Below are 224,528 nucleotides of genomic sequence, written 5' to 3'. Positions count from 1 at the left end.
CCTGGGGGCCGAGCTTCAGCGAGCCCAGGTCGTCCTGCTCGGCGTCGTCGTCCACCGGCATCGCTTCGGCCCGGCGGGCCAGCACCTTCTCGGTGATCAGCGTGATCACCGCGGCCAGCACGAACGACGACGCCAGCGAGAAGAAGTAGTTGGCCAGAGGGGTGACCACGTACGACGGATCGATGGTGTGCGCCGCCGCGGTGGTCAGCCCGGACAGGATGGCGTCCGACGGGGTGATCAGCGGGCTGGCGTCGTACCCAGCCGAGATCGACACGAACGCCACCACGATGCCGAGGATCGGGCTGCGGCCGACCGCGCGGAAAGCCATGGCACCCAACGGGATCAGCACCACATATGCGGCGTCGGACGCGACATGCGAGACCATGCCGGTGAACGCGAGCGCGAAGGTCACCCAGCGCGGCGAGACCCGTGACACGCCCGAACGCAGCACGGCGGCGAGCAGACCGGACCGCTCGGCCACCGCCACCCCGAGCATCACCACGAGGATGGTGCCCAGCGGCGGGAACGAGGTGTAGTTCTTCACCACGTCCTCGACCATGGTCCGCACACCGTCGACCGAGAGCAGGTTCTTGGCCTCGACGGTCTTGCCGGTCGCCGGGTTCACCGCGGACGCGCCCGCCGCGGACAGCCCCCAGCTGGCCAGCGCCAGCACCCCGCTGAGGATGACGAACAGCCAGAACGGATGAGGCAGCTTGTTGCCGAGGCGCTCGACGCCGTCGAGTGCGCGCATCAGCACGTTCAGCACGCGCGAGGCCGGCTTCGCTTGCCTGGTGCTCATCGGCCTGACTCCTTCCCTGAATTGCGGTGCCCCATTACAAGGGCAGATGGCTGAATATTGCAAGCACAAAGCTTGAACCGCATGATTCAGTCATCGATACCAGGGTCTGTGCGTGATACAGTCAGGCGGTGCTGAACGAGGCCGACCTCGACCTGGTGGCCGCGCTCCAGGTCGCCCCCCGCGCGTCCGCCGCCGTGCTGGCCGAAGCGCTCGACATGTCCGCCAGCACCGTCGGGCGGCGGCTCGCGCGGCTGGCGGAGCAGCGGATCCTGCGCGTGATCGGCCAGGTCGAGTGGTCCGCGCGAGCCAAGGGCAACCCGCGGCACGTCTGGGTGACCACGCAGCCGGGTGCCGCGGGCCGCGTCGCGCACGCGCTGGCGCAGCTGCCCGAGGCGCAGCTGGTCGCGGAAACCTCCGGCCGGTCGGACGTCTACCTGGCCGCGCACCTGCGGGATCGCGCGGAGGCCCGCGAACTGCTCACCGAGCGCATTCCCGGCGTTCCCGGCGTGGCGGGCACCCACTCCGAACTGGTGCTGCGTGCGCTGACCAGGGCCGATTCGTGGCGCCTGCACCGGCTCGGCGACGACCAGCTGGACCTGCTCGCGCGTGCCGAGGAACCAGCCGGAACCCCGCCGCGCCCCGGCGACCTGCGGGTGAGCGAGGACGAGCGGCGCGTGATCGGCCTGCTCCACGAGGACGGCCGGATCAACGCCGCCGAGGCGGGCCGGGTGCTCGGCCTGAGCCAGTCCACCACCTACCGGCTGATCCAGTCGATCCTGCGGCGCGGCATCGTCCGGCCCCGCGTGGAGGTCGAACCGGCGCTGCTGGGCTACGGGCTGGAGGCGGTGATCGCGCTGACCATCTCCCCCGGCGCCATCCAGCCCGTGGCCGAGGAACTGGCCAGGCACCCGTCCGCCCGGTACGTCTCGATCGTGGCGGGCACCACCTCGGTCATCCACCAGGGCGTGTTCCGCAACGAGGACGAGATGGCCGACTTCCTCACCCGCGACCTGGCGCCGCTGCCCGGGATCTCGGCGCTCCAGGTTTCGGTGGTGCTGCGGATGCTGCGGCGTTACTGGATCCACCGCGAGGACGGCCTGCTCACCTGAACGCGTCGGAGCCGGTGAGCCGGGCCGAGAGGGCCCACAGCCTCTCCGCCTCCCCGGGATCGATGGCGTGGTCGCGGACCCCGGCGACCATGTCCGTGCGGTCGGTGCGCTCGGCGATGTCGCAGTCCTCCGCGTAGAGCCCGCCCATACCGTCCAAAAGGGACGAAGTCGCCGCCCAGACCTGGGTGGCCGCCCCCTGTTCCGGGGTCTTGAACTCCGGGTCGGCCAGGTCGCCGTGCTCGTCGACCCAGCCGCGCTCGACCATCTCCGCGCGCGTCAGGTGCCGCAGCAACGGGGTCAGGATCGCGCCGGGGTGCAGGGAGAACACTCGCACGCCGGAGTCCCGGCCGAGCGCGTCGAGGTGCACGGCGAACAAGGCGTTCGCCGTTTTCGCCTGCGCGTAGGCCAGCCAGCGGTCGTAACCGCGGTCGAACTGCACGTCGTCCCAGCGCATGCCGGACAGCTGGTGGCCCGCCGAGGACACCGCGACCACCCGCGCGCCGGGCCGGATCGACGGCCACAGTTCGTTGACCAGCACGTGGTGGCCGAGGTGGTTGACCGCGAAGTGCGCCTCCCAGCCCGGGCCCACCCGGGTTTCCGGGCAGGCCATGATCCCGGCCCCGCAGATCAGGATGTCGATGCCGCGACCGGAGGCGAGGAACCGGGCGGCGAACCGCCGGACGCTGCCGAGGTCGGCCAGATCCAGTTCGGCCACCTCCGTGTTCAGGCCCGCGACCGACTCGCGGGCCAGTGACGGCCGCCGGGCGGGCACGACGACGTGGGCCCCGGCAGCGGCCAGTGCCCGCGTGGTTTCCCGGCCCAGCCCCGAATAGCCGCCGGTGACCACGGCGAGCTTGCCGGTGAGGTCGAGTCCACTGAGGACTTCGCGGGCGGTGCTGCGGTGGCCGAAGCCCGAGCCGAGCTTGTGCTGTGCGGTGAGGTTCATGGCCGCGAAAGCTAGGTGCTAGACCGAGGTCTAGGTCAACGGCCTAGATTGGCCGGTATGGCTCACGACACAGGCAGCTCGGACGGTACCGCGGAACTGAGCATCGGCCAGGTCGCCGAGCGCACGGGACTGAGCGTGCACGCACTGCGCCTGTACGAACGGGAAGGGCTGCTGGCCGCGCCGGTGCGGCGCGACTCCGGCGGCAGGCGCGTCTACACCGCCGAGGACGTGACCTGGCTGCTCAACTGCACGAAGTTCCGCGCCTCCGGCATGCCGCTGGCCACCATCCGGCGGTTCGCCGAACTGGTCCGCCAGGGCCCCGGCACCGAACCCGAACGGCTCGAACTGCTGCGGGCGCACCAGGAACAGGTGATCGCCAGGATCGCCGAGCTGACCGACTGCCTCGACGTGATCATGAACAAGGTCCGCGTGTACGCCGAGCACGTGGCCGAGGGCACCGCGGACGGCCTGTGGCACGGCCGCGGTGGTTCATAGCGCGTCGAGCAGGTCCGCGAACTCGCGGGAGAAGCCGGTGACGAGGTTGTCGCCGATGACCCCGGTGCCATTTACGGCGTGGTGCGCGACGGGCTCCAGGTACCCCGCGCCCGGCTCCCACCAGTACACCTGCCGGCTCACCTGGTCCGGCCCCGACATCGCGGACTCCTCGTAGTACTCGGCGGCGATCTCCGCGATCTCACGCATGGCGCCCCGCGCGGCGGCCGCGTCGCGCAGCACGTGGAAGATCAGCGTGCCGTGGTTCGGCATCGCGACCAGCGCGCCGTACGGGAACTCCGCCGCGCCGGTGACCGCCTCGATCACCCACGGCATGACCAGCACGGTCGAGGCCACGTAATCGTTGCCGCGCAGCACATACACGCCTTCGAAGGTGGCGTACTCCTCGGGCAGCTGGTGGCAGAGGTTCTCCATGCCCGCTTCGACCAGCCGGTCGAAGTCGTGCCGCCGGACCTGGTCGTCGTTGAGGATGGCGATGCGGTCGGGGTGGTCGAGCGCGAGCACCACCAGCAGGCCGGGCGCGATCTCCCGCGCGTAGGTCCACCATTCGACCGGGCTGCCCTCGATCGGCCGGACACGCGCGTAGATGCGGTCGAGCAGGTGCTCGGTGGGGCCGTCGAGTTCGGGGGAACCGGCGACGAGCGCCTGGATCATCCGTTCCAGGCGCTCGTCGACCAGATCCGCCCAATCGCTCATCGGCGCGCCGTCGACGGCGTCGAACACCGGCCCGAACGCGAGCACCAGTTCCTCCGGCTCGAGGATCTCCACGTGGTCGTCGTGCACCACCACGCGCCTGCCGCTGAACACGGGGCTGCGCCGGATCAGGTTGCGCAGGCGGTCGTACTGGGCGGTTGTCAGGTTCTCCACCGGCAGGAGGCTACAAGATCAACTCCGGGCGCGCGGCCACTTCGCCGAACCGGCCCGGCTACGATGCCACGCAAGGGGTTTGCAGCGGGGGTGACGCGTGCGGATCGTGCTGCTCGGGCCGGTCCAGGCCGGTGACGTGCCGCTGTCCGCGCGCCCGCGCATGCTGCTGGCCAGGCTGGCGCTCGCTCCGGGTGCGGTCGTCTCGGCGGACACGCTGGTCGGCGACCTGTGGGGCGCGCGGCCGCCCGCCGAGGCAAACGGCCTGCACGCGCTGGTTTACCGGCTGCGCAAGGCGCTGGGCGGGAGCATCGCGGTGGAGTCGGCCGGTGCGGGATACCGGCTCGCCGTCGAGGCACGGGACGTGGACGCGCACCGGTTCGAGGAACTGGCCGCGCGGGGACGCCGCGAGCTGGCTGCCGCGCCCCGCCAGGCCGCGGAAACGCTGCGCGAGGCGCTCGCGCTGTGGCGCGGTGAAGCGCTGGCCGACGTCCGGAGTGCACCGTTCGCCGAAGCCGCCGCGGCCCGGCTGGAGGAACTGCGGCTGGCCGCCGTCGAGGACCGGTTCGAGGCGGAGCTGAAACTCGGGCACCACACGGAAGTCCTGGCCGACCTGACCGCGGCCGTCGCCGCGCATCCGCTCCGGGAACGCCTGGCCGCGCTGCAGATGCGCGCGCTTTCGGCGGCCGGTCGGCAATCGGACGCGCTGGCGGCCTACGACGAGGTCCGCGGCACGCTCGCCACCGAACTGGGCGTCGATCCGTCCGCCGCGGTGAAGGAAGCCCATCTGGCGGTGCTGCGTGGTGAACCGGCGCGACCGGCGCCCGGCCGCCTGCCCGCGCCGCTGACCAGCTTCGTGGGGCGGGACAACGAGCTGGCACTGCTCGCCGAGCTGATGGCGGCCTCGCGGCTGGTCACCATCACCGGACCCGGCGGGGTGGGCAAAACCCGGCTGGCCGTGACCGCCGCCGCGCGGCACCGCGCCCACCGGCACGGCCGCCTGTGGCTGGTTCCGCTCGCCTCGGTGACCGATCCCGCCGAGGTCCCCGGCGCGGTGCTCGGCGTGCTCACCGCAACGACGCCCCGCCCGCCTGCGAGTCCACAGGAGCCCGTGGAGCGGGTGGCGGGACTGCTCGGCGGTGGTGAAGCGGTGCTCGTGCTGGACAACTGCGAACAGGTCGCCGCGGCCGTCGCGGAGTTCACCACCCGGCTGCTGGAACTCCGGCCAGGGCTGACCGTGGTGGCCACCAGCCGCGAGCCGCTCGCCGTGGTCGGTGAAGCCCTCTGCCGCCTCGGGCCACTTCCCTTGCCACACCGGCGAAGTGAGGCCGCCGACTCCCCTGCCGTGCGGTTGTTCCTCGACCGGGCCGCCGCCGTGCGGCCGGGGTTCGCGCTCGACGAGTCCACAGTGGACGACGTGGTCGAGGTGGCGCACCGCCTGGACGGTTTGCCGCTCGCGCTCGAACTCGCCGCCGCGCGGCTGCGGTCGATGACCGCCGGGCAGGTCGCGCGACGGCTCGAGGACCGGTTCCGGCTGCTCTCCACCGGGAACCGGGGCGCGCAACCACGCCAGCGCACACTGCACGCGGTGCTCGAGTGGAGCTGGGAATTGCTCACCGAACCGGAACGGACGCTGGCACGGCGGCTCGCGGTGTTCCCCGCCGGGGCGGACGCGGCCGCCATCGAGTCGGTGTGCCAGGACGACGAGCTGCCGCGCGGCGAAGTCGGCTACCTGCTCGGCTCACTGGTCGAGAAGTCCATTGTGGATGAGTGCGATGAACGCCACCGCATGCTGGAAAGCATTCGCGCGCACCTGGGTGACAAGCTCGGGCAGGCCGAACGCGCCGCCGTGCGGCACCGGTTCACCGAGTACTTCGCCGAGCTGGCCGAGCGGCACGAGCCGCGGTTGCGGTCCGCGGAGCAGGAAACCTCGCTGGCACTGCTCAAAGCCGAGTACGACAACCTCCTGGTCGCCTTGCACTGGGCCATCGACACCGGCAACGCCGACGCCGCGGCCCGCCTGCTGGCCCCGTTGTGCTGGTACTGGAACACCCTTCGCTACGACAGCCGGGCCGACCCGCTCGTGGCGGCGGCGCTCGGCCTCGGTGACGCACTACCCGAAGACGCGCGAGCCGCCTTCTCCGCGTACCAGTTGTTCTCCGGCGCGGGCCCGCTGCCGGAAGACGTCGAGCACGTGCGCCGCCTCGTCGAGGACTGCGCCCGGACCGGGGCGCTGCGCCGCTACCCGATCATCATGATGGCCACGCTGACCGCGGCCTTCATGCTCGGCCTGGAGGACCTGGCCGAGCGGGAGATCCAGCGGCTGCGCGAGGGCGGCGACCAGTGGGCGCGGGCGTGCACCTACCTGGTGGAGACGTTCGCCAGGTACGACCACGGCGACTGGGCGGGCGTCACCGCCGCCACCACCGAGGCGCTGCGGGCGTTCGAAGAAACCGGCGACCGGCTGTTCACCGCGATGGCACTGGCGGGCGTCGCGCACGTTCGTTCCATCGATGGAGACCACAACGCGGCCATCGCCGCGTACGAACGGGCGAAGGCGCTCGCCCCGCCGGGCGATCCGTCCTATCTGGCCGGACTGGCCGCCGAGCGGATGCGTGCCGGGGACCTGGCCGGTGCCCGCCGCGACCTGGCGGCCGCGCAGCGAATGGCCGCCGGCAGCGGGCAGCACCTGCTCGAAGTGGTGGCCGCCATCGGCTTGGCCGAACTGCACCGGCGTGCCGGTGATCCCGCGCGCTCCGACCGTGAACTCGACCGGCTCCTGGCCCTCGCGCGGGAAGCACCGCTGCCCGAGCAGGCAGCCGAGGCGGTGGTCGCGTCGGCACGCATGGCGAACCGCCTCACCGCCGGTGACACCGCGGGCGCCCGCGCGCTGCTGCCCGCGACCGTCGCCGCGGCCGCCGCCCACCACGACCTCGCCTCGGCCGCCCAGCACCTGGCCCGCCTGCGGTTCCTCGAAGCCGACCACGCCGGCGCGGCCACCGCGCTCGGCCTGAGCGAGGTCATCCGCGGCAGCTTCGACCACGGCGACCCGGAACTGCGTGACCTGGTCGAGGAGCTGGTCCGGGCCCTCGGCGAGGACGGCTACCAGCGTGCCTACCGCCGGGGCACCGCGCTCCCCCGGCAGGACGCGGCCGAACTGCTCACCTGACAAGGGCTATCAGCGCCTTGTCAGCCGGTTGTCATCGCCGCCCGCGAACCTGGCCGCATGAAGGTGATCGTGGACGAGGCCAGGTGCGTCGGCGGCGGGCACTGCGTGGTGACCGCCGAGCGGGTGTTCGACCAGCACGAGCGGGACGGCACCGTGGTCCTGCTCGACAGCACGCCCCCGGAGGAACTGCACGAAGCGGTCCATCGGGCCGCGATGCTCTGCCCGGCCGCGGCCATCTCAGTGACTGCCTGAGCGTTATCCAGAGGGGGAACCCACCATGACCGACCTGTTCACCGAGCCGGAGCTGCTGTTCCAGCACAACCCGGAGCAGCCGTTCCAGCTGCCGCCCGGGCTGGCGCGGCTGCGTGCCGAACGCCCGCTGGCCCCGATGCGCTTTCCCGACGGTCACGAAGGCTGGCTGGCCACCGGGTACGACGAGGCGCGCACCGTGCTCGGGCACGCCGCGTTCAGCAACCGGTACGAGCTGATCCACATCCCGCTGCCCGGGTTCAGCGGGGAGATGCCGCCCGCGCCCACTGGCGACTTCCTCGGCCTGGACGCGCCCGAGCACACCCGTTTCCGCAGGCTGCTCGCCGGGAAGTTCACCGTGCGCCGGATGCGGGTGCTCACCGAGCAGGTCGAGCGGTTCACCGCCGACCGGCTCGCCGCGCTGGCCGCGCTGCCCCGGCCCGCCGACCTGATGGCGGCCTACGCCCAGCCCATTCCCGCGCTGGTGATCTGCGAACTGCTCGGCGTGCCCGCCACCGACCGGGAATGGTTCCGCCAGGCGGTGAACGGCATGCTTGCCCGCGAAGGCACCAGCGCCGACGACATCATGACAAACTGGACCGCGCTGAACGACTACCTCCGCGACCTCGTCCGGGCCAAGCGCGCGGAGCCGACCGACGACGTGCTCAGCGAACTGACCACCAGCGACCTCACCGAAGATGAGCTGACCGGCGTCGGTGTCTTCCTGCTCGGCGCCGGACTGCACACCACGGCGACCGTGCTCGGCCTGTCCACCCTCGCGCTGCTGATGAATCCCGGTCAGCTCGCGACGCTGCGCGAAAATCCGGCGGGTGCCATCGAGGAACTGTTGCGCTACACCGGAATCGGCGGCGCCACGGTCCGGGTCGCGCGCACCGACGTGGAGATCGGCGGTGAGCTGGTCAAGGCGGGGCAGACGGTCGCGATCTCCCCGATCGCCGCCAACCGCGACCCGCGGCGCTTCGGCGACGGGGACGCACTGGACCTCGGGCGTGACGCGAGCGGGCACCTGTCCTTCGCCCACGGTGTGCACCAGTGCCTCGGTCAGCACCTCGCCCGCGTCGAGCTCCGGATCGCGCTGCCCGCGCTGTTCGAGCGCTTCCCGTCGCTCGCGCTGGCCGTCCCGGTCCACGAGGTGCCGCTGCGCACCACCGCGAACATGTACGAGCTCGAACGCCTGCCGCTCACCTGGCAGGACTGACCGCGCCGGAAAACCCGCCCGCTTCGGCTACTAACTCAATTCACCCGTTTCCCGCAGCCAAAATGGATGACTGTGCCGTCCGGCCATGTCACCGCCGCGTCGTGGAGTGGTAGGAAGTTCTCTGCGCTCGCGATCGCGTGCGGCCGCCAACCGGATCGGCGAAGGGGTAACGTGGACCACGTCACCACACTGGTGGTTGATGAACAGCCATTGATCAGATATGCGCTGCGCACCCTGATCGAATCGTCCGGTGAATGCCAGGAAATAGCCGAAGCCGGCACCGGCGCCGAAGCACTGGCGAAATGCCGCGGGATGCGGCCCGAACTGGTCATCACCGAACTCACCCTCACCGGGGAACGAGCCGGTATCGGGATATGCCGCTTCGCGAAACGCACTTCGCGGGACACCGCGGTACTGGTGCTCACCGCGGATTCGTCCCCGTCGGCGGTGGCCGCCGCGCTCAACGCCGGCGCGGACAGCTTCGTGCACAAGTCGGCGGCCGACCGGGTGGTGGGTGAGGCCATCCGGCGGACCAGGGCCGGCGAACGGACCTGGCTCGTCGGCGCGGAAACCGCGCCCCCGGTCACCGAACCACCGGCTCCGCCGGACAGCCTGCCGATGACCTCCCGCGAGGAGGAGGTGCTCGCGCTGGTGCTGTGCCGCCGGTCGAACGACGAGATCGCCGACCAGCTGCACCTGGCGCGGCAGACGGTGAAGAACTACGTCAGCTGCGTGCTGCGCAAGCTCGGCTTCAGCAGCAGGCGTGACCTGTTCCGCTCATTGGACCTGCGGCCGGGCCCGTCCGCCACGGGCCCGCCCCGCCGTCCGGGCTGAGGCCGTACCCGCGGTACCGCGGGCACCGCGCGGGACAGTACTCCGCGGCACATCCTCGGCCCCGCCACCGCTCCTAGGCTGGACGACGCGGCGAACAGCCGGACCCACCTCCGCCGGCGGTGAGGAGCAGATGCCGAGCAGACTGCGCCACCTGGCCCTGGTTGCCGCGCTCACCGCCGGAATCCCGAACCCGGCAGTGCCGCCGGTCCGCATCCACCAGCTGCTCACCGGCCCGGCGGGTTTCCTCGAACTGCGCAACCTCTCCGCCGCCCCGGTGTGGCTGGACGGCTGGACGGTGCTCAGCTGCCAGGGGCACACGCTGGCCGAACTGGCCAGGTTCCCGGCGGGCAGCGCGGTCGGCGGTGGTGGCTCGTTCGTACTGGCGGGCCTGGACTTCGCCGGGGAAGCCGATCTCCTGCTCCCCGCGGTGCCCGGCACCGGCCAGCTCCTGCGCGACGAGCACCAGTCGCGGGTGGACGGGGTGGCGGTGGCGCCCGATTCGCCGTGCCGCGAGAACGAGGCCGCCCAGCCCTGCCCCGGCCCGCTTTCCCGCGACGCGCTCAGCACCGACACGGACAACAACCGCGCCGACTTCGGCTGCCCGTCACCGCCGTACTGAAAGCACAAAACCAGCAGTCATCTCACTCGGAAAGGCATGCCGTGCCCAGCCAGGCCAAACCGGTGTTCGCCGTAATCGCCGAAATGCGCCGCGACAAAGGACTTTCCCAGGACGAGCTGGCCGCCCGATTGCGGGCCGCCTCCGGGAACAGCGGTATCACCCGGGAGGACGTATCACGCTGGGAACGGGGTAAACGCATTCCTGGGCCCTATTGGCGGAGCTGGCTGAGCCAGGTGCTGGACACCTGCCCGCAGGAACTGCGCGCGGCCGCGTCACTGGCCCGGCAATACCGCAGACATGCATGAGGAAACCGGGAACTGGCCCCTTCCAGCCACCGGCGGCACTGCGGCAGCATCGAATGCACCGGCGGAAAAGAACCGCACAACGGATTCCCCGCCGGTTCGCATCAACTCACCCATTTTTCGGAAAGGAATGATAATGCGTCGCCTGCTGAGTGGTTCCGCCGCCGCCTTGGCCCTGCTGAGCCTGCCGGTGATCGCCGGTGCGGCCAGCGCCGGCCAGCCGGACGAGGTCCAGCCGCTGGCCTCGTCCACCGTGGTGGTCAACGAGGTGTCCACCCGCGGCCCGAACGGCATGCTCGACGAGTTCATCGAGGTGCGCAACATCAGCAACAACCCGGTGGACCTGACCGGGTACACCGTGCGGGTCTACGGCCCGCAGAACGCGCTGGTCGACACCATCACGCTGCCCGCGGGCATCGTGCTCTCGCCCAAGGGCAACGCCGGCCAGTTCCTGGTGCTGACCAGCCAGAACAGCGCACGCAGCGCGCACGGGTGGACCACCAGCGCGGCCTCCACCGACGGTGCCTGCGAGTGCAGTGGTACCAGCGCCATCGTGTCGTCCACCAGGATCAGTTTCAGCGGGGCCTCGGTGACCACCCTGGCCTGCTCGCCGAGCGCGAGCCCCAGTTCGAGGTCGGCGCACAGGTCGTGGGCTTCGAGCGCGGTCCGGTCGTAGACCCCGCGGAAGCGCACGCCGCGCGCGAGCAGTTCCCGCTCGGCCGGGTGCAGGTCCGACGGCGAGCGCGCGTACGGCGGTTTGTCCACAAAGCACACTTCACCGGCGGCGGCCTGGATGAGCGCGTCCGCCCGCCCGGCCACCGCGGCGGCGCCGTGCACCACTTCGACCAGCCCGCCCGGCTCACCACCGGCCAGCCGGTGCCGCTCCTGCAGTTCGGCCGCGAGCAGCCGGGCGCGCTCGAGCTGCTGTTCCTTGCGGTGGCACAGCAGGCCGAGCCCGATCTCGGGGGCCACCGCGCTGAACCGCGCGGGACGGCTGCCGTCGCGCAGCACCAGTCCTTCCCGTTGCAGCACGAGCAGCACGGAGGCGACCCGCTGGCGGCTGAGCGCGCCAGTTCCCCGGCCAGCTCGGCGGTGCTCACCGACGGCCGCTCGACCACCGCCCGGTACACCTCGACGTCGACCTCACGCAGACCCGCCAGCTCCAGCATGGAGACAGCATCGTCCGGTCAGTGCGCGTACGGCCAGCCCGCGCTGTCGTAACCGAGCCAGTTGATGCCGAGCAGTGCCGTGCCGTTGTTCGTGTAGTAGTGGTAGGCGAGGATGTCGTGGTCGGTGTCGGCGAACACCGCGGGATGGCCGGGGCCGTGGATGTCGCCGTGCCCGGCCAGGATCTCGGTGCCGCCGCCCGAGGCCATCGGCACGCCGTTCCGGTCGGTGAACGGCCCGGCCGGGCTCGCCGATCGCCCGGCCATGATGCGGTAGGTGCTCGCTGCGCCCTGGCAGCAGCGGTCGAAGGAGACGAAGAGGTAGTAGTACGCGCCGCGCTTGAAGATCACCGGGGCTTCGATCGCGCCACCGCCCCGGCCCGCGAGGTGCCGCACCACCGAGTCCGACCGCTTCCCGGTGGCCGGATCGAGCGCGACCTGCTTGATGCCGGACCAGAACGAGCCGAAGCTGAGCCACCAGCGTCCCTGGTCGTCCACCAGCAGGTGCGGATCGATGGCGTTGAAGTCGTCGGAGGGCCGCGATTCGATCACCAGCCCGTGGTTGGTCCAGCTGCCGGGCGCGCCGGTGGTGCTGGTGGCGAGAAAGATCGCCGACCGGTTCGAGCCGAAGGTGGAGGCCGAGTAGTAGAGGTGGTAGCGGCCGTTGTGGTGGGACAGGTCCGGCGCCCACAGGTTCCGGCTGCCGCCGGTGTAGGCCGTGGTCCACGGGGCACCACCGGGGAAGGCGGATCCCTCGTGCCGGAAGGCGGTCCGGTCGGGTGACGACTTGAGCGCGATGTCGTTGCCGGTGTGCGCGACGAGGTAACCGCCGCCGGGCCGCTTCACCACCGACGGATCATGCACGGTGACGTCCCCGGTGACCGGCCCGGGATACGGATAGGCGACCAGCCCAGGCGGTGCGGGTGCGGCCGCCCCCGCGGGCGCCATTGCCACAGCGGCCATCGCGAGCACCGCGGCCGCCGTCATCTCGGCGAACCGGACCGCTATCGGCTTTTGCCAGGCAGGCATGGGAAATCCTCCTCGATCCGGCGCAGATGGGAGCGTTCCCAGAACGCTAGCGCGGCACTTCCCGGAACGGCAACACGCTGTTAGCGTTAACAGCTCCTTGTCCGTGCACCGTCGCAGGGAGAGAGCCCATGACCCCGATCCGCGCCCGCGCCCGCCTGCTCGGCCCGGTGCTCGCCGTCATCGCACTGCTCGGCAGCGGCCTCGCCGCCCCGCCAGCCCCAGCGGCCCAACCATCCACAGTGGACCCGAATGCCACATACGTCCTGGTCAACCGGCACAGCGGCAAAGCACTCGACGTCTACGACCTGGCTACGAACGACGGCGCCCGGATCGCCCAGTGGACCCGCAACGACGGCGCCTGGCAGCAGTGGCAGTTCGTCAGCTCGGGCGGCGGTTACCACCGGCTGAAGTCCCGGCACAGCGGCAAGGTGCTCGACTTCGCGGGTTCGTCGACGTCCGACGGAGCGGACCTCGTGCAGTGGACGGACCAGAACCGGCCCAGTCAGCAGTTCCGGCTCGCCGGCTCGCCCGACGGCCACGTGCGCCTGCTCAACCGCAACAGCGGCAAGGCGCTCGACGTGCACAACTTCTCCACCGCCAACGGCGCCAGGGTGGTGCAGTGGCCCGACCTCAACGGCGCGAACCAGCAGTGGCAGCTGGTGAAGCTCGGCGCGGGCACGTTCACCAACCCGATCAAGGCGAACGGCCCCGATCCGTGGCTGACCTACCACCAGGGCTACTACTACCTCGCGACCACCACGTGGACCTCCAGGATCACCATGCGCCGCTCCCCCACGCTCGCCGGGCTGGCCAGTGCGCCGGAGACCGCCGTGTTCGACCTGTCCGGCCTGCCGAACGGCTGCTGCAACCTGTGGGCGCCGGAGTTCCACCTGCTCGGCGGGCGCTGGTACCTCTACTACGTGGCCGGGCAGAACGTGCCGGACTACGTGCCGACACAACGGCTGCACGTGCTGGAGAGCAGCGGCACCGACCCGATGGGGCCGTACCACTTCAAGGCCGACCTCGGGAACACCTGGGAACTCGACCCGAGCGTGCTCCAGCTGAACGGCAGGCTCTACCTGCTCGGCAGCGCGATGGACGGCACGCAGAGCCTGACCATCACGCCACTGTCCAATCCGTACACCCCCAGCGGCCCGCGCCGGACGATCAGCAAGCCCACCCTGGCCTGGGAACAGCAGACCGCGCCGGTGAACGAAGGCGCCGAACCGCTGTACCACAACGGGAAAACGATGATCGTGTACTCCGCCAGCGCCTGCTGGGGCCCGGACTACAAGCTGGGCCTGCTCACCTTCACCGGCACCGACCCGCTCAACGCGGCGCACTGGACCAAGTCACCCGACCCGGTGTTCCAGCGCAACGACGAGCACGGGGTGTTCGCGCCCGGCCACAACGGCTTCTTCAAATCGCCCGACGGCACCGAAGACTGGATCGTCTACCACGCGAACAGCTCGGCAGGCGGAGGCTGTGACATGAACCGCTCGGCACGCGCGCAGAAGTTCACCTGGAACGCCGACGGCACCCCCAACTTCGGCGCCCCGGTGCCGCTGGGCGTGCAACTCCCCGCACCTTCGGGCGAAGTCACCTGAGCACCACCGGCCCACTCTGCCCCGCGCCCGGCCTCCACCCGGCGCGGGGCCCCCTCCTGTGTGATCCTGCTGTCCATCCGGAACTGATCGGGTGCCTCGTTCGTACTTCGATCAACCGGACATTTCCGGCTCGATCACCACCGCGAGAGGATCATGGACCCGTCCCGAAGTACCGGCACCACGCCCGGTGACCCCCCTGCCCGCACCCGGCCCGAGGGGGTGGCACCGCCGTGGTGATGGTGGTGGTGAACATCCTCGTCGGCATCGTCGTCGTGCTCCTGCTGACCGCCGCGACCGGCTACTTCGTCGCGCAGGAGTTCGGCTACATGGCCGTGGACCGCTCCCGGCTCAAGGCCCGCGCGGCCGCCGGTGACCGCGGCGCCGAACGCGCGCTCGGCATCACCCGGCGCACCTCGTTCATGCTCTCGGGCGCCCAGCTCGGCATCACCGTGACCGGCCTGCTGGTCGGGTACGTGGCCGAGCCGATGATCGGCGCCGGCATCGGCACCCTGCTCGGCGGCGTCGGCGTGCCCCAGGCGGTCGGCGTCGCGGTCGGCACCGTGCTGGCGCTGGTGTTCTCCACGCTGGTGCAGATGCTCTTCGGCGAGCTGTTCCCGAAGAACCTCGCGATCGCCAAGCCCGAGCCCGTCGCCCGCAGCCTGGCCTTCTCGACCCGGCTCTACCTGGCCACCTTCGGCTGGCTCATCCACCTGTTCGACAAGGCGTCCAACCTGCTGCTCAAGGCGCTGCGCATCGAACCGGTGCACGACGTCGAGCACGCCGCGACCCCGCGCGACCTCGAGCACATCGTGGCCGAGTCACGCGACAGCGGCGACCTGTCCCGCGAGCTGTCCATCCTGCTCGACCGCGTGCTCGACCTGCCGGACCGGACCGCCGAGCACGCGATGATCCCGCGCCCGCAGGTCACCACGATCTCCGGCGACGCCAAGGTCACCGCCGCGATCGAGCTGATGGCGGGCGGGCACTCCCGGCTGCCGGTGCTCGGGGAAAGCGTGGACGACGTGCTCGGGGTGCTGTGGCTGCGTGACGTGCTCAGCCGCGACGAAGCCGAGTACACCACGCTCACCGTGGCCGAACTCGCGCGCGACGCCGTGGTTGTCCCCGCTTCGCTTCCGTTGCCGGGCGTGCTGACCCAGTTGCGTGCGGCGGACGACGAATTCGCCTGTGTGATGGACGAATACGGCGGGCTCGCCGGGGTGATCACGCTGGAGGACATCGCCGAGGAACTCGTCGGCGAGATCACCGACGAGCACGACGCCGCCGACGACGACCGGGCCATCGCCGAGGACGACGGCTGGCTGATCCCGGGCACCACGCACGTCGACGAGGTCGAGCGCCTGCTCGGCCACGACCTGCCCGATGGCGACTACGAAACCCTCGGCGGCCTGGTCATCACCGAACTGGCGCGGCTGCCCGAACCCGGTGACACCGTGCACGTCGAGCTGCCCGCCGGGATCGGCGAGGACACCGCACCGCGCAGGCTCACCGTGGAGATCCGCGAGATCGAACGGCACGTACCCGCCGTGGTGTGGGTGGGCCTCAGGAACACGAGCGACACGGAGGTGCCGCGATGAGTGGCCTGAGCCCGCTGACCGCTTCACTGATCTCCGCGGCGATCATCGCGCTGAGCGCGTTCTTCGTGGCCATCGAGTTCGCGTTGATGGCCGCCCGCCGCTACCGGCTGGAGGAAGCCGCCGAAACCAGCGCCTCGGCCAGGGCCGCGCTGCGCAGCGCCCGTGAGCTTTCCCTGCTGCTGGCCGGTTCGCAGCTCGGCATCACCCTGTGCACGCTGGCGCTGGGCGCGATCGCCAAACCGGCCGTGCACGACATGTTGACCCCGGTCATGGAGGGCTGGGGCCTGCCGGCGGCCACCGCCGACATCGTCGCCTTCGTGCTTTCGCTGGTCGTGGTCACCTTCCTGCACCTGGTGGTCGGTGAGATGGCACCCAAGTCGTGGGCCATCGCGCACCCGGAACGCTCGGCGACCCTGCTGGCCCTGCCGATGCGCGGCTTCATGCGGCTGACCCGGCCGCTGCTGGTGGCGCTGAACTCGATGGCGAACTGGTGCCTGCGCCGGGTCGGCGTGCAGCCGGTCGACGAGATCAACGCGGGCCGCAACCCGGAGGACCTCCGGCAGCTGGTCGAGCATTCGGCCAAGGCGGGTGCGCTCACGCCGGGGCGGCGTGACCAGCTGGCCACCGCGCTGGAGCTGAACTCCCGGCCCCTGCGGGAGATCACGCGTCCCCGTGACGAACTCGTCGGCGTGCCGGCCGAGGCGAGCGTGGAGACCATCCGGCAGGTCGCCCGCACCAGCGGTCACCTGCGGCTGGTGGTGCTGGACGGCGACCGCCCGATCGGCGTGGTCCACGTGCGCGACGCACTGCGGCCGGGTGGCACGGCGCGTGAGCTGATGCGGCCGGTGCTCACCTTCGACGCCGGTACCGCGACCTATCTCGCGCTGAACACCATGCGGGACAGCCGGAACCACCTGGCGCTGGTCGAGTCCGGCGGCGAGGTGACCGGCCTGGTCACCCTGCGGGATCTGCTCGACCGGCTGCTGGTCACCGAGCCCGCCGGACGGGTTTGACGTAGCGGTGCGCGGGGACGGTGATCGGGCCGTCCCCGTGCGGCGCCGCGTGCTCGAACAAGCCTTCGTCGGTCCAGCCCTGGCGTTCGTAGAACCGGCGTGCCCTGGTGTTCCCGGCGACCACGGCCAGCCACGCGACCGGGTGCCCGTTCTCGGCGACCAGCCGTTCCGCCTCGGCCAGCAGGAGCTTCGCCACGCCAGAGCCGCGGTGCGCCGCCGAAACGTAGACCTGCTCGACCTCGTCGCCGACGACCATCACAAAACCGGCGACCGAACCAGCGTCGGCGACCACCGTCCGCGTGCCCGGATCGACCACCCGCTCGGCGGCTCGCTCACCGAAGGATTCCTTGGTGCGCACGGCGAGCAGCGCGTCGGGCACGTTGCCGAGGTGGGCGTCCTGCCAGCCGGGGTACCAGATCGCCGCGATGGCCGCGGCGTCGCCCGGGGTGGCCGCGCGCAGTGCTGGTTCGCTCATGCCGGAACTCTAGGCGAGCGCACCGACAATCCCGAGAACATCGCGCCGATCATGCCCGCCGTGGTCAGCGCGGCGAGCAGCAGCCAGCCCGTGGTGAACCCGGCCGCGGTCACCACCCAGCCCGCGATCGGGTAGCTGATCAGCCAGCAGGCGTGGGAAAGCGAGAACTGCGCGGCGAACACCGCGGGCCGGTCGGCCTCGGCCGCCGACCGGCGCAGCACCCGCCCGATGGGCGTGAGCACCAGGCCCGTCCCCATGCCCGCCAGCGCCCACAACCCCAGCGCGGCGGGCCAGCGCCAGCCTCCTTCGTCCACAGTAGACAGGGAAACCAGGCCGAGCGCGCCGCCGCTGAGCACCACCGCACCGGTCAGCAGCACCGGCCGCTCCGGCACGCGCGCGAGCACCCCGGGCAGGGCCAGTGCCACCACGATCGTGCCGACCCCGTTGGCCGCGAGCAGCAACGCGACGGCGGTGTCCCCGAACCCGAGCGCGTCACGCACGTAGTTCACCGTGTTGACGGCCACCACCGCACCCACGCCCGCGACCGCCAGGTCCAGCGCCAGCACCCCGCGCAACGCCGGGGTGGTGACGAAGATCCGCACCCCGGCGCCGATCCGGTCGAGGAAACCGTTGCGCGGACTGGGTTTTGCCCTGGGCACCCGTGCGGTCAGCACGAGCACCGCGGAGCCGAGGAAACCGGCGAACGTCCCGCTGAACAGCCAGTGGAAGCTCACCGCGCTCAGCAACGCCGCCGCGAGCACCGGGCTGAGCAGCGTCTCCATGCTCGCCGCGAGCTGCGAAGCCGACAACGCGCGGGTGTAGTCGCGTTCATCGGGCAGCAGGTCCGGCAGCACCGCCTGGAAGGTGGGCGTGAACGCCGCGGAAGCCGACTGCAGCAGGAAAATGAGCAGGTAGACCTGCCAGATCTCGGTGACGAACGGCAGCGCCAGCACCACCAGCGCACGCACCAGGTCCAGCGCGACCAGGAACGTGCGGCGCGGCAGCCGCCCGGCGAACGCCGCCGCGACCGGCGCGACCGTCACGTAGACGACCATCTTGATCGCCAGCGCGGTGCCCAGCACCGCCCCCGCACGCGGCCCGGCCAGTTCGTAGGCGAGCAGGCCCAGCCCGACGGTGGCCAGTCCGGTGCCGAACAGGGCCACCACCTGGGCCGCGAACAGGTGCCGGTAGTCCCGGTACCCGAACAGTGTCCACCCGCCTGCGGCCCGCATCCTCCGAACATAGCAGAACGAATGAAGACCTCTTCATATATTCCTGCGGGCTCAGCCTCGCGGGTCGAAGGGGATGCCGTCCGGCTTGGCCTTCTCCAGGTTCGACTCGAACGCGCCGTCCTTGATCGCCAGGCTCGCGCTGCCGAAGTCGGCGGAGACCAGCTTGTCGCGGATGCCGGCCGGGAAGTTGTTCCAGCTCACCAGGTCCGGGTACTGCCAGGTGCCGTAGTGGTTCTCCGGCGGCTCGTCCCCGGCGCCCGCCTTGCGGAAGGCGTGCGTGCTGCCGCCGTCCTTGTGGTAGACGATCTTGGCGTGAGTGCCCTCCCACCGCACGTCCGCGGCGGCGTGCTTGGCGTATTCGCCGTGCGCGGAGGTGGCCACGTAGCGGGCCTGGTCGTCCTGCACCCAGATCACCACGTGCTCGATGTCGTGGCGGTGCCCGAAGGCGTCCAGCCCGGGCACGACCTGGTCCTTTTCGAAGTACAGGTCGTAGAGGTAGGCGCACCAGCCGTTGTTGCACTTGGCGCGGGCGTAGGAGTTCGTGTTGTCCAAATCGGACTGGTCACGGCAGTTGCCGTTGAGCGCGCCCGAGTTGTTCAGCCCGGGGGCGACGGTGCCGTCCGGTCCGATCGCGGGCGTCGGGTAGCAGCCGTCGGTGTCGTAGTCGAACGCGGGCTGCCACTTGCCGTCGGGCTCGGCGACGCTGGACGGGAGCGCGCGGGGCGGGTCGGCGAAGGCCAGCGCCGGGGGCAGGGCCAGGGTCAGCACGGCCGCGCCGGTCAGTGCCCGGAACGCGAAGGAAAACCGGCCCCGCCACCGGCGGGTGCGCTGCCTCGGACGGCCGGGGTGAGTACGCATCGCGGGCGGTTCCCTTCGCTCGGCGTCGGCACGCCAGAGCGTAGGGAGGGCTCAGGTCAACTCACAACGGACCAAAGTAGGAATTCGAAAAGTCTTCACACTTCGGCTTTGTCGTCCACAGTGGACAGCAAGGGCGCCCGGCGGGGGCGCCGGGCGTCAGCTGAGTACGTCGTCGAACTCGCCGTCCTTGGCACCGGCGAGGAAGGCCGCCATCTCGGCCTGGGTGTAGACCAGCGCCGGGCCGGACGGGAACCGCGAGTTGCGGACCGCGATCTCGCCGTTCGCCAGCGGAGCGACCTCCACGCAGTTGCCCACCGCTCCGCTGCGGGAGCTCTTGCGCCACTGCGCACCGGCCAGCAGTTCGGCCGACATACCGTTCGAAATCTGCTCCACCTTGATCTCCACCTTCCCGACTTCAAAACCAGGGGATGCAAATGCACGTGCATCTGACTGTGCTGTGGACCATAGCACGCGCAGGAGCAGATGAAAATGCACGTGCATTAAGCCTTTTGCAGGTCAGACGGATGTCGATCACTCGATCGAGGGACAAACAGCCCATGATCAGACTCCGCCCGGTGATCTCCGAGCCTTACTCGAACCGATCGGGTACCCCGTTCTGGCCGGACCGATCCGGGGTCGTCAGGGTGGCCGGAGTCATTTCCGGCAGGCAGGCGATGGCGTCGAAGGCTGCGGGCAGGTCTACCGCCAGATGGGTGGTCACGTGCCGGATTTTGGCGGGCAGTCCGGTCGCGGGGAGCCCGGGCGTCGGCGGCGCGGGCGTGGACGGTCCGGCAGCGGGGCGCCCGGCATCGCGCGGCCCAGCATCGCGCGGTCCAGCATCGGCCGCTCCGGAATCGTGCAGCGCGGCACCACGCGGCCCGGCGTCGGCCACCCCAGCATCGGGGCGCCCGGCATCGGCCACTCCAGGATTGGGGTGCCTGGCCACGGCCACTCCAAGATCGGGCAGCCCGGCGACGGCCATTCCAGGGGCGGGGCGCCTCGACTCGGGAAGCCCGGCATCGGCCAGACCCGGGGCAGCCGGTCCGGCGTCGGCCAGTCCTGCTCCGGGGAGTCCGGCATTAGGGCGCCCGGCATCGGCCACTCCCGAATCGGGGCGCCCGGCATCGGCCACCTCAGAACTAGAGAGTCCGGCATCAGCCGATCCGGCATCGGGGAGGGTGGCGTCAAGGCGTTCGGCATCGGGCGGGCTGATGGGTCGGGTGGTACGCAGGGTGGGCAGGCCGGTGGCCGCCCGGGCGGCGCGTAGGTCCAGCAGCACCGGTTCCTCCCCGGCAACCGCCGCCTCGATGCTGTCCTCAGCGGGCGGCCCAGCCGGGTGGGGCACCACGTCGAAACCCTGCGGAGCGTTCTCGTTGAGTTCCGTGTCGGTGGTGGTGCCGACGGTCGCCGTCACCGCGATGGCGACGTAGTCCGGTCCGGCCAGGTGGGTGCCCGCCGAGTCGGCGTGGATGCCCGGCAGCAACTCCATCGGCACCCGCTGGATGTGGGCGTTGTGCATCATCAGCACGATCCGGGCATCCGGGCCGTGGAGGCGGCGCAGCAGGCGCACGGTCTCGGCGTGGTAGACGTCCCGCGAAGAGACCACCTTCGCCGGCGGTTCGGTGCCGAGCAGGGTGAATTCGCGCAGGTGCTCGTCCAGGCGCAGGGCACCGAGCGCGTGGTGGCGGGCGATCAGGTGCTCGGGACCGCCGTCTGGCATCGCGTCCAGGTACAGGAGCAATCGCGCCAGTGCGGCCGTGGCGGCGTCGCGCTCGGCGTGGGCGAGTTCGCTGTAGCGGGCGAGGGCCACGCTGTTGTTCGCGGCGTGGTACGGCTCGGTCGCTTCGAGGGCGGCGTCCACCAGTTCCGTGCGCCGGCCGAGGTAGTCGCGCACCTTGGCCAGCGCCGGAACCGGGGAGCCGCCCGCGCCGGGCAGGTCCAGCCCGGCGAACCGCACCCGGTTTCCGTTCGACCTGTTGTGCTCGCGGAGCCAGCCGAGCATGCCCCGCACTTCGGCGGGCTCACCGAAGCGGAAGGTGAAACCGTTGCGCGCCAACACTTCCGGCTCACCGGGCGCGCCGCGGATCCACGCGTCGGCCAGTTCCCCTTCGGCGAAGCCCGATTCGTAGGCGAGCACGGTGAAGCCCAGCTCGGTGACCAGGAGGCGGAGCAACCGGTCGCGCAGGAGCCCGAACTCGCGGATGTAGTGGTTGTTCTCGCCGATGGCCACCACCTTGGCGTCACCGACCACCTCGGCGACCCCGGTCAGCGGCAACCAGCGCACGGACTCCGGCAACAACAACGCACCCACCCCCGATGGTCGGCGCCCACCCTAGCGCGCGACCCGGGGCTTCAGCGGGGCTCTCGGCGCAGGGGCAGCATCGCGCCGATGCCCGCCACCACGAGCACGAAGACGGTGATCCAGGTCAGCATGGCTCGTCACCTCCCGTCGGTGCTTCCACCTTGCCCGGATCGGTGGCGCGCGAAACCACCCTTCACCCGCCCGTGCCGGGAATTACTCGACTCGGGTGTGCGCTTCGGTGTCGTCGGTGTCGGGGAGGTGGATGTCGTGGACGGTGATGTTCACCTCGACCACCTCGAGGCCGGTCATGCGCTCGATGGCGCCGATGACGTTGCGGCGCACGGCACGCGCGACCTCGGCGATGCTCACCCCGTACTCCACCACGATTTCCAGGTCGATCGCGGTCTGCTTCTCCCCCACCTCGGCCGACACGCCCTGTCCGGCGCTCGCCGACGCGCCCGGGATGCGTTCCCGGATGGCGCCGAGCGCCCGCGCCGCGCCCCCGCCCAGCGCGTGCACGCCACGGATTTCGCGCGTGGCCAGTCCGGCGATCTTCTGCACCACGGTGTCGGCGATCGAGGTGACGCCCGGTTCGCCGGCCGGCTGGCTCTTCACCAGTTCGACCGAGTTCCTGGCCTCGGTGTCCGCGGTCTTCGCGGTTGCGGTGCTGCTCATCGGTTCCTCCCAGGGGTTGTCCACTGTGGTCATCGGTAGGACACCGGGGGAACCCGAACGTCACGACCCCATCGGGTGATCCACTTCACTTTCCACCGGAGCGTCCAGCGCCACGCGGTCGAGATCGGTGACCACCAGCCGCAACCGCGTCCCCGGCGGCAGCACCGGGCCGAGCACCTCCTCGGCGTGGCCGAGCACCGGCGGCAGCGGCAGCTTGGTCGCCACCAGCCGGATTTCCACCACCTCGGGACCGACCGTGACGGCGAGGTCGTCCCAGTCCCACGGCACCCAGGCCAGCGACGGCACGGTGGCCGGCGTGGCCGGGCGCAGCCCGGGCACCTTCCGCAACGCCGCCAGCAGTTCTTCGACGACCGTTCCGCTCACCAGCCACCCCGCTGCTCGACGTCCAGCACCGCCACCGAAACCGCGGCCACCGCCAGCCCGGTGGCTTCGGCCACCGCCTTGGCGACCGTGCGCTGCACCGCCTGCGCCACCGCCGCCACCTGACCGGCGCCGGTCAGCACCAGATCGACGTCCACGCGCACCCGCTCGTCCGGGTCGAAGCTCACCCGGACGCCTTCGGTGGGGGCCGGGTCCAGGCCCTTCACCTGCTGGCGCAGCGTCCGCCCCAGCGAGCCGACCAGGCCGAACAAACCGGGCTCGACCCTGGCCACGCCCGGTACCCCGGCGGCAGCGGCGGCGGCCACCGCCGCCACCACCGGCTCGCCGATCACCCATTCGCCGATCGTCACCGTCTGTTCCCTCGCACGCGTCTCCCGCACAGTCAGTCCTCGTAGAGATCGGTGACCTCGACGTCGAGCTGGGCCAGGCTGACCCCGACCCGCGCCACCGCCGCGGCCGAAACCCGCTCCCGCACCGTTTCCAGCGCGTCCGCGGCGAAGGCGTGGTAGCTCACCGCCACCTCCAGCCGGACCGCGAACTCGCCGGTGGGGGTGACGTCGACCCGGCAGCGCCGGGCCCGCACCCCGTCCACGCTGTCCGCGGCGAACCGCAGGAGCGCGGCCACCGCCCGGTCGCTGACCCGCGCCTGCCCCGGTTCCGGGGTGGGCAGCGGGAGCAGGTCGTGCCTGCGGACCTCGGCCCGCACCGCCGACATGATCCGGCCGACGAGGTCCGGCGGCGGCTCCACGGTCTCCTTCGCCAGTTCCCCGGTCAGCCTGCGCAACACGAGCAGCCCTTCCCTGGCGGCCCGGCAGTGCTCACACGAGAGGTCGTGCTCGTCGGCCCGCCCCGATTCCACCTCGTCGAGCCGCTCCCACACCGTCTCGACGTCCCGTCCGCAGGGCAGCGGGTAGGACTCGGCAGCCTGGTTCATCGCCACGGCGCCATCACCTCCGCCAGTTGTGCGCGTGCGCGCGCGATCCGCCCCCGCACCGCGGTGGCCGTGGTGCCCACCGCCTGCGCGATTTCCTCGTAGGACCGCCCGTGCACCTCTCTGAGCAGCCAGCAGGCCCGTTGCTCGCCGGTGAGCTGCTGCAGCGCCCGGCTCAGCGCGGCCATCTGGGCACCCACCTCCACGGCGCGGTCCGGCCGCGGCACCGGCGACTCCTGCTCGTCCGGCTCCACCGCCGAGGTGGGCCGCCGCGATCGGATCACGTTGAGGCACCGGTTGGTGGTGGTGCGGTACAGCCAGCCGACGAACGCCCCGTCGTCCTGCAGCTGCCCGAGCCGCCGCCAGGCGGTCAGGAACACCTCCTGCACGACGTCCTCGGCGTCGCCCCGGCTCGCCAGCATACGCACCGCGAGCCCGTACATCGGCCCTTGGTAGCGGCGGACGAGCTGCTCATAGGCCTGCGTGTCACCGTCTCGGGCCCTGGCGACGAGCGTGACGTCGTCCAGCGGCCCCTCGGTGGCGGGCACGGCTGACACCGCGGCTTTCCTCCCCTGACGACCGGTTTCCGGGACTTCCTGCTTCCAGGACACGGCGGCGGCCGATTCGTCACGCCGAGCACCGGAACTTTTTTCCGCCCGGTTTCCGTCCGCGGATGCTACGCGCGAGCACCGGCCGAAATCCCGCACGGCGCGTACACCTCACCTGACCGGGGGGCCTAGATTCGGGCGCGTGGTGATCGTCGTGGTGGCGCTGGCGGTGCCGGTGGGGCTGCTCATCGGCGCGGTCGGGGTCGGCGGGGTGCTGCTGCCGCCCGCGCTGGTGCACCTCGGCGGGTTCGACGTGCACGCCGCGGCGGCCACCAGCAGCTGGGCGTTCCTGTTCACCGGTGTGGTCGGCACGCTCGCCTACGCACGGCACGAGAGCATGCCGTGGCCGCTGGCACGCCGGCTGGCGCTCGGCGCGGCACCGGCCGCCGCCGCGGGTGCGCTGGTCAACGGGCTGGTGTCCCCGCTGGTGGTGTGGCTGGTGCTGGGTTCGATCACGCTCGGCGCCGGGGCACATCGCCTGTTCGGGCGCACCGGCGGTGAGCGCACCAGCCTGCCCGCGGCCGCCGCGCTGGCCACCGGCGCCGTGGTCGGCTTCGGTTCCGCGCTCACCGGCACCGGCGGGCCGGTGCTGCTGGTCCCGGTGCTGATGCTGCTCGGTGTCGCCCCGCTGCCCGCGGTCGCCGCCGGCCAGCTCATCCAGGTGCCGCTGGCCGCGTTCGCGGTGCTCGGCTACAGCGCCACCGGGTCCGTCCACTACGGACTCGGCGCGGTGCTCGGGGTGGTCGCGGCCGCCGCGGTGGTCGCCGGTGCCCGCTTCGCGCGACGGCTGCCGCCCGAGCGGCTGCGCCAGGTGTCCGCGAGCATCCTGGTCGCGGTCGGGCTCTTCCTGTTCGCCCTGCCGCTGTTGCCGTCGTGACCTCAGCCGAGCTGCTCGACCCGCATCCGCGCGCGCCCCTCCCCCGGCGCGCCGAGGCCGAACAGGTCCCAGCACCGCAGGAACGAGGCGGGCGGATCGACCAGCGTCAGCCGCAGGTCCGGGAAGGCCGTGCCGACCCTGGCCACCGCGCGCATCCCGGCCACGTCGATGAACCGCAGGTCGTCGAAGGTCACGCGCATCCGCGCGGACATGCCAGCCGCGGTCATCATCGCCAGCTCGAACAGGTCGGCGTTGCGGCGGTCCACCTCCCCGCTGATCCGCCACTCCCCGCGGCCCGTGCTGCCCATCCGGAACCCGCGGTCCGCACGGTTCGCGCCGAAGCCGAGCGGGTGCGCGCACATCGCCGCGCCCACCTCGGCCGGGCTGAAGCCCTGGCCGCCGTGGCGGTTCCGGTAGACGCAGACCATGGTGGCCCCGGCCTCGCTGACCACGCGGTCCAGGTCCAGCTCGAACTCCACCAGTTCCCGCTCGGACAACGAATCCAGGCCCAGTTCCTGCATGTCGGCGACCACCCGCAGGCCGCGGTAGCCCTCCCGCTGCGCGACGCTGACCTCCGTGCGCAGCCCGCCGACCAGCCCGGCCCCGAGCGAGAACGGCGCCAGCAGGTCGGCACCGCGCCCCCACGGCTCGGCCGAGCCGACCACGATCACCTTCTCGGTGACGTGCCCGCCGCGCGCACGCGCCAGCCCGACCAGTTCGTCGTATTCGGCCGGGGCGTCCACCACCACCCCGATGTGCCCGTACGACTTCGTCGGATCCTGCCCGGCCGCGTTCACGGCGGGTAGCGTAGACGCGACGGCACCGGCGCCCAAGCAAGTTCGGCCGGGCGAATGAACCGGCTACGCCCGAAGGCGGTCAACTTCCCCCGTCCGCGCGAACCCGCGCCACCGCGTCGTTGACGCTCGCCGAAACCGGCAGCACCTCGCCCAGTGCGAGCACCGTGATCGGCCGGACCACCGCCGGGGACACGGCCACCAGCCCGAACCCGCGTCCGGCGGCCCGCGCGCGGGCCGCCGCGCTCAGCAGGACCTGCAGGCAGCTGGAATCCAGGAAGGCGACCCCGATCAGGTCCACCACCAGCCCGGCACCGGCGCGTTCGAGCGCGTCGTCCAGCACGCGCGCGAGTTCGTCGGCCACGGCGAGGTCCAGCTCACCGGTGAGCGTCAGTATCCCGACACCGCCGTGCACTTCGGGTACGGCCGACCACGCCATGCGGGGCTCCCTCTTCGCCGACCCGTCGCAGGGTACCGCCGGCCGGTCAGGAAACCAGCTCCGGCGCGTCGGCGATGAAGGTGTCCAGCACGCCGTCGGCCACCCGGACCGGGCCCTGCGGGCGGGTGGTGCCCGGAATGGTCCGGATCTCGGCGGCCGAGGCGGCCAGCCTGCCCGCCTCGGCGAAGGCGCGGTCGGCGGCGGCCGGGTCCTCCACCGCCAGCCGTAGACCCTCCACTGTGGACTGAAGTGCCCGGCCCCACAGGGTCAGCGCGTCCAGCCAGGGCTTGGCCTGCGCCGAGAACGCCGGGTCCGGCACACCGCCGCGGATGCGCTCGGGAGCGGCGGCGAGCAGGTCCGCGTACCGGCGCAGCTCCACCAGCGCCGCGCCACGCGGCTCCGCGCGCACGGCGTCCACTTTGGACTTCAGCACCGGCGCCTGCGGCTGCCAGGCGATCTCGCCGAAGGTGGGCGCGAGGTGCTGGGTGTCGAAGAAGGCGAGCAGCGCTTCGGCCGTGCGCGCGTCCCCGGCGGCCAGGTAGTCCGCGGCCGCGCGCCAGGTGCGGCCGGCGTGGTAGTCCTGGTCGTTCCAGGCGAAGGACGCGCCGCCGAACAGGGCCACCTTGCTCGGCGCGGCCTGGTTCATCGGGTTGAGCACGATGCCGCCGAGCGCGGCGTGCAGCCCGGCCTCACGCTTGTCGTAGGGCGCCATCAGCAGCCGCCCGGTGGTCTGCCCGTAGTCGTTGACCGGGTAGTTGTCCCACAGGAACACCTTCCGGCCCCACACCTGCGCCGCCTTCTCGGCGTCGGCGACGCTGATCGAGGGCGGCACCACGGCGGTTCCGGTCCACTGCACCACGATCCGCTCGTCGAGGCTTTCCCGCAGCACCTTCTTGTACGGCGAGTCGGCCACGTCGGAGTACTCGGTCGGCACCATCTGCAGCGGCTGCGCGCCGACGACGTCGAGGAAGTCGCGCTGGACGCCGTTGAGCAGGTCGGCCTGCGCCCGCCCGGCGGCGGCCTGGCCGGGAGCGCCGTACTTCTGCTCGTCCCCGGCGCAGTTCCACTTGGTGTAGCTGATGTCGTCGAGCGCGATGTAGAAGCTTTCCGCGCCCTGGTCGTGGATCGAGACGAGCTTGTCGTGCAGCGCCTTGACGTCGGCCGGGTCGCTGTAGCAGATCGACGGCCCCGGCGAGACCGCGTAGGTGAACTGCACGTGGTGGTCCGCGGCGGCGCCGATCAGTTCCTCGATCTTGGCCAGCTCGGCGGCGGGATACGGCTCACGCCACTTCTCGCGCAGGTAGAGGTCGTCCTTGGGGGTGTAGATGTAGGTGTTGGCCTTGATGTCGCCGTAGAAGGCCAGCTGGTCGAGCCGGTCTTCGTGGGACCACGGCGCGCCGTAGAAGCCCTCGATGCTGCCGCGCAGGGCCATCAGCGGGTGGTCGGTCACCTTGACCGCCGCGATCCGGCCGGGCGCGGCCAGCTGACGCAGGGTCTGCGCGGCGTAGTAGACGCCGTCGCCGTCGTTGCCCGCGAGCGCGACCAGGCCGCCGCGGCCCTGTGCCCGTGTCGCGAGCGAGTAGCCCTCGGGTCGCAGTTCTTCGGGCTTCGCTCCGCCGGCTTCGGTCAGCGCACCGGCCACTTCGGGATCGGAGATCAGGCCGGCGACCACGGTCAACTCGGCAGGCCCGTCCACCACTTCCCGCGCGCCCGCGTTCTCGAGCGTGCGGCGGACGAGGTCGGCGGTGGCCTGATCAGCGCCATCCTCGAGCACCACACCGGCGCGCACGGGGACGCGGAGCTGGTGGCCGTTGCCCGCCATGGCCTGCGGGGTCGGCGTGACCACCGGCAGGCGGGTTTCCGTTGTTTCCGGCACGGCGGCCGCCGCACCCGGCGTCAGCCCGAGAGCGACACCGAAGACGGCAGCCACCGCGGTGGTTCGGATGTTTCGGCGCACCGGACCTCCCCAGTCGATCTTTGGTCCAGACCAGCAGGGATCCGGGGCCGAGTCAACCCGTCATCCGTATACCGACGCCGCCCACTCCGGGTGGTCGATGAACGGGTTGCGGTTCTTCTGGATGCCGAAGATCGCGTCGTTGCGGTCCTTCTCCACGGTGTCCACCGGGTCGGCCTCGTGCCACCGCAGCAGCACCGAGATCTTGCCGATGGCCGGCGCGGAACCGTTGTCCACCTGGTCGTTCGGCTCGAGGTCGGCGAAGCCGTCACCGCCGTCCCACCGCACGCCCATGTACAGGATCATCCTGGCCACGTCACCCTTGACCTCGTCGCGTGGCTCGAACGAGTCGTCGTCGGTGAGGTTGCCCGGCGCGCCGTCGACCGGCTCGCCGCCGTTGTCGAAGTCCTTGTTGCCGCGGATGCTGTTCACCGTGACGTCGGTCGGGCGCAGGTGGTGGATGTCGGTGCCGGGGCCCGGCGAGGTGCCGAAGTCCCCGTGCGACTTGGCCCAGGTGTGCTCGCGGTTCCAGTCGCCGGAGTCGCCGCCGTTGGCGTCCTTGCTGCGGGACTCGCCGCTGTAGAGCAGCAGCACGTTGCCCGCGTTGGCCGGGTCCTCGTCGGTGGTCTTGAGCGCGTCCCACACGTCGTCGTAGTTCAGCGTGGTGACGCCCGAGCTGATGATGGTGTGCAGTGCCGCTTTCAGTTCGGCGCCGGTTTTTCCCTCGGCGCCGGCGTAGTATCCGGCAGGCGGGTCCGCCTGCGCGGCTGGCGCCGACAGCAGGCCGGCGGCCGCGAGCGCGGCTCCGGCCACGGCGACGCGCCGCAGTATTCGGTTGGTGGCCACCCAGAATCTCCTCACCACTCGATATCACTGTCAGTGAAAGACTGACAGCTCGGAGATTCCGTTGACTACCGACGAACGGCGATCAACTGGTCCCGGCGGCCTCACGCAGCAGGCTCAGCCGGATCTGCCGGGCGGTGTTCATGTGGGCCGCGGCGATCGAGCGGGCCGCCGCCTCGTCCCGGTCGCGGATGGCGGCGATCAGCCGTTCGTGCTCGTCGAGCGCCTCACGCCAGCGGTCGCCCACCGACAGCGTGGACCGCGGCGCGTGCACCAGGTGCCCGGTGAGCCGTTCCATCAGGTCGATCAGCACCGGGTTGTGCGTGGCCCGCCAGACCGCGGCGTGGAATTCGAGGTTCGTGCGCATGCGGGTGGCGTCGTCGGGATCGACGGCCTTCCGGTCCCGCTCCAGCAGGCCCTCCAGGCGCAGCAGGTCGGTGGTGCCGCGGGCCTGCGCGGCCTGCCCGGCGGCCTCGGCCTCGAGCAGCACGCGCATGTCGTAGATCTGCACCACCTCTTCGGCGTCGATGGTGCGGACCTCCATGCCGCGGGTGCCCGCCACCAGCAGCCTGTCCTGCGCCAGCCGCCGCAGCGCCTCGCGCACCGGGGTGCGCGAGACGCCGAAGCGCGTGGCGAGCGCGGTTTCCCGCAACGGGGTGCCCGGCGGGAAACCGCCGGAAAGGATCTCCGCTCGCAGGTCGTGGTATACGGCCTCCGCGTCGGTCCGGCTGCTGGTCATCGCTGTGCTTCCCCTGCTCCCCCGCTGTGCTGACGTCAGGCCAGTGTCCCAGCCCGCCGCCCGAACACCGCGCCGGAGGTCAGCCCGGTGCCGCCCGGGTAGTTGCCGCTGAACAGCCCGCCGAGCATTTCCCCGCAGACGAACAGGCCGGGGAGCGGCGCGCCGGCCGGGTCGAGCACCCGGCCGTGGGTGTCGGCACGCAGGCCGCCGAAGGTGAAGGTGATGCCGCAGGTCACCGGGAAGGCGTAGTAGGGGGCGGTCTCCAGCGGGCTGGCCCAGTGCGACTTGGGCGGGTCGACCCTGGCGGCGCGACCGTCCTTGACCGCGAGGTCGAGCGGGACGTCGCGGTCGATCGACGCGTTGAACTGGCGGACGGTCCGCTCCAGCGCGGCCGCGTCCACCCCGATGCCCTCGGCCAGCTCGGCCAGCGTGTCCGCCTGGACCACGGACGCGCCGGGCATGTCGTACTCCTCGGTCCGCAGCCGCGGCCGGGTGGTGGCGTCGAACAGCTGGAAGGCGAGCCCGTCCGGCTGTTCGAGGATGCGCGCGCCGTACCGGGCGTAGGTGTAGTTGCGGAAGTCCGCGCCCTCGTCGATGAACCGCTCGCCACGCCGGTTGACCACGATGCCGAGCGGATAACCACCGCGCGTGAGCTGGTTGGTCAGCTCGCGGTTGCTCTCGTTGTGCTCGGCCCAGGCGTCCCAGGCCACGCTGTGGCAGGTGCTCCAGTCGCCGTGCGTCGCCGCGCCCGCCTTGATCGCGGCGGTGAGCATGTCGCCGGTGTTGAACGGGGTGCCGCGGACCTTCGCGCGCTGCCAGCCCTCGCCGAGGTGCTCGCGGCGCAGTTCGGCACTGGCCTCGAAACCACCGGCCGCGAGCACCACCGACCCGGCACGCAGTTCACCTTCGGCTCCGGTGTCGTCGGTCCAGGTCACGCCGACAACGCGGTCGCCTTCGCGGATCAGGTCGCGGGCACGCACGCCGTAGCGGATTTCCACGCCCGCGCGCTCCGCCGCCGCCGTGTGCTGCGCGATCAGCCCCTTGCCGCCGCCGGTGCTGCCGACGGCGAGCCCGCCCCAGAACACCTGCCTGCCGGTTTCGTCCGGGTAGGCCTGGCGCTCGTACATCAGCCGGTACCGCAGGCCCTTGCCGTGCAGCCAGCGCAGCGTGTCCTGGCTCCGCGAAACCAGCACCTCGGTCAGCTCTGGATCGTTGCGGCCGCCGGTCACCTTGGCCATGTCGGCGTGGAACTGCTCGGCCGGATAAGGCGGCAGCTCGCTGATCGCGTGGCGCTCGTCGGGGTCGAGCAGGTCCGCCACCGAGGCCAGCCCGTCGTGCACGATCCGGACCGCGCCGGCGGTGTAGAAGCTGTTGCCGCCCGCTTCCTCCCGGCGCCCCCGCTCCAGCAGGACCACCCGCCGTCCGCGCTCGGCCGCCGCGTGCGCGGCACTGAACCCGGCGTTGCCCCCGCCGACCACGATCACCTCGGGCTGCATCTGTCCTCCTGCTCTTGTCAACGTCTGCACACCACTGTATACAGTCGTATGCAATAGCTACAAGGCGCATCGACCAAAGGACGTTCGATGGAGCGACAACGCTGGAGCCGATGGGTGCCGTGGGCGGCCGCGGTGCTGGCCACGGGCGCGGTGGTGGCCACCGCACCGGCCGAAGAGGGCACCGGGTCCACCGCCGTGGACGTGCTGGACGGCGCGCAACTGCGGATCATGGCGCCCGCCGCGCCCGGCGGTGGCTGGGACCAGACCTCCCGCGAGATGCAGGCCGCGCTGCGCGAGCTGGTCGGCCGCACCGAGGTCTACAACGTCGCGGGCGCGGGCGGCACGATCGGACTCAGCCAGTTCGTGCGCTTCGACGACGACCCGGCGCAGCTGATGACCACCGGGCTGATCATGGTCGGCGCGGCGAAGGCCAACAAGTCCGCGCATTCGCTGGCCGACACCACTCCCCTGGTCCGGCTGACCACCGACTACCAGGCGATCGTGGTGCCCGCGGCCTCCCCGCTGCGCACCACCGCCGACCTGGCCGCGGCGATGCGCGCGGACCTGCCCGCGGTGTCCATCGCGGGCGGCTCGGCGGGCGGCGTCGAGCAGATCCTGGCCGGGTTGATGGCCAAGGCGGTCGGCGGCAACCCGGCGCAGGTCAGCTACGTGGCGCACTCCGGCGGCGGCGAAGCGCTGACCACGCTGCTGTCCGGGCGCGCCGTCATCGGCATCTCCGGGCTGTCCGAGATCCAGCCGCAGATCGAGGCGGGCACGGTCCGCGCGCTGGCGGTGTCGAGCCCGGAGCGGCTCCCGTCGGTGCCCGGCATCCCGACGCTGCGTGAAGGCGGGCTCGACGTCGAACTGCAGAACTGGCGCGGGGTCACCGCGCCCAAGGGCATCAGCGACGAAGCCGAGCAGGCGCTGGAGACGCTCCTGCTCGACATGACCCGCACGAGTGCCTGGCAGGACGCGCTGAAGCGGCGCGGCTGGGGCGACGCCACCTTGGCGGGCCCCGAATTCGAGGAGTTCGTCCGCACCGAGCAGGACCGCGTGTCGCAGGTGCTCGACGAGATCGGACTGGGGTGAACGGCGTGACCGAACCGGATCTGCGCACCGTGCGCGCGACGCTGGCCTTCGGCGCGCTGATGCTCGTCGCCGCGGTGCTGGTGGTGGTGGACGCGGTAGGCCTGCCCGAGACCTCGGCCGTGGTCGGCCCGGCGGCGGTCCCGCTGCCGGTCGGGGTGCTGCTGGCGGTGGTCGGCGCCGCGCTGCTGGTGCGCTCCCGCGCGCAGCTGGCGACCGCCACCCCGGGTGCGGACCGGCCACCGCACGGCGTGCTGCGTGTCGTCGCGCTGGTCGGCACGCTCGCCGCGTTCGCCCTCCTGCTGCCGGTGCTCGGTTACGTGGTGTGCTCCGCGGCCCTGTTCACCGCCACCGCCATGCTGCTCGGCGCCCCGCGCCGGCCGTCGACCGCGGCCATCGGCTGGACGCTGGCCGCCGTGGTGTTCCTGGTCTTCGACCGCCTGATCGGGCTCACCCTGCCCGCCGGACCGTGGGGATTCTGATGGACCAGTTCACGCTCCTGCTCGACGGCTTCGCCGGCGCGCTGACCCCGGGTCACCTGCTGTTCGCGCTGGCCGGGGTGACCATCGGCACCGCGGTCGGCGTGCTGCCCGGCATCGGGCCCGCGCTGACCGTGGCGCTGCTGCTGCCGATCACCTTCCGGCTGGACCCGTCCAGCGCGCTGATCATGTTCGCCGGCATCTACTACGGCGGCATGTACGGCGGCTCGACCACGTCCATCCTGCTCAACACGCCCGGCGAGAGCGCGTCGATGATCTCCGCGCTGGAAGGCAACAAGATGGCGCGGGCCGGGCGCGCGGCGGCCGCGCTGGCCACCGCCGCGCTGGGCAGCTTCGTCGCGGGCACGATCGGCACCGTGGCGCTGACCTTCCTGGCGCCCGCGGTGGCCGATTTCGCCACCACCTTCGGCCCGCCCGAGTACGTGGCGCTGATGGCGGTCGCCTTCGTCACGGTCAGCGCGCTGCTCGGGCCGAGCCTGCTCAAGGGCGCGGCGAGCCTGCTCACCGGGCTGACCATCGGGCTGATCGGCATCGACTCGCAGACCGGGCAGCCGCGGCTGGTCTTCGGGGTCGAGTCGCTGCTCGACGGCATCGACATCGTGATCGTGGTGGTCGCGTTGTTCGCGCTGAGCGAGGCGTTCGGCCACCTGCTCACCGGCACCGGGCACAGCACCGTGCAGCCGCTGCGCGAGCGCGCCATCCTGTCCAAAAAGGACTTCCGCCGGTCGTGGCCGTCGTGGCTGCGCGGGACCGCGCTGGGCTTCCCGATCGGCAGCCTGCCCGCCGGTGGTGCCGAGGTGCCCACGTTCCTCAGCTACAGCGTGGAGAAGAAGCTGACCAAGCACCCGCACGAGTTCGGCAAGGGCGCCATCGAAGGCGTCGCCGGTCCCGAAGCGGCCAACAACGCCGCGGCGGCCGGGGTGCTGGTGCCGCTGCTGACCATCGGGCTGCCGACCTCGGCCACCGCGGCGGTCATCCTGACCGCGTTCCAGTCCTACGGGCTGCAGCCGGGCCCGCAGTTGTTCACCGAATCGGGTCCGCTGGTGTGGACGCTGATCGCGAGCCTGTACGTGGGCAACCTGATGCTGCTGGTGCTGAACCTGCCGCTGGCGCGGGTGTGGGCGCGGCTGCTCACCATTCCCGCGTACGGCATCTACGCCGGGGTGCTGGTGTTCGCCACGCTCGGGGCGTATGCGGCGGGTGGCACCACGACGGACCTGCTCATTCTGTGCGGGCTCGGGCTGGTCGGGCTGCTGATGCGGGAGGCGGGCATCCCGGTGGCACCGGCGGTGGTCGGGCTGATCCTGGGCCCGATCGCCGAGCAGCAGCTGCGGCGCGCGCTCACGCTGTCCGAGGGCGACCCGTCGATCCTGGTCTCCGGGCCGATCACCATCGTGCTGTGGATCGTGGTCGCGCTGGCGCTGGTGATCCCGGCGGTGCTCGGCCTGCGCAAGCGGAGGGCGGCTAGGTGAGGCACCGGAAGAGGGCGTCGACGAAAACCCGGATGGCGGGGCGTTCGTCGTCGGCCCGCCAGACCACCGCGAATTCCGCCGGGGTGAGCCCGGTGACCGGGCGGACGGCCACGTCCTCCCGCCGGTAAAGCTCGGCGTTGCCCGCGGACAGCAGGACCACGCCGAGCCCGGAGGCGACCGCCTCGAAGGTCTCCTCGGCGGTTTCGGCCTCGGCGGCCACCGTCGGCGGGGTCTCGCGCTCGTCGGCGGCCAGCCAGAACCGGCGCAGCGCACCCGCGGACGCGGGCAGCGCGATGAACGGCTCGGCGGCGAGTTCCGCGAACGGCACTTCGGCCAGCCCGGCGAGCCGATGCCCGGCGGGCAGCGCGACCCACCGATCCTCGGTGGCGACCACGCGCCAGGCGAGGTCGCCACCGTCCGGGACCGGCAGCCAGGCGACGGCCACGTCGACCTCGGCGCGCCCGAGGCCCGCGGTCGCGTCACGCCAGGCGATCTGGCGGAACAGCAGCCGCCAGCCGGGCAGCCGCCGCGTCATCTCCGCGGAGACGCGCGGGATCAGCCCGCGCCCGATCCGCGTCTGGAAGCCGACGGTCAAGGTGGCCTCCCCGGCCGCCTCCCCCACCTGGCGGCGGGTGTCGTCCCACAGCTCCAGCAACTGCTTCGCGCGGGGCAGCAGGGCCTCACCGGCCGGGGTCAGGGTGACGCGCTGGTGGTCGCGGTTGAACAGGGTGACGCGCAGGAGGTTCTCCAACTGGCGGATCTGCTTGCTCAGCGCGGGCTGGGAGATGTAGAGCCGCTCGGTGGCCGCCTTGGTGAAACTCAACTCCTCGGCGACGGCGGTGAAGTACCGGAGATCCCGCAAATGCGCTTCCACGAGCGAAGACTAGTACCGTGCGGCTGCCACGAGGCCGAATTACTGTCGGGGCATGGGCGCGCGCACGGGTGAGGGCATTCGCGTCGTCGCCGTCACTGTGGCTGTGTTGTTGCTCGCCACCGCCACCTTCCTCGCCAACCGCGTGCTGCCCGGCTGGGCATACCCGGTGTGCGGCACGGTCACCGCCGTCCTGCTGGTGGTGCTCGCGCGCTCATCCGGCGTGGCCGCGACCGCGATGGGCCTGGGCAGGCGACAGCTCGGCCGCGGTGCCGTGGTCGGGTTGATCGGGATGGGCCTGGTGCTGCTCACCTTCGCCGTCGCGCTGGCCGTGCCCGCGTTCCGCCCGCTGTTCGACGACGGCCGCGTCGGCTCCCCCGACCTGACCGAGGTGCTCTGGCAGACGCTCATCCGCATCCCGCTCGGCACGGTGCTCGTCGAGGAGGTCGCCTTCCGCGGGGTGCTGCCCGCGCTGCTCGGCGGCGGGCAGCGCTGGCGGTGGGGCCCGGTGCTCGGCGCGGCCGGGCTGTTCGGGCTCTGGCACCTCCTGCCGTCGCTGGCGCTGGTCCGCAACGCCGCGGTCGCGGGCACCCTCGGCGGCCTGCCGTTGTGGCTGCTTTCGGTGCTGGCCATGCTCGCCGCCGCCGGGGCCGGGGTGTTCCTGCACTGGTGGCGGCACACCGGGCGCAGCCTGCTGGCGCCGGTGGCGGTGCACACCGCGACCAACTCCGGCGGGCTCGCCGCCGCTTGGTGGCTGCTCGCCCACCGCTGAGCAGATCGGCGGGAACTTCCCGCGCGCACCCGCCGACTCTAGCGACGTGACCACTGACGAGTTCGTCGAAACCGACGCGGAGGCGGCCAGAGCGCGACGCCGCTCGGCGCGTCCGCTGCTGCTGCGCCTGCACTTCTACGCCGGTGTGTTCATCGGCCCGTTCCTGCTGGTCGCCGCGCTGACCGGGCTGCTGTACATCTTCACCCCGCAGCTGGAGCAGGTCGTCTACGACCACGAGCTGCACGTGCCGGCGGGTTCGTCGGCGCAGCCGCTGGAAAGCCAGCTGGCCGCCGCGCGGCAGGCGGTGCCGGACGCGACCGTGGTGCGCGTGCGCCCCGGCCCCGAGCCCACCGACACCACGCAGGTCATCTTCAGCAGGCCAGATCTGGAGGCCAGCCACTGGCTGACCGCCTACGTCGATCCGTACACCAGCCAGGTGCGCGGCGTGCTGGAGACCTACGGTTCCAGCCAGGCCACCCCGGTCCGCACCTGGATCGACCAGCTGCACCGCAGCCTGCACCTCGGCGACTTCGGCCGGTTGTACAGCGAGCTGGCGGCGAGCTGGCTGTGGGTGGTGGTGCTCGGCGGGCTGGTGCTGTGGTGGTCGAAGCGGCGCCAGCACCGCGTGGCCGACCGCCGGGCGAAGGGCAGGCGGAAGCTGGTCGCCTGGCACGCCGCGACCGGCTCGTGGGTGGCGATCGTGCTGCTGTTCCTGTCGGTGACCGGGCTGACCTGGTCGCAGTACGCGGGTGAAAGCATCACCGACCTGCGCGCGGCGCTGTCGTGGGAAACGCCGACGCTGTCGGCCAGCCTGTCCGAGCACGCCGAACACGGTGCGCACGCCGGGCACAGCGGGCACCACTCCGCCCCGGTCGCCGACGCGGGGCCGGACCGGGTGCTCGAAGCGGCTCGCGCCCACGGGCTCGACGGCAAGGTCGAGATCACGCTGCCCGGCGGTGACGGCGAGGTGTACCTGGTCAAGCAGATCAAGACCAGCTGGCCGGAGAAGCAGGACACGGTGGCCGTCGACCCGGCGGACGCGCAGGTGCTCGAAACGCTCCGGTTCGACGACTACCCGCTCGGCGCGAAGCTGGCCCGCTGGGGCATCGACGCGCACATGGGCCTGCTGTTCGGCCTGCCCAACCAGATCGTGCTCGCGGTCGTGTGCCTGGCGTTGATCACCATGGTGGTCTGGGGTTACCGGATGTGGTGGCACCGCAGGCCGACGCGCGAGGGGTTCGCCATGGGCCAGCCGTTCGCCCGCGGTGGCTGGCGGTCGATGCCACCGGCCGCGCTGGTGGCGATCGTGGTGGTCGGCGCGCTCGCGGCGTGGTTCCTGCCGGTGTTCGGCCTGTCCCTGCTGGGTTTCCTGGTGGTGGACGCCCTGCTGGGGCTGCGGGCGCGCACTCGCTGACCGGTCAGGAAACCGCGGTGGACCCGCCGGCCGGGTGGGTCAGTTCGGCGCGTTCGCGGTGGGCGGGCGCGCCGAGGCGGCATCTGCGCTCGTACCTTTCGAGCAGCAGGGCGAGGATCATCACGACTGCCGGAGTGCTCACCGCGAACCACATGGCAGAGGGCGTACCCCCGAAGTGGCGGATGCCAAACCTCCCGCAGGCTGGGCCGTTCGGGCGCTCCGCTGCGCCTCGGCGGTGTGAATAATCGGAACGGGGGTACTGGGAGCGTTCTCGGAGGTGGTCGGACAGTGGCGGTGGCCGGCGGCACGGCGCAGCGGCGCTGGCTGCGCGCCCTGCTCTGGGTGACCGGGCTGTTACTGGCGATGTTCGCGGTTTCCTGCCTTTTCGGTTCTTCGGCGGATGCGGCACCGGCGCGGGATCCGGTGGCCGGGGTGTTGGATGCCTTGGCGCAGGGCGAGAAACCGGGCCGTGAACCGCCGCCGGTACTCACCCGATTGGTTGAACCACTGCGGGACGGTTCAGCGACCGGTTCAGTGACCAATGTGGCCGGGAAGCCGGTCGGCCAGGCGGCGAAGACGGTCGCGGGGATTGCCGGAATCAGTACGCATGTGGCCGAGCCCGGTACGCCACGGGTCCGGCCGGTCGCGCCCGAGCCCGTTGCGCCCTTGGCCGAGTTGGTGGCGCCTGTCGCCGAGGTGGTCGCGCCCTTGGCCGCTTCGCTGGCGCCTGTCCCAGAACCGGTTACGCCTGGGGCCACGCCGGTAACACCTGTCGCCGTGCCTGTTACGCGTGTGGCCGAGCCGATTGCCCCAGTCGCCAAGCCCGTTACGCCTGTCGCCAAGCCGATCGCGCCCGTCGCCAAACCCGTGACGCGCGTGGCCGAGCCGGTTGGCCCAGTCGCCAAGCCTGTTACGCGTGTGGCCGCGCAGGTAACGCCCGTCACCGATCCGGTTAGGTCTGCGGCCGAGACGGTAGCGCCCGTCGCCGAGCCCGTTACGCCTGTGGCCAAGCTGATTGACCCAATCACCAAGCCCATAAGGCCTGTGGTCGAGCGGGTTGGCTCCATCGCTGAACCAGTCGCGCCCGGAGCCGAACCGGTTATGTCAGCGGCCGAGCCAGTCGAGTCCGTCGCCAAACCTGCTGTGCTTGTGGCCGAGCCGGTCGCGTCTGGTGCCAAGGGTTTCGCGCCTCTGACCAGGGCGGTCGCGCGGGCGGCTGAGCCGGTGGCGCGGGTGGTTGAACCAGCCGTGGCATTGGTTGAACCAGCCGTTGCGTTGGTTGAACCAGCGGTGGCGCTGGGTGGACCAGCCGGGGTGTTGGGTGGACCAGCCGGGGTGCTGGGTGGACCAGCGGGGCGTGTGGTCGGGCCAGTAGGGCAGGTGGTTGGGCCAGCGGCGCGTGTTGCTAGGGGTGTGGCGCCGTTGTTGGGGCGGACCGAGGAAGTCCTGGTTGGGGCGGGTGAGTCGGTGGCTGAGTTGGTCGGGGCGGTGTCTCCGGCGCTCCACCTCGTCGAACGGCCCGTCGCCAACTTGGTGGCGCCGGGGGCGCCGGTGCTGGACTGGGTGGATCGGACCATTGCTGGGGTGGTCGAACCAGTGGCGCGGGTGGTGCAGACCACCGCGCCGGTGCTGGAGTTGCTCGATCAGCCGCTGTCGTTGGCGACCACGACTGTCGCGGTGCTTGGTCGTGGGCTGGAGAAAACTGTCGAGCCCATTTTGGTGCCGTTGGCGGAGGCGACCGAATCGCCGCTTGTGCACGCGGTGACCAAACCGGGCCCCTCACCGACGGCGACGAAATCGCCAAACAAAGCGCTGCAAGTTCACTCGATTGGGGGGCGGCTGCCTGACGCCGTAACCATAGCCCTTGCGGAACGGGGCGGATCGGTGGCGGCCGTCGCGACATCGCCTGGCTCAGGCCTCACCCTGGACACCGGGCGAAACACGGGCACGTCAACCGAAGGCGCGCCGGAGACACCAGCCCCGCCGGAGAACGCAGCCCAGCAGGACTCCGAACAGCCGGAAAAGCCTGCGCGACCACACCTCCCGCCCACGCCCTTCACCCCGCTCCCGGCACCCGGCGGCACGACCGCGCCCCAAACAATGGCGGTCTGGCACGCCCCCGACCGACCACACCTGAACGTCACCTACCTCGTCACCCGTGCGGACGACGACGCACCGCTGTGGCGTTCGATCAAACCGGGCAGCCGCCCGGACTGACGGCTCACCGCATTTCGCAGTCAAACCCGGCGAAATTCCCCGCGGTGAATCGAGGACACCTTGTACAGCAAAACCTTCGACCTGGGCACGGTAAGACGGGAAACCGTGGTCACCGTGCGGCTCAACACGATGGCGAACGTCCGGCTGCTCACCGAGGTCAACTTCACGGCCTACCGGCGCAGGCAGTACTACCGGATGCACGGCGGCGTGGCCACGGCCCCGCTGTTCAAGATCTCCGTACCCGCCACCGCGCACTGGTACCTGGTGCTGGACGTGGAAGGCCTGGAACCCCGCCCGCTCCACCCGCAGGTCACCATCGGCGAACTGACCGAACCCTGACCGCTCAGGGCGCGCCGACCGCGCCGTAGGGCCCGGCCTTGGCGCGCTTGCGCACCTCGTCGAAGTGCCGGTGCATGGCTTCGGCCGCCGCGTCCGGGTCGCCCTGGACCAGTGCGTCCACGATCCGCTGGTGCCGCTTGGCGGTCGAAGCCGGTGACGACACCGGGCCGCCCACTTCGGCTTCGGTGGCGCGGTAGACGTCCCAGAACAACCCGGTCAGCTCCCGCGCGAGCGCGAAGCCCGACTCCGCGCCGAGCAGGTCGTGGAACTCGCGGTCAGCGGCCGCGCTGTCCGGGCCCTTGCGGCGCATCCGCGCCACGCACGCCTCCAGTTCGCCGATCAGCTCCGGCCGGTGCTTGGTGGCCACCCGCCTGGTCAGCTCGGTCTCGATCATCTCCCGCAGCTCCAGCAGATCCCGCAGCCGCCCGACGTCGCCGCGGGTGCGGGTGCGGAACATCAGCCAGGTCTGCAGCGCCTCGGGCCCGCCGGAGCCGACGAAGGTGCCGTGCCCGTGCCGCACCTCGACGATGCCCAGCGCCTGCAGCGCCTTGATCGCCTCCCGGATCGAGGTGCGGCTGACGCCGATGTCGTTCATCAGGCTCAGCTCGGTGGGCATCGGCGCCCCCGGCGGCAGCTCGCGTTCGACGATCAGATCGATGATCTGCCGGGTGATCTCGGCACCGCGTTGGGGACGCGCCACGATTGGTCTCCTCGGATACGTTCGGTCACCGGCCGGTTGCGTCAGACATCGTACGTCATAAGACCCCTTGACCGGGTAGCGCACCGCCTCCTACAGTTCGCCCCACGTCGGACATCCCACGTCCGATGACCACCATCGCCGTTGGTGCCACACAGCCGGGAGTTCCTCATGCCCCACAGCCCGATCGGATCCGCGCGCCGGTTCAGCCGGCGCGACCTGCTTCGTTACTCCGCACTCGCGGGCGGCGCGGCGGCGTTCTCCTCGGCGCTGGCCGCCTGCGGTGGCGGCCCGGCTTCGACGAACAAGACCGGCAACTCGGCCGATTCGATCACCGCCGTGCTCGGGTACGGCAACAACCAGTCCTGGGACCCGCTGCAGACCGCGTCCGCCTTCTCCATGGCGGCCAACCTGCACTGCTACGAATCGCTGGTCGAAGGCGACCCGATCACCCGCGAATCCTTCCCCGCCCTGGCCAAGTCCCTGCCCGCCGACCTCAACGCCACCACGCTGAAGTTCGAACTCCGCGACGGCGCGAAGTGGCACGACGGGCAGCCCGTGGTCGCCGACGACGTGGTGTTCACCTACGCCCGCGCGCTCGACCCGAAGGAAAACGTGCTGGTGCACGCCTTCTTCGCGCACTGGCTGCAGGAAGTGCGCAAGACCGGCGAGCGCGAGGTCGAATTCGTGCTCAAGTTCCCGTTCCCCTACGCGCTCGACCGCATCCAGACCTGCAAGATCGTGCCCAAGCACGTGTTCGAAGGAAAGTGGGCCGACGCCGCCAGCGGCAAGGTGGTCGGCTCCGGCCCGTACAAGGTCACCGAGCAGGCCCCGCTGAGCCACACCGCGTTCGAGAAGTTCGCCGACTACAACGGCCCGCGACCGGCGGCCTACCAGAAGATGCTGTGGAAGTCGATCGTGGACGCCGCGCCGCGCGTGGCCGCGATCTCCGGGGCGAACCCGGACGCGCAGATCGTGGAGAACATTCCCGCCGCGAACACCGAGCAGCTGCGGGCCGCCGGGCGCACGGTGGAGTTCGCCGACGGCGGCAACAACCTGTTCCTGCTGTTCAACACCGCCCACCCGCCGTTCGACAACAAGCTGGTCCGCCAGGCACTGCACTACGCCATCGACGGCAAGAAGATGGTCGAGATCGGCCTCAAGGGCGCGGGTACCCCGGCCACCTCGTTCATCAACCCGGCGCTGCCCTCGTCACAGCCCGCCGCGCACGACTTCGCCTTCAACCCCGAGAAGGCCAAGGACCTGCTGCGCCAGGCCGGGGTGACCAACCTCAGCATCGCACTGTCCACTTCAAACACTTCGCTGGTGGCCGACTGCGTGAAGGTGATCAAGGAGGGCTGGGACGCCATCGGCGTGCAGACCACCCTGGAATCCCAGGACACCAAGGCGTTGTTCAGCAAGCTCGACTCCGGCGCCGACTTCCAGGTGGTGGCGACCACGAACAACCCGCAGCAGTTCGGCAACGACCCGGACCTGCTCATCCGCTACTACTACGACGAGAAGTCCCTGCTGATGAAGACCTACGCCAAGTGGACCGGCGCGGACGCGCAGGCGTTGCTGGCGCTGCAGAACCAGGCCGCCGCCGAGGTCGACCCCGGCAAGCGCGCGACGCTGACCAAGCAGGTGCTGGACCTGATCTCCGAGCACGCGGTCATCTACCCGGTGGTGTTCACGCAGCTCGGCACCGCGTGGGACCCGAAGGCGATCACCGGCGTGCGCGCGCAGGGCTATCCCGGCATCTACCTCAACCAGGCCAAGCCAGCCTGAACCAGGGAGCACACTCGTGGTCGTCATCGTGCGGATGCTCGCCGGGCGCGTGCTGGCCCTGGTGCCGCTGCTGCTCGGCGTCATCCTGTTCGTCTTCATCGTGATGCGCTTCTCCCCCACCGATCCGGCGCTCGCCGCGTTCGAGGGCGCCAACGTCAGCCAGGAACAGCTCGAAGCTTTCCGCGAGGCCAACGGGCTCAACGACCCGCTGCCGCTGCAGTACGTGCACTTCGTCTGGCAGCTGCTCCAGGGTGACTTCGGCACCAGCGTGATCACCAAGCAGCCGGTCGGCGAGACCATTACCACCGCGCTGCCGCTGACCGTGCAGCTGACCCTGATGGGCCTGGTCATCGCGCTGGTGGTGGCGCTGGTACTCGGGATCACCTCGGCGTTGTTCCGCGACCGCTGGCCCGACCAGCTGATCCGGCTGGTCAGCCTGGCCGGGGTGGCCGCACCGGCGTTCTGGGTGGCGCTGCTGCTGGTGCAGTGGCTGGCCGTGGGCGAGGGCCTGTTCCCGACCAGCGGCTACGTCAGCATGAACGACTCGTTCTCCGGCTGGCTGAACTCGATGGCACTGCCCGCGATCGCGCTGGCGATGCCGGTGGCCGCGCAGCTGACCCGGATCATCCGCACCTCGATGGTGGAGGAACTGGACAAGGACTACGTCCGGACCGCGCGCGGCGGCGGACTGCCGCCGGTTGTTGTGGTCGGGCGCAACGTGCTGCGCAACGCGCTGGTCAACCCGCTCACCGTGCTCGGCCTGCGGGTCGGTTACCTGCTCGGGGGTGCCGTGGTGATCGAGACGATGTTCGCGCTGCCGGGAATGGGGCAGAACATGATCCAGGCCGTCAAGGACGGCGACACCGCCAAGGTGCAGGGCTTCGTGATCACCATCGCGCTCGGTTTCGTGCTGGTGAACCTGATCGTGGACCTGCTGTACCTGCTGGCGAACCCGCGGCTGCGGAGCCACGCGTGAACCGGCGGCGGCTGGGCGCCGCTTCCTGGATCGCCGCGGGCATTCTCACCCTGCTGGTGCTGGTCGCGTTGTTCGGCGACCTGTTCACCACGCACGACCCGAACGCGCTGAGCACCGACGCCGGCGGCCCGGACGCCGGGCACTGGTTCGGCACCGACCAGTCCGGCCGCGACATCTTCTCGCGGCTGGTCGCCGGTACCCGCTGGTCGCTGGCGATCGGGCTGGGCGCGACCGCGCTGGCACTGGTCGCGGGCGCGTTGATCGGCGCGCTCGCGGCGACCGCCGGCCGCCGCGCCGACGCCGTGCTCATGCGGATCCTCGACGTGGTGATGGCCTTCCCCGGCATCGCGCTGGCCGCCGTGCTGGTCGCGGTGTTCGGCAACGGCATCGGCGTGCTGATCCTGGCCATCGCCTTCGTGAACACCCCGCCGATCGCGCGGGTGGTGCGGGCGAACGTGCTGGCGCAGTACAGCGAGGACTACGTCGCCGCCGAGAAGATCGTCGGCGCGAAGCGGTGGTTCATCCTGGCCAGGCACGTCGCGGTCAACTGCGCGGCGCCGGTGCTGGTGTTCTGCACGGTGATGGTGGCCGAGGCGATCGTGTTCGAGGCCTCGTTGTCGTTCATCGGCGCGGGCATCCAGCCGCCGGACCCGTCGTGGGGCTCGGTGCTCTCCGACGGCAAGGACCTGGTGCTGATCGGCGGCTGGTGGGCCACGGTGTTCCCCGGCCTGCTGATCCTGGTGACCGTGCTCGCGCTGAACGTGCTGTCCGAGGGCATTTCCGACGCGTGGGCGGCACCGTCGGCCCGCACCGCCAAGGCGGCACGCGCGGCCAAGGAGGTCGCCGCCGAAGAGGCCGCGGAGAACACCGAACCGGTGCTGCCCATCTCGGGGCTGCGTGAGGTCGGCACCCGCCTTTCCCGTACCGCGCGGGATCTCGACGGCAAGCCGCCGGTGCTCGAAGTGGACAGTCTGGCCATCTCGTTCCCGGACCGGCACAACGGGGTCGACGTGGTGGCGGGCGTGTCGTTCTCGGTGCGGGCGGGCGAAGTGCTCGGCCTGATCGGCGAATCGGGCTGCGGCAAGTCGCTGACCTCGCTGTCGATCATGGGCCTGCAACCGCGCACGGCCAAGGTGTCCGGGCAGATCCGGTTCGCCCAGCGGGACCTGCTCGCGCTGAGCCCCGCCGAGCGGCGGCGCCACCTCGGGCACGACATCTCGATGATCTACCAGGACGCGCTCAGCTCGCTGAACCCGGCGATGACCATCCAGGCGCAGCTCAAGCAGTTCACCCGGCGCGGCGGCACGCGCACCCCGGCGGAACTGCTGGAGCTGGTCAATCTCGATCCACAGCGGACACTGCGGTCGTATCCGCACGAGCTGTCCGGCGGGCAGCGGCAGCGGGTGCTGATCGCGATGGCGTTGTCGCGCAGCCCGAAGCTGATCGTCGCCGACGAGCCGACCACCGCGCTGGACGTCACCGTGCAGGCGCAGGTCATCTCGCTGCTGCTGCGGTTGCAGGAGGAACTCGGTTTCGCGCTCATCCTGGTCTCGCACGACCTGGCGCTGGTTTCCGACGTGGCCGACCGCGTGGTGGTGATGTACGGCGGCCAGGTCGCCGAGACCGGGACCACCGCGCGGGTGGTCGGCGCCCCACGACACCACTACACCCGGGGCCTGCTCAGCGCGGTGCTGTCGCTGGAGGCGAGCCAGGCGCGGCTCACCCAGATCAAGGGCGTGGTGCCGTCGCCGGCCGAATTCGGCCAGGGCTGCCGGTTCGCCGACCGGTGCCCCGCCGCGCGTGCCCGCTGCCGCACCGAGGCTCCGGTTCCCGAGGGGCAGACGCTCAAGCACCAGGTGGCGTGCCACTTCCCCGCCGAAATCGACGAAGAGGCCCTGCTCGCGGAAGGAGTGCCGTCGTGAGCCTGCTCGAACTCGACGGCGTGCACGTGGTGCACCGGATCGCCGGCGACCGGCTGTTCGGCCGGGCCTCGGTGTACGCGCTGACCGACGCGAACCTGGTGCTCGAACCCGGGGAAACCGTTGGTGTGGTAGGCGAATCCGGTTGCGGTAAGTCCACTTTGGCCAAGGTGATGGTCGGGCTGCAGCAGCCGACCGCGGGTGTGGTGCGCTACCGCGGCGCGTCGCTGTGGGAGATGAGCGCGGGCGACCGGGCCGCGAAATTCGGCCGCGACGTCGGCATGGTCTTCCAGGACCCGGCGACCGCGCTCAACCGGCGGCTGGCCGTGGCCAAGATCATCCGCGACCCGCTCGACGTGCACCGCGTCGGCACCGGTGCCGCCCGCGAGGACCGCGTGCGCGAGCTGATGTCCCTGGTCGGCCTGCCGGACAGCGTCGCGGACGCGGTGCCCGGCCAGCTCTCCGGCGGGCAGCGGCAGCGTGTCGCGATCGCCAGGGCGCTCGCGCTGGAACCCGCGCTGCTGGTGGCCGACGAGCCGACCTCGGCGCTGGACGTCTCGGTCCGCGCGCAGATCCTGAACCTGCTCATCGACCTGCGGGAAAAGCTCGGCCTGGCGATGGTTTTTGTCTCGCACGACATCCAGACCGTGCGGAAGATGAGCGACCGCATCGTGACCATGTACCTGGGGCGCGTGGTGGAGGAGGCCCCCGCCGCCGAACTGCCCCACGGCGCCCGGCACCCGTACACGCGGGCGCTGTTCTCGGCCACGCCGAGCCTGCTGGACCCGGTCGAGCCGATCGTGCTCAGCGGGCCGGTGCCGTCGGCGACCGCGCCACCCAGCGGCTGCGGGTTCCGCACGCGGTGCCCGAAGGCCACCGACGACTGCGCCGCCGCCCTGCCGCCGCTGGCCACCGGTGCACCCGGCCACACCTACCGCTGTATCCACCCGGAAGTACCCGCCGAGACCATCGGAGTGAGCCCATCATGACCGCCACGCAGTTCGCCGGCGTGATCCCGCCCCTGTGCACCCCGCTGCACGACGACTGGACCGTCGACACCGCCTCGTTCCGGCGGCACATCGACGCCCAGCTGACCGCCGGCGTGCACGGGATCTTCGTGCTCGGCTCGTCCGGTGAGGTGCCCTTCCTGCCCGACGCGCACCGGCGCGTGGTGCTGGAAACGGCCGTCGAACAGGCCGCCGGTCGCGTGCCGGTACTGGCCGGGTGCATCGACATGACCACCCTGCGCGTGCTCGAACACGTCCGTGACGCGGAGAAGGCCGGTGCGGACGCGATCGTGGTGACCGCGCCGTACTACACCCGGACGCACGTGGCCGAGATCGACCGGCACTTCCGGCTGATCAAGGAGCAGACCGAGCTGCCCATCTTCGCCTACGACATCCCGATGGCGGTGCACAACCGGCTCGACCGCGAGATGGTGCTGCGGCTGGCCGCCGACGGCGTGCTCGCCGGGCTCAAGGACTCCAGCGGCGACGAGGCCGGGTTCCGGTTCGTCCTGCTGCGCAAGGCCGAGCGCGGGCTGGACTCATTCGCCGTGTTCACCGGCTCGGAGCTGATGGTGGACACCGCGCTGGCGCTGGGCGCGGACGGCGTGGTGCCCGGACTGGCCAATGTGGACCCGGACGGCTACGTGGCCATCCACCGGCACGTGCGCGCCGGAGAGCTGGCCGAGGCCAAGCGCGTCCAGGAACGGCTGCTGAACCTGTTCACCATCACCGACATCGCCCCGGTCACGCGGATGGGCCGCGGCTCGGCGGCGCTCGGCGCGTTCAAGGCGGCCATGAAGCTGCGCGGGTTCATCGACAACGCCGTGATGGCGCCGCCCCAGGTGCCGCTGAACACCGAGGAACTGCTGCAGATCAAGGAAAAGCTCGTCGAAGCGGGGCTGGTCTGATGTTCGGGAAGATCCATTACGGGGCCGACTACAACCCCGAGCACTGGTCGGCCGAGGTGTGGGACGAAGACATCAAGCTGATGGCCGAGTCCGGGGTGACCATGGTGACCGCGGGTATCTTCTCGTGGGCCGGGGTCGAACCGCGGCCGGGTGAGTACGACTTCGGCTGGTTCGACACGGTGATGGACAAGCTCGGTGACGCACGCGTCGAGGTCTGCCTGGCCACGATGACCGCCTCTCCCCCGCCGTGGCTGACCCACCTGCACCCCGAAGTCCTGCCGGTGCGGGCCGACGGCACGCGGCTGTCGGCCGGGGCACGCCAGCAGTTCTGCCCGTCCAGCGAGGTGTTCCGCCGTTACGCCGCCAGGCTGGCCGAGCAGGTGGCCCGGCGGTACGGCGACCACCCGGCGCTGTCGATGTGGCACATCGGCAACGAGTACGGCTGCCACATCCGCGCCTGCTACTGCGACAACTCGGCGGCGGACTTCCGGCGCTGGCTGGCCGACCGGTACGGCGACATCGCCGCGCTGAACCAGGCGTGGAGCACCACCTTCTGGTCGCAGCAGTACGACGACTGGGCCGAGGTCTTCCCGCCACGCGTGGCGCCGACCTTCCCGAACCCGGCGCAGCAGCTGGACTTCCACCGGTTCTCCTCCGACGCCTCGCTCGGCTGCTACCTGGCCGAGCAGAAGGTGCTGCGGCGGCTCACCCCGGACGTGCCGATCACCACGAACTTCGTCGGCCGGGTGCAGAAGTCGCTGGACTGGCACCGCTGGGTGCCGCACGAGGACGTGGTCAGCCTCGACTCCTACCCCGACCCCTACGACCCGCGTTCCCACGTCGAGGCCGCCTTCGCCTACGACCTGGTGCGCTCGCTGAAGCACGGCAAGCCGTGGATGCTGCTGGAGCAGGCACCCAGCGCGGTGAACTGGCGCAACCGCAACAGCCCCAAGGCGCCCGGCGCGATGCGGCTGGGCAGTTGGCAGGCGGTGGCGGGCGGGGCCGACGCGATCCTGTTCTTCCAGTGGCGCCAGACCAGCGGCGGCGCCGAGAAGTTCCACTCGGCGATGGTGCCGCACGGTGGCCGTGAAACGCGCACCTGGCGCGAAGTCAGCGCGCTCGGCCAGGAGCTGGCGACGGTGTCGGAGCTGGCGGGCACCACGATCGACGCGGACGTGGCGGTCCTGCACGACTGGGAAAGCTGGTGGGGCCTCGAGCTGGACTCGCACCCCTCCGGTGACCTGGACCAGCTCGAAACGCACCTCGCGCACTACGCGCCGCTGTTCGACGCCGGGATCACCTGCGACGTGCGGCACCCGTCGGACGACCTGTCGAAGTACAAGCTCGTCGTGGTGCCGAACCTCTACCTGATGGACGAGTCGGTGGCGGCGAACCTGCGCCGGTACGTCGAACGCGGCGGGCACCTGGTGGTGTCGTTCTTCTCCGGCATCGTGGACGCCTGCGACCGCGCGTACCTCGGCGGTTATCCGGCGCCGCTGCGGGACATCCTCGGCCTGCGCGTGGACGAGTTCTGGCCGCTGCCGGACGGCGGCACGACCACGGTCCGGTTCGCCGACGGCACCGAAACCGGGGCGACGGTGTGGTCGGAATGGATCGAACTCGAAGGCGCCGAGGTGATCGGCTCGTTCGCCGGCGGTGAGCTGGCCGGGCGCCCGGCGGTGACCCGGCACGGCTTCGGCGAAGGCGTGGCGTGGTACCTGGCGACCCGGCCCGACGCCGGCGGCATGCGTGCGTTGTTCGACCGCATCACCGCCGAGGCTTCGGCGACACCGGTGCTGCCGGGACTGCCCGAAGGCGTGCAGGCGGTGGTCCGCCGTGGCACCGACCGCGAGTACCTGATGCTGCTCAACCACACCACGTCGGAGGTCACCGTGCCGTTGCCGTCGGCCGCAGCCGATCTGCTCACCGATGCCGGGACGCCGCTCGACGAGGTTGTGCTCGGTTCGCGTGGGGTGGCCGTGCTGAGGAGGAACTCGTGAAGCGCGCACTGGTCCTGGTTTGCCTGCTGGTAGCGGGTTTGGCGGCACCGGTGGCCACGGCGGCTCCCGCGGTGGACGAGCAGGTGCTGTTCAAGGCGTCGCGGGATCCCGGGTACGCCTGCTTCCGGATCCCGGCGATCGTGAAGACCGCGCGCGGCACGCTGCTCGCCTTCGCCGAGGGCCGGGTGGACAACTGCGGTGACACCGGCGACATCGACCTGGTGCTCAAGCGGTCGGAGGACGGCGGGCGCACCTGGTCGCCGATGCAGGTGGTCAACTCCGGTGACGGGGACACGCACGGCAACCCGGTGCCCATCGTGGACCGCGAGACCGGGCGGATCGTGCTGATCAGCACCTACAACGCGGGCCGCGAAGACGACAAGGGCTGCGCGATCCCGTGCCCGCGCTTCCCGCACCAGCAGCACAGCGACGACGACGGCCGGACCTGGTCGGCGCCACGGGACATCGGCGCCCAGGTCAAGCGTCCGGAGTGGACGGCGTGGTACGCCTCCGGTCCGGTGCACGGCATCCAGCTGGAGAAGGGCCCGCACGCCGGTCGGCTGGTGTTCGGCATCAACGCGGAAACCGCGCGCAGCACCCAGTCGGTGGAGAACCACGCGGCGCTGATCTACAGCGACGACCACGGTGACAGCTGGCGGATCGGCGCGCAGACCGACTACCCGCACTCGGTGCCCGGCACATACACCCAGAAACCGCAGGAGATCAGCGTCGCCGAGCTGGCCGACGGCTCGGTCTACGCGGCCGGGCGCGAGCAGGGCGGTACCGACGTCGGCAACCGCACGCACGCGGTCAGCCGGGACGGCGGCGAGTCGTTCAGCACGCCGTTCACCACGATCCCCGACCTGGTGACGCCGATCGTGCAGGGCGCCGTGCTGCGGCTGCAACGGCCGGGCAAGCCCGATCGGCTGCTGTTCTCGTCGCCGTCGGACACCGACCGGCGGCGGTGGATGATGCTCCGTTCCTCCTACGACGGCGGCCGGACCTGGGAGAACGCCGAGCAGGGCACGCGGATCACGGCGGACTGGTCCGGTTATTCGGATCTGGTGCAGATCAGCGATTCGCGCTCGGCCGCGGTGGAAATCGGGCTGATGTACGAAGGCGGTCCGGTGGACGCGCGGGACGAGATCCGGTTCGCGCGGTTCGGTGAAGACCACCTCGGCTGGAAGAACCCGGCCGGACCGTCCACACCGGACATCTCACGGCGGCACTCCGACGCCATCGCGGTCGGCTCGCCGTCCACAGTGGATGGGCGGTTCGGGATGGCGGTGGCCCCCGGTGGTTTCCTCCGCGTGCCGTACGACCAGGCCCAGCTGCCGGGCGCGGGTGACTTCACCTGGACCGGCTGGTTCCGCTACGGATCGAGCAAGGCCGACCAGGTGCTGACCTGGCTGGGCGGCATGGGTGGCACGGCACCGCAGCTGTGGCTGCGTGCCGAACCGCGGCTCGGCAGGCTCATCGCCACGATGACCACTCCGGCCGGGACGAAGTCGATCACCACCACCAGCGCCTACGACGACGAGCAGTGGCACCACGTGGCGCTGCGGCGCACCGGCGACCGGCTGTCGCTGACCGTGGACGGCGCCGAGGCGGCTGCCGGTCCGGCGTCGGCGGGCACGATCAGCCAGACCGTGTCGTGGCAGTTCGTCGTGGGGCAGCGGCTGGACAACACCCAGCGGTGGCAAGGCGCCTTCGACGAGATCAGGTTCTACCGGCGGTCGGTGTCCGATGCCGAGCTGACCGGCATCCGGGCGCACAACGCGGCCGTGCCGGAGGGGCAGGTGCTGCGCCTGCCGCTGGACCGGGTCTCACGAGGCTGACCGAGGGGCGGCCCAGCGGCGGAACAGGCTGATCCACATGGCGCAGACGACGCCCTGCACCAGGACGCCCGCCGCCAGGGCCGCCCACTCCCACCAGGTGCCGGGGCCCGGCACACAGCGCCACCGGGCCCAGCACGAAGTGCAGCAGCAGCGGAATGCCGAACTGGATGCAACGGCGTGCGCCGCGCGCGTTCCACCTTGTTCGCGCCTTCCCAGCGCAGCAGCCCGACAGGAACGGGATGAGCAGCAGCCCGGCGATCGCGCCGCACGCGGTGAGGTCGATGTTGATCAGGGTGTGCTGCGCCGCCGACCGCGACGCGATCTCCGCGCAACGCCGCAGGTCAGGAGTCGGCCGTTAGGGTGGCTTCATGGGTGTTTCGCGGAACCTGGACTACGACGTGACGTGGCCGGTTCCGGGCTTCGTCGGCCTCACGGTGGCGCAGGCCCTCGCGCTGGCCGGCGAAACCGGGGTCGCGCTCCTCGACGCCGGTTCGGCACCGCTGGCGGCGGACCCCACCGCGCGGGTCGTGCGCCAGGAACCGAAGGAACCGCAGCGGGACCGGCCGTCGAGCGTGACGGTCTGGGTTCAGCCCAGCGGCTCGTAGTCGATCTCCAGGAAGTCCTCGACCTCGGGCACCCACCGCTCGGCCACGAACGCGGTGTGCACCGGGTGCTCGTTGTACGCGGTGTAGGCGGCCTGGTCGGCGAACTCCATCGAGAAGCCGAACCGGAAGTCGTTCTTCGGGCTGGTCTGGCGCAGCTGCTCGAACCGCTGGACACCGGGGATGTCGGCCAGCGCGAGCGCCGCGGTCAGGAACTCGCGCTCCTCGGCCGAACCAGGAGCGTGGCGAAGCCGGAACGCGACCGTGTGACGGATCATGATCCGAACACTAGCCTGCCCGGCGGTACTCTTCCCAGGTTCGTTTCGGGGTGACCGCCGGGCCGTCGTCCGGGCCGCGGTTCGCCAGGCCGTTCAGGCCGAGGTAGTAGTCGCCGCCTTGGTGCTGAGCGGGTGGCGAGAGGTCCGGGTCGGCCAGTGCGACGGCGTGGATGTGTGCCTCCCAGTCGCCCTGCGCCGGGGTGCGGTACCACGCGGCGAAGCCGACCGTCCGCAGTTCCCGCACCACGTTCACCGGCGTCACGCCGCTGACCGAGATGTCCAGTACTCCCCCGCCGTCGTGGGTGCCCGCCGAGGTCGGGTCGCCGCCGGGGTTGTACGAGCCCTGCGTGACCACCAGCGACCGGCCGAGCCGGCGTTCCGCCTCCACCAGCATCGCCTTGGTGCGCTCGTTCATCAGCGCCCCGCGGTAGGTCACCCTGGCACCCGGCACGAGCGTCCGCGTCACGGTGAACCGCTGCTCGCCCAGCTTCACCAGCGAGGCACGGCCAGGGAAACCGGACGCGTCCAGCCCGGTCGAGCCCTGTGCACGCTGGAAGGCCGCGTACGCCTCGACCGTCTTCGTGCCGAAGTGCCCATCGACGTACCCGGCGCTGAGCAGCCCCTGGTCCGCCAGCGCGCGTTCGACCGCGAGCACGCTGTCCCCGCTGCCGGGCGTGACCGCCGAATCCGCCCGCCGGGGATCGATCTGCGCGGCCTTGAGCACGGCTTCCATGTTCACCGCGGGCAGCGCATGGGCCACCGCGCTCCCCGACAGCACGGCCAGCACCGCGGCCAGCACGCCGATTCGCCTGATCATGCGGGCGAGCGTAGGCAGCGCCGTCGAGTTTTCACCAGAGACAAATGTAATCAGCCAAGAGCAAACCGGAAGGGGTTTCCCGTGCGTGCCGCCCTACGCTGAACGGCATGCGCCTGCTGATCGCCCCGAGCGGCCCGGAACTCGCGGAGCCCGACGATTGCACCCGGTTCCACGTCGAGGTCAGCGCGAACCTCGGCGAGGACCGGCTGCGCGGTCTGCTCGCCGAACACGGCCTCGGCAGGCTCGATGACGGCGGTGACCACATCTACGTCGCCACCGACGCGCTGCGCGCCCGCGCCGACGGCCGCACCGAGGACGACTGGACCACCCGGTTCGACGGCATGCTGTCCTACGCCGCTTCGAAGGGCTGGCTCGATGAGTCCGGCACGCACGTGCGCGCCCACATCGAACGCGCCTAACTAACCAAGCTTCGCGACGATCTCCGCCAGTTCGGCCCAGGCGAGGCCGGTGTCGTCGGTTCGCGTGTGCGGGCGGCGGAACAGGTCGACGTAGACGGCCACCTCGTCGAGATCCCAGCGCAGGCGGTAGGTCGCCAGCGCCGCCGAGTCCGGCCGGTGCCCGGTCAGCTCCTCGTACTTCCGGAGTTCCTCACCCGTGGCGAAGGCGAGATCGCGCTCCCGCACGGCCAACCCGACGGTGTCCCAATCGAGCAGCAGCCGGGTGTCGCCCATCCAGAGCACATTGCCGGGATGCGGTTCACCGTGCGTCACCACCCGTTCGGGGTTCAGTCCGGCGATCCGGTGATCGAACTCCGCCAGCGCACGCCGGAGTCCGGGCAGGTGCGCGGACAGCAGCTCCCGCGCGGGCTCGGCATACGGGCCGCTCTCCCACGAGCGGTCCAGTTCGCCGAGGGACCGCTCCAGGCGTGACCGCAGCGCGAGATCCGGCTCCAGGACCGGCACGGATTCCGGCGGCGCGGCACCGTGCAGTTCGGCGAGCAGGTCGATCACCGATCCGCGTGGCGTGTCCCCGAAATCACCGGAAGAGCCGTCCAGGTAAGGGAAAACGCTCACCGCGTACCGCTCACCCACCGGCCGCACCGTCTCCCCGCCGGCGGTTTTCTCCGGTGCCACCACAAATTCGCAGCCGCCCTGCCGCAACGCCCACGCGGTGTCCATCGCCCGCCGGAGCCCGCGCCCGGCCGCGGGCGCATCGAGTCCACAGTGGACCTTGCTGGCCAGGTCCGCCAGCGTGACGAACCAGCGGCGGCCGTCCGCGCCGGTGGCGATCCAGTGGTAGTCGCCGAAGCCGACCGCCGCGTAGTCGAGCGCCGCCACCTCGATCCCCCACTCGAGCAGCGCGTGCCGCAGTTCCGGTTCACCGGCTCCTTCGGGACGATCCTTCATGCCCGGCAAGCTAACCCGCCCGGCGTTTCGCGGCACGGCATTTTCCCGGCGGCGGAGTACGGTTCGCCGGAGGGACACGGGAGGAGCGGAGCGTGCCGGAACTGCTCGCGGCGGGCGGCTGGGGCCTGCTCGCCGGATCGGCCCTGCTGGGCGGCGCGCTGCTCGGTTACCTGGCCCGCATCCCGGCCTGGCTCGTCGCCGCGGTGATGGCCTTCGGCAGCGGTGTGCTGCTCTCGGCGGTGTCGTTCGAGCTGATCGCCGAGGCACACGAGCGCGGCGGGCTGGTGGCCACGGCGGCCGGTGCGCTCGCCGGCGCCGTGGCCTACACGCTGGCGAACGTGGTGCTGGCGCGGCGCGGCGCCCGCCACCGCAAGCGCTCCGGTGACCAGCAGCCCAGCGAGGCCGAGCAGAGCGGCTCCGGCACCGCGATCGCACTCGGCGCGCTCCTCGACGGCGTGCCGGAGTCGATGGTGATCGGCACCAGCCTGCTCGGCGGCGGCTCGGTCAGCGCGGTCACCGTGGCCGCGGTGTTCATCAGCAACGTGCCGGAAGGCCTGTCGAGCGCCTCCGGCATGCGCCGCGCCGGGCGCAGCGCCCGGTACGTCTTCGCGTTGTGGGCCGGGATCGCGCTGATCAGCGGCGCCGCGGCGATGCTCGGTTACGGCCTGCTCGGCGGCGTGCCCGGTCCGGCGCTGGCCGCGATCACCGCGCTCGCGGGTGGCGCGATCCTGGCGATGATCGCCGACACGATGATCCCGGAAGCGTTCGAGGGCGCGCACCTGTGGAACGGGATCATCACCGTCACCGGCTTCCTGACCGCGTTCGCGCTGTCCCACCTGTAAAACCGCGGCACCTCTAGACTGCGAGGGGTGCGGGGGCAGCCTCACTCTGCCCCCGCACCCACTTCATCAGGCGGGAGCCACGCTCAGCCGCACCTTCTCCTCGTCGATGTCGAGGATGCGCACCGGCATCGACGCACCCACCGCGGGCGCGTCGGTGTACCCGGACGCGTGCAACAGGGCGTGGATTCCGGGCGCCACCTCGAGAAACGCACCGAACGGCGCGACCGAGGTCACGGTGCCGTCGATGACGCTGCCCGTGCTGTTACGGGCGAGGAAGTCCTGCCAGACCTTGTGCTGGGACATGTGTTCACCTCCTTCCGCGCTGTCCCGAAATTCACTGGGAGAACGCACGGAGGTGGCGGGCCCCTGGCCCGCCGGGTGATCACGGCGTGGCCGGGATCCCGATCCGCTCTTGGCCCTTGGCCGACCCGGCAGTCACGCGGGGATCATAGCATCGGGCCCATGGTCATCAAGGCGTTCCACGAGTACGGCGTCGACGAGCACCGCGGTTTCCTGCCCGCGGCCGACCCGCTGGACCGGCTGCCGCCGTACTTCACGCCGTGGGAGGACACCGCGCGGGACATCGGCGCGCTGCTGATGACCGGCCGGATGCGCGAAGCCGTGGCCGCGCTGCCCGAGCTGTCCCCGGACGCGCTCACCACCGAAGCCGAGCGGGAGCGCGCGATGCTGCTGCTCGTCTGCCTCGCCAACGCCCACGTGTGGGCGAGCGATCCGCCCGCCGCGAACGTGCCAGCACCGCTCGCCCGGCCGTTGCACCGCCTCGCCACCGGACTCGACCGGCCGCCGATCATCGCGCACGCGTCGATCGTGCTGGCGAACTGGCGGCGCCTGGATCCGGCACGGCCGCTGGGCATGGACAACATCGACACGCAGGTCACCTTCCTCGGCGGTGTCGACGAAAAGTGGTTCTACCTGGCGACCGCGGGCGTCGAGCTGACCGGCGCGCCGGGATTGGAACTGCTCGCCGAAGGACAGGAAGCCGTCGCGGACGACGACGCCGCGCGGCTGACCACCTGTCTCGACCGGCTGCGGGTGGTGCTCGACCGGACCATCCAAGCCTTTCTCGACGTCGAGCGCTGGTGCGACCCGTACGTCTTCTACCACCGGATCCGCCGTTTCCTCACCGGCTGGGACGGCGTGACGCTCGACGGGACCGGCACCGCGCCGCACGTGCTCGCCGGGGGCAGCGCCGCGCAGAGCTCCCTGATCCAGTCGTTCGACGCCGGGCTCGGCATCCGGCACGACCACCCGCTGACCGCCGAGTTCCTCGGGCGGATGCGGCAGTCCATGCCGCGCGGGCACCGGCGGTTCCTGCACGACCTCGAGACCGGGCCGTCGATCCGCGCCTACGCGCTCGGTGCCGGGCACCCGCCGCTGGCCGAGGCCTACCGCGCGGCCGTGCGCACGCTCACCGATCTGCGCGGCAGGCACATCGGGCTGACCGGCCGGTACATCAGCCGGTTCGAGCGCGGCGAAGGCAAGGGCACCGGTGGCAGCGACTTCGTCACCATGCTCCGGCGCGCCCGCGAGGAAACGGAGGCCGCGAAAGCGCCGGAGAATTGATCTCCGCGGTTTCATCCACAATGGACTGTCCAATTCGATCATGACGGGTAAATGACGTGGACTGAGCATTTCTGAACCGATGCCTCGTTCCGTAAAAAGTGTCCCTCGATCAGGTGTTTCTATTTTTCACCCGGATGGCGCAAGAGACAAAAGAACCCCACCCGCCCTGGCCGGTCCGGCGGCGGGGTACTACCATCCCTGCCACGAATTCCAGCTTTCGGTAAACGAGCACCCGGCAGAACCGTGACCGCCAAACCGTGACCGCCGAACAATGTGGTCCGTCCGTACCGAGAATCACCGACGAACGACGAGGACCTTTCAGCTATGTCGGAACAGCCGCCTGTTCGTCTTCGCGCGGCGCGGGGACCCTTCGGTCAAGCCCTCATCGCCGCCCCGGCCACCGCGCTGGTGCTGGCCGCGCTGTGGTGGTGGGTGACCGCCGTGCTGCCCGCCGCCGACCGCGGCCCGGTGCTCGCCGCCGCCGCGGTCACCGGTGTGCTGCTCTGCGCGGCCGTCTTCACCGCCGTCATCCGCACCGGTGAGCTGCGGCAGGCCCGAGCCGAGGTGCGGCGCGCCCACGCCGCGATCGAAGCACACGAGGCCGAGCTGGCCAGGCTGGTCGACCAGACCGTGCCCGCGGCGGTGTCGCTGCTGCGCGACGGCGCGTCCGCGGACACCGTGTTCGCCGAGATTCCCCGGCCACCGGGGGAAAACCACGCGCGCCTGCTGCGCTCGGTGGTCCACGAGATCAGCGTCGGCGAGCGCCGCCGGGCCGCGGCCACCGCCGCCTGCGCGAACGCCGCCGGGCGGGTGCAGGCGCTGGCCACCAGCATGCTCGCCGGCCTCCGCGACCTGCAGCACCGGTGTTCCGACGACCTGCTCGGCGACCTGATGGTGCTCGACCACAGCACTTCGCAGGCGGGCCGGATCGCCGACAGCATCGCGGTGCTCACCGGCGCGCGCTCCGGCCGCCGCTGGACCAAGCCGATCGTGATGGAGAGCGTGCTGCGCGGCGCGATGGGCCGCATCGGCGCCTACCAGCGCGTCCGGCCGCACTCCACGAGCAGCGCCGCGGTCGCCGGGTACGCCGCCGAGGACGTGATGCACGCGCTCGCCGAGCTGATGGACAACGCCACCCGGTTTTCCGCGCCGTCGGAGGAAGTCCACGTCTACGTCGAGGACCTGCACAACGGCGTGGTGATCACCGTCGAGGACGGCGGGCTCGGCATGAAACCGCAGGCGCTGGCCCGCGCCGAGGCCGCGGTGTCGGCGGGCACGCCGCTGGACCTGACCACGCTGACCGGCACCCGGCTCGGCCTGACCGTGGTCGGCTGCCTGGCCCGCAAGCACGACCTGCACGTGTTCTTCCGCCCGTCCTCCCGCGGCGGCACCGGGGTGGTGCTGCGCATCCCGAGCCGGTTGATCACGCAGGTGCGGCAGGACCCGATCGAGCTGACCCCGCGTCACGCGCCACGTGAACTGCCCGAGCCCGCGGCCGTCGGCGCGCCCGCCGTCGAGCAGCCCGCGAGCACCGGGCTGCCCAAGCGCCCGCGCGGGCAGACGCTGGCCGCGTCCCGGCCCTCCCCCGCGCCGCGGGCCGGCCTGCCCCGGCCGCGGCCGGACTCCGGCTCCCGGTTCGGGGCCTACCAGGCGGGCCGCGCGCGCCGGGAAACCGGCGAAGACCGGTGATCGACGGCCGTCCACCCACCGACGAACACAGACGAGCAGAGGGGAGCGCGGGGCCACACCCCGGCATTCGATGACTACCACTGATCCGAGCCTCGAATGGTTGCTGGAGAACCTGGTGCGGAACACCCCCGGCGCCCGCCACGCGCTGGTGCTGTCCAGGGACGGGCTCAAGCTGTGCCACACCCCGGCACTCGGCACCGACCAGGCCGACCAGCTCGCCGCGATCGCCGCCGGTGTGCAGTCGCTGTGCTACGGCGCTTCGGCCGAGTTCGGCGACGGCACCGGCGGCGTGCGCAACTCGATGACCGAGTTCCACGGCGGCATCCTGTTCATCGTCGACGCCGGAGACGGCGCGCACCTGGCGCTGATCGCCGGGGAGGACGCCGACGTCGGCCTGATCGGGCACAACATGGACGAGCTGGTCGAGCAGATCGGCGGGCACCTGACCGCACCGCCCCGGCACGCGCAGCAGCCCAGCGCGCTGACATGAGCCGCGGGCCGCTCGAGGACGAGGACCCGGACCGGCTCTACACCGTCACCGGCGGCCGCACCGGGCCGGGGCAGGCCGAACTCGACCTGGTCACGCTGATCGTCACCGAAGCAGGCCCGGCACCCGGCATGCAGTCCGAGCACGTGCGGATCCTGCGGCTGGGCCGCCACCCCACCTCGGTCGTCGAGCTGGCCTCGGAACTGGGCCTGCCGGTGAGCGTGACCCGCATCCTGGTGGCCGACCTGCTCGACACCGGCCACGTCTCCGCCCGCCACCCCACCGCCATCGGCCCCGGCACCGAGCTGCCCGAGCTGGAATTCCTGAAGAAGGTGCTCGTTGGACTCCGCAATCTCTGAGCCGCCCGCCCGCACCCCGCTGCGCCGGACCGCCGCGCACGGGCTGAAAATCGTGGTGGTCGGCGGCTTCGGCGTCGGCAAGACCACCATGGTCCGCTCGGTCAGCGAGATCCGGCCGCTGAGCACCGAGGAGACGATGACCCAGGCCGGGGCCGGCGTGGACGTCAACGCCGGCGCGCGGTTCAAGACCACCACCACGGTGGCCTTCGACTTCGGGCGGATCAGCCTGGACGAGAAGCTGGTGCTCTACCTGTTCGGCGCGCCGGGCCAGGAGCGGTTCTGGTTCCTGTGGGACCGGCTGTTCACCGGCACGCTCGGCGCGGTGGTGCTGGTGGACACCCGGCGGCTGGCCGACTCGTGGTACGCCATCGACCGCCTCGAACACCACCGCACGCCGTTCATCGTGGCGCGCAACAACTTCGGCCCGCCCGCACACGACCTCGCCGACGTGCGCGAGGCGCTTTCGCTGCCGGACGAGGTGCCGCTGATCGACTGCGACGCCCGGCAGCGGTCCTCGTCCAAGCGGGTGCTGATCGCACTCGTCGACCACCTCTACGCCCTGTCCGCCGCCCGGGAGAGCGCACGATGACCGAGTTCCGCCACACCGCCGACCCCGCCTGGCCGCCGCCCGCCCCGGTGGAGCGGGTCCGGCTGCACGGCCCGCAGTTCGAGGCCGACCCCGCCAAGCTCTACGCCGCCATCCGGGACGAATACGGCCCGGTGGCGCCGATCCTGCTCGACGGCGACATCCCGGCCTGGTTCGTCTCGGGGTACCGCGAGATGCACCAGGTGACCAGCGACTCGCAGCTGTTCGCCAGGGACACCCGCCGCTGGAACCAGTGGGACCACGTGCCCGCCGACTGGCCGCTGCTGCCGTACGTGGCGCACAACCCGTCGGTGATGTTCACCGAGGGCGCCGAGCACCGGCGCCGCGCGGGCGCGATCAGCGAAGCGCTCGCCGCGGTGGACCAGTTCGAGCTGGGCACGCACTGCGAGCGGATCGCCGACCGGCTGATCGACGCGTTCGCCGGATCGGGCGAGGCGGACCTGGTGGCGCAGTACGCGCTGCGCATCCCGCTGCTGGCGGTGGCGAAGCTGTACGGCATGCCGGAGGCGGAAACCCCGGCGCTGGTGCGGGACGTGGCGATCTCGCTGGACGTCGGGCCGGACGCGATGAACGCGCACCTGCGGGTGCAGGCGGCGATGCGCGCGCTGGTGGCCTACAAGCGGGACTACCCCGGCATCGACCTGCCCTCGCAGCTGCTGGCCTCGCCCGCCGGGTTGTCGGACGAGGAGATCGTGCAGGACCTGCTGGTGGTCACCGCGGCCGCGCAGCAGCCGACGGCGAACTGGATCGGCAACACCCTGCGGCTGATGCTGACCGACCTGCGGTTCGCGATGACGCTGTCCGGTGGCCGCGGCAGCGTCGGGCAGGCGCTGAACGAGGTGCTCTGGCACGACACGCCGACGCAGAACTTCATCGGCCGCTTCGCCACCAGGGACACCCAGCTCGGCGGGCAGCGGGTGCGCGCGGGCGACCTGCTGGTGATGGGACTGGCCGCGGCGAACTCGGATCCGTTGGTACGCCCGGAAAGCGCGGGTTCGCCTGGGTCGCTGGGCAACCACGCCCACATGTCGTTCGGCCACGGCGAGCACGGCTGCCCCTATCCGGCACCGGAGGTCGCCGAGGTGATCGCGAGGACCACCATCGAGGTGCTGCTCGACCGGCTGCCGGACGTTTCGCTCGCGGTGCCCGCCGACGCGCTGGTTTGGCACCCGTCGGTGTGGATGCGAGGGCTGGAAAGCCTGCCGGTCACCTTCACGCCCACCTACGTGGCCGGTGATCCGGCGCCGATCGGCCGGGCCCGCTGATTCTTCTGCTCCCGGCGCGGGGAGTGGAAGGCCGCGCGGGTGCGGGATCCAGGCCGGGAACTCGCCGTGCGGGGGGCGAGTTCCCGTGGTCCCGCACTCGCGCGTGCGTTCAGCCGACCGGCGTGAAGCGCACCGGCAGGGAAGCCGGCCCCCTGGTGAACACGCCCTCTTCGACCGGCGTGTGGCCGTCGGCGAGCCGCAGGTCCGGCATGGCGTCCAGCAACTGGTTCACGCCGACCTCCACCTCGGTTTTCGCGAGCAGCGCGCCGACGCAGAAATGCCGTCCCAGCGCGAAGGAAAGGTGGCTCGCCGCCGCGGAGAAGGCGGTCTGCTCGGGCAGGTCGGTGCGGAAGATGTCGAACTTGTCGGCGTCGGCGAAGCGGCTGCTGTCGCGGTTCGCCGCACCGATCAGGCAGGTCACCGTGCTGCCAGCCGGGATCACGCCGCCGCCCAGTTCGACGTCCTCGGCGGGCTGGCGCATGATCATGTGCACCGGCGGGCTGTAACGCAGGGTTTCCGCGAACGCCCGCGGGATCAAGCTCCGGTCGGCCCGCACGGCCGCGAGCTGGTCCGGGTGTTCGAGCAGGTTCTTGAACAGGCTCGCGATCGCCTTGTCGGTGGTCTCGCCACCGGCGGCGAGCAGCAGGCTGCAGAAGGCCTTGATGTCCTCGTCGCTCATCTTCGTGCCGTCGACCTCGGCCGCGCACAACGTGGAAAGCAGGTCGTCGCCGAGGTTTTCGCGGCGGCGCCGGATCACCGGGATCATGTACTCGGCGAATTCCGCGCGTGTGCGCATGCCGTCGGCGGCGATTTCCTCGTCCTGGCTCAGGTTGCCGAGGAACGCGATGATCGAGGTGTACCAGCGCTGGAACCGCTCGTGGTCACCGCGGTCGAGGCCGAGCATGTCGACGATCACGCCGATCGGGAAACGCCGGGCGAAATCGGTGACCAGGTCGGCGGAACCGCGGTGGCGGAAGCCGTCGATGAGCCGCCGGGCGTTGTCCTCGATGACCGGGCGGAACCGCTGTTCGAGTTCGCTGCCGCGGAAGGCGGGCGCGATCAGCGCGCGGCGCACCGCGTGCTCGCGGCCGCTCAGCTGCAGAATGGTCTTGCCGTGCACCGGTTCCAGCTGCCAGTCGTAGTTGTCCGTGGTGAACACCGGTTCCTTGAACGCCTTCGCCACGTCCTCGTACCGCGAAACGAGGTAGCTCGACATGGCCTCGTGCCAGATCAGCGGCCGCTCGGCGAGCATGATCCGGTAGGCCGAGTACGGGTCCGCGGCGAATTCGGGGGAAAGGATGTCCGGTGCCTCACGTGCGGTGGTCATGACCCTCCTCGGTCGGCGGTGAACGGGCCAGCCACGTTAGCGAGGCGTACGACATTTACCCACGCCCGAGGCGAAAACCCCAGCCGAATGCCGTAATGCGGTGTTACCGGATCGAGCGTTGTGGGGCGCGGCGGCGATCTGCGAGTATGGCGCTCCGTCACCGACCAGAGGGAGCGTCCGATGCCCAGCAGGCTCAACCCGTACATCAGCTTCGACGGCGACGCGAGAGCGGCGATGGAGTTCTACCGCGAGGTGTTCGGCGGTGAGCTGGAGCTGCACACCTTCGGCGAATTCGGGGCCGACCACGACCAGGACAAGATCATGCACGGCATGCTGGAAACGCCGAGCGGGTTCACCCTGATGGCGGCCGACACGCCGACCGGCATGGAATACAAGCCCGGCACGAACGTCACCGTCAGCCTGAGCGGCGACGACGGGGACGAACTGCGGGGTTACTGGGAGAAGTTGTCCGCTAAGGGCACCGTTTCGGCTCCGCTCGAAAAGCAAATGTGGGGCGACGAATTCGGGGCGTGCGTGGACCAGTTCGGCGTTTCCTGGATGGTCAACATCAGCGAGCCGAGCTGACCCGCCGCGCGATCGCGGCGTGGAGCGGACCGGGCTGGCCCCGCCGCGCTTTTGCGGCAACATCGGTGAGGCAGCCTGCCCGCTGTGCCACACGGCAACCCCAGCGAGCCGGACCGACCCGCCGCGCGATCGCGGCAACCTCGATGACGCGCACTGCCCGCTGTGCACTCGCGGCAACATCGGGAGGCAGCCTGCCCTGCCGCGCGATCGCGGCCACCTCAGCGAACCGGGCTGGCCCCGCGCTTTCGCGGCAACATCGGTGAGACGGCCCGCCCGCCGTCCGATCGCGGCAACCTCAGCGAGCCGGACTGCCCTGCCGCGCGATCGCTGGTACGTCAGCGAGCCGGGCTGGTCCGCCGCGCGATCACGGCGTGGAGCGGGCCAGGCTGACTGACCCGCTGGGCGCTCGCGGCAACATCGGGAGGCAGCCTGCCCTGCCGCGCGATCGCGGCCACCTCAGCGAACCGGGCAGACCTGTCGTGCGATCGCGGCGTCGAGCGGGCTCATTTCCGGCGGTACCGGCGTGGCGGGGTCCCACCATCGGAAGGCCAGCGCCTCGTCGCTGACCACCGGGCGCGGCGGGGCTTCGAGCGCCAGCCGGTAGACCGCGGCGTACTCGCGTCGCACCGGCGCGACCAAGGCGAACTCGGCCACGACGGCGAACTCCGCCGTCGTCGCCAGAATGCCGGTTTCCTCGGCCAGCTCCCGCAGCGCCGCCGCTTCTGGCCCCTCCCCCGCCTCCAGCATGCCGCCGGGCAGCTCCCAGTGGCGTCGGAAGGCGTTCAGCATCATCAGCACCCGCCCGCGGAACGCGACCACCACCAGCGCGAGCGGCATCGGGCGCAGGGCGAGATCGGGGTGGAAACCGCGCAGTTCGTTTCCTGCCTCATCGCGGATCACCACCTCGCCGACGGTAGCCGGTCACGGAGCGGCGAGGCCACGCAGCAGCGGCAGAAAGATGTCGTCGACTATTTCGGTGATTCTGGCGTCCGTCACCTGCCTGCCGTAGAGGACGGCGTCAGCGCGGATCAGGTCCAGGGGCAGCGCGAGCACCCGCGGGCTCAGCCGGGGCTCCGCTATCTCCCCGCGTTCGACCGCCCATCCGATCAGCGCCGCCAGCGCGTGCCCCGGCGCGGCCTTCGCGATCTGCTTGCGCAGCAGCGCGAAAACCTCCGGATCACGGAAGGTCTCGGTGGTCAGCCCGGCCAGCAGGTCCGGCGAAAAGTCCTCGAACCGGCACAGCGACCGGCCGAGCAACTCCTTCAGGTCACCGGACAGCGTCCCGGTGTCGGGCAGTTCCAGGGACACCGGCAGCCGGTGCCGCCAGGCCGCGAGCACCAGCTCGGCGCGCCCGGCCCACCGGCGGTACAGCACCGGCTTGCTGGTCCCGGCTCGCGCGGCGACCGCCTCCATGGTGAGCTTCGCGTAGCCGACCTCGAGCAGCTCCGCCCACACGGCTTCGAAGATCGCCTGTTCGAGGTGTTCCCCCCGGCGGCGAGACCGCTCTGCCAAGAGTGCCCCTTTTATCCCGATTGCGTTTCCCGAACGGGACTGTAGCCTGGCGCCGTTAGATACGGAACGTTTCTTCCTGGGGGTCCGACTTGCTGAGTCGCCTGCTGCGCGGTCACCTGCGGCCGTACCGGCGCGAACTGGCCGGCGTGGTGCTGCTGCAACTGGTCGGCACGATGGGCTCGCTCTACCTGCCCAGCCTGAACGCCGACATCATCGACCAGGGCGTGGCCACCGGCGACACCGGCTACATCCTGCGCGTCGGCGGCTGGATGCTCGCGGTCACCCTGCTGCAGATCATCTGCTCGACCGGCGCGGTCTACCTCGGCGCGCGGGTGGCGATGAGCTTCGGCCGTGACGTGCGCGCGGCGATCTTCCACCGCGCGGGCCGGTTCTCCGCCAGGGAGGTCTCCGGCTTCGGCGCGGCTTCGCTGATCACCCGCAACACCAACGACGTGCAGCAGGTGCAGATGCTGGTGGTGGTGGCCTGCACGATGCTGGTCACCGCGCCGATCATGTCGGTCGGCGGCATCGTGCTGGCGATCCGCGAGGACCCCGGGCTGTCCTGGCTGATGCTGGTCGCGGTGCCGGTGCTGCTGGTCGCGATGGGCCTGATCATCGTCCGCATGGTGCCGCGCTTCCGCACCATGCAGGACCGCATCGACACGGTGAACCGCGTGCTGCGCGAACAACTGTCCGGCATCCGCGTGGTCCGCGCGTTCGTCCGCGAGCCGGTGGAGACCCGCCGCTTCGCCGAGGCGAACACCGCGCTGACCGACACCGCGCTGCGCGTCGGCCGGTTGCAGGCGTTGCTGTTCCCGATCGTGATGCTGGTGCTCAACGCCTCCAGCGTGGCCGTGGTCTGGTTCGGCGCGCGGCGGGTCGCCGACGGCCAGCTGCAGGTCGGCGCGATGGTGGCGTTCCTGAGCTACCTGATGCTGATCCTGACCTCGGTGATGATGGTGACCTTCATCGCGACGATGATCCCGCGTGCGTCGGTCTGCGCCGAGCGCATCGTCGAGGTGCTGGACACCGAATCCTCGGTGCTGCCGCCGGCGGACCCCGTCCGCGAGGTGGGCACGCACGGCGAGGTGGAGTTCCGCGACGTCGAACTGCGCTACCCCGGCGCCGCGGATCCGGTGCTGCGCGGGGTTTCCTTCCGCGCGGAACGCGGGAAGACCACCGCGATCGTGGGCAGCACCGGCGCCGGGAAGACCACGCTGGTGTCGCTGGTCCCCCGCCTGCTCGACGTCACCGGCGGCATCCTGCTGGTCAACGGCGTGGACGTGCGCCGCCTCGATCCCGCGGTGCTCCGCGGCCGGATCGGGCTGGTGCCGCAGCGGCCGTACCTGTTCACCGGCACGGTGGCGAGCAACCTGCGTTACGGCAAACCGGATGCCACCGAAGAAGAACTGTGGGAGGCACTGGAAATCGCGCAGGCGCGGGAGTTCGTCGAGGCGATGCCCGGCGGGCTGGACGCGCCGATCACCCAGGGCGGCACGAACGTCTCCGGCGGGCAGCGGCAGCGGCTCTCGATCGCCAGGGCGCTGGTGCGCAAGCCCGAGATCTACCTGTTCGACGACTCGTTCTCCGCGCTCGACCTGGCCACCGACGCGGCCCTGCGCGCGGCGCTGCGGCCGCACACCGCGGACGCCGCCGTGCTGGTGGTCGCCCAGCGGGTGTCCACTGTGGTCGATGCCGAGCAGATCGTGGTGCTGGAGAACGGTTCCGTGGTGGGCCGCGGCACGCACGACGAGCTGCTGGAGAGCTGCCCGACCTATCTCGAGATCGTCCAGTCCCAGCTGACCCCGGAGCCCGCGGCATGAGCGCCCCCGCCACGAACCGCCCGCCGCAGCCGCAGGCCTCGATGTTCGGCCGCGGGCCCGGCATCGGCATGCCCGCCAGCAAGGCGGAGAACTTCTCGACCTCGGCGAAGCGGCTGCTCGGCCGGTTGCGCGGTGAACGCCGCCTGCTGCTGGTGATCGTCGTGCTCGGCGTGGCGAGCGTCGCGCTGTCGGTGGCCGGGCCCAAGGTGCTCGGCCACGCCACGGACGTGGTGATCGCCGGGGTGCAGCGCGGCGCGCTGGACTTCGCCGCGCTCGGTGAGGTGCTCGCCTGGGTGCTCGCGCTGTACCTGGCCTCGTCGGTGTTCGCCTGGCTGCAGGGCAGGCTGCTGAACAACGTGGTGCAGCGCTTCGTGTTCCGGCTGCGCGAAGAGGTCGAGGGCAAGCTGCACCGGCTGCCGCTGCGGTACTACGACCGGCAGCCGCGTGGTGAGCTGCTCAGCCGCGTCACCAACGACATCGACAACATCTCGCTGACCCTGCTGCAGACGCTGAGCCAGCTGCTGTCCGCGGTGCTGACCGTGCTCGGCGTGCTGGTGATGATGCTGGTCATCTCGCCGCTGCTGGCGCTGGTCGCGCTCACCGCCGTTCCACTGTCCATTGTGGTCACCCGGCTGATCGGGAAGCGGTCGCAGAAGCTGTTCGTGGCGCAGTGGAAGCACACCGGCTCGCTCAACGCGCAGATCGAGGAGGCCTACTCCGGGCACGAGCTGGTCACCGCGTTCGGCCGCCGCGAGGAGGTGGAGCGGGAGTTCGGCGAGCGCAACGGCAAGCTGTTCGGTGCCAGCCTCGGCGCGCAGTTCGTCTCCGGCGTGATCATGCCGTCGATGATGTTCGTGTCCAATCTCAGCTATCTCGCGCTGGCGGTGATCGGCGGGCTGCGGGTGACCACCGGCGCGATGACCATCGGTGACGTGCAGGCGTTCCTGCAGTACTCGCGGCAGTTCACCCAGCCGCTGACCCAGGCGGCGTCGATGGCGAACCTGCTGCAGTCCGGCGTGGCTTCGGCGGAGCGGGTGTTCGAGCTGCTCGACGCCGAGGAGCAGGAGCCGGACCCGGCCGAGCCGGCGCCCGCAGGGCCGCGGCGCGGGCGGGTCGAGTTCGAGCACGTGAGCTTCCGCTACGAACCGGACACCCCGCTGATCGAGGACCTGTCGCTGGTCGCCGAACCGGGCCAGACGGTGGCCGTGGTCGGGCCGACCGGGGCGGGCAAGACCACGCTGGTCAACCTGATCATGCGGTTCTACGAGCTGGACTCGGGCCGGATCACCCTGGACCGCACCGACATCACCCGGCTCGGCCGCGCCGCGCTGCGCGGGCAGATCGGCATGGTGCTGCAGGACACCTGGCTGTTCGGCGGCACCATCCGCGACAACATCGCCTACGGCAGGCCGGGCGCCACCGACGAGCAGATCGAGGCGGCGGCGAAGGCCACCTTCGTCGACCGGTTCGTGCGCAGCCTGCCCGACGGCTACGACACGGTGATCGACGACGACGGCACGAACGTCAGCGCCGGGGAGAAGCAGCTGCTCACCATCGCGCGGGCCTTCCTGGCCGACCCGTCGCTGCTGATCCTCGACGAGGCCACGAGTTCGGTGGACACGCGCACGGAATCGCTGGTGCAGCACGCGATGGCGGCGCTGCGGTCCAACCGCACGAGCTTTGTCATCGCGCACCGGCTGTCCACCATCCGCGACGCCGACCTGATCCTGGTGATGGAGGCGGGCCGCATCGTCGAACAGGGCACGCACGCGGAACTGCTCGCCGCCGAGGGTGCCTACCACCGCCTCTACGCCGCGCAGTTCCGCCAACCGGCGACGGACTGACACGGTGTCAGTGCTGTCAGTGCTGTCAGTGCCCAGCGGCCTCCATCGCCATCAGGAACACCGTGAAGAACAGCTGACCGGCCGCCACCGAGGCCCCGGTCACCGCGGTCCAGTCGAGCCGGTACTGGCGGTCGGTGAGGATCGACGCGGTGGCGCAGGCGATCGCCACGACGGCCACCATCCAGCCCAGCGGCACCCACCAGCACACCACGCCCAGCAGCAGGGAGAGCGGGCCGAGCCACGCGCGCTTGCCCGGGCGCTCCCGCACCGGCCGGGTCCGCATGGCGGTCATTCGGCGGCGTAGGCGCGGAGGAAGGTGTCGACGGCCGCGTCGGCGACGGCGCGCATTTCCGCCGCGGGCACCTTGCGCGTGCCCAGCCGCGACCGCGTTTCCAGCGGGCCGGTCAGCAGCGCGAGCAGCTGCTCCGAAGCCGCCGCCGGGTCGCACGGGCGCAGGCGGCCGGCCAGCGAGAACCGCGCGAGCCGGTCGGCCAGCGCCTCGGCGACCCTGTCCGCGGTGCGGGTCTGCACCAGCTCGATCAGCTCGGGGAACCGCGCCACCTGGCCGTAGGTCAGCCGCCGCAGCGACCGCGACCGCTCGGCACAGCACACCTGGACCAGCCGGTGCGCCACGTCCGCCAGCGCCGCGCGCAGGTCCGGTCCCGGTTCGCGCAGGCGCTCCACCACCTCGAGATTGGCCGCCATCACTTCGTCGGCGGCGGCTTCGATGGCGTGGCGGAACAGGTTTTCCTTGTCGTTGAGGTGGTTGTAGACGGTCGGCTTGGCGACGCCCGCTTCCTCCGCGATCTCCTTGACGCAGGCTTCGGCGTAGCCGCGGCGAGCGAAGACGGTGAACGCGGCGGTCAGGATCGCCTGCCGCTTGTCGATCCGCCCCCGGGAGGCAACTGTCACCTCCGCAGCATAGCCCGGCCTCGACCCCGGCCCTGGGCGCGAAGGTCCTGGCCACGCACCCTAGGGCGCCCTAGCGGCCGTTGAGGCGGCGGTCGCGGTGGGCGGCCATGCGGATCGGCGCGTTCGCCACGCCGTAGCCCCGGTATCCGCCGATGCGCTGCACCACCTCGAAGAACACCCGCTCCCCCGCCAGCTCGGTGTAGAAGTGCAGGAATTCGCCGTGCTCGTCGCGGTCGTACAGCACCGACTGCGCCCGCAGCTCGGCCAGCAACCCCGGGTCGAGGTCGAGGCGGGCCTCGAGGTCGTCGTAGTAGTTGCCGGGGATGTCCAGCAGGGGCGCGCCCAGCGCACGCATCGCCTTCGCGCTGGCGATCGCGTCACCGGTGGCGAAGGCGATGTGCTGCGGCTCGCGCACGGCGGGCGCCCATTCCCCGCGGCGCACGAGCGCGGTGTCCAGGGTCAGCCGCACGCCCTGGTGCGCGGCGGCACGGCTGCGCACCAGGCCGAACGGCGCGGCGAACTCCACCACCGGGTCCAGCCGCAGGCCCAGCACCGACCGGTAGAACAACGCGGCTTCCTCGAACTGGTCGAACGGCTGGGTCAGCGCCACGTGGTCGATGCCGGTGATGCCCGCCGTGCGCCCGGCCTCGCCGGCCGGCTCGAAGTCGGCCAGCCAGTCGTCACCGCCGCAGAAGAACAGTTCGGTGGAGTCGGGCGCCGCGACCGCCTCCCGGCCACGCCGCAACGGCTGCGCGAGATACGCCTCGGCACGGCGGGCCGAACGCCCGGGGTCCTCGCTGTCCACCGCGATCGCGGTGCGCTCGCCGGTTTTGTTGACCAGCACGCGAGCCCCGTTCTGCGCCCACAGCTGGACCGGCTTGGTCCGGTGGTGACCCGCGACGGTGAACCCGAGACCGGCCAGCACCTTGCCCACGTCCTCCCCCGCCGGCGCGGCGAGTTCGGCGAACGCGTGCCCGTGCAACGCCGGCGCTTCGGGCAGTTCGGCCAGGCCCAGCGACTCCCGCAACGCCAGCAGCGAGCGCATCGCGTCCACCGCGGTGAGCCGCGGATCGGCCTGCCGGAAGACGTCGTTGAACACCTCCAGCGACAGCGGCCCGCGGTACCCGGTGGCCAGCACGTGCCCGGTGAACGCGGTCAGGTCGAACTCGCCCTGGCCGGGGAAGAGCCGGTGGTGCCTGCTCCACTGCAGCACGTCCATCGCCAGCCGGGGCGCGTCGGCGAGCTGCACGAAGAAGATCTTTTCGCCGGGGATCGTGCGGATCGCGGCCGGATCGCCGCCCACCGACAGGATGTGGAAGCTGTCCAGGCACAGGCCGAGCGCCGGGTGCGCGGCACGCCGCACGATCCGCCACGACCGCTGGTAGGTGTTGACGAACCGGCCCCACGCCAGTGCCTCGTACGCGATCCGCATGCCGCGTTCGGCGGCGAGCTCGGCCAGCGCGTGCAGGTGCTCGGCGGCCAGTTCGTCGTCGTCCACCGCATCGGGTGACACCGACGAGCAGACCAGAATGGTGCCGGTGCCGAGTTCGGCCATCAGGTCGAGCTTGCGCTCGGCCCGGCGGAGATTGGCCCGCAGCAGCTCCGGCGGCACCGCCTCGAAATCGCGGAACGGCTGGTACAGGTCTATCGACAGGCCCAGGTCCGCGCAGTGGCGCCGGATCCCGGCCGGGGACAACCGCGACGCCAGCAGGTCGTTCTCGAAGATCTCCACCCCGTCGAACCCGGCCGACGAGGCGGCGGCCAGCTTGTCCTCCAGCGTGCCCGACAGGCACACGGTGGCGATGGCGGTCCGGCGCTCAGCCACGGGCGTACACCCCTTCCTCCGCCGCGAGTTCGCCGAAGTGCCGCAGCATGCGCTCGGCGTCCGGCTCGACCCCGGTGAACAGGCGGAACGAGTCGGCGGCCTGCAACACGACCATGCCGCCGCCGTCGAGCACGCGGCAACCGCGGGCGGCCGCCGCGCGCAGCAGTTCGGTCTCAAGTGGACGGTAGACGATGTCGGCCACCCACAGCTCCGGCCGCAGTGCCGACGCGGGCACCGGGCTGCCGGGGTAACGCGCCATCCCGGTCGGGGTCGCGTGTACCAGGCCGTCGGCGGTGTCCAGCACGCCGAGCTCGCCGACGACCGCCCGGCCGTCGCCAAAACGCTCGCACAGCGCGGAAACCAGCTTCGCCGCCCGTCCGGAATCGACATCGTGGACGTGCAGCGTCCCGGTACCCAGCGAGAGCAGCGCGTGCGCGACCGCCGCGCCCGCGCCACCCGCGCCCAGCAGCAGCACGGTGTCCATTGTGGCCTCAGGCAGGCCACGGCTGAGGCTGCCGGCGAACCCGGTGCTGTCGGTGTTGTGCCCGATCGCGCGCCCGCGGTCGAAGACCACGGTGTTCACCGCGCCGAGCGCGGCGGCCTCCGGTGACAGCTCGTCGAGGTGGCCCAGCACGGACTGCTTGACCGGATGGGTCACGTTGAGCCCGTCGAACCCGGCCAGCCGCGCGGCTTCGAGCACCTGCCCGGCCGGGCGGCCGAGTTCGTCGAGGTCCAGGCGGCGGTAGAGGTAACGCAGGCCGAGCCGGTCCGCCTCGCGTTCGTGCAGGGCCGGGCTCAGCGACGGGCCGATGCCGGCGCCGATCAGTCCGATGAGATAGCTGGTCACCACAGGCCTTCCGGCGATTAATGTACTAACTGGTGAGTTCACTGTAGCCCGCGGTCCGGCGCCCGTGAAGGGGGCTGGGCTAGAGTTGGGTGTCCGCGAACGAATCGGAGGGAGCCGGTGGCCGCACCGTCGTCCGAGGTCGAGCGGCAGCGCGACAAGGAACGCACCCGCGCCGACATTCTCGAGATGGCCACCAGGGAGTTCGCCGACAAGGGCTACACCGGGGCCAGGGTGGACGAGATCGCCGCCAGGACCAGCACCACCAAGCGGATGATCTACTACTACTTCGGCGGCAAGGAGCAGCTCTACGTCGCCGTGCTGGAGCGAGCCTACGCGGCGATCCGCGGGCTCGAACAGCAGCTCGACGTCGAGCACCTCGAGCCGGAGGAAGCCATCCGGCAGCTCGCCGAGCTGACCTTCGACCACCACGAGGCGCACCCGGACTTCATCCGGCTGGTCAGCATCGAGAACATCCACCGCGCCGAGCACATCGCGCGCTCCGAGGTGCTGTCCGGACTGGCCAATCCCGCGCTCGACGTGCTCACGCGCATCCTGGACCGCGGGCGCGCGGCCGGCCGCTTCCGCGCCGACGCCGATCCGCTCGACATCCACATGGTGATCAGCTCGTACTGCGTGTTCCGGCTGGCCAACCGGCACACCTTCGCCGCCATCTTCGGCCGCGACCTGCTCGACCCGGAACGCCGGGAGCAGCAGCGCCGCATGCTCGGCGACCTGGTCATCAACTACCTCACCGCCTGATCCAGCCCGGGGGTTGACATCGGGGGCGCCGTTGTCCAGCCTGTGTTAACTAACTAGATGGTTCATTAACCCCGCCTCCCCGCTGTGTCTGAGCAACGGAGCACGGACTTCAGGAGCCCACGGTGACCCCTGTGCAGGGCATGCCACGCAAGGCCGCGCTGGCCGCCTGGATCGGCAGCGCGCTCGAGTACTACGACTTCTTCATCTACGGCACCGCCGCGGCGCTGGTGTTCAACAAGATCTTCTTCCCCGCCTCCGCGCCCGCCGCCGGCACGCTGCTGGCGCTGGCCACCTTCGGCGTCGGTTACCTGGCACGGCCGATCGGCGCGGTCATCCTCGGGCACGTCGGGGACCGGTTCGGCCGCAAGAAGGTCCTGGTGTTCACCCTGCTGCTGATGGGCGTGGCCACCTTCGCGGTCGGCTGCCTGCCGACCTACGCCGACGTCGGTGTGCTCGCCCCGATCCTGCTGGTGGTGCTGCGGTTGCTGCAGGGCCTGTCCGCCGCGGGCGAGCAGGCCAGCGCGAACTCGATGTCGCTGGAGCACGCCCCCGAGCACCGGCGCGCCTACTACACCAGCTTCACCCTCAGCGGCACCCAGGCCGGGCAGATCCTGGCCACCGCGGTGTTCCTGCCGATCGCCGCGCTGCCCGAGGACCAGCTGCTGTCGTGGGGCTGGCGCCTGCCGTTCTGGTGCAGCGCGCTGGTGGTCGTCGTCGGTTTTGTGGTGCGGCGCAAGCTGGACGAGACACCGGTGTTCGAACGCGCCGAGGTGGCCAAGCTGCCGGTCGCCGTGCTGTTCCGCGACCACTGGGCCGACGTGCTGCGGGTGGTCGTCGCCGCCACGATCGCCTCGGTGAGCACGATCTTCACCGTCTACGCGCTCAGCTACGCGGTGAACACCATCGGGCTGGAACGCACGCCGATGCTGTGGGTGGGCGTGCTGGCCAACGTGCTGGCGCTGGCGGCGATCCCGGCACTGGCCGCGCTCGCCGACCGGATCGGCCGCAAGCCGGTGTTCATCGGCGGCTGCCTCGCCTGCGGGCTGCTGATCTTCCCGTACCTGTGGTCCATCTCGGTGGGGCAGTTCCCGCTCATCTTCGCCTTCGGGCTGCTGTTGTTCGGCGTGGTCTACAGCGGGGTCAACGGGGTGTGGCCCGCTTTCTACGGCGAGATGTTCAGCGCGCGGGTGCGGTTGTCCGGCGTGGCGATCGGCACGCAGGTCGGCTTCGCGGTGGCGGGCTTCGCGCCGAGCGTGGTGGCCGCGATCGGGTCCGGCAAAGAGGACTGGCTGGGCGTGGCGATCTTCACCGCGGCGGTCTGCCTGGTCGCCGCCGGTGCCGCGGCGACCGCACGCGAAACGCACCGCGTGCCGACCGACCGGCTGGGCGTGAACGAACCGGCCGCGTCAGCCGTAGGTAGTGGCAACACAGGCGAGCTCGGTTCCCCGGCCCCGGACGACAGGTTGCCCGATGTCACTACACCACCCGCGCACCACGACAACGACACTCGACCCCAGGCCCCTCGGCGATGACACGCGGCACACCATCGCCTTCTACCAGCACTGGGTGCCCGACCGCACCGTGCTCGAACTGGGCGCGAACCCGGACGGACCGGCCCGCGCGCTGGCCGCGGCCGGGTTCAGCGTCTTCGTCGTCGACGACTCCCCCACCGCGATCGAGTACGCGGCCAGCATGCCGGGCGCCGAAGCCGTCTACTTCGTGCACGCCGACCTGCGGCGCGAGTGCCTGGAGGACGTCTTCGGCGCGGTGCTGGTCGAGCCGTCGGCGCTGGCGCAGCTCTACACCCTGCGCGCGCAGATCGAACTGCTGATGACCGCCGCCGACCACATCGTCGACGACGGCGTGGTGATCATCGAGACGCCGACGGCGCCGGTGCGGCTCGGGCACTACTACCGGACCGCGGAGTTCCCGCCGCTGGCGGAACTCGACATCATGGCGGGCACCGCGGACCTGCGCCTGCTGCACCGGACCGGCGGCTTCGGCGGCAGCCGGACACTGTCGGTCTACGGGCTCGGTTTGTGACCTGGGTCACGCTCCGGAGCCATGGGTGCGCATTGCCCGTCCACCTCGGTATCGCCGATGTGGGGGGACGGACGAATGCGCAAACGTGCCATCGGAATTCTCGGAGTGGTCACCGCCATCGTGCTGACCGGCTGCCAGTCGACACCGGTCGCGGACGAGGGCGAGCCCGCGCCGCCGCCACTGCCGGCCGGGCTCGACCTCGGGCGGGCGAACCGGGCGGCGCCGCTGCCCGGCCTGCCCGACTGGAGCCGGGCCGGTTACCGCGAAGGCGAGAACCTGCCGGCGGAAGCCGACTACAACCCCGATCCGGCCTGCCGCATCACGCCCGGAGAGCTGGCCAACCAGTTCGACGTGCGCCCGGACGACGGTGAGGACGACTCCGCGGGCATCCAGTCGGCGATCGACCGGATCCGCACCGACTGCACGCCGGACGCCGGGTTCGGCAAGCTTTCCCTGATCATCTTCCCGGCGGGCACGCTGGAGGTCAGCAGGCAACTCTGGGTCGACGCCGACTACCTCACCCTGCGCGGCGCCGGGCACAGCACGCGTGTGGTCTTCCGCCCGGACGAGAACACCCGCTACGACACGCTCACCGCCGACGGCTCCGCCTGGGATCCCGACGCGATGACCTGCGGTGACGCCAAGGGCGGCTGGCTGTGGCCCGGCCGCGGCCTGTTCCGCGTGCAGTCGCAGGCGGTCGAAGAGTCCTATCAGGACAGTTGTACCGAGCCGAACCGGCAGGATCTGGTGAAGGGCACGGTGAACGTGCACTGGAAGGCGGGCGTGAAGCTGGCCGCCAAGCCGGGCAGCGCCGGGATCGCCGCGCACGCCGGGGACACCGAGGTGCACCTGGCGAAGAAGGCCAAGGACTTCACGGTCGGCGGCCTGGTCAACATCCGCGCCGCCAACACCACCCGGATGTACGAGGAGCAGCAGGCGCTGCCGACCGAGCACGAGCTGCAGAACCTGCACATGCGCCAGCGGATGTACCGGATCACCGCGGTCGGCGAGAAGTCGATCACCCTGGACCGGCCGCTCGACTTCGACGTGCCGGTCACCTCGACCTCGGACGGCTCGGCCCCGATCGACGGCGACGAGTACGACAGCAAGGCCGCGCCCGTGGTGGATCCGGTGGTGGGCGTCGGCTTCGAGAGCTTCGCCTTCACCCAGGAGGTGCCGGGGCTGACCCCGGACCGGGTGCGCCACGACTACGGCAACTTCGCGCCCGAGTCGGCCATGCACGGCATCGTGTTCAAGTGGGCGGCCGACAGCTGGGTGCGCAACGTCCGGATCGAGATGGCCGGGTCGCACCCGATCGTCACCGAGGAAGCCAAGAACCTGCAGATCGTCGGCAACCAGCTCGACGGGTCGTGGAACAAGGGCAAGGGCGGCAACGGTTACCTGCGCGGCAGCCGGGTGTGGGACAGCGTGTACGCGAACAACACCACGCGTGGCCTGCGGCACTTCACCTTCCAGTGGTCGGCCGCCGGCAACGTGGTGCTCGGCAACGAGTTCGACAGCGACCTCAACCTGCACGGCGGCTGGGAACGGCAGAACCTGTTCGAGAACAACACCGTCCGGGTGCCCGCCGCGCACGGGCCGGGCAACTGCACCGCGAACTGCGGTGCCGAGGGCGGCGGCAGCGAGCAGGGCACCTGGTACCCGATCTGGTGGGGCGCGGGCAAGAAGGCGGTCAAGTGGTCCGGCGCGACCGGCCCGCAGAACGTCTTCTTCCGCAACAACCTGGCCAAGCAGACCACCCCGGACGGCCCGTTCGACGCCTACGCGCCCTACGGCACCGGCGGTGACACGGTGTTCCAGTTCGGCTGGCAGGCCGGGAAGTGGCAGCACCTCGGCCGCGACGGCGCGCCGATCACCGACTGGGCGGGCAACGAGACCGCGGACTTCGCCGGGCACGGGGTGGACACCGGCCTCACCCACGCCGGGCCGTCACTGTTCCTGCGTTCCCTGGGCTGAGCGCCGCAGCTCGGCCTTGCGGATCTTGCCGGATCCGGTGCGCGGCAACGCTTCCACCGTCTCGACCGACACCGGGATCTTGTACTTCGCGAGCCTGCCGAGCAGGAACTCCCGCAGTTCCCGCTCGGTCAGCTCGTGCCCGGCGTGGCAGACCACGAACGCCTTGCCGACCTCGCCCCACTTCGGGTCGGGCACGCCGATCACAGCCACCTCGGCCACCGCGGGGTGCTCGAAGACGGCGGCTTCGACTTCGGCGGGATAGACGTTCTCCCCGCCGGAGACGAACATGTCCTTGAGCCGGTCGACGAGGTGGAAGTGGCCGTCGGCGTCGACGGTGGCGAGGTCGCCGGAGCGGAACCAGCCGTCCTCGGTCCACGCGGCCGCGGTCGCCGCCGGATTGTTCCAGTAACCCGGCGAAACGTTGGGGCCCTTGATCAGCACCTCGCCGGGTTCACCGGGCGGAGCGTCCACTTTGGCGTCACCGAAGAACACCGGCACCCCGGCCGAACCGGCCTTGCGCAGGCTCTCCCCCGCTTCCAGGAAGGTCGCGCCCGGTGCGGTCTCGGTGAGCCCGTACCCCTGGCAGAACACCAGCCCGCGGTCCTGGTAGGTCCGCACCAGCGCGAGCGGCACGGCCGCCCCGCCGCACATCAGCGTCCGCAGCGAGGACAGATCGGCGGTGGCCCAGCGCGGGGACGCCGCGAGCGAAGCGAACATCGTCGGCACGCCGAACATCAGCGTGACGCGGTACCGCTCGATCAGGTCGTAACAGCCGTCCACGTCCCACGAACCGGTCAGCACCGAGCAGCCGCCCTTGATGAAGGTGGGCAGCAGCGTCTGCCCGAGCGCGGCGACGTGGAACAGCGGCGCGGACACCAGTGCGACCTCGTCCGCGGTGACGTCCACGCCGACGAGCAGGTTGTAGGTGTTCCAGACCAGGTTGGCGTGGCTGAGCATCGCGCCCTTGGGACGGCCGGTGGTGCCCGAGGTGTAGAGGATGAGCGCGATGTCGTCCGGCCGCACCTCGGTGTCGAGCGGCACGGGCGGGGCGTGTGCTTCACCGGCGGGCACGGCGTCGATCCCCAGCCCGTCCGCAACTTCGGCGTACTCCGGGGTGTGGAGCAGCAGTTTCGCGCCGCTGTCGGCCAGTACGTAGGCCAGTTCCGGGGCGGTGAGCCGGAAGTTGAGCGGGACGAAGATGGCGCCGAGCGCATGCGTGGCGAACATGGCCTCGGCGAACGACGGGTGGTTCGGGCCGAGATAGGCCACCCGGTCCCCCGCCGAAACCCCGCGACCCGCCAGGTACGCCGCGGCCGACGCGACACCATCGGCGAACTCGGCGTAGCTGATCGACTGTCCATCGTGGACGAACGCGGTGCGGCCCGGCGACATCCGCGCCCGCCGCACCGGCCAGGCACCCAGGCCGTGGTCGCGCATCCGCTCTCCCTTCAGGACGCGGTCTCCGGCACCGCGCCGCCGCTGAGGTCCTGCCTGCTGGTTTCCTTCAGCGCCAGCACGCACACCACGGTGAGCACGCAGAACGCCGCGATGATCCACGAAATCGCCGCCGTGCCCGGCCCGCGCCGCAGCTCGGCGAACAGCAGCGGCGCGAAGCCCGCGCCGAGACCGGCCAGCTGGTAGCCCAGCGACGCCCCGGTGTACCGGTTCTCCGTGCTGAACAGCTCGGCGTACAACGCGGCCAGCGGCCCGTACATCATCGGGTGGAGCACGCCCTGGCCGAGCACCAGCGCGAGCACCAGCAGCAGCCCGTTCCCGGTGGCGACCAGCGGGAACAGCAGGAACCCGTAGACCGCCATGGCCAGCGCCCCGGCCACCACCACCGGCCGCCTGCCGAACCGGTCCGAGGCCGCCGACCAGCCGAGAATGCCGACCACCGCGCACGCCGACGAAATGGTCAGCGCGTTCAGCACACTTTGCCGAGGATGGCCTTCCTGCACGCCGTACGCCACCACGAAGGTGGTCAGCGTCGACTGCGCGACAAACGCCGCCAGCCCGACGCCCACACCGAGCGCGAGCACGCGCGGGTGCTTGCGGAACACGTCGAGCACCGGCACCCGGCGGCGGCCGGTGTCGCGCACCGCGCGGAACACCGGCGTCTCCTCCACCTTCAGCCGGACGAACAGGCCGACCGCCAGCAGCGCGATGCTGAGCAGGAACGGGATCCGCCAGCCCCAGTCGAGAAAGGCCTCCTGGCCGACGATCGCGCCGGTACCGCTCATCGCGGCGGTGGACAGCACCATGCCGCACGGTGCCCCGGCGTTGGTGAACCCGGCCCACAGCCCGCGCCGGGTGCGCGCGTGCTCGGCCGACATCAGCACCGCGCCACCCCATTCCCCGCCCACCGAGATGCCCTGGACCACCCGCAGCAGCACCAGCCCGATCGGGGCCAGCGCACCGGCCTGGGCGTAGGTCGGCAGCAGGCCGATCAGGAAGCTGGCCACGCCCATCAGCGACATGGTCAGCAACAGCATCCGCTTGCGCCCCAGCAGATCGCCGAAGTGGCCGAAGACCACCCCGCCCAGCGGGCGCGCCAGGTAGCCGGTGGCGAAGGTGCCGAGGCTGGCGACGGTGGCCGCGAGCGGGTCGAGCGAGGAGAAGAAGACCTTGTCGAACACCACCGCCGAAGCCGTGGCGTAGAGCAGGAAGTCGTAGTACTCGATGACACTGCCCAGGAAGCTCGACGCGACCGCGCGCCGGAGCTGGACGGGATCGTGCGACGGCTCGGTCATGGCGGACTCCCTCGTCGTCGGGGGTGCTACCGGTGGTTTTACGGGTGTTCTTCACGCGTGGTGAGGCCCAGCAGCTTCGCCGCGTTGTGCTTGAGGATCCGCGGGCGGACCTCGGGCTTGATCTCCAGCTTTTCGAAGTCGGCGAGCCAGCGGTCCGGGGTGATCAGCGGGTAGTCCGAGCCGAACAGCACCTTGTCCTTGACCAGCGAGTTGGCGTAGCGCACCAGCTGCGGCGGGAAGTACTTCGGCGACCACCCGGACAGGTCGATGTGGACGTACGGCTTGTGCGTGGCCACCGCCAGCGCCTCGTCCTGCCACGGGAAAGACGGGTGCGCCAGCACGATCCGCAGTTCCGGGAAGTCCGCGGCCACGTCGTCGACCAGCATGGGATTGGAGTACTTCAGCCGGATCCCGCCGCCGCCCGGCACGCCGGCGCCGATCCCGGTCTGCCCGGTGTGGAACAACGCGGGCACGCCGAGTTCCTCGATCGCCTCGTACAGCGGGTAGGCCATCCGGTCGTCCGGCGCGAAACCCTGGATGCTCGGGTGGAACTTGAACCCGCGCACCCCATGCCGCTCGACCAGCCGCCGCGCCTCGCGCACGCCGGCCAGCCCTTTCCACGGATCGACGCTGGCGAACGGGATGAGCACGTCGGCGTGCTCGGCGCAGGAGGCGGCGATCTCCTCGTTGGCGATCCGCGGGTGGCCGGTGGCGTGCTCGGCGTCCACGGTGAACACCACCGCGGCCATCCGGCGTTCGCGGTAGTACGCCGCCATCTCGGCGATGGTGGGCTGCCGGTGGCCGTGCGCGCCGAAGTGGCTCGCCGAGGCCGCGAGCAGTTCGGGGTTCAGCGACGGGTGCCCGTCCGCCGAGACCTCGGCGTGCGTGTGCACGTCGATGGCCACCAGTTCTTCGAGGTCCACCGCGCCTCCTCGCCATCGACGGCCGGGCTTCAACATAGGGCGATGTTGTGACGGCCGTCAAGATTGTGCCCAACATTGGCGGGGCTCTAGGCTGAGCGCGTGACCGAAGAACCGCTGAGCTACTCGGCCAGGCCGCAGTCGCTGATGCTCAGCTTCCTCGGCCTGCACGTGGCGGGCCGGGACACCGCCGTCTACTCCGGCAGCGTGATCGACGTGTTCGCCAGGGTGGGCATCTCGGAGGAGGCGGTGCGCTCCACGCTGACCAGGATGGTCGGGCGCGGCCTGCTCACCCGGCACCGCCGCGGCCGCCGCGTCTACTTCAGACTGACCACCCGGGCGGCGGAGGTGCTGGCCGACGGCAAGCGGCGGATCTGGCAGACCGGCGCGGTCAACCGCGACTGGGACGGGCACTGGACGCTGGTCGGCTTCTCGCTGCCCGACAGCAGGCGCAGCGACCGGCACGACCTGCGGTCACGGCTGGTCTGGGCGGGGTTCGGGCCGCTGCAGAACGGGCTGTGGATCGCGCCGGGCGTCAAGGACAGCACCGCGCTCACCGCGCTCACCGGTGACCTGGGCGACCACGTGAACGTGTTCATCGCGCAGCACACCAAGCCGACCGAATCGGCCGACCTGGTGCGCCGCGCGTTCGACGTCGAGGCGATCGCGACGCGCTACCACGCCTTCCTCAGCCGGTGGGAGACGCCGTCACCGCTGCCCGCGCTGCCGGACGAACTGGCGCGTCAGCTGGTGCTGCACACCGACTGGCTGCAGCTGGTCCGGCAGGATCCGCACCTGCCCGCCGAGCACCTGGCGCCGGACTGGCCAGCCATCCGGGCCGAGCAGCTGTTCCACCGGCTGGCCACGCGGTACCAGGAAACGGCGGGCGCGCTGGCCACCGAGGTGCTCGACGAAATCCCGGTGCCGTAAGGGGGGCCATGGACACGAATGTGGCTTTCGGGGCGTTTTCCGCCCCGAAAGCCACATTCGTGTTCGCGGCTAGAGCAGGGCGCCGAGCGGCAGGATGAGCACGATCGCCACCACGGAGATCACCGTCTCCATGATCGACCAGCTCTTCACCGTCTGCCCCACCGAAAGGCCGAAGTACTCCTTCACCAGCCAGAACCCGGCATCGTTGACGTGCGAGAAGAACAGCGAACCGGCACCGATCGCGAGCACCAGTAGCGCGCTGTGCGTCGGGTCCAAAGTGGCCGCGAGCGGCGCCACGATGCCCGCCGCGGAGACCGTGGCCACCGTCGCCGAGCCGGTCGCCAGCCGGATGGCCACCGCGACCAGCCAGCCCAGCAGCAGCGGCGAGAAGTTCGCCCCGGTGGCCAGGTCGGTGATCACGTCGCCGACACCGGCGTCCACCAGCGTCTGCTTGAACCCGCCACCGGCGCCGACGATCAGCAGGATGCCCGCGATCGGGCCCAGCGAGTCGGCCAGCGTGCTCGACATCCGGCCACGGCTGAACCCGGCGGCCCGGCCCAGGGTGAGCATGCCGACCAGCACCGCCGCCAGCAGCGCGACCAGCGGGTCACCGACGAAGTCGAGCACGCGCCGGAGCTGGTTTTCCTTCTCCAGCAGGATGTCCGCCAGCGCCTTGCCCATCATCAGCACCACCGGCAGCAGCACGGTGGCCACCGTGGCGAAGAAGCTCGGGCGCCGCGTGTTCTGCTCGGTGTCGCCGACCGACTCCGGGATCAGGTGCTCCGGCGCCTTGGCGTCCGGCACCAGCCGCGCGGCCAGCCTGCCGAACACCGGACCGGCGATGATCACCGTCGGGATGGCGATCAGCACCCCGAGTGCCAGCGTGATGCCGACGTTGGCGTTGAGCGCACCGGCCGCGGCGAGCGGACCGGGGTGCGGCGGCACCAGGCCGTGCAGCACCGACAGCCCGGCCAGTGCCGGGATGCCGAGCAGCATCAGCGGCTGCCCGCTGCGGCGGGACACCAGCAGCACCACCGGGATCAGCATGACCAGGCCGATCTCGAAGAACATCGGCAACCCGATCAACGCGGCCACCAGCGCCATCGCCCACGGCAGCAGCTTCGGCCCCGACCGGGAGATGATGGTGTCCACGATCTGCTCGGCCCCACCGGAATCGGCGAGCAGCTTGCCGAGCATCGCGCCGAGCGCGATCAGCACGCCGACCGAGGCCACCGTCGAGCCGACGCCGGAGCTGAAGCTCTTGATCAGCTTGTCCACCGGCATGCCGGCCACCAGGCCGAGCACGCCGGAGCTGAGGATCAGCGCCAGGAACGGGTGCAGCTTCAGCTTGGTGATCAGCAGCACGATCAGCGCGATGGCCAGCACGGTCGCGCCGAGCAGGCGGAGTTCGTGACCGCCGGCAGCCGCGGCGAGTGTGTTCACGGGTGGTCCTTCCGGTAGGCGGTGAGCGCGGCTTCGACGAGGTCCTCCGGCAGGGCGCCGATGTCGAGGGTGTACCCGCGCTCGTCCTGGCGCAGCGGGGAGAGATCCGTCAGCTGCGAGTCGAGCAGCGACGGGGGCATGAAGTGGCCGGAACGTCCACCCATCCGGGTGGCGAGCAGTTCGCGTGCGCCGTCGAGGTGCAGGAACCAGACGTCACCACCGGCCCGCAGCACGTCCCGGTAGGCGTACTTGAGCGCCGAGCAGGTGACCACGCCGCCGGTGCGGTCGTGCGAGCGCACCCAGGCCGCGATCGAGCGCAGCCACGGCCACCGGTCCTCGTCGGTGAGCGGGACACCGGAGGTCATCTTCTCGATGTTCGACGCCGGGTGGAACTCGTCCGCCTCGGCGTACTCGACCCCGAGGCGCTCGGCCAGCGCGGTGCCGATGGTGCTCTTGCCCGCTCCTGCCACGCCCATCACCACGATGACCGCCATTGGGTGACCTCCTTGTCCGCGGCAGAGAGTAGACCCAATAAGTACTACTTAAGCAAGTGAAAGGTACTACTTAATCGAGTCAGTACGTTACCGTCACCGCATGGCCGACGGTGTGCACTCGAAGATGCTGGACGAGCTGGGCACCGCGATCGCGGGTGGCGAGCTGCCGCCTGGCTCGGTGCTCCGCCTGGAAGAACTGCAGGTGCGTTACGGCGCTTCGCGCACGGTCGCGCGCGAAGTCGTGCGCGCGCTGGAGACGATGCGCCTCACCTCGAGCAAGCGGCGGGTCGGCGTGACCGTGCGTGAGCACGCCGAGTGGAACCACTACGACCCGCGGGTGATCCGCTGGCAGCTCGACGGGCCGCAACGGCAGTCCGCGCTGCGCACGCTGACCGAGCTGCGGTCCGCCATCGAGCCGAGCGCCGCCCGGTTCGCCGCGCTGCGCGCCACCCCGGAGCAGCGGGGCAGGCTGCGCGCGCTCGGGTCACGGCTGGCGAGCACGGCGAAGGCACGCGACCTGACCACGTTTCTCGGGCACGACATCGACTTCCACGACCTGCTGCTGTCCGCGTCGGGAAATCCGATGTTCGCGCAGCTCTCCGAGGTGGTGGCCGAGGTGCTCACCGGGCGGACCGGGCACGGGCTGATGCCGCCGGAACCGCAGCCGGAAGCCGTGGCACTGCACCAGGAAGTCGCGTACGCGGTGGACCGCGGGGAGCCGGACCGGGCCGAGCGCGCCATGCGCGACATCGTCATCCAGGCCCGGGACGAGATGGTGGAACTGTCGGGCTGACCGGCCTGCTAATGTCCGCTTTGCGCCTTTCGGCAACCAGACGAGCCGAGGCGATCCCACTCCCCTTTCCGGAGGAATTCCCCATGTTCAAACGGATGCTGAGCGCCTTCGGCGTCGGCGGGCCGTCGGTCGACACCGTGCTCGACTCCCCCGACGCGGTGCCCGGCGGCCGGATCACCGGCCAGGTCCGCATTCAGGGCGGCAAGCACGAGGCGAAGATCGACCGCATCGAACTGTCGCTGGTGACCAGCGCCGAAGCCGAGCACCACGACCACGAACGCGCCGGTGCCGCGGAATTCCACCGGATCGTGGTGCGCGAGGACGTGCGCGTCACCGCCGGTGAACAGCTGGACGTGCCGTTCGAACTGCCGGTGCCGTGGGAAACCCCGCTCACCGCGGTCGGTTCGGCGCACCTGCGCGGCATGGTGGTCGGCGTGCGCACCGAACTGGTCATCGCCGGAGCACCGGACAAGGGCGACCTGGACCCGGTCGCGGTGCACCCGCTGCCGTCGCAGGAAACCGTGCTCGACGCCTTCGGGGAGCTGGGTTTCCAGTTCCACAGCGCGGATGTGGAGGTCGGGCGGCTGCACGGGGTGCCGCAGCGGCTCGGCTTCTTCCAGGAGCTGGAGTTCTTCCCGCCACGCGAATTCGCCGGTCGGATCAACGAGGTCGAGCTGACTTTTGTGGCCACACCGCAGGAACTGCACGTGGTGCTGGAGGCGGACAAGCGCGGCGGCATGTTCGGCTCGGGCGGTGACGCCTTCGGGCGGTTCGGGTACGCGCACGACGAAGCCGAGCGCGTGAACTGGCCTCAGCTGGTCGGCGAGTGGCTGACCCGCGTCGCCGAAAGCAGGCCGTCGGGATACCACGGACACCATGACGAGTACGGCCACCAGGGACATCACGGACATCACGGGCACGGACCCGGGATGGGCGCGATGGTCGGTGGCGTGGCGGCCGGGGTGGTCGGCGGTATGGTCCTCGGCGAAGTGATCGACGAAATGGGCGATTTCGGGGACTTCGGCGAGGAATGAGATGACCACGAGCGCGGCGGGGTTCGACGGCTGGTACGCGGATCGGGCCGGGTCGCCGGTGGCGGACGAGCTGGTCCGGCGAGTGCTCGGCCTGCCGCCGGAGCTGCGCTCCACCAGCCTGCTGGGCGGCGCCGGGCTCGGCGAAGTGGTCACGGCGCTCGGCCTGCGCGAGGACCGGCTTCTGCTGGACCTCGCGTGCGGCCGCGGCGGGTACGGCCTGGAGATCGCGCGGCGCACCGGCTGCCGGGTCCTCGGCGTGGACTTCTCGGCGGTCGCCGTCGAGCAGGCCCACGATCAGGCGCGGGCGATGGATTTGGCTGACCGGGCCGAGTTCCGGGTGGGTGAGCTGACCGCCACCGGCCTGCCCGGCGCGTCCGTGGACGCGGTACTGGTGGTCGACTCGATCCAGTTCGCCGAGCCGACGCTGGACGCGTTGCGGGAGTGCCGCCGGGTGCTGCGTCCCGGCGGGCGCCTGGTCCTCACCTGCTGGGAAGGCGAGGACGGCGCCGGCGAACGGGTGCCGGACCGGTTGCGGCGGCTGGATCTGCGCACGCAGCTGACGCTGGCCGGGTTCGGCGGCGTCGAGGTCACCGGCAAACCGGAGTGGCGCACGGCCGAGAAGGCGCTGTGGCAGGAAGCGCTCACCACCGACGCCGGTGACGATCCCGCGATGCGGTCCATGCGGGACGAGGCGGAGCGGATGCTGGCCATCTTCGGCGAGCTGCGCCGCGTCCTGGCCACAGCGACCGCACCCTGACCGCGGTCAGGCGGGATAGGCCCAGGTTCGATCTCGCACTTCGCCGCTCTCCTTCCGGGTCGGCCGGCGCACCGGGAAGCGCCGGTCGCCCCGGACGGTAGGGCCTCGCCCTTTCCGTTCGCTTTCATCGCGGGGAAACCGGGCGCGGATCAGGGCTGCCAGGCCGGATCGCGGCCGAGGAACGCCATCAGCCTGTCCTGCGCGGGTGCGTCGGCGGCGACCGGCACCGCTGTCCCGAACTGCCCGCTGTCCCGCAGCACCTGCTCGATCGGTTCCATGCCCGCCAGCGCGGCGGCGCAGCGCTCCTCGCCCAGCTCCGGTTCGCGGCCGAGCGCCTTGGCCAGGTCCCAGGTGTGCATCCAGATGTCCGCGGTGTAGAACCGGTCGATCGCCTCGTCCACCGGCTGGTCACCGGTGTGCGGATTGCGCAGCACCCGCCCGGCGGGATCGTCGAGAATGGCCTGGATGTCGGCCGCGTGCTGCTTCCAGGCCGCCACCGGATCGGCCTCGACGTCCAGTGCGGGCAGCTCGATCCCGGCCCCGGTCAGGAAGCCGCGCGACCACTCCACCAGGTGCTTCACGATGTCGATGGCCGTCCATTCGGCGACCGGGCTGGGCCGCGCCCAGTCGCCGGGTGACGCGGATTCGACCAGTTCGGTGAACCGGGCGGCGTCGTGCGCGTGCTGCCGCGCGGGCCCCTTGGTCTCGGACTTCTCGGACGCCATTGCTCAGATCCCCTTCGCGAGCAGCTCGTCGAGCTTCGCGTAACCCTCGTTGACGCCGACCTCCATGCCGCTGGCCAGCATGCCGTCGCGGGTCTCGAAGTCCTTGACCACGCTCACGATCTTCAGCCGCGTGCGCCCGCCGCCGAGTTCCTCGAAGGTCAGCGTCTCCAGCGCGACACCGTCCGGCTCGCCTTCGTAGGTGAAGGTCCACACGATCCGCTCGTTCGGGCGCACTTCGTGGAAGCTGCCGAAGAAGGAGGCGATCTCCTCGCCGTCACGATCGTTGGCGAAGGCCCACGCGCCGCCCGTGCGGGCGTCCCATCTGGTGATCCTCGTGCTCACCGACCGCGGCCCGATCCACTTCGCGTACAGCTCGGGATCGACGTGGGCGCGGAACACGTGCTCCGGCGCGGCGTCGAACTCGCGGACGATCTCGATCGTCGGCACCTTCGGGTCCGCGTTGATCTCGGTTTCCTGCTTGCTCATGATGCGTCCTCCTCGGGAATGCGCGCCGAATCCCCGGCGCCGGTCATGGTGGCCAGCAGCGCGTCGAGGCGCCGATAACGCTCCTCTGCCTGCCGGCGGTACCGCTCGATCCACTTCGTCATCAGGTCGAACACGGCCGCGTCCAGGTGGACCGGGCGGCGCTGCGCGTCCCGGCTCCTGGTCACCAGCCCGGCCTCCTCGAGCACCTTCACGTGCTTCGAGATGGCCTGCATGCTCATGTCGTACGGCTCGGCCAGTTCGCCAACGGTCGCGTCCGCGGCGGCCAGGCGAGCCACCAGGTCGCGCCGGGTCGGGTCGGCCAGTGCCGCGAACACCCGGTTGAGCCGTTCAACGTCGTCCATCGCCCGTCCTCAACTCGTTGGTTGAACAAGAAGCTAGGACACGGTCCCGTCGTTGTCAACCAATCAGTTGAGAACGCTGCTCAGCGCTTCCGCTGGATGCGGATGTCGCGCAGGTCGGTGACCGCGACGGTGAGGTCCCGGTACGGCAGCTCGTGTGCGTCCAGTGCGGCGATCGCCCGCTGCTTCGCGGTGCGGTCGTCGTCATCGGGGCGCGCCGGGACCTGGCAGCGGAAGGTGAACACGGTCGCGTTCGCGTCGTGGGTGAACGTGCCGGTCTCACTGAACATCAGCTCCCCCGCGTGCTCGGCGAGCCGCGCGCACTGCTCGGCGGTCAGGTCGCCGAACTTGCCGCGGATCGTCACGCGGAACACTTCCCTGGTCATGCTTCCTCCATCCGGGCGGCATAGGTGAGCACCCGCTCGCCGAGCAGGTCTTCGATCGCGTCGAGCAGGGACAGCGCGGCCTCGGCGATCAGCGCCGGGTCCTCACCGGCCACGGTCCGCCTGCCGATTTCGCCGAACACCACGCTGTGGCACCAGCCGAGCTGCCCGGCGACCAGTCGCGGCACCGGATCCCCTTCCGCCGCACCGGTTTCCGCGGCGAGCAGCTCGGCGAGCCGGTCCACCATCCGCCCGCTGAGGTCTTCCAGTCGGGCGGCCAGCGTGGGCGCGGCGAGCATCATCGCCAGCACCCGCCCGAACCCGTCGGTCAGGCCGACCGCCCGGTCCCGCCGCCGCACTTCCGCCCGCAATCGCCCGAGCACCGCCACCGCCGCCGACTCCCCCGGCGCGCGGCCGCGCACGATGTCCGCCAGCCGGTCCGGCGACGCCTCCTCCGGCGGCAGCGCCAGGTCCTCCTTGGTGGCGAAGTAGTTGTAGACGGTGTTCACCGAGACGTCGGCGGCATCGGCCACCTCGGCGATCGTCACCTGGTCGAAGCCGCGTTCGACGAACAGCCCGAGCGCGACCTCGGCGATCCGCCGCCGGGTCAACCGTTTCTTGCGTTCCCGCAAGCCTTCACTCATGGCCAATATTAGAGCACATAGTAATTTTGGAGTCGACTTCATTATTTCGCCGCCACTACCCTCGGGCCATGCGGATCTTTGTCACGGGCGCGACCGGGGCCGTCGGCAGGTACGCGGTGCCCGCGCTCCTCGAAGCCGGACACGAGGTGACCGCACTGGCGCGCACGCCGGACAAGGCGGCGGGCCTCACCGCGCGGGGTGCCACCGCGGTCACGGTGTCCCTGTTCGACCGCGCGGCACTCGCGGCCGCGTTCGACGGGCACGACGCGGTGGCCAATCTCGCCTCGGCCATCCCGCCGATGACCCGGTTCCTCAGCAACCGGGCGTGGGCGGACTGCGCCAAGGTGCGGACCGAGGGCTCGGCCGCGGTGGCCGGCGCGGCGCTCGACGCCGGGGTCGGCCACCTGGTCCAGGAGTCGGTGAGCATGCTCTACCGCGACCACGGCACGCGCTGGATCAGCGAGGACCACCCGGTCGACCGGTATCCCATCGCCAGGACGAACCTCGCCGCCGAGGCCAGCGCCCACGGCTTCACCGAGTCCGGCGGCACCGGCGTCGTGCTGCGGTTCGGCTGGTTCTACGGACCGGGCGCGGCGCACGCCGAGCAGCTGTTCGCGCAGGCCCGGCACCACATCGCCGCGCAGCTCGGGCCGTCCGGCGGCTATGTGTCGTCCATCCACGTGGCCGACGCGGGGCGGGCCGTCGCCGCCGCACTGCACGCGCCCGCGGGCACCTACAACGTGGTCGACGACGAACCGCTGACCAAGCGCGAATACGCCGATGCGCTCGCCGAAGCCGCGGGCGCCCGCGCCTGGTTCCGCGGACCGGGGCGGGCCGCGCTGCTGCTCGGCGACCGGCTGACCTCGCTCACCCGGTCCCTCCGCGTGGCGAACACGAAGTTCCGCGAAGCCACCGGCTGGGCGCCGGAGTTCCCCAGCGCCCGCGAGGGCTGGCGGGCCACCGCCGCCGCGCTCAGCCGATGAGTTCGACGTCGAGCGCCTTCAGGTGATCGACGTCGGCACGCACCTCGATGGCCGCGATCCGGGCGCCGACCATGGTGAAGTTCAGGACCAGGCGTGTGCGGCCGCGTGGCGCCACGACCGCGCCGACGGACCCGTCGATGACCGCGACCTGCGCGCGCTTCGCCACCCCGAGGAACGCCTTCGCCACCTCGTCCGCGCCGAGCAGCTCGGCCTTCGCGCCCATGTGCACGGCGCGCTGGTCGGCGCGCAGCACCACGTCCGGGTCGAGCATCGACAGCAGCGCGCCGAAGTCGCCTGCCCGCGACGCGATGAGAAAGGCGTCCACGATCTCGCGCTTGCGCGAGTGGTCCTGCTCGGGCACGGGCGCGCCCCGGACGCGGCGGCGGGCGCGGCTGGCGAGCTGCCGGGCGGCGGCCGGGGTGCGGTCCACGATCGGCGCGATCTCGTCGAACGGCACGGCGAACAGGTCGTGCAGCACAAAAGCGAGGCGTTCGGCGGGGGTGAGCGTGTCGAGCACGACGAGCAGCGCCAGCCCGACCGAGTCGGCTTCGACCGCCTCCTGCTCGGGACCGCGTTCGCGAACCTCGGCCGGTTCCGCGTGCTCCAGCGGCTCCTCGCGCCGGGACCTGCGTGACTGGAGGTGGTTCAGGCAGACCCTGGCGACCACCGTGGTCAGCCAGCCCGCCAGGTTCTCCACCCCGTCGCCGCCGGCGCGGCTGAGGCGCACCCACGCTTCCTGCACCGCGTCCTCGGCCTCGGCGCGCGAGCCGAGCATGCGGTGGGCCACCGCGGTCAGGTGCGCGCGGTGCTCTTCGAACCGCCGCGCCAGGAAGTCTGCGTCGCCCATCGGCCATCCTCCGTTCGTTCACCAGGATGACCGGCGAACGCGCCCGGATGTGACAGCGCGGCGGGCCGGTATCGCGGAAGTATGCTGCCGCGGTGACCGACGCACTGGAACAGTACCGGCTGCTCATCGCCGACGTGTACGAGCTGGCCGGGATTTCCCGGCGCACCAGTGAGGACATCGCGCGCGAGGCGGGGCAGACCGCGGCCAGGTGGCATGTGCTCAGCGTGCTCTCGGACGGCCCGCGCACGGTACCGAACGCGGCGCGGCGCCTGGGGCTGACGCCGCAGAGCGTGCAGCGGGTGGTCAGCGACCTGCTCGCGACGGACCTGGTCGAGGCCAGGCCCAACCCGGACCACGCACGCTCCCCCCTGATCACCCTCACCGACGACGGCCGGGCCACGCTGGAGCGCCTTTTCGAACGCTCGGACGCCTCGCGGGCGCGCCTGCTGGCCAGGGCGGGAACCAGCGCCGAAGAACTACGCACGGCGGGAGAAACCTTGCGGCGCTTGCTCGACGCGCTGCGCACACCCGCCTGACCCGCCGCGGCGCCTCGTCACTGGGTCCCGCGGGGCCGCCGGGTGGGTGGCCGCGCGCTATGAATGTGGCTTTCATTGCGCCACACGAACCGGGCGCAGCTCCGTTGAGGGTGGGCCCCGCTCGGGGACATCGTTGCGCTGGTGGGGGCAGGTGCCGCCAGGGGCCAAGGTGTCACGAATGTGGCTTTCGAGACGCCAAACGTCTCGAAAGCCACATTCGTGACATCGGACCAACCCACCGGAAGGGCAGTCGGGTCAGGGGTAGTGCTGCACGAGTTCGTAGTGTTGTGAGTGCTCGTCGAAGCGGGTGAGCAGGGCGCGGGCTTCCGGGGGCACGACCGCGCCGGTGAGGTCGTCGCCGGCGAAGGTGCGGACGGCGGCCCAGTCGTCGAAGGTCATCGTGGTGACGAACTCGGTCAAGCCGTCCACAGAGGACTCATCAGGCTCGCGCCGCAGCACGGAAAGCTCCCGCAGCCCGGGAATGCCCCGGCGCAGGATGCCGGGCGCGATCTCCGTGGTGAGCAGTTCCTCGTAGGCGGCGGCCCGCGTCCCGGCCGCCCAGCCGTGCCAAACCCGCAGGATCATGACCGCCAGCGTAGCTACACGGCCCTGTCAAAACAACAGCATCCTGTCAAACTCGCCGGACGGTGAGGACCGCGTCCGGAACCAAGGCCGCGTATTCGCGGGCGACCTCTCCGTCGGCGGCGCCGCCGAAGACCACCAGGTGCCGGGCACCGGCCGCCGCGTAGGTCCGCCACAGTGCGGCGAAGTTGCGCAGGCTGAGCTGGCGGTCCCCGTTCCAGCCGATGTCGTTGAGGTCGATGTAGGCCGCCGTGATGCCTTTGGTGAACAACTCGCGGTAGATCGCCCACGCCTCGGCCGACTGCCCGCGCTCGGCGGGGTTGTACAGCCAGGTCATCTCGGTCATCGCGCGAAGCCCGTCCGGTCGAGCACCAGCGCGGCCGAGTCCGTTGTGGACAGCCGCGTGGTGTCGAGGGTGAAGTCGGCAAAATCCGTGCGGTCCAGCGTCGCGGCCTCCTCCAGGCACAGCTCGACCAGCTCGGTGAACCGGCCCCGGCCGAGGAACCGCGCCTTGTGCACCCCCGGATCGGCACGCAGGCGGCACAGGGTCAGCACCGCGCCGTCGAGCCGCGCGCGGTACAACTCCAGGTCCCCGGCGGTGACCAGGTTGCCGGACACCACCAGCCCGCGCGCACCGGCGTCACGAAAATGCGGCCACAGCGCGCCGAGATTGGCGGACTTGACCCGGTGGTTGCCCGGGTCGTCGTCGGGCGCCGGGTAGCACAGGCCGATCTGGTCGGTGTCGAGATGCGCGAACTCGGGGCGCCTGCGCACGATCTCGCGCGCCAGCGTGGTCTTGCCCGCCGCGGGCGGCCCGTACAGCCAGAGGATCGGGTACCCGCTCACGCCCGCCTCGCGATCGTGATGATCTCGGGCGCGGTGGCGGTCAGCGGGCCGCCGTCCCAGTCGCCGTACTGCCGCTCGACGACGAACCCGGCCTCGGTGAGCAGCGCACGCAGGCGGTCGTTGTCCACGAACCGCAGGGTGCTCCGGCTGTACCTCGGCGACGGCCACGCGGTGCTGGTGTAGGTGGTGGTGAAGGTGACCAGTTCCCCCTCGACGCGATCGACTTCGTGCGACATGGTGACCTTCGCGCCGCCGAAGTCGACCTCGCGCGCGTGTTCAGGCGTCCACCGTTCCCAGGCACGCGCCGCCGGATTCCGTGTCTCGAAGGCGAACCGCCCGTTCTCCGCCAGTGCCGTGTGGACGGTGGCCAGCGCGCTCCGCAGCTCGTTGTCGGTGAGCAGCACCTGAAACGCGTGCCCGGTCATCACCGCCAGCTCGAACTCGGCGCGCCATCTCACCGTACCCAGGCCCCCGAGCACCCATTCGACATCGCCGCGTCTCCTGGCCAGCGCCAGCATGCCGGGTGCCGGGTCGAGGCCGCACAATCGGCCGGTGTGCCCGGCCTCGCGTGCCCGGTGCAGCAGTTGCCCGGTGCCGCAGCCGATGTCGAGCACGGAACCGGCGGCCATGATCAGCCGCTGGTGGAAGGCGAAGTCACCGCGCTCGTCCGACGGATGCAGCACGTCGTAGAGCGCGGCGAGTTCGTGGTCCGCGAACTGGTGATCAACCACGCGGCCACCCTGCCAGGCCGGGCCCGGCGAGAGCCAGCTATTTACGCGGTGTCGGCGTAGACGATGCCGCGGCCGTTCGTGCCGACGTACACCCGCCCGTAGATGCGCGGGTCGCCCGTGACCGCCTCCCCCGCGTTGCCGTACTGGTGCGCGTTGTCGTTGATCCGCACCCAGCTCGCGCCGGTGTCGTCGGACCGGTAGAAGCCGTTCTCCCGCACCAGGTACAGCGCCGGATACGACTTGCCCGGCGCCGCCTTGCCGAAGCCGACGTTGACCGCACTGTCCACTCCGGACAGTTTGGTCACGGTGGCGCCGGAGTCGGTGGAGCGGAACAGCCCGCCCGCACCGGCCAGCCACAGGTCGCCCTCGCGCCCGGGCACGGCGTGGAACTTGCTCGCGTCCACCGTGGCGGCGGCGGTGAAGTTCGCGCCGCCGTCGGTGCTCACGTAGAGCCGCCCACCGGCCAGGCCGTAGAACTTCATCGGGTTCACCCGGTCCGACTCCACCACCGCACCGGCCGGGATGCCCGACGACGGCGTCCAGGAGTTGCCGAACCCGGCCGAATAGTGCACGGCCGCGCCCTGCGGGCTCCAGACGAACCGGCTGCCGTTCGCCGCCGCGGCCACCGTGCCGCCGCCGGTCACCCCGCCGGGTTCACTGGCCGGCCACCAATTCGCCCCGCCGTCGGTGGAGAACGCCACGCGCGGCGCCTGCCCCGCGTTGCCGGTGCGCACCATCGTGCCCGGTGCCAGCTCGGCGTAGTCCAGGCTGGTGGTCGAGGTGAACACCGGGCCGGTGAACAACATCGGCGGCACCTCGGCCAGGTCGTCGTGGCGGAAGCCGCCGATGTCCCCGAGCCCGCTGACCAGCGGTGGCCCGGCCGGCGGGCTGATCAGGTCCAGCACCGCGGTCTCCTCCAGGCCGCCCGCGGTGGGTTCGAGCCGGATCTTCTCGCCGCGGTCCCACGCGGTGAGGTTCTTCGTACCGTAGATCGTGGCGCCCGTACCGTACATCATCCGGTCGGAGTCGAACGGGTCGATCTCCAGCGATTCGGTCATCCAGCCCAGTTTCGGGGCCGTCTCCGGCGGCGCCGGGTTCGCGCCGAAGGTGAGCCACGGTGCCGCGGAGATGTCCATTTCGTACCGCAGGGTCCGCTCGGGATAGTTGCCCCAGTCCCAGATCCGCGTCCAGGTCGCGCCGCCGTCGGTGCTGCGGAAGAGGATGATGTCCGGCCACCACGAGATCTGCGTGGCCACCATCAGCGTGCCCGGCCGCTGCCGGTCCACGCTCAGCCCGCTGTAGCCGAAGTAGTTGTCGCCGCTGTCCGAAGGCACCGGGCTGATCCGCGTCCAGGCGCCGGTCGCGGTGTCGAACTTCCACACGTCGCCCTTGCCGCCGTCATACGGGCCGCCCTTGTCGTTGGTGGCCAGGTAGAGGAAACCGCCCGCCTCGTCCAGCACGCCCTTGTGCGCCAGGTACCCGGTCGGCTGCCCGGCGAGCCGCTGCCAGGTCGCGCCCGCGTCGGTGCTGCGGTAGACGGTGTTGTCCTTGTCCGCCACACCCACGTAGATCGTCCTGCTCGGGCTGCCGGCGCTGCCGGACCGCGAATCGTAGGTCACCCAGACCACGCCCTGGTTGTCGTTGGCGTAGCCGTTGGGGTCCGACGGGTTCTCCACGTAGTTGCCCGGGTTCGGGAAGCTCGCCACCTTCGCCCAGGTGATGCCGGAATCCGTGCTGCGCCACAGGCCGTTGCCGCTGGGCGCGCCGAGGTAGAGCACGCGCCCGTCGTTCGGGTCCACGGCCAGCCGCTCCCCCATGCCGCGGCCCGGCATGTTGCCGCCGAGCTTGAACGGCAGCTCACTCACCTGCCACGTGGTACCGCGGTCGGACGAGCGCAGGATCGCGCCGTTGTTCGGGTCCCAGCTGTTGGTGTACATGCCCGCCGCGGCGTAGACGCGGTTCGCGTTCTTCGGATCCGGCGCGATGCTGACCACACCGTTGTAGCCCCAGTTGTCCCAGCCGACCCAGTCCAGCAGCGGGATCCAGCGGCCGGTCGCCTGGTTCCACCGGTACGCGCCGCCGATGTCGGTCCGCGCGTAGATCAGGTCCTTCTCGGCCGGGCTGAACACGATGCCCGGCACAAAACCGCCACCGGCGATCTCCACGTTGCGCCAGGTCGCGGGCGCGGGCGCGGCGGCCGGGGAGGTGACGGTGGAAACGATCAGCAGTACCACGGCGAGCAGCCATCTCATGGCTCTACTCCAGGTTCCGGGGCGCGGCGGGGCCACCGCGCCGTCTTGTCGGCTACCAGCGTTCTCCCAGGCTGATCCCGGTGGTGCTGCCCGCGCCGCCGAGCGGCACGTCGTGGTCCAGCCCGACGAACTTGCCACCGTGCTGCCAGAGCGCGGGCTTGAGCAGCGCGTACTTGGTCTCGTCCCAGGTGGTCCAGTCGTCCCGCAGCAGGCCGCCGGTGTCACCGGAGTTCGGGTTGAGGCACCAGAACGTCTGGTGCAGGCCGTTTTCGGCGATCAGGTCACGCAGTGCGGTCATCCACCTGTCCTGCCGCGGGTCCTGTCCGAGCCGCCCGCCCCATTCGCCGACCAGCAGCGGGGCGGTGCCGTCCTCGTGCAGGTAGAGCCAGTTCGGGCGCCAGACGTCGGTGGTCAGCGTGGTCTTGTCGAACTCCTTCTTGAACCACGGCTGGTCGAACACCAGCGGGCCGTAGTCGTGTGGTGAGTAGACCAGCTGGTCCTGCCCGGCACCGAGGTTCACCGGGTGTTCGGCCACGCCGCGCAGGTTCCCGCCCCACCAGGTGGAGTGGTAGTCGGTGCCGGTGACCGAGCTCCAGTTCTTGCCTGCCTTCGGGTAGATCTCGGTGCCCTCGCAGAGGATCAGCACTTCCGGATTGATCGCGAGAATGCGCTTGCCCGCGGTTTCGCAGGTGTGCTTGAAGTTGTCCTGGTCGGCCGAACCGTCCCATTTGGCCCGTGGGCTGGCCGACGCGGTGCCGTGTGGTTCGTTCTTGACGTCCATCGCGATGATGGTGTCGTCGTTCTGGTACCGCGCGGTGACCCATTCCCAGCCCTGGTAGAACAGCTCCGGGGTGATGGAACCCTTCCACCACACCGGGTGCACGTGGCCGGAGTTGTCCGCTTCGGCGCTGTGCACGTCGAGCATCACCTTGAGGCCGTACTTCTCGCACAGCGCCAGCCAGTGGTCGAACACCTCGAGGGTGGTCTTGCCGGCCAGTTCCGGGTTCACCCAGGTGTTGATCGCGCTGGGCACGCTCGCCTGCCCGGCCTTCCACTCCAGCAGCAGCTGCGTGGAGATCGGCACGCGGACCAGGTTGATGCCGCGCTGCGCCATCGATCGGGTGACCTGCTCGACGTTGACGCTCCACAGTCCGTGGAACACGCGCTCGCCGGCGTTGAAACCGAACCAGTTGGCGCCGGTGAGCCACACCTGGTTGCCTTCGGCGTCGACGATCCGGTTGCCCTGCGTGTGGAGCCAGTCGCTGGTGGCCGCGGCAGCGGGTGGCGGCGCCTGCCCGGGGGGCACCACCGCGGCGGCGAACAGCAGCAGGACAGCGGCCAGCAGTTTCCGCACCGGAACTCCTCACAGCGATGGGAGCGCTCCCAGGTCTGTTCCGGACAGTAGCCAGCCCGCCACGGCGGTGTAAAGAGCGGGGACTAGGCCGTTGGGATGATTCCGGCCGGGTTCACCTAAGCCGCGGGACCGCTGCTACCGCGGGTGACCAGCATCGGCGGTGAAGTGCGTTCGTCGCCGACCGTCTCGCCTTCGACCGTCCGGCGGAGCAGCGACGCGGCCAGCGCCCCGAACTCCGCGATGGGCCGGCGGATCGCGCTCAGCGCGGGCCGGACCAGGCGGCACAGCACCGAATCGTCCCAGGCCACCAGGGAAACGTCGCCCGGCACCGAGATCCCGAGTTCGTGCGCGACCCCGAGCGCGGCCACGGCCATCACGTCGTTGTCGAAGACCAGCGCGCTCGGCGGGCGACGCGAGACCAGCACGCGCCGCGCCGCGCTCGCACCCGCTTCGTCGGAGTAGTCGGTGTGCACCACTTCCGCGCTCTCGAACCCCAGCCGCCGCGCCGCCTTTTCGAACGCCTCCGACCGCACGCGGGTGTGCATGAACTCGCGCGGCCCGGCCACGCGGACGATCCGGCGGTGCCCGAGCGCGGCCAGGTACTCCAGCACCTCGTCGATCGCGGCCTCGTCGTCGATCCACGCGCACGGCAGGCCGGGACGACCGAGCGGGCCGCCCAGCACCACGGCGGGCAGGCCCAGCGCGGCGACCGCGTCGAGCCGCGCGTCGTCGTCACGCAGGTCGATCAGCAGCACGCCGTCCACCCGGCGCTCGGCGTGCCAGCGCCGGTAGATCTCCACCTCGGTGTCGTGGTTCGGCGACACCTGAAGCACCAGCGAGGCCGGGCCCGCCCCGAGTTCGTCCTGGATGCCGGCGATCAGCCGGATGAGGAACGGCTCGGCGTCCAGCGTCTCCGCCGGGCGGTCGATCACCAGCCCGAGCGCGCCCGCCCGGCCGTCGGACAGCGCGCGGGCCGCGGTGCTCGGCGCCCAGCCCAGTTCCGCGGCGATGCCGGTGATCCGGCTGCGGGTGGCGGCCGAGACCCCGGGGCGGTTGTTCAGCGCGTAGGACACCGCGCCCTTCGACACGCCCGCCGCCTTGGCGATGTCGGCGATGGTGGGACGTTTCACGCGGACCTCCCCCGCTGGACGGCCCGCAGTCTACCAACGAAGCTTACCCGGTTAAGTAGCCGCGTTCGTTGACTGAATCGACTCCATCTGCCTAGGTTGTCGGGCGGGGGCACCACCGGATCTCCACGTCGCTGAACCAGTTCAGCTGCCCGTCCTTGTGTCCGGAGAGGACCGCACGATGGCCAACCTACGGTTTCCGCCCGGCTTCACCTGGGGTGCGTCCACCTCGGCCTACCAGATCGAAGGCGCCGGGCCGCCGGGTGCGCGCGGGACGTCGATCTGGGACACCTTCGCCACCCTCCCCGGCCGCGTCCGCGACGGCGACACCGCGGACCTCGCCTGCGACCACTACCACCGCTACCTCGAGGACGTGCAACTGCTCGAAGCGCTCGGCACCGGCGCCTACCGGTTCTCGGTGTCCTGGTCGCGCCTGCAGCACGCCGGGCGCGGGCCGCTCGACCAGCGCGGCATGGACTTCTACTCGCGGCTGGTGGACAGCCTGCTCGACCGCGGCATCGAACCGTGGGTGACGCTCTACCACGCGGATCTGCCGCAGCCGCTGGAGGACGCGGGCGGCTGGCCGTCGCGGGACACCGCGTCGCGGTTCGCCGATTTCGCCGCGGCCGTGCACCACTTCCTCGCCGGACGCGTCAGCCGGTTCATCACGGTGAACGAGCCGTGGTGCTCGGCCATCCTCGGTTACGCGAGCGGCGACCACGCGCCGGGCCGCACGGAACCGGCCGCCGCGCTGCGAGCCGCGCACCACCTGCTGCTCGGGCACGGCATGGCACTGGACGCGCTCCGCTCGATCGCCACGGTCCAGGCCGGGATCACGCTGAACGTATCGCCCGTCACCGCGGCCACCGGGAACCCGGACGACATCGACACCGCCCGCCGGGTCGACGGGCTGACCAACCGGCTGTTCCTCGATCCCGTGCTACGCGGCGAATATCCCGACGACGTACGGACGGATCTGGCGCGGATCTCCGATTTCGGCTTCGCCGCCGACGGCGATCTGGCGCTGATCAGCGCGCCGATGGACTTCCTCGGCATCAACTACTACGCGCCGCAAACGGTGTACGGCACACCGGACGCGCCGCCGATCGACGGGCCGTCGCGTTATCCCGGACTGCGCAGGCTCGGTTTCCACCACACCGAGCGGCGCACGAGCATGGGCTGGAGCGTCGAAGGCGCCGGGCTCACCCGCGTGCTCGCCGGGCTGACCGAGGACTACCCGGCGATTCCGCTCTACATCACCGAAAACGGCGCCGCCTACGAGGACGAGGTGTCCGGCGGGCAGGTGCTCGACCACGACCGGATCGCCTATCTCGACGAGCACCTGCGAGCCGCGCACGCGGCCATCACCGCCGGTGCCGACCTGCGCGGGTACTTCGTGTGGTCCCTATTGGACAACTTCGAATGGGACAAGGGCTATTCGAAGCGCTTCGGCCTGGTCCACGTCGATTTCGCCAGCCAGGAACGGATTCCGAAGCTGAGCGCCAAGTGGTACCGCGACGTGGTGCGGGCACACGGCCTGCCCGATTGACCTCTACAATACTGGAGGTCCTACCGTCGGCGGCATGAACGCGCTGATCGTGGTGGACATGCAGAACCTGTTCGTGGACCTGGCCGGAGCGGACGGACCGGCGGTGGTCGCCGCCGTCAACCGGCACGTGGCCGAGGCCGTCGAACGCGGTGATCCGGTCTTCTACACGCGCGACTACGCGCCGATCGATCTGCCGGTAGGCGATCCCGAAGGCAGCACCAGCCTCCACCCGGACCTCGACGTGCGGGGCACGGTGGTGGAGAAGGGCCCTGGCAAGCGCGGCGGGTTCTCCGGTTTCCTGCTCGCCCCGGTGCTCGAGCCACAGCAGGGCCACGGCGGTGGCGGGCTGGGCCCGCTGGCCGGGCTGCTCGCCGGTACCGGGGCCCGGTCGGTCACCGTGGTGGGCATCGCCACCGACATCTGCGTGGCGGCGACCGCGCGGGATGCCGTGCGACTCGGCTACGACGTGACCGTCCCGCTCGAAGCCACCGCGTACGCGAACCCGGTGACCGGCGGCGAGCACCCCGTGCTCGGGGAGTTGCGCGCCGCCGGGGTCACCGTGCTCGACCGGGAGAACTTCAGCCGGTGAAGTTCACGTCGCTGCAGAAGTAGTACGACTGGTCCAGGTGGCTGGCCTGCCAGATGGTGTAGACGATGTGCCTGCCGCTGCGCGAGCCGGCGTCCACGTCGATCACCGTGTTGGTGGCGGGCGCGGTCTTGCCGACCTCCTTCACCAGCTCCAGGTCACCCCAGCCCAGCGGCTCGGTGAGCGGGTCGAAGCCCTGCTTGGTGATGTACACGCGGTAGTAGTCGCCGCCGTGCAGCGCCTGGTCGTGCACGGTGACCGAGAAGTCGTTCGGCTTGTCCGCCGCCGTCCAGTCACCGACCGCGTCCAGCGCGTCGTACCGGCCACCCTCGGCGTGACCGCCGCTGCACAGCGTGCCGTCCGGGATGTTGCCCTGGTGGTCGCCGTTGAGGTTCTCCCGGTACAGCCCGTTCCAGTTCCACATGGCGTTCGGATTGGCCTGCCAGGCCTGCCAGCACATCGGGTCCTCGGTGGCCATGGCCGGGTTCTGGAAGTCGTCGCCCCAGCGGTCCCAGCAGCCGTAGTTGCGGGACGGCGGGTCGGTGGCCGAGCCGTGCGCGGCGGCGACGCCCGCCGCACCGGCCAGCAGCAGTGCCGTGGCGGAAGCCAGTGCCGCGGCGCGAAATCGGGTGGACACGCTTTCTCCTTCCGGCGGGGACGGGGCCGGCCGGTCGCTGGTGGACCGGCCGGCCCCCGGTGCCGTCACAGCGGCGGGTAGGCGTTCTGCATCAGCTGCTGGAACTGCGCGGAGAACCAGTGCCCGGACAGCGGCGCGTCCGGCAGCGCGCCGGACTTGTTGTAGTTGTTCAGCGCGTTGCCCCCGTAGTTGGGGTCGCACATCTGGTCGAAGCCCTTGCCCTCGTTGTTCGGGATCTCCTTGCTGGCACCGTCGGACTCACCCGGCGGCTTCATCCACACGTAGGCGTCGATGCCCGCGGCCGGAGCCGCGGTCGGCCGCTCGCCGAGACCGGCACCGGACTGGTTGCACCAGTTGCCGATGTGGATGCGGCGGTCGTAGCGGCCACCTTCGACGTAGGTGTCCACAGTGGTCTTCGGGCCGGGACCGGCGGGCCGCGCGGTGCCGCCCCAGCCGTTGCGCGAGGTGTCGATCAGCATGCCGACGTCCGACGGGAAGCCGACCTTGACCAGTTCCTGGCGGAACGCCTGCGCGAAGGAGAGCTCGTCGACGTACCAGTTCCAGTCGACCCACTTCGACTGGCGCACGGTGGTGCCGTTCACCGTGTCGTTGACGGTGAAGTTGTTCTCCTTGAGCGCCGAGTAGTTCGCCGTGTTCGTGATGAACCCGTGCACGTTCGCCGGCGTGCTGCCCTCGGCCTTGGCCGCCTCGAGGAACTGCAGCGCGGAGGCGTTGAAGTTGTTGTCCCAGCCGATCCAGCCGTGGTGGGCCGAGTCGATGTAGTTGTAGACGTTCGGCACCGCGCCGAGCTTGTTCAGCGCGTAGCCGACCCCCTTGACGTAACCGCCGTTCTGCTTCATCTGGTCGCACTTCGGCATGGCCGTCGGGCGGCCGCTGACGTTCGTCACCAGGTTCGGCAGCGAGTCGACCTCGATCGTGGTCACGATGCGCAGGTTGGCGTACTTGGCATCGGACAGGATCGAGGCGATCGGGTCGATGAACTCGGTCTTGTAGCGCGGCAGCTCGTCCGGCTTCAGCTCACCGTTGGAGGCCAGCGCCGCGCAGTCGCGGCCGGGCAGGTTGTAGACCACCAGCTGGACCACCAGCGGCTGCCCGCCGGACTGCTCGACCGCGGCGTCGAGGTGGTCGCGCAGGCCCATGCCGCCGTTGACGCCCTCGATCGCGGCGATCCGGTCGAGCCAGACACCGGTCGGCTGGTTGGCGATCCGGCTGCCGCCGGGTTCGGCGTTGGCCTTGGCCGCCCATTCGGGGTTCACGTACACCTTGGCGCCGGCGTAGGGATTGTCCACCCGGGGCGCCGGGGCCTGCTCGGCTCCCGCCGACGCACCCCCGACCCCGGTGAGCAACGAGACCGACGCGACCGAAACCGCCGCGGCGAGACCACGAAGCAGCCGTTTGGCGGGCGTGCCTCTAGCGAAGGCAGAACGCATGATGACTCCTTTGTCATGATCTTCAGGGAGAGCCTGGGAACGCTCCCAGAACCAGGACTCTAACCCGGGCGGGCCTGGCTCCGGAAGCCCTTTGGCCTAAACTAGGCCAGGCGAGGGAATTTCCCACCGGCGTTCGCATTCCCATTCCACGCACGAGTTCCCCGGTCGCGAATGCGGCAGGCGAATCGCGACCGGGGAACCAACGGTGGCCGGGTCAGCCGGTGGCCAATTCGTAGGCCCGCTGCGGGACGAACTGGCCGGCCGGCGCGATGCAGCCGTCGGCCTCACCGGGCAGCTTGACCCACAGGAACGCGGCGATCTGGGCGTCCCCGGTTTCGGTGGTGCTCGGCGTGCCGATGGCGCGTCCCGGCGGATCACACCATTCACTGCCGGCGGGCCCGTTGCCGTTGCGGGAAGTGTCGATCACCGCGCGCAGGCGGCCGTCGCCGACCGCGCCGAGAACGGACTTCGCGAAATTGATCTCGTCCGCACTGGTGCGGTAGTTCGACACATTCGTGGAAATCCCGTCGGCACTCCCGGAAATGTCCGCGGCTTTCAGTCGCGCGGCCGCTTCACCGGGCGAAAGCCACGCCGAATGCCCGATGTCGAAGTAGACCTTCGCCTGCGCGGAACCCGCTTTCAGCTTCTTCCCGGCATAAGCCATCGACGCGCTGGTCTCGGCCTGCTGCGCCGGGGTCTGGCAGTTGGTCATCAACGGCAGCACGTCCGGTTCCAGCACGATCGCCGCCGGACGGCCGGCCAGCCCGGCCGCCACCTCGTCGACCCACTGCCGGTAAGCCGGGTGCGACGGCGCACCGCCACCACTCGCGCCGCCGCAGTCCCGGTTCGGCACGTTGTAGACCACCAGGATGGGGACCTTGCCCGCCGCCGCTGCCGCGCCGACGAAACCGTCCACCTGGGACCGCACCGTGCCCGTGTTGGTGGTGGTGAACCACCGCGCCTGGGGAACGCTCGCGATCCGGTCCCGGATGACCGGCGTTCTGGAATCACCGGGATTGGCCGCCACCCACTGGGCCGCGTTGGTCGCCGGGTCCACATAGAACGCTGATTCGGCCGCGTGGCCGGAGCCACCGGGCACCGCCACCGCGAGGGCGCACACCACCGCGCCCGCCGCGGCGAACCGCTTGCTGATCACCATCCGTACCTCCGAGTACATCGGCGGATTCTGGATGGGAGCGCTCCCAAAGCCGTCTCAGTGTGGCGCTCGTCGCGCGCGGTGTCAAGCCGGGCCGGGCTGGGAGGGTTCCCAGTATCATGCGGGACAGCAGCGGGAAGCCAAGTGGAGTCGGGGAGTCGCACAATGACGAGTACTGGTCGGGCCCGGACGAGCGGGCGCCCCACCCTGGAACAGGTGGCGGTGGAGGCCGGCGTGTCCCGTGGCACCGTCTCCCGGGTGGTGAACGGCTCGCTCGAGGTGAGCCCGCGCGCGCTCAAGGCCGTCCAGGAAGCCATCCAGAAGCTGGGTTACGTGCCCAACCAGGCCGCGCGCAGCCTGGTCACCCGCCGCAGCGACACGGTGCTGCTGGTGGTCTCCGAATCCGAGGCACGCGTGTTCGGCGAGCCGTTCTTCGGCAGCCTGGTGCGCGGGCTGAGCCAGGAGCTGTCCACCACCCCGCTGCAGCTGCAGCTGATGATGGCGAGCACCGCCCGGCAACACGATCGGGTGGAACAATTGGTGCGCAACGGACACGTCGACGGGGTCGCGCTGATCTCGCTGCACGGAGACGACCCGCTCCCCCGCAACCTGGTCGCCGCCGGCGCGCCGGTCGCGCTCAACGGCAGGCCGATGTCGGACATCGGCGCCGTGCCCTACGTCGACGCGGACAACCTCTCCGGCGCCAAGGCCGCCACCGAGTACCTCTACCAGCAGGGCAGGCGGCGCATCGCCACCATCACCGGCCCGCAGGACATGGCCGCGGGCATCGACCGCCTCAGCGGGTACCGCTCGGCGCTGCGTGGCCGCCGCGGTGGCGCGCGCCTGGTCGCCCAGGGCGACTTCGGCCAGGCCAGTGGTGAAGCCGCGATGCGGGAGCTGTTGGAAAAGGACCCGCAGCTCGACGCGGTGTTCGCGGCGAGCGACCTGATGGCGGCGGGCGCGCTGCGAGCGCTGCGCACCGCGGGCAGGCGCGTGCCCGACGACGTGGCGGTGATCGGCTTCGACGACTCCGACATCGCGCGCAACGTCGACCCGATGCTCACCAGCGTCGCCCAGCCGGTCGGCCAGATGGGCCGTGAGCTGGCCAAACTGCTGATCGCCCAGATCCGCGACCCGGAAACCACGCTCAGCCCGGTCATCCTGCCCACCGAGCTGGTCACGCGCGAATCCGCCTGACCCGCGCGCCCGCGCGGTAACACTCCAGACACGGATTCTTGACACCCGAGGAGACCGGGGACACACTCGCCTGCACTGGGAGCGCTCCCATTCGGCGCGCTCTGCCACGAGACCCATCCGGAAATAGGGGCACAAGTGCGAAACCGGCCAAGAAGAACACTCACCCTGACGACGATCCTGGCGACGGCGGCCCTGCTGGCCGGCGCGTGCGGTTCGTCCGGCAGTGGCGAACCGGCGGATTCAGGCGGGCCGATCGAACTGACGATCGCCACCTTCGGCGAATTCGGTTACGAGGAGTTGCTGCGGGAGTACCAGGCGAACCACCCGAACATCAAGGTCACCGAGCGCAAGACCGGCAAAGCCGGGCCGCACCACCAGAACCTGATCGCCAAGCTCGGCGCGGGCTCCGGCCTCGCCGACATCGAGGCGATCGAGGAGGGCCACCTGTCCAACGTGCTGGACAAGGCCGCCCGGTTCAACGACCTCACCCAGATCGGCCCGGCCGACGCCGGCGCCGACCGCTGGCTGCCCTGGAAGTACGAAGCGGCCAAGAGCAAGGACGGCAAGCTGATCGGCTACGGCACCGACAGCGGCCCGCTGGCCATGTGCTACCGCAAGGACCTGCTGGAGGCGGCGAACATGCCGTCCGACCCGCAGAGCGTCAAGGCGCTGTTCGCCACCTGGGAGTCCTACTTCCAGGCCGGCCAGGAGTACGTGCAGAAATCCGGTGGCAAGCCGTGGTTCGACTCGGCGGCGCAGAACTTCAACGCCATGGTCAACCAGCAGGAGGTCGGCTACCTCGACCGCAACGACAAGCTGACCCTGGAGAACAACCCCGGCATCAAGAAGGCATGGGACCAGGTCACCGCGGCCGTGGCGCAGGGCCAGTCGGCGAAGCTGACCGCGTTCAGCAACGAGTGGAACAGCGGCTTCAAGCAGGGCGCGTTCGCCACCAAGGCCTGCCCGGCCTGGATGATCGGCGTGATCAAGGAGCAGAGCGGCCCGGAGAACGCGGGCAAGTGGGCGGTCACCGACGCCTTCCCCGGTGGCGGCGGGAACTGGGGCGGGTCCTACCTGAGCGTGCCGACGCAGTCCAAGCACCCGAAGGAGGCCGCCGAGCTGGCCGCCTGGCTGACCGCACCCGAGCAGCAGCTGCGGGCCTTCGAGGCCAAGGGCACCTTCCCCAGCCAGGTCAAGGCGCTGGAGTCGCCGCGGCTGGCCGCGCAGACCGAGCCGTTCTTCGCCGGTGAGCCCCGGATCGGTGAGCTGTTCGCCGCGCAGGCTCGCAAGATCGCGCAGCCGCAGTACAAGGGACCCGGTGACGGCCAGATCCAGGAGAACGTGACCGCGCCCGCGCTGCAGGCGGTGGAGCAGGGCACCGCGCCGGCGCAGGGCTGGCAGCAACTGGTCGACGGCGCCAAGAAGATCGTCGGGTAACGCACAGATGACCGTTGTGCAGGCACCGCGGCGGGACGCGCCTCCGGCCGTCCCGCCGCGGCCGAGCTTCCGGCAGCGACTGTCCAAATGGGACGTCAAGTTCTCGCCGTACGCCTACATCGCCCCGTTCTTCGTGGTGTTCGGGCTGGTGGGCCTGTTCCCGCTGCTCTACACCGCCTACGTTTCGCTCTACGACTGGGAGATCGGTGACGACGATCCCCCGTTCGTCGGCTTCGAAAACTACGTCCAGCTCTTCGGCGACGGCCAGTTCTGGAACGCCGTCGGCAACACGCTGTCCATCTTCGTGCTCTCCAGCGGCCCGCAGATCGTCATCGCGGTGCTGCTGGCCGCCCTGCTGAACACCCGGCTGCGCGGCCCGACGGGCTGGCGGATCGGCATCCTGATCCCGTACGCGGCCAGCCTGGTCGCCATCGGCATCATCTTCGCCAACCTGTTCGGCAACCAGTACGGCCTGCTGAACTCGATCCTGGAGATGGCCGGCATCGACCGGATCGACTGGCAGGCTGGCACGCTGTCCAGTCACGTGGCCATCGCGGTGATGGTGAACTGGCGCTGGACCGGCTACAACGCGCTGATCGTGCTCGCCGCGATGCAGGCCATCCCGAAGGAGATCAACGAGGCCGCGGTGGTCGACGGCGCGGGGCCGGTGCGCCGGTTCTTCAGCGTCACGCTGCCGCTGCTGCGCCCCACGCTGATCTTCGTGGTGATCACCTCGACCATCGGCGGCCTGCAGATCTTCACCGAGCCCAAGCTGTTCGACGTCGGCCAGGGCTCGAACAACGGCGGTTCCAGCAACCAGTTCCAGACCGTGACGCTCTACATGTACCAGCAGGGCTTCGAGAACTTCGACCTCGGCTACGCCTCGGCCATCGCCTGGGTGCTGTTCCTGCTCATCGTGGTGATCGCGCTGGTGAACTTCCTGATCACCCGGCGGCTGGCAGCCACCGAAGGAGGACGTCGATGACGCTGGCCGTGCGATCCGGTCCCCGGCCCAAGACGGCCAAGGTGGCCAAGCTGGGCAGGCCGAACTTCTTCGTCTACGCCACGCTCGCGGTTTTTGTGCTGGGCTCGCTGTTCCCGTTCTACTGGTCGTTCCTGGTGGCCAGCCGGGACAGCGGGATGCTCACCGAACGGGTGCCGCCGCTGCTGCCCGGCGGGAACTTCTTCGCCAACGCGGCCGAAGTGTTCGACTCGGTGGCGTTCTGGAAGTCGATGGGCAACAGCATCCTGGTGGCCACCTCCGTCACCCTGACCACCGTGCTGTTCTCCTCGCTGGCCGGGTTCGCCTTCGCCAAGCTGCGCTTCCGCGGCCGCGACCCGCTGTTCGTGTTCATCGTGGTGACCCTGGCGGTGCCGACGCAGCTCGGCGTGATCCCGCTGTTCATCGCGATGTCCGAGCTGGGCTGGGCCGGCGGGCTGCAGGCGGTGATCGTGCCGAACCTGGTCACCGCGTTCGGCGTGTTCTGGATGCGCCAGTACACAGTGGACGCCGTGCCGTACGAGCTGATCGAGGCGGCGCGGGTGGACGGGTGCAGCATGATCCGCATCTTCTGGCACGTCTGCCTGCCCGCGGTCCGCCCGGCGGCCGCGGTGCTGGCCATGTTCACCTTCATGACCTCGTGGAACGACTTCCTCTGGCCGCTGATCGTGCTGGACGCCGGAAACCCCACCGTCCAGCTCGCCCTGGAGCAGCTGCAGAGCGGGTACTACACCAACTACTCACTGGTGCTCGCCGGGACCACGCTGGCGACCATCCCCATCTTGATCGTCTTCCTCCTGCTGGGCCGCCAGATCGTGGCCGGCATCATGCAAGGCGCTGTGAAAGGGTGAAAATGTCGACTATTCCTCAGGAACTCGCCACCGAACCGGAGCTGCGGTTCCCGGAGAAGTTCCTCTGGGGCGCGGCGACGGCCTCGTTCCAGGTGGAGGGATCCACCACCGCGGACGGGCGGGTTCCGTCCATTTGGGACACCTTCTGCGCCAGGCCGGGCGCGGTGCGCAACGGGGACACCGGCGACCCGGCCGCCGACCACTACCGGCTGATGACCAAGGACGTGCGGTTGATGGCCGAACTCGGCCTCGGCGCGTACCGGTTCTCGCTGGCGTGGCCGCGCATCGGCACCGACCCCGCCCGCCCGAACCGCGCCGGGCTCGACTTCTACCGGCGCCTGGTGGACACCCTGCTCGAACACGGCATCACCCCGTGGCCCACGCTGTACCACTGGGACCTGCCGCAGTCGCTGGAGGACAAGGGCGGCTGGGCCAACCGCGACACCGCCCACCGCTTCGCCGAGTACACCGAGACGGTGCTGGCCGCGCTCGGTGACCGGGTGGACACCTGGACCACGCTGAACGAGCCGTGGTGCTCGGCCTTCGCCGGGTACGGCAGCGGCAGGCACGCGCCCGGCCGGACCGAGCCGGACGCCGCGGTCGCCTCCGCGCACCACCTGATGCTCGCGCACGGCCTCGCCGTCGGGGTGATCCGCTCGCACGGCCGGTCGTCGGCCGGCATCACGCTCAACCTGTTCCCGGTGCACGCGGCGAACCCGGACGACATGGCCGACGTGGAGGCCGCACGGCGGGTGGACGGGGTGCAGAACCGGATCTTCCTGGAGCCCATCCTGCAGGCGCGTTACCCGCTCGACGTGCTCGACGACCTGGCGCCGTACGGGATCAGCGAGGTGATCAAGGACGGTGACCTGAGCACCATCGCCGCGCCGATCGACATGCTCGGCGTGAACTACTACCGCGACCACCACGTGTCGGGGCATTCGGACGAAAGCTCCGGCCTGCCCTCGGAATGGGTGGGCGTGGAGTACGCGAGCTTCCCGCGCCGCGGGCTGCCGCTGACCGACTCCGGCTGGGAGACCAATCCCGGCGAGCTGACCTCGCTGCTGGTCGACCTGCACCGGAAGTACCCGCGAATGCCGTTGTACGTCACCGAAAACGGCGCTGCCTACCCGGACCAGCTGACGCCGGACGGCAGCATCGAGGACCGCGACCGCGTGGCGTTCCTGGAGTCGCACCTGGCCGCCGCGCACGAGGCGATCGACCGCGGGGTGGACCTGCGGGGTTACTTCTACTGGTCGCTGCTGGACAACTTCGAGTGGGCCGAGGGGTACGCGAAGCGGTTCGGGCTCGTGCACGTGGACTACGCGACGCAGCGGCGCACGCCGAAGCTGAGCGCGCGGCGCTACTCGGAGATCATCCGCGACAACGGCCTGCGCACGGACGGGGTCTCCTGATGGCGGCGGTGACCTATCACGCGGCGAGCCGCGTCTACCCGGGGAAGCCGCCGGTGCGCGCGGTGGACCAGCTCGACCTGGAGGTGGCCGACGGCGAGTTCCTGGTGCTGGTCGGCCCGTCCGGTTCGGGCAAGTCGACCGCGCTGCGCATGCTCGCCGGGCTCGAGGAGATCGACGAAGGCAGCGTGCGGATCGGCGCGCAGGACGTCACGTCGATCCCCTCGCGGGACCGCGACATCGCGATGGTGTTCCAGAACTACGCGCTGTACCCGCACATGTCCGTCGGCGAGAACATGGGTTTCGCGCTGAAGCTGCGGCGGACGCCGAAGGCCGAGATCAAGGAGCGCGTGCTCACCGCGGCGCGGCTGCTGGATCTGGAGCCGTACCTGGACCGCAAGCCGAAGGCGCTGTCCGGCGGTCAGCGGCAGCGGGTGGCGATGGGGCGGGCGATCGTGCGGGAGCCGTCGGTGTTCCTGATGGACGAGCCACTGTCCAATTTGGACGCCAAGCTGCGGGTGGAGACGCGGGCGAACATCGCCGCGCTGCAACGGCGGCTGGGCACGACGACGGTGTACGTCACGCACGACCAGGTCGAGGCGATGACCATGGGGCACCGGGTGGCGGTGCTCAAGGACGGCCTGCTGCAGCAGTGCGACACCCCGCGGGAACTGTACGACCACCCGGCGAACGCCTTCGTGGCGGGATTCATCGGGTCGCCGTCGATGAACCTGCTGACCGTGCCGGTCGCCGAGGGCGGGGTGCGGATCGGTTCGTATGCCGTCCCGCTGCGGCGAGACCACCTGCGGGACGCGAAGTGGGCGGGTCTGTCGGAGGTCACCGTCGGCGTGCGGCCGGAGGCGCTGCGCGTCACCGGGGCGGGCGATGACGCGATCAAGCTGACCGTGGACCTGGTGGAGGAACTCGGCGCCGACGCACTCGTGCACGGGACCACCCCGGAAGACGAGTCACTCGTCCTCCGCATCGACGGGCGACTGGCCCCTTCGATGGGCAAGTCCCTGCGCATCGCCGTCCGAGACCCAGACGAACTGCACCTCTTCCACCCGGTCACCGGAGAACGCCTGACCCGCTGAGCCCGGGGGCGGCTCATGCTCAGCCACCCGACCCCATCCTCAGCACACGTGTCACGAATGTGGCTTTCGGGACGCCTGACGTCTCGAAAGCCACATTCGTGACACCCGAGGGCAGGCCGGGCGCAAACCGGCACCCGGCAACGGCACTCAGCCACCCACCCATCCCCACCTCCCCCATCCCGGTCCACAGCCCAGAACACGGCGAAGGCCAGCTTGTCAAGGTACGCTTCCCAGCCTTGACAAGCTGGCCTTCGCCGTAGTCACACTGAAAAACCGGGATGGCATCCCAGAAATCCGGGATGCCATCCCCTGTCCTCCTACTTACACGTCGAGCCGTTCACGCTGAAGCTCGCCGGTGCCGTTGCCGGGCCGGGGCTCGAAGCGTTGAACCCGATCGTCACCGACGCCCCGGGCGCCACCGACGCGTTCCACGGCAGGTTCACCGCCGTCACCTCCGCGCCCTGCTGCGACCAGGTCGCCGACCACCCGTGCTGCAGCTGCTGGTTCCCGCTGAACGCGAACTTCAGCGTCCACCCGTTCCACGCCACCGCGCTGGTGTTCTTCAACACCACCGAAGCCGACAGCCCCGAGTTCCAGCCGTTCGCCTGGTAACTCACCGAGCAAGCCGCCGGAGGAGTATCCACTGTGGACTTCTCCGCCGCCCAGTTCGCCAGCCACGCCAGCGCCGAGTTCCAGTTGACCGTCACCTCGTTCACCGAGTACGCCTCGATGTGGTCGACGAAGCACCGCTGCGCCGGGCAGCCCTTCAGCAACCCCGCCGAGATCGGGTCCTGGAGCGCGCTGTTCGGCCCGCCCGAAAGCGCGCCCGCCGGCGCGATCGGCAGCGACGGGTCGAGCTGGTTCGCCCAGTGCCGGTGGTGCACGTTCCGCACCGGCTGCTCGCCCCACCCCGAAACGTACGAATAGTTCACCGGGTTCCGCCCGAGCAGGTAGTCCATCACGCCGAACGCGCCCTCACGGTACTTCGCCTGCTTGGTGAAGTCGTACGCCAGCGCCAGCACCACGCCGTTGTTCGCGATCAGCCCGTTCGAACCCCATTCGTACGAACCGTCCTGCGTGCGGTACGGCGCCGGGTGCCCCTGCGCGGCCATCTGCGCCAGGTGCCCGTCCGCCGTGGTGGTGATCGCCTGTCGGATCGCCGCGACATCCGCTGCGGGCAGCGCGGTCGGCACCAGCGCGAGCGTGATGTCGCCGAGCGCGCCCGTCGAGCCCCAGTCGAACCCGCGTGCGTTGAAGCTCGCGCCCTTGTACAGCGGCGAGCCGGTCAGGTCCGCCCGGTAGCCGCTCCCGCCGGTGGTGGCGAAGAGTTCCGCGGCCGCCCAGTAGAACTCGTCGGTCACCGTGCCGTCGCTGTAGGCGCCACCGCCGGTTCCGTCGTTCGGGTCGGCGAGCTTGGCCGGGTTGGCCCGCGCGGCCTGGTACGCCTTCTCCGCCGCGGCCAGCGCCTGTGCGGAGAAAGCCGGGTCGATCTCCTTCCACAGCCTCGCCGCCTGCGCCGCCACCGCGGCCAGGTTCAGCGTCGCCGCGGTGCTGGGTGCCGACAGGCGACGCACCTGCGGGTCGAGGTGCGGCAGCATGGGCAACCCGGTCCACTGCGCGTCGTGGATCTTGTGGTGCGCCATGCCCGCCAGCGGCCTGCCGTCCGGCACCTGCATCTTCAGCAGGAAGTCGACCTCCCACTTCGCTTCGTCGAGAATGTCCGGCACGCCGTTGCCGCGCTCCGGAATGGCCAGCTTGCCGTCACCCAGTGCGGAAGCGTCGCCGACGCGCAGCGCCCGCTCGTATTCGTTGAGCAGCTGCCACGCCGAGATCCCGCCGTTGACCACGTACTTCCCGTGGTCGCCCGCGTCGTACCAGCCGCCGGGCACGTCCAGCGTGTACCCGCAGTCGACCCCGGCCAGGCACGGCACGTCGTGGTCACCCTGGTTCGGCGCGACGTTCAGGTGCCCGGCGGGCCGCGCGTGCTCGGCACCGGCGTATTCCGCCTCGATCGGCGTGCCGCTGCGCTGGTGGTAGAAGAACGCGAGCGAGTCGTACCGCAGGTCCTTCAGCACGTCCGGCGAGATGTCGAACGGGTGGCTGGTGTCCGCGCCGACGGTGAGCGTGTAGCCGGTGCCCACGGTTTCGTAGGCCGAGAAGTCGACCAGGTGCACGTGCTCCCCGGAGTTCGGGTCCAGCCCCTTCGGCGTGCTCTGCCCGCTCGCCACCGCCGTGCCCGCCGCGTTCTTCAGCGTCCACGGCACCGGCGTGGTCGATTCGTTCGCCACGCTGGCGCGCTTGGGCAGGCCGGGAAGGTAGCCGGTCTGGTTGACGCGCACCGGCGCGGCCGGTTCCAGGCCCGGCGGTGGTTTCACCCCGCCGACCAGTGACACGTTGTCCACGCAGATCGTGTTGTCGAAGGACTGGCCGCCGAACCAGAAGGCGAGCTGCCCGTTCCCCGCGGTCGGGAAGTCCAAAGTGGAGTCGAAGGTGTAGGTGAAGCTCTGCGGTTCGGTGGTGAGCTGCACCTCGGTCCTGGCGATCTGCCGGTACGGGTCGACCGCCTCCCCCGCCACCGCGGAGATCGGCTGCGGGGTGGCCGCCCGCGCGTCGAACTTCAGCGTGTAGGGCTGCCCGGCTTCGAAGGCGACGCCGTTCTGGCCGACGAGCGCGTCGTAGCCGTTGACCGTGCCACCGGTGACCTCCGTGCAGAACTCGCCGCCGACCACCGAGCCGGTGGTGCCCGCGCCGTTCCACCACGGATTGACCTCACCGCTGGCGAAATCCCCGTTGACCACGCGTTCGTATTCGGCCGCCGCCGCGGCCGGCGGCAGCGCCAGCAGACCGGCGCCGAGCAGCGCGCCGGTGGCGGTCAGCGCACGCCATCGTGCTCTGTTCCCCATCGAATGGATCTCCTTCTGGCGAGAAAGGGTGGATGGCCGCCGTAATTCCAGCTTGGACCGAGCGTTGACCTCGGGAAACGGCGACTAGGAGCGCTCCCAGAAGGTACCCGCGGGGCGCGCGGTTTGGGAAGATGGACCGACCACCGGGACGGTCCGTGTCCCCCGCCTGGCGGACCGGTCACCCCTTTGGCCCAGCTCGCTGGACAAATCGGGCGGGCCCACCGCTACCGCTATTCCCCCGGCCGGTGCGGCCGCGCTATGGTTTTCCTCCACTTGGGAGCGCTTCCACACGGATTTCCCCGCGCGCGCTCGGGCACGCGGAGATGCAGGAAAGAAAGGAAGCGAAGAGTGACAAAGAAAAGGGCGGGTACCGCACTCGCCGCCGCCACCGCTCTGGTGGCGGGATTGCTCACCATGGTGCTCGGCGCGCCCGGCGCGTCGGCACACGGCGCGCTGATGAAAGCGGGCAGCCGGACCTTCCTCTGCTGGCAGGACGGGCTCACCCCGCAGGGCAATATCGTGCCGGTCAATCCCGCGTGTTCGGCGGCGGTGAACCAGAGCGGCGCGAATTCGCTCTACAACTGGTTCTCCGTGCTCCGGTCGGACGGGGCCGGCCGCACCCGCGGCTTCATCCCGGACGGCCAGCTGTGCTCGGGCGGCAACCCGAGCTTCGCCGGCTTCAACGGGACCGGGAACTGGCCGCTGACGCATCTGACCTCGGGCGCCAACTTCAACTTCTCCTACAACGCCTGGGCCGCGCATCCCGGCTGGTTCTACCTCTACGTGACCAAGAACGGCTGGAATCCCGACGCCCCGCTGCGCTGGGACGACCTGGAGGAGCAGCCGTTCCTGACCGTGGACCACCCGCAGGTCACCGGCGCGGTGGGCAGCGTGGAAGGGCAGTACAAGTGGTCCGGCGCGCTGCCGTCGGGCAAGAGCGGGCGCCACATCATCTACTCGGTGTGGAAGCGCTCGGACAGCGCGGAGACCTTCTACGGCTGCTCCGACGTCACCTTCGACGGCGGGAACGGCGAGGTCACCGGGGTCAAGGACGCCACCGGCAGCCCCGGCGGCCCGGGCACCCCGGCCGGCAGCTGCACGGCCGAGTACGCGGTCACCAGCACCTGGAACGGCGGGCACCAGGCCGAGGTCACCGTGAAGAACGCCGGTACCGCCCCGCTTTCGGGCTGGCGGGCGAACTGGACGCTGCCCACCGGGCAGACGATCAACAGCGTCTGGAACGGCACCCAGACGCAGTCGGGTGATCAGGTGACCGTGCGCAACGTGGACTGGAACGCCGCGCTGGCGGCGGGCGGCACCACGAAGTTCGGGCTTTCGGTGAACTCGCCGGGCAGTGCTCCGGCGGTGCCCGCGATCACCTGCCAGAGCCCGTAACCCCACCCGGTAACACCGGCAACACTGAGGCGGCGGCCTCAGTGATGCCCGTGCTCGGGGTCGGCGTAGACGCAGCCGTCCACGTCGGCGGGCACCCGCGGCACCCGCTCGTCGTGGTAGTCGCAACGGAAGTAGTACAGGTCCAGCGCGCTGACGCCGAGGAAACCGGCCGAAACCGCGAATCCGTTGCCGAAGGCGAAGGTGGGCCCGTCCCCGATCTTCCCTTCGGTCATCGCCTGCCGCCAGGACCGCTGGAACTCGATTTGCCGATCACCGCCGAACAACAGCAGGCCGACCTTCGGGTATTCGGCCGAGACCGCGCACGTGGCCCATTCGGTGACATAGGGCTCGTAGAGCGCGGCGATATCGGAACCGACGAAGGCACGCAGATCCGCGGGCTTTTCCCGGACCACGCGCTCGCATTCACCGGCTTTCTCCTCGACCCAGCCGATCACCTGGTCCATCGTGTCCAGCCGCTCGGTCAGCGCGGCCGAACCGCGTTCGGCACGCGGCTGCTGTTCACCGTCCGCGGTACACCCGGTGAGCACACCCAGCGCGACGAGCACGGCGGCACCGACCCGGTACATGCGGCCTCCAAGACTGGTTTTGGGAGCGCTTCCAGTTCGCGCCAGCTCATTCACCGTAGCCCGCGATCGCCTGGGGGACAACGCTTCGTACACCGGTGGTCACACCACTCTTCCCAAACGCCGCCGGTCCGGCCTACACTTCTGGGAGCGCTCCCAAATGTGGATCACCAAAGACCTCAACGAGGAGGCCGCAAGTGCCCCACCGCCGCTCACCGGTCCCGCCGGCGCTGTTCGCGGCCGCCGTCCTGCTCACCACCGCACTCGCCACGCCCGCCGTTTCGGCGCCGGCGGCGGGGTTCAACTACGGCGAGGCGCTCCAGAAGTCGATCCTGTTCTACGACGCCCAGCGCTCCGGCGTCCTCGGCCCCGGCAACCGGGTCAACTGGCGCGGTGACTCCGGCCTCGCCGACGGCCAGGACGCCGGTCTCGACCTCACCGGCGGCTTCTACGACGCCGGTGACCACGTGAAGTTCGGCCTGCCGTTCGCCGCCAGCATGACCATGCTGGCCTGGGGCGCGGTCGAGGAACCGGCCGCGTACCAGCGTTCCGGCCAGCTGCCGCACCTGAAGGCGAACCTGAAGCACGGCACCGACTGGCTGCTCAAGGCCCATCCCGAGCCGAACGTCCTCTATGGACAGGTCGGCAGCGGGAACCCCGACCACGCCTGGTGGGGCCCGGCCGAGGTGATGCCGATGGCGCGGCCCGCGTACAAGATCGACGCGAGCTGCCCCGGTTCGGACCTGGCCGGCGAGGCCGCCGCGGCACTGGCCGCTTCGTCGATGGTCTTCGCCGGTGACGATCCGGCGTACGCGAACACCCTGGTCCAGCACGCGAAGCAGCTCTACCAGTTCGCCGACACCCATCGCGGCAAGTACAGCGACTGCATCACCGACGCGGCGAACTTCTACCGGTCGTGGAGCGGGTACGCCGACGAGCTGGTGTGGGGTGCGGCCTGGCTGTACCGCGCCACCGGCGACACCGCCTACCTGGCCAAGGCCGAAGCCGCCTACGACAACCTGGCCACCGAGCCGCAGAGCAGCGAACGGTCCTACCGGTGGACGATCGCCTGGGACGACAAGTCCTACGGCACCTACGTGCTGCTCGCCGAGCTGACCGGCGGCGAGCGCTACTTCACCGACGCCAACCGCTGGCTCGACTACTGGACCGTGGGCCACAACGGCCAGCGCGTGCGCTACTCCCCCGGTGGCCAGGCGCACCTGGACACCTGGGGCTCGCTGCGCTACGCCGCCAACACCGCGTTCGCCGCGCTGGTGCACAGCGAGAACGTGACCGACCCGGTGCGCAAGGCGCGGTACCACGACTTCGGCGTCCGGCAGATCGACTACACTCTCGGCGACAATCCGCGGAAGTCGAGCTACCTGATCGGCTTCGGGCAGAACTCACCGCGCAACCCGCACCACCGCACCGCGCACGGCAGCTGGACCGACAACCTCCAGCAGCCCGCGCAGAACCGGCACGTGCTGTACGGCGCGCTCGTCGGCGGCCCCGGCCAGCCCGACGATTCCTATGTGGACAACCGCGGCGACTACGTGGCGAACGAGGTCGCGCTCGACTACAACGCCGCCTACACCGGTGCGCTGGCCAAGCTGTACGACGAGTTCGGCGGCACCCCGCTGGCGAACTTCCCGGTACCGGAGGTCCCCGACGGTCCCGAGCTGTACGTGCAGGGCGCGGTCACCCAGCAGAGCACGAACTTCACCGAGGTGAAGATGTACGTGCTGAACACCTCGGCCTGGCCCGCGCGGGCGCTGACCGGCGGCAAGGTCCGCTACTACTTCACCCTCGACGGCACCACCACTCCCGCCCAGCTTTCCGTGGCCACCCACTACAACCAGTGCGGCACGCCGTCGGCGCCGATCCAGCACGCCGGGAACGTGTACTACGTCGAAGTGCCGTGCCCGGCGACGATCGCCCCGGCCGGGCAGAGCGCCCACCGCAAGGAGATCCAGCTCCGGATCACCAGTGCGGGCACCTGGAACCCGGCCGACGACTGGTCCTACGCCGGGCTGCCGTCCGGCAGCGGCGCGCAACCGGCGAACACCTCGCGGGTCGTGCTGACCGACGCCGGCGGCACGCCGGTGTGGGGCGAAACCCCGGCCGGCTGAGCCGGTCACCAGAACCCCCGGCCCGGGGCCGCTGACGCGCGCGGCCCCGGTCCGGTCTCCAACCTTCGGTTTACCGCTGGACCGCTGGACGAGGAGGAACATGTTGAGATCACGACCATTCGCCAGGCCGAGGCGCGCGCGCCCGCTCCCGGCACTGGCCGCGGCCGCCCTGATGGGTGCCGCGGCCACGGTGGGGCTCTCCCCCGCCGCCACCGCCGCCGAAGTCGCCTGCACGGTCACCTACAAGGTGGGCAGTGAGTGGGGCAACGGCTTCGGCGCCACCGTGGACGTGCGCAACGAGGGCACCGACGCGATCGCCGACTGGAACCTCACCTGGACCTTTCCCGACGGCCAGCAGATCACCCAGCTGTGGAACGGCACGCACACCCAGACCGGGGCCGCGGTGAGCGTGCGCGGCGCGAACTGGAACCGGACGCTCGCCGCCGGGACCACCGCGCAGATCGGCTTCAACGCCAGCAAGGGCGCGCAGAACCGGGTGCCTGCCGACTTCGCGGTCAACGGCACGGCGTGCACCGGCGCCAACAAGGCACCCGGTGTGCAGCTGACCAAGCCCGCCGCCAACTCCTCCTACGCGGTACCGGCCGAGATCCCGCTCGAAGCGACCGCGAGCGACACCGACGGCACGGTGCAGAAGGTGGAGTTCTACGCCGGGACGCAGCTGCTCGGCACCGACACCACCGCGCCGTACCAGTTCACCTGGTCGGGCGCGGCCGCCGGGGAGTACTCGGTGACCGCGAAGGCCTTCGACAACAAGGGCGCGACCTCGATGTCCACCCCGGTGGCGGTGAAGGTGCTCGCCGCACCCGCCGTGGTCACCACCCCGTCGAAGGTCAACGTCAAGCAGGGCGGCACCACCACCGTCGACGTCAAGCTGGCGGTGCAGCCCAGCGGACCGGTCACCGTGTCCGTGGCCAGGACGGCGGGCAGCACCGATCTCACCGCCAGCCCGGCCACGCTTTCCTTCACCACGGCCAACTGGAACGTCGGCCAGCCGGTGACGATCAGCTCGGCGGCCAACGGCGGCGCCCCCGCCACGGCGACCTTCTCGGTCACCGCGCCCGGGCTGACCGCGGCGCCGATCGAAGTGTCCGAACTGGACCCGGACGCCTCGGACTACCAGGCGGCGTTCCTCGAGCAGTACAACAAGATCAAGGACCCGGACAGCGGCTACTTCCGCAACTTCGGCGGGCTGCTGGTGCCGTACCACTCGGTGGAGACGCTGCTGGTGGAAGCCCCGGACCACGGGCACCAGACCACCTCCGAGGCGTTCAGCTACTACCTGTGGCTGGAGGCGGCCTACGGTCAGCTGCAGGGTGACTGGGCGCCGTTCAACGCGGCCTGGGCCTCGATGGAGAAGTACATCATCCCGGCGAAGGCCGACCAGCCCACCAACGACAAGTACAACCCGGCGAAGCCGGCGACGTACGCGCCGGAGCACCCGCGGATGGACAAGTACCCGGCGCAGCTGGACACCGCGGTACCGGTCGGGGCCGACCCGATCGCGGCCGAGCTGAAGGCCGCCTACGGCACCGACGACATCTACGGCATGCACTGGCTGATCGACGTGGACAACACCTACGGCTTCGGCCGCTGCGGCGACGGCACCACCGCCCCGGCGTACATGAACACCTACCAGCGCGGCTCCAGTGAATCGGTGTGGGAGACCATTCCGCAGCCCTCGTGCGACACCTTCGCGCACGGCGGCCCGAACGGCTACCTCGACCTGTTCACCAAGGACGCCAGCTACGCCAAGCAGTGGAAGTACACCAACGCACCGGACGCCGACGCGCGCGCGGTGCAGGTGGCGCACCTGGCCAACCAGTGGGCCACCGCGCAGGGCAAGGGCGCGCAGATCGCCGACACCGTGAAGAAGGCGTCGAAGATGGGCGACTACCTGCGGTACGCCATGTTCGACAAGTACTTCAAGAAGATCGGCAACTGCGTCGGGCCGAGCACCTGCCCGGCGGGCACCGGCAAGGACAGCGAGCACTACCTGATGTCCTGGTACTACGCCTGGGGCGGCGCGACCGACACCTCGGCAGGCTGGGCGTGGCGCATCGGGGACGGGGCGGCCCACCAGGGCTACCAGAACCCGCTCGCCGCGCACGCGCTGGCCAACGACCCGGCGCTCAAGCCCGCCTCGGCCACCGGCGCGCAGGACTGGGCCAAGAGCCTGGACCGGCAGCTGGAGTTCCTGCAGTGGCTGCAGTCGGCCGAAGGCGGTATCGCCGGTGGCGCGACCAACAGCTGGGAAGGCCAGTACGCCACCCCGCCGGCCGGCCTGCCGACCTTCTACGGCATGTACTACGACTGGCAGCCCGTCTGGCACGACCCGCCGAGCAACCGGTGGTTCGGCTTCCAGGCATGGGGCCTGGAGCGGGTGGCCGCGCTGTACCAGCAGACCGGCGACGCGCGTGCCAAGAAGATCCTGGACAAGTGGGTGCCGTGGGCCATCGCCAACACCACCATCGGCACCGGCGGCCAGTTCGCCATCCCGTCCGACCTGCAGTGGACCGGCACGCCCGACACCTGGAACCCGTCGGCACCCGGCTCGAACTCCGGGCTGCACGTCACCGTGCTCAACCACAGCCAGGACGTCGGCGTGGCCGCCGCGTACGCGAAGATCCTGCTGAACTACGCGGCCAAGTCCGGCAACGCCGAGGCCAGGACCGTGGGCGAGGGCCTGCTCGACGCGATGCTGGCGCACACCGACGAGATCGGCATCGCCGTGCCGGAGACCAGGACCGACTACAACCGGTTCGACGACGAGTACAACTCCAGCAGCGGCGAGGGCGTCTACGTGCCGCCGGGCTGGACCGGGACGATGCCCAACGGCGACCAGATCGCCGCCGGGGCCGACTTCCTGTCCATCCGGTCCTTCTACACCAAGGACCCGCAGTGGCCGAAGGTCCAGGCCTATTTGGACGGTGGGCCCGCACCCACGCTGACCTACCACCGGTTCTGGGCACAAGCCGAGATCGCCACCGCGTTCTCGACCCACGTGCAGTTGTTCGGCACCGCGTGACGCGCTAGCCGGACGACCCAGGACGCGGCCGCTACATCGCCGTTCGCGGCCGCGAGGCCAGGCCCGCCATCCGCCGGTGGCGGGCCTGTGTCTTTGGTCGCGCCTCCGGCGCGACGGCGAGGTCGCTGTTGAGCCAATCCCCGGACTGGGGCACGTCGTGCCGCTGGGCGGCCCAACGTGCCCCAGTCCGGTGATCGGCGCGACCTCGCGGCTGGTGCAGATGTTGTGTCAGGTGCCCCCACCTGTAGTGAGAGAGGTGTGACATGAGGAAGAGATTGGCGTTGTTGAGTGTGTTGCTCGCGGCGATGGCCGGGCTGGCGGTACCGGCGGTGACCGCGGCGGCGCCCGCAAGCGGGTTCTACGTGCAGAACGGGCGGTTGTACGAGAGCAACGGCGCCGAGTTCGTGATGCGCGGGGTCAACCACGCGCACACCTGGTACCGCGGCGAAACCAGTTCGTTCGCCAACATCAAGGCGCTCGGTGCCAACACCGTGCGCGTGGTGCTGTCCTCCGGGCACCAGTGGACCAAGAACGACGCCGCCGACGTGTCCACTGTGGTCTCCCTGTGCAAGCAGAACCGGCTCATCTGCGTGCTCGAAGTGCACGACACCACCGGCTACGGCGAGCAGGCCGCCGCGGTCTCGCTCGACACCGCGGCGAACTACTGGCTGGAGGTGAAGAACTCGATCATCGGCCAGGAGCAGTACGTCATCGTCAACATCGGCAACGAACCGTGGGGCAACACCGGGTACGCGGGCTGGACCGACGCGACGAAGTCCGCCATCCAGAAGCTGCGCGCGGGCGGGCTGACGCACACCCTGATGGTCGACGCGCCCAACTGGGGCCAGGACTGGTCGTTCACCATGCGCGACAACGCGGCCTCGGTGTTCGCCGCGGACTCGCTCAAGAACACGCTGTTCTCCGTGCACATGTACGGGGTGTTCGACACCGCCGCGGAGATCACCGACTACCTCGGCCGGTTCACCGCCGCCGGGCTGCCCATCCTGGTCGGCGAGTTCGGGCACAACCACTCCGACGGCGACCCCGACGAGGACACCATCTTCGCCACCACCCAGGCGCAGCGACTCGGCTACCTCGGCTGGTCGTGGAGCGGCAACGGCGGCGGTGTGGAGTACCTCGACATGGCCACCGGCTTCAACCCGGCCGCGCTGACCTCGTGGGGACAGCGGATCTTCAACGGTGCCAACGGGATCAAGCAGACGGCCAGGGAGGCCACCGTTTTCGGTGGTGACAACGTTGACACCCAGGCGCCGACCACCCCGGGCACACCGACGGCCTCCGGGGTGACCGCGAACAGCGTGCAGCTGAGCTGGGCCGCGTCCACCGACAACACCGCCGTGACCGGGTACGACGTGGTGCGGATCAACGGCACCGCCGAGGCGTCGGCGGTCTCGTCGAGCACGAACGCGGCGACGGTCACCGGCCTCTCCCCCGCCACGGCGTACACCTTCGCCGTTTACGCCCGCGACGCGGCGGGCAACCGTTCGGCGCGTTCGGGCACGGTCGCCGTGACCACCGCTCCGGCGGGCGCGGGTGCCTGCTCGGCCGGCTACCGGGTCACCGGCCAGTGGTCCGGCGGGTACCAGGCCGAGGTCACCCTGACCAACACCGGCACCAGCGCGATCGACGGCTGGCAGCTCGGCTGGACCTTCACCGGCGGGCAGACCATCACGAACCTGTGGCACGGCGTGCCGGTGCAGACCGGGGCGTCGGTGGTGGTGACCAATGCGGCCTACAACAAGGTCATCGCGGCGGGCGGCTCGGTGACGATCGGGTTCACCGGCTCGTGGACGGGCAGCAACCCGGCCCCGGCGGCGTTCGCGCTGAACGGCGCCACCTGCTCGGCCGCCTGATCCTCTCGTAGTGCGGACACGAATGTGGCTTTCGGGGCGTTTTTCGCCCCGAAAGCCACATTCGTGTCCGCGGCCAGCGGGTAGCATGGCCGCGATGACCGCCGTTCCCGCCGGGCTGCTGGCTTCCGGAGCTTGGCGGCGTGCGGGCCCGGACGGCCTCCACTGGGTGGAATCACTGCCACGAACCTTCGACCGGCTGCGCGAACGGTGGTCCCTGGTGCCCGACGGACCGGCCTGGCACGGCCACCACGCGATGGTGCAACCAGTGCGCCGCGACGGTGAACCATTGGTACTGAAGGTTTCCTGGCCGGACGAGGACATCGACAGCGAAGCCCGCACACTGTCCATCTGGGACGGTCGCGACGCGGTGCGGCTGGTGGCGAGCGAACCCGCCGAGCACGCGCTGCTGCTCGAACGCGCGGATCCCGGCCGCTCCGCCCGATCGGCCGACGTCGAAGGCGCGCTTCCGTTGCTGGGCGGGCTGTTGCGGCGCATGGCCGTGCCGGCGCCGGACGGCCTGCGCCGCGTTTCCGCCGTGGCCGCGGGCATCCGCGAAACGCTCACCGAACGCTGGGACGCCGCCGAGCACCCGTTCCCGCGCTCGCTGGCTGACCGCGTCGAGCACCTGGCGGGCGAGCTGAGCGAACTGGCCGACCCGTACCTGGTCAACCGCGAACTGGCCTACCGCAAGGTGCTCGCCGCCGACCGCGCGCCGTGGCTGGTGATCAGCCCGCGCGCGGTCGCCGGGCCGCTGGAGTTCCAGGTGGCGCCGCTGCTGTGGACCCGGCTCGACGAGATCGGCGGGCGCACCGCGGTGCTGCGGCAGTTCCGCCGGCTGGTGGTGGCGGCCGGGCTGGACCGCGACCTCGCCCGGTCGTGGACCGTGGTGCGCTCGGCCGACCACCTGCTGACCGGGCTGGCCGCGGGCTACACCGAGGAACCGGTCCGGTGCCGCCTGCTGCTCGACACCTTCTCCGGCGCCCGCTAGGGCGTGAACGCGCCCTAACCCTTGACCGAGCCGGTCAGCCCGCCCACGATCCGGCGTTCGGCCAGCATGAAGAAGCCCAGTGCCGGGATCATCGACAACGCGGTGAACGCCAGCACCCGCGCGGTGTCCTGCGAGTACTGCGACTGGAAGGTGGCCACGCCCAGCGGCAGCGTGAAGTTGCCGGAGTCGTTGAACACCAGCAGCGGCAGCAGGTACGCGTTCCAGCTGGTGACGAACGCCAGCACGGCCACCGTGGTCAGCGCGGGCATCGACAGCGGCAACAGGATCCGCCAGAAGAAACCGACCCGCGTCGCGCCGTCGAGCACCGCCGCGTCCTCGATCTCCGCCGGGATGGCGCGCATGAACGGCCGCAGGATCACGATGGTCACCGGCAGCGAGAACGCGGCCTCCGGCAGCGCCACGCCCAGCGGGTTCTCCAGCATGTCGAGCTGCCTCAGCAACAGGTACAGCGGGAGCGTCGCCACGCCGAGCGGGAACAGCAGCCCGAGCGTGAACAGCGTGTACCACCCCTCCCGGCCCCGGAAGGAGTACCGCGACAACGCGAACGCCGCCATCGAGCCCAGCGCCACCGCGAGCGTGGTGGCCACCACCGCGATCAGCAGGCTGTTGCCGAGAAAGGTCCAGAACTCCGGTGAGGTCAGGATCTCCCGGTAGTTGTCCCACACCCAGGGCCCCGGCAGCCCGGCCGGGTCCGCGTTGATCTGCTCGGTGGTGCGGAACCCGCCGAGGATGACAAAAACCAGTGGTACCACGGTGATCCCGACGATCAGGATCGCCACCAGGTACGCCACCGACTGCCGTTTCATCGGCTCACCGCCCCTTCGGTGTCGCGCCGCAGCGCGAATCGCTGGTACAGCAGGGCGAAGGTGAAGCAGATGATGAACAACAGCACCGCCACCGCGCTGCCGAACCCGAACTCGTAGCGCTTGAACCCGTGGTCGATCAGGTAGGTGGCCATCGTGGTCGAGGCGTTGGCCGGCCCGCCGAGCGTCATGATCCACACCAGGTCGAACAACTGCAGCGAGCCGATCACCGACAGGAAGATCCAGATCCGCACGGTCGGGCCGAGCAGCGGCAGGATCACGTGCCGGGTGGTCTGCCACGACGTCGCGCCGTCCAGCGCGGCCGCCTCCTTCAGCTCGGCGGGAATGCCCTGGAGCCCGGCCAGCAGCAGGATGATGCCGAACCCGATGTACTTCCAGGTGATCACCACAAACAGGGTGAACAGCACCAGGTCGGGGTCGGCCAGCCACTGCCGCACCAGCCCGCCCATCCCGGCCGCGCGCAGCACCTGGTCGGCGAACCCGCCCGGCTGCAGGATGAGCAGCCAGATCACCGCGGTGATCGCCTCCGAGAGCACGTACGGCGCGAAGACGATCACCCGCAGGAACGCCCGGCCGCGCAGCCGCCGGTTGAGCAGCAGCGCCAGCGCGATGCTCAGCGGCAGTTGCACCACCAGCGACAGCACGGCGATGACCACGTTGTGCCACACCGCGTTCTGGAACACCGAGCCGGTCAGCGCGTCCAGGTAGTTCTTGAAGCCGGCGAAGTCGTCGAGCGAGGTGAACCCGGTCCAGTTGTAGAGGCTGTAGTACACCGCCAGCACCATCGGCACCAGCACGAACCCGATGAACAGCACCAGGGCCGGGCCGAGGAACAGGATCAGTTCGAGCTTCCGGCGCAGGTCCGAGGACACCGCGCTCCCTCGTGGACGGGCACCGCGCTTTCGCGAACGGAGCATGTCACTTGTTCCCCGCGGCTGCCGAGTTCACGGCCTGCACGATCGTCTCCGGTGTGCCCTGACCGGCGAAGAAGTTCGCGATGGCGTCGTTGAGCGCCTGGCCGACGCTGGTCGGCAGCGCGATGTCGAAGTAGGTCTGCCGGTGCGGCGCCTGCTGCGTGTACTCGAACACCGACTTGAGCGAGTCGGTGGTCAGCGCCTGCGCCGCGGCCGGGTTGACCGGCAGTCCCGCTCCGACAGCGGCGAGCTTCTCCTGCACCGGGGTGCTGGTCAGGTACTGGAGGAACTTCGCGCAGGCCGCCCCGGCGCGCTTGGTGCACGAGAAGCCGTCACCACCGGCGAGCACCGCGCCGGGCGCGCCCTCGCCACCGGCGACGGCCGGGAACGGGAACCAGCCGAGCTTCGAGTTCAGGTCCTTGTCCGAGGTGAGCGCGGACATCGTGTCCGGGTCCCAGTCACCCTGCAGTTCCATCGCGGCCTGGCCGTTCGCCACCAGACCGGCCGAACTGCCCGCCCCCTGCTGTGCCGGGGTGCCGACAAAACCGGGCTGGAAGGGCTGGGTGTCGAGGAACGCCTTGAGGTCCTGACCGGCGCGCAGCCAGCACGGGTGCTCCATGCGCACGGTCTCGACGGCCTTCTTCAGCTCTTCCGGCGCGCAGTGCCGGGTGGCGAGATAGCCCCAGTAGAACGCGTCCGGCCAGCGGTCCTTGCCACCGATCGCGATCGGCGCCACCCCGGCGGCCTTGAGCTTGGCCACCGCTTCGTTCAACTGCTCCATCGTGGCCGGGGGCGTGGTGATGCCGGCGTTGGCGAAGATGTCCTTGCGGTACCAGAAACCCACCGTGTGCCCGACGTAGGGCACGCCGTACTGCTTGCCGCCGTCCGCCCAGTCCTGGGCGATCGGGCCGAGCGAACCGATCCACGGCGAGGTCTGCTCGGTGATGTCGGCGACCTTGCCCGACGGCAGCTGGCCCTTGCCGTTGCCACCGCCCCACTGCTGGTAGATGTCCGGCGGGCTGTCCGACTGCAGTGCCAGCGGGATCTTGGTCTGGAACTGCTCGTTCTGCACCGGCTCGATCTTGAAGCTCACCCCCGGGTTGGCGGCCTGGTAGTCGGCGGCGATCTGCTCCCACACCGCTTTCCGCGTGTCGGTGGTGCCGTTGTGCCACCAGGTGAAGGTGACGGGTCCGTCCGCGTTCTCCGCCGTGTCGCCCCCACCGCCGCAGGCGGTGAGGGCGACCGCGGTGACCGCGGTGAGAAGGAAGGCGCAAACGTTCCGGAATCGGCGCATGGTGGTCCACTCCTGACGACTTCGGCCGAGCTGGACCGGGCTGGCAGCACTGGCGCAGCCCAGGTTGGCTAGAGAGTCTGGCCCGAGGTCAAGGCCGTGTCAATCGTTGTCGATAACGTTTTACAGAGCTACGCTGTGCCGGTGCAGCCAAGCTCCCGTGTGACCATCAGGGACGTCGCCGAGCGCGCCGGCGTCTCCGTGGCGACCGTGTCCAAAGTGCTCAACCAGCGGTACGGCGTCGCCGCCGCCACCTCCGCGCGCGTGCGTTCGGTGATCGAGGAACTGGGGTACGAGGCCAGCCTGGTCGCCCAGAGCCTGCGCAACCACCGGACCAACGTGATCGGCATCCTGGTGGCCGATCTCGAACCGTTCAGCACCGAGCTGCTCAAGGGCGCGGCCGACGCGATCCGCGGTTCGGGCTTCGAACTCGTCGTCTACTCGGCGGGCGGGCGCACCGACGACAAGGCGGGCTGGGAACGCCGGTACCTGTCGCGGCTGAGCGGCACCCTGGTCGACGGTGCGCTGCTGGTCACCCCGGCGGCCGCGCTCGAGCCGCGCGAGGGCACGCCGGTGGTCGCCGTCGATCCGCACACCGGCTCCGCCGAGCTGCCCACCATCGACTCGGACAACCTGCGTGGCGCGCAGCTGGCCGTGGAACACCTGCTGGCACTGGGCCACCGCCGGATCGCGCTGCTCACCGGGCGCCCCGACCTGCAGTCCGCGCAGCTGCGCGAAACCGGCTACCGGCGTGCGCTGGCCACCGCGGGCGTGCCGGTGGATGAGGAGCTGGTGCAGGTCGGCGCGTACGACCCGGAGATCTCCGCGGCCTCGGCGCGGCGCCTGCTGGACTCGGCATCCCGGCCGACGGCGATCTTCGCGGCGAACGACCTGTCGGCCATCGCCACCGTCGAGGCCGCGCGGGCGCTCGGCCTGCGCGTGCCGGAAGACCTGTCGGTGGTCGGCTTCGACAACATCCCCGAGTCGGTGCTGTGCGTGCCCCCGCTGACCACCGTCGAGCAGCCCATCCGCGAAATGGGCCGCCGCGCGATCGAACTCCTCATCCCGCTGATCAACGGCGAACAGCCCGAAACCACGCACGTCACGCTGGACACCCGGCTCGTCGTGCGCCAGTCGACCCGACAGGTGGAGCAGTCGTGACCCTCGATCCCGCGCGCACCGAGCTTTGGCGCGATCCCGCCGCCGCCCCCGCCGACCGGGTGGCCGACCTGATGGCCAGGATGACCACGCGCGAGAAGCTGGCGCAGCTGTTCGGCGTCTGGATCGGCATCGACGCCGCCGGCGAGATGGCCCCGCACCAGCACGACTTCGCCATCGAGCCGGGTGACTGGGACCGGCTGGTCGGAGCCGGTATCGGCCAGCTGACCAGGGTGTTCGGCACCCGGCCGGTGGAGCCGCTGATCGGCGCGCGCGGGCTGGCCCGCACCCAGCGCGAGGTGATGGCCGCCAGCCGGTTCGGCATCCCGGCGCAGGTGCACGAGGAGTGCCTGACCGGGCTGGCCGCGTGGCGCGCCACGGTGTACCCGTCGCCGCTATGCTGGGGCGCTGCTTTCGACCCGGCACTGGTCGAGCGCGTGGGTGTCCACATCGGACGGTCGATGCGGCGGCTCGGCGTGCACCAGGGCATGGCACCGGTGCTGGACGTGGCGCGTGACCTGCGGTGGGGCCGGGTCGAGGAGACCATCGCCGAGGACCCGTACCTGGTCGGCACGATCGGCTCGGCGTATGTGCGCGGGCTCGAATCGACGGGCGTGGTCGCCACGCTGAAGCACTTCGCCGGGTACTCCTCGTCGAAGGCGGGCCGGAACCTGGCGCCGGTGTCGATCGGCGCGCGGGAACTGGCCGACGTGTTGCTGCCGCCGTTCGAAATGGCGTTGCGCGCGGGTGCCCGGTCGGTGATGAACGCCTACACCGACAACGACGGCCTGCCCGCCGCGGCCGATCCGGGGCTGCTGACCACGCGGCTGCGCGAGGTCTACGGGTTCACCGGCACGGTGGTCGCCGACTACTTCTCGGTTTCGTTCCTGCGCACGCTGCACGGGGTCGCGGGCACCAGGGCCGAGGCCGCCGCGCAGGCGCTAGCCGCCGGGATCGACGTCGAACTGCCGACGGTCGACTGCTTCGGCGCGCCGCTGCTGATGGCGCTGGAATCGGGTGAGGCCGAGGTCGCGCTGGTCGACCGCGCGCTGGAACGGGTGCTGCGGCAGAAGTGCGAACTCGGGCTGCTCGACCCGGGCTGGTCACCCGATCCCGAGGTGCTCGCCGACGGCCGCGCCGAACTCGACGACGCCGAGTCGCGGGCGCTCGCGCGTGAACTGGCCCAGCGGTCGATCGTGTTGCTGCGCAACGAAGACGCCCTGCCGCTGGCACCGGGCAGGCGGCTCGCGGTGATCGGCCCGCGTGCCGACGACCCCGGCGCGATGCTGGGTTGCTACTCGTTCCCGATGCACGTCGGTGTGCACCACCCGGACGTGCCGATGGGCATCGAGGTGCCCACCGTGCGGGAGGCGCTCAGCGCCGACCACGACGTGACCTACGCGCTGGGCTGCCCGGTCGAGGGCGGCGAGGACGGCGGGATCGCCGAGGCCGCGCGGGTCGCCGCCGACGCCGAGATCTGCGTGGTGGTGCTGGGTGACCGGGCCGGGTTGTTCGGTGGCGGCACCTCCGGCGAGGGCTGTGACGTCGCGGATCTGCGGTTGCCGGGCAGGCAGGAGGAACTGCTCGAAGCCGTGCTGGCCACCGGCACACCGGTGGTGCTGGTGCTGCTGAGCGGGCGTCCGTACGAGCTTTCGCGTCAGGCCGACCGGCTCGCCGCCATCGTCTGCGGTTTCTACCCCGGCGAGGAGGGCGGGTCCGCGCTGGCCGACGTGCTCAGCGGCCGGGTGAACCCGTCGGGACGGCTGCCGGTGAGCTTCCCGGCGGCCGGGGCGACCCAGCCCGCCACCTATCTCGCCGCGCCGCTGGCCACCCGGAGCGAGGTCAGCACGGTCGACCCGACCGCGTTGTTCCCGTTCGGGCACGGGCTTTCCTACGCGCCGGTCAGCTGGGGCGAGGTCACCGGCGACGAGGAATGGCGCACCGACGGGGTGTTCCGGCTGTCGGTCCCGCTGCGGAACGACACCGATCGCGACAGCACCGAGGTGGTCCAGGTGTACCTGCACGACCCGGTGGCCGAATGCGTGCAGCCGGTGCAGCGCCTGATCGCGGCGGCGCGGGTGGACCTGGCGCCCGGTGAGGCGCGGACCGTGCGGTTCGGGCTGCACGCGGACCTGACCTCCTACACCGGCCGCGCCGGGCGGCGGCAGGTCGATCCGGGTGAGGTCGAGCTGCGGATCGGCGCGTCCAGCACGGACATCCGCACGACGCTCGCGCGCGTGCTGACCGGCCCCCGGCGCGAGGTCGGCTTCGACCGGGTCCTCTCCCCCGAGATCGACTAGCCCATGTCACGAATGTGGCTTTCGAGACGTTGCGCGTCTCGAAAGCCACATTCGTGACAGTCGCTACGGGTTGATCCTGGTGTAGGCGGGCTTCGGTTTCAGTGACTCGTCGAAGAGGCAGGCGGCGCCTTCACCGGGGAAGGTGCCCGGCACCCACGAATGCCGGTCGGTGAAGCCCCAGGTGGTGAACTCCACGCAGCGGCCCACCGCCTGGCAGGCGTCCCACGCCTGGTCGAAGTAGTCGGCCTGCTTGCTCAGCTTCGCCGCGTCCGCGGGCAGCTGGATGCGCACGTCGGCCTCGGTGATGGCCACGTCCACGCCCAGGTCGGCAAAGCGCTGCAGGTTCGCCTGGAATCCGCCGGGAAAGCCGTACTGCGTGGACAGGTGCGTCTGGAAGCCTGCGCCCTCCACCGGAACCCCTTGCTGGCGCAGGGATTTCACCAGCTCGTACATCGCGTTGCTCTTGGCGCCCTGCCATTCGACGTTGTAGTCGTTGATGTACAGCTTCGCGCCCGGGTCGGCCTGCTTCGCCCAGCGGAAGGCGTCGGCGATGTAGCCGTCGCCGAGCTTCTGCCGGAAGATCGAGTCGCGGAGCGTGCCGTCCTCGTTGAACACCTCGTTCACCACGTCCCACGCGCGGATCTTGCCCTGGTACCTGGTCATCACCGTGGTGATGTGCTGCTGCACGGCCGCGCGCAGCTCGCCGGCGGACAGGTTGTTCAACCAGCCGGGATACTGGTTGTGCCAGACGAGCGTGTGCCCGCGCACGGATTTCCCGTTCTGCCGCGCGTAGTTCACGATCGAGTCCGCGGCGGACCAGTTGTACTGGCCGCGGTTGGGCTCCAGGCTCGCCCACTTCATCTCGTTCTCGGGCGTCACGCTGTCGAACTCGCGGGTCAGCGTGGTGCGGTAGTCGGCTTCGTTCGCCAGTGCCGTGGCGGGCACCGCGCTGCCGACGTACCGGCTGGTGATGTCCTTCAGCGGCGGTGCCGCCGACGCCGGGGCCGCCTGCCAGGTGATCAGGCAGGCGCCGAGCGCCAGTACCGCGGCCCACCGTTGTATGGTTCGCGCCATCGTCGTAGCTCCTTCTCGGGGGCACTACGGTGGCGGCAGGTCGATGTTGACAGGCCGGGCCACGGATGGTCAAGAACTTTCGAAATACTCGCCGAAAGTATCGAACACTGGACAACGGCGTAGACTGCCCGCCATGCCAGTGGAATCCGAGCGGAAGCCGGGCAGCGAACCGGCCCAGGGCAAGGTCACCATCGCCCAGATCGCGGTGGAGGCCGGGGTCTCCATCCCGACAGTTTCGAAGGTGGTCAACGGGCGCACCGACGTGGCCGCGGCCACCAGGGAGCGGGTCGAGGAGATCATCCGCCGCCACGGTTACCAGCGCCGCAGCGACGAGCGCGCCCGCCGGTCCAACCTGCTCGAGCTGATGTTCCACGAGCTGGAGAGCATCTGGGCGCTGGAGATCATGCGCGGCGTCGAGCAGGTGGCCAGCGAGCACGACCTGGCCGTGGTGCTTTCGGAGTCGCAGGGCAGGCTCACGCCCGGCCGCGGCTGGCTGGAGAAGGTGCTCGCGCGGCGGCCGATCGGCGTGGTGTCGGTGTTCTCCGACCTCAGCGCCGACCAGCTGGCGAAGCTGGAGTCGCGGAACATCCCGGTGGTGGTGGTCGACCCGGTCGGCGAACCGGGTGAACGCACCTATTCGATCGGCGCCACCAACTGGAACGGCGGGCTGATCGCCACGCGGCACCTGATCGAACTCGGTCACCGCCGCATCGCCGTGATCGGCGGTCCGGAACGCGTGCTGTGCAGCCGCGCGCGGGTCGACGGGTACCGCGCCGCGCTCGACACCGCCGGGCTGCCGGTGGACCCGGCGCTGGTGCGGTACGGCGATTTCCACGTCGAAGCCGGGCGGGCGCAGCTCACCGAACTGCTCCGGCTGGAGGACCGGCCGACCGCGGTTTTCGCGGGCAGCGACCTGCAGGCCTTCGGCGTTTACGAAGCCGCCCGCGCGGCCGGGCTGCGCATTCCGGACGACCTGAGCGTGATCGGCTTCGACGACCTCCCGGTGGCGGGCTGGGTCGGGCCGCCGCTGACCACCATCCGGCAGCCGCTGCAGGAAATGGCGGCGGCGGGCGCCCGCCTGGTGCTGTCGCTGGCCCGCGGTGAGGAAGCCGAGCACCGGCGGGTGGAACTGGCGACCAGCCTGGTGGTCCGGGCGAGCACCGCCCCACCCGCGCGCTGACCCGGTTTTCGAAACTGTTTCGACGGCGTATTCCCTTTATTCATGAGCCTTGACGGGCTTGGCGGCCCATTCTAGGGTCGAATTGTCAGGGCACCGCTTCGAAACTATCGAAATGAGGGCTCGATGCGGACGTACCGGGTGGCCGTGGTCGGGACCGGCGGTATCGCCGAAGCAGCACACGTACCCGCCATCCGGGCCGCCGGTGAGCGCGCGAAACTGGTCACCGCGGTGGACGCCGATCCCGCCCGTTTGGCGGTGTTCCAGCAGAAAACCGGCGTTCCGGTGGCCTATCAGTCGCTGAAGTCGATGCTTCGCACGGAAAAGCCGGATCTGGTGCAGGTGTGCACGCCGCCCGCCACGCACGCCGATATCGCGATCACCTGCCTGGAAGCGGGTGCGTGGGTGCTGCTGGAAAAGCCGCCCGCGTTGTCGCTGGCCGAATACGACCGCATTTCCGCGGCCGAAGCCGACGGCGGGCCGTTTGCGAGCGTGGTTTTCCAGCACCGTTTCGGCTCCGGCGCGCGGCACGCGCGGAACCTGATCGAAAGCGGTGCGCTCGGCAGGCCGCTGGTGGCTCTCTGCCACACCACCTGGTTCCGCGATCAGTCCTATTTCGACGTTCCGTGGCGCGGGAAATGGGCCACCGAGGGCGGCGGGCCGACGATGGGCCACGGCATCCACCAGATCGACCTGCTGCTGGCGCTGCTCGGCGAATGGACCGAGGTGCGCGCGATGGCGGCCAGGCTGGACCGCACGATGGAGACCGAGGACGTGTCGATGGCGATCGTGCGGTTCGCCAGTGGTGCGATGGCGTCCATTGTGAACAGTGTGCTGTCGCCGCGGGAGGAGAGCTACCTCCGGCTGGACCTGACCGAGGCGACGGTCGAAGTCACCCATCTGTACGGCTACCACAACACCGATTGGCGGTACACGCCCGCGCCGCACGTGACCGACGAGCGGCTGATCAGGTCGTGGTCGGCGGTGCCGGAGGACGTCGGCAGCTCGCATTCGGCGCAGCTGCCGCACCTGCTGGACGCGATGGACCGCGGGCAGCGGCCACCGCTGTCCGGCGCCGAAGGGCGGGCCGCGCTCGAACTGATCACCGCGCTGTACCGGTCGGCGTTCACCGGAACGCCGGTCACCCGGGAGCAGCTGGAGCCCGGCGACGTGTTCTACCACCGGATGAACGGGGACGTGAAACTGTGAAGCTGGCCGATGGGGACGGTGCGTTCACCGTGTCGGAAGGCGGCGTGGAGCTGCTGCGGTACACCTACCGGCCGGACATCGCCGAGTTCGAGTGCCCGAGCCCGAGTTTTCACCCGCTGCGCACCCTGGACGGCGACGTGGTCACCGGCAACCGGCCGCACGACCACCGGTGGCACAAGGGCCTGGCGATGACGGCGTCCCACCTGGACGACCAGAACTTCTGGGGCGGGGTCAGCTACGTGCGTGACCAGGGGTACCAGGTGCTGCCGAACGTGGGCTCGCTGGTGCACCGCGATTTCCTCGCGCTGGCACCGGAACGGGTGGTCGAGGAGATCGACTGGGTCACCGCGGCCGGGCAGAAGTGGATCGCCGAGCGGCGGACCATGTCGTTCACCGCCGAGCCGGGCGCGTGGACGCTGGACTTCACCTCGGAGCTGCGGAATGTGCGGGACACCGCGCTGGAGTTCGGCAGCCCGACCGTGCACGGGCGGGAGCTGGCCGGGTACTGCGGTTTCTTCTGGCGGGGTCCGCGTTCGTTCGAGCACGGCGAGGTGCTCGCCTCGGATGGCCAGTCGGGCCCGGAACTGATGGGGCGGGCGGCTTCGTGGCTGGCCTACCTCGGCACGCACGACGAGGTGGACCACACCTCGACGCTGCTGTTCACCCCTTCGCCGGCGAACCCGGAATGGCGGTGGTTCGTGCGGAATTCGCCGTATGCCGTGGTGAACCCTTCGGTGGCTTTCTACGATCCGCTGCACCTGGGGGCCGGGGACACGCTGCACCTGCGCTACCGCCTGCTCATCGGCAACGGCTCCTGGCCACGGGAAAAGCTGGACGCACGGGCCTCCTCCTACACCTGGTAGGGCACCCGGCCCCACACTGCCCGGCGCGGCCCGGGTGGACACGAATGTGGCTTTGGGGGCGGATTTCGCCCTGTCGTGTCTCGGGAGATCTGTCGCAGTGTTGTCTCGGTTGTTGTGACACATGTTAGGCGGCGGGGGTGAGGGTGCCTTGCCAGTCTTTGGTGTGGTCGAGGTGGGTGTGGCCGATGGGGTGGCCGTGGCTGGTGTAGGCGGTGATCCGGTCGCCGTCGCGGATGATGGTGATGGTGTTGCCGGTGTGTTCGCGGCCGATGAGTAGGCGTTTTCGGTGTCCGAGATAGATGGTGCCGAGTTTGCTGACGGTGAGCCGGTGGATGGTGGCGTCGGTTTGGACGGGCGGGTGGGTGGGGCCGCCGTGGTGTTCGGCGTGGGTCCAGGCGTGGTGCGGGGTGTGGCGGCCGAGCGCGCTGTGCCCGCGGCGGGTGTTGTAGTAGTCGCGGTAGGTGTCGAGCAGTGTTTGCAGGCTGGTCAGGGTGGTTGGTGGGTGGGGTTGGCGAGCCAGCCATTTTTTGAGGGTTTGATGGTGGCGTTCGACTTTGCCGCAGGTTTGCGGGTGGTAGGGGCTGGAGTGGATCAGGCGGGCGCCGGTGGTGGTGACGGTGCGGGCGAACTGGGTGGGGCCGGCGTGTGGGTGCCGGGGATGGGCGGTGAAGGCGGGGCCGTTGTCGGAGAGCACGATCGCGGGTGGGCCGTGCTCGGTGAACGCGGCACTGATCGCGGTGCAGGCCGCCGCGGCGGTTTCCGACCGGGCTGCCTGGCAGGCCAGCAGCATGCGGGTGCAATCGTCGAGCACATCGAAGACCACGGCCTTGCTGCCGTCGGCGAGCACGATCTCGGTGGCGTCGATCTGGTAGCAGTCCCGGGGCCGGGCATAGCTGAACCGCCGCCAGGACGACCGCGGCCGTTTACGGGGGTTGCTGACCAGCAGGCCTTTCCGGTCCAGGACGCGGTTGATCGTGGCCCGCGACGGCACCGGCCAGCCCTGTCCCGCCCAGTCCCGCTCGGCCGCGAGCACCTCGAGCCGGTCATGGATGAAATCCGCGCCGTTGTCCGGCGCCAGTTCCTGGCGTAACCGCACGATCTGAGCCACCACCGGCTCCGCGGTGGCGTGCGGGACAGTGACCGGACGCCGGGACCGAGGGCTCCACTGTCCCTCGGCCCGGGCCCGTTCCCGATGCCGGTAAAACGTGCGCCGGTCAACACCGTTGACCCGGCACCACTCCGACACGTTCCCGACATCAGCCCCCGCAGCCACCACCGCATCCATCAGATGCATCATCGCCCGTTTCCGCGCCATGGCCAGCCACCACAACGCCGTCCAGGCAACAGACCCCGCAGCATCACCCACCCAGGGTGTGTCACTTGCTCAGAGACACAACCTGTGTCACATCAGCTGAGACTGAACAGGGCGGATTTCGCCCCGAAAGCCACATTCGTGTCCGGCAGCGGAGGCCTCCCCTGCCACGGGCCGCCGTCGCGCGCACTCGGCTCGAGAGGCCGACGTGTCACGAATGTGGCTTTCGAGACGCCAAACGTCTCGAAAGCCACATTCGTGACACCGGCCTGGCCCCTACTGCGCGGCCAGGGCTTCTTCGAATTCGGCGCGTACCTTGTCGCCGCCGGTGGTGCGCCATTGGGTGAGGGTTTCGTCCCAGGAGGAGACCGGTTTCCGGCCGGACAGGATGTCGTTCTGCGCGTCGTTGATCATGGTGCCCAGCTGCCCCTGCTTGCGCGACCAAGTGTCCGAGAACAGGCTCAGCGTCGGGTCCGGCACCGAAGTCGGCACCACCGAGGCCTGGTAGTCGTAACAGGCCTTCGTCGCCTCCGCGTTGCCCGGCACGAACAGCACGTCCGGAGCGTCCACAATGTACCGGATGCCGAGCACGGTCTGCGAAACCCCGGCCTGCGTCTGCCGCGGCCCGCCGCCCTCCATCGTGTAGTGCGTGCCGGGCACGCCGTACTTGCGGAACAGGTACTCCTCGGTGCCGAACGGCGCGGCCAGCCAGTCGGCGATCTTCAGCAGCCGCCGGATCCGGCCCTCGTCGGCCTTCTTCAGCACGGTGAAGTTGTTCGTCGCCTGCGCCTGCCAGGTGCCGGCGAACCCACCACCGTGGTACAGCGGCGGGCGCATCCCGGAAATCCGGAACCCCGGCCCGGCCACGTTCTCCGCGTAGTACTGCGGCCACGCGGTGTACCGGTCCGTGTTGAGCAACGCGCTGCCCGCGTTGAACCACTTCTTCACCGGCGCGTTGTTCGTGGTGCTGTCCGGGTGCACCACCCCGTCCGCGAACAACTGCGCCGTGTCCGCCAGCGCCTGCTTGAACTCCTCGTATTCGAACTTGCTCTTCAGCTTCCCGCCCTCCTCCCGCCACCGGAACGGCAGGCCGAGCATCTGCGAGACGAAGTCCAGCGGCCCACCGGCCAGCGCCCACCGCCCGGCCCGCTCGTCGGTCACCTGACGGCACACGGCACGGAACTCGGCGAAGTTCGCCGGGTTCGGGTTCGCGCCCAACTGCCCGAACAGGTCGTCGCGGCGGAACATCAGGCTGCCCGCGATGCCGCGCGCCACCGGCAGGCCGTAGATCCCGCCGTTGTACCGGCAGTCCTTCCACGCCGCGGTCGGCAGGTTCGCCAGGAACGGGTACTCCTTGACCGCGTCACCGCCGAGGTACGGCGTGAGGTCCTGGCACTTGCCGGCCAGCCACGCGGGCAGGTTCGCCACGCCGGCGGGCAGCCCGTTCGGCGTGTACAGCGCGGGCACGATGAAGTCGGGCAGGTCGTCCCCGGCGACCAGGGTGGCGAACTTCGTCGGCATGTCCGAGTTCGGCACGATGGTCAGCCGCAGGTCGGCGTTCAGCCGTCTGTTCAGCTCCTGCCAGTACGGGTTCTGGTCCACCGCGGGCGGCACCGGCGAACTCGTCAGCACGAACGCCGACACCGGCGAGCCGTCACCTGGCGGCCCGTCGAAGGCACGCACCGGCGGCTCGGGATAGCTGAGGAAACCGTTCAGCAGCCCCTGTTCGTTGCCCGGCAGGTCCGGCTTGACCCCGGTGTAGGGCACATACGCCGGTAGCTGCGTGTCGGCCACGGTCTGCTGCGTCGCCGCGCCGTTGCCACCGCTGCTGCACGCGCTCAGCACGGCGGGTGCGGCGACGGTGGCGAGGGTGCCGGTGAGGAACAGCCGGCGGTTCATCGCGTTCATCGGATTCTCCTTCGGTGGGTTCAGCCCTTCACCGCGCCGATCAGCACCCCCTTGGTGAAATGGCGCTGCACGAACGGATAGACCAGCAGGACCGGCACGATCGAAAGCACCAGGATGGCCATCTGCACGGCTTCGGCGGGCGGCAGTTCGCCGCCGGCGCCGAGCTGGTCCACCCCGAGCTGGGACTGGTTGACCACGTAGGTCCGCAGCACCAGCTGCAGCGGCCACTTCGCGGTGTCGTTGAGGTAGAGCAGGGCGCTGAAGAACGAGTTCCAGTAGGCCACCGCGTAGAACAACGCGATCACCGCGAGCACCGCCTTGCTCATCGGCAGCACGATCCGCCACAGGATCAGCCCGTCCCCGGCGCCGTCCACGCGCGCGCTGTCGATGATCTCGCCGGGCAGTTCCATGAAGAACGCGCGCAGCACGATCACGTTGAACACGTTCACCAGCACCGGCAGGATCAGCGACCAGTAGCTGTCCAGCAGCCCGAGGTTCTTCACGATCAGGTAGCTCGGGATGATGCCGGGGGTGAACAGCAGCGGCATCAGCACCAGCAGCAGGAACGGCCGGTGCAGCACGGTCCCGCGGCGGCTCAGCCCGTAGGCGAGCAGCGTGGTCGCGGTCAGGCTCAGCAGCGTGCCGACCACCGTCACGAAGAGGCTCACCAGCACCGCCCTGGTGACCACGCCACCGGACAGGATGGCCTGGTAGGCGTCGAAGTTGAGCGAGCGCGGGATGAGCACGAACCCACCGGCGTTGGTCACGTCCTCGCGGGTGGCCAGGCTGGTGGACACGATGCCGACGAAGGGCACCACCACCGCCGCGCAGCACACCGTGAGCACCACGGCCTTGACCGCCCTGGCGAGCACGGACGGCTTTTCGAGCGCGCTCATCGCTGGTAGACCCCCTGCTCGCCGAACCGGTGCGCCAGCTTGTTCGCGCCGAGCACCAGCGCCACCCCGACCAGCCCCTTGACCAGGCCGACCGCCGCGCTCACCCCCCAGCTGCCCGCGAGAATGCCGTTGTTGTAGACGTAGGTGTCCAGCACTTCGCTCGCCTCGGCTCCGACCGCCGCCTGTTGCAGGATGATCTGCTCGAAGCCGACGGTCAGCGCGTCGCCGAGGCGCAGGATGAGCAGCAGCACGATGATGCCGCGCAGGCCGGGCAGGGTGACGTGCCACAGCTGGCGCCAGCGGCCCGCGCCGTCCATCGCCGACGCCTCGTACAGCGTGGTGTCTATTCGCGACAGTGCGGCCAGGAACAGGATGGTGGCCCAGCCCGCGTCCTTCCACAGCACCTGGCTGGTGATCAGCGCCTTGAACAGCTCCGGCGAGCCGATCACGTTCACCGTGCCGAGATCGTGCTCGCGCAGGAAACTGTTGAGCAGCCCCGAATCCCCGAGCATCTGCTGGAAGATCGCCACCACGATCACCCAGGACAGGAAGTGCGGCAGGTAGAGCACGCTCTGCACGATCCGCTTGAGCCGCTCGGAGAGCAGGCTGTCCAGCAGCAGCGCCAGCGCGATCGGCACCGGGAACACCACCACCACCTGGAGCAGGGTGATCACCAGGGTGTTGGTCAGCGCGTTGAGGAAAGCCGGGTCGCCGCCGAAGACCACGTCGAAGTTGTCCAGCCCGACCCACGGGCTTTCCAGGATGCCGAGATAGGGCTGGTAGTCCTTGAACGCGATCACGTTGCCGAGCAGCGGCACGTAGTGGAACACCACCAGCAGGGTGATGCCGGGCAGCGCGGCGAGCACCAGGAACCGGTCCCGCGCGAACCGCTGGCGGCGGCTGGGTCCGGTTCGTGCGGTCACGCCGTCCTCCTTGACGCTGTTTCCGGAAAGTATCGGAAACTATCGCGACCAAAAACTAACCGCCGCACTCATGGACGTCAAGGATTCGGACAACTACCTTGTGACAAGCGGGAATAACGGATCGGCCTATTCGAAAGTTTCGAATAGGCCGATCAGGGGAAGCGCTTTCAGCGCCCCGGTCACCAACGAGCGAGGAGGAGGTGCATCGACTCGGTGGTGTTGTCCGCGACGGCCCGCGCGGCGGCCGCGGCGTCACCGGCGGCCACCGCGTCGACGATCGCCGCGTGCTCGGCGGCCGATCGGCGGCGTTCCCGGTCACCGGCGAAGTAGACGTGCTCGTACCGGCGGATGTTCCGCCACAGCCCGCCGATCAACGCGATCAGCCGGGCGTTGCCGCAGCGGGAAACCACGGTCCGGTGGAACTCGGCGTCCAGTTCGTGCGCCCGCGCGGCTTCGGTGGCGGCGGCGAACGCGGTGTTGAGTTCGGCGAGTTCCGGTGCCAGGCCACGCAAAGCCGGTCCGGTGGTGGACACGGCCAGCGCTTCGAGCTGCGCGATGATCGGATAGGTTTCGCGCACCTCCGCCGCGCTGAGCGGGGCCGCCAGGAAACCGCGGCCGCGGTCGAAGCGGACCAGGCCACCGCCTTCCAGGCGCAGCAAGGCTTCCCGCACCGGCGTGCGGCTGACGCCGAGTTCCGCCGCGACAGCGCTTTCGTTGATCCGCTCCCCCGGCGCGATCTCCGCGGCCAGGATGCGGTCCCGCAGCAGTTCTTCGAGTTCGGCTCGGTTCATCGCGCCTCTTCGACGAGCCGGGCGACCAGCTCGGCGGCCTCGCTGTCGGTGAACGCCGCCGTCGAGCTGCCCGTCCCGACCTCGGCCATGGCCAAGCCGGGAACCGGCGTTTCGGTGAAGTGGGCGAACAACCAGACGTTCTCCCGCTCCAGCAGTTTCCGGTTCGCCGCGGTGAGCCGGTCGGGCGTGCCCGGCAGGTACACCTGGAAAGCGTTGGTGTGCGGTGGTTCCGGCGCGACACGCACGCCGGGGACGCGGGCCAGCGCGGCGGCGAGCCCGAGCGCGCGTTCCCGGTATTCCGCCATTCTCGGCAGGTGCTTCCGCAGCCCGGCGCGGGCCGCCAGGACGTACGGGAAGACCGTGTACAGGTTGCCGCCGTGCCGCGTGGTCCACGGCCGCGTCCTGGTGATCGGCTCCTCGTCGCCGGCGAGCACGCACCCGCCGAGCCCGCCGATGGTCTTGTACAGCGACACGTAGACCGAATCCGCCAGCGCCGCGATCTCCGCGAGCGAACGGCCGTAGTACGGCGCGCTCTCCCACAGCCGGGCGCCGTCGAAGTGCAGTGGGACACCGCGCTCGCGGCACCACTCGGAGATGGCGGTCAGCTCCGCCCACGACGGCAGCTTGTGCCCGGCCCGCCGGATCGGCAGCTCGACCACGACCACGCCGATCCGCTCGGCGACGGCGTCGAGGTCGGCGACGGTGAACGGGCTCCACGTGCCCAGCCGCACCGGCACCAGGCCGTGCAGCCGCTGGTAGCCGCCGTCCTCGTCGAGTTCGATGTGGCTGCGGCTGTGCAGCGCGACCACCGGCGTGCCGCCGCGCTCGGTCCACACCCGGAGCATCGCCTGCTGCGCGATCACCCCCTTGAGCACGAACCGGCCGGCCGGCTTGCCGAGCAGCGTGGCCACTTCGGCCTCGAGCTCCCGCAGGCCGGGCCCCTCGTTGTACTGGTCGGGCAGGGCGTCCAGGCCGGGGGCCTCCCGCAGGCGGTCGAGCCACTCCGCCGCCGACAGCCGCTCGTGGTGGGACAGGAACCGGGTGTCCGCGCGCCAGCCCGGATCATCGCGAAGGTGCATGCCCGCCAGGATCGCATACGATCGAGCGAAATCGCATGCGATTTCCCTCAGGTCAGCCGGTGGAGGCCTTCGAGCACGCGGTACATCAGGTCCATCGGCGGACGGCCGTTCGCGGTCAGCTGCTGGTCGGAGCGCATTTCCAGCAGGCCCATGTCGAGTGCGTCGCCGATCAGCACCCTCGCCGCGCCGAGCGGGCTGCGCAGGTGCGTGGCCAGTTCGGCGACCGACAGCGGATGACGGCACAGCTCGCAGATCAGCAGGTGGTCGCGGGAGAGCCGGGTGCGGTCCAGCCGGACGCCGCGCTTGGTGCTCACCATCACCTCGACCCGGAGGTCGTGCCGGGTGTTGGTGCGGCCGCCGGTGCGCACGTACGGCCGCGCGCGGATGAAGTCGCCGTCATCCTCTTCGACGGCCTGCTCGACCGGCTCGGGCGGCGGCGTGGGCTCGGGTGCCGGTTGCGGCGGTGGTGGCGGGGCGGGCGGCGGGTCCTCCGCGGTCACCGGCTGTGACGGCTCCTCGTCCACCGGCTTGGGCTGGAAGTCATGATCCGCCCACTGCTGGTAGTCGCCCCAGCCGCCGAAGGAGAGCTGGGACATGCCGGACCACAAGGAGGATTTTTTGTGCGCACCCATCACAGCTCCGTGGTCCGGCCAGGTAAGGCATAGACCAAACCACGCCCGCGCCGGAAACGCCAGAGATCGGGACGGGGTTACCGGCCGAGATCACCGGTTGTGCGTAATCGGGACCGGCCCGGCGTGACCCGTCCGAAGTGGATCGTCACCCAGCGTCACCACTGGCCAGTTCCTTGCGGACCTGCGGCAGCACCTCGGTACCGAGCAACTCGATCGCCGTCATCACCCGCGCGTGCGGCACCCCGGCCCAGTCCATCTGCAGCGCGTACCGGTCGGCACCGACCAGCCTGCCCACCGAGATCAGCCGCTCGGCCACCTCGTCCGGGCTGCCCGCGAAGATCGACTGCGCGCCGCGGGTGAACTCGTCGTACTCACCGCGCGTGGGCACCTGCCAGCCACGCGCCCGCGCGCCGTACTTCATCGTCTCCAGCCAGTACGGGTAGAACGCCTCCTTGGCGTCCTGCGACTCGCGGGCGATCAGGCCGATGGCGCTCATCGTGACGTTCAGCTCACCCGGCTCGTGGCCGCCGGACTCCCCCGCCCGCCGGTACAGGTCCACCAGCGGCGCGAAGCGCTCCGGACGGCCGCCGATGATGGCGTAGACCACCGGGAGACCGAGCAGGCCCGCCCGGATCGAGGACTCCGGATTGCCGCCGGTGCCGACGCTGATCCGCAGCCGGCGCCCGTACGGCCGCGGCAGCACCCGCGCGCCCTCCAGCGGCGGCCGGAACCGGCCCGACCAGGTGATCGGGTCTTCGCGGTCGAGCCGCAGCAGCAGCGCGAGCTTCTCCTCGAACAGCTCCTCGTAGTCGGCGAGGTCGGCGCCGAACAGCGGGAAGGACTCGGTGAACGAACCACGCCCGGCGAGCAGTTCCGCGCGTCCTTCGCTGAGCTGGTCGAGCGTGGTGAACTGCTGGTACACGCGCACCGGGTCCTCGGTGCTGAGCACGGTGACCGCGCTGCTGAGCGTGATCCGCTCGGTGACGCTCGCCGCGGCGGCCAGCACGGTGGCCGGGTTGGAGCTGGCGTAGTTCTCCAGGTGGTGCTCCCCCACCCCGTAGAAGCCGAGGCCGAGCTCGTCGGCGAGCTTGATCCGCTCGACGGTGTTCTTGAGCGCGCGGGAGACCGGGACCTGCTCGCCGGTGCGCGGTCCGGGTGGCGGTCGGCGAAGCTGTAGATCCCCAATTCCATGCGGCCCAACGTACGCCGGAGATGATGATGCGTCAACAAAACCGTGTTACGGTGAGCCGATGACCACCCCGCGCTGGCTGACCGACCGCGAGCAGCACGTCTGGCAGACCTATCTCGCCCTGCAGCGGGAGTTGCACAGCGCGCAGGAACACCAGCTGGAACGGGATTCCGGACTGTCCACAGCGGACTACACGCTGCTGGCGCCGCTGTCCGAAGCACCGGACGGGCTGCTGCGTGCCCGCGAACTGGGCAGGCTGGCCGGCTGGGAGCGCAGCCGCCTCTCCCACCAGGTGAGCCGGATGGCCAAGCGCGGGCTGGTGGTCCGCGAGGACTGCCCCGACGACGCCCGCGGCTCGATGGTCCGGCTGACCAAGGCCGGTCGCGAGGCCATCGAGGCCGCCGCGCCCGAGCACGTGGCGACCGTGCGCCGCTACTTCTTCGACCCGCTTTCCCCCGACGAGGTGGACCAGCTCGGGCACCTGCTCGGCCGGCTGCTGGCCGCGCTGGCTCAGGACGTCCAGTAGTCCCAGAACGCCTGCAGGATGAGCGCGGCGATCAGCGCGTACCAGGCGGCGAGCACCGCGGAGTGCCAGCGGGACAGGCGCGGGCTGCGCACGGTGTCGAGCGTGGTGTACCAGAAGATCGGGATGGTCACCGCCCACACCACCATGCAGTACGGGCACAGCGCGTGGATCTGGTACAGGCTGGCGAAGACCAGCCAGTGCACGAAGAGCACCCCGAAGGTGGCCCCGGCCTGCATGCCGATCCGGTACCAGCGCGGTGGTTCGAACCCGGCCAGCATCACCACGCCGGTGGTGGTGACCACGGCGAAGGCGGCGATGCCCAGCAGCGGGTTCGGGAAGCCGAACGCCGCGGCCTGGCTGCTGTCCATCACCGAACCGCAGGACACCACCGGGTTGAGCGAGCAGGTCGGCACGTAGTCCGGGTTGCGGAGCTTGGCCAGCTTCTCCAGCATGAGCGCGGCCGCGGCGATCAGGCCGATCCCGCCGCCGATGGTGTAGAGCCAGGCCAGGCCGCGGCGGCCGGGGGCCGCCATCAGCCGAGTTCCCGGTCGATCAGCTCACGCAGTTCCTTGTCCACCGCGCCGAAGGTGTCGCCCTGCGGCTGGAACTTGATGCCGTTGACGAACAGCGTCGGCGTGCTGGTCACCCCGGCCTGCTGACCGTCGGCGCGGCCCTGCTCGATGGCCGCCCGCACCTGCGGTGAGCCCAGGTCGGCCTCGTACTTCGCCATGTCCAGGCCGAGTTGCTCGGCGTACCCGGAGAACAGCGCCTTCGCCGCGGCCGCGTCGCTGTTGACGTTCTGGCCGTCCGGGCTGACCGCCCACTGCTGGAAGTTGTCGTAGAGCGCGTGGTACATCTCGCGGTACTTGCCCTGCAGCGCGGCGGCTTCGGCGGCCTCGGCGGCCGGCACCGCGAGCGGGTGCATCTCCAGCGGGAAGTTCCGCGTGACGAAGGTGATCCGCCCGGCGTAGTCCTGCTCGATCTTGCTGGTGATGTTGCGGTAGTACGACGCGCACGCCGGGCACTGGTAGTCGAGGAACTCGACCAGGGTGACCTTGCCGTCCGGCGCCTCGATCAGCGTGTGGCTGTCCGGCTTGCGCAGCACCTCCGCGGACACGCGGGGCTGGTCGCCCGCGCCGCCGTTGTCGCCGTCTTCGCTGCCGCCGAACAGCAGGATGCCGCCCAGCACCAGCGCCGCCACCACCACGATCACCAGCGTGACCACGATGTTCGGGGACAGCCCCCGCTTGGCCGTGACGGGATTGCTGCTTCGGTTGCTGCGCGACATCCGGTGAACACCTTCCAAGACGAACTGGTTACGCCATTCTGGTCGTCCCCCGGCGGTGGCTGGTTCCCGGACCCCGGAAAACGTGGTTGAGGCCATCCTGCCCGGGGAATCCACAGCCGGTGCACGATGACATGCCGGACATGCCGACGGTGGCCACGCTCACCGAACTCGAGGCGGTGTTCGAAGCCGAGCGGGGCGAGCTTTTTGTCCGCTGGTCACACGGCCCCTCCGCCGATCTGGAGCAGGACGACGACAAGCGCGCCCAGTCCAGCCGCGACGGGCTGACCGGCGTGCCGCTGCCCGGGCTGTCGGCCAATCCGCTGCGGCTGGAGCCGTGGTGGGCCGACCGGCCGCTGCGGTTGTGGCTGGCCCGGCGCCTGCACGACTACGAGCACCTGCGTGAGCTGCGTGGCCCGGGGGTGCGGCCGTGGGTGCTGCGCGGGCGGGAACGCGCACGCGGCCCGGACAACGAGCCGCTGGTGATCTGCGACCGTCCGGTGGCGTGGATCTCCGACGACGTGCTGCGGGAGGCCGAGGAACTGGTCAACGCCCAAGCTTCACCCGAATGGGGACCGCTGGCGCGGCACCGGCGCCCCGGGTGAGGCCGGTCAGGCGGACAGCGAGCGGCTGGCGCTCTCGGCGAGGTCGAGCTGGCGCCCGAGCCGGGCGGCCGACTCCCTGGCGCACGCCAGCGCCGAGGTGATCTCCACCAGTGCCTGGGTGAGTGCCTCGTACTGGTGGTCACCACCGACTTCACCGGCGAGCACGCGCTCCTCCAGCCAGCCGCCGAGGCCGGGCAGGGTGCGGGCGATGTTGTCGGTGAGGGAACGGAGGTGGCCCAGCAGCGCGCCCAGCTCACCGGGGTCGCCGACCACGGGGCCGCCGTGCGGGTCCACCGTCCGGTAGTAGAGGCAACGGGTCAGTTCTTCGGCCCGGGTGGCCAGGGAGACCAGTCCGCCACCCAGATTGTCGCCGCGCGTCGCGTCCATCGGCTCGGTCCTCACTCGCGGGGGAGTTGGCGCTGGGTACCCGCTCCACAACCAGCCGAAACCGGCTCGGGCGTGGTGGTTTCGCGGAAGTTTGCCGTGGCGGGCTGGTGGTAACCGGCGGGGGTCTCCACGTGAAAGGACTTTCCGAGATGGGTTCCACACTGATCGGACGCGCCGTGGCCATGCTCGCCGCCGACGGGGTCGAGCAGGTCGAGCTGGTCGAGCCGCGCAAGGCCGTCGAGGCCGAGGGCGGCACGGTCACCCTGGTGTCGCTCAAGTCCGGCGAAATCCAGGCGATGAACTCCGACCTCAACCCGGCGGACCGGTTCCCGGTGGACCGGGTGGTCTCCGACGCCTCGGCGGGCGAGTTCGACGCGCTCATCCTGCCCGGCGGCACCATCAATCCCGACAAGCTGCGCATGGACGAGGCCGCGGTCGGCTTCGTCCGCGACTTCTTCACCGCGGGCAAGCCGGTCGGCGTCATCTGCCACGGGCCGATCACGCTGATCGAGGCGGGCGTGGCCAAGGGCCGCAAGCTGACCTCGTACCCGAGCATCCGCACCGACCTGCGCAACGCCGGCGCGACCGTGGTCGACGAAGAAGTGGTCAACGACAACGGGCTGGTCTCCAGCCGCAATCCCGACGACCTGCCCGCGTTCTGCGCGAAGATCGTCGAGGAGTTCGCCGAGGGCAAGCACCCGGTGCACGACGAAGGCGCCACCGCCTGATGGCGGCCGAGATCACGCTGCGGGTGGACGGGCGGGAGCACCGCCTGCCCGCCGACCCGCGCACCACCCTGCTCGACGCGCTGCGCGAGCGCCTCGGCAACCCGAGCCCGAAGAAGGGCTGCGACCACGGCCAGTGCGGCGCGTGCACGGTGCTCGCCGACGGCAGGCGGGTGCTCAGCTGCCTGACGCTGGCCGTGGCCGCTGAGGGCACCGAGATCACCACCGCGAAGGGGCTGGCCGAGAACGGCGAACTTCACCCCGTGCAGCGCGCGTTCATCGAGCACGACGCCTTCCAGTGCGGGTACTGCACACCGGGCCAGGTCTGCTCGGCGGTCGGCGTGCTGGACGAGCTGGCCAAGGGCTGGCCGAGCCACGTCACCGCCGAGGTGGCCGCCTCCCCCACGCCGAGCCGCGAGGAGATCGCCGAGCGGATGAGCGGGAACCTGTGCCGCTGCGGCGCGTATCCCGGCATCGTCGCGGCGATCGAAGAGGCGGCCGGATAGCCATGGAGCGCTTCGACTACCGGCGGCCCGGTGACGCCGCCACCGCCGTGCGGACCGTGGCCGCCGACCCGTCGGCGGTCTTTCTCGGCGGCGGCACCAATCTGGTGGACCACCTGAAGCTCGGCATCACCGCGCCCGGGCTGGTGGTGGACGTGACTTCCCTGACCTCGGCCGAGCTCGCCGAGCACCGGGGCGGGCTCCGGATCGGCGCGGCCGTGCGCAACAGCGACCTCGCCGCCGACGACCGCGTCCGGCGGCGGTACCCGGTGCTCGCGCAGGCCCTGCTCGCCGGGGCGTCCGGGCAGTTGCGCAACATGGCCACCACCGGCGGGAATCCCTTGCAGCGCACCCGGTGCGTGTACTTCCAGGACGTCACCACGCCGTGCAACAAGCGCGAACCGGGCAGCGGCTGCTCGGCGATCGGGGGTTACAACCGGTACCACGCCGTGCTCGGCGCCTCACCGCACTGCATCGCCACGCACCCGTCCGATCTCGCGGTCGCGCTCACCGCGCTCGACGCCGAGGTTCAGGTGCTCGGCCCGGCCGGGGAACGCACCATCCCGTTCGGCGAGCTGCACCGCCTGCCCGGCGACCGGCCCGACCGGGACACCGTGCTCGAGCACGGTGAGCTGATCACCGCCATCGACCTGCCCGAAGCGCCGATCGCGGCGAATTCGGCGTACCGCAAGGTGCGTGACCGCGCGTCGTACGCGTTCGCGCTGGTTTCGGTCGCCGCCGCGATCGAAGTCGAACAAGGTGTCGTACGGGATTCGCGGATCGCTTTCGGTGGCGTGGCGCACAAGCCGTGGCGAGCCCACCGGGCCGAAGCGGTCCTGCGTGACGCACCCGCGAACGAGACCACCTTCCGCGAAGCAGCCGAAGCCGAGCTGGCCGACGCGGTCGCGGTCGACGGGATCGACGGCGGGAACGGGTTCAAGCTCCCGCTGCTCACCCGCACGCTCGCGGCCACACTGCGCGACCTCACCGGGGAGACGGCATGACCCCGCGGGCAATCGGCATGGACCTCGCGCGCCGCGACGGGCCCGCCAAGGTCACCGGAACCGCCACCTACGCCGCCGAGACCGCGGTGGACCGGCCCGCCTACTGCCACCCGGTGCAGGCCACCATCGCCCGCGGCCGCGTGACGCGACTGGACACCGCGGCCGCCGAAGCGCTGCCCGGGGTGCTCGCCGTGCTGACCGAGGCGAACGCCGAACGGCTGGCGTCCACAGAGGACGGTGAGCTGGCCGTGCTCCAGTCGCCGGAGGTCGCTTTCCGCGGGCAGCTGATCGGCTGCGTGGTCGCGGAAACCTCGGAAACCGCGCGCCAGGCCGCGGATCTCGTCGAGGTCGCCTACGCCGAAGAAGACCACGAAACGGAACTGACCGCCGAGGGCGAGTACGACGCCGAAACCACCGGCAACGTCGAGGCCGCCTTCGCCGAGGCGGACGTGGTGGTCGATCAGACCTACACGACCGCGATGTACCACAACAACCCGATGGAACCGCACGCGACGACCGCGCTGTGGCAGGACGGCACGCTGACGCTGTGGGAGTCCACGCAGGGCGTGCACCCGACGCGGTCCACGGTGGCCGAGGTGTTCGGGCTGGACACCGAGCGGATCCGGGTCGTCTGCCCGTACGTCGGCGGCGGGTTCGGTTCGAAGGGCCTGCCGCACGCCAACGTGGTGCTCGCCGCGATGGCCGCCAGGGCGCTGCCGGGCAGGCCGGTCAAGCTCACCGTGACCCGGCCGCAGATGTTCTCCCTGACCGGCTACCGCACGCCGACCATCCAGCGCGCCCGGCTGGCGGCCGACCGGACCGGGCGGCTGTCCGCGCTCGCCTTCGACGTCGCCGAGCAGACCTCGAAGGTCAAGGAATTCGCCGAGCAGAGCGGGAAACCGTCGCGGACCATGTACGCGGCGCCGAACCGCCGGGTGGCGCACCGGCTGGCCGCGCTGGACGTGCCGGTGACCTCGTGGATGCGCGCGCCAGGGGAGTGCCCCGGCATGTTCGGGCCCGAGGTCGCGATGGACGAACTGGCGGACGCGCTCGGCATGGACCCGATCGAGCTGCGTATCCGCAACGACCCCGCCGAGGACCCGGAATCCGGCAAGCCGTTCTCCAGCCGTCACCTGGCCGGCTGCCTGCGCACCGGCGCCGAGCGGTTCGGCTGGGCCGAGCGCGGCCCGCGGCGGGAGGGCCGGTGGCTGGTCGGCCGCGGGGTCGCGGCTTCGGTCTACCCGGTCAACCGCATGCCCGAATCCACCGCGGTGATCCGCTTCTCCGGCGGCCGCTACACCGTCGACATCGGCGCGGCCGATCTCGGCACCGGCACCTGGACCACGCTGCCGCAGATCGCCGCCGACGCGCTCGGCGTGCCGGTGGACCGGGTCGAGGTGCGCATCGGGGACACCGACTACCCGAACGCCTCCGTGGCCGGCGGCTCGTCCGGCATGATCACCTGGGGTTCGGCGGTGGTCGACGCGGCGCGGGCCTTCCGCGAGAAGTTCGGCGACCAGCCGGGCGACGGCGACGAAGCCGAAGGATCGGTGAGCGAGAACCCGGACAGCGAGCGCTTCGCGATGTCCGCGTTCGGCGCGCAGTTCGCCGAGGCCAGGGTGCACGCCGACACCGGCGAAGTGCGCGTGCCGCGCATGCACGGGGTGTTCGCGGTGGGCCGGGTGATCAATCCGCGCACCACGCGGTCGCAGCTGACCGGCGGCATGCTGATGGGCCTGTCGATGGCGCTGCACGAGCAGAGCGTGCTCGACCCGCGGTTCGGGCACGTGGTCAACCACGACCTCGCCGAGTACCACGTGGCCGCCAACGCCGACGCCGGGCAGCTGACCGCCGAATGGCTCGACGAGCACGACCCGCACGTGAACGCCATGGGCGCCAAGGGCGTCGGTGAGATCGGCATCGTCGGCGCGGCGGCGGCCGTGGTCAACGCGGTGCACCGGGCGACCGGGGTGCGCGTGCGCGACCTGCCGGTCACGCTCGACAAGCTGCTGCCCGGCCTCAGCCCTGAGCGAGCGCTTTGATGCCGCGCAGGGTTTCCAGCATGCCGGTGCGCAGATCGGCGAGGCGGTGGCGGAGCAACGCCTCCTCCTTGCCCGGCAGCCGGTCGATCGCCAGGCTCAGGCCCGAGCGCGCGGGCCCGATGCGCACCGCGTGGCGCAACCGCGTCCCGCCGGGCGCCGGTTCGAGGTCGAACCGCCACGTCGCCATCGGCTCGCCGGTGACCTCGCCGAACCGGCCGTCGGGATCGGCCACCGCCCAGGCGAACGCACTCGGCTCGTCGCACTCGACCACGGTGGCGATGGTGCGCCAGCGGCCGAGCACCGCGTTCTCGTTGTGCCCCTCGAACTTCGCGCCCGGCGCGGGCCCGGTGGCGCCGTCGAGCCAGCTCACGCGCTGGAGTTCGGGGCTGAACCTGGCGGGCAGCGTGATGTCCGCCGCCAGCCGCCACACCTGGGCCTGCCCGGCGGCGATGGTCACTTCGCAGGCCTCCGCCGGCCCGTCCGCATATCGCACCAGACCACCTTCTCACCGGGGAGAGCCGCGATGACCACCACCTCCGCCCACCGCGCGCCGCTGGCGCTGGCCGGGTTCGCCGCCGCCGTCGCGGTGGTGGCCATGGCCGGTGCGCTCGCCTCGACGAACGCACGCGGGGTCTACGGCTCGCTGAACCTGCCGTCATGGGCTCCGCCTCCTTGGTTGTTCGGTCCGGTGTGGACGGTCCTGTACGGCATGATCGCGGTGTCGGGCTGGCTGTACTGGCGGGCCGGTGGTGATCGCCGCGGCCTGACCGTCTACGCCGCAGGCCTGCTGCTCAACCTCGCCTGGACCCCGCTGTTCTTCGCCGCCGGAGCGTACGAACTCGCGCTGGCCGACATCGTGCTGCTGGATCTCGCGGTGGTGGCGGCCATCGTGCTGTTCCACCGCCGCTCCCCCGTCGCGGCCTGGCTCCAGGTGCCGTACCTGCTGTGGATCCTCTACGCGAGCGCGCTCACCGGCGCCATCGTCGCGCTCAACTAGTGTCCCTGAGCAGCCGGACCACCTCGGTGTCGCTGGTCTGCCCGAAGTCCCGGTACCAGCGGCCGACGGCGGTGAACCCCGCCGGGGTGTCCACACAGACCACGTCGTCGGCTTCCCGGCGCACGCGCTCGACGGCGTCCGGCGCCGCCACGGGCGCGGCGAAGGTCAGTGACCGCGGCGATTCCGCCCGCGCGGCACGCAGGGCGGCGATCGCGGTCACGCCGGTCGCGAGGCCGTCGTCGACCATGATGACGTCGCGGCCCTCGCGGGGCGCGGGTGCGCGGCCGTCCTCGTAGAGTTCGACACGCCGGGCCGCTTCGGCGCGTTCTTCCTCGCACAACTCGGTCAGCTGCCTGCTGGACAGGCCGAGGCGGGACGCGGCGGCGTCGAAGACCGGCGGGCCGTCGGCGGTCACCGCGCCGATCCCCCACTCCGGCTGTCCCGGCGCGCCGATCTTGCGGGCGACCGCCACGTCCAGCGGCGCGCCCAGCCCGGCGGCCACCTCGGCCGCCACCGGCACCCCGCCGCGGGCCAGCCCGAGCACCAGCGGGTCCCGCCACGGCCCGGCGAGCCGCTCCGCCAGTTGCCGTCCGGCGTCCCGGCGATCGGTGAACACAGTTCCTACCTCCTCACGATCCGGTCAGGGCAACGGCAGATCCCCGTCGGCCACCGGTCTCAGCGGGACCGCGTCCTCCGGGCGGGCGGCCCCGCGCACCGGCTGGAGGTGCAGGTCGGGCACCTGGTCCGGCAGCCCGGCCAGGTACCGCAGGATCACGCCCTCCCGCAGTGCCCACGGGCACAGCTCCACCGACTCCAGGTCGAAGGCCTTCATCGCCTGCTCGGCCACCACCGCGCCGGCCACGATCTGCCGGGCGCGCCCGGCCGAGATCCCGCGCATCTTCGCGCGTTTCGCGGCCGGTTTCGCCGCCAGTTCCGGGAGCAGCCGCCGCAGGTCGGCGGCCCGTAGCTCCCGGCGCACGAACGGGCCCTTGCGCTGGGGCGCGGCCCCGCACACGCGGGCCAGCTGCTTGAACGTCTTCGAGGTGGCCACGGTCCTGGCCGCGGGACCTTCCCAGCGCAGGCGGTCGGAGATCTCCCGCAGGGTGGCCCGCACGTGGCGGCGCAGCTTACGCAGCTGTGCGCGGGTCGGCGGGTCGTCCGGCAGGAACGCCCTGGTCAGCCTGCCCGCGCCGAGCGGGAGCGAGAGCGCCAGCTCGGGCTTGGCGTCGCGGCCGAGCGCGATCTCCAGTGAGCCGCCGCCGATGTCGAGCAGCAGGATGCGCCCGGCGGACCAGCCGTACCAGCGGTGCGCGGCGGCGTAGGTCAGCCGTGCCTCGTCCTCGCCGGTGAGGAACTGCGGCCGGATGCCGGTGTCGTTCTCGATCCGGTCGAGCACCGCGTCCCGGTTGGCCGCGTCGCGGATGGCCGAGGTCGCGTAGACAAAAAGCTCCTCCACGTGGTTCTGCCGCGCCGCCACCATCGCCTCGCCGACCGCCCGGATCACCCTGGCGACGCCGTCCTCGCTGAGCGCGCCGTTGTCCTCGATCTCCTCGGCCAGCCTGGTCGGCTCCTTGATCGCCAGCGCCGGCAGCGGCGGTGCGCCCGGCGCGCCGTCCACGATCTGCAGCTGGGCGCAGTTGGAACCGATGTCCAGCACTCCCAGTTTCATCCGTGCCGGATACCCCGGTGCGGTGAGGGTTACACCGAAATCGCGTGTGTGCCACGGCCCGGCGCGGGTACTCGACCGGTCATGGTTACGCCGATCCACCACGGGGAGTACGACGATGGCCGAGATTGACCTGAGCGGGCAGATCGACGCCCTGCTCACCGAGCACGTCGAACTCAGCGTGCCCGCCAGGCTGGAGCACCTGCCACTGCTGCGGATGCTGGCCGAGGCGGTGGCCACCAAGGAGGACTTCGACCTCGACTCCATCGCCGACTTCAAGATCGCCGTGGACGAGGTGGCCTCCTGGCTGGTGCACCACGCCGAAGTGGGGGCCAGCATCAGCTGCCGGTACCGGCTTTCGGCCGGTGAGCTGGCGGTTTCGGTGGCCGCGCCGACCGCGGACCAGGCCGTGCCCGAGACCGACGGGTTCGGCTGGCACGTGGTGAAGACGGTGACCGATTCGGCCTCGTACCGGGTGACCGAGCAGGGCGGCCGCGTGGTGACCATCGACCTGGCGATGGCCGCGCGGAGGGAGCGGACGTGAGCAAGGATTCCGCGTCCAAGGCCAGGAGCGACCAGTACGCGCACTGCGTGCCGCTGCTGGCCGAACTGGCCTCGCTGCCGGAGGGCGACCCGCGCCGGTCCGAGCTGCGGGACCGGCTGGTGACCGAGTACCTGCCGGTGGCCGAGCACATCGCGCGCCGGTTCGCCGGCCGCGGGGAAACCTTCGACGACCTGCTGCAGGTCGCCCGGCTCGGGCTGATCAACGCGGTGGACCGCTACGACGCCGAGCGCGGCTCGGAGTTCCTGTCCTTCGCCGTGCCGACGGTGATGGGCGAGGTCCGGCGGTACTTCCGCGACAGCAGCTGGTCGGTCCGCGTGCCGCGGCGGCTCAAGGAACTGCACCTGCAGATCAGCCATGCCACCGGCGAACTCGCGCAGATCCTCGGCCGCGCGCCGACGCCGACCGAGATCGCCGAGAACCTGGGCATGGATCCGGAAGAGGTGCGCGAGGGGCTGATCGCGGGCAACGCCTACCAGGCGGTGTCGGTGGACAAGCCGATCAGCCCGGACGGTGAACGGCTGCCGCTGGCCGAAACCCTCGGCGAGGAGGATTCCGATCTCGACGCGGTGGAGAACCACGCGGCGCTGCGGCCGTTGCTGGCGGAGTTGCCGGAACGTGAGCGGACGATCCTGAAGCTGCGGTTCTTCGGCAACATGACGCAGACGCAGATCGCCGACCGGCTCGGCATCTCGCAGATGCACGTCTCGCGCCTGCTGTCGCAGACGCTGGAACGCTTGCGGGGAAAGCTCCTCGCGGATCCTTAATGGGCGGTGGCGGCCTAGAACTGGCCGCCGCCCGCGTGGATGGTCTGCCCGGTGATCCACCGGCCTTCGTGGGAGGCCAGGAAGCCGACCACGTCCGCGATGTCCGAGGGTTCGGCGATGCGGCCCAGCGGCACCTGCGCGATGGTCCGCTCCACCACGCCGGGCGGCCCGTCGGCGGCGAGCGCGTCGGTGTTGACCGCGCCCGGCAGCACGCTGTTCACCGTGATCCCGCGCGGGCCCAGTTCCTTCGCCGCGACCTTCACCAGCTGGTCCCCGCCGCCTTGGTGGCCGCGTAGAGCGCGGTCCCCGGGCGGTTGGTCACCACGACGGCACTGGACACCACCACGATCCGCCCGTGGTCGCGCACCCGGCGCGCGGCCTCCCGCAGGGCGTAGAAAGTGGACCGCGTGTTGGTGTCGAAGAGGAAGTCGTACTGCTCGTCGGTGACTTCGGCGAGCGGGCCGAACCGCGCGACACCGACGTTGCTGACCACCACGTCGACCTCACCGGCGGCGTCGAACAGGCGCCGCAGCTGGGCCAGCTCTCCGGCGTCGGCCCGCACCGCGATCGCTTCACCACCGCGTTCTTCGATCGCCCTGACCACCTTGGCCGCGGCTTCGCCGTCCCGGCGGTAGTTGACCACCACCCGCGCGCCGTCCGCGGCGAGCCGTTCGGCGATGGCGCGGCCGATGCCGCGGGAACTTCCGGTGACGATCGCGGTGCGCACGGCGTCATCCTCGTGACGCCCGTCCGCGAGTGTCAAGCGAGCTTGCCCCGCCTGCCCTGCGCGCCGAGGCGTTCGAGCCGCCGCATCGCCGGTTCCGCGGTGATCCCGTGCACCAGCACCGACAGCGCCACCGCCAGCGCGGCGACCCGCCACAGCACGTCCGGCACCGGGAAGTCCCCGTGCGCGAGCGCGTAGACCAGGTAGAACAGCGTGCCGATGCCGCGCACCCCGAAGAACGAGATGGCCACCGCGCCACGCCTGCCCGGTGGCGCGCCGAGCAGCGAAAGCAGGCCGGTGACCGGGCGCACCACAAAAACGGCCACCGCGGCGAGCACGAACTCGAGCGGGCGCAGGCCGGACAACAGCCCGTCGCCGATGGCCACGCCCAAGCCGAGCAGCGCGACCGCGACGAACAACCGTTCCAGCTGGTCGCCGAACTCGTGCAGCACCGCGTGGTAGCCGTGCGACCGCTCACGCGCCCGCAACGTCACCGCGGCCGCAAACACCGCGAGGAACCCGTTGCCCTGCACCAGTTCCGCGGCGGCGAACGGCAGGAACGCCATGGCCAGCACCACCATGCCGTCCGAGTACTCCGACAACCGCACCTGGTCCGAACCGGCGCGGAAGATCAGCCTGCCCAGCAGCAGCCCGAGCACCACGCCGATGGCGATGCCCACCGGGACCGGCAGCAGCAGCTCGACGGTGAGTTCGCCGAGCCCCGGCAGCTCACCGGCGGCGAGCAGGATGGCCAGCATCACGAACGGCATGGTCAGGCCGTCGTTGAGCCCGGCCTCGGTGGTCAGCGTGAACCGCACCTCGTTGCCCGAGGCCAGTTCGTTGCCGGCGTGCGGTTCGGGCACGCTCACCTCGGACGCCAGCACCGGGTCGGTCGGTGCCAGCGAGGCGGCCAGCGCCAGCGCCGCGGCCACCGGAAGCGCCAGCAACCACTGTCCCAGCAGGAAAACCACGCCGATGAACAACGGCATGGCGACCAGCAGCAGCCGCCAGGTGGAGTTCCACGACCGCCAGCCGAGCACGCGCTCGCTGTTCAGCCCGGCCCCGACCAGCGCGACGATCAGCCCGACCTCGGTGACCACCTGCAGCGCGCCGAGGTGCGGCACCGGATCCGCCCAGACCTCACCGTAGGGCGCCGGCAGCGGCAGCAGGCCGACCGCCACGCCGAGCAGCAGCAACACCAGCGGCATGGACAGCGGCCGGTTGCTGGTCAGCTTCGGCAGCAGGGCCGCGCTCAGCGCGAGCAGTCCGGCCACCCCCAGCAGCAGCTCCACCGGCTCAGGCCTCGGGGAGCGGCCGGGTGGCGGGGCCCTGGATGACCGAGCCGTCCACGCCGAACCGCGAGGCGTGGCACGGGCAGTCCCAGGTCTTCTCCGCGTTGTTGAACGCGACCACGCAGCCGAGGTGCGTGCAGCGCGCGCTCCGGCGGTGCAGCACCCCGTGGTCGTCGCGGTACGCGGCGATCACCGATGCGCCCGAAGTGGCCACGCGCGCCTCGCCCATGCCCAGGGTGGCGAACTCGGCGTCCGCGCCCACCGCGCGGAGGTGGTCGCCGACCAGATGCCTGGCCACGGTGAAGTTGTTGCGCGCCAGGGAAATCCCGGACCGCAGGTCGAAGCGCTCCGGGTCGTACAGCCAGGCACCGGGGTTCTCCCGGTCGGCGAGCAGGTCGGCCAGCAGCAGCCCGGCCGCGGTACCGCCGCTCATCCCCCACTGCCCGAACCCGGTCGCCACCCACAGGTGGCGGGAGAACGGGTGGTACCGGCCGACGTACGGCACGGAGTCCAGAGTGGACAGATCGTGCGCGGACCAGCGGTGGGTCACCCGCTCCAGGCCGGTGTGCCGCAGGGCCCATTCGGCGAGCCGGGTGTACCGCGCCTCGACGTCGACCTCCTCGCCGGTGCGGTAGTGCTCGCCGCCGACGATGACCATCCGCTCGCCGTTGCGTTCGTGGTAGCGCACGGAATGGTGGGTGTCGGCGTCGAGGAACACGCCGTCGGTGCCGCCGCTGACCGGCCCGGCCACCACCAGGTCGCGCACCGGGTCCAGCCGGGCGAAGTAGAACCCGCGGTCCAGCACCGGGTAGTGGGTGGCGATCACCACATCACCGGCGCGGACGCGGCCGCGTTCGGTGTGCACCACCGGCACCGGGCGCTCGTCCACGCGGACCACCCGCGCGTTCTCCGCGACCTGCCCGCCCAGGTCCTCGATCGCCTTGGCGAGCCCGAGCAGCCAGCGCCGCGGGTGGAAGCGCGCCTGGTCACCGAAGCGGACCGCACCGGCCGCGGGCACGTCGAGCGGTACCTGTTCGACAAATTCGGCGGGCAGCCCGGCATCGGCGGCCGCGGCGGCCTCGGCCCGAAGGTCGGTCAGCCGCCGGGTTTCGGTGGTGTAGACGTAGCTGTCGGTCCGGGTGAACTGGCAGTCGATGCCCAGCGCCAGCGAGGTGCGCTCGACCCAGTCGACCGCCGCGCTCTGGTCGTGGCCGTACTGCACGGCCGCCTCGCGTCCTTTGTGCTCACGCAGCGAGGCGTACTTCTCCGCGTGCTGGGCGGACAGCTTCGCGGTGGTGTGCCCGGAAACACCACCACCGACCGCGCCCGCGTCGAGCACCAGGACCGTCCGGTCGTCACAGGCGAGCGCGTACGCGGTGGTCAGGCCCGCGATACCGGCGCCGATCACCACCACGTCGACCTCGCCGGGCAGCGCGGTGCCGCTCCGATCGGGACCGGTGGCGGAGTCCATCCACACCGACAGCGGGACGGGCAACGGGGCAGCGTCTGCGTCCATGCCATCGGGATACCCCGGACGGCGGAGTCAAACCCGCGCCCTGCGCCCGGCCGCACCCGGCGTTACCGTCGAAGGATGCGCACGGTGACCCAATTGCCGAAGCAGATCATCGAGGAGGAGAACGTCTGGATCCCGCTGCCCGGAGGTGAACGCCTGGCCGCGCGGATCTGGCGCCCCGCCGATTCGGACGAGCGGCCGGTGCCCGGGATCCTGGAGTACATCCCCTACCGCAAACGGGATCTGACCGCCGGCCGCGACGCCATCCACCACCCCTACCTCGCCGGGCACGGTTACGCCTGCGTGCGGGTGGACATCCGCGGGTCCGGCGAGTCGGACGGGGTGCTCACCGACGAATACCTCGAACAGGAACAGCTCGACGCCGAGGAGGTGCTCGCCTGGATCGCCGGGCAGCCGTGGTGCACCGGCGCCACCGGCATGATGGGCATCTCGTGGGGCGGGTTCGCCGCGCTGCAGGTGGCGGCCAGGAAACCGCCGAGTCTCAAGGCGATCGTCATCTCCTCGTTCACCGATGACCGCTACGGCGACGACATGCACTACATGGGCGGCTGCCTGCTCTCGGACAACCTCGCCGAGGCATCGACCATGTTCGCCTACTCGACGCTGCCGCCGGACCCGGCGCTGGTCGGCGACCGCTGGCGCGACATGTGGCTGGAGCGGCTGGACGGCAGCGGGCTGTGGATCGAGAACTGGCTTTCGCACCAGCGTCGCGACGAGTACTGGCGGCACGCGTCGGTGTGCGAGAACTACAGCGACGTGCAGTGCCCGGTGCTGGCCTCCAGCGGCTGGGCGGACGGGTACTCCAACGGCGTGTTCCGGCTGATGAGCAATCTCAACGTGCCGCGCAAGGGCCTGATCGGGCCGTGGTCGCACAAGTACCCGCACCTCGGCGTGCCCGGACCCGCCATCGGTTACCTCCAGGAGGTGGTCCGCTGGTGGGACCACTGGCTGGCGGGCAAGGAAAACGACGTGATGGACGAGCCGATGCTGCGGGTGTGGCTGCAGGACAGCGTGCCGCCGTCCACGGCGTACGAGACCCGGCCCGGCCGCTGGGTCGGCGAGCCGAGCTGGCCGTCACCCCACATCGCGCCGTCGGTGCACTCGCTCGACGCGCACCGGATCGCCCGTCCCGGTGAAGAGGTCGCCGAGCGTGGCCTGGAGATCGAGTCCCCGCTGTCGGTCGGCCAGTTCTCCGGCAAGTGGGCCTCCTACAACGCGCCGCCGGACCTGCCGTACGACCAGCGCGAGGAGGACGGCGGCTCGCTGGTGTTCGAGACCGATCCGCTGACCGAGCGCTGCGAAATCCTCGGCGCGCCCCTGGTGGAGCTGGAGGTCGAGGCGAGCGAGCCGGTGGCGATGGTCGCCGCGCGGCTGTCCGACGTCTATCCCGACGGCCGGGCCACCCGGGTCACCTACGGCCTGCTGAACCTGACCCACCGGGACGGGCACGAACACCCCGAACCGCTCGAACCGGGCCGCCGGTACCAGGTGGCGATCGAGTTGAACGGGGTGGCGCAGGCGTTCCCGCCCGGCCACCGCATCCGGCTTTCACTGTCCACTTCGTACTGGCCGCTGGCCTGGCCGCCGCCGTGCCGCGGCCGGCTGCGGGTCTACACCGGGGCGAGCACGATCCGGCTGCCGGTGCGCCCGGTGGCCGAGCCCGACGAGCTGCCGCTGCGCCCGTTCGACGAGCCGGAGGGCACCCCGCCGCTGACGGTGACCCAGCTGCGGCCCGGGGAACAGCGGTGGACGGTCAGCCGGGACCTGGTGGACTACGAGTCGGCGCTGGAGATCGTCAAGGACAGCGGTGAGGACTACTTCGAGGACATCGACCTGCGCGTGGGCAGGCGCGCCTACGAGCGCTACAGCTGGCTCGCCGACGACTTCTCCTCCGCCCGCGGCGAAACCGCCTGGACGATGACCTTCGCCCGTGGTGACTGGGAGTCACGCACGGAAACCCACACGGTGCTGACCTGCACCCCTGCCGAGTTCGTGCTGCACGCCGAGCTCGACGGGTACGAGAACGGCCACCGCGTGTTCTCCAGGAACTGGAACCGGGTCATTCCCCGCGATCTGGTGTGACCCCGCGCTCATCAGGGGTTTCGACGTGATCGTGCCGGTTACCCCTTGATGAGCAAAGGTGTTGGGGAGTGAGAACGATGGACACGCTCAAGGTGGTTTATCTGGGCAAGTCGGCCGCGCTGCGGGAGCTTTCCGAGTGGGGCGACCGGCATGGCGTGCAGGCGGTGGACAGCGCCGACGACCTTGACGAAGCCGCGTGCGCGGTGGTCGACCAGAACGCGCCGGCCGGCGCGCTGAAGCGGTTGCGGGAGCGGCATCTGCCGTGCCTGTCGGTGTCGCGCGGCTGGTGCTTCCTCGCCTCGGCCGTGGGCCGCGGCCTGAGCCCGGTGGTGTGAGGCCATGGCAGTCCGGATAGCGGCACTGGTGCTGGGCCTGGGTTACCTGCTGCTCGGCGTGCTCGGCTTCACCGTGGCCGAGCACCCCGGGCAGGTGGGGCCCGTGCACGACAACGCGGTCTGGATCTTCAGCGTGAGCGCGCTGCAGAACGTGGTGCACGTGGCGGTCGGCGTGCTCGGCCTGGCCGCGGCGACCAGGGTGACCGGGGCGCGGATCTACGGCATGGCGCTTTTTGTGGCGTTCACCGGCCTGACCGCGTTCGGAATACTGGCCAGCACCGCGGACACGCCCGGCAACGTGGTGAACGTGAACTGGGCGAGCAACTGGCTGCACGGGCTCACCGCGCTGGCCGGGCTGGCGATGTGGTTCGCCGGCCGGACCCGCGCGGCGGCCCGCACCTGAGGGTGCTCAGCCGGGGGTGGTCTCGCCGCCGAGCGGGGCGAGCACCTCCCCGGTGTAGTACGAGGACAGCCGGTTCGACGCGAAGAACACATAGGACGGCGCGATCTCGTCCGGCTGCGCGGCCCGCTGGTAGGGCACCTGCTGGCCGAACTGCGCGACCTTTTCCTCGTCGAAGGTGGCCGGGATCAGCGGTGTCCACACCGGACCCGGCGCCACGCAGTTGATCCGGATCCCCTTGTCCGCCAGTGCCTGCGCCATCGAATAGGTCCAGGCGTGCACGGCACCCTTGGTGGCCGAGTAGTCGATGAGGGACTTGTTGCCCCGCAGGCCGTTGACCGAGCCGCTGTTGATGATGACGTCGCCATCGCCCAGGTGCGGCAGGGCGGCGGCGGTCACCCGGAAGTAGCTGTGGATGTTCACGTCGAAGGTGCGCATCCACTGCTCTTCGGTGAGTTCCTCCGGCGAGTCGACCGGCCACTGGGTGGCCACGTTGTTCACCAGGATGTTCAAGCCGCCCAAGGCTTCCACGGTCCGCTTCACCACGTCGGCGCAGTGCGCGCGGTCGGCGAGGTCGCCCGGGAACAGCTCGCAGCGACGGCCTTCGGCACGCACGAGTTCCGCGGTGTGCTTCGCGTCCTCGTGCTCTTCCAGGTAGGCGATCGCGACGTCGGCGCCCTCCTTGGCGAAGGCCACCGCGACCGCGCGGCCGATGCCGGAGTCGCCGCCGGTGATCAGCGCGCGGCGCCCGGCCAGCAGGTCGCGGCCCTGGTAGTCGGACATCTCGTCCCGCGGCTCCGGCCGCATGTCGCCGGTGTCGCCGGGTGGGCGCTGGCCCTGTGGGGGCTGGTTGTGGTTCTCGCTCATGCGCGCCGGTTACCCGGCCGCCCGGCGGGGTAACCGGCGGAAATGACCGCATTGCGAGCAGTGGCACTGACCTGCAGCCTCAAGCCGTCCCCCGCGCCGTCGAGCACGGAGCTGATCGCGAAACAGCTGCTGGACGAGCTGCGCGGGCACGGGGTGGACGGCGAGTCGATCCGGGTGGTCGACCACGACGTCCGGCCCGGGGTGGAGAAGGACATGGGCGACGGCGACGAATGGCCGTCCATCCGGGAAAAGATTCTGGGCGCGGACATTCTCGTGCTCGCGTCACCCACCTGGGTGGGGCACATGTCCAGCGTGGCCCAGCGGGTGCTCGAACGGCTGGACGCCGAACTGTCCGAAACGGACGACGAGGGACGGCCGACGATGTTCGGCAAGGTCGCGGTGACCGCCGTCGTCGGCAACGAGGACGGCGCGCACAAGATCACCGCCGACCTGTTCCAGGCGCTCAACGACACCGGCTTCACCGTCCCCGCCCAGGGCGGCACCTACTGGAACGGTGAAGCCATGACGCCCGGTGACTACATCGACCTGGACAGCACCCCGGAGGCCGTGGCGTCCACGAACGCCACCCTGGCGCGCAACGCCGCCCATCTCGCCACCCTGCTCCAGGCCAGTCCCTATCCCGCCAAGTAGCCGTTCACCGGGGTTCGGCGCGCGGAGGCCGCCGAAATGGCCAGCGCGCCGACGAGACCGACCGCGGCGAAGGCGTAGAACCCCCACGGGTAGGCGATCCCGGCGCTCAGCAGCGCACCGCCGACCAGCGGGCCCGAGATGGCACCCAGCCGCCCGACACCCGCCGCCCAGCCGAGGCCGGTGGCGCGGAAGGCGTCCCCGTAGGTCCGCCCGACGTAGGCGTAGACCAGCACCTGCGCGCTGAAGACGAAGCCGCCGGTCAGGAACACGGCCACGTACAGCGCCGGGCCCGGCAGCTTCACGCTGAGCAGGGCGAGGAACACCGCCGCCCCGCCGAACCAGCCGATCGCCGAGCCGCGCACGCCCACCCGGTCGGCGACGCGCCCGGCCACGAGCAGGCCCACCACTCCCCCGAGGTTCAGCGTCAGCAGCAGCCCGAGCGCGGCGCCGAGCGGGTACCCGGCCTGGCGCATGATCTCCGGCAGCCAGGTGTTCAGCCCGTACACCAGCAGCAGCCCCATGAACGAGGTCACCCAGAACGCCAGGGTGGCGCGCAGCATGCCGCCGCGGAACAACCCGGCGACCGTTTCGGCCGGACGCGTGCGCTCGAAGGCCGCCGACTCGGGCAGGTGCCGGATCATCAGCGGCACCAGCACCAGCGCGGGCAGCGCGCCCGCCAGGAACATCGACCGCCAGCCCAGCGGCGAGATCAGCCAGATGCCCAGCAACGCGGTCAGCACCGCGCCCACGTGGTAGCCGGTCATCAGCGTGGTCGTCGCGCTGCCCGCCCGGCCCGGCCTGGCGTGCTCGGTGACCAGCGCGATGGCCGTCGGCAGGCAGCCGCCCAGGCCCAGCCCGGCGGCGAACCGCAGCAGCCCGAACACCCACATCGACGGCGCGAGCGCGCACAGCGCGGTGCACGCGGAGAACAGCGTGACCGCGAAGATCAGCGCCTTGCGGCGGCCGATCACGTCGGTGACGGTGCCGATCGCCAGCGCGCCGAGCGTCATGCCGACCAGGCCCGCGGTGGAGACCACGGACGCCGACGCCGGCGTGATGCCCCAGACATGGTCGCGCAGCAGGACCGGCAGCACGGTGCCGAGCACCACCAGGTCGAAGCCGTCGAGCAGGACGGCGGTCCAGGCCAGCGGGATCACCCACGCGCGGCGCGCGGCAGCCTGCTCAGCGGGCATCGAAGCCTCCTTGCCTCGTTCGGTATGCGCACAAGTATGCACATTCCGAACACGACGGCAAGGGCCGCCTGCCCGCCGACAGGTGACCGACAGCTTCCCGGCGGCCGCCCGCATCCGGCGGCACCCGTGCGCCCGGATGGCCCAAGATCGCAAACCCGTTGTGCCCCAATGGTTTCCGCAGTGGCCGACCGGGAACCCAGTGCACCGTGGGGGATGGCTCACCAACGAGCGCGAGGAGAATCCGATGCCCACATGGGTTGTTGTGCTGATCGTCATCGCCGCGGTGGTCGTCGCGGCCGCGGTGGTCTGGCTGGTCATGCAGGAACTGCGGCGGAATCGCCTGCAACGGAAGTTCGGTCCCGAATACGAGCGCGCGGTCGCCGACCACGACAGCCCGCGCGCGGCGGAACGCGAACTGGCCGCACGCGAGAAGCGGCACCAGGAACTCGACATCCGGCCGCTGACGCCGGAGGCCAAGGAGCGCTACACGCGGGAATGGGCCCAGATCCAGGCGAAGTTCGTCGATCGCCCGTCACCGGCGGTGGCCGAGGCCGACCAGCTGCTCACCGAGCTGATGGCCGAGCGCGGGTACCCCACCGACGGGTATGACCAGCAGCTCGCCGATCTGTCCGTGCGGCACGCGCGAACGCTGGACCACTACCGCGCGGCGCACGACACCATGGTCGGCCACAGCCGTGAGCAGCGGTCCACTGAGGACCTGCGCGACGCGATGGTCCGCTACCGCACGGTTTTCGAGGACCTGCTGGGTGACGAAGCCAGGGAACACCACGACGCCCGGAACGGGAGGTAGGCCATGGACAGCGTGGATCGCAAGGAGAACCTGAGCACCCAGGACCTGCTTCCCGGCGAGCAGGACACCACCGACCGGACCGCCCAAACCGCGCAGTCCGATGTGGACATCGTGGACCCGGAACCGACGGAAACCACGTCGGCCGACGATGAGCAGCACCAGCCGTTGTTCGCACCCGAGGAGGTCGACGGTTACCGCGAGCAGTGGAAGTCGATCCAGATCAACTTCGTCGACGACCCGCAGCGCGCGGTCCGCGAGGCCGACGAGCTGGTGGCCAAGGTGATCCAGTCGCTGGCCGCCACCTTCGCCGCGCACAAGAGCGAACTGGAGGGCCAGTGGAGCCGCGGCGGCGAGGTCGCCACCGAGGACCTGCGCCTGGCGCTGCGGCAGTACCGGTCCTTCTTCCACCAGCTGCTCAGCGCGTGACGCCGCGCCGGAGCACGGCATCCTGCTGCTCGGCGTGCTGCTTCACCGCCCGCAGCGTGTGCTCGATGGAGTGGGTGTTGAAGCCGGGCCGGTCGGCGCGGCCGGTCACCTTCGGCCCCATCACCCGGCGGATGAACCAGTTGCCGACGCGGTACCAGTGCTCGGTGAGCAGGCAGCCGTCCGCCGTCGGGGCCAGCTCGTAGGACCACCGCGAAACCCGCACCCCGAACGGCGTGCGCACGTCGAAGGTGAACCGGCGGCCGGGTTCGCAGGCGACCACGCGAACCCGCGTCCGCCATTCCCGGTCACCGTTGCGATTGGTGCCGCGGAACCGCGCGCCCGCCGACGGCCCGGCCGCCGGGGGCACCCAGTGCCCGCCCGCGTTCTCCGGGCTGAACCGGCCCATGCCCGGCAGATCGGTGACCAGCGCCCACACCGCCGCCACCGGGGCGGTGATCTCCACACTGCGGGAAATGCTGGGTTCCACGGGGAAAACGGTCCCAGCTCCGGCGGCACGGGACAACCCGCGCCGCCGGAGTCCGCAATTTCCGAGAGGCCGCCGTTTCCGGAAGGCTCAGTCCGCCACCCAGCTGCCGTGGAAGCCGAGCGGCACCGGCTTCGGCAGGTGGATCCGCGCCAGCGGGGCCGCGGTGAAGTCCTGCGCCGACAGGATCACCAGGTCCGAGGCGTTCCGGTCGGGGTTGTTCACGTAGGCGATGGCGTAGCCGTCGTCCTCGGCCTTGCCCCGCGCCGATGGCACAAAAACCGCTTCGCTGGCGGCCGCGCCCGGCCCGAACCGGTGCACCTCCGACCGGCCGCTCCGCAGGTCGTGCTTGATCAGCGCGTTGCCGAAGGTGTGCGCCGGCTGGTCCAGGTAGACGTCGAGCAGGTCACCGGGTGAGGCCGCGTACCCGTAGCGATGGCGCCGGGAAACCAGGCTTTCGTTGACCCGGGGGAACTCCTGCGGCCGGTCGTCGAGCACCTGCCGCCGCACGCGGCCGCGGACCAGGTCGATCGTCCAGCGCTCCAGCACCGGCGGGCCCGACGCCGACGGCCCGCCGTACCCGAGCTTGCCCGACACCTCGAACGGCGCCGGCATCGTGGTCAGGTCGACCACCACCGAGGAGCCGTGCTCGTAGGCGTTGAGCGTGTGCGAGTAGAACACCGGGTCCACGCCGAACCAGCGGACCTCCCCGCCCGAGCGCCGCATCACGCCGACCCTGGCCGGGTGGTTGAGGTTCCACTTGTACGGCACCACCTTTCCGGGCCCCGGGTCGAAGGTGACCGGCACGTCGAAGACCACCACGTACCGCTCGGTCAGCGCGAAGTCGTGCATCATCGGGCTGTCGGCGACCGGGATGCGGTGGGTGCGGACCACGCGGCCGTTGCGGTCGACCACGAGGTGCCGCACGTGGTCCCACGTCGGGTGGTAGGTCACCGCGTGCAGTTCGTCGGCGCGGGCGTCGAACTTGGTGTGCGCGGTGTAGGAGCCGTCGAGCGAGCCGCCGAAGTCGTACGGGCCCAGCGTGTTCAGCTCCCCGTCGAGCTCGTACGGCGGCGGGCCGCTCTCCTGCAGCGCGAGAATGCGGCCGTGGTGGCTGATCACGTGCGTGTTGGGGGCGAAGTCCTCCGCGGGCACCGGCCACGGGTACGGCTCACCCAGCTTCGCCGCGACGGTCGACGAGCGCACCCAGCGGTTGCGGTACCACTCGGCGCGCCCGTCGCGCAGCCGGACGCCGTGCACCATGCCCTCGCCGAGCATCCAGTGGTGCGCGCGCGGGTCCTCGAGGCCGAGCACGTTCGGCCCGGTGCGCAGGTAACGCCCGGCGAGTTCACGCGGGATGCGGCCGGTGACCGGCAGGTCGAAGGCGGTCACCTCCTCCCGCACCGGCGCGAAGGCGCCTTCGAGGAACGGATGCCGTTCGGCCGCGGCTCCACCAGCGGCCGGTGCGGCGGTCGCGGTGCCGGTGTAGGACGCGGCAACCCCGCCCGCGGCCAGCGCGGCCGCTCCCCGGAGCACGTTCCGCCTGGTCGGTTCCGTCATGACGAGCCCCCTGGTCCCTAAACTGTGTATGACAAGAACAGTTTATGGCTTTACCAGTTCTGGATGCAAGGATGTTCCGGTGAACGAGGACAGGATCGAGTTGCTGCCGCCCGGCACGGCGCTGGCCTGGGGGTACACCGCGGCCCCGCGCCGCGGGCCGAAACCGGCCTACACCGTGGCGCAGATCGTGGACGCCGCCGTGGCCCAGGCCGACGCCGAGGGATACCAGGCCCTGTCCATGCCCGCGATCGCCAAGCGCCTCGGCATCACCGCCAACGCGCTCTACCGCTACCTGCGGTCCAAGGAGGAACTGCTGGTGCTGGTGGCCGAGGCGGGCTGGGGCCTGCCGCCGGAATCACTGCCGGGCGACTGGCGGCCGGCGGTCGCCGCCTGGGCGCACGCGCAGCTCGACCGCTGCCGTCGGCACCCCTGGCTGGTCGAACTGCCGGTGCGCGGCGGGCCCACCACGCCGAACATGCTGCGCTGGCTGGAGGTCTTCCTCGAGGCGATGTCGGGCACCGGGCTCGACGAGGACGACGTGCTCGGCTGCGTGCTGCTGGTCGACGGCTGGGTGCGCAGCACCGCCGCCCTGCTCCGCGACGTGCGCCCAAGCGCGCCCGAGACACTGAACGAATTCCTGCAGCCGCTCCTGCGTGAACACGGCTATCCGCGGGTCGCCGCCCTGCTCAGCGACGCCGACTACGGCGAGAACGGCATGCAGGACGCCGACGTGGAATTCGGCCTCGACCGCATCTTGGACGGCATCGAGGCGCTGATCGAGCAGCGCCGCCGCTGACGGAGCGCCCCGGTCACTGGCGTCAGCGGCGGTGAGCACGCTACGAAGTCTTGTCCCCCGCCTGAACCCGCTGGTCGTCCGACCGCTCGGTGTCCGGCGAGCGCTTGTCGGCCGCCACCGAATCGTAGATCGGCGTCGGCTCTTCGTCCGCCCCCTGCTTCCCCTCACGCACTGCCATAGTCCTATTTTCCGACACGGGTTCACGGGCCGCAGCGACAAGCCCCAAACACCCTCCGAGTGAGGGAGTGATAAGTCAATCTCTGTAGCGCGCGAGGTAGCGGCGGGTGACCTCGGCTTCGGCCGCCTCCTTGGCCTCCGCGCGCAGGCGGCGCCCGGTGCCGCGGGGATAACCGTGCTTGGCCAGCCGGTGCTCACCGCTCTCCTCCACGTAGGCGAAGGAGTAGAAGTAACCGACCAGCGCGGCCATCAGCACCAGCGCGAGCCGCAGGCCGAGCGGGCCGGGCAGCAGCAGCCACACCGAGACCAGCGGCAGGATCAGCACGGTGCTGCGCAGGCCGTGCCGCAGGATCCAGGTCTTCGCGGTGACGTCGTGCAGCACCCACTCGCGATAGCGGCCGGGCAGCCGCCCGCCGAGCGCGTACCAGAGCCACCGCACCGGGTCAGGTCGCTTCCGCATGGCCGTAGCGTACGCTAACAGTTAGCGCGTTAACCATTAGTGTGCTGGAGGGAACACCGTGGCCGAGATCGACCTGGGACCGAACCCGCTCGCACTGGAGCGGCAGGTCTGCTTCGCGCTGTCCATCGCGTCGAGATCGGTCATTTCGATCTACCGCCCGCTGCTCGAGCCGCACGGGCTCACCCATCCCCAGTACCTGGTGATGCTGGCGCTCTGGGACAGCGAGCCGCGCACGGTCAAGGACCTCGGCGCCACCCTGCGGCACGACTCGGCCACGCTGTCCCCGCTGCTCAAGCGGCTGGAAAGCATCGGGTACCTGACCCGGCGGCGGAAGGCGGGCAACGAGCGCGAGCTGGTGGTCGAGCTGACCGAGGCCGGGCGGGCGCTGCGGGCGGAGGCGGAGAAGATCCCGTACCGCGTGGTCGAGCAGCTGGGCATGGAGCTGGGCGAACTGGAGGAGCTGCACGCGGTGCTGACCAAGGTCATCGAGGCGACGCGGGTTTAGCAGGGGCGCGGCTGGGTACTCCGTCGCCGGAGTTGTGCCCGTTCCACTGCGAGGTCCCCGCCGATGACGAACCCCGACGCCGACCAGGCCGAGTCGTTCGCGCCCACCGAGTCACTCGAAGGGCTGCGGACCCAGATCGGCCAGTACGGCCGTCAGCTCGCCCGGCACGGGAGACGGCTGGAGAAGCACGCTCGTGACCTCGACCAGCTCCAGCACGATCTCGACGTGCTGACCAGGCAGATCGCCGCCGGGCTCGGCAACCGCGCGTGAGGCGCCGAACGGCGGCCGTCCGGGTGTCTGCGATCCCACCAGCCCCCCGAATGATGGGCACCCGGCAGCCGCCGTTCCTTGCGCCGCCAGGCAGTCCGCTCCTGGCGCCGCCTCCCTGGATACCGGGTGCCGACCGGCTGAGGGAAAGGTAAGGCGCCCACTGAGGGAGGGCTCAGTGGGCCGCTTCTCACCCGTTTGGCGGCAGCCGGGCGGCGGCCGGGGCGGCCGATCGTGTTAGCTGGGACGGTGGCGGAGTTCGACGTCTCGTACCAGCAGCGGCTCAACGACGCCGTCGCGGTGATCCGCGGCCGGTGGACGATCGCGGTGCTGGCCACGCTCGCGCTGCGCGAGACGCAGTACACCGATCTGCTCGCCACCATCAACGACAACGAACGCCGCTCCACCGGCGACGCGGGCCGGCGGCCGCTCTCGGACCGCGTGCTCACCGACACGCTGCGGCGGGCACGCGAGCACGACCTGATCGAGCGGCGGGCGGGCAGCGGGAACTTCAGCTCGGTCTGGTACCGGCTGACCCCGAAGGGCCGCGCCCTCCTGCGCGCGGTGCGGCCGCTGCTGGAGTGGGCACACGAATACAGCGAAGAAGGCGGAGACGCGGCGGCGCTGCGGAAGCTGAACATCGGCACCAGCCAGCCAGGCTGACGCCCCGGCGCTCGCCGGGCGCCTCACTCGCCGGGCTCTCAGGTTCGCGCGGCCTGGGTCCGCCCCGCCGCCGCCCTCCTGGGACACGAATGTGGCTTTGGGGGCGGAAAACGCTCCGAAAGCCACATTCGTGTCCGCCGAGCCACGCCGAGCGGATCTCACCCCCGCCGAGCCCCGCGTGCGCCGGGTCCACGTCGCCCGCCGGGTGCCCACGCCCGCCGCCTGCGGCGCATGTCACGAATGTGGCTTTCGAGACGCGGAACGTCTCGAAAGCCACATTCGTGACACCCCGGCCCCGGCCCCGGCCCCGGAGTCAGGGCAGGCCGACTGAGAGGACCTTGTCCCGGCCAGCGCTCTTCGCGGCGAAGAGCGCATTGTCCGCCGCCAGCAGCACGTCCTCCACCGACTCCCCCGCCTGCGGGCACGCCGCCGCCCCGATCGACACGGTCAGCCGCAGCCGCGCCGCCCGCTCGCCGACCGCGGCCTCGTCCATGCGGTGCTCGCGGATGGCCACCCTGATCCGCTCGGCCACCTCCGCCGCGCCCGCCACGCCGGTCTCCGGCAGCAGCACCACGAACTCCTCACCACCGAACCGGCCGCACAGGTCGTAGCGCCGGACCTCCGCGCGCATCAGGTCGGCGACCGCGCGCAGCACCTGGTCCCCGACCAGGTGCCCGAGTTCGTCGTTGACGTGCTTGAAGTGGTCGAGATCGACCATCAGCACGCTGATCTCGGTGCCGTTCCGCCGCGCCCGCTCGAACTCGGTGGCCGCCAGGCTGTGCCAGCTCGACGCGTTGAGCAGCCCGGTCTTGTGATCGGTCGTCGCCGCGTACTCGAGTTGGCGTACCAGCACGCTCCGGTGCAGCACGTACAGCGGCGGCAGCACCAGCACGACCAGCCACGGCCGCCACAGCGCGAGCGCGGCGACCAGCACCCCGACACACAGCGTGGCGATCTCCAGGCTGTTCTCGCTCCACGCCCCGGCGAGCCGCCGAATCGAGCGTTCCCCGCGCGACAGGCAGATGACCATCGCCACCAACGCGGAATTCACCAGCCAGTAAACGGCGATGATCGCGATGATCGAGAACAGCCCTTCCGGGCGGGCGAAGCCGGGAATTCCGCCGCCCGGTAAAACGGTGGTCAATAGCGCCACGACGGTGCAGGACAAGATCACCACACAGGCGCTGAAAACCACCCGGAACGCGTGCATTCCGGCGGCATCGCGCCAGCTCCGCCACCACAGGTGCAGATACAGCACCACGGTCACCGCGGCGGCCAGTGCCGGCGGCACCAGCAGCGCCGCCGCCATGGTCCAGACCGAGGTCATGTTCACGTGCGGGGCATCGGCGAACTGCCGTCGCATGCGCTCGACACCGCGGGTCATCTCGGCCGAGAGCATCCCGAGCGCGATCAGCGCGGCGGCCAGGCCGAGCCCGTCGCCGCCGATGCGCTCATGCGGGAGAAATAGCGTTCCGGCGACGGCGAGCAGCGCGGTGAGTTCCACGCCGAGCACATATCCGAGCACGGGCCGCGGCAATGTCCACACTTTCCAGTTCCCGGGCCTTTTGCCAGGGGAAGTGGCAACTGACTGATCGGTCATCCGGTGAACCTCAAACCTTCATACTGAGTGCGCTTGCGTCCCGGCAGTCCATTCGCTGTGAGGAGGTCCCCGCCATGGGTAACAAAGACTGGTGAGCCGTGAAATCGGAATCGGGTCCGCCCCCGCGCCGGGGGCGGACCCGCAGCAAGCCGATCGCGGCCGCGGACAGCACGGCGAGTGCGCCGGCGGCCGCGATCACCCTGGCCGGGCCCGCCGCCTCCGCGGCGAGTCCGGCCAGCAGCACGGCTACGCCCTGTGAGCAGTAGAGCACGGTCGCCATCCGGCCCATCACCGTGCCGAGCCGGTGGTCCGGCACCGCATCCACCACCATCGTCTGAGTCTGGATCAGGTACGCCGTCGAGAAAACACCCGACGCCGCCCAGCATAAGATCGACAACACCAGCCCGGGCGCGAGGTCGCACACCACCAGCGGCACACCACCCGCCGCGGCCAGCCCGGCCGCCACGCCGGGAGAAGCCGGGAGCCGGATCCGCGCGACCAGCCACGCCCCGGCGATGCTGCCCAGCGGGTCGGCGGCGAGCAGCAGGCCGACCCCGATCGCGGCGGCGCCGATGCCGTCCGCGTAGGGCGCGGCGAGCCCCTCCGGGACGACGTACAAGCCGACCATCGAAACCAGCGCGTACAACGTGATCAGCTTGCGGCGGTCGCCCTTCCCGGCCTCGGCGGTGGTCTCCGCACGCGACGCGGCCGCCGCCGGGCGGTGCCGCACGCCCGCCCGGACCAGGATCGCGCTGAGCAGGAAGGTGAGCGCGTTCAGGCCGAGCGCGACGTGCGGTTCGAGCACCACGAGCAACGCGCCGCCCCCGGCGAACCCGGCGAGCTGCGCGCTCTGCCCGGTCACCTGCCGCAGCGCGAGCGCCTGCGGGTACCGCTCACCCGGCACCACCTGCGGCAGCAGGGCCATCGACGCCGCCTTGAACGGCCCGGACGCGACGCTGAGCAGGGCGGCGCACGCCCACAGCACCGGCAGTGGCAGGCCGGGCACCGCCATCAGCAGCGCGATACCCGCCCGGAGGGAGTCGGTCACCACCAGCACCGCGCGCCGCGGGAACCGGTCGGCGAGGCCCGCCAGCAGGAAGCCGCCGAGCACCGACGGCACGAAGGTCAGGGCGTAGGTGAGCGCGGTCAGCAGCGCGGACGCGGTCCGGTCGAAGACGAGCACCGCGAGCGCGACCCTGGCCAGCTGGTCACCGGCGACCGAGAGCAGCTCCGCGAACCAGAGCGCCCGGAACTCCCGCACCCGCAGGGGCGCGAGGAGTCCTGCGCGCTCGGCCATCGCTCCCTGCCTCTCTGTACCCGGTCAACTACGATAACCGACTTCAGAGCGGCGCTGTATTGGTCGTTATACGCTCGACGACGCGCCAGACCTCTTCCTCGCGGGCTTCGTCGTACGACTCGGCGGACGACGGCACCACGCGCCCGCGGTCGATGTACGAACCGGACGGGCCAGGGCGCGGTCCGGTCACGGTGTCGGCGAGCAGCCGCCCGGCGGCGGCAGGCCCCATCGCCAGCGGCGTCACGCGAAGGGCCTGGAGCACGGCCCCCGCGACCCGCCTGGTCACCGGCCCGGCGTCGCGGACGAGCCCGGTGCCCGCCACCACCCCGGGGTTGTAGGTGTAGACGTCCACGCCGTCCGGCAACCGCCGCGCCAGCGCGTGCACCAGGTAGAGCACGGCGAGCTTGCTGGTGGCGTAGGCGCGCCGCCCGGCCGTGGCGGTGGTCGCGGTGCCGGGCTTGACCAGTTCCTCCACCGGCGCCCAGACCGGCGCGGGCACCAGCCCGAGGTTGTGCCGGAAGTCGCCGAAGTGCACGTCGCTGCCCACCACCACGAGGCGGCTGGGTGCGGCGAACCGGTCGAGCAGCAGCCGCAGCAGCAGGTGGTTCGCGAGCACGTTGACGCCGAAGGTGGTCTCGAAACCGTCGGCCGTGGTGCTGGTCGTCGTGGCCATCTGCAGCCCGGCGTTGCCGAGGAAGTCGCGCAGCGGCGGGATCTCCCCCGCGTCGAGCCGCCTGCCGATCTCCTCGGCGGCCGCCCGGATGTCGGCGAACGAAGCCAGGTCGCAGGTGATCGCGGAGAGGTTGGCGCTGCCGGTGGTCTCGCGCAGTTCGCGGACGAGACGGTCGCCGTCACGGGCGAGCAGCAGCAGGTGGCGGTCCGGTTGGGTGGTGAGCAGGTGTTCGGCGGCGGCGCGGCCGAGGCCACGGCCACCGCCGGTCATCAGGATCGTGCTGGGCGACATTTTGGGCTCCGGTATCTAGTGGTACTGAGTACCGTACGGAATTCGATACCGACGCGCTAGGCTGCGTTCCATGACCGGCCGAGCCCCACTCCGCGAGCGCAAGCAGCAGCGCGCGCGGGAGCAGATCGTCCACGCCGCGTTCGAGCTCTTTGCCGAGCGCGGGTTCGGTGAGGTGACCGTTTCGGACATCGCCGAGCGGGCCGAGGTCGGGCGCACCACGTTCTTCCGCTACTTCGGCGACAAGCAGGAGGTCGTCTTCGCCGACGAGCAGGACCTGCTCGACGCGCTCGCCGAGCGCCACCGCGCCTCCCTCACCAGCGCACCGGACCTGGACCAGGCGCTGGCGCAGATCCGGCTGGCGGTGCTCGCGGTGTGCGCGGAGGTGACCAAGGACGCCGAGCACTTCCGGCGCCACGAGAAGCTGCTGCGCGAGAATCCCGAGCTGCACGACCGCGGCAACCGCAAGCTCCAGCGGTTCACCGAGACGATCACCGCGAACCTGCGGGAGGCCGGCGCCACACCGCTGGTCGCCGCGCTGGCCCCGCAGCTGGCGCTCGCGTGCTTCAACGCGGGCAGGCAACTGGGCGAGGAAGACCCGGGGCGCCTCACCGGCTCCGTCGAAGCCGCCTTCACCGCACTGGGCGCCGTCAGGTCCGATGTGGACGGACGCCGCGGTCAGGACGAGGTTTTGTAGGTGCTCCAGCCGCCGTCCACGACCAGCGCGGTGCCGGTGATGTAGGAAGCGTCGTCTCCGGCCAGGAACGCGATCGCGGCGGCGACCTCTTCCGGGCGGCCCAGCCGGTTCTGCATGGTCTGCGCGGCGCTGGCGACGCGGTCCGCCTCGCTGATGCCGTCCCACGCGGCGGTCAGGATCGGCCCCGGCAGCACCGAGTTCACCCGCACCTCGGTGCCGTATTCGGCGGCGAGCTGGCGGGCGAGCCCGGTCAGCCCCGCCTTCGCCGAGGCGTAGGCCGCCCGGCCGGGCAGCCCGGCCAGCGCGTGCACCGAGGAAGTCAGCACCACCGCGCCGCGCGCGTCCCGGCGCAGGTCGTCCAGGCAGGCCTTGAACCCGAGGAACGCGCCGGTCAGCGTCACCGCGAGCTGACGCTCCCACGAAGCCAGGCTCAGTTCGTGCGCGGGCACCACTTCGACCGTGTAGGCGTTGCTCACCAGGATGTCCACCGGCCCGAGTTCCTCGCGGCACCGCGCGACCGCCACCGCCCAGCCCGCTTCCGAGCTGACGTCGCAGTGGACGGCGATCGCGCGGCCGCCGTCCTCGGTGATCCGGGCGGCGACCCCTTCCACCGCGGGCAGGTCGACGTCGAGCAGGGCCACCGCGATGCCATCGGCGGCGAACCGGCGCGCGGTCGCTTCGCCGATGCCACGCGCGGCCCCGGTGATCATCGCGGTCTTCACGCGGCGCAGTCTGCCCCACGCACCATCGGGTGGCCAAGGGCCGTCGCGCCGTTTTCCGGCTTGCGCTGGAGCGCGCTCCAGGTCATAGCGTTGAAGAACACGCCATCCGCACCGAGGAGACCTGCCCCATGGAGCTCGGCTTCCACCTCCCCATCTTCGACATCGAGGGCGGCACCACCGCCATCGCCGGTGAACTCGCCCGCGTGGGCACCGCGGCCGAGGCGGCCGGGGCCACCTGGCTGTCCTTCATGGACCACTACTTCCAGATCGAGCCGACCGGGCTGCCCGCCGAAGCCAACATGCTGGAGGGCTACACCACGCTCGGTTTCCTCGCCGCGCACACCAGCACCATCGATCTCGGCCTGCTGGTGACCGGCGTGACCTACCGGCACCCCGGGCTGCTCGCGAAGATCGTCACCACGCTCGACGTGCTCTCCGGCGGGCGTGCCGTGCTCGGCCTCGGCGCCGCGTGGTTCGAGCGCGAGCACCACGGCCTCGGCGTGCCGTACCCGCCGGTGGCCGAGCGGTTCGAACGCCTCGAGGAAACCCTGCGGATCTGCGAGCAGATGTGGGACCCCGGGAACAACGGGCCGTTCGAGGGCAAGCACTACCAGCTCGCCGAGACGCTCTGCTCGCCGCAGCCGATCAACCGGCCCAAGGTGCTCATCGGCGGTGGTGGCGAGCGCAAGACGCTGCGGCTGGTGGCGCAGTACGGCGACGCGTGCAACCTGTTCGGCAGCTCGCCGGAGGACGTCAAGCACAAGCTCGACGTGCTGCGGAAGCACTGCGACGACGTCGGCACCGACTACGCCGCGATCCAGAAGACGATCATCGCGAACAACCCGCGGCCGGAGCCCGGCAAGCTGGACGAGTTCGTCGCCTCGATGGCGCCCTACGCCGAAATCGGGGTCCAGTCGGTGATCGTCACCCCGACCACCGGCGCCCCGGCCACCTGGATCGAGCAGCTGGCGCCGGCGGTCCCGCGGCTCGCCGAACTCGGTTCCTGAGCCGCGCCTGTCAGGTCAGGCGGCCGGTGTCCGCAGCACGGCTCGCTCCACCGCCTCGGTCATCGGGCGGAGGTGCTCCCGCGCGCGGGCGGTCAGCTCCGGCCCGGCGAGTTCGACGGTGCCCGTGTCGAACAGCGGCTTCGGCGCGTATTCGGTCTGCAGAATGGTTTCGCGGGCCATGTCGTCGCCGTAGACGTCCTGGATGATGCGGAAGGCGATCTCGAACCCGCCGGTGGCCGGGCCCGCGGTGAGCCGGTTGCGGTCCTCGACCACGTTGCCCGGCTCGAAGCTCGCGCCGTAGTGCGCGAGCAGGTGGGTCACGTGGAAGTTGGTGGTGGCCCGGTAGCCCTTGAGCAGCCCGGCCGCGCCCAGCAGCAGCGCACCGGCGCAGGAGCCCGCCACCCAGCGCGCCCGGCTGCCGCGGTCGGCCAGGAACGCCAGGGTTTCGGCGTCCTGGAAGACCTCGGGCGGGACGGCTCCGGTGAACAGCACGTCCACGTCACGCGGGCAGTCCGCGAAGGTGGTGGTCGGGCGGGTGGGGAAGGTCGGCAGGCCGGTGAACTCGTCGGTGTTCTTCCAGACCAGGTGCAGCTCGACCTTCGGCAGCAGGCCGAGCGCGGTGTGCACGCCGATGATGTCCACCGGCATGTAGCCGGGCGCGACCAGGATCGCCACGGTCAGGCCGGGCAGTTCGCCGTCCGGAATGGCCAGGTGCTCGGTTTTCACTGTGCTCACTGATGCCTCCTCGATGGGTTGGTCACCGAGAGAGTATCAGCCTGGCTTACAGTTCGCCTGAAGCTAAGGCACCGGGGTGAAGGACCGCACGAACTGGCGGACAGCGGCCTGCTGTTCGGCGGTCAGCCCGTCGAGGAGTTCCGCGTCGATCCGCTCCAGCGCGGCGGCCACCTCGTCCAGCAGTTCGCGACCGCGCGGCGTGACCTCCAGCCGGGCCTTCTTGCCGCGCTCGACCGGGGCGTCCGCGACCGCACCCGCGTCCTGGAGCAGGCGCACGGTGGCGTGCATGCTCTGCGCGGTGATGCCCGCGCGGCGGGCCAGGTCGCTGTAGGACAGATCGGGCCGCCGGGCGAGGTGCCCGAGCGCGCCGAGGTGCCGCAGCGTCAGGCCGTGTGGTGCCAGCGCCTGCTCGATCCGGCGCTGCGCTTCCCGTCCGGCGGCGATCAGGTTCAGCGCCAGCGACGCCGTCAGCCGCGGTGGGTCCTGGTCCATCTGCTCGCTCTCACCAGCTCGTACCGTCACCGGCGGAATGCTCTCACGGCGGTCGCGAGTTCGCGGATGCGCTCCGGGCCGACCTGGCAGCAGCCGCCGATGAGCCGCGCGCCCTCGGCGACCCAGTCCCGGACCGGCGCGAAAACCGGTTCGCCCCGCCAGGTCCTGGCTTCGGCGTCCCAGCTCTGCCCGCTGTTCGGATAGGCGACGACCGGCTTGCCGGACACCCTCGCGGCCAGCCCGATCGCCGCGCCGGTGTCACGCGGGGAACTGCAGTTCACCCCGGTGGCCACGATCCGCTCCACCCCGGCGGCGACGGCGAACGCCTCGGCCAGCGGCTGCCCTGCCCTGGTCCGCTCACCGTCCACAGTGTACGAAAGCCAGGCCGGCACGCCGTATTCGGCGACCAGCCCGGCGAGCACCTCGGCCTCGTCGAGGTCCGGGATGGTCTCCACGGCCAGCAAATCCGGCCCGGCGGCCACCAGCACGTCCAGGCGTTTCCGGTGGAAGGCGGTCAGCTCGGCTTTGCTGAGCCCGTATCGGCCGCGGTACTCCGCCCCGTCGGCGGTGATCGCCCCGTAGGGCCCGACCGATGCTGCAACGAGGAGTCCACTTCGGACACGGTCCGCGGCGTCCCTGGCGAGTTCGACGCTGCGCCGCAACGCCTTCACCGTCCCCGACGCCTCCACCCCGGCGGCGGCGAAGCCCTCGAAGCTGACCTGGTAGCTGGCGGTCGTCGCCACCTCGGCCCCGGCGCGGAAATACGCCTCGTGCGCGGCCGTGATCGCCTCGGGCTCGTCGAGCAGCAACCTGGCCGACCACAATGCCCCGCCGAGGTCGTGCCCCGCGGCCTCCAGCTGATTGGACAAACCGCCGTCGAGCACCAGCGGCCGTGCCGAAAAGTCCATCCGTACCTCCCTTCCGCAGCCTAACCGGGTGCGCCGCCCATGCCCCCGCTAGTCCAGCTGGATAATGCGCGTGAGTGTTTCTCCGGTGGTCGCCGCCGTGGCCTGGTACAGCAGGCGCGGCACGGCGTCCCGCAGGGCGCGGACCGCTCGCGACGGTTCCACATCGCGCCGGTAGGCCAGTCGCACCGTGCGGGTCAGGCCGGGCGGGCCGAACCGGGTGATGCGGAACCGGTCGCCCACCACCGTGCCCGGCACCACGGCCAGCCCGATCCCGGCACGCACGAATTCCAGCACCGCGTCCATTTCCCCGCCCTCGATGGCAAAATCCGGCTCGAAGCCTTCCGCGCGGCACGCCTCCATGGTCGCCTCGCGCAGGTCGTAACCACGCCGGAACATCACCAGCGGATGCCCGCGCAGATCGCGGATCTTCATCCGCGCTCCCGGCACCGGCGCGGGCGCCTCCTTCGGTGAGATCACCACCAGTTCCTCGACGAACAACGGCACGGTCGACAGCCGCGGATCGTCGTGCACCCGCGAGTCGACGATCATCGCCAGGTCCAGCGTGCCCTCCGAAAGCGCCGCCTGAAGGTCCCGCGAACCGCCCTCCTGCAGCACCAGCTCGATGCCCGGGTACTTGCCGCGGAAGGTGGCCAGCAGGCGCGGCAGCACACCGGTGCACAGACTGGGCGTCGCCCCGAAGCGGACGCGCCCCCGCCCCAGTTCGTCCAGCTCCCGCACCGCCCGGTAGGCCGCCTCGGTCTCGGCGAGGATCCGGCGCGCGATCGGCAGCAGCGTCTCCCCCGCCTCGGTGAGCGTGACGTTGCCGCGGATGCGGTGGAACAGCGTCGCGCCGACGTCGCGTTCGAGCGCCTTGACCTGTTGCGACAGCGACGGCTGCGCCACCCGCATCCGCTCGGCGGCCTGGGTGAAGTGGCGGGTCTCGGCAACCGCGACGAAGTACGCCAGCTGATGGAACTGCACCCCTCCATCATAGGCACAGCCTCTCGTCACCAGAGCCAAGATCTGTTTGCCCTCTGGAACCACCCCGGCCTACCGTCGGAACCGTGGTAGTCGCACCCGCGCCACCGGCGGCGCGAAAACGCCCGGCAGTACTGGAATTCTGGCGATCGACCATCGGCAAGAAGGCGGTGATGGCGGTCACCGGGCTGCTCATGGTCGCCTTCCTGCTGGCACACATGGTCGGCAACCTGAAGATCTTCTTCGGCCCCGGCGAGTTCGACGCGTACTCCGCCTGGCTGCGCACCATCGGCGCGCCCGTGCTGCACCACGAGTGGTACCTGTGGATCCAGCGCACCGGGCTGCTGATCGCGCTGGTCCTGCACATCGTCGCGGCCGCGCAACTGTCCCGGCGCGACCGCAGGGCACGGCCGGTCCGCTACGTGCACGGCAGGCGCCCGAAGGCCACCTTCGCCACCAGGACCATGCGCTGGGGCGGCGTGATCATCGCCTTCTACGTCGTCTGGCACGTGCTCGACCTGACGGTGGGCGCGGTGCACCAGGACTTCGTGCCGCACCACCCGTACCACAACGTGGTCGCCAACTTCCAGGTCTGGTGGATCAACCTGATCTACTTCGTGCCGGTCATCCTGGTCGGCCTGCACATCAACCACGGCTTCTTCAGCGCCGCGCAGACCCTCGGCGTGAACCGCCCGGCGCGGCGGCGCGCGCTCAAGATCACCGGGTCCACGCTCGCCTTCGTGATCACCGCGGGCTTCCTGCTGGTGCCGATCGCCGTGATGACAGGGATGGTGGAGTGACATGCACGAGTACGAACTCGGTGAGCCGATCGCGGACACCAAGGCACCGGACGGCCCGATCGAGCGCCGCTGGGACGAGCGGAAGTTCACCGCGAAGCTGGTCAACCCGGCCAACCGCCGCAAGCACCGGGTGATCGTGGTCGGCACCGGCCTGGCCGGCGGTTCGGCGGGCGCGACGCTGGCCGAGCAGGGGTACCACGTCATCCAGTTCTGCTTCCAGGATTCGCCGCGCCGCGCGCATTCGGTGGCCGCGCAGGGCGGGATCAACGCCGCCAAGAACTACCGCAACGACGGCGACTCGGTGTACCGGCTGTTCTACGACACGGTCAAGGGCGGCGACTTCCGCTCCCGTGAGTCCAATGTGTACCGGCTGGCGCAGATCTCCGGGCAGATCATCGACCAGTGCGTGGCGCAGGGCGTGCCGTTCGCCCGCGAGTACGGCGGCCTGCTCGACACGCGCTCGTTCGGCGGGGTCCAGGTGCAGCGCACCTTCTACGCCCGCGGGCAGACCGGCCAGCAGCTGCTGCTCGGCGCCTACCAGGCGCTGTCCCGGCAGATCGACGCGGGCAACGTGGAACTGCACGCGCGCACCGAGATGCTCGACCTGATCGTGGTGGACGGCAAGGCCCGCGGCATCGTCGCGCGCGACCTGATCACCGGCGAGGTGACCAGCCACCTCGCCGACGCCGTGGTGCTGGCCACCGGCGGTTACGGCAACGTGTTCTACCTGTCCACCAACGCCAAGGGCTCCAACGCCACCGCGATCTGGCGGGCCCACAAGCGCGGCGCCTACCTGGCCAACCCGTGCTTCACGCAGATCCACCCGACCTGCATCCCGCGCTCGGGCGAGCACCAGTCGAAGCTGACGCTGATGAGCGAGTCGCTGCGCAACGACGGGCGCATCTGGGTGCCCCAGCGCGCCGGGGACGACCGCCCGCCGGACCGCATCCCGGAGTCCGAACGCGACTACTACCTCGAACGGCTGTACCCGAGCTTCGGCAACCTGGTACCGCGGGACATCGCCTCGCGGGCGGCGAAGAACATGTGTGACGCCGGATTCGGGGTCGGCCCCGGCGGGCTCGGCGTGTACCTGGACTTCGCCGACGCCATCGCGCGCCTCGGCCGCCCGGCTATCGAAGCCAAGTACGGCAACCTCTTCGACATGTACGAGCGCATCACCGCGGAGAACCCGTACGAGGTGCCGATGCGCATCTACCCAGCGATCCACTACACCATGGGCGGGCTGTGGGTGGACTACGACCTGCAGACCACCATTCCGGGCCTGTTCGCCGTCGGGGAGGCCAACTTCTCCGACCACGGCGCGAACCGACTCGGCGCCTCCGCGCTGATGCAGGGCCTGGCCGACGGCTACTTCGTGCTGCCACCGGCGATCAACGACTACCTGGCCGGCGGCAGCTTCGAAACCGTGGCACCGGACGATCCCGCGGTGTCCGAAGTGGAATCCGAGGTGCGCTCGCGGGTGGAGCGGCTGCTCGCGGTACGGGGTGATCGCACGGTGGACTCCTTCCACCGCGAACTGGGCATGCTGATGTGGGACCACTGCGGCATGGCCCGCAACGAAACCGGGCTGCGCAAGGCGCTCGAACGCCTTCCGGCGCTGCGGGAGGAGTTCTGGCGGCGCGTGCGCATCCCCGGCACGGGCGCCGAGCTGAACCAGGAACTGGAGAAGGCGGGCCGGGTCGCCGACTTCCTCGAGTTCGGCGAGCTGATGCTGCTCGACGCACTGGTCCGCGAGGAATCCTGCGGCGGGCACTTCCGCGAGGAACACCAGACTCCCGACGGCGAGGCGCAACGCGACGACGAGCGGTTCAGCTACGTCGCCGCGTGGCAGTACCACGGCGAGAAGCCCGTGCTGCACAAGGAATTCCTCGAATTCGACTACGTACACCCCACCCAGCGGAGTTACACGTGAAGCTCACCGTGCGCATCTGGCGCCAGTCCGGCCCCGCCGACCAAGGCGGCATGGTCACCTACCCGGTCGACGGCATCAGCCCGGACATGTCCTTCCTGGAAATGCTGGACGTGCTCAACGAAGAACTCGTCGAGCGGGGCGAACAGCCGGTGGCCTTCGACCACGACTGCCGCGAGGGCATCTGCGGCTCGTGCGGGGTGGTGATCAACGGCGAGGCACACGGCCCGGAGCGGACCACCACCTGCCAGCTGCACATGCGCTCGTTCCGCGACGGCGACGTGATCGACGTGGAACCGTGGCGCGCCAAGGGTTTCCCGGTGGTCAAGGACCTGGTGGTGGACCGCTCGGCGTTCGACCGGATCATCGGCTCGGGCGGGTACGTCACCGCGCCCACCGGCGCCGCCCCCGAGGCGCACGCCACCCCGGTGCCGAAGCCGGACGCCGACCTGGCCTTCGACAACGCCACCTGCATCGGCTGCGGTGCCTGCGTGGCGGCCTGCCCGAACGGCTCGGCGATGCTGTTCACCGCGGCGAAGGTGGCCCACCTGAACGTGCTGCCGCAGGGCGCGCCGGAACGCGAGCAGCGGGTCCTCGACATGGTGGAGACGATGGACGCCGAGGACTTCGGCGGCTGCACGAACGTCGGCGAATGCGTGGCGGCGTGCCCGAAGGGCATCCCGTTCACCAGCATCGCCAACCTCAACCGCGAGTTCCTGCGTGCTTCGCGACGCCGTTAGCGCGTGGCCGACAACGCTTCTGCGGTGAGCCGCGCGAGCAGGGTCGAATCCCAGCCAGCTGCGGAACCCGCCGGTGCCACCGTTGTGCCAGGTGACGAGGCGGCCCTTGTGCTCAAGGATGAGCCAGGCCGCGCCGATCCGGACAGCGCGCCGGGTGCCAGCTGGTCCGCAGTTCACCGAGCGTGGTCGAGGGCGTGACCTCGCCACGTTCGAGGGAATCGGCGTACAGCAGGCCGGTGATCCCCTTCGAGACGGAACCGATCTCAAAATCCGCATCAAGACCGGCGCCCACGGAGCGGCCGTAGCTCCGCCGCGAACGTCTCGTCTCCGTGCATCTCCGTCACGACCGCCTCCCGACCCCCAGCACCCTAGTCCTCCGGCAGGGCGCGGGGCGCGGTCGCCAGCACGTGCTGCCGGAACGATTCGCTGACCGGCGGCAGCTCGCGCCCCGACGGCCAGGCGATACCGATGTCCCGCGCACAGACCACATCGGACACCCGCAGGTGCGGCGCCGGGTGCTCGGCCGGTGACGGCGGGAACATCGCGGTGTGCGGCAGCGGCAGCAACGCCACGCCGAGCCCCGCGGTCACCAGGCCGCGCAGCGTCTCCACCTCGTCGCCCTCGAAGCCGACGATCGGGCTGAACCCGGCCTGGGCACACAGCGCCTCGGTGGTGTCGCGCAGCCCGTACCCCTTGCGCAGCAGGATGAACGGTTCACCCGCCAGTTCCGCGAGCCGGACCTGCCTGCGCTTGGCCAGCCGGTGTGACGGCGGCACGGCGACCCGCAGCGGCTGCACCAGCAGGCGCTGCCAGGTGATGCGCGTATCGCCCGGATCGCCGCTGGTGAGCACCAGGTCCGCGGTGCCGTCGAGCAGTTCGGCGGTGAGCCCGGCCTCGCCGTGCTGCCGCAGCTCGAACCGCACGCGTGGATAACGACGGCGGAACCCGCTGAGCACCGGCGGCACCAGCCAGGTGCCGAGCGTGTGCAGGAACGCCAGCGTCACCACGCCGGTCTCCGGGTCGACCAGCTCGCCGACCGCCCGCACCCCGAGGTCGTAGTTCTCCAGCACCGCGTCGGCGTGCTGCTTGAAGGCGCGACCGGCCGGGGTCAGCCGCAGCGCGCGGCCCGACCGCTGGAACAGCTCGGCACCCACCTCGTGCTCCAGCCGTTTCAGCGCGCGCGAAAGCGCCGGCTGGGTGACACTCGCCCGGGTTGCCGTGTCGGTCACCGTCGCCCCTTCGGCCACCTCGCGAAACAGGCGCAGCACTCGGAGTTCCATGCCATCCATACTGCCAGCGCATGGTTCAGGTGAACCTCAGGCATTGGACACATGCCGTCGCCGGGGTGAACCTGGAGGTACCGAGCGAAGGAGGTCCCAGAGATGGCAACAGTGGCCGAGCAGCTGGTCCGCACGCTGCGAGAGGCCGGGGTGGAGCGGATCTACGGCATTGTCGGCGACAGCCTCAACCCGATCGTGGACGCGGTCCGCCGGACCGACGGCATCGAGTGGGTCCACGTCCGGCACGAGGAGACCGCCGCCTTCGCGGCCGCCGCCGAAGCCCAGGTCACCGGCAGGCTCGCGGTGTGCGCCGGCAGCTGCGGTCCGGGCAACCTGCACCTGATCAACGGCCTGTTCGACGCCCACCGCAGCGGCGCGCCGGTGCTGGCGATCGCCTCGCACATCCCGTCCGCGCAGGTGGGCACCGGCTTCTTCCAGGAAACCCATCCCGACCGGCTGTTCGTCGAGTGCAGCCACTTCAGCGAGCTGGTCTCGCAGCCGGAGCAGATGCCGCGGTTGCTGCGCATCGCCATGCAGACCGCGATCGGCAAGGGCGGCGTGTCCGTGCTGACCATTCCAGGGGACGTCTCCGAGCGCAAGGCGCCGGTGCCCGGGGTCGAGCGGGTGCAGCTGGTCAAGCCCTCCCCCACCATTCCGCCCGCCGACCAGGTCGCCGAGCTGGCGCGGCTGCTGGACTCGGGCGAGAAGGTGATGCTGTTCGCCGGCGCGGGTGCCGCTGGCGCGCACGACGAGGTGATGGCGCTGGCGGAGAAGCTGTCGGCCCCGGTCGGGCACTCGCTCGGCGGCAAGGAGTGGATCCAGTACGACAACCCGTACGACGTGGGCATGAGCGGGCTGCTCGGCTACGGCGCCTGCTACGACGCGATGCACGCCGCTGACCGGATCGTGCTGCTGGGCACCGACTTCCCCTACGACAACTTCCTGCCGCAGGCACGCACCATCCAGATCGACATCGACCCGGCGCACCTGGGCCGCCGCACCCCGCTGGAGCTGGCGCTGCACGGTGACGTCAAGGAGACGATCAAAGCGGTGCTGCCGCTGCTGCGCGGCAACCCCGACCGCACCTTCCTCGACCGCATGCTGCGCGAGCACGTGCGGCGGCTGGAGAAGGTGGTCGACGCCTACACCACCCGCATCGGCCACCACCGGCCGATCCACCCCGAATACGCCGCCGACCTGGTCGACGAGCTGGCCGACGACAACGCGGTGTTCACCGTGGACACCGGCATGGGCAACGTGTGGGCCGCACGGTACCTGACCCCGAACGGCCGGCGGCGGGTGATCGGCTCGTTCCGCCACGGCAGCATGGCCAACGCCCTGCCGCACGCCATCGGCGCGAAACTGGCGCAGCCGGACCGCCAGGTGGTCTCCCTCTCCGGCGACGGCGGGCTGGCCATGCTGATGGGCGACCTGCTCACCCTGTCGGCGTACGACATCGGCGTGAAGGTGGTGCTGTTCAACAACTCCACGCTGGGCATGGTCAAACTGGAGATGCTGGTCGACGGCCTGCCCGACTACGGCACGGACCAGGTCCCGGTCAGCTTCGCCGCGATCGCCGAGGCCTGCGGCATCCACGCGATCCGGGTGGAGGACCCGGCGCAGATCGAGAGCGCGCTGCGAAAGTCGTTCGACCACCGCGGCCCGTCACTGGTCGAGCTGGTCACCGACCCGAACGCACTGTCGATCCCGCCGAAGATCACCGGCGAGATGGTGCGCGGCTTCGCGCTGGCCGCGAGCAAGACCGTGCTGAACGGCGGGGTCGGCAAAATGGTCGACATGGCGCGGAGCAACCTGCGCAACGCTCCGCGCCCCTGACCGCAGGTTGGACACGAATGTGGCTTTGGGGGCGGATTCGGCCCCGAAAGCCACATTCGTGACACTCGCCCACTCCCACCGGCGCCCGACAACGACAGCCGACCGCCAACCTCAGTCACCCCACCGCAACCCGGCAACGGCAGCCGACCACACGCCCACCCAGCCCTCCCCCATCCCCGGTCCACAGCCCAAAACACGGCGAAGAACCCCTTGTCAAGGTACTCTTCCCAGCCTTGACAAGGGGTTCTTCGCCGTCGTCACAATGATCAACCGGGGTGGCCCACGCCCCCAAAAAAACCTACGACGCCAGCAACTCCGGCGCATGCGCCCGCACAGCCGCCTCAATCTCCCCAAAACTCGGATTGATCATGCTGTGCCCGCCCACGAACACCGTCGGCACGATCTCGTTGCCGTCCGCGACCGCCCGCACTCGCGCGGCGGCCTCGTCGTCCTCCCAGATGTTGAACTCGCGCACCGGGAGGTCGCTGCGGCTCAACCTGGCCATCAGGTCCACACAGAACGGGCAGCCGGGCCGCCAGTACAGGTCAACGGCGGTGATCGGGTCCATGCGTACTCCTCCTCGGTCCGTCTCCACCGTACTCAACGCGATCCCGGCGCCCGCTCGAGTCCCGATCACGAGCCCGGCTGGCTACGCTTCCCCGGATGAGAAACCACGAAGAACGGTGCTGATCCTCTCGTTGCTCACCCTCCTCGGCTTCCCCGTCCCGGCGCAGGCCACACCGGAACTGCTCTGCGCCAGCAAGATCTACAACGGCTGCTTCTGGCCGCAACCGGGCTTCAGCGGGCCCTGGTACCAGACCACCATCTACTTCAGCGGCTGCTGGCACCTCCCGCCCTCCCGCTCCTACGACATCTCCGCGCCCAAGCCGGTGACCCTGTACGCGGGCACTGACTGCACCGGCCAGAGTCACCAGGTGCCGGGCTGGGACTGGAACCCCGACCTCGGGTTCAGCGCCCAGAGCTACCACTACCAGCAGTGAACCGCCGTTCCCCGGTCCAGCCGGGGTCGCCGGTCTTCACGAACCGCACCCAGGCGCCGTGCATTTCGGCGGCCAGCCCGTCCGGCACCACCGGCCCGAGCAGCCCGTCCGGCGTGCGCAGTTCCGGCAGGTCCGTGCGCTCGAACACAAACGGCAGCTCGACGGTGTGGCACGCCCCGTGCGGGCCGTCACGCCAGTCGAACTCGTAGGTGAACGCCTTGTCGTACAACGCGACCAGCCGCTCGCGGCCCTCGCGGAACATCCGGTCGATGGCCTCGCTGTACTCGGGCAGCTGGTAGAGCCGGGACTCTTCGGTGTTCGTGCCCGCCAGGACGTCGACCGGGTGCGCGGCGGGCACCTCGTCCAGCACCACGCCGAGCGGCGTCAGGCGGGTACCGCCAGGCACCTGGGTCAGCGCCGCGACCAGGCGTTCGTCGGGAATCCCGGCGAACGCCTCCACGGTCGGCTCGATCCCCAGCCGGTCCGCCAGCGCGCGGGTGGTCTCGGCGGCCTGGGCGCCGGTCATCGTGCTGAGGCCGCCGCTCTGACTGATCGCCCGGCGGAACAAGCCGCGCGCCTCCGGCGTGACCAGCAGCGCGCCGACGATCATCGCGCCCGCCGACTGGCCGGACACGGTGACCTGGTCCGGGTCACCGCCGTACTCGGCGATGTGCGCCCGCACCCACCGCAGCGCGGCGACCACGTCGAGCAGGCCGCGGTTGCGCGGTGCCCCCGGCAGGTCCAGCCAGCCGGGCGCGCCGAGCCGGTAGTTCAGCGTCACCAGGACCACGCCGTCACGCGCGAACGCCGTCCCGTCGTACAGCGGCGCCTGGCCGGTGCCGGAAATGAACCCGCCGCCGTGCACAAAAACCAGCACCGGCGCGCTGCCGGTGGTGGACGGTGTGGTCACGTTGACCGTGAGGTAGTCGTCACCACGCACCCAGCCGGCCCCGATCACCGGGCTCAGGTCCACCGGGAAGCGGCGTTCCGGTGCGGGCGCCGACGGGCCGTGCTCGCGCGGCGCGCCGTCCACCGGCTCTGGCGCGGCGAACCGGCGAGCCCCCACCGGCGGTGCCGCGTACGAGATGTTCCGGAAGACCTTCACCGCCATGCCGCCCACTCCTTCACCGCGAACTTGCCGCCGTCGCGCCGCACCTCGGCCGCGCCCGCCCCGGGGAAGTGCGCGGGCACCACCAGCGCGTGATGATCCGCCGCCCACTCCAGCACGCGCCGCCGCGTGGCCCTGGCCTGCGCCTCGTCCTCGTCGAAGCAGGGCCCGCAGTCCGGTTCGGCGATCTGCAGCGGGCTGTGCAGCACGTCGCCGACGAACACCGCCTCCTCACGCAGGTGCACCACGGCCGAACCGGGCGTGTGGCCGGGCGTCAGCTCGATGCGCAGGTTGGCGTCCACGTCGTAGTGGTCGCCTTCCCAGAGCACGGTCTGACCGGCGCGGTGGACCGGCGCGACGCTGTCCTCGAACACGTTCTGCATGCCGCGACCCGAACGCGTCTTGTGGTTGTTCTCCGGGTTCCAATAGTCGAAGTCGGCGCGCGCGATCACGTATTCGGCATTCGGGAAGGTCGGCTGCCATTCCCGATCGACCAGACGGGTGTTCCAGCCGACGTGGTCGCCGTGCAGGTGCGTGCAGATCACCACGTCGACCTCCTCCGGCCGCACGACCGTGGACAGCTCACCGTAGAAGTTCGTGTCCAGGTGGGCGAAGAACGGCATGTACGGGCGTTCGCGGCCGTTGCCGATACCGGTGTCGATCAGGATCGTGCGGCCCTCGCTGCGGAGCAGCCAGGTCTGGATCATCGTGCGGGCCTCGTCGGCCACCGGGTCGAAGTACTCGGGCACCAGCCAGTTCTCGTGCTCGCGCCACTTGCCTGCCGGCACGTCCGGGAAGATGAACTCCCGCGGCAGGCCCGTGACCGGCAGCTCGACCACACGGGTGACATCGACGTCTCCGAAGGTGATGGTTTCCATGCGTCCAGCCTGGCCACCGGCACCCCGCCCGCGGTATCGGTCAGGTGACTGCAGTCGGGGATACAGTCACAACGTGACGATCTCGGGACGGGAGGCCGAACGCGCCGCGGTGCTCGGGCTCACCAGCGGTGTGCTGATCGTGGCCGGGGAACCGGGCGCGGGCAAGAGCACGCTGCTCGACCTGGCCGCGTCGGCGCACGAGGGCCGCGTGCTCCGGATGACCGGCTCGGCGAGCGAGGCGAACCTGCCCTTCGCCGGACTGCACCAGCTGCTGCGCCCGGTGCGGGCGGAACTCGGGGAGCTGCCGGAGCGGCAGCGGTCGGCCCTGCTGGGCGCGGTCGGCATGGCGGATTCCGGCTGCCCGGACCGGCTGCTGGTCGGCGTCGCGCTGCTCACCCTGCTGTCCGAACTCGCGCAGCGCTCGCCGGTGCTGGTGGTCGCCGACGACCTGCAGTGGCTTGATCCCGGCTCGCTCGACGCGCTGGCCTTCGCCGCGCGGCGGATCGACGACGAGCCGCTGGCCGTGCTCGGCGGCACCCGCGACCCGGCCGGATACGCCGGGTTCCCGTCGCTGACGCTCGGCCCGCTCGGGCCGAGGGAGGCGGGCGAGTTGCTGGACCGGCAGCCGGAGCCGCCGGTGGGCAAGCGCCGCCTGCGCATTCTCGATCAGGCCGCCGGGAATCCGCTGGCGCTGGTGGAACTGGCGAGGGCGGGCGGCTCCGGCAACGAGGACGTGCTGCCGTTGACCGAGCGGCTGGAGCGTGTCTTCGCCGCCGACCTGGCCGGGCTGCCCGAGGCGACGCGGGAGGCGTTGCTGCTGGTCGCGGCGGACGAGCTGGCCGCGCCCGGGCTGGCCGACGAACTCGCGCCCGCCGAACGCGCCGGGCTGCTGCGCATCGCGGGCGGGGTGCGGTTCCGGCACCCGCTCATCCGCTCGGCGATCTACCACGGCGCCCCGCTGGCCGCGCGCCGCCGCGCGCACCGGGAACTCGCGCGCCTGCTCGCCGCGGAACCCGATCGCCGGGCCTGGCACCTGGCCGCCGCCGCTGAGGCGCCGGACGAGGAAATCGCGGCGGCACTGGAAGATTCGGCGTCCCGGGCACGTGAACGCGGCGGCTACGCGGCGGCCGCGACCGCGCTGGAACGTGCCGCCGAGCTGAGCCCGGACAGCGACGACCGCGCGCGGCGGCTGGTGACCGCGGCCGGGGTCGCGGTCAACACCGGGCAGCCGGAGTGGGTTGAGCAGCTGGCGGCGAAGGCGAGCGCGAGCACCGACGACCCGGCGCTGGTGGCGCGGGCGTCGCTGCGGGTGGGCCAGGTGCTGACGTTGAGCGCCGAGCACGACACCGCGATTTCCCTGCTGCTGCGTGCGGCGGACGACCCGGAACTCGCGCCGGTCGCGACCGCGTCGGCGTCGGTGGCCGGGTTCTACTCCGGTGACGAGGAGCACCGCGTCGCCGTGCGGGAACGGGTTTCGGACGATCCGTGGACGCTCGCGTTGCTGGAGCCGACCGTGCGCCGCGCCGAGCTGGCGGCGGCCTTGCCCGCACTGGTCGAGCAGGCCCGCGACGACCCGGCGCGGCTGGTCTCACTGGGGGCGATGGCGTGGCTGCTCGACGAGGTCGGCCAGGCGGTGCGCATTTTCGACGACGCGCTGCACCGGTGGCGGATGAGCGGTTCGCTGCCCACGGGGCTCGGCTGCTCGGCGGGCTGGGCGTACCTGGACAACGGCCAGTGGGCGCAGGCCAGGCTGGCCGCGGCGAGCGCCACCGCCGCCGGCGCCGGGCTCCCCCATCTCGACGCGGCGGTGCGCTCGCTCGAAGCCGCCGCGCTCGCGTTGTCCGGGGACACCGCGCGGGCCCGCGCGACCGCCGAGGCTGGTTTGTCCTTTGTGGACCCGAACCGCAGCCGGGCGGTGGCGGTGCGCACGCGGTGGGCGCTCGGCATGGCGGCGGTGGCCGACGGTGACCACGTGAGCGCCTACGAGCAATTCCGGCTGATGTTCACCCCGGCCGGGGACCCGGTGCACTACGCGTGTTCGTACGCCGGTCTCGCGGAACTGGCGGCGGCGGCCGTCCGCACGGGCCACGAAACCGAGGCAGCGGAGGTGGTCGACCGGTGCGTGAAGCACCTGGACGGTGACCTGTCGCCGCGGATGAGCGCGCTGATCCACCGCGCCCGCGCCCTCCTGGATCCGGCGTCGGCCGAGGCGCATTTCGAGGCGGCGCTGGCCGACCCGGCGGGTGAGCAGTGGCCGTTCGAACGAGCGCAGATCCTGCTCGACTACGCGGAATGGTTGCGCCGGCGCCGCCGCATCACCGACGCCCGCCCGAAACTGCTGGCCGCGCAGGAGACCTTCCGGCGCCTGGGCGCCCGCCCCTGGCTGACCCGCACCGACGGTGAATTGCGCGCCGCGGGCGTCGAAGCCTCGGCGACACCCGATGCGCTGACTTCGCTTACCCCGCAACAACAGCAGATCATCCGCCTGGCGGCCCGGGGCCTGAGCAACCGCGAAATCGGGGAACGCCTTTTCCTGTCACCGCGGACGGTGGGGTCGCATTTGTACCGCAGCTTCCCCAAACTCGGCGTGACGGCCCGCTCCCAGCTCCGCGACCTCGTCGAGTCGGCCTGACCTAACCAGCGGGACGCCACATCGGCTGGAGCACCGGACCGCCGTCCGGCAGAGGGATCGGCTCGCCGTGGTCTTCGAAGCCGTGGCGGGCGTACAGGGAGCGGTTCCGCGGGGTGGACGCCTCCAGGTAGATCGGCTGTCCGCCCGCCTGTGCGATGCCGTACCGCAGCATGGCCGTGCCGGCACCCAGGCCCCGGTAACGCGGCAGCGCGGCCATCGAAGACAGGTACAGGTGCGGCTCGACCGGGTGCCGCGCGGCCGTGGCCGCCATGACCACGGCCAGGCGGTCCTCCCCCTCCGGCGCGGCGATCGGGCCCGAAACGCTGAGCCAGATCGAAGCGGCCACCGGCTCCCCACGCGAAAAGGCGACCACCAGCTGCCCGGCATCCACCGCCGCCCGCAGCGAGGTTTCGAACAGTTCCCGCGTGCGCGCCCGCCGCACCGACGGATCCGGGACCACCCAAGCCGAAACGGCCTCATCGGAGAACGCGTCCACGCACGCGGCCAGTACCGAATCGAATTCCGCCGCCGTGGCGGGACGAACCATCAACGTCATGCCCCCACGCTCGCGCACGCGAAACCCCGGATGAAGTAGTTTCGTCGCACATGGACCCGAGACGAAACGCCTGCGCCGAGTGCGGACGCGACGCGGGCGCCCCCGCGCCCACCGGACGGCCGCGCCGCTACTGCTCGCGGTCCTGCCAGTCCCGCGCCTACCGGCGCCGCCGCGATCAGGGGCGGCTCGCCGCCACCCCGCGCCGGACCACGCCGAAAACCGGTGAACTGGTCGAAACCGCCATCGCCCTGGCCGACGCCGACGGGATCGGCGCGGTCACCCTGCGCGCGGTCGCCCACCGCGCGGGCACCTCGCTGATGACCGCCCAGCGTGCCTTCGGCAGCCGCGACAAGCTGGTCGCGACCATGGTGCAGCGCCTGCTCACCACCCCGGGCACCCCGGCGCTCAAGGCGCTCGCCGAGCACGAGTGGTCGGTCTACCGGGCACACCCGTGGCTGGTCAGCGTGCTGGCGAGCACCCGCCCGCCGCTCGTCCCGGCGGTGCTGGACTCGGCGCGGGCGAGCATCGGCGCCTTCACCGCGCTCGGTTTCGACCCGCCGACCGCGCTCGGCCGGTACTTGGCGCTGAGCGCCTACGTGCAGGGCATGGCCCTGCTGCTGCTCGCCGAACACCACGAATCGGCCCATTCGACCTACCGCGCGTGGTGGGCGGACGAAGCCCGCCGCCTGCCCCCGTGGACCGGTGAGCTGGGCGGCCCGCCCGGCACCGCCGACCTCGACACCTGGTTCCGCGACGGCCTCGACCGCGTGCTCGACGGCCTCACTCGCCTGCCTGAAGCCCCCACTCCCGGCTGAAGCAACCCGCCAGGTACAGGTCCACGCGATCGGAGAACCGCCCCAGGTCACGCCCGGTCAGCTCGGCGATCCGGCTCACCCGGTACCGCAGCGTGTTGACGTGCAGGTGCAGCTCGGCCGCGGTCTGCGTCCAGGAACCGGAGTTCTCCAGGAACACCTTCAGCGTGTGCACCAGATCCGACCCGTGTGCCTCGTCGTAGGACAGCAGCGGACCGAGCACCTTCGCGCCGAACGACCGCCGCAGTTCCTCCGGCACGGCGGCCAGCAACAGCAGATGGGACGCGACCTCGTCCCCGGCGACCACCGAAGCGCGTCCCGGCGCCAGCTCGGCGAGCTTGCGGGCGTGCCGCGCCTCCTGCACGGTCGGGCGCAGCGCCTGCGCGTCCGGCGCGCGGCTCATCCCGACGGCCAGGCGTGCCGAGCCGAGCGCGGGCTCGACCAGCACCACGGCCTCGCGAATCTGTTCCGCCAGCCCATCGGCAGGCTCCTCGACCGCGAGCAGTCCGAAGGTCTCCGCCTCCACCGAACCGACCAGTGCCGGGCCGCCGAACGGCGCCAGCACCTCGTCCAGGATCGCCCGCGCCAGCCCCGGCCCGCCGCCCTGCACCCCGGCCGAGAGCACCAGCACCTGTTCCCCGCCGGAGAACCCGGCCGCGGCCAGCCGTGAACTCAGCTCCGCCTGCGTGGCGCCCTCGGAAAGCACCTTGCGCAGCAACGGTTCCGCCGCGCGGTTCTCGATCCGCTTCGCATCGTCCAATCTGGACCGTTCGAGCCCGGCCAGCTCGGCGAACTCGGCGGCGACCTCGCGGCGCGAATGGTCCCCGGCGATCACCACGAACCAGCTGCCCACCCGGTGCCCCGCCCGGTTCGCCGAGGCCAGCAGGGTGAACCCGTCGATCACCTTGGGCAGCCGCTCCCCCATCAGGTACCGGCGGGCGAACTGCGCGCGCCGCTGGGCGCTGAGCGCCTCGCCGGTGCCCGCGACCAGCCGCCCGGTCGCGCTGAGCACCCAGCAGTCCGCGCCCAGCTCGGCGGCCCCGGCCTCGACCAGTGCGGGCAGCCCGCCGCCCGCGGTCAGCGCGGCGAGCAGGCGGCGGTGACCGCCGATCCCGCCGGGACCGGCCCGCTCGGCGGCCAGGCCGAGAATGATGCGCTCGCTCACCGTCGCGAAGGACACCGACACCGGCACCTCGAACAGCGGCAGGCCCGCCGCCCGGCACGACTCGATCATGTAGTCCGGCACCGGTCCGTCCACTTCGGCCGTTCCCGCGCCCAGCGCCACCACCCCGGCCTCGACCAGCGTCGCGACGAACGCGTCGGCGTCGGCGGGACCGGGCAGCCACCGCATGCCGCACAGCACCAGCTCACCACCGGCCAGGTACCGCGTGGGGTCGCTCAGGGTCGAGGTGAACACGCGTTCGAACTCGCGCTCGCGCGCGTCCGGGCCGTAGAGCAGGGTCAGCCCCAGCTCGGGCGTGTCCAGCAGGGCTCCGAGTCGCACCCGCACCTCCTCCGAATCGGCCGTGACTGGGCCTTCCAGTACCGCATACCAGCACGTGGACGGCCTTTGGAGGTAACCACAAAAACGGCGCCGGGGTGAACGGCCGGTTTCGGCGGATCAGCCGTGGCCGGTCCGCTCACGCGGACTGTGTACTGCTTCACAACGCAGCGAGGAGGAACAAGGTTATGGCGATCGTGCTCGGCGAGAACCAGTACGGCAAGGCGGAGAACCGCCTGGTCCGCATCGACCGCGACGGCGAGCGGCACCGGATCACCGATCTGAACGTCAGCGTCTCGCTGTCCGGCGACCTGGCCGACACGCACCTGACCGGCGACAACGGCAAGGTGCTCGCCACCGACACGCAGAAGAACACGGTGTTCGCCTTCGCCAGGGACGGCATCGGCGAGATCGAGGCCTTCGGCCTGCGGCTGGCCAGGCACTTCGTCGATTCGCAGCCGTCGATCCACCGGGCGGCGGTGCGCATCGAGAGCTACCCGTGGGCGCGGCTGGAGGTCGCGGGCAAGCCCGCGCACCACTCGTTCGCGCGGTCCGGCGAAGGCACCCGTACCGCACTGATCACCTACGACGGCGAGCGGGCCGAGGTCACCGGCGGGCTGACCGACCTGACCGTGCTCAACTCGACCGACTCGGAGTTCTGGGGCTTCCCGCGTGACGAGTACACCACGCTCGCCGAGGTCACCGACCGGATCCTGGCCACCGCGGTGTCGGCGACCTGGCGCTTCGCCACGGCCGAGGGCGCCGACTGGGGCAAGGCGTACGAAACCGCGCGCGCCTGCCTGCTCGACGCGTTCGGCGGCACCTACAGCTACTCGCTGCAGCAGACGCTCTACGCAATGGGCACGCGCGTGCTGGAGAACGTGCCGGAACTGGCCGAGATCAGCCTGTCCCTGCCGAACAAGCACCACTTCCTCAGCGACCTGTCGGCGTTCGGCCTGGACAACCCGGGTGAGGTCTTCTTCGCCGCCGACCGCCCGTACGGCCTGATCGAGGGCACCGTCCGGCGTGACGATTCCTGAAGGGACGGACACAATGGACTTCCTGCGACCGGCCACGCTCGCCGAAGCGCTGGAGGCGAAGGCCGCCTTCGGCGAGGCCGTGCCCATCGCCGGTGGCACCGACGTGATGGTCGAGCTGAACTTCGACCACCGCCGCCCGGCCGCGCTGCTGGACCTCAACCGCGTGGCCGAGCTGCACGAGCACACCCGGGTGGACGGGCAGGTGAGGATCGGCGCGAGCGTGCCGTACGCCCGGATCATCGCCGAACTCGGCGCCGAGCTGCCCGGGCTCGCGATGGCCTCGCGCACGGTCGGCTCGCCGCAGATCCGCAACCGCGGCAGCGTGGGCGGCAACCTGGGCGCGGCCTCCCCCGCCGGCGACTCGCACCCGGCGCTGCTCGCCGCGGGCGCCGAGGTGGAGATCGCCTCGGTGCGCGGGACGCGGCTGGTGCCGGTGGCGGAGTTCTACACCGGCGTGAAGCGCAACGTGCTGGCCGCCGACGAGCTGATCACCGCGGTGCGCCTGCGCCCGGCGACCGGCCCGCAGCAGTTCAGCAAGATCGGCAGCCGCAACGCGATGGTGATCGCCGTGTGTGCCTTCGGCCTCGCGCTGCACCCCGAGCAGGAGCGCGTGGGCACCGGCGTCGGCTCGGCCGCGCCGACTCCGCGCCGGGCACCGGAGGCCGAGGAGTTCCTGGCCGCCGAACTCACCGACCGCGGCCTGTGGACCTCGCCGAGGCCGCTCGAGGACTCGGTGAAACGCCGCTTCGGCGAGCTGGTGGCCGCCGCCGCGTCCCCGATCGACGACGTGCGCGGCAGTGCCGCCTACCGCAAGCACGCACTGGCCGTGATGGCGCGGCGGACGCTGGGCTGGGCGTGGGACGAATACCGCGAAGGGAGCCGGGCATGCGCGTGAACGTCACGGTCAACGGGGAACACCGGCAGGCCGACAACGTCTGGGAAGGCGAAAGCCTGCTCTACGTGCTGCGTGAGCGCCTCGGCCTTCCCGGCTCGAAGAATGCTTGTGAACAGGGCGAATGCGGGTCGTGCACGGTCTATCTCGACGGGGTTCCGGCGTGTGCCTGCCTGGTCGCGGCCGGGCAGGCCGAGGGACGCGAAGTACGCACGGTCGAAGGGCTCGCCGAAGGCGACGAACTCGATCCGGTTCAGGAGTCCTTTGTGGAGTGCGGGGCGGTGCAGTGCGGATTCTGCACGCCGGGCCTGCTCGTCGCCGCGCACGACCTGATCGAGCGCACCGGCCAGCCGAGTGACACGGAGATCCGCGAGGCGCTGGCCGGGAACCTGTGCCGCTGCACCGGTTACGAGAAGATCCTGGACGCGGTGAAGCACGCCGCCGCGCGGAAGGCGGAGGTGTCGCGGTGAACCCCACGCGCTCGCCCCAGCAGCTCGAGGACACGATCACCGGCGGCATCGGCGAAAGCCCGCTGCGCCCGGACGGGGTGCTCAAGGTACGCGGGGAATTCGCCTACTCCTCGGACCTGTGGCACGAGGACATGCTGTGGGGCGCCACCCTGCGCAGCCCGCACCCGCACGCGCTGATCACCGGCATCGACACCGCGGCCGCGCTGGCCGTGCCCGGGGTGCACGCGGTGCTGACCCACGAGGACGTGCCCGGCGAGAACGTCTACGGCCTCAAGTACCAGGACACGCCGGTGCTGGCCGCCGACCGGGTGCGGTACCAGGGCGAGCCGGTGGCGATCCTGGCCGCCGACCACCCGGAGATCGCCCGGCAGGCGCTCAAGGAGATCGTGGTCCACTACCAGGTGCTGGAGCCGATCACCGATCCCGAGCGGGCCGCGCACGACACCACGCTGCCGAAGCTGCACCCGGACGGCAACCTGGTGCGCTACCAGCGGATCGTCCGCGGCGACCCGGACGCCGAGGCCGACGTGGTGGTCTCCGGGGTGTACGAGATCGGCATGCAGGACCAGGCGTTCCTCGGGCCGGAGTCCGGGCTGGCCATTCCCGCCGACGACGGCGGGGTGGACCTGTACCTGGCGACGCAGTGGCTGCACGTGGACCAGAAGCAGACCGCGAAGGCGCTGGGCCTGCCGCTGGAGAAGGTGCGGCTGACGCTGTCCGGCGTGGGTGGCGCGTTCGGCGGCCGCGAGGACCTGTCCATGCAGATCCACTCGTGCCTGCTCGCGCTGCGCACCGGCAGGCCGGTGAAGATGGTCTACAACCGCGAGGAGTCCTTCTTCGGCCACGTGCACCGGCACCCGGCGAAGATGTACTACGAGCACGGCGCCACCGCCGACGGCGACCTGGTCTACGTGCGTGCCCGGCTGTACTTCGACGGCGGTGCCTATGCTTCGAAGACCCCGGTGGTGGTCGGCAACGGGACCACGCTGAGCGTCGGGCCGTACAACGTGCCCAACGCGAAGATCGAGGGCTGGGGCGTCTACAGCAACAACCCGACGTGCGGGGCGATGCGCGGCCTCGGCGCGGTGCAGCCCACCTACGCGTACGAGTCCCAAATGGACAAGCTGGCCGCCGCGCTGGGCATGGATCCGGCGGAGCTGCGCATCCGCAACGCGATGAGCGAGGGGTCGACCAACGTCACCGGGCAGGTGATCGACTTCCCCGCGCCGGTCGCCGAACTCGTGCAGCGGGTCAGGGACATGCCGCTGCCACCCGACCGCCGGTCGTCCTCAGTGGACATTCGCGAGCTGCCGGGTGGCGCGTCGAACACCACGCACGGCGAAGGCGTGGTCCGCGGTGTCGGCTACGGCGTGACGATCAAGAACATCTCCTACGCCGAAGGCCTCGACGACTACTCGACGGCGCGGGTGCGCCTGGAGGTGCTCGGCGGTGAGCCGGTCGCGATGGTGCACACCGCGGCGGCCGAGGTGGGCCAGGGCCTGGTCACGCTGCAGCAGCAGATCGCGCGCACCGAACTCGGCGTGCCGCGGGTGACCGTGCACCCGGCGGACACCAGTGTCGGCGACGCCGGGTCCAGTTCGGCGTCGCGGCAGACCTACATCACCGGCGGCGCGGTGCGCAACGCCTGCCTGGCCGTGGCCGAGCGGGTTTTCGCCCGCGCGGCACGGCGGTTGGGACGATCACCCGAAGGAATGGCGCTTTCCGGCGGGAAAATCGTGGCTTCCGACGGTGAGGTGCTGGCGGCGCTGGCGGATATCCTCGGTGACGAAGCCATCGAGGAAACCCGGGAGTACCACCACCGCCCGACCTATCCGCTCGATCCGGAAACAGGGCAGGGTGACGCGCACGTCCAGTACGGCTTCTCCGCGCACCGCGCGGTGGTCGACGTGGACACCGAACTCGGGCTGGTCAAGGTCGTGCAACTGGACTGCGCGCAGGACGTCGGCAAGGCGATGAACCCCGACGCCGTGATCGCCCAGATCCAGGGCGGTTCGGCGCAGGGCCTCGGGCTGGCGGTGATGGAGGAGATCCAGGTCGCCGGCGGCAAGGTGCGCAACCCGTCGTTCACCGACTACCTCATCCCGACCGTGCTCGACATGCCGCCGATGCGGATCGACGTGCTCGAACGCGCCGACCCGCACGCGCCCTACGGGGTGCGCGGGGTGGGCGAGCCGCCGACCATCTCGGCCACCCCGGCCATCGCGAACGCCATTCGCGCGGCCACCGGGCTGGACCTGCCCCGCGTGCCGATCCGCCCCGAACACATCACCGGAACCTGAAGCAGGAGAACTTCGATGACCACCACCGAAACGGCCGAATCCGCCTGGCTCACCGAATGCGTGCGCCTGGCCGCGAAGAACGTCAAAGAGGGCGGCGGCCCGTTCGGCGCGCTGATCGTGCGCGACGGCGAGATCGTCGCGACCGGCGTCAACCGGGTCACCCCGGACCTCGACCCGACCGCGCACGCCGAGGTCGTCGCGATCCGCGCGGCCTGCCAGGCGCTGGGCACCTTCAAGCTCGACGGCTGCGTGCTGGTGTCCTCGTGCGAACCGTGCCCGATGTGCCTGGCGTCTTCGCTGTGGGCACGCGTGGACCGGGTGGTCTACGCGGCCGACCGGCACGACGCGGCGAAGGCCGGTTTCGACGACCTCGCCTTCTACGACCTGTTCTCCACGCCTCGCCACACCTGGGCGGTACCCGTGACCCAGGTGTCCATCGAGAACGGTTTCACCCCGTTCGCGACCTGGCTGGACCAGCCGGACCGCATCGACTACTGAGCTGACCCGGCCCACTCGGCCCCAGCACGCTGACCGGAGCACCACTCAAAACCACGTCCCGCTGACCCACCGGCAAGGGAGAGGACGCCTCCAATGACGCTGGCCCGTCCCGGCGACCGGATTCGCGAAGGCGAATCCGAGCCACCCCGCAAGTCCCCGCTCGACCGGTTCTTCCGGATCTCCGGCAGGCAGAGCACGATCGCCCGCGAGGTCCGCGGCGGGATCACCACCTTCGTCGCGATGGCCTACATCGTGCTGCTCAACCCGCTCATCCTCGGCGCGTCGGCGGACATCACCGGCACCAAGCTGAGCACCGCCCAGCTGACCACCGCCACCGCGCTGTCCGCGGCGGTGATGACCGTGCTGATGGGCCTGGTCGGCAACGCGCCGCTGGCGCTGGCCGCCGGGCTCGGCATCAACGGCATCGTGGCCTTCCAGATGGCCCCGGCGATGACCTGGGCGCAGGCCTTCGGGCTGGTGGTGCTGGAGGGCCTGTGCATCGTGCTGATGGCGGCCAGCGGCATCCGCGAGCGGATTCTCAACGCCATCCCGATGGCGCTGAAAACCGCGATCACCGTCGGCATCGGGCTCTACATCGCGCTGGTCGGCCTGGTCAGCGCCGGGTTCGTGACCCGGGTCCCGGACGCGGCCGGCACCACGGTGCCGGTGCAGCTGGGCGTGGACGGCCATCTCGACGGCTGGCCGATCGCGGTGTTCTGCTTCGGCCTGCTGCTGATGACGGTGCTGGTGGCCCGCAAGGTGCCCGGCGCGGTGCTGATCAGCATCGGCGTGGCCACGGTGGCCGCGGTGGTGCTGCACGACGGGTTCGGGCTCGGCGAATGGGGCCGCACCGAGCCGACCCTGCCGTCGGACTTCGTCGCCGCGCCCGACTTCGGGTTGCTCGGCGAGGTGGACCTGTTCGGCGGCTTTGTCTCGGCGGGCGCGCTGACCGCGACGATCTTCCTGTTCACGCTGGTGCTGTCCGGTTTCTTCGACGCGATGGGCACCATCACCAGCGTTTCGCAGGAAGCCGGGCTGTCCAAGGACGGCAAGGTTCCCGGCATGGGCCGCATCCTGCTGGTGGACGGCGCGGGCGCGGTCGCGGGCGGGGTCACCGGCTCGTCGCCGAACACGGTGTTCATGGAGTCGGCAGCCGGGGTCGGTGAGGGCGCGCGGACCGGGCTGGCGAGCGTGGTCACCGGGGCGCTGTTCGCGCTGACCCTGCTGTTCACCCCGCTGGCCGGGGTGGTCCCGGCACAGGCGGCGGCCCCGGCGCTGGTGGTCATCGGCGGCATGATGATGGCCCAGGTCCGCAACATTCCCTGGAACGAAGCGGATTTCACCATCCCGGTGTTCCTCACCGCCGCGCTGATCCCGTTCACCTACTCGATCACCAACGGGGTCGGCGCCGGCCTGATCGCCTTTGTGCTGGTCAAGACCTGCAAGGGCAAATGGCGCGAAGCCGGCTGGCTGCTCACCCTGCTGGCGCTGGTCTTCGCCGTCTACTTCGGCATCAACGGCGTGAAAGCGCTCTTTTAAAGGAGGACGGCTGTGGCTCTGATGTTCCTCAACGGCGGCGCCATGCGCGGCGAGCCGCTGCACCACCTGCTCGGCGGGGCGCCACTGGTGGCGGCCACCACCACGGCGCCGAAGTACCGGTTCTACTCGGTCGGCGACCAGTGTCCGGCGTTGTTCCCGGTTTCCCACGGCGGCGCGGCGATCGCGGGCGAGCTCTACGACATCGGCCTCGACGCGCTGCGCGACCACGTGCTGCCGTCCGAACCCCACGAACTGGAGCTGGGCGTCATCGAGCTGGCCGACGGCAGCTCGGCGTTCGCGATGCTGCTGCGCCGCCCGTACACCTCCCACGTCCAGCTCCGCGACATCACCGAGATCGGCGACTGGCGGGCCTACCGCCGCAGCCGGGAAAGGGCAGCATGACCATCTCCGTGCCGGACGGCCTCCGGCTCGACGTGAACCTGTCCATCCTGTTCACCGAACTCCCCCTGCTCGAACGCCCGGCCGCGGCCAGGGCGGCGGGCTTCGACGCGGTGGAGTTCTGGTGGCCGTTCGAATCCGCCACCCCCGGCGACGCCGAAGTCACCCGATTCGTGCGGGCCGTGCGCGACGCGGGTGTCCAGTTGGTGGGCCTGAACTTCGCGGCGGGTGACATGCCCGCCGGGGACCGCGGGCTGGTCTCGTGGCCGCAGCGGTCCGGGGAGTTCCGCGAGAACGTGCCGATCGCGGTCGGCATCGCCGAAGAACTGGGCTGCCGCGCGTTCAACGCGTTGTACGGCAACCGGATCGACGGCACCGACCCGGCCGAGCAGGACGAACTGGCCGCCGAGAACCTGGCGATCGCGGCCCGCGCGGCGGAAGCCATCGGCGCGGTGGTGCTCGTCGAGCCGGTGAGCGGAGCGCCCCGATATCCGCTGCGCACCGCCGCCGACGCGCTCGATGTGCTCCACCGCGTGCCGCGCGAGAACCTGCGGCTGCTCGCGGACCTCTACCACCTGACCGTGAACGGCGACGACCTCGACGCGGTCATCGCCGAGCACACCGGCCGGATCGGCCACGTGCAGATCGCCGACGCCCCCGGCCGCAACCAGCCCGGCACCGGCTCGATCGACATCGCCGGCTACCTCGGCAAGCTCGCCGCGAACGGCTACTCGGGCCACGTCGGCCTCGAGTACAAGCCGACCGGCGCGAGTGCCGAAAGCTTCGGCTGGCTTTCCCAGACGACGAAGGAACTCCATGACTGACATCGCATTCATCGGCCTCGGCATCATGGGCGCGCCGATGGCCAGGAACCTGGTGCGGGCCGGGTTCACCGTGACCGGCTACGACCTGGCAGCCGCCGCGGTCGCACGGCTGGCCGAGGACGGCGGCAAGGCAGCCGGTTCGGTGGCCGACGCCGTCGATGGCGCCGAAATCGTGATCACCATGCTCCCGGCCGACCCGCACGTCGAAGCCGTCGTGCTCGGCGAGGGCGGCGTGTTCGAAACGATCAAACCGGGCACGCTGTTCATCGACTTCAGCACGATCAAACCGGAAACCTCGCAGAAGGTGGCCGAAGCCGGGGCCGCCAAAGACGTCCGCGTGCTCGACGCGCCGGTGTCCGGTGGTGAGGCCGGGGCGGTCAACGCCGTGCTGTCCATCATGGTCGGTGGCACACAGGCCGATTTCGATGCCGCCAAGCCGGTTTTCGACGCGGTCGGCAAGGTGGCCGCGCTGGTCGGGCCGAACGGCGCCGGCCAGGTGGTCAAGGCCGCCAACCAGCTGGTGGTCGGCGGCACCTACGCACTGGTCGCCGAGGCGATCGTGCTGCTCGAAGCGTCCGGCGTGGACGCTCACGCCGGGCTGGACGTGCTGGCCGGTGGCCTCGCCGCCAGCCGGATCCTGGAGCTGAAACGGGAATCCATGCTGGCGCGGCAGTTCCAGCCGGGCTTCCGGATCGACCTGCACCACAAGGACATGGGCATCGTGCTCGACGCCGCGCGGCAGGCCGAGGTCTCGCTGCCGTTCGGCAGCCAGGTCGCCGCGCTGGTGCAGGCGGCCCGCGCGCAGGGTCTCGGTGACGCCGACCATTCCGCGCTGCTCACCGTGGTCGAGCGGCTGTCCGGGCGAGGAGGGAACTGACATGGCGAGAATGCCCGCGATGGAAGCGGTGGTCGAGGTGCTCAAGTCCGAAGGCGTGGACATCGCCTTCGGCTGCCCCGGCGCGGCGATCCTCCCGCTGTACAAGGCGATGGAGGTCCGCGGCGGCATCGAGCACCTGACCGTGCGCCACGAGGAGGGCGCCACGCACATGGCCGACGGCTGGGCCCGCACCAACGGGCGCGTCGGCGTGGCGATCGGCACCTCCGGCCCGGCAGGCACGAACATGATCACCGGCCTGTACACCGCGATGGCCGACTCGATCCCGATCATCTGCGTCACCGGCCAGGCGGCTTCGTCGAAACTGCACCAGGAAGCCTTCCAGGCGGTGGACATCGTCGACATCGCCAAGCCGGTGACCAAGTGGGCGGTGCAGATCAAGGAAGCCGCCACCGCGCCGTGGATCTTCCGGGAGGCCTTCCGCGTGGCCCGCTCCGGGCGCCCGGGCCCGGTGCTGATCGACATCCCGGTGGACATCGCGCAGCAGGAGATCGAGTACGACGCCTCGATCGACGCGCCGTTGCCGGTCGAAGCCGTGCACCCGCACCAGCCGCGGGTGGAGCGGGCGCTGGACCTGTTGCTGGCCGCGGAAAAGCCGCTCCTGCTGGCCGGTGGCGGGGTGATCATCGCCGACGCCGCGGCCGAACTGCGCGAGCTGGCCGAGTACCTGAACGTGCCGGTGCAGGTCACGCTGATGGGCAAGGGCGCGATCGACGAGGACCACCCGCTGTTCGCCGGGATCACCGGCGTGCAGACCTCGCAGCGCTACGGCAACGCGTCCTTCCTCGAGTCCGACACCGTGCTCGCGGTCGGCGCGCGCTTCGGCGACCGCCACACCGGCACGCTGGAGGTCTACCGCGGTGAGCGCAAGTTCATCCACGTCGACATCGAGCCGACGCAGCTGGGCAAGGTGTTCCCGCCGGACCTCGGCGTGGTCTCCGACGCGAAGCTGTTCCTGCAAGCCCTGCTGCGGACGGCGAAGGCCCGCGACGCGGCACGCCCGGCGGGTGGCTGGGTCTCGCGCATCGCCGAGCTGAAGGCGTCGCTCGGCCGTCGCGAGGACTTCGACACCACGCCGATCAAGGCGCCGCGGGTGTACAAGGAGATCAACGAGATCTTCGACGAGAACACCTACTTCGTCACCGCGATCGGGCTCTACCAGATCTGGGGCGGGCAGCACCAGAAGGCGTACCAGCCGCGCCGGTACCAGATCTGCGGGCAGGCCGGGCCGCTCGGCTGGGAGATCCCGGCGGCGATCGGGGTGAAGAAGGCCGCACCGGAGGCCGAGGTGGTCGGCATCGTCGGCGACTACGGCTTCCAGTACCTGGTCGAGGAACTGGCGGTGGCCGCGCAGTACCACGTGCCGTTCGTGCTGATCATGATCAACAACGAGTACCTCGGGCTGATCCGGCAGGCGTCCATCCCGTACCAGATGAACTACCAGGTGGACATCCACTACGACGAGTACGGCACGGACAACGTCAAGGTGATGGAGGCCTACGGCTGTGCCGGCCGCCGCGTGACCGAGCCCGGCGACATCCGCGACACCATCGAATGGGCCCGCAAGGAAGCCGTCGCCACCTCGCGCCCGGTGCTGGTGGAGATCATGATCGAACGGGAGGCGAACACCCCGCACGGCCCGGCGATCGACGCGGTCAAGGAGTTCGAGCCGCTGCCATGAGCGAGGTGCTCATCGCGCCGGACAAATTCAAGGGCTCGCTGACCGCGGCGGAAGTGGCCGCCGCGGTCGCCGCCGGGATCGCCGGGGTGCGACCGGGGATCCCGGTGCGGCAGCTGCCGGTCGCCGACGGCGGGGACGGCACGGTCGACGCGGTGGTGTCGGCCGGGTTCCGCCGCCTGCGCACGGTGGTGACCGGCCCGGCCGGGCAGCCGGTGCCCGCTTCGCTGGCCGTGCGCGGGGACACCGCGGTGGTCGAGCTGGCCGAGGCGTCCGGGCTGCACCGGTTGCCCGGTCCCCCGCTGCCGCTGACCGCGACCAGCACGGGCACCGGCGAGCTGATCGCGGCGGCGCTGCGGTCCGGGCGGCGCCGGGTGGTGCTCGGCGTCGGCGGCAGCGCGTGCACCGACGGCGGTGCCGGGCTGGTGACCGCGCTGGGGGCCCGCCTGCTCGACGCCCGCGGTGAGGAACTGCCACCCGGCGGGGCCGCGCTGGTGGACCTGGACCGGCTCGATCTGTCCGGTTTGGACCCACGATTGTCCGAAGTGGAATTCGAGCTGGCCACCGACGTGGACAACCCGCTGCTCGGTGCCCGTGGCGCGGCCGCGGTTTACGGGCCGCAGAAGGGCGCGACGGCCGAGCAGGTCGAACTCCTGGACCGCGCGCTGACTCGGTGGGCCTCCGTCGTCGGTGCCGAGCACGCCGAAGCACCCGGCGCCGGAGCCGCGGGCGGGGTCGGTTTCGCCGCGCTTTCCGTGCTGGGCGCCAAAACCCGGCCGGGCATCGAGGTGGTGCTGGAGTTGCTGGGCTTCGCCGACGCGGTGCGCGACGCCCGGCTGGTGATCACCGGCGAGGGTTCGCTCGACACGCAGACGTTGCACGGCAAGGCTCCGTCCGGGGTGGCGCGGGCAGCAGGGGACGTACCGGTGATCGCGGTGGCCGGGCGCTGCCTGCTCTCCGCCGAGCAGTTGTCGGCGGCCGGGTTCCGTGCGGCGTATGCACTCGCCGACATCGAACCGGACCCGAGCCGGTCCATGGCGGACGCGGCCCGGCTGCTCCGGGATCAGGCCGCGCGGCTGGCCATCGACCACCTTCAGGGATAGGCCGCGGCGCAGGCCGCCGGTTCCGCGGCGGCGAACCCGTCACGGAAGGCGGCCACCCGCGCGAACCCGGCGGGCAGGGCGGCACCGCGGGCGTCGGCGGCGATGAGGCTGTCCGGCGCGAGCATTTCCGCGACGGCTTCGTCCAGGTCACCGGGCGAAAGCCGCAGTGCGGTGCCGGCGGTCAGCGTGGCCGCCCAGAATCCGGTCAGGCACGCGGTCCGGCTGGCCCCTCGAGCAGGTGCCCGGCTTCCTGCTGCACGGACAGCGTGTACCGGGAGGCGACTCCTTGACGATCGTCGGCGTCTCCTCCCCCACGCCCAGCGGAACTGCACGGCGTGGCCGAGTTCGTGTGCCAGCACAGTCATCACCGCGGGCGGGCCGAACCGCGCGTGCAGGTCCGGCAGCAGCTCACCGCGGTCCCCGGCGACCACGCAGGCCAGCAGCACCAAAGGCGATTCCGCCGCGTGGCATGGGTTCCACCTCCGGTTTCCCCTCCGCCAGGCACACGGCGGTGGTCACCACGCGGTCCGATTCGCGCCTGTGATCCGGATCACTACTGGCCGCGGCCGCGGGCCCGCGCTACGGTGGTGCCGTCCCGAAGCAACCCTCCCCGTGGAGCGTGGGCGTGTCGACCGTTGTCGTGGTGCTTTCGATCCTGCTGGCCTGCGTGTTCCTGGGCTCCGGCCTGGCGAAGCTGGCGAACGTGGACGCGATGAAGAAGTCGGCCGAGCAGCTCGGTTATTCGGCCACCACGAGCAGAGTCATCGGCGCGCTCGAGGTGGCCGCGGCGGCGGGGCTGATCGTCGGCCTGTTCTGGATGCCGCTGGGCCTGGCCGCGGCGATCGGCCTCACCCTGCTGATGATCGGCGCGGTGTACTACCACGTCCGCGCCAAGGACGCCGTTTCGCACATCGTGCCACCCGGCGCGCTCGCGCTGCTCTCGGCCGCGACCGCCGTCCTGATCGCGATCGCCTGAGTTCACGTCCCGTTCGCCCGGCGGACAAGCCGTGCGCGTAGGAAGAACCGGTGGACCTCACCGGACTGGCCGTCCGCCTGCTCGAGCCGATCCCGGCCAACAAGACGCTCGGCCTGCGTGTGCTGCGTGCCGCCGACGGGGCCGCGGAGGTCACCGCGGGCCCGGCGCCGGACTTCGCCAACGTCATCGGCACGATGCATTCGAGCGGGCTGGTCGCGCTGCTCGACGCCGCCGGGCTCGCCGCGCTGATCGCGACCGCGCACAGCGAAGCCGAATTCGACGGCGTCGTCCCGCTCGGCTTCGCCGCGGACCTGCGTTTCCTGGCCCCCGCCAAGGGAAAGCTGGTGGCCGGCTGCGTGCTCGACGAGCCGGCCACCGCACTGGCGCGTTCCCTGTTCGGCGGTACCACGGACAAGATCCGCCTGGCCACCACCGCCGAAATCACCGGCGAGGACGGCACCGCGGTCTGCTCCGGCACCTTCCAGTGGAGCGTGCGCCGCACCCGCTGACGCTCAGAATTACCTGAGTACCAACGGAAGCCGCCGCACTCCGGTCATCGTCGGCTGCGGCAGGAACTCCGGCGCCTCGGCCGGATCGGTGCGCAGGCCGGGGAACCGGTCGAGCAGGATGTTCAGCGCCACCCGGCCCTCCAGCCGGGCCAGCGGCGCGCCGAGGCAGAAGTGGATGCCGCGGCCGAAGGCGATCTGCGTGTTGGGCTCGCGGGTCACGTCGAACACGCCGGGATCGGTGAAGTGCTCCGGATCCCGGTTGGCCGCGGCCAGCCACACCAGCACCATCTGGTCGGCCTCGATCACGGTGTTGCCCAGTTCCACGTCGGTGTTGGTGACCCGCGCGGTGGTGGCGAACGGGCTGAGGAAGCGCAGCGACTCCTCGATCGCGCCGGGCACCAGCTCGCGGTCGGCCAGCACCTTCGCCTTCTGGTCCGGGTACTCGTCCAGGCACAGCACGGTGTTGCCGAGCAGCATGGTGGTGGTGATGTGCCCGGCGATGAGCAGCACGTTCGCGAAGTTGACCACCTCGCGATCGGTCAGCCGGACCCCGTCCACCTCGGCCTCGACCAGCTTGGTCAGCAGGTCCTCGCGGGGTTGCCGCCGCCGCTCGGCCGCGTGCTCGCCGAGGTAGGCGATCAGCTGGTCCAGCTGCTCCATGGCGGCTTCCATCATCTTGTCGCGCTCTTCGGGCGAGTCGTTCAGGGAGAACTGGCCGGAGCGCTCCAGCATCTTGTCCACCCAGTCCTTGAACAGGTTCCGGTCCTCGGCGGGCACGCCGAGCAGTTCGGCGATCACGATCACCGGCAGCGGGTAGGCCAGCCCGGAGACCAGGTCGATCCGGTCGCCTTCGGCCTGGTCGAGCAGTTCGTGGGTCAGCTCGGCGATGCGCGGTTCGAGATCGGCGATCACCTTCGGTGTGAACGCGTGGCTGACCAGCTTCCGCAGCTTCTGGTGCAGCGGCGGGTCCAGCGAGATGATGCTGCCCTCGGTGAACTCCTTGCGCTCCGGCAGCAGCCGCGAGGTGTCCGACGAGTAGGTCGCCGGATCGCTGAGCACGCGCACCACGTCGCGGTAGGTGTAGACGTTCCACATGCCCGATTTCGGGTCGTAGGCCACCGAGCGCTCCGGCAGCTCGCCCCGCAGCCAGAACTGCTCGGGGTTGAGCCCCCAGCGCTGCGCGAGCGTGGTGGGGTCCTTGGTCCCGGTCATGGCAGATCCCCTTCTGTGGTGGTGGTTTTCCTCAGCCGGTCCCCGGGTCGCTCGAGTAGATCGACTTCCGGTAGTTGTCGGCGAGCTCTTCCATCAGCGCGATGAACTCGGCGGCGGCGGGTTCGAGCCTGCCGGGTTCGGCGCACTCGAACGCCTGCTGGATGGTGTGCGCCAGCAGCTGCGACTTGGTGCCCTGGTCCAGGCGCGCGCCGGTCACCGGGTCCAGCGAGTCGTAGAAGTAGAAGCCGGTGATGACGGCCTGCAGGGCGTACTGGACGCTCGGCAGGTCGCCGCGCAGCAGGCCGTTGCGCACCAGCACCTGGTAACCGCGGTCGTTGGCGAGCAGCTTGTAGCTGCGCAGGTTGCTGTCGGAGGCCAGCTTGCCGAGCAGGTCGGTGTCGCCGGTGATCAGCGCGGCGACCAGCGGGCGGCGGGCGGTCAGCTCGAACGCGCGAGGGAAGATCCGGTGCGGTGCGATGACGGCCGGATCGGCCCGCAGCTCGTCGAGCAGCTCGTCGACCAGCGCGATCGACTCCCGCATCAGCAGCGCCTCGAACAACTCGTGCTTGGCCCGCCAGTGCAGGTACACCGTGCCCTTGCCGACGCCGGCCCGCTCGGCGATGTCGCCGATGGTCAGCTTCCGGTAGCCGTGCCGCAACAGCAGCGCGGCCGCCGCGTCCAGAATCCGATCTGCCCGTCCTCGCACGTCAGCCCCTAAGTTTTGACCAGAAGAACGAATCTGGTCACGCGGTCATGAAGGCAATGTAGCGCCGCGGGGACGTGCTCGGCAAGGAATTGACGGGCCTTGCCGGACAATGGAAAGCCCCGCACCGCTGTTGGAGGTCCCGTGCACCCGCTGGTCCAGCTCCTGCCCGCTTCGGCGGTCGACGATCCCGACGTCCTCGCCGCCTACCGCCACGACCGCGCCTCGTTCTGCCCCAGCGGGACGCCGGCGGTGCTGGTCCGCGCGCGGAGCACCGAGGAGGTCTCGACGGCGCTGCGGTGGGCGCACGAGCACGGGGTGCCGGTGGTGCCGCAGGGAGCGCGGACCGGGTTGTCCGGGGCGGCGAACGCGCTCGACGGCTGCGTGCTGCTGTGCCTGGAGAAGATGGACGAGATCGTCGAGATCGACGTGGCCGAGCAGCTGGCGGTGGTCCGGCCCGGCGTGCTCAACGGCAGGCTCGCCGCGGCGGTGGCCGAGCAGGGGCTGTACTACCCGCCCGATCCGGGGTCGATGGAGATCTCCACGATCGGCGGGAACGTGGCCACCAACGCCGGTGGCATGTGCTGCGTGAAGTACGGGGTCACCGGCGACTTCGTGCGCGGGCTCGAGGTGGTGCTGGCCGACGGGCGCGTGATGCGAACCGGGCGCCGCACCGCGAAGGGCGTCGCCGGGTACGACCTGACCAGCCTGTTCGTCGGTTCGGAGGGCACGCTCGGGGTGATCACCGAGGTGACGCTCGCGCTGCGGCCCGCCACGCGGCGCCCGCTCACCGCGGTCGCGTTCTTCCCCGGCCCGGCAGACGCCTGCCGCGCCGTCGCGGCGTACCTCGGTGAGGGGCACCGGCCGTCGGTGCTGGAGTTCATGGACGCCGAGACCGTCCGGGCCGTTTCCGCCTTGGTGGAGCTGGGTTTCCCGCCGGACGTCGGTGGCGTGCTGATCGCCCAGTCGGACGCGGGGGCGGCGGCCGCGGAGGAACTGGCCGCGTTCGAACGGGCCGCGCTCGACTGCAAGGCCGGTGAGGTGGTGGTGGCCGACGATCCGGCCGAGGGCGAGCTGCTGATGCAGGCACGGCGGCTGGTCGGCCCGGCCCACGAAGCGCTCGGCACCAGCCTCGTCGACGACGTGTGCGTGCCGCGCGGACGGCTCGCCGACCTGGTCGACGGGCTGGACGAGATCGCCGCCGAGCACGGGGTGCGCATCACCTGCGCGGGCCACGCGGGGGACGGGAACATGCACCCTTCGGTCATCTTCGACGACAAGGACCCGGCGCAGGTCGAGGCCGCGCAGGCCGCGTTCGCCGCGGTGATGGACCTGGGGTTGCGGCTGGGCGGCACGATCACCGGGGAGCACGGAGTCGGTGTGCTCAAACGGGATTGGCTGGCCCGCGAGCTGGACGAGGCGGCGCTGTGGACGCACCGGCGGTTGAAGGAAAGCCTCGACCCGCGCGGCATCCTCAACCCGGGCCGCGTTTTCACCCGGACTGTCGGTGGGGGCGGCTAGGGTCCCCGGCATGAATCGTGTTGGCGTGATGATCCCGTGCCGGTTGCCACCGGCACGGCTGGTCGGCCTGGTGCGGCAGGCCGAGGAAGCCGGTCTCGACGAGGTTTGGGTGGTCGAGGACTGCTTCTACACCGGTGGCGTGGCCACCGCGGCCACCGCGCTGGCCGCGACCGAGCGGATCACCATCGGCATCGGCGTGCTGCCGACGGTGGCGCGGAACCCGGCGATCGCGGCGATGGAGCTGGCCACGCTCGCCGGACTGCATCCGGGCAGGCTGATCGCCGGGTTCGGGCACGGGGTGCCGTCGTGGATGCGGCAGATCGGCGCGTACCCGCCGTCGCCGCTGGCCGCGCTGCGGGAGACGCTGACCACCGTGCGCGGGCTGCTGGCCGGGGAGCGGGTTTCCGTGCAGGGCAAGCACGTCCAGCTGGACGACGTGCGGCTGGAGTTCCCGCCGGAGGTGGTCCCGCCGGTGTACAGCGGCGTGCGGGGGCCGCGCTCCCTGGCAGTCTCCGGCGCGGCGGCGGACGGCACCATTCTCGCCGAGCCGTCCAGCCCGGAATACGTGCGCGCGGCGCTGGCGAGCATCACCGAGGGCGCGGCCGAGCCGGGGGCGCCGGAGCGGCATTCGATCGTGGCGTACAACTGGTTCAGCCTGGACGACGACCCCGCGCGGGCGCGCGAGCGGGTGCGGCCGTGGGTGGTGGGCTGCCTGCGGGAGTCGACCGCCCCGCACATCCGGCCCCTGCCCTTCGCCGGGGATTTGCTGTCGCTGATCGAGCAGAAGGCGGACCTGGCCGCCGAACTGCCGCCGGAATGGGTGGACCGCCTCAGCATCTCCGGGGACCGGACACGCTGCGTGGAACAAGTGCGCTCGCTCCACGGGGCGGGTGCCGACTCCGTGGTCCTGATCCCGGTCGGAAAGGAGGAACAAGCCATCGCCGATGCCGCCGCCGTCGCCGCAGCCGCTCGCCCCTAACCCCGCCGGGACAGCGCCGCCGGACCGGCCCCACTCCGCCGGAGTCCACAACGGACTCCGCCCGCGCCAGTGCCCGGCCGCGGCAGTCCTGTGGCGCGCCACGGCTTCTTCGGCCGCAGCGAGGGCTCGGCCGCGCCGGGCGGCGCCGCAGCAGGTCCTGTCACGGCGGGCAGGGCCGCGATGACGGGCGCGAGCACAGTGCGGCAGGCAAGGTCTGACACGGCCCCGCTCCGGGCAGCCAAGCCACAGCACTGGCTGGGCTGCGGCTCAACTGTGCCCGCCGCACCGTGCGCGCGCTGGACAAATCGGGCGCTGGGCAGTTCGGGCCTGCCCAGCGAACCGGGCAGGGCCACGCAATCCAAGCGCCAGGCGAACCGGGCTGACCACACAACCCAAGCCGGGCAAGCCAGTCACCGGCGGGCAGATCGGGCGAGCCCGGTGAACCAGGCAGACCACGCGAGCCGGTCCGACCAGCCAGGCCGGGCAGCTCACCGGAGCCGAATGCACGAGCAGCCGGGCAGCCCGCAACTCGGCGAGCCACATGAGCCGAGCGGCCCGCTCGTCTCGGGCGGGGCGAGCGGCCGGACAAACCAGGCGAACCGTCCCGGCTCGGGAGCACCACGCGAACCGGTCGAGCCGAGCCAGCCGTCCCGACTCGGGCGAACCCTCCCACCTCGGGAGCACCACGCGAGTCGTGCAGCCGGGCCAACCGTCGCGACTCGGGCGAACCCCGGGCGAGCCGGGCCAAGCGACACAGGCGAACCAGCCGAGCCGAACCAACCGTCCCAGCTCAGCCGGCCCCCGCGGCCTGGACACCACCCGGCCTCAACCCAGCACTGCCCGCCAACTGGCGGGGCATTCCCGCCGCGTGGCTGTGGGCGTCCGGCCCAGACTGGCGGCACCAACCGAGCCGAGGGAGAGCCGATGACGACCACCGTTCCCACCCCGCCCCCGTTCGACGCCGAGTTGGCCGCGGCGCTGGAGGTGCTGCGCGAGGAGATGCCGTCCCGGTTCGCCGCGCTCGACATCCCCGCCCGCCGTGCCGAGTACGCCGAGCGCGAACTGTCCGACGACGACCTCAGCCAGGGCGGCACCTTCGAGTTCGAGGAACGCACCGTGCCGGGCCCCGCCGGCGGCCCGGCGCTGCGGCTGCTCGTCTGCCGCCCGGCCGGCACGCTGACCGGCACCCTCTACTACGTCCACGGCGGCGGCATGATCCTCGGCAGCCACCGCTCCCCCGACCTCGCCTACGCCCTGGAGTGGGCCGCCGAACTCGGGCTCGCCGTCGTCTCGGTCGACTACCGGCTCGCCCCCGAGCACCCGCACCCCGCGCCCGTCGAGGACTGCTACGCCGGTCTGGTGTGGACGGCCGCCCAGTTCACCGGCCCGATCGTGCTCGCCGGGGTCAGCGCGGGCGGCGGGCTCGCGGCGGCGACAGCGCTGCTCGCCCGCGACCGCGGCGGCCCCGCCCTCGCCGCGCAGATGCTGCTCTGCCCGATGCTCGACGACCGCAACAACACCACGTCGGCCCGCCAGATGACAGGCCTCGGCATCTGGGACAGCGCCGCCAACGAGACCGGCTGGACGGCGCTGCTCGGCGACCGCCGCGGCACGCCCGGCGTCTCCCCCTACGCCGCGCCCGCCCGCGCCGAGGACCTGTCCGGCCTGCCCCCGGCCTTCATCGACGTCGGCTCGGCCGAGACCTTCCGCGACGAGGCGGTCGACTACGCGACGCGGCTGTGGCACGCGGGCGGCCAGGCCGAGCTGCACGTCTGGCCCGGCGGCTTCCACGGATTCGACGGCCTCGCCCCGCAGGCGGCCATTTCCGCGGCGGCACGCGCGCCGCGACTGCCGTGGCTGCGGCGCGTGCTCGGCGCATGATGGTGGGATGAAGGATCTCGTCGGCAGGCTGTCCGCACTCGATCCGGACGCGGGCGCGGCGCTGAAGGTGATCGCCTACTTCGACCGCCTGGTCGATGCGCATGCGGGGCTGGAGCCGATCGTGCGGGGCGCCGCGGTGCTGTCCGGCTGCGTGGCGCGCCTGACCGTGCCGGACCGCCGCGTGCGCGTCCGCGTCGATCCCGACGGGCGGCGGCTCGACAGCGGCCCGCCGCCCGAACCGCACTGGCCGTCGGCCGAGGTCCGCTCCGGCGGGGCCCTCCACCTGGAACGCCCCGGCCCGGCCGGTCCGGTGGACGCGATGGTGCTCGAACGCGCGGTCGCGGCGGTGCGCGGCGTGCTCGACCGGACCGTCGAACGCAACCCGCGCGAGGTCGTGCTGGACGCGACCGTGCCCGCCGAGACGCGGCTGCGCGCGGCCCGCAAGCTCTGCCTCGGTGACACCGCGCGTGCTGTCGCGCTCGACGGCGGCCGCGCCCGCGTGGAGTCCGCCGGCACGCCGATCCCCGGCGACCAGCGGCAGGGCGTCGGACCGGTGGTGCCCGTGCTGGACCTGCCCGGTTCGCTCGCGGCAGCCAGGACAGCGCTCCGGTTCGCCGCCGCCGAGCCGGATCCGGGGCCGCGCGTGGTGCACGCCGACGAACTGGGCGGGCTGACCGTGCTGGCCACGGCCGTCGGCCACGACACCGAACCGGCGCCGGACGTGGTGGCGCTCGACCGCGCCCGGTCCAGCGCACCGTGGGTGCTGCCGACGCTGGTCGCCGTGGCGGGCAGCCCGAGCCTGCGCACCGCCGCCGCCACGCTGGTGGTCCACCATTCGACGTTGCAGGAACGCCTGGCGCACGGGGAACATCTGCTCGGCTGGCCGGTCCGCGACCCGCGCGGGCGGCTGCGCCTGCAACTGGCCATCGCGCTGTGGCGCCTGCACCGCAACCCGGAGTGAACCTTGCCCCTCCGCATCACCCACACCGCCGACCTCACCACTGCCGAGCTGGTCACCGTGCGCAAGCTGCTCGACGAGGTGTTCGAGGGCGATTTCTCCGATGAGGACTGGGATCACTCGCTCGGCGGAATGCATGTCATGCTCTGGGAAGACGGCGCGCTGATCGGCCACGGCTCGATCGTGCAGCGGCGCCTCACGCACGGCGGACGGGCGCTGCGCACCGGGTACGTCGAGGCTGTGGCCGTCCGCGCCGATCGCCGGCGGCGTGGTCACGCGGGCACGATCATGGCCGAGCTGGAACGCATCGCGCGCGGCGCCTACGAACTCGGCGCGCTGAGCGCCAGTGACGAAGGCGCCGCCTTCTACGCCGCGCGCGGCTGGCAGCGCTGGCAGGGCCCCACTTCGGTGTTCGCGCCCGATGGCGTGCGGCGCACCGAAGAGGACGACGACGGCGTCTTCGTGCTGCCCGGCACCGTCCCGCTCGACCTCACCGGCGCGCTGATCTGCGACTGGCGCAACGGCGACGCCTGGTAGTCACGGTCCACAGTGGACTGTGAATTCGGCCGTCGGCGGATCACCGGGAGCCGAACCCGCCTTTTGTAGCCGGGTTTCCACGGTGACACAACCTACTTGCGTCGGCAAGTCACCAACCCAGACAAGATTTTGACATCTCTTGACCATGCCAACCACCGGGCGTATGGTCTAGACCACGTTGGCAAGCGGGAAAACCGCCGTAGTACGCCAAATCCCCTCCCCACCAACGGTTCCCCTAAGGAGCTGACATGACCGCCAAGAGGAAACTGCTCGCCGCCGCGTTGGGTGCCGCGCTCGCCCCGGTCGCGCTGGTGGCCATTCCGGCCGGTACGGCCAGCGCCCACGGCTACGTGAACTCCCCGGCCAGCCGCCAGGCGCAGTGCGCGCAGGGCGTGGTCGAATGCGGTGCGATCAAGTACGAACCCCAGAGCGTCGAGGGCCCGAAGGGCCTGCGCGAGTGCAACGGCGGGGTGCCGCAGTTCGCCGAGCTGAACGACAACAGCAAGCCGTGGCAGGCCGCCGAAGTCGGCCGGACGGTCGACTTCACCTGGACCTTCACCGCGCGGCACCGGACCGCCAACTACGAGTACTACGTGGGCGGCCAGAAGGTCGCCGACATCGACGGCGGCGGCCAGCAGCCGCCCGCCACGGTCACCCACCAGGTGAACCTGCCGAACAGCGGGCGCCAGACCGTGCTGGCCATCTGGAACGTCGCCGACACGGCGAACGCCTTCTACGCCTGCATCGACCTGCAGGTCAGCTGACCGGTGAGCGGGGGCGGCCACCACGCGGCGCCCCCGCTCCCCCGTTAAACTCGCCGATCGTGGAAGCCAAGCTCGTGCTGCACCTGCTCCGCCGGTTCGGCGAGGCGGGCGCACGGGTGTGGATCGGCGGCGGCTGGGGCATCGACGCGCTGGTCGGCAGGCAGACCCGGCCGCACGCCGACCTCGACCTGATCCACGACCGCGACGGTGAACCCGCCGCGCTGGCGGAGGAAGGTTTCACCGAAGCCCTGGACCTGCGGCCGGTGCGGTTCGTGCTCAACGGCCCGGCCGAGCTGGACATGCATCCGGTCCGCTTCGCCGCAGACGGCTCGGCCGCGCAGGCCGCCGACAACAACGGCGGCACCTTCACCTATCCCGCCGACTGCTTCGTCACCGGTCGCATCGACGGCATCGAGGTGCCGTGCCTTTCGGTCGAGCAGCAGCTGCGGTTCCACAAGGGTTACCAGCCGCGGGAGCGCGACCTGCACGACATGGCCCAGTTGCGCGCGGAATTCGGGGTCACCACGGCGTTCTAGGCCGGCGGGGTGCCGTCGCCGAACGGGCGCCCGCCCAGCGCCTCCCGGCCGTGCGGGGTGGTCCAGCCGGACAGATCCGGCCCGGCGGGCACGATCCCGCTGGGATTGATGTTGTCGTGCACGACGTAGTAGTGCCGCTTGATGTGGTCGAAGTCCACGGTGTCGCCGAACCCGGGGGTCTGGAACAGGTCGCGGCTGTAGGCCCACAGCACCGGCATTTCGGTGAGCTTGAGCAGGTTGCACTTGAAGTGGCCGTGGTAGACCGCGTCGAAGCGGACCAGGGTGCAGAACAGCCGGATGTCGGCTTCGGTGATCGTGTCGCCGACCAGGTAACGGCGGGTCTCCAGGCGCTGGGACAGCTCGTCGAGGCGGTCGAAGAGCCGGTTGAACCGGCGGTCGTAGGCGGCTTGGTCGCGGGTGAAGCCGATCGCGTAGACGCCGTTGTTGATGTCGCGGAACACCACTTCGTTGACCGCGTCGATCTCGTCGCGCAGCGGCTCGGGGTACAGCTCGGGTGCGCCTTCGCGGTGGTGGGCGGTCCATTCGGTGGACAGGTCCAGGGTGAGCTGCGGGTAGTCGTTGGAGACCAGCTTGCCGCTGGGCACGTCGACCAGCGCGGGCACGCTGATGCCGCCGTCGTAGTCCGGGTCGGCGGCGTGGTAGGCCTCGGCGAGGAAGCGGATGCCGAGCACCGGGTCGCGGCCGTCGGGGTCGAGGGTGAAGCGCCAGCTGCGCTCGTCCTGGATCGGGTCGGCCACCGCGAGCGAGATCGCGTCCTCGAGCCCGAGCAGCCGCCGCACGATGATCGCGCGGCTGGCCCAGGGGCACGCGCGGCTGACCACCAGCCGGTAGCGCCCGGGCTCCACCGGCCACGGCGACGACCCGTCGGCCAGCGCCCGGCCGCGGAAGTGGTTGGGTGCCCGCTTGAACTCCTCCGCCATGCCCCCACCCTAGACCGGCGACACGAATGTGGCTTTCGGAGCGTTGGGCGCCCCGAAAGCCACATTCGTGTCCTTCACCCCCTCGGATCAGGCTGCCATGCTCTGCTTCTTGATGTGACGTTCGCGCTCGGTCTGCACCTTGGTCTTGGGCTTGGCAGGCTTCGCGACCGCCTTGTCACCGTCCTTGCCGAACTGCTCCCGCGACTGGCGATCCAACTCCGCCTGCTTGTCGATGTGCCGCTGCCGTTCGGACTGAACCTTGGTCTTGGGCTTGGCAGGCTTCGCGACCGCCTTGTCGCCATTCTTGCCGAACTGCTCCCGCGACTGGCGATCCAACTCCGCCTGCTTGTCAATATGCCGCTGCCGCTCGGACTGGACCTTCGTCTTGGGCTTGGCAGGCTTCGCTACCGCCTTGTCACCATTCTTGCCCAACTGCTCCCGCGACTGACGATCCAACTCCGCCTGCTTGTCGATGTGCCGCTGCCGCTCCGACCGCACCTTCGGCGTCGACGCGGTCTTCTTGTCCGCGATCACCGCATCCCGGTTCCTGGCCTGCTCCGCCTGCGCGCGTAGCTTGCGGGTCCGATCCGTCGTGCACGTGTCGTTCCAACCGCACTGCCGCGCCGCCTGCTGGTACAGCGGATCGGCGTTGGACTTCGCCGCCCGGTCCTTCGCGAGCTTCAGCTGGGCGTCGAGCTTCTTCTGGAACTCGATCAGCGAGGGCGCGGTGTCCATCGCCGCGCCGTGGCTGAAACCGGTCTTCTGGAACGGCCGGATCAGCTGCCCGAAAGGATTGTCCTTCCGGTACCCGTTGTAGTAATCGACGATGCTCTTGCGCAGCTTCGGGTCTTCGAGCGCCCTGGCCAGCACCTTCTGGTGTTCCTTGCTCAGGTAGTCCTGGTACTTCTGCCCCGCCAGCTCGCCGAGCACGGCCAGCGCCGCCGCCCCGCCGCCACCGCGGCCGCCGGGCGTCCGGACCTTCGGGGCGACCGCCTTGGGCGTCTTCGTCTCCGGCTCGGCCGGCGTGCCACCGGTTTTGGTGGCCGAGCCCGATCCGCCGTCCGGCGACTTCGTCGGCTTGACCGTCTTGGGCGGCGCGTCACCGTCGTCGCCGTCCTGGCCGGTGTTCCGCTTCGCCGCGTCCTGCTCGGTGATGTACTCGCTGACCCGCTTCGCGACCGTGTGCCGGTCGACGGCACGGATGTGCTCCTTCTCCGCCTTCCGCGTCGCCGTCTGGGCCTTCTTGTACTTCTCCTCGAGTTCGGTGGTGTCGGCGCCGGACTCCCTGGCCTTCCTGAGTTCCTTGCGCGCGCGTTTCTCCTCGGCCTTGGCCTTCATCCATTCGTCGTTGGCCTGGTCCGGGGTCTTGATCTTGCCCTTGAGGTAGCACTCGGAAACGCATTCGGCGCCGAGCTTCAGCCACTGGAGCCCGTTGGAGGGAACCGAGCCGGAAGTGGCGATCTTCTCGGCGAGGCACTTGCCGACGCAGCCGGGGAAGTGCTTCGCGATCGCGTCGATCAGCCGGTTGACGTGGACGCCCGAGGAGATGGACCCCTGCCGCGCCAGCTTGCGCAGTTCGGCCAGCTTCTGGCGGAGGCTGCGGTCGTCGTCCGCGCCGGAGGACGCACTGGGCGGCGCGGCGGCGGCGATGCCCGGCGCGGCCGTGGACACCCCGCCGAACGCCACCGCGGCGGCCGCCACCCACACCGGAACCTGGAAACCCAACCGGCGCAGGCGGCCGCGAGCCTCTTCGAGGGCGGTTTCGTCACTCACCGAACGCCACCCCCTCCGACGCGGTGGCCTCGGCCAGGCCGACCTCACCGGCGACGAGTGTGGCGGGCCCGGTTTCGACGGCGGGCCCGGCTTCGACGGGCTCGACCACGGTTTGCGGCTCGGACTTGGGCTCGGCCTTCGGTTCGGGCTTGGCCTTCGGTTGCGGCTCGGGCTTCGGTTCGGGCTTGGGCTGCTCCGCTACGACCGGAGGCGCCTCGGCGATTTCGTAGGTTCCGACGACGGCCGGGCCCGGTTCCCCGATCGCGGGCTCGGGGGTGCTCACCGGTTCGGGCTCGGTCGGGCCGGTCGCGGGCTCGGTGATCAGGGCGGTCCCCGTGTCCGGGGCTGCCATGAGCGGCGTGACCACGGCGGCTGGAGGTGGCTCGCTCGGCGGCTCGGCAGGCTCGGCCGACAACGCCATCGGCTCGGCGGCCGCGGCGAAGGGCGCCGCGGGCGCGGCGAGCGACTCCGCAGCCGCGGCCGAAACCGGCTCGGCCAGTGCGGTTACGGGCTCGGCCAGCGCAGCCACCGGTTCGGCCGGGGTGGGCACCGGCTCGGCCGGTGCGGTTATCGGCGCGGTGAGGGCGGCGACCGGCTCAGCTGCCGCAGCCAGGGCGGCCACCGGTTCGGTCGCGGCCGCGACCGGCTGTGCGGCTGCGGCCACGACGGGCGCGGCCAGCGAGCCGACCGGGTCGGTTACCGCGGCGATCGGGTCGCTGGGCAGGGCCAGCGGGAGGTCCCGGTCCCGCACGGGGGCGGCGCGGTCCGGTGGCACCGGGACCGGCACACCTGGCAGGTCCTCCCCCGGTGAGCCCTCAGCGGGCAACCCCGCCCCCGGCAATCCGTCACCCGGCACGCCCTCCCCCGGCAAGCCACCCTCGGGCAGGCCGCCTTCCGGCAAACCGTCCTCGGGCAGGGCGGCTTCCGGTACCCCGCCGTCCACGCGCGGCCGCTCCGGCAGGTAGCCCTCCTCCGCCAAATACTCGTCCAGCATGGCCTTGAAGTCAGCGGGCATCCCGGCCGCCAGCGCCGGGGGACGGTCGTCCTGCGCGAGCGCGGTGATGGTGGCCGCGCCCACCGCGCCCATGCTCAGCCCGCCGGCGAAGCCCGCCCAGATCCAGATCTTCGGCAGCCCGCGCCGCCGCAGCCGGGTCATCTGACGTCTTGGCATCGTGTTCCTTCCTCGGTCGGCAACTCCGGCTCACAACGAACCAAACCGACCCGGCACCGACCAGGGGAAACAGCGTCCGGGACAGACCGGGACACCGCGTTCCGGTGACCGGAAGCCACCCCTCCCCACGCGCGCGCATCCGGGGGATCATGCATCCCGTGGCACTACTCGACGAAGCACAGTGGCAGGGCCGGGTCTTCACCGGCGGCTGGGAATCGACCGGCGCCGACGCCCCGGTGACCGAGCCGGCGACCGGCACCGAACTCGGCAGGCACGGGCTCGCGGACCCGGCGGCCATCGCCCGGTCCGCCGAACGCGCCGCCCAGGCACAACGCGACTGGGCCGCGCGCCCGTTCCACGAACGCGCGGCCGTGCTGCGGCGCGCCGGGCAGTTGTGGGAGGAGCACGCCGACGAACTCCGCGGCTGGCTCGTCCGCGAAGCGGGCAGCATCCCCGGCAAAGCCGACTTCGAACTGCACGTCGCGGCCCAGGAGTGCTACGAGGCCGCTGCGCTCCCCTCGCGCCCGCTCGGTGAACTGCTGCCCAGCGAAGCACCGCGGACCAGCATGGTCCGGCGCGTCCCCGCGGGCGTGGTCGGCGTGATCGCGCCGTTCAACGCGCCCCTGATCCTGTCCATCCGCTCGGTCGCGCCCGCGCTGGCACTCGGCAACGCCGTGGTGCTCAAGCCCGACCCGCGCACCGCGGTCTGCGGTGGCTTCGCGCTCGCGGCGGTCTTCGCCGAAGCGGGACTGCCAGAAGGCGTGCTGCACGTGCTCCCCGGGGACGCGGCGGCCGGGGCGGCGCTGGTCGAGGATCCGCACGTGCGCGTCATCTCGTTCACCGGCTCCACCGCCGCCGGGCGCGCGGTCGGCGAGCTGGCCGGGCGCCACCTCAAGCGCGCCCACCTCGAACTCGGCGGCAATTCCGCGCTGCTGGTGCTCGGCGACGCCGACCTCGACCAGTGCATCAGCGCCGCCGCCTGGGGCTCGTTCTTCCACCAGGGCCAGATCTGCATGACCACCGGGCGGCACCTGGTGCACGAATCGATCTACGACGAGTACGTGGCGCGGCTGGCCGAGAAGGCCGACGGGCTGCCGGTCGGCAACCCGGCCACCGAGCAGGTCGCACTCGGCCCGATCATCGACGGCACCCAGCGCGACAAGATCCACCGACTGGTCGAGTCCAGTGTGGACAGTGGAGCGCGGCTGGCCGCCGGTGGCACCTACCAGGACCTGTTCTACCGGCCGACGGTGCTCGCCGACGCCGGGCCGCAGGTGCCCGCCTACGCGCAGGAGGTGTTCGGCCCGGTCGCGCCGGTGGCCCGGTTCGGCAGCGACGACGAGGCCGTCGCGCTGGCCGCGGCCAGCGAGTACGGGCTCTCGCTCGGCATCGTCACCCCGGATGTCGCAAAAGGACTGGCGCTGGCCGAGCGGATCCCGACCGGCATCGCGCACATCAACGACCAGACGGTCAACGACGAGGCACACGCCCCGTTCGGCGGCGTGCTCGCCTCCGGCACCGGCTCCCGCTTCGGCGGCGCGGCGGCCAACGTCGAGGCGTTCACCGAAACCCGCTGGGTCACCCTGCGCGGGGACGTGGCGGGGTATCCCTTCTGAGCGCCGCCGTCAGCGCGCCGGCGGCGGCCTGGACCGCGGTTCCGCAGCGGTCCAGGTCGAGCCGCCGGGTGTGGCCGGTGATGGACACCGCGGCGACCACCTCACCGTGAGCGCCACGCACCGGCGCGGCGATCGCGGTGACGCCCGGCTCGGCCTCCTCCAGGTTGATCGCGAGCCCGCGTTCCCTGGTGCGCTCCAGGTCCTTGTGCAGCAGGCCGGGCAGCACGATGGTGCGCGGGGTCAGCCGCGCCAGCCCGGCGTCGACCGCGCGGCGGAACCGGTCGCGGCCACCCCAGGCGAGGAACACCTTGCCGGTGGCGGTGCAGTGCACGGGCATGCGCCCGCCCACCCTGGACCGGATGACCATCGACTCGCTGCCGCTGAGCTTCTCCACGAACAGCGTGCACACGTCGTCCGGCACGGCGAGGTGCACGTTTTCGCGACTGGTCCGCTGCAGTCCTTCGAGGAACGGCAGCGCCGCCTCCCGCAGCATCCGGTAGCGCGGCACCATCTGGCCGAGGCGGAACAGCTTCGCGGCGAGCCGGTAGCCGCCGTGGCCGGTGCGTTCCAGCGCACCCCAGTCGACCAGCTCGCCGAGCAGGCGATGGGCGGTGGGCTTGGGCAGGCCGCTGCGAGCGGCGAGCTCACCCAGGCTCAGCTCGGGCTCGCCCGGCGTGAACGCGTCGAGCAGGGACAGGCCTCGCGCCAGCACCGACTTCGGTGCCGGTGCGGATTCACCGCTCATCCGGGTGATGAAACCCGGTGTTCCTCTCGCGGGCAAGCGATCGTTCCACCCACTGGGACGACTGCGCCGGGGGCAGTTCCACGCTGAGCACCGCCGACCGGCCGCCGGCCACCGCGGCCAGCGCCTCGGCCAGCGCGTCCTTCAGCTCGTCCGGATGCCGGACCGTGCGGCCCCACGCCCCGCCCGCGGCGGTGGCGATGCCGGGCAGGTCCGCGCCCGGCTCGAAGCTGACGTTGAAGTCGTCGTGCCGCGCCGCCATGCCGTCCGGGTGCACACCAAGCGTGGACAGCTTCGGCGACTTCCAGCCGCGGTTGTCCAGCACCACGGTCAGCGTCGGCGTGCCGTACCGCCGGGCCACCCACTGCGCCGACGACGGCACGCCGAACAGGTAACTGCCATCCCCGACCACCGAGACGACCGTGCGGCCCGGGTCGGCCAGTTTCGCCCCGATCGCCGCGCCCGCGTGCCAGCCGAGCGAACCACCGCCCGAGCCGATCAGCGAACCGGGCCGCGTGCGCCGCAGGTGCCTGCCGACGGCCTGGTAGCTGGAGATCGCCTCGGTCAGCACGAGCGTGTCGTCATCGATCGCGTCGCGCAGGCAGGCCAGCAGGTATTCCGGCGTGATCGTTTCGCCGTCCGGCCGTTCCAGTGCCGCGTACTCGGCGAAGCGGCGTTCGTGCTCGGCGGTCACCCGCGCGAGACGGCCGTCGTCGGGCCGGGGTTCGATCCGCTCCACGAGCTGGTCCAGCGCGGTCCGCGGATCGGCACGCGCGAAGCACTCGGCGGGAACGTGCCACAACGGCATCTGCTCCTTGAGCGGGTCGACGTCGACCACGAAGATCCGCGCGCCCTCGCGCGGCCGGTTGCTGGCCGGGATCCACGGCACGTCACTGCCCAGCACCAGCACCACGTCCGCCTCGGCGAGCGCCGGGTCCTGTTCGGTGGTGTTCCACTGGAAACCGAGGTGCAGCGGGTGGTCCGCGGGGAAGTTCAGGCGCATCGGCACCGATTCGAGCACCGGCATCGCCAGCCGTTCGCACAGCTCGGCGAGCACCGGCACGGCGGCTGGGTCACGGCCGAGATAGGAGGTGACCACGATCGGGTTTTCCGCCTGGCGCAAGGCTTCGGCGAGCTGGTCGGCCACCTGTGGCGCCAGCGCCGCCGGGGCGATCGGCACGGTGTGCGGCGGCGCCTGCGGCGGGACTTCGGCTTCCATCACCTCACGCGCGCCGACCAGGTACACCGGCCCGGCGGGCTCGCTGTGCGCGATCTGCAACGCCCGGCCCACCAGCGTCTTCACGTTGTGACCGGTGCGGATTTCGTTGTCGTACTTGGTGTATCCGCGCACGATGCCGCGCTGGTCGTGCACGTCCTGGATCCACTGGATGAACTCGTTGCGGCTGCCGGTCAGCTCGCCGTCCTGCGTGAACGGCGACGCGCCCGCGAACACCAGCACCGGCACCCGGCCCTTCGCCGCGTTGTGCAGCATGCCACCGATGTTCTGGGTGCCGCAGTCCACGTGCACCAGCACCGCCTGGGCCCGCCCGGTGACCTGCGCGTAGCCCTGCGCGGCGGAGAACGCGACGCTCTCGTGCGGGCAGATGACCAGCTCCGGCAGGGTTTCCGCGCGGTCTTCGGCCCTCGCGCGGGCGTAGGCCTCCACGATGCCGGGATGGTCGCTGCCGAGGTTCGCGAAAACGTACTCGACGCCGCCTTCGCGCAGGGCCTCCAGGAAGGCCCGGCTCGTCGTGTACGTCATGTGGTCACCTCCGCCCGCCGCCGGCCGGGGAAGGCACGCGCGGCGAGTTCGTCGTACGGCGTTCCTTGCGCGGCCGCGTTCTTCCGCCCGGCAAGGCTGCCCAGCCAGGCGGCCAGGAAGCCCGCGGGCACCGAAACCAGTGCCGGGATGGACAGCGGGAACAGGTGATCGGCCCCCATCACGTCCGGCCCGGCGAGCACGAGCCCGACCGAGACGACCAGCCCGCCGAGCAGCCCGCAGGTCGCGCCGACGCGGTTGAACCCGCGCCAGTAGATGGTCAGCAGCAACACGGGCATGGTGGTGCTCGCCGCGATCGCGAAGGCCACGTTGCCGAGGAAGGCCACGTTCAGCGTGCGGGCACCCAGCGCCAGCACGATGGCCACCGCCGACACCGCGACCCCGGCGAGCCTGCCGACCAGCAGCTGCTGCCGTGGTGTGGCCCGCCCGCGTTTGAGCACCGTGCTGTACAGGTCGTGCGCCACCGCGCCGGAGGAGGCGATGGCCAGCCCGGCGAGCACCGCCAGAATGGTCGCCATCACCACGCCGACCACGATCGCGAACATCAGGTTCCCGCCGACCATTTCCGCCAGTCTCGGCGCGGCCAGATTGCCCGCCTTGTTGTCGGCGATGATCCGGTCCCGGCCGACCTCGTTCAGCGCGGCATAACCGAATACCGGCAGAGCCAGGAAGAACAACGCGAAAATCCACATCGCGACCTGCGCGGAATTGCGTGCCGCCTTCGCGTCGCGCACGGTCAGGAATCGCACCATCACATGGGGCAGGCCCATGATGCCCAGCGCCATGCCGAGGCTCATGGAAATGTTGTTCAGCCCGGTCGCGGTGTCGTCGTGCGGGGGCACGATCACCCCGTCGCCGTGGTTTTCGCGGGCCTCGAACATCGCG

226 protein-coding genes and 1 pseudogene (2 of these 227 cut by a window edge) are annotated in these 224,528 nt (G+C 71.0%); 117 read left to right on the top strand and 110 right to left on the bottom strand.

Annotation, left to right across the window (positions count from 1 at the left end):
* Positions 1-799, bottom strand: the 5' portion of a protein-coding gene (locus tag A4R43_RS07075; protein WP_113691579.1) for an AbgT family transporter. The gene continues 746 nt to the left of window position 1, outside the view; the window shows 799 of its 1,545 coding nt (coding positions 1-799); the start codon lies at positions 797-799; its stop codon lies off the left edge, out of view.
* A gap of 128 nt (positions 800-927) precedes the next feature.
* Between A4R43_RS07075 and A4R43_RS07070 the strand changes: the two genes are divergently transcribed.
* Entirely contained in the window at positions 928-1,908 is a 981-nt protein-coding gene (locus A4R43_RS07070) for an Lrp/AsnC family transcriptional regulator (RefSeq protein WP_205215261.1), read from the top strand.
* Here A4R43_RS07070 and A4R43_RS07065 read toward each other — a convergent pair.
* Positions 1,901-2,854 (bottom strand): SDR family NAD(P)-dependent oxidoreductase, encoded by a 954-nt coding sequence (locus A4R43_RS07065; protein ID WP_113691578.1) that lies wholly within the window; start codon positions 2,852-2,854, stop codon positions 1,901-1,903. The genes A4R43_RS07070 and A4R43_RS07065 overlap by 8 nt on opposite strands.
* A gap of 57 nt (positions 2,855-2,911) precedes the next feature.
* On the opposite strand from A4R43_RS07065, the gene A4R43_RS07060 reads away from it, so the two are divergent.
* Positions 2,912-3,349 (top strand): MerR family transcriptional regulator, encoded by a 438-nt coding sequence (locus tag A4R43_RS07060; RefSeq protein WP_113691577.1) that lies wholly within the window; start codon positions 2,912-2,914, stop codon positions 3,347-3,349.
* Here A4R43_RS07060 and A4R43_RS07055 read toward each other — a convergent pair.
* The gene (locus A4R43_RS07055; protein WP_113691576.1) at positions 3,344-4,234 is read right to left on the bottom strand and encodes a hypothetical protein; all 891 of its coding nucleotides are present in this window, start codon (positions 4,232-4,234) and stop codon (positions 3,344-3,346) included. The genes A4R43_RS07060 and A4R43_RS07055 overlap by 6 nt on opposite strands.
* Before the next feature lie 97 nt (positions 4,235-4,331).
* Here A4R43_RS07055 and A4R43_RS07050 point away from each other — a divergent pair, with 97 nt between their 5' ends.
* The 6 genes from A4R43_RS07050 (at position 4,332) to A4R43_RS07025 (ending at position 10,626) form a co-directional block, all read left to right on the top strand.
* Positions 4,332-7,400, top strand: a complete 3,069-nt coding sequence (locus tag A4R43_RS07050; RefSeq protein ID WP_113691575.1) for an AfsR/SARP family transcriptional regulator — start codon at positions 4,332-4,334, stop codon at positions 7,398-7,400.
* Between the two features lie 57 nt (positions 7,401-7,457).
* Positions 7,458-7,652 (top strand): ferredoxin, encoded by a 195-nt coding sequence (locus A4R43_RS07045; RefSeq protein WP_113691574.1) that lies wholly within the window; start codon positions 7,458-7,460, stop codon positions 7,650-7,652.
* Between the two features lie 25 nt (positions 7,653-7,677).
* Entirely contained in the window at positions 7,678-8,868 is a 1,191-nt protein-coding gene (locus tag A4R43_RS07040) for a cytochrome P450 (RefSeq protein ID WP_113691573.1), read from the top strand.
* A 210-nt stretch (positions 8,869-9,078) separates the two neighbouring features.
* A complete protein-coding gene (locus A4R43_RS07035; protein WP_236808815.1) occupies positions 9,079-9,702 on the top strand; it encodes a response regulator transcription factor in 624 nt (207 codons plus the stop codon).
* A gap of 130 nt (positions 9,703-9,832) precedes the next feature.
* Positions 9,833-10,321, top strand: a complete 489-nt coding sequence (locus A4R43_RS07030; protein ID WP_113691571.1) for a lamin tail domain-containing protein — start codon at positions 9,833-9,835, stop codon at positions 10,319-10,321.
* 41 nt (positions 10,322-10,362) lie between these two features.
* Positions 10,363-10,626 (top strand): helix-turn-helix domain-containing protein, encoded by a 264-nt coding sequence (locus A4R43_RS07025; protein ID WP_335645146.1) that lies wholly within the window; start codon positions 10,363-10,365, stop codon positions 10,624-10,626.
* On the opposite strand, the gene A4R43_RS43825 is transcribed toward A4R43_RS07025, so the two are convergent.
* Entirely contained in the window at positions 10,594-10,980 is a 387-nt protein-coding gene (locus A4R43_RS43825; RefSeq protein WP_236809446.1) for a hypothetical protein, read from the bottom strand. The genes A4R43_RS07025 and A4R43_RS43825 overlap by 33 nt on opposite strands.
* Here A4R43_RS43825 and A4R43_RS07020 point away from each other — a divergent pair.
* Complete coding sequence (locus tag A4R43_RS07020) at positions 10,916-11,299, top strand: lamin tail domain-containing protein (RefSeq protein ID WP_236809183.1); 384 nt, start codon at positions 10,916-10,918, stop codon at positions 11,297-11,299. The genes A4R43_RS43825 and A4R43_RS07020 overlap by 65 nt on opposite strands.
* The gene (locus tag A4R43_RS07015; RefSeq protein ID WP_113691569.1) at positions 11,272-11,844 is read left to right on the top strand and encodes a hypothetical protein; all 573 of its coding nucleotides are present in this window, start codon (positions 11,272-11,274) and stop codon (positions 11,842-11,844) included. The genes A4R43_RS07020 and A4R43_RS07015 overlap by 28 nt, the downstream gene beginning before the upstream one ends.
* Here A4R43_RS07015 and A4R43_RS07010 read toward each other — a convergent pair.
* Positions 11,811-12,776, bottom strand: coding sequence for an arabinan endo-1,5-alpha-L-arabinosidase (locus A4R43_RS07010; protein WP_418190837.1), 966 nt, complete (start codon positions 12,774-12,776; stop codon positions 11,811-11,813). The genes A4R43_RS07015 and A4R43_RS07010 overlap by 34 nt on opposite strands.
* A 170-nt stretch (positions 12,777-12,946) precedes the next feature.
* Here A4R43_RS07010 and A4R43_RS07005 point away from each other — a divergent pair, with 170 nt between their 5' ends.
* From A4R43_RS07005 to A4R43_RS06995, 3 genes are all read left to right on the top strand, one after another.
* Entirely contained in the window at positions 12,947-14,425 is a 1,479-nt protein-coding gene (locus A4R43_RS07005; RefSeq protein WP_113691567.1) for a family 43 glycosylhydrolase, read from the top strand.
* A gap of 236 nt (positions 14,426-14,661) precedes the next feature.
* Entirely contained in the window at positions 14,662-16,020 is a 1,359-nt protein-coding gene (locus A4R43_RS07000; protein WP_205215432.1) for a hemolysin family protein, read from the top strand.
* Positions 16,017-17,033, top strand: coding sequence for a hemolysin family protein (locus A4R43_RS06995; RefSeq protein WP_113691566.1), 1,017 nt, complete (start codon positions 16,017-16,019; stop codon positions 17,031-17,033). Before A4R43_RS07000 ends, A4R43_RS06995 begins: the two co-directional genes overlap by 4 nt.
* On the opposite strand, the gene A4R43_RS06990 is transcribed toward A4R43_RS06995, so the two are convergent.
* From A4R43_RS06990 to A4R43_RS06945, 10 genes are all read right to left on the bottom strand, one after another.
* Positions 17,008-17,508 (bottom strand): GNAT family N-acetyltransferase, encoded by a 501-nt coding sequence (locus tag A4R43_RS06990; protein ID WP_113691565.1) that lies wholly within the window; start codon positions 17,506-17,508, stop codon positions 17,008-17,010. The genes A4R43_RS06995 and A4R43_RS06990 overlap by 26 nt on opposite strands.
* On the bottom strand, positions 17,505-18,740 hold the full coding sequence (locus A4R43_RS06985) for an MFS transporter (protein WP_113691564.1): 1,236 nt from the start codon (positions 18,738-18,740) through the stop codon (positions 17,505-17,507). Before A4R43_RS06985 ends, A4R43_RS06990 begins: the two co-directional genes overlap by 4 nt.
* A 51-nt stretch (positions 18,741-18,791) precedes the next feature.
* Positions 18,792-19,598, bottom strand: a complete 807-nt coding sequence (locus A4R43_RS06980) for an NPP1 family protein (RefSeq protein ID WP_113691563.1) — start codon at positions 19,596-19,598, stop codon at positions 18,792-18,794.
* A gap of 156 nt (positions 19,599-19,754) precedes the next feature.
* A complete protein-coding gene (locus tag A4R43_RS06975; protein WP_113697394.1) occupies positions 19,755-19,970 on the bottom strand; it encodes a DUF397 domain-containing protein in 216 nt (71 codons plus the stop codon).
* 217 nt (positions 19,971-20,187) lie between these two features.
* Positions 20,188-21,900 (bottom strand): erythromycin esterase family protein, encoded by a 1,713-nt coding sequence (locus A4R43_RS06970; RefSeq protein ID WP_162788353.1) that lies wholly within the window; start codon positions 21,898-21,900, stop codon positions 20,188-20,190.
* Positions 21,901-22,113: 213 nt separating this feature from the next.
* Positions 22,114-22,575 carry an Asp23/Gls24 family envelope stress response protein gene (locus tag A4R43_RS06965; RefSeq protein ID WP_113691561.1) on the bottom strand — a complete coding sequence of 154 codons (462 nt, stop codon included), beginning with the start codon at positions 22,573-22,575 and terminating at the stop codon, positions 22,114-22,116.
* A gap of 60 nt (positions 22,576-22,635) precedes the next feature.
* Entirely contained in the window at positions 22,636-22,959 is a 324-nt protein-coding gene (locus tag A4R43_RS06960) for a hypothetical protein (protein ID WP_236808814.1), read from the bottom strand.
* Entirely contained in the window at positions 22,956-23,327 is a 372-nt protein-coding gene (locus A4R43_RS06955) for an Asp23/Gls24 family envelope stress response protein (RefSeq protein WP_113691560.1), read from the bottom strand. Before A4R43_RS06955 ends, A4R43_RS06960 begins: the two co-directional genes overlap by 4 nt.
* Positions 23,328-23,359: 32 nt before the next feature.
* On the bottom strand, positions 23,360-23,917 hold the full coding sequence (locus A4R43_RS06950; protein WP_113691559.1) for an Asp23/Gls24 family envelope stress response protein: 558 nt from the start codon (positions 23,915-23,917) through the stop codon (positions 23,360-23,362).
* Positions 23,908-24,456, bottom strand: a complete 549-nt coding sequence (locus tag A4R43_RS06945) for an RNA polymerase sigma factor (RefSeq protein ID WP_113697392.1) — start codon at positions 24,454-24,456, stop codon at positions 23,908-23,910. The genes A4R43_RS06950 and A4R43_RS06945 overlap by 10 nt, the downstream gene beginning before the upstream one ends.
* 202 nt (positions 24,457-24,658) lie before the next feature.
* Here A4R43_RS06945 and A4R43_RS06940 point away from each other — a divergent pair, with 202 nt between their 5' ends.
* Entirely contained in the window at positions 24,659-25,393 is a 735-nt protein-coding gene (locus tag A4R43_RS06940; RefSeq protein ID WP_162788351.1) for a sulfite exporter TauE/SafE family protein, read from the top strand.
* A gap of 2 nt (positions 25,394-25,395) precedes the next feature.
* On the opposite strand, the gene A4R43_RS06935 is transcribed toward A4R43_RS06940, so the two are convergent.
* From A4R43_RS06935 to tcuA, 6 genes are all read right to left on the bottom strand, one after another.
* Positions 25,396-26,190 (bottom strand): MEDS domain-containing protein, encoded by a 795-nt coding sequence (locus tag A4R43_RS06935; protein WP_162788350.1) that lies wholly within the window; start codon positions 26,188-26,190, stop codon positions 25,396-25,398.
* Positions 26,191-26,269: 79 nt separating this feature from the next.
* On the bottom strand, positions 26,270-26,626 hold the full coding sequence (locus tag A4R43_RS06930) for an STAS domain-containing protein (RefSeq protein WP_113691556.1): 357 nt from the start codon (positions 26,624-26,626) through the stop codon (positions 26,270-26,272).
* 46 nt (positions 26,627-26,672) lie between these two features.
* Positions 26,673-28,583 (bottom strand): beta-N-acetylhexosaminidase family protein, encoded by a 1,911-nt coding sequence (locus A4R43_RS06925; protein ID WP_205215260.1) that lies wholly within the window; start codon positions 28,581-28,583, stop codon positions 26,673-26,675.
* A 60-nt stretch (positions 28,584-28,643) separates the two neighbouring features.
* Complete coding sequence (locus tag A4R43_RS06920; protein WP_113691555.1) at positions 28,644-29,426, bottom strand: endonuclease I family protein; 783 nt, start codon at positions 29,424-29,426, stop codon at positions 28,644-28,646.
* A gap of 82 nt (positions 29,427-29,508) precedes the next feature.
* A complete protein-coding gene (locus tag A4R43_RS06915) occupies positions 29,509-30,162 on the bottom strand; it encodes a GntR family transcriptional regulator (protein ID WP_113691554.1) in 654 nt (217 codons plus the stop codon).
* A 35-nt stretch (positions 30,163-30,197) separates the two neighbouring features.
* A complete protein-coding gene (gene tcuA, locus A4R43_RS06910; RefSeq protein WP_113691553.1) occupies positions 30,198-31,658 on the bottom strand; it encodes an FAD-dependent tricarballylate dehydrogenase TcuA in 1,461 nt (486 codons plus the stop codon).
* Between the two features lie 87 nt (positions 31,659-31,745).
* Here tcuA and A4R43_RS06905 point away from each other — a divergent pair, with 87 nt between their 5' ends.
* The 3 genes from A4R43_RS06905 to A4R43_RS06895 are packed head-to-tail and all read left to right on the top strand — an operon-like array spanning position 31,746 to position 34,716.
* On the top strand, positions 31,746-32,747 hold the full coding sequence (locus A4R43_RS06905) for a tripartite tricarboxylate transporter substrate binding protein (RefSeq protein ID WP_113691552.1): 1,002 nt from the start codon (positions 31,746-31,748) through the stop codon (positions 32,745-32,747).
* Between the two features lie 5 nt (positions 32,748-32,752).
* Positions 32,753-33,226, top strand: coding sequence for a tripartite tricarboxylate transporter TctB family protein (locus tag A4R43_RS06900; protein WP_162788349.1), 474 nt, complete (start codon positions 32,753-32,755; stop codon positions 33,224-33,226).
* Positions 33,226-34,716: a tripartite tricarboxylate transporter permease gene (locus A4R43_RS06895; protein ID WP_113691550.1), complete on the top strand. Its 1,491-nt coding sequence runs from the start codon at positions 33,226-33,228 to the stop codon at positions 34,714-34,716. Before A4R43_RS06900 ends, A4R43_RS06895 begins: the two co-directional genes overlap by 1 nt.
* Here the strand turns inward: A4R43_RS06895 and A4R43_RS06890 are convergent.
* Positions 34,709-35,590, bottom strand: a complete 882-nt coding sequence (locus A4R43_RS06890) for a LysR family transcriptional regulator (protein ID WP_113691549.1) — start codon at positions 35,588-35,590, stop codon at positions 34,709-34,711. The genes A4R43_RS06895 and A4R43_RS06890 overlap by 8 nt on opposite strands.
* Before the next feature lie 52 nt (positions 35,591-35,642).
* On the opposite strand from A4R43_RS06890, the gene A4R43_RS06885 reads away from it, so the two are divergent.
* Both A4R43_RS06885 and A4R43_RS06880 read left to right on the top strand, forming a co-directional pair.
* Positions 35,643-36,359: a CPBP family glutamic-type intramembrane protease gene (locus A4R43_RS06885; RefSeq protein ID WP_113691548.1), complete on the top strand. Its 717-nt coding sequence runs from the start codon at positions 35,643-35,645 to the stop codon at positions 36,357-36,359.
* Between the two features lie 46 nt (positions 36,360-36,405).
* Complete coding sequence (locus tag A4R43_RS06880) at positions 36,406-37,773, top strand: PepSY-associated TM helix domain-containing protein (RefSeq protein WP_113691547.1); 1,368 nt, start codon at positions 36,406-36,408, stop codon at positions 37,771-37,773.
* Between the two features lie 4 nt (positions 37,774-37,777).
* Here the strand turns inward: A4R43_RS06880 and A4R43_RS42585 are convergent, their stop codons facing one another.
* Complete coding sequence (locus A4R43_RS42585; RefSeq protein WP_162788237.1) at positions 37,778-37,915, bottom strand: hypothetical protein; 138 nt, start codon at positions 37,913-37,915, stop codon at positions 37,778-37,780.
* A gap of 152 nt (positions 37,916-38,067) precedes the next feature.
* Here A4R43_RS42585 and A4R43_RS42580 point away from each other — a divergent pair, with 152 nt between their 5' ends.
* A complete protein-coding gene (locus A4R43_RS42580) occupies positions 38,068-39,990 on the top strand; it encodes a hypothetical protein (RefSeq protein ID WP_162788348.1) in 1,923 nt (640 codons plus the stop codon).
* A gap of 60 nt (positions 39,991-40,050) precedes the next feature.
* Entirely contained in the window at positions 40,051-40,329 is a 279-nt protein-coding gene (locus A4R43_RS06875) for a DUF1883 domain-containing protein (protein ID WP_113691546.1), read from the top strand.
* Between the two features lie 4 nt (positions 40,330-40,333).
* Here A4R43_RS06875 and A4R43_RS06870 read toward each other — a convergent pair whose 3' ends face one another.
* Positions 40,334-41,029 carry a FadR/GntR family transcriptional regulator gene (locus tag A4R43_RS06870; protein ID WP_113691545.1) on the bottom strand — a complete coding sequence of 232 codons (696 nt, stop codon included), beginning with the start codon at positions 41,027-41,029 and terminating at the stop codon, positions 40,334-40,336.
* A 168-nt stretch (positions 41,030-41,197) separates the two neighbouring features.
* Here A4R43_RS06870 and A4R43_RS06865 point away from each other — a divergent pair, with 168 nt between their 5' ends.
* From A4R43_RS06865 to A4R43_RS06830, 8 genes are all read left to right on the top strand, one after another.
* On the top strand, positions 41,198-42,814 hold the full coding sequence (locus tag A4R43_RS06865) for an ABC transporter substrate-binding protein (protein ID WP_113691544.1): 1,617 nt from the start codon (positions 41,198-41,200) through the stop codon (positions 42,812-42,814).
* Positions 42,815-42,830: 16 nt separating this feature from the next.
* Positions 42,831-43,790 (top strand): ABC transporter permease, encoded by a 960-nt coding sequence (locus A4R43_RS06860; protein WP_113691543.1) that lies wholly within the window; start codon positions 42,831-42,833, stop codon positions 43,788-43,790.
* Positions 43,787-45,712 (top strand): dipeptide/oligopeptide/nickel ABC transporter permease/ATP-binding protein, encoded by a 1,926-nt coding sequence (locus A4R43_RS06855; protein WP_113691542.1) that lies wholly within the window; start codon positions 43,787-43,789, stop codon positions 45,710-45,712. The genes A4R43_RS06860 and A4R43_RS06855 overlap by 4 nt, the downstream gene beginning before the upstream one ends.
* Positions 45,709-46,698 (top strand): oligopeptide/dipeptide ABC transporter ATP-binding protein, encoded by a 990-nt coding sequence (locus tag A4R43_RS06850; RefSeq protein ID WP_113691541.1) that lies wholly within the window; start codon positions 45,709-45,711, stop codon positions 46,696-46,698. The genes A4R43_RS06855 and A4R43_RS06850 overlap by 4 nt, the downstream gene beginning before the upstream one ends.
* Positions 46,695-47,624 carry a dihydrodipicolinate synthase family protein gene (locus A4R43_RS06845; RefSeq protein ID WP_113691540.1) on the top strand — a complete coding sequence of 310 codons (930 nt, stop codon included), beginning with the start codon at positions 46,695-46,697 and terminating at the stop codon, positions 47,622-47,624. Before A4R43_RS06850 ends, A4R43_RS06845 begins: the two co-directional genes overlap by 4 nt.
* On the top strand, positions 47,624-49,624 hold the full coding sequence (locus A4R43_RS06840) for a beta-galactosidase (RefSeq protein ID WP_113691539.1): 2,001 nt from the start codon (positions 47,624-47,626) through the stop codon (positions 49,622-49,624). Before A4R43_RS06845 ends, A4R43_RS06840 begins: the two co-directional genes overlap by 1 nt.
* A complete protein-coding gene (locus A4R43_RS06835; protein ID WP_113691538.1) occupies positions 49,621-51,462 on the top strand; it encodes a sialidase family protein in 1,842 nt (613 codons plus the stop codon). The genes A4R43_RS06840 and A4R43_RS06835 overlap by 4 nt, the downstream gene beginning before the upstream one ends.
* Before the next feature lie 368 nt (positions 51,463-51,830).
* On the top strand, positions 51,831-52,067 hold the full coding sequence (locus tag A4R43_RS06830; protein ID WP_113691537.1) for a PASTA domain-containing protein: 237 nt from the start codon (positions 51,831-51,833) through the stop codon (positions 52,065-52,067).
* Here A4R43_RS06830 and A4R43_RS06825 read toward each other — a convergent pair.
* Both A4R43_RS06825 and A4R43_RS06820 read right to left on the bottom strand, forming a co-directional pair.
* Positions 52,049-52,342 carry a Dabb family protein gene (locus A4R43_RS06825; RefSeq protein WP_113691536.1) on the bottom strand — a complete coding sequence of 98 codons (294 nt, stop codon included), beginning with the start codon at positions 52,340-52,342 and terminating at the stop codon, positions 52,049-52,051. The two genes, A4R43_RS06830 and A4R43_RS06825, sit on opposite strands and share 19 nt — an antisense overlap.
* Before the next feature lie 10 nt (positions 52,343-52,352).
* Positions 52,353-53,159, bottom strand: coding sequence for a peptidoglycan-binding domain-containing protein (locus tag A4R43_RS06820; protein WP_113691535.1), 807 nt, complete (start codon positions 53,157-53,159; stop codon positions 52,353-52,355).
* 107 nt (positions 53,160-53,266) lie between these two features.
* Between A4R43_RS06820 and A4R43_RS06815 the strand changes: the two genes are divergently transcribed.
* The gene (locus A4R43_RS06815) at positions 53,267-53,578 is read left to right on the top strand and encodes a hypothetical protein (protein ID WP_113691534.1); all 312 of its coding nucleotides are present in this window, start codon (positions 53,267-53,269) and stop codon (positions 53,576-53,578) included.
* Here A4R43_RS06815 and A4R43_RS06810 read toward each other — a convergent pair whose 3' ends face one another.
* Positions 53,579-54,526, bottom strand: coding sequence for a phosphotransferase (locus A4R43_RS06810; RefSeq protein ID WP_236808813.1), 948 nt, complete (start codon positions 54,524-54,526; stop codon positions 53,579-53,581).
* Positions 54,527-54,618: 92 nt separating this feature from the next.
* Here A4R43_RS06810 and A4R43_RS42575 point away from each other — a divergent pair, with 92 nt between their 5' ends.
* Positions 54,619-55,368: a ZIP family metal transporter gene (locus A4R43_RS42575; RefSeq protein WP_162788347.1), complete on the top strand. Its 750-nt coding sequence runs from the start codon at positions 54,619-54,621 to the stop codon at positions 55,366-55,368.
* Positions 55,369-55,434: 66 nt separating this feature from the next.
* Here the strand turns inward: A4R43_RS42575 and A4R43_RS06800 are convergent, their stop codons facing one another.
* A complete protein-coding gene (locus A4R43_RS06800; protein ID WP_113691532.1) occupies positions 55,435-55,671 on the bottom strand; it encodes a S1 RNA-binding domain-containing protein in 237 nt (78 codons plus the stop codon).
* A gap of 159 nt (positions 55,672-55,830) precedes the next feature.
* Between A4R43_RS06800 and A4R43_RS06795 the strand changes: the two genes are divergently transcribed.
* The 6 genes from A4R43_RS06795 to A4R43_RS06770 all read left to right on the top strand — a co-directional run bounded on the left by A4R43_RS06795 (position 55,831) and on the right by A4R43_RS06770 (position 61,359).
* The gene (locus A4R43_RS06795) at positions 55,831-56,952 is read left to right on the top strand and encodes a PrnB family protein (RefSeq protein ID WP_113691531.1); all 1,122 of its coding nucleotides are present in this window, start codon (positions 55,831-55,833) and stop codon (positions 56,950-56,952) included.
* Positions 56,953-57,276: 324 nt separating this feature from the next.
* Positions 57,277-58,641 (top strand): ATP-binding protein, encoded by a 1,365-nt coding sequence (locus tag A4R43_RS06790; protein ID WP_113691530.1) that lies wholly within the window; start codon positions 57,277-57,279, stop codon positions 58,639-58,641.
* A gap of 70 nt (positions 58,642-58,711) precedes the next feature.
* Positions 58,712-59,131, top strand: coding sequence for a roadblock/LC7 domain-containing protein (locus A4R43_RS06785; RefSeq protein WP_113691529.1), 420 nt, complete (start codon positions 58,712-58,714; stop codon positions 59,129-59,131).
* The gene (locus tag A4R43_RS06780) at positions 59,128-59,487 is read left to right on the top strand and encodes a DUF742 domain-containing protein (protein ID WP_113691528.1); all 360 of its coding nucleotides are present in this window, start codon (positions 59,128-59,130) and stop codon (positions 59,485-59,487) included. The genes A4R43_RS06785 and A4R43_RS06780 overlap by 4 nt, the downstream gene beginning before the upstream one ends.
* Complete coding sequence (locus A4R43_RS06775) at positions 59,468-60,076, top strand: GTP-binding protein (protein WP_113691527.1); 609 nt, start codon at positions 59,468-59,470, stop codon at positions 60,074-60,076. Before A4R43_RS06780 ends, A4R43_RS06775 begins: the two co-directional genes overlap by 20 nt.
* Positions 60,073-61,359 carry a cytochrome P450 gene (locus A4R43_RS06770; protein WP_113691526.1) on the top strand — a complete coding sequence of 429 codons (1,287 nt, stop codon included), beginning with the start codon at positions 60,073-60,075 and terminating at the stop codon, positions 61,357-61,359. Before A4R43_RS06775 ends, A4R43_RS06770 begins: the two co-directional genes overlap by 4 nt.
* 109 nt (positions 61,360-61,468) lie before the next feature.
* Here A4R43_RS06770 and A4R43_RS06765 read toward each other — a convergent pair whose 3' ends face one another.
* A complete protein-coding gene (locus A4R43_RS06765) occupies positions 61,469-62,686 on the bottom strand; it encodes a cytochrome P450 (protein WP_113691525.1) in 1,218 nt (405 codons plus the stop codon).
* 180 nt (positions 62,687-62,866) lie between these two features.
* Between A4R43_RS06765 and A4R43_RS06760 the strand changes: the two genes are divergently transcribed.
* Complete coding sequence (locus A4R43_RS06760) at positions 62,867-63,271, top strand: VOC family protein (protein ID WP_113691524.1); 405 nt, start codon at positions 62,867-62,869, stop codon at positions 63,269-63,271.
* A gap of 456 nt (positions 63,272-63,727) precedes the next feature.
* Here A4R43_RS06760 and A4R43_RS06755 read toward each other — a convergent pair whose 3' ends face one another.
* Both A4R43_RS06755 and A4R43_RS06750 read right to left on the bottom strand, forming a co-directional pair.
* Positions 63,728-64,174, bottom strand: coding sequence for an NUDIX hydrolase (locus A4R43_RS06755; RefSeq protein WP_236808812.1), 447 nt, complete (start codon positions 64,172-64,174; stop codon positions 63,728-63,730).
* A gap of 18 nt (positions 64,175-64,192) precedes the next feature.
* Complete coding sequence (locus A4R43_RS06750; protein WP_236808811.1) at positions 64,193-64,783, bottom strand: TetR/AcrR family transcriptional regulator; 591 nt, start codon at positions 64,781-64,783, stop codon at positions 64,193-64,195.
* An 89-nt stretch (positions 64,784-64,872) separates the two neighbouring features.
* On the opposite strand from A4R43_RS06750, the gene A4R43_RS06745 reads away from it, so the two are divergent.
* Positions 64,873-66,606, top strand: coding sequence for an ABC transporter ATP-binding protein (locus tag A4R43_RS06745; RefSeq protein WP_113691522.1), 1,734 nt, complete (start codon positions 64,873-64,875; stop codon positions 66,604-66,606).
* Entirely contained in the window at positions 66,603-68,450 is a 1,848-nt protein-coding gene (locus A4R43_RS06740; protein WP_113691521.1) for an ABC transporter ATP-binding protein, read from the top strand. The genes A4R43_RS06745 and A4R43_RS06740 overlap by 4 nt, the downstream gene beginning before the upstream one ends.
* A gap of 25 nt (positions 68,451-68,475) precedes the next feature.
* Here A4R43_RS06740 and A4R43_RS06735 read toward each other — a convergent pair whose 3' ends face one another.
* The 4 genes from A4R43_RS06735 to A4R43_RS06720 form a co-directional block, all read right to left on the bottom strand.
* Positions 68,476-68,733 (bottom strand): hypothetical protein, encoded by a 258-nt coding sequence (locus A4R43_RS06735; protein WP_113691520.1) that lies wholly within the window; start codon positions 68,731-68,733, stop codon positions 68,476-68,478.
* A 5-nt stretch (positions 68,734-68,738) separates the two neighbouring features.
* Positions 68,739-69,362 (bottom strand): TetR/AcrR family transcriptional regulator, encoded by a 624-nt coding sequence (locus A4R43_RS06730; protein WP_113691519.1) that lies wholly within the window; start codon positions 69,360-69,362, stop codon positions 68,739-68,741.
* Positions 69,363-69,432: 70 nt separating this feature from the next.
* Positions 69,433-71,187 carry a bifunctional sugar phosphate isomerase/epimerase/4-hydroxyphenylpyruvate dioxygenase family protein gene (locus tag A4R43_RS06725; RefSeq protein ID WP_236808809.1) on the bottom strand — a complete coding sequence of 585 codons (1,755 nt, stop codon included), beginning with the start codon at positions 71,185-71,187 and terminating at the stop codon, positions 69,433-69,435.
* A complete protein-coding gene (locus A4R43_RS06720; RefSeq protein ID WP_113697387.1) occupies positions 71,180-72,034 on the bottom strand; it encodes a shikimate dehydrogenase in 855 nt (284 codons plus the stop codon). Before A4R43_RS06720 ends, A4R43_RS06725 begins: the two co-directional genes overlap by 8 nt.
* Positions 72,035-72,151: 117 nt before the next feature.
* Here A4R43_RS06720 and A4R43_RS06715 point away from each other — a divergent pair, with 117 nt between their 5' ends.
* The 4 genes from A4R43_RS06715 (at position 72,152) to A4R43_RS06700 (ending at position 76,813) form a co-directional block, all read left to right on the top strand.
* Positions 72,152-72,793 carry a TetR/AcrR family transcriptional regulator gene (locus A4R43_RS06715; RefSeq protein ID WP_113691518.1) on the top strand — a complete coding sequence of 214 codons (642 nt, stop codon included), beginning with the start codon at positions 72,152-72,154 and terminating at the stop codon, positions 72,791-72,793.
* 140 nt (positions 72,794-72,933) lie between these two features.
* Complete coding sequence (locus A4R43_RS06710) at positions 72,934-74,325, top strand: MFS transporter (RefSeq protein WP_113691517.1); 1,392 nt, start codon at positions 72,934-72,936, stop codon at positions 74,323-74,325.
* Between the two features lie 34 nt (positions 74,326-74,359).
* Positions 74,360-74,836 (top strand): class I SAM-dependent methyltransferase, encoded by a 477-nt coding sequence (locus A4R43_RS06705; RefSeq protein ID WP_113691516.1) that lies wholly within the window; start codon positions 74,360-74,362, stop codon positions 74,834-74,836.
* Between the two features lie 75 nt (positions 74,837-74,911).
* Positions 74,912-76,813, top strand: coding sequence for a right-handed parallel beta-helix repeat-containing protein (locus tag A4R43_RS06700; RefSeq protein WP_162788346.1), 1,902 nt, complete (start codon positions 74,912-74,914; stop codon positions 76,811-76,813).
* On the opposite strand, the gene A4R43_RS06695 is transcribed toward A4R43_RS06700, so the two are convergent.
* From A4R43_RS06695 to A4R43_RS06685, 3 genes are read right to left on the bottom strand one after another with little or no spacing between them, the layout of a single operon-like run.
* Positions 76,787-78,250, bottom strand: a complete 1,464-nt coding sequence (locus A4R43_RS06695; protein WP_113691514.1) for an acyl-CoA synthetase — start codon at positions 78,248-78,250, stop codon at positions 76,787-76,789. The two genes, A4R43_RS06700 and A4R43_RS06695, sit on opposite strands and share 27 nt — an antisense overlap.
* An 11-nt stretch (positions 78,251-78,261) precedes the next feature.
* Entirely contained in the window at positions 78,262-79,563 is a 1,302-nt protein-coding gene (locus A4R43_RS06690; RefSeq protein ID WP_113691513.1) for an MFS transporter, read from the bottom strand.
* Between the two features lie 38 nt (positions 79,564-79,601).
* Positions 79,602-80,486 (bottom strand): amidohydrolase family protein, encoded by an 885-nt coding sequence (locus A4R43_RS06685; RefSeq protein WP_162788345.1) that lies wholly within the window; start codon positions 80,484-80,486, stop codon positions 79,602-79,604.
* 99 nt (positions 80,487-80,585) lie between these two features.
* On the opposite strand from A4R43_RS06685, the gene A4R43_RS06680 reads away from it, so the two are divergent.
* The gene (locus A4R43_RS06680) at positions 80,586-81,413 is read left to right on the top strand and encodes a PaaX family transcriptional regulator (RefSeq protein ID WP_236808807.1); all 828 of its coding nucleotides are present in this window, start codon (positions 80,586-80,588) and stop codon (positions 81,411-81,413) included.
* Positions 81,414-81,482: 69 nt separating this feature from the next.
* On the opposite strand, the gene A4R43_RS06675 is transcribed toward A4R43_RS06680, so the two are convergent.
* Positions 81,483-82,856, bottom strand: coding sequence for a GntT/GntP/DsdX family permease (locus A4R43_RS06675; protein ID WP_113691511.1), 1,374 nt, complete (start codon positions 82,854-82,856; stop codon positions 81,483-81,485).
* Entirely contained in the window at positions 82,853-83,350 is a 498-nt protein-coding gene (locus A4R43_RS06670) for a gluconokinase (protein WP_113691510.1), read from the bottom strand. The genes A4R43_RS06675 and A4R43_RS06670 overlap by 4 nt, the downstream gene beginning before the upstream one ends.
* 124 nt (positions 83,351-83,474) lie before the next feature.
* Here A4R43_RS06670 and A4R43_RS06665 point away from each other — a divergent pair, with 124 nt between their 5' ends.
* The 3 genes from A4R43_RS06665 (at position 83,475) to A4R43_RS06655 (ending at position 85,934) form a co-directional block, all read left to right on the top strand.
* The gene (locus tag A4R43_RS06665; RefSeq protein ID WP_113697385.1) at positions 83,475-84,143 is read left to right on the top strand and encodes a FadR/GntR family transcriptional regulator; all 669 of its coding nucleotides are present in this window, start codon (positions 83,475-83,477) and stop codon (positions 84,141-84,143) included.
* 83 nt (positions 84,144-84,226) lie between these two features.
* Positions 84,227-85,177, top strand: coding sequence for a sporulation protein (locus A4R43_RS06660; RefSeq protein WP_113691509.1), 951 nt, complete (start codon positions 84,227-84,229; stop codon positions 85,175-85,177).
* A 1-nt stretch (position 85,178) separates the two neighbouring features.
* The gene (locus tag A4R43_RS06655) at positions 85,179-85,934 is read left to right on the top strand and encodes a class I SAM-dependent methyltransferase (RefSeq protein WP_113691508.1); all 756 of its coding nucleotides are present in this window, start codon (positions 85,179-85,181) and stop codon (positions 85,932-85,934) included.
* 149 nt (positions 85,935-86,083) lie between these two features.
* On the opposite strand, the gene A4R43_RS06650 is transcribed toward A4R43_RS06655, so the two are convergent.
* From A4R43_RS06650 to A4R43_RS06630, 5 genes are all read right to left on the bottom strand, one after another.
* On the bottom strand, positions 86,084-86,659 hold the full coding sequence (locus A4R43_RS06650) for a TIGR03086 family metal-binding protein (protein WP_113691507.1): 576 nt from the start codon (positions 86,657-86,659) through the stop codon (positions 86,084-86,086).
* Positions 86,660-86,662: 3 nt separating this feature from the next.
* Positions 86,663-87,145 (bottom strand): SRPBCC family protein, encoded by a 483-nt coding sequence (locus tag A4R43_RS06645; protein WP_113691506.1) that lies wholly within the window; start codon positions 87,143-87,145, stop codon positions 86,663-86,665.
* Positions 87,142-87,507: an ArsR/SmtB family transcription factor gene (locus A4R43_RS06640; RefSeq protein ID WP_113691505.1), complete on the bottom strand. Its 366-nt coding sequence runs from the start codon at positions 87,505-87,507 to the stop codon at positions 87,142-87,144. The genes A4R43_RS06645 and A4R43_RS06640 overlap by 4 nt, the downstream gene beginning before the upstream one ends.
* Positions 87,508-87,587: 80 nt before the next feature.
* Positions 87,588-87,890, bottom strand: coding sequence for a DUF6204 family protein (locus A4R43_RS06635; RefSeq protein WP_113691504.1), 303 nt, complete (start codon positions 87,888-87,890; stop codon positions 87,588-87,590).
* Positions 87,887-88,531, bottom strand: a complete 645-nt coding sequence (locus tag A4R43_RS06630) for a TetR/AcrR family transcriptional regulator (protein WP_113691503.1) — start codon at positions 88,529-88,531, stop codon at positions 87,887-87,889. The genes A4R43_RS06635 and A4R43_RS06630 overlap by 4 nt, the downstream gene beginning before the upstream one ends.
* Before the next feature lie 68 nt (positions 88,532-88,599).
* On the opposite strand from A4R43_RS06630, the gene A4R43_RS06625 reads away from it, so the two are divergent.
* Positions 88,600-89,514: an NAD-dependent epimerase/dehydratase family protein gene (locus A4R43_RS06625; protein WP_113691502.1), complete on the top strand. Its 915-nt coding sequence runs from the start codon at positions 88,600-88,602 to the stop codon at positions 89,512-89,514.
* On the opposite strand, the gene A4R43_RS06620 is transcribed toward A4R43_RS06625, so the two are convergent.
* Entirely contained in the window at positions 89,504-90,361 is an 858-nt protein-coding gene (locus A4R43_RS06620; protein WP_113691501.1) for a sigma-70 family RNA polymerase sigma factor, read from the bottom strand. The two genes, A4R43_RS06625 and A4R43_RS06620, sit on opposite strands and share 11 nt — an antisense overlap.
* Before the next feature lie 92 nt (positions 90,362-90,453).
* Here A4R43_RS06620 and A4R43_RS06615 point away from each other — a divergent pair, with 92 nt between their 5' ends.
* Positions 90,454-90,897 carry a MarR family winged helix-turn-helix transcriptional regulator gene (locus A4R43_RS06615; RefSeq protein WP_205215259.1) on the top strand — a complete coding sequence of 148 codons (444 nt, stop codon included), beginning with the start codon at positions 90,454-90,456 and terminating at the stop codon, positions 90,895-90,897.
* 255 nt (positions 90,898-91,152) lie between these two features.
* Here the strand turns inward: A4R43_RS06615 and A4R43_RS06610 are convergent, their stop codons facing one another.
* The 7 genes from A4R43_RS06610 to A4R43_RS06580 form a co-directional block, all read right to left on the bottom strand.
* Positions 91,153-91,482, bottom strand: a complete 330-nt coding sequence (locus A4R43_RS06610; protein ID WP_113691500.1) for an antibiotic biosynthesis monooxygenase — start codon at positions 91,480-91,482, stop codon at positions 91,153-91,155.
* A gap of 46 nt (positions 91,483-91,528) precedes the next feature.
* The gene (locus tag A4R43_RS06605) at positions 91,529-91,825 is read right to left on the bottom strand and encodes a hypothetical protein (protein ID WP_113691499.1); all 297 of its coding nucleotides are present in this window, start codon (positions 91,823-91,825) and stop codon (positions 91,529-91,531) included.
* On the bottom strand, positions 91,822-92,325 hold the full coding sequence (locus A4R43_RS06600; protein WP_113691498.1) for a P-loop nucleotide/nucleoside kinase family protein: 504 nt from the start codon (positions 92,323-92,325) through the stop codon (positions 91,822-91,824). Before A4R43_RS06600 ends, A4R43_RS06605 begins: the two co-directional genes overlap by 4 nt.
* Complete coding sequence (locus A4R43_RS06595) at positions 92,322-93,056, bottom strand: class I SAM-dependent methyltransferase (protein ID WP_113691497.1); 735 nt, start codon at positions 93,054-93,056, stop codon at positions 92,322-92,324. Before A4R43_RS06595 ends, A4R43_RS06600 begins: the two co-directional genes overlap by 4 nt.
* A 41-nt stretch (positions 93,057-93,097) precedes the next feature.
* Positions 93,098-95,308, bottom strand: coding sequence for a beta propeller repeat protein (locus A4R43_RS06590; RefSeq protein WP_205215258.1), 2,211 nt, complete (start codon positions 95,306-95,308; stop codon positions 93,098-93,100).
* 52 nt (positions 95,309-95,360) lie between these two features.
* A complete protein-coding gene (locus A4R43_RS06585) occupies positions 95,361-96,662 on the bottom strand; it encodes a glycoside hydrolase family 5 protein (RefSeq protein WP_205215257.1) in 1,302 nt (433 codons plus the stop codon).
* 116 nt (positions 96,663-96,778) lie between these two features.
* Positions 96,779-97,792, bottom strand: a complete 1,014-nt coding sequence (locus tag A4R43_RS06580) for a LacI family DNA-binding transcriptional regulator (protein ID WP_113691496.1) — start codon at positions 97,790-97,792, stop codon at positions 96,779-96,781.
* Between the two features lie 178 nt (positions 97,793-97,970).
* Here A4R43_RS06580 and A4R43_RS06575 point away from each other — a divergent pair, with 178 nt between their 5' ends.
* Both A4R43_RS06575 and A4R43_RS06570 read left to right on the top strand, forming a co-directional pair.
* A complete protein-coding gene (locus A4R43_RS06575) occupies positions 97,971-99,338 on the top strand; it encodes a GH1 family beta-glucosidase (RefSeq protein ID WP_113691495.1) in 1,368 nt (455 codons plus the stop codon).
* A 34-nt stretch (positions 99,339-99,372) separates the two neighbouring features.
* Entirely contained in the window at positions 99,373-99,927 is a 555-nt protein-coding gene (locus A4R43_RS06570; RefSeq protein WP_113691494.1) for a cysteine hydrolase family protein, read from the top strand.
* Here the strand turns inward: A4R43_RS06570 and A4R43_RS06565 are convergent.
* From A4R43_RS06565 to A4R43_RS06555, 3 genes are all read right to left on the bottom strand, one after another.
* Positions 99,917-100,561, bottom strand: a complete 645-nt coding sequence (locus A4R43_RS06565) for a lytic polysaccharide monooxygenase auxiliary activity family 9 protein (RefSeq protein WP_113691493.1) — start codon at positions 100,559-100,561, stop codon at positions 99,917-99,919. The two genes, A4R43_RS06570 and A4R43_RS06565, sit on opposite strands and share 11 nt — an antisense overlap.
* Before the next feature lie 65 nt (positions 100,562-100,626).
* Positions 100,627-102,012, bottom strand: coding sequence for a glycoside hydrolase family 6 protein (locus A4R43_RS06560; RefSeq protein WP_113691492.1), 1,386 nt, complete (start codon positions 102,010-102,012; stop codon positions 100,627-100,629).
* 214 nt (positions 102,013-102,226) lie between these two features.
* Positions 102,227-103,189 carry a glycoside hydrolase family 6 protein gene (locus A4R43_RS06555; protein ID WP_236808805.1) on the bottom strand — a complete coding sequence of 321 codons (963 nt, stop codon included), beginning with the start codon at positions 103,187-103,189 and terminating at the stop codon, positions 102,227-102,229.
* 195 nt (positions 103,190-103,384) lie between these two features.
* Between A4R43_RS06555 and A4R43_RS06550 the strand changes: the two genes are divergently transcribed.
* The 6 genes from A4R43_RS06550 to A4R43_RS06525 all read left to right on the top strand — a co-directional run bounded on the left by A4R43_RS06550 (position 103,385) and on the right by A4R43_RS06525 (position 110,159).
* Complete coding sequence (locus A4R43_RS06550) at positions 103,385-104,365, top strand: LacI family DNA-binding transcriptional regulator (RefSeq protein WP_236808804.1); 981 nt, start codon at positions 103,385-103,387, stop codon at positions 104,363-104,365.
* 135 nt (positions 104,366-104,500) lie between these two features.
* Positions 104,501-105,802, top strand: a complete 1,302-nt coding sequence (locus A4R43_RS06545) for an ABC transporter substrate-binding protein (RefSeq protein ID WP_418190809.1) — start codon at positions 104,501-104,503, stop codon at positions 105,800-105,802.
* A gap of 7 nt (positions 105,803-105,809) precedes the next feature.
* On the top strand, positions 105,810-106,787 hold the full coding sequence (locus A4R43_RS06540) for a carbohydrate ABC transporter permease (RefSeq protein WP_113691490.1): 978 nt from the start codon (positions 105,810-105,812) through the stop codon (positions 106,785-106,787).
* Positions 106,784-107,653: a carbohydrate ABC transporter permease gene (locus A4R43_RS06535; RefSeq protein WP_113691489.1), complete on the top strand. Its 870-nt coding sequence runs from the start codon at positions 106,784-106,786 to the stop codon at positions 107,651-107,653. The genes A4R43_RS06540 and A4R43_RS06535 overlap by 4 nt, the downstream gene beginning before the upstream one ends.
* Before the next feature lie 2 nt (positions 107,654-107,655).
* Positions 107,656-109,068 carry a GH1 family beta-glucosidase gene (locus tag A4R43_RS06530; RefSeq protein ID WP_113691488.1) on the top strand — a complete coding sequence of 471 codons (1,413 nt, stop codon included), beginning with the start codon at positions 107,656-107,658 and terminating at the stop codon, positions 109,066-109,068.
* Positions 109,068-110,159 carry an ABC transporter ATP-binding protein gene (locus A4R43_RS06525; RefSeq protein ID WP_113691487.1) on the top strand — a complete coding sequence of 364 codons (1,092 nt, stop codon included), beginning with the start codon at positions 109,068-109,070 and terminating at the stop codon, positions 110,157-110,159. Before A4R43_RS06530 ends, A4R43_RS06525 begins: the two co-directional genes overlap by 1 nt.
* 317 nt (positions 110,160-110,476) lie before the next feature.
* Here A4R43_RS06525 and A4R43_RS06520 read toward each other — a convergent pair whose 3' ends face one another.
* A complete protein-coding gene (locus A4R43_RS06520; RefSeq protein ID WP_113691486.1) occupies positions 110,477-113,062 on the bottom strand; it encodes a glycoside hydrolase family 9 protein in 2,586 nt (861 codons plus the stop codon).
* A 348-nt stretch (positions 113,063-113,410) separates the two neighbouring features.
* Between A4R43_RS06520 and A4R43_RS06515 the strand changes: the two genes are divergently transcribed.
* On the top strand, positions 113,411-114,457 hold the full coding sequence (locus tag A4R43_RS06515) for a lytic polysaccharide monooxygenase auxiliary activity family 9 protein (protein WP_162788344.1): 1,047 nt from the start codon (positions 113,411-113,413) through the stop codon (positions 114,455-114,457).
* Between the two features lie 38 nt (positions 114,458-114,495).
* On the opposite strand, the gene A4R43_RS06510 is transcribed toward A4R43_RS06515, so the two are convergent.
* Positions 114,496-115,044 carry a hypothetical protein gene (locus A4R43_RS06510; protein ID WP_113691484.1) on the bottom strand — a complete coding sequence of 183 codons (549 nt, stop codon included), beginning with the start codon at positions 115,042-115,044 and terminating at the stop codon, positions 114,496-114,498.
* Positions 115,045-115,238: 194 nt separating this feature from the next.
* On the opposite strand from A4R43_RS06510, the gene A4R43_RS06505 reads away from it, so the two are divergent.
* From A4R43_RS06505 to A4R43_RS06490, 4 genes are all read left to right on the top strand, one after another.
* On the top strand, positions 115,239-117,170 hold the full coding sequence (locus A4R43_RS06505; RefSeq protein WP_113691483.1) for a glycoside hydrolase family 9 protein: 1,932 nt from the start codon (positions 115,239-115,241) through the stop codon (positions 117,168-117,170).
* A gap of 100 nt (positions 117,171-117,270) precedes the next feature.
* Entirely contained in the window at positions 117,271-120,216 is a 2,946-nt protein-coding gene (locus tag A4R43_RS06500; RefSeq protein ID WP_113691482.1) for a glycoside hydrolase family 48 protein, read from the top strand.
* 263 nt (positions 120,217-120,479) lie between these two features.
* Complete coding sequence (locus tag A4R43_RS06495) at positions 120,480-122,090, top strand: cellulase family glycosylhydrolase (RefSeq protein WP_113691481.1); 1,611 nt, start codon at positions 120,480-120,482, stop codon at positions 122,088-122,090.
* A gap of 94 nt (positions 122,091-122,184) precedes the next feature.
* Positions 122,185-123,078 (top strand): aminoglycoside phosphotransferase family protein, encoded by an 894-nt coding sequence (locus A4R43_RS06490; RefSeq protein WP_162788343.1) that lies wholly within the window; start codon positions 122,185-122,187, stop codon positions 123,076-123,078.
* 14 nt (positions 123,079-123,092) lie between these two features.
* Here the strand turns inward: A4R43_RS06490 and A4R43_RS06485 are convergent, their stop codons facing one another.
* From A4R43_RS06485 to A4R43_RS06475, 3 genes are read right to left on the bottom strand one after another with little or no spacing between them, the layout of a single operon-like run.
* Positions 123,093-123,905, bottom strand: a complete 813-nt coding sequence (locus tag A4R43_RS06485) for a carbohydrate ABC transporter permease (RefSeq protein ID WP_113691479.1) — start codon at positions 123,903-123,905, stop codon at positions 123,093-123,095.
* Entirely contained in the window at positions 123,902-124,795 is an 894-nt protein-coding gene (locus A4R43_RS06480) for a carbohydrate ABC transporter permease (protein WP_236808803.1), read from the bottom strand. The genes A4R43_RS06485 and A4R43_RS06480 overlap by 4 nt, the downstream gene beginning before the upstream one ends.
* 46 nt (positions 124,796-124,841) lie before the next feature.
* Positions 124,842-126,131 carry an ABC transporter substrate-binding protein gene (locus A4R43_RS06475; RefSeq protein WP_113691477.1) on the bottom strand — a complete coding sequence of 430 codons (1,290 nt, stop codon included), beginning with the start codon at positions 126,129-126,131 and terminating at the stop codon, positions 124,842-124,844.
* 159 nt (positions 126,132-126,290) lie between these two features.
* Here A4R43_RS06475 and A4R43_RS06470 point away from each other — a divergent pair, with 159 nt between their 5' ends.
* Positions 126,291-127,289, top strand: coding sequence for a LacI family DNA-binding transcriptional regulator (locus tag A4R43_RS06470; RefSeq protein ID WP_113691476.1), 999 nt, complete (start codon positions 126,291-126,293; stop codon positions 127,287-127,289).
* A complete protein-coding gene (locus A4R43_RS06465; protein ID WP_472240947.1) occupies positions 127,286-129,586 on the top strand; it encodes a beta-xylosidase/alpha-l-arabinosidase in 2,301 nt (766 codons plus the stop codon). The genes A4R43_RS06470 and A4R43_RS06465 overlap by 4 nt, the downstream gene beginning before the upstream one ends.
* A 63-nt stretch (positions 129,587-129,649) precedes the next feature.
* Here the strand turns inward: A4R43_RS06465 and A4R43_RS06460 are convergent, their stop codons facing one another.
* Positions 129,650-130,660: an endo-1,4-beta-xylanase gene (locus A4R43_RS06460; protein ID WP_113691475.1), complete on the bottom strand. Its 1,011-nt coding sequence runs from the start codon at positions 130,658-130,660 to the stop codon at positions 129,650-129,652.
* Between the two features lie 133 nt (positions 130,661-130,793).
* Between A4R43_RS06460 and A4R43_RS06455 the strand changes: the two genes are divergently transcribed.
* The 3 genes from A4R43_RS06455 (at position 130,794) to A4R43_RS06445 (ending at position 133,909) form a co-directional block, all read left to right on the top strand.
* Entirely contained in the window at positions 130,794-131,840 is a 1,047-nt protein-coding gene (locus A4R43_RS06455) for a LacI family DNA-binding transcriptional regulator (protein ID WP_113691474.1), read from the top strand.
* 123 nt (positions 131,841-131,963) lie between these two features.
* Positions 131,964-133,046 carry a Gfo/Idh/MocA family protein gene (locus tag A4R43_RS06450; RefSeq protein ID WP_113691473.1) on the top strand — a complete coding sequence of 361 codons (1,083 nt, stop codon included), beginning with the start codon at positions 131,964-131,966 and terminating at the stop codon, positions 133,044-133,046.
* Positions 133,043-133,909: a DUF6807 domain-containing protein gene (locus A4R43_RS06445; RefSeq protein WP_113691472.1), complete on the top strand. Its 867-nt coding sequence runs from the start codon at positions 133,043-133,045 to the stop codon at positions 133,907-133,909. The genes A4R43_RS06450 and A4R43_RS06445 overlap by 4 nt, the downstream gene beginning before the upstream one ends.
* Positions 133,910-134,033: 124 nt before the next feature.
* Here A4R43_RS06445 and A4R43_RS06440 read toward each other — a convergent pair whose 3' ends face one another.
* The 8 genes and pseudogenes from A4R43_RS06440 to A4R43_RS06405 form a co-directional block, all read right to left on the bottom strand.
* On the bottom strand, positions 134,034-135,239 hold the full coding sequence (locus tag A4R43_RS06440) for a DDE-type integrase/transposase/recombinase (protein ID WP_236808802.1): 1,206 nt from the start codon (positions 135,237-135,239) through the stop codon (positions 134,034-134,036).
* Positions 135,240-135,497: 258 nt separating this feature from the next.
* A complete protein-coding gene (locus A4R43_RS06435; protein ID WP_113691470.1) occupies positions 135,498-137,129 on the bottom strand; it encodes a type 2 periplasmic-binding domain-containing protein in 1,632 nt (543 codons plus the stop codon).
* Positions 137,130-137,149: 20 nt separating this feature from the next.
* Complete coding sequence (locus A4R43_RS06430) at positions 137,150-138,025, bottom strand: carbohydrate ABC transporter permease (RefSeq protein WP_113691469.1); 876 nt, start codon at positions 138,023-138,025, stop codon at positions 137,150-137,152.
* Entirely contained in the window at positions 138,022-138,948 is a 927-nt protein-coding gene (locus tag A4R43_RS06425; protein ID WP_113691468.1) for an ABC transporter permease, read from the bottom strand. The genes A4R43_RS06430 and A4R43_RS06425 overlap by 4 nt, the downstream gene beginning before the upstream one ends.
* Positions 138,949-139,127: 179 nt before the next feature.
* Positions 139,128-139,739: a GntR family transcriptional regulator gene (locus A4R43_RS06420; protein ID WP_113691467.1), complete on the bottom strand. Its 612-nt coding sequence runs from the start codon at positions 139,737-139,739 to the stop codon at positions 139,128-139,130.
* Positions 139,736-140,818, bottom strand: coding sequence for a threonine aldolase family protein (locus tag A4R43_RS06415; RefSeq protein WP_113691466.1), 1,083 nt, complete (start codon positions 140,816-140,818; stop codon positions 139,736-139,738). Before A4R43_RS06415 ends, A4R43_RS06420 begins: the two co-directional genes overlap by 4 nt.
* A gap of 47 nt (positions 140,819-140,865) precedes the next feature.
* Complete coding sequence (locus A4R43_RS06410) at positions 140,866-141,450, bottom strand: DUF742 domain-containing protein (protein WP_113691465.1); 585 nt, start codon at positions 141,448-141,450, stop codon at positions 140,866-140,868.
* Between the two features lie 145 nt (positions 141,451-141,595).
* A pseudogene (locus A4R43_RS06405) lies at positions 141,596-142,641 on the bottom strand (LLM class flavin-dependent oxidoreductase).
* Between the two features lie 59 nt (positions 142,642-142,700).
* Between A4R43_RS06405 and A4R43_RS06400 the strand changes: the two are divergent.
* Positions 142,701-143,165, top strand: a complete 465-nt coding sequence (locus tag A4R43_RS06400) for a MarR family winged helix-turn-helix transcriptional regulator (RefSeq protein ID WP_113691464.1) — start codon at positions 142,701-142,703, stop codon at positions 143,163-143,165.
* Here A4R43_RS06400 and A4R43_RS06395 read toward each other — a convergent pair.
* Together A4R43_RS06395 and A4R43_RS06390 are read right to left on the bottom strand one after the other, a co-directional pair.
* The gene (locus tag A4R43_RS06395) at positions 143,150-143,698 is read right to left on the bottom strand and encodes a vitamin K epoxide reductase family protein (protein ID WP_113691463.1); all 549 of its coding nucleotides are present in this window, start codon (positions 143,696-143,698) and stop codon (positions 143,150-143,152) included. The two genes, A4R43_RS06400 and A4R43_RS06395, sit on opposite strands and share 16 nt — an antisense overlap.
* Positions 143,698-144,453 (bottom strand): DsbA family protein, encoded by a 756-nt coding sequence (locus A4R43_RS06390; RefSeq protein WP_113691462.1) that lies wholly within the window; start codon positions 144,451-144,453, stop codon positions 143,698-143,700. The genes A4R43_RS06395 and A4R43_RS06390 overlap by 1 nt, the downstream gene beginning before the upstream one ends.
* Positions 144,454-144,572: 119 nt before the next feature.
* On the opposite strand from A4R43_RS06390, the gene A4R43_RS06385 reads away from it, so the two are divergent.
* Positions 144,573-145,055, top strand: a complete 483-nt coding sequence (locus tag A4R43_RS06385) for a DUF6098 family protein (RefSeq protein WP_236808801.1) — start codon at positions 144,573-144,575, stop codon at positions 145,053-145,055.
* 6 nt (positions 145,056-145,061) lie between these two features.
* Here the strand turns inward: A4R43_RS06385 and A4R43_RS06380 are convergent, their stop codons facing one another.
* Positions 145,062-145,442, bottom strand: a complete 381-nt coding sequence (locus A4R43_RS06380) for a hypothetical protein (RefSeq protein WP_113691461.1) — start codon at positions 145,440-145,442, stop codon at positions 145,062-145,064.
* Between the two features lie 149 nt (positions 145,443-145,591).
* Here A4R43_RS06380 and A4R43_RS06375 point away from each other — a divergent pair, with 149 nt between their 5' ends.
* From A4R43_RS06375 to A4R43_RS06360, 4 genes are read left to right on the top strand one after another with little or no spacing between them, the layout of a single operon-like run.
* Entirely contained in the window at positions 145,592-146,170 is a 579-nt protein-coding gene (locus A4R43_RS06375; protein WP_113691460.1) for a type 1 glutamine amidotransferase domain-containing protein, read from the top strand.
* Positions 146,170-146,673, top strand: coding sequence for a (2Fe-2S)-binding protein (locus A4R43_RS06370; protein ID WP_113691459.1), 504 nt, complete (start codon positions 146,170-146,172; stop codon positions 146,671-146,673). Before A4R43_RS06375 ends, A4R43_RS06370 begins: the two co-directional genes overlap by 1 nt.
* Positions 146,674-146,675: 2 nt before the next feature.
* Positions 146,676-147,674 (top strand): FAD binding domain-containing protein, encoded by a 999-nt coding sequence (locus A4R43_RS06365; protein WP_113691458.1) that lies wholly within the window; start codon positions 146,676-146,678, stop codon positions 147,672-147,674.
* On the top strand, positions 147,671-149,716 hold the full coding sequence (locus A4R43_RS06360) for a xanthine dehydrogenase family protein molybdopterin-binding subunit (RefSeq protein WP_113691457.1): 2,046 nt from the start codon (positions 147,671-147,673) through the stop codon (positions 149,714-149,716). The genes A4R43_RS06365 and A4R43_RS06360 overlap by 4 nt, the downstream gene beginning before the upstream one ends.
* On the opposite strand, the gene A4R43_RS06355 is transcribed toward A4R43_RS06360, so the two are convergent.
* On the bottom strand, positions 149,694-150,209 hold the full coding sequence (locus A4R43_RS06355; protein WP_113691456.1) for an SRPBCC family protein: 516 nt from the start codon (positions 150,207-150,209) through the stop codon (positions 149,694-149,696). The genes A4R43_RS06360 and A4R43_RS06355 overlap by 23 nt on opposite strands.
* A gap of 30 nt (positions 150,210-150,239) precedes the next feature.
* Between A4R43_RS06355 and A4R43_RS06350 the strand changes: the two genes are divergently transcribed.
* Positions 150,240-150,713, top strand: a complete 474-nt coding sequence (locus tag A4R43_RS06350) for a TspO/MBR family protein (RefSeq protein ID WP_113691455.1) — start codon at positions 150,240-150,242, stop codon at positions 150,711-150,713.
* Here the strand turns inward: A4R43_RS06350 and A4R43_RS06345 are convergent.
* Positions 150,706-151,329, bottom strand: a complete 624-nt coding sequence (locus A4R43_RS06345) for a phosphoribosyltransferase (RefSeq protein ID WP_113691454.1) — start codon at positions 151,327-151,329, stop codon at positions 150,706-150,708. The two genes, A4R43_RS06350 and A4R43_RS06345, sit on opposite strands and share 8 nt — an antisense overlap.
* Positions 151,330-151,353: 24 nt before the next feature.
* The gene (locus tag A4R43_RS06340) at positions 151,354-152,382 is read right to left on the bottom strand and encodes a Ppx/GppA family phosphatase (protein ID WP_113697379.1); all 1,029 of its coding nucleotides are present in this window, start codon (positions 152,380-152,382) and stop codon (positions 151,354-151,356) included.
* A 115-nt stretch (positions 152,383-152,497) separates the two neighbouring features.
* Between A4R43_RS06340 and A4R43_RS06335 the strand changes: the two genes are divergently transcribed.
* Both A4R43_RS06335 and A4R43_RS06330 read left to right on the top strand, forming a co-directional pair.
* Positions 152,498-152,923, top strand: a complete 426-nt coding sequence (locus A4R43_RS06335) for an ATP-binding protein (protein WP_162788342.1) — start codon at positions 152,498-152,500, stop codon at positions 152,921-152,923.
* Entirely contained in the window at positions 152,920-153,708 is a 789-nt protein-coding gene (locus tag A4R43_RS06330; protein ID WP_113691453.1) for a SigB/SigF/SigG family RNA polymerase sigma factor, read from the top strand. The genes A4R43_RS06335 and A4R43_RS06330 overlap by 4 nt, the downstream gene beginning before the upstream one ends.
* Before the next feature lie 14 nt (positions 153,709-153,722).
* Here A4R43_RS06330 and A4R43_RS44585 read toward each other — a convergent pair whose 3' ends face one another.
* Genes A4R43_RS44585 through A4R43_RS06315 form a run of 4 tightly spaced genes read right to left on the bottom strand, consistent with a single transcriptional unit; the run spans position 153,723 to position 157,240 of the window.
* Positions 153,723-153,971 (bottom strand): SDR family oxidoreductase, encoded by a 249-nt coding sequence (locus tag A4R43_RS44585; RefSeq protein ID WP_335645145.1) that lies wholly within the window; start codon positions 153,969-153,971, stop codon positions 153,723-153,725.
* Positions 153,968-154,435, bottom strand: a complete 468-nt coding sequence (locus A4R43_RS06325; protein ID WP_335645144.1) for an SDR family NAD(P)-dependent oxidoreductase — start codon at positions 154,433-154,435, stop codon at positions 153,968-153,970. The genes A4R43_RS44585 and A4R43_RS06325 overlap by 4 nt, the downstream gene beginning before the upstream one ends.
* Before the next feature lie 32 nt (positions 154,436-154,467).
* The gene (locus A4R43_RS06320; protein ID WP_113691452.1) at positions 154,468-155,724 is read right to left on the bottom strand and encodes a cation:proton antiporter domain-containing protein; all 1,257 of its coding nucleotides are present in this window, start codon (positions 155,722-155,724) and stop codon (positions 154,468-154,470) included.
* Between the two features lie 4 nt (positions 155,725-155,728).
* Entirely contained in the window at positions 155,729-157,240 is a 1,512-nt protein-coding gene (locus tag A4R43_RS06315) for an FAD-dependent oxidoreductase (protein WP_113691451.1), read from the bottom strand.
* 75 nt (positions 157,241-157,315) lie between these two features.
* On the opposite strand from A4R43_RS06315, the gene A4R43_RS06310 reads away from it, so the two are divergent.
* From A4R43_RS06310 to A4R43_RS06300, 3 genes are all read left to right on the top strand, one after another.
* Positions 157,316-159,340 carry a CocE/NonD family hydrolase gene (locus A4R43_RS06310; RefSeq protein WP_113691450.1) on the top strand — a complete coding sequence of 675 codons (2,025 nt, stop codon included), beginning with the start codon at positions 157,316-157,318 and terminating at the stop codon, positions 159,338-159,340.
* Between the two features lie 77 nt (positions 159,341-159,417).
* Entirely contained in the window at positions 159,418-159,675 is a 258-nt protein-coding gene (locus A4R43_RS06305) for a hypothetical protein (protein WP_113691449.1), read from the top strand.
* A 4-nt stretch (positions 159,676-159,679) separates the two neighbouring features.
* Positions 159,680-160,078, top strand: a complete 399-nt coding sequence (locus A4R43_RS06300; RefSeq protein ID WP_113691448.1) for a DUF4383 domain-containing protein — start codon at positions 159,680-159,682, stop codon at positions 160,076-160,078.
* A 6-nt stretch (positions 160,079-160,084) separates the two neighbouring features.
* Here the strand turns inward: A4R43_RS06300 and A4R43_RS06295 are convergent, their stop codons facing one another.
* On the bottom strand, positions 160,085-160,942 hold the full coding sequence (locus tag A4R43_RS06295) for an SDR family oxidoreductase (protein ID WP_113691447.1): 858 nt from the start codon (positions 160,940-160,942) through the stop codon (positions 160,085-160,087).
* Positions 160,943-160,984: 42 nt separating this feature from the next.
* Here A4R43_RS06295 and A4R43_RS06290 point away from each other — a divergent pair, with 42 nt between their 5' ends.
* Positions 160,985-161,593 (top strand): flavodoxin family protein, encoded by a 609-nt coding sequence (locus tag A4R43_RS06290; protein ID WP_113691446.1) that lies wholly within the window; start codon positions 160,985-160,987, stop codon positions 161,591-161,593.
* Here the strand turns inward: A4R43_RS06290 and A4R43_RS06285 are convergent.
* Entirely contained in the window at positions 161,578-162,786 is a 1,209-nt protein-coding gene (locus A4R43_RS06285; RefSeq protein ID WP_113691445.1) for an MFS transporter, read from the bottom strand. The genes A4R43_RS06290 and A4R43_RS06285 overlap by 16 nt on opposite strands.
* Before the next feature lie 244 nt (positions 162,787-163,030).
* Here A4R43_RS06285 and A4R43_RS06280 point away from each other — a divergent pair, with 244 nt between their 5' ends.
* Together A4R43_RS06280 and A4R43_RS06275 are read left to right on the top strand one after the other, a co-directional pair.
* Entirely contained in the window at positions 163,031-163,597 is a 567-nt protein-coding gene (locus A4R43_RS06280) for a hypothetical protein (protein ID WP_113697377.1), read from the top strand.
* A gap of 3 nt (positions 163,598-163,600) precedes the next feature.
* Positions 163,601-164,023 carry a hypothetical protein gene (locus A4R43_RS06275; protein WP_236808799.1) on the top strand — a complete coding sequence of 141 codons (423 nt, stop codon included), beginning with the start codon at positions 163,601-163,603 and terminating at the stop codon, positions 164,021-164,023.
* Here the strand turns inward: A4R43_RS06275 and A4R43_RS06270 are convergent.
* Entirely contained in the window at positions 164,013-164,510 is a 498-nt protein-coding gene (locus A4R43_RS06270) for an SRPBCC family protein (RefSeq protein WP_113691444.1), read from the bottom strand. The two genes, A4R43_RS06275 and A4R43_RS06270, sit on opposite strands and share 11 nt — an antisense overlap.
* Positions 164,511-164,597: 87 nt before the next feature.
* Positions 164,598-166,067 carry a carotenoid oxygenase family protein gene (locus tag A4R43_RS06265; protein WP_113691443.1) on the bottom strand — a complete coding sequence of 490 codons (1,470 nt, stop codon included), beginning with the start codon at positions 166,065-166,067 and terminating at the stop codon, positions 164,598-164,600.
* Positions 166,068-166,146: 79 nt separating this feature from the next.
* Here A4R43_RS06265 and A4R43_RS06260 point away from each other — a divergent pair, with 79 nt between their 5' ends.
* A complete protein-coding gene (locus A4R43_RS06260; protein WP_113691442.1) occupies positions 166,147-166,863 on the top strand; it encodes a TetR/AcrR family transcriptional regulator in 717 nt (238 codons plus the stop codon).
* Positions 166,864-166,903: 40 nt separating this feature from the next.
* Here A4R43_RS06260 and A4R43_RS42570 read toward each other — a convergent pair whose 3' ends face one another.
* A complete protein-coding gene (locus A4R43_RS42570; RefSeq protein ID WP_162788341.1) occupies positions 166,904-167,041 on the bottom strand; it encodes a hypothetical protein in 138 nt (45 codons plus the stop codon).
* A 75-nt stretch (positions 167,042-167,116) separates the two neighbouring features.
* Positions 167,117-167,500: a DUF5313 family protein gene (locus A4R43_RS06255; RefSeq protein ID WP_113691441.1), complete on the bottom strand. Its 384-nt coding sequence runs from the start codon at positions 167,498-167,500 to the stop codon at positions 167,117-167,119.
* Between the two features lie 58 nt (positions 167,501-167,558).
* Here A4R43_RS06255 and A4R43_RS06250 point away from each other — a divergent pair, with 58 nt between their 5' ends.
* From A4R43_RS06250 to A4R43_RS06240, 3 genes are all read left to right on the top strand, one after another.
* Complete coding sequence (locus tag A4R43_RS06250) at positions 167,559-168,005, top strand: MarR family winged helix-turn-helix transcriptional regulator (RefSeq protein ID WP_113691440.1); 447 nt, start codon at positions 167,559-167,561, stop codon at positions 168,003-168,005.
* Between the two features lie 63 nt (positions 168,006-168,068).
* Complete coding sequence (locus A4R43_RS06245; protein ID WP_113691439.1) at positions 168,069-168,275, top strand: hypothetical protein; 207 nt, start codon at positions 168,069-168,071, stop codon at positions 168,273-168,275.
* A 246-nt stretch (positions 168,276-168,521) separates the two neighbouring features.
* Entirely contained in the window at positions 168,522-168,935 is a 414-nt protein-coding gene (locus A4R43_RS06240) for a winged helix-turn-helix transcriptional regulator (RefSeq protein ID WP_162788340.1), read from the top strand.
* A 313-nt stretch (positions 168,936-169,248) separates the two neighbouring features.
* On the opposite strand, the gene A4R43_RS06235 is transcribed toward A4R43_RS06240, so the two are convergent.
* The 3 genes from A4R43_RS06235 to A4R43_RS06225 form a co-directional block, all read right to left on the bottom strand.
* Positions 169,249-170,472, bottom strand: a complete 1,224-nt coding sequence (locus tag A4R43_RS06235) for a GGDEF domain-containing protein (protein ID WP_162788339.1) — start codon at positions 170,470-170,472, stop codon at positions 169,249-169,251.
* A gap of 73 nt (positions 170,473-170,545) precedes the next feature.
* Positions 170,546-171,832, bottom strand: a complete 1,287-nt coding sequence (locus A4R43_RS06230; protein WP_113691436.1) for an MFS transporter — start codon at positions 171,830-171,832, stop codon at positions 170,546-170,548.
* A gap of 43 nt (positions 171,833-171,875) precedes the next feature.
* Entirely contained in the window at positions 171,876-172,796 is a 921-nt protein-coding gene (locus A4R43_RS06225; protein ID WP_205215256.1) for an SDR family NAD(P)-dependent oxidoreductase, read from the bottom strand.
* Positions 172,797-172,866: 70 nt separating this feature from the next.
* Here A4R43_RS06225 and A4R43_RS06220 point away from each other — a divergent pair, with 70 nt between their 5' ends.
* Positions 172,867-173,490, top strand: coding sequence for a TetR/AcrR family transcriptional regulator (locus A4R43_RS06220; RefSeq protein WP_113691435.1), 624 nt, complete (start codon positions 172,867-172,869; stop codon positions 173,488-173,490).
* Here A4R43_RS06220 and A4R43_RS06215 read toward each other — a convergent pair.
* On the bottom strand, positions 173,472-174,212 hold the full coding sequence (locus A4R43_RS06215; RefSeq protein ID WP_236808796.1) for an SDR family NAD(P)-dependent oxidoreductase: 741 nt from the start codon (positions 174,210-174,212) through the stop codon (positions 173,472-173,474). The two genes, A4R43_RS06220 and A4R43_RS06215, sit on opposite strands and share 19 nt — an antisense overlap.
* A gap of 128 nt (positions 174,213-174,340) precedes the next feature.
* Between A4R43_RS06215 and A4R43_RS06210 the strand changes: the two genes are divergently transcribed.
* Positions 174,341-175,219 (top strand): LLM class F420-dependent oxidoreductase, encoded by an 879-nt coding sequence (locus tag A4R43_RS06210; RefSeq protein WP_113691434.1) that lies wholly within the window; start codon positions 174,341-174,343, stop codon positions 175,217-175,219.
* Between the two features lie 15 nt (positions 175,220-175,234).
* On the opposite strand, the gene A4R43_RS06205 is transcribed toward A4R43_RS06210, so the two are convergent.
* The 4 genes from A4R43_RS06205 to A4R43_RS06190 form a co-directional block, all read right to left on the bottom strand.
* Positions 175,235-175,954 (bottom strand): DJ-1/PfpI family protein, encoded by a 720-nt coding sequence (locus A4R43_RS06205; RefSeq protein WP_205215255.1) that lies wholly within the window; start codon positions 175,952-175,954, stop codon positions 175,235-175,237.
* Between the two features lie 63 nt (positions 175,955-176,017).
* Positions 176,018-176,476: a MarR family winged helix-turn-helix transcriptional regulator gene (locus tag A4R43_RS06200; RefSeq protein ID WP_162788338.1), complete on the bottom strand. Its 459-nt coding sequence runs from the start codon at positions 176,474-176,476 to the stop codon at positions 176,018-176,020.
* The gene (gene mmuM, locus A4R43_RS06195) at positions 176,473-177,354 is read right to left on the bottom strand and encodes a homocysteine S-methyltransferase (RefSeq protein ID WP_113691432.1); all 882 of its coding nucleotides are present in this window, start codon (positions 177,352-177,354) and stop codon (positions 176,473-176,475) included. Before mmuM ends, A4R43_RS06200 begins: the two co-directional genes overlap by 4 nt.
* 48 nt (positions 177,355-177,402) lie before the next feature.
* Entirely contained in the window at positions 177,403-178,335 is a 933-nt protein-coding gene (locus A4R43_RS06190; protein WP_113691431.1) for a LysR family transcriptional regulator, read from the bottom strand.
* A gap of 83 nt (positions 178,336-178,418) precedes the next feature.
* Between A4R43_RS06190 and A4R43_RS06185 the strand changes: the two genes are divergently transcribed.
* Genes A4R43_RS06185 through A4R43_RS06175 form a run of 3 tightly spaced genes read left to right on the top strand, consistent with a single transcriptional unit; the run spans position 178,419 to position 181,802 of the window.
* The gene (locus A4R43_RS06185; RefSeq protein ID WP_113691430.1) at positions 178,419-179,132 is read left to right on the top strand and encodes a succinate dehydrogenase cytochrome b subunit; all 714 of its coding nucleotides are present in this window, start codon (positions 178,419-178,421) and stop codon (positions 179,130-179,132) included.
* Position 179,133: 1 nt separating this feature from the next.
* Positions 179,134-181,065: a fumarate reductase/succinate dehydrogenase flavoprotein subunit gene (locus tag A4R43_RS06180; protein WP_113691429.1), complete on the top strand. Its 1,932-nt coding sequence runs from the start codon at positions 179,134-179,136 to the stop codon at positions 181,063-181,065.
* Complete coding sequence (locus tag A4R43_RS06175) at positions 181,062-181,802, top strand: succinate dehydrogenase/fumarate reductase iron-sulfur subunit (RefSeq protein WP_113691428.1); 741 nt, start codon at positions 181,062-181,064, stop codon at positions 181,800-181,802. Before A4R43_RS06180 ends, A4R43_RS06175 begins: the two co-directional genes overlap by 4 nt.
* A gap of 112 nt (positions 181,803-181,914) precedes the next feature.
* Here the strand turns inward: A4R43_RS06175 and A4R43_RS06170 are convergent, their stop codons facing one another.
* Both A4R43_RS06170 and A4R43_RS06165 read right to left on the bottom strand, forming a co-directional pair.
* Positions 181,915-182,094 (bottom strand): hypothetical protein, encoded by a 180-nt coding sequence (locus A4R43_RS06170; protein ID WP_205215254.1) that lies wholly within the window; start codon positions 182,092-182,094, stop codon positions 181,915-181,917.
* Between the two features lie 76 nt (positions 182,095-182,170).
* On the bottom strand, positions 182,171-183,082 hold the full coding sequence (locus tag A4R43_RS06165; protein ID WP_113691427.1) for a LysR family transcriptional regulator: 912 nt from the start codon (positions 183,080-183,082) through the stop codon (positions 182,171-182,173).
* 102 nt (positions 183,083-183,184) lie between these two features.
* On the opposite strand from A4R43_RS06165, the gene A4R43_RS06160 reads away from it, so the two are divergent.
* The gene (locus A4R43_RS06160; RefSeq protein WP_113691426.1) at positions 183,185-184,918 is read left to right on the top strand and encodes a pyruvate dehydrogenase; all 1,734 of its coding nucleotides are present in this window, start codon (positions 183,185-183,187) and stop codon (positions 184,916-184,918) included.
* 298 nt (positions 184,919-185,216) lie between these two features.
* Here A4R43_RS06160 and A4R43_RS06155 read toward each other — a convergent pair whose 3' ends face one another.
* Positions 185,217-185,486: a glutaredoxin domain-containing protein gene (locus A4R43_RS06155; RefSeq protein ID WP_113691425.1), complete on the bottom strand. Its 270-nt coding sequence runs from the start codon at positions 185,484-185,486 to the stop codon at positions 185,217-185,219.
* Between the two features lie 115 nt (positions 185,487-185,601).
* Between A4R43_RS06155 and A4R43_RS06150 the strand changes: the two genes are divergently transcribed.
* Complete coding sequence (locus A4R43_RS06150; RefSeq protein ID WP_113691424.1) at positions 185,602-185,919, top strand: hypothetical protein; 318 nt, start codon at positions 185,602-185,604, stop codon at positions 185,917-185,919.
* Here A4R43_RS06150 and A4R43_RS06145 read toward each other — a convergent pair.
* Positions 185,888-187,030 carry a carboxylesterase/lipase family protein gene (locus tag A4R43_RS06145; protein WP_113691423.1) on the bottom strand — a complete coding sequence of 381 codons (1,143 nt, stop codon included), beginning with the start codon at positions 187,028-187,030 and terminating at the stop codon, positions 185,888-185,890. The two genes, A4R43_RS06150 and A4R43_RS06145, sit on opposite strands and share 32 nt — an antisense overlap.
* On the bottom strand, positions 187,021-187,905 hold the full coding sequence (locus tag A4R43_RS06140; protein ID WP_113691422.1) for an MBL fold metallo-hydrolase: 885 nt from the start codon (positions 187,903-187,905) through the stop codon (positions 187,021-187,023). Before A4R43_RS06140 ends, A4R43_RS06145 begins: the two co-directional genes overlap by 10 nt.
* 73 nt (positions 187,906-187,978) lie before the next feature.
* Here A4R43_RS06140 and A4R43_RS06135 point away from each other — a divergent pair, with 73 nt between their 5' ends.
* On the top strand, positions 187,979-190,537 hold the full coding sequence (locus A4R43_RS06135; RefSeq protein WP_205215253.1) for an AAA family ATPase: 2,559 nt from the start codon (positions 187,979-187,981) through the stop codon (positions 190,535-190,537).
* 1 nt (position 190,538) lies between these two features.
* Here the strand turns inward: A4R43_RS06135 and A4R43_RS06130 are convergent, their stop codons facing one another.
* Positions 190,539-191,093, bottom strand: coding sequence for a GNAT family N-acetyltransferase (locus tag A4R43_RS06130; protein WP_113691420.1), 555 nt, complete (start codon positions 191,091-191,093; stop codon positions 190,539-190,541).
* Positions 191,094-191,143: 50 nt separating this feature from the next.
* On the opposite strand from A4R43_RS06130, the gene A4R43_RS06125 reads away from it, so the two are divergent.
* On the top strand, positions 191,144-191,908 hold the full coding sequence (locus tag A4R43_RS06125; protein WP_113691419.1) for a TetR/AcrR family transcriptional regulator: 765 nt from the start codon (positions 191,144-191,146) through the stop codon (positions 191,906-191,908).
* Here A4R43_RS06125 and A4R43_RS06120 read toward each other — a convergent pair.
* On the bottom strand, positions 191,874-193,409 hold the full coding sequence (locus tag A4R43_RS06120) for a PucR family transcriptional regulator (protein WP_113691418.1): 1,536 nt from the start codon (positions 193,407-193,409) through the stop codon (positions 191,874-191,876). The genes A4R43_RS06125 and A4R43_RS06120 overlap by 35 nt on opposite strands.
* A gap of 185 nt (positions 193,410-193,594) precedes the next feature.
* Here A4R43_RS06120 and pucL point away from each other — a divergent pair, with 185 nt between their 5' ends.
* The 11 genes from pucL to A4R43_RS06065 all read left to right on the top strand — a co-directional run bounded on the left by pucL (position 193,595) and on the right by A4R43_RS06065 (position 205,044).
* Complete coding sequence (gene pucL, locus A4R43_RS06115; RefSeq protein ID WP_113691417.1) at positions 193,595-194,446, top strand: factor-independent urate hydroxylase; 852 nt, start codon at positions 193,595-193,597, stop codon at positions 194,444-194,446.
* A 13-nt stretch (positions 194,447-194,459) separates the two neighbouring features.
* Complete coding sequence (locus A4R43_RS06110; RefSeq protein ID WP_113691416.1) at positions 194,460-195,341, top strand: FAD binding domain-containing protein; 882 nt, start codon at positions 194,460-194,462, stop codon at positions 195,339-195,341.
* Positions 195,332-195,808: a (2Fe-2S)-binding protein gene (locus A4R43_RS06105; RefSeq protein WP_113691415.1), complete on the top strand. Its 477-nt coding sequence runs from the start codon at positions 195,332-195,334 to the stop codon at positions 195,806-195,808. The genes A4R43_RS06110 and A4R43_RS06105 overlap by 10 nt, the downstream gene beginning before the upstream one ends.
* Complete coding sequence (pucD, locus tag A4R43_RS06100) at positions 195,805-198,108, top strand: xanthine dehydrogenase subunit D (protein WP_113691414.1); 2,304 nt, start codon at positions 195,805-195,807, stop codon at positions 198,106-198,108. The genes A4R43_RS06105 and pucD overlap by 4 nt, the downstream gene beginning before the upstream one ends.
* A gap of 15 nt (positions 198,109-198,123) precedes the next feature.
* Positions 198,124-198,606, top strand: coding sequence for a nucleoside deaminase (locus A4R43_RS06095; protein ID WP_113691413.1), 483 nt, complete (start codon positions 198,124-198,126; stop codon positions 198,604-198,606).
* Between the two features lie 93 nt (positions 198,607-198,699).
* Positions 198,700-200,145, top strand: coding sequence for an NCS2 family permease (locus tag A4R43_RS06090; RefSeq protein ID WP_113691412.1), 1,446 nt, complete (start codon positions 198,700-198,702; stop codon positions 200,143-200,145).
* 12 nt (positions 200,146-200,157) lie between these two features.
* Positions 200,158-200,547 carry an allophanate hydrolase-related protein gene (locus A4R43_RS06085; protein WP_113691411.1) on the top strand — a complete coding sequence of 130 codons (390 nt, stop codon included), beginning with the start codon at positions 200,158-200,160 and terminating at the stop codon, positions 200,545-200,547.
* A complete protein-coding gene (locus A4R43_RS06080) occupies positions 200,544-201,368 on the top strand; it encodes a hydroxypyruvate isomerase family protein (protein WP_113691410.1) in 825 nt (274 codons plus the stop codon). Before A4R43_RS06085 ends, A4R43_RS06080 begins: the two co-directional genes overlap by 4 nt.
* Positions 201,361-202,245 (top strand): 2-hydroxy-3-oxopropionate reductase, encoded by an 885-nt coding sequence (locus A4R43_RS06075; RefSeq protein ID WP_113691409.1) that lies wholly within the window; start codon positions 201,361-201,363, stop codon positions 202,243-202,245. Before A4R43_RS06080 ends, A4R43_RS06075 begins: the two co-directional genes overlap by 8 nt.
* Before the next feature lies 1 nt (position 202,246).
* Positions 202,247-203,944 carry a glyoxylate carboligase gene (gene gcl / locus A4R43_RS06070; protein WP_113691408.1) on the top strand — a complete coding sequence of 566 codons (1,698 nt, stop codon included), beginning with the start codon at positions 202,247-202,249 and terminating at the stop codon, positions 203,942-203,944.
* Positions 203,941-205,044, top strand: a complete 1,104-nt coding sequence (locus tag A4R43_RS06065; RefSeq protein ID WP_113691407.1) for a glycerate kinase — start codon at positions 203,941-203,943, stop codon at positions 205,042-205,044. The genes gcl and A4R43_RS06065 overlap by 4 nt, the downstream gene beginning before the upstream one ends.
* On the opposite strand, the gene A4R43_RS43185 is transcribed toward A4R43_RS06065, so the two are convergent.
* Positions 205,035-205,490: a neutral zinc metallopeptidase gene (locus A4R43_RS43185; protein WP_236809179.1), complete on the bottom strand. Its 456-nt coding sequence runs from the start codon at positions 205,488-205,490 to the stop codon at positions 205,035-205,037. The two genes, A4R43_RS06065 and A4R43_RS43185, sit on opposite strands and share 10 nt — an antisense overlap.
* Before the next feature lie 179 nt (positions 205,491-205,669).
* Between A4R43_RS43185 and A4R43_RS06055 the strand changes: the two genes are divergently transcribed.
* Positions 205,670-206,020 (top strand): DoxX family protein, encoded by a 351-nt coding sequence (locus A4R43_RS06055; RefSeq protein ID WP_162788337.1) that lies wholly within the window; start codon positions 205,670-205,672, stop codon positions 206,018-206,020.
* A gap of 50 nt (positions 206,021-206,070) precedes the next feature.
* Positions 206,071-206,529, top strand: a complete 459-nt coding sequence (locus A4R43_RS06050; protein WP_113691405.1) for a DUF4442 domain-containing protein — start codon at positions 206,071-206,073, stop codon at positions 206,527-206,529.
* A gap of 9 nt (positions 206,530-206,538) precedes the next feature.
* Here the strand turns inward: A4R43_RS06050 and A4R43_RS06045 are convergent, their stop codons facing one another.
* Both A4R43_RS06045 and A4R43_RS06040 read right to left on the bottom strand, forming a co-directional pair.
* Entirely contained in the window at positions 206,539-207,741 is a 1,203-nt protein-coding gene (locus tag A4R43_RS06045) for a cytochrome P450 (protein ID WP_113691404.1), read from the bottom strand.
* 31 nt (positions 207,742-207,772) lie between these two features.
* Entirely contained in the window at positions 207,773-208,447 is a 675-nt protein-coding gene (locus A4R43_RS06040; protein WP_113691403.1) for a TetR/AcrR family transcriptional regulator, read from the bottom strand.
* A gap of 141 nt (positions 208,448-208,588) precedes the next feature.
* Here A4R43_RS06040 and A4R43_RS06035 point away from each other — a divergent pair, with 141 nt between their 5' ends.
* From A4R43_RS06035 to A4R43_RS06005, 7 genes are all read left to right on the top strand, one after another.
* Entirely contained in the window at positions 208,589-209,965 is a 1,377-nt protein-coding gene (locus A4R43_RS06035) for an FAD-binding oxidoreductase (RefSeq protein WP_113691402.1), read from the top strand.
* A 10-nt stretch (positions 209,966-209,975) separates the two neighbouring features.
* Positions 209,976-210,944 (top strand): LLM class flavin-dependent oxidoreductase, encoded by a 969-nt coding sequence (locus tag A4R43_RS06030; RefSeq protein ID WP_113691401.1) that lies wholly within the window; start codon positions 209,976-209,978, stop codon positions 210,942-210,944.
* Positions 210,945-211,868: 924 nt separating this feature from the next.
* Positions 211,869-212,825, top strand: a complete 957-nt coding sequence (locus A4R43_RS06025; protein ID WP_113691400.1) for an alpha/beta hydrolase — start codon at positions 211,869-211,871, stop codon at positions 212,823-212,825.
* 7 nt (positions 212,826-212,832) lie between these two features.
* Complete coding sequence (locus A4R43_RS06020; protein WP_113691399.1) at positions 212,833-213,786, top strand: helix-turn-helix domain-containing protein; 954 nt, start codon at positions 212,833-212,835, stop codon at positions 213,784-213,786.
* Positions 213,787-213,789: 3 nt separating this feature from the next.
* Positions 213,790-214,320 (top strand): GNAT family N-acetyltransferase, encoded by a 531-nt coding sequence (locus A4R43_RS06015; protein ID WP_113691398.1) that lies wholly within the window; start codon positions 213,790-213,792, stop codon positions 214,318-214,320.
* Between the two features lie 248 nt (positions 214,321-214,568).
* The gene (locus A4R43_RS06010; RefSeq protein WP_113691397.1) at positions 214,569-215,084 is read left to right on the top strand and encodes a lytic polysaccharide monooxygenase auxiliary activity family 9 protein; all 516 of its coding nucleotides are present in this window, start codon (positions 214,569-214,571) and stop codon (positions 215,082-215,084) included.
* Positions 215,085-215,143: 59 nt separating this feature from the next.
* Positions 215,144-215,620 (top strand): nucleotidyltransferase domain-containing protein, encoded by a 477-nt coding sequence (locus A4R43_RS06005; protein WP_205215251.1) that lies wholly within the window; start codon positions 215,144-215,146, stop codon positions 215,618-215,620.
* Here the strand turns inward: A4R43_RS06005 and A4R43_RS06000 are convergent.
* The 3 genes from A4R43_RS06000 to A4R43_RS05990 form a co-directional block, all read right to left on the bottom strand.
* A complete protein-coding gene (locus A4R43_RS06000) occupies positions 215,617-216,561 on the bottom strand; it encodes a glutathione S-transferase family protein (RefSeq protein ID WP_113691396.1) in 945 nt (314 codons plus the stop codon). The two genes, A4R43_RS06005 and A4R43_RS06000, sit on opposite strands and share 4 nt — an antisense overlap.
* A gap of 87 nt (positions 216,562-216,648) precedes the next feature.
* The gene (locus A4R43_RS05995; RefSeq protein ID WP_113691395.1) at positions 216,649-218,334 is read right to left on the bottom strand and encodes a hypothetical protein; all 1,686 of its coding nucleotides are present in this window, start codon (positions 218,332-218,334) and stop codon (positions 216,649-216,651) included.
* On the bottom strand, positions 218,327-219,505 hold the full coding sequence (locus A4R43_RS05990) for a hypothetical protein (RefSeq protein WP_162788336.1): 1,179 nt from the start codon (positions 219,503-219,505) through the stop codon (positions 218,327-218,329). Before A4R43_RS05990 ends, A4R43_RS05995 begins: the two co-directional genes overlap by 8 nt.
* 158 nt (positions 219,506-219,663) lie before the next feature.
* Here A4R43_RS05990 and A4R43_RS05985 point away from each other — a divergent pair, with 158 nt between their 5' ends.
* Positions 219,664-221,121, top strand: a complete 1,458-nt coding sequence (locus A4R43_RS05985; RefSeq protein ID WP_113691393.1) for a benzaldehyde dehydrogenase — start codon at positions 219,664-219,666, stop codon at positions 221,119-221,121.
* On the opposite strand, the gene A4R43_RS05980 is transcribed toward A4R43_RS05985, so the two are convergent.
* The 3 genes in view from A4R43_RS05980 to A4R43_RS05970 are tightly spaced (each overlapping or abutting the next) and all read right to left on the bottom strand, a layout consistent with a single transcriptional unit that may run on beyond the window.
* Positions 221,084-221,866 (bottom strand): IclR family transcriptional regulator, encoded by a 783-nt coding sequence (locus A4R43_RS05980; protein ID WP_113691392.1) that lies wholly within the window; start codon positions 221,864-221,866, stop codon positions 221,084-221,086. The genes A4R43_RS05985 and A4R43_RS05980 overlap by 38 nt on opposite strands.
* Positions 221,856-223,625: a thiamine pyrophosphate-requiring protein gene (locus A4R43_RS05975; protein WP_113691391.1), complete on the bottom strand. Its 1,770-nt coding sequence runs from the start codon at positions 223,623-223,625 to the stop codon at positions 221,856-221,858. Before A4R43_RS05975 ends, A4R43_RS05980 begins: the two co-directional genes overlap by 11 nt.
* On the bottom strand, positions 223,622-224,528 hold the 3' portion of the coding sequence (locus A4R43_RS05970; RefSeq protein WP_113691390.1) for a solute symporter family protein. It continues 617 nt past the right edge of the window; only the last 907 of its 1,524 coding nucleotides appear in the window; its start codon lies beyond the right edge, outside the window; the stop codon is at positions 223,622-223,624. The genes A4R43_RS05975 and A4R43_RS05970 overlap by 4 nt, the downstream gene beginning before the upstream one ends.

This window comes from Amycolatopsis albispora (assembly GCF_003312875.1).
Classification (GTDB): Bacteria; Actinomycetota; Actinomycetes; order Mycobacteriales; family Pseudonocardiaceae; genus Amycolatopsis; species Amycolatopsis albispora.
The sequence above is the reverse complement of the archived record's forward strand: the minus strand, read 5'-3'. Positions and strand labels throughout refer to the sequence as shown.

Coding starts and splice junctions, on each gene's coding strand:
- A4R43_RS06000 (WP_113691396.1), bottom strand. CDS start 216,561: ATGGCGGAGGAGTTCAAGCGGGCACCCAACCACTTCCGCGGCCGGGCG.
- A4R43_RS06220 (WP_113691435.1), top strand. CDS start 172,867: ATGACCGGCCGAGCCCCACTCCGCGAGCGCAAGCAGCAGCGCGCGCGG.
- A4R43_RS06275 (WP_236808799.1), top strand. CDS start 163,601: ATGGACAGCGTGGATCGCAAGGAGAACCTGAGCACCCAGGACCTGCTT.
- A4R43_RS06605 (WP_113691499.1), bottom strand. CDS start 91,825: ATGACCGAGATGACCTGGCTGTACAACCCCGCCGAGCGCGGGCAGTCG.
- A4R43_RS06400 (WP_113691464.1), top strand. CDS start 142,701: ATGACCACCCCGCGCTGGCTGACCGACCGCGAGCAGCACGTCTGGCAG.
- A4R43_RS06575 (WP_113691495.1), top strand. CDS start 97,971: ATGGCCAACCTACGGTTTCCGCCCGGCTTCACCTGGGGTGCGTCCACC.
- A4R43_RS06610 (WP_113691500.1), bottom strand. CDS start 91,482: ATGATCCTGCGGGTTTGGCACGGCTGGGCGGCCGGGACGCGGGCCGCC.
- A4R43_RS06825 (WP_113691536.1), bottom strand. CDS start 52,342: ATGATCCGTCACACGGTCGCGTTCCGGCTTCGCCACGCTCCTGGTTCG.
- A4R43_RS06155 (WP_113691425.1), bottom strand. CDS start 185,486: ATGGACCCGATCACCGCCGTTGACCTGTACTGGCGGCCCGGCTGCCCG.
- A4R43_RS06430 (WP_113691469.1), bottom strand. CDS start 138,025: ATGAGCGCGCTCGAAAAGCCGTCCGTGCTCGCCAGGGCGGTCAAGGCC.
- A4R43_RS06645 (WP_113691506.1), bottom strand. CDS start 87,145: ATGAGCAAGCAGGAAACCGAGATCAACGCGGACCCGAAGGTGCCGACG.
- A4R43_RS06985 (WP_113691564.1), bottom strand. CDS start 18,740: ATGCGGGCCGCAGGCGGGTGGACACTGTTCGGGTACCGGGACTACCGG.
- A4R43_RS06700 (WP_162788346.1), top strand. CDS start 74,912: ATGCGCAAACGTGCCATCGGAATTCTCGGAGTGGTCACCGCCATCGTG.
- A4R43_RS06990 (WP_113691565.1), bottom strand. CDS start 17,508: ATGAGCGAACCAGCACTGCGCGCGGCCACCCCGGGCGACGCCGCGGCC.
- A4R43_RS06095 (WP_113691413.1), top strand. CDS start 198,124: ATGACCACCACCGAAACGGCCGAATCCGCCTGGCTCACCGAATGCGTG.
- A4R43_RS07030 (WP_113691571.1), top strand. CDS start 9,833: ATGCCGAGCAGACTGCGCCACCTGGCCCTGGTTGCCGCGCTCACCGCC.
- A4R43_RS06415 (WP_113691466.1), bottom strand. CDS start 140,818: ATGCACCTTCGCGATGATCCGGGCTGGCGCGCGGACACCCGGTTCCTG.
- A4R43_RS06840 (WP_113691539.1), top strand. CDS start 47,624: ATGTTCGGGAAGATCCATTACGGGGCCGACTACAACCCCGAGCACTGG.
- A4R43_RS06655 (WP_113691508.1), top strand. CDS start 85,179: ATGACCACGAGCGCGGCGGGGTTCGACGGCTGGTACGCGGATCGGGCC.
- A4R43_RS06965 (WP_113691561.1), bottom strand. CDS start 22,575: ATGAGCAGCACCGCAACCGCGAAGACCGCGGACACCGAGGCCAGGAAC.
- A4R43_RS06080 (WP_113691410.1), top strand. CDS start 200,544: ATGACCATCTCCGTGCCGGACGGCCTCCGGCTCGACGTGAACCTGTCC.
- A4R43_RS06340 (WP_113697379.1), bottom strand. CDS start 152,382: ATGAAACTGGGAGTGCTGGACATCGGTTCCAACTGCGCCCAGCTGCAG.
- A4R43_RS06760 (WP_113691524.1), top strand. CDS start 62,867: ATGCCCAGCAGGCTCAACCCGTACATCAGCTTCGACGGCGACGCGAGA.
- A4R43_RS06820 (WP_113691535.1), bottom strand. CDS start 53,159: ATGATCAGGCGAATCGGCGTGCTGGCCGCGGTGCTGGCCGTGCTGTCG.
- A4R43_RS07040 (WP_113691573.1), top strand. CDS start 7,678: ATGACCGACCTGTTCACCGAGCCGGAGCTGCTGTTCCAGCACAACCCG.
- A4R43_RS06375 (WP_113691460.1), top strand. CDS start 145,592: ATGGGTTCCACACTGATCGGACGCGCCGTGGCCATGCTCGCCGCCGAC.
- A4R43_RS06530 (WP_113691488.1), top strand. CDS start 107,656: ATGTCGACTATTCCTCAGGAACTCGCCACCGAACCGGAGCTGCGGTTC.
- A4R43_RS06495 (WP_113691481.1), top strand. CDS start 120,480: ATGAGGAAGAGATTGGCGTTGTTGAGTGTGTTGCTCGCGGCGATGGCC.
- A4R43_RS06335 (WP_162788342.1), top strand. CDS start 152,498: ATGGCCGAGATTGACCTGAGCGGGCAGATCGACGCCCTGCTCACCGAG.
- A4R43_RS06395 (WP_113691463.1), bottom strand. CDS start 143,698: ATGGCGGCCCCCGGCCGCCGCGGCCTGGCCTGGCTCTACACCATCGGC.
- A4R43_RS06770 (WP_113691526.1), top strand. CDS start 60,073: ATGACCGAGTTCCGCCACACCGCCGACCCCGCCTGGCCGCCGCCCGCC.
- A4R43_RS06790 (WP_113691530.1), top strand. CDS start 57,277: ATGTCGGAACAGCCGCCTGTTCGTCTTCGCGCGGCGCGGGGACCCTTC.
- A4R43_RS06110 (WP_113691416.1), top strand. CDS start 194,460: ATGGACTTCCTGCGACCGGCCACGCTCGCCGAAGCGCTGGAGGCGAAG.
- A4R43_RS06490 (WP_162788343.1), top strand. CDS start 122,185: ATGACCGCCGTTCCCGCCGGGCTGCTGGCTTCCGGAGCTTGGCGGCGT.
- A4R43_RS06670 (WP_113691510.1), bottom strand. CDS start 83,350: ATGGCGGTCATCGTGGTGATGGGCGTGGCAGGAGCGGGCAAGAGCACC.
- gcl (WP_113691408.1), top strand. CDS start 202,247: ATGGCGAGAATGCCCGCGATGGAAGCGGTGGTCGAGGTGCTCAAGTCC.
- A4R43_RS06625 (WP_113691502.1), top strand. CDS start 88,600: ATGCGGATCTTTGTCACGGGCGCGACCGGGGCCGTCGGCAGGTACGCG.
- A4R43_RS06795 (WP_113691531.1), top strand. CDS start 55,831: ATGGTCATCAAGGCGTTCCACGAGTACGGCGTCGACGAGCACCGCGGT.
- A4R43_RS06810 (WP_236808813.1), bottom strand. CDS start 54,526: ATGAAGGATCGTCCCGAAGGAGCCGGTGAACCGGAACTGCGGCACGCG.
- A4R43_RS06510 (WP_113691484.1), bottom strand. CDS start 115,044: ATGTACCGGGTCGGTGCCGCCGTGCTCGTCGCGCTGGGTGTGCTCACC.
- A4R43_RS06740 (WP_113691521.1), top strand. CDS start 66,603: ATGAGCGCCCCCGCCACGAACCGCCCGCCGCAGCCGCAGGCCTCGATG.
- pucL (WP_113691417.1), top strand. CDS start 193,595: ATGGCGATCGTGCTCGGCGAGAACCAGTACGGCAAGGCGGAGAACCGC.
- A4R43_RS06180 (WP_113691429.1), top strand. CDS start 179,134: ATGCACGAGTACGAACTCGGTGAGCCGATCGCGGACACCAAGGCACCG.
- A4R43_RS06665 (WP_113697385.1), top strand. CDS start 83,475: ATGCTGGACGAGCTGGGCACCGCGATCGCGGGTGGCGAGCTGCCGCCT.
- A4R43_RS06290 (WP_113691446.1), top strand. CDS start 160,985: ATGACCGCATTGCGAGCAGTGGCACTGACCTGCAGCCTCAAGCCGTCC.
- A4R43_RS06635 (WP_113691504.1), bottom strand. CDS start 87,890: ATGACCAGGGAAGTGTTCCGCGTGACGATCCGCGGCAAGTTCGGCGAC.
- A4R43_RS06065 (WP_113691407.1), top strand. CDS start 203,941: ATGAGCGAGGTGCTCATCGCGCCGGACAAATTCAAGGGCTCGCTGACC.
- A4R43_RS06830 (WP_113691537.1), top strand. CDS start 51,831: ATGGGTGTTTCGCGGAACCTGGACTACGACGTGACGTGGCCGGTTCCG.
- A4R43_RS06280 (WP_113697377.1), top strand. CDS start 163,031: ATGCCCACATGGGTTGTTGTGCTGATCGTCATCGCCGCGGTGGTCGTC.
- A4R43_RS06460 (WP_113691475.1), bottom strand. CDS start 130,660: ATGGCGCGAACCATACAACGGTGGGCCGCGGTACTGGCGCTCGGCGCC.
- A4R43_RS06690 (WP_113691513.1), bottom strand. CDS start 79,563: ATGACCGAGCCGTCGCACGATCCCGTCCAGCTCCGGCGCGCGGTCGCG.
- A4R43_RS06025 (WP_113691400.1), top strand. CDS start 211,869: ATGACGACCACCGTTCCCACCCCGCCCCCGTTCGACGCCGAGTTGGCC.
- A4R43_RS06560 (WP_113691492.1), bottom strand. CDS start 102,012: ATGCGTTCTGCCTTCGCTAGAGGCACGCCCGCCAAACGGCTGCTTCGT.
- A4R43_RS06225 (WP_205215256.1), bottom strand. CDS start 172,796: ATGTCGCCCAGCACGATCCTGATGACCGGCGGTGGCCGTGGCCTCGGC.
- A4R43_RS06350 (WP_113691455.1), top strand. CDS start 150,240: ATGACCACCACCTCCGCCCACCGCGCGCCGCTGGCGCTGGCCGGGTTC.
- A4R43_RS06420 (WP_113691467.1), bottom strand. CDS start 139,739: ATGAACCGAGCCGAACTCGAAGAACTGCTGCGGGACCGCATCCTGGCC.
- A4R43_RS06485 (WP_113691479.1), bottom strand. CDS start 123,905: ATGAAACGGCAGTCGGTGGCGTACCTGGTGGCGATCCTGATCGTCGGG.
- A4R43_RS06450 (WP_113691473.1), top strand. CDS start 131,964: ATGCGGACGTACCGGGTGGCCGTGGTCGGGACCGGCGGTATCGCCGAA.
- A4R43_RS06230 (WP_113691436.1), bottom strand. CDS start 171,832: ATGGCCGAGCGCGCAGGACTCCTCGCGCCCCTGCGGGTGCGGGAGTTC.
- A4R43_RS06885 (WP_113691548.1), top strand. CDS start 35,643: ATGGGCGCGCGCACGGGTGAGGGCATTCGCGTCGTCGCCGTCACTGTG.
- A4R43_RS06390 (WP_113691462.1), bottom strand. CDS start 144,453: ATGTCGCGCAGCAACCGAAGCAGCAATCCCGTCACGGCCAAGCGGGGG.
- A4R43_RS05980 (WP_113691392.1), bottom strand. CDS start 221,866: ATGAGCGGTGAATCCGCACCGGCACCGAAGTCGGTGCTGGCGCGAGGC.
- A4R43_RS06865 (WP_113691544.1), top strand. CDS start 41,198: ATGCCCCACAGCCCGATCGGATCCGCGCGCCGGTTCAGCCGGCGCGAC.
- A4R43_RS07010 (WP_418190837.1), bottom strand. CDS start 12,776: ATGACGGCGGCCGCGGTGCTCGCGATGGCCGCTGTGGCAATGGCGCCC.
- A4R43_RS06590 (WP_205215258.1), bottom strand. CDS start 95,308: ATGAGATGGCTGCTCGCCGTGGTACTGCTGATCGTTTCCACCGTCACC.
- A4R43_RS06265 (WP_113691443.1), bottom strand. CDS start 166,067: ATGACGGAACCGACCAGGCGGAACGTGCTCCGGGGAGCGGCCGCGCTG.
- A4R43_RS06765 (WP_113691525.1), bottom strand. CDS start 62,686: ATGACCACCGCACGTGAGGCACCGGACATCCTTTCCCCCGAATTCGCC.
- A4R43_RS06525 (WP_113691487.1), top strand. CDS start 109,068: ATGGCGGCGGTGACCTATCACGCGGCGAGCCGCGTCTACCCGGGGAAG.
- A4R43_RS06160 (WP_113691426.1), top strand. CDS start 183,185: ATGGCAACAGTGGCCGAGCAGCTGGTCCGCACGCTGCGAGAGGCCGGG.
- A4R43_RS06030 (WP_113691401.1), top strand. CDS start 209,976: ATGAATCGTGTTGGCGTGATGATCCCGTGCCGGTTGCCACCGGCACGG.
- A4R43_RS07005 (WP_113691567.1), top strand. CDS start 12,947: ATGACCCCGATCCGCGCCCGCGCCCGCCTGCTCGGCCCGGTGCTCGCC.
- A4R43_RS06650 (WP_113691507.1), bottom strand. CDS start 86,659: ATGGCGTCCGAGAAGTCCGAGACCAAGGGGCCCGCGCGGCAGCACGCG.
- A4R43_RS06365 (WP_113691458.1), top strand. CDS start 146,676: ATGGAGCGCTTCGACTACCGGCGGCCCGGTGACGCCGCCACCGCCGTG.
- A4R43_RS06010 (WP_113691397.1), top strand. CDS start 214,569: ATGACCGCCAAGAGGAAACTGCTCGCCGCCGCGTTGGGTGCCGCGCTC.
- A4R43_RS06520 (WP_113691486.1), bottom strand. CDS start 113,062: ATGGGGAACAGAGCACGATGGCGTGCGCTGACCGCCACCGGCGCGCTG.
- A4R43_RS06475 (WP_113691477.1), bottom strand. CDS start 126,131: ATGCGCCGATTCCGGAACGTTTGCGCCTTCCTTCTCACCGCGGTCACC.
- A4R43_RS06535 (WP_113691489.1), top strand. CDS start 106,784: ATGACGCTGGCCGTGCGATCCGGTCCCCGGCCCAAGACGGCCAAGGTG.
- A4R43_RS06305 (WP_113691449.1), top strand. CDS start 159,418: ATGGACACGCTCAAGGTGGTTTATCTGGGCAAGTCGGCCGCGCTGCGG.
- A4R43_RS06570 (WP_113691494.1), top strand. CDS start 99,373: ATGAACGCGCTGATCGTGGTGGACATGCAGAACCTGTTCGTGGACCTG.
- A4R43_RS06995 (WP_113691566.1), top strand. CDS start 16,017: ATGAGTGGCCTGAGCCCGCTGACCGCTTCACTGATCTCCGCGGCGATC.
- A4R43_RS06555 (WP_236808805.1), bottom strand. CDS start 103,189: ATGTACTCGGAGGTACGGATGGTGATCAGCAAGCGGTTCGCCGCGGCG.
- A4R43_RS07020 (WP_236809183.1), top strand. CDS start 10,916: ATGCTCGACGAGTTCATCGAGGTGCGCAACATCAGCAACAACCCGGTG.
- A4R43_RS06620 (WP_113691501.1), bottom strand. CDS start 90,361: ATGGGCGACGCAGACTTCCTGGCGCGGCGGTTCGAAGAGCACCGCGCG.
- A4R43_RS07000 (WP_205215432.1), top strand. CDS start 14,662: ATGGTGGTGGTGAACATCCTCGTCGGCATCGTCGTCGTGCTCCTGCTG.
- A4R43_RS07065 (WP_113691578.1), bottom strand. CDS start 2,854: ATGAACCTCACCGCACAGCACAAGCTCGGCTCGGGCTTCGGCCACCGC.
- A4R43_RS06300 (WP_113691448.1), top strand. CDS start 159,680: ATGGCAGTCCGGATAGCGGCACTGGTGCTGGGCCTGGGTTACCTGCTG.
- A4R43_RS06255 (WP_113691441.1), bottom strand. CDS start 167,500: ATGCGGAAGCGACCTGACCCGGTGCGGTGGCTCTGGTACGCGCTCGGC.
- A4R43_RS06210 (WP_113691434.1), top strand. CDS start 174,341: ATGGAGCTCGGCTTCCACCTCCCCATCTTCGACATCGAGGGCGGCACC.
- A4R43_RS06090 (WP_113691412.1), top strand. CDS start 198,700: ATGACGCTGGCCCGTCCCGGCGACCGGATTCGCGAAGGCGAATCCGAG.
- A4R43_RS06380 (WP_113691461.1), bottom strand. CDS start 145,442: ATGGACGCGACGCGCGGCGACAATCTGGGTGGCGGACTGGTCTCCCTG.
- A4R43_RS06245 (WP_113691439.1), top strand. CDS start 168,069: ATGACGAACCCCGACGCCGACCAGGCCGAGTCGTTCGCGCCCACCGAG.
- mmuM (WP_113691432.1), bottom strand. CDS start 177,354: ATGGACTTTTCGGCACGGCCGCTGGTGCTCGACGGCGGTTTGTCCAAT.
- A4R43_RS06540 (WP_113691490.1), top strand. CDS start 105,810: ATGACCGTTGTGCAGGCACCGCGGCGGGACGCGCCTCCGGCCGTCCCG.
- A4R43_RS06370 (WP_113691459.1), top strand. CDS start 146,170: ATGGCGGCCGAGATCACGCTGCGGGTGGACGGGCGGGAGCACCGCCTG.
- A4R43_RS06695 (WP_113691514.1), bottom strand. CDS start 78,250: ATGCGCGACCACGGCCTGGGTGCCTGGCCGGTGCGGCGGGCGCGGATG.
- A4R43_RS05990 (WP_162788336.1), bottom strand. CDS start 219,505: ATGCCAAGACGTCAGATGACCCGGCTGCGGCGGCGCGGGCTGCCGAAG.
- A4R43_RS06500 (WP_113691482.1), top strand. CDS start 117,271: ATGTTGAGATCACGACCATTCGCCAGGCCGAGGCGCGCGCGCCCGCTC.
- A4R43_RS06980 (WP_113691563.1), bottom strand. CDS start 19,598: ATGCGTACTCACCCCGGCCGTCCGAGGCAGCGCACCCGCCGGTGGCGG.
- A4R43_RS07060 (WP_113691577.1), top strand. CDS start 2,912: ATGGCTCACGACACAGGCAGCTCGGACGGTACCGCGGAACTGAGCATC.
- A4R43_RS06315 (WP_113691451.1), bottom strand. CDS start 157,240: ATGGACGCAGACGCTGCCCCGTTGCCCGTCCCGCTGTCGGTGTGGATG.
- A4R43_RS06785 (WP_113691529.1), top strand. CDS start 58,712: ATGACTACCACTGATCCGAGCCTCGAATGGTTGCTGGAGAACCTGGTG.
- A4R43_RS06640 (WP_113691505.1), bottom strand. CDS start 87,507: ATGGACGACGTTGAACGGCTCAACCGGGTGTTCGCGGCACTGGCCGAC.
- A4R43_RS06915 (WP_113691554.1), bottom strand. CDS start 30,162: ATGACCAGCAGCCGGACCGACGCGGAGGCCGTATACCACGACCTGCGA.
- A4R43_RS06285 (WP_113691445.1), bottom strand. CDS start 162,786: ATGCCCGCTGAGCAGGCTGCCGCGCGCCGCGCGTGGGTGATCCCGCTG.
- A4R43_RS06815 (WP_113691534.1), top strand. CDS start 53,267: ATGCGCCTGCTGATCGCCCCGAGCGGCCCGGAACTCGCGGAGCCCGAC.
- A4R43_RS06295 (WP_113691447.1), bottom strand. CDS start 160,942: ATGAGCGAGAACCACAACCAGCCCCCACAGGGCCAGCGCCCACCCGGC.
- A4R43_RS06735 (WP_113691520.1), bottom strand. CDS start 68,733: ATGCGGACCCGGCCGGTGCGGGAGCGCCCGGGCAAGCGCGCGTGGCTC.
- A4R43_RS06660 (WP_113691509.1), top strand. CDS start 84,227: ATGTTCAAACGGATGCTGAGCGCCTTCGGCGTCGGCGGGCCGTCGGTC.
- A4R43_RS07045 (WP_113691574.1), top strand. CDS start 7,458: ATGAAGGTGATCGTGGACGAGGCCAGGTGCGTCGGCGGCGGGCACTGC.
- A4R43_RS06130 (WP_113691420.1), bottom strand. CDS start 191,093: ATGACGTTGATGGTTCGTCCCGCCACGGCGGCGGAATTCGATTCGGTA.
- A4R43_RS06455 (WP_113691474.1), top strand. CDS start 130,794: ATGCCAGTGGAATCCGAGCGGAAGCCGGGCAGCGAACCGGCCCAGGGC.
- A4R43_RS06930 (WP_113691556.1), bottom strand. CDS start 26,626: ATGGCGTGGTCGGCCGTACCCGAAGTGCACGGCGGTGTCGGGATACTG.
- A4R43_RS06975 (WP_113697394.1), bottom strand. CDS start 19,970: ATGTCGGCCGAACTGCTGGCCGGTGCGCAGTGGCGCAAGAGCTCCCGC.
- A4R43_RS06845 (WP_113691540.1), top strand. CDS start 46,695: ATGACCGCCACGCAGTTCGCCGGCGTGATCCCGCCCCTGTGCACCCCG.
- A4R43_RS06905 (WP_113691552.1), top strand. CDS start 31,746: ATGGAGCGACAACGCTGGAGCCGATGGGTGCCGTGGGCGGCCGCGGTG.
- A4R43_RS06105 (WP_113691415.1), top strand. CDS start 195,332: ATGCGCGTGAACGTCACGGTCAACGGGGAACACCGGCAGGCCGACAAC.
- A4R43_RS06020 (WP_113691399.1), top strand. CDS start 212,833: ATGAAGGATCTCGTCGGCAGGCTGTCCGCACTCGATCCGGACGCGGGC.
- A4R43_RS06410 (WP_113691465.1), bottom strand. CDS start 141,450: ATGGGTGCGCACAAAAAATCCTCCTTGTGGTCCGGCATGTCCCAGCTC.
- A4R43_RS06710 (WP_113691517.1), top strand. CDS start 72,934: ATGCCACGCAAGGCCGCGCTGGCCGCCTGGATCGGCAGCGCGCTCGAG.
- A4R43_RS06125 (WP_113691419.1), top strand. CDS start 191,144: ATGGACCCGAGACGAAACGCCTGCGCCGAGTGCGGACGCGACGCGGGC.
- A4R43_RS06360 (WP_113691457.1), top strand. CDS start 147,671: ATGACCCCGCGGGCAATCGGCATGGACCTCGCGCGCCGCGACGGGCCC.
- A4R43_RS06075 (WP_113691409.1), top strand. CDS start 201,361: ATGACTGACATCGCATTCATCGGCCTCGGCATCATGGGCGCGCCGATG.
- A4R43_RS06435 (WP_113691470.1), bottom strand. CDS start 137,129: ATGAACGCGATGAACCGCCGGCTGTTCCTCACCGGCACCCTCGCCACC.
- tcuA (WP_113691553.1), bottom strand. CDS start 31,658: ATGCAGCCCGAGGTGATCGTGGTCGGCGGGGGCAACGCCGGGTTCAGT.
- A4R43_RS06630 (WP_113691503.1), bottom strand. CDS start 88,531: ATGAGTGAAGGCTTGCGGGAACGCAAGAAACGGTTGACCCGGCGGCGG.
- A4R43_RS06145 (WP_113691423.1), bottom strand. CDS start 187,030: ATGGCGGTGAAGGTCTTCCGGAACATCTCGTACGCGGCACCGCCGGTG.
- A4R43_RS05975 (WP_113691391.1), bottom strand. CDS start 223,625: ATGACGTACACGACGAGCCGGGCCTTCCTGGAGGCCCTGCGCGAAGGC.
- A4R43_RS06310 (WP_113691450.1), top strand. CDS start 157,316: ATGCGCACGGTGACCCAATTGCCGAAGCAGATCATCGAGGAGGAGAAC.
- A4R43_RS06045 (WP_113691404.1), bottom strand. CDS start 207,741: ATGACCGGGACCAAGGACCCCACCACGCTCGCGCAGCGCTGGGGGCTC.
- A4R43_RS06165 (WP_113691427.1), bottom strand. CDS start 183,082: ATGGAACTCCGAGTGCTGCGCCTGTTTCGCGAGGTGGCCGAAGGGGCG.
- A4R43_RS06140 (WP_113691422.1), bottom strand. CDS start 187,905: ATGGAAACCATCACCTTCGGAGACGTCGATGTCACCCGTGTGGTCGAG.
- A4R43_RS06895 (WP_113691550.1), top strand. CDS start 33,226: ATGGACCAGTTCACGCTCCTGCTCGACGGCTTCGCCGGCGCGCTGACC.
- A4R43_RS06800 (WP_113691532.1), bottom strand. CDS start 55,671: ATGTCCCAGCACAAGGTCTGGCAGGACTTCCTCGCCCGTAACAGCACG.
- A4R43_RS42570 (WP_162788341.1), bottom strand. CDS start 167,041: ATGGCAGTGCGTGAGGGGAAGCAGGGGGCGGACGAAGAGCCGACGCCG.
- A4R43_RS06780 (WP_113691528.1), top strand. CDS start 59,128: ATGAGCCGCGGGCCGCTCGAGGACGAGGACCCGGACCGGCTCTACACC.